Origin of the sequence: Streptomyces spinoverrucosus, from assembly GCF_015712165.1 — a bacterium.
Classification (GTDB): domain Bacteria; phylum Actinomycetota; class Actinomycetes; order Streptomycetales; family Streptomycetaceae; genus Streptomyces; species Streptomyces spinoverrucosus_A.
The window spans coordinates 4,765,968-4,993,695 of the sequence record NZ_JADPZX010000001.1 but is presented as its reverse complement, the minus strand read 5'-3'; the positions used below and the strand labels follow the sequence as shown (position 1 = coordinate 4,993,695).

Sequence of the window (227,728 nt, the reverse complement as noted above, 5' to 3'; positions counted from 1 at the left end):
CGGACACGGACCTGCGCGTCGGCGACCAGGTGATGGCGATCGTGCTCGCCGACGGTTCCCACGGCGCCTACGCCGAGCAGGTCGTGGTCCCGGCGGAGTCCGTGGTGCGCGCACCCGACGGCGCGAGCGACGTGCAGGCCGCGACTCTGCCGATGAACGGTCTGACCGCCCGCCTGGCGTTGGACACGCTCGGCCTGGCGGCCGGGCAGACCGTCGCCGTCACCGGTGCGGCGGGCGCGGTGGGCGGTTACGCGATCCAGCTGGCCAAGGCGGACGGGCTGCGGGTGGTGGCCGACGCGTCGGAGCAGGACGAGACCCTGGTCAAGGAACTCGGCGCCGACATCGTCCTCCGCCGCGGCGCCGAATACCCCGACCTAGTACGCACGGAGGTCCCGGAAGGCGTCGACGGACTCCTCGACGGAGCCTCGCTCGGCGCTCTCACCGCCCGGGCGGTGCGTGACGGCGGCCGAGTGGTCACGCTGCTGGGCTACGACGGTCCCGGTGAACGGGGCATCGTCTACCAGCCGATCGTCGTGTTCCGCTACGCCCGGGAGCGGGCCGAGCTCGACCGGCTGCGGCAGCAGGTGGAGGACGGCCGGATCACGCTCCGGGTCGCCAGGACGTTTCCGGCCGAACAGGCCGCCGAGGCACACCGGCTCCTCGCCGCGGGCGGTGTGCGTGGCCGCATGGTGCTGACCTTCTGATGCGGGGCACATGCGGGCGCTGAGGCGACCGCCCTCGACGCCACCGCGTGCGTGTGGCCGGACGACGTATGACGTCCGGCCACACACGTGTTACGCGGCGAACGCGTTCACACCCGTCAGTTCCGCCGACAGCTCCCACAGGCGTGCCGCCTGCTCCGGATCGGTCGCCCAGTCCTTGACACCGCGCATCTCGCCGTCGGCGGGAGCGGGCTCGGCTACGTCGCAGTCCTCGAGGTAGAGGCCGCCCAGGCCGGCGAGTTGGGGCGAGGTCGCCGCCCACACCTGCGTGGCCGCGCCCTGCTGCGGGTTCTTGAAGAAGTCCGGGTTGCGCAGGTTTCCGTCCTCGTCGAACCAGCCGAACTCCACCCTCTCCTCCTCCGGCACGTGCCGCAGGAGGGGCGTGATGATGACCCCGGGATGCACGGCGAAGGCCCGGACGCCGAACTCCTCGGCAAGCTTGTCCAGATGGACGGCGAACAGCGCGTTCGCGGTCTTGGCCTGCCCGTACGCCTGCCACTTGTCGTAGCCCCGCGTCCAGTGGATGTCGTCCCAGCGGATGCCGGACATGTGGTGGCCGCCGGAGGAGACGGAGACGACCCTCGCACGGCCCTGTTCGAGAGCCGGCCAGAGACGGTTGACGAGGGCGTAGTGGCCGAGGTGGTTGATCGCGAACTGGGCCTCCCAGCCGGGTCCGACCCGGGTCTCGGGGCAGGCCATGATTCCGGCGCTGTCGATGATGAGGTCGACGGGCCGGCCGGCGGCGAGGAACCGCTCCGCGAAGCCGCGTACGCTCTCCAGATCACCGAGGTCCAACTCGTCCACCTCGACGCCCGGTGTCCCGTTCAGTGCCTCTCGGGCGTCCGCCGGACGGCGCGCGGGGACGACGACGTGGGCACCGGCACGGGTGAGCGCGCGGGTGGTCTCCAGGCCGATGCCCGAGTAGCCGCCCGTGACGATCGCGAGCTTCCCGCTCAGGTCGATGCCTTTGAGGACGTCGGCGGCGGTGCTCGTGGCGTCGAAACCAGAGCCGATCCTGTGCTGTGCGGTATTCATGTGAAAGCGCTCCAAACGTGAACAGGAGAATGCGGGGCAGCGAGTTCGGGGTGGTGGGGGTGCTCAGCCGTTTCGCTGGTCGTGGAGCGGTCCGCGGCAGCCGAGCGCCCACATGAGGAGTGCGGCGCAACCGAGGACGGCGCCGGTCAGTGAGACCGCCGTCCAGCCGCCGGCGGACCACAGTGCGGAGGCGGCGGCCGAGCCGATCGCGCCGCCGACGAAGTTGCAGGTGACGAAGGCAGTGTTGAGGCGGCTGCGGGCCCCCGGTGCGATCGCGAACAACCGCGTCTGGTTGAGGATGTTCACGCCCTGCACGGCGATGTCGAGCAGCACTATGGCCACGATGATCAGCACGACGGAACGCTCACCGATGGCCGCGACGACGAAGGAGACCACGATCGCGGCCCAGCCCCATCCGGTCGCCGGAAGGGACCAGCCCCGGTCGTGGAGCCGGCCCGCGCGCTGGGCGGCCAGCGCCCCGACCAGGCCGATGAGGCCGAACAGGCCGATGACGGAGACCGAGTAGGAGAACGGCTCCGCGCTGAGCAGGAAGGTCAGGGCGGTCCAGAACATGGTGAAGACACCGAAGGCGGTGGCACCCAGCGCCAGGGTCCAGCGCACCGTACGCTCCTGCCGGATCACCTGCCAGACCGAGAGCAGCAGCCGCGGGTACGGCAGGTGCGCCTTCGGAGGGAGCTGGGGGATCGCACGGCGCAGCAGCAGCGCGAAGACGACCGCTGCCGCAGCGGCGACAACGTAGATGGCACGCCATCCGGCGGCGTCGGCGATGAGTCCGCTGATGGTGCGGGAGACGAGGATGCCGATGAGCAGCCCGGACACGACGGTCCCCACCACCTGCCCGCGATGGGTGTCGTCGGCGAGGTCACCGGCGAGCGGGGTCAGCAGCTGGCCGCTGACGGTGGTCAGGCCCAGGAGGGTGATCGCGACCAGGAACACGCCGATGGACGGAGCGAGCGCGCAGGCGATGAGGGCCACGGCCGCGCAGAGCATCAGCCCGGGAATGAACCGGCGCCGGTCGAGGACGTCGCCGAGTGGCACCAGCAACAGTGCCCCCGCCGCATAGCCGATCTGCGTGGCCGTCACCAGCCAGCCCGCGACGGCGTGGGAGGCGTGCAGGTCGTCGGCCATGAAGTCGAGCAACGGCTGAGCCCAGTAGAGGTTGGCTACCGCGGTGCCGCCGGCGATCGCGAACAGCAGGGCCAGGCCGCGGCTCATTCTGTTCGTACCCGCCACGGCTGGGGTGCTCGGCGTGGAGGTGTTGGAATTGTCCATGCAGGTGTCCAGGTAGGTGGTGCAGCTCGGCTGGGCTGATCGCTCGATGCAGGGCCCGGGGGGCGGACCGACTACCGGCCGAACAGGGGACCGCGTTCGTCTCCTCGCAGAAGCTCATGTCACTTCTGGGTGTCCGGCTCCGCCTTTCCGCGCCCGGCAATAGCCTCTCCCGCATGAGGAGAAGAAGGTAAGAGGAGGATTCCTTACCTGGGCGCGCCTTATCCAGGGGAGAGATTCTTCCCCCCTTTACGGCAATACGAATTCGATTCCGCGCAGCTACCGTCAGTGGACGACCTGCCCCGACGAGGAAGTCGGCAGCGGGCATTCCTGGAGATTGCCGACCGGCAGCGGAGGAAGCGTCGGTGGCGCAGGACGTGGACGAGCAGGGGCCGGACCTTCTCAGGCCGTGCAGGGGGTGTCACCCACGACGTCGGGTGTCCACATGCTGCCGATGGTGCTCGGGCTGCTGCTGACGCTCCACGGTGTCGGGCCCGATCGTCTCGCGCGTCGGGCGCTGGAAGGTCTTCCCGGTGCTCGGCACCGCCGATCACCGCCCTGGGACTGTTGCTGCTGCACCGGCTCGTGGACACCGCGCGCGACCCCCGCTCACGGGAGGCGAGGATGACCATCCGCGTTCTGCTGGCCGACGACCACGCCCTCGTCCGTAGCAGCTTCCGCATACTCATCGAGTCGGAACCGGACCTGGAGGTGGTCGGGGAGGCCGCCACGGGCCACGAGGCAGTCAGACTGGCCCGCAGCGCCCGTGCCGATGTCGTCCTGATGGACATCTGGATGCCCGGCATGGACGGCATCGCCGCAACCCGCGCCCTCACGGCGGACCAAGGCCTGACGGACGTACGAGTGCTGATGCTGACGACCTTCGAAGCCGACGAGTACGTCTTCCAGGCGCTGCGCGCGGGGGCCAGCGGGTTCCTCGGCAAGGGGGTCGGCCTGCCCGACCTCTTCCACGCCATCCGGCTGGTCGCCGACGGAGAGTGCCTGCTGTCACCCGGCGCGACCAAGGCGCTCATCAACCGCTACCTCGCCACGCCGGAGAGGCCGAGTACCGGAGCCGCGGAGCTGAGGAGCCTGACCACACGCGAGCGCCAAGTCCTCATGCTGGTGGCCGCGGGCCTCTCCAACGACGCCATAGCCGAGCAGCTCCGTATCTCGCCCTCGACCGCCAAGACCCACGCGAACCGCATCATGACCAAGCTCGGCGTCGGCAGTCGCGCCCAACTCGTCGTGATCGCCTACCAGACCGGCTACGTCCGTCCCGGCGCATGACCCGCCCCGCCCCCGCCCGTTCGGACAGTCTCGTCGGCCCGTCATGGCGTCGCGCCCTCGGCAGGGTCCTGCGGACCGGCGGACCAGGACGCGAGGAAGCGCAGTCCGTCGTCGGAGGGGCTCCCTGGCTCTGCGGTCCACATCACCAGGTGCTGGGACGGATCGCCCGCGCAGGTCAGGGTGGACCAGCCGAGCGTGAGGTCGCCTACGACCGGATGGCGCAGCCTCTTGGTGCCCATGCACAGGCCGGCCGCGTGGCGGCCCGCCCACCACTGCCGGAAGTCGGCGTCCGCCACCGACAGTTCGCCGACCAGTGCGGTCAGCCCGGGGTCGTCAGGGCTCTTGGCGGCCTCCAGTCGCAGCTGGGCGACACAACTGCGGGCGATCGTCGACCAGTCGGGGCAGGTCTCCCGGAGGCGGGGGTCGGTGAAGACCAGCCGGGCGTAGTTGCGCTTCTTCCGCGGGATTCGGCCGAAGTCGGTGAGAAGAGCGGCTGCCAGGGCGTTCCAGGCCAGGACGTCCATGCGTCGCCCCAGGACGAGCGCGGGGGTCGTGCTCAGCTCGTCCAGGAGACGTCTGAACCGTGGGTGGACTTTCTGCACCGGCCGACGGCGCGGAGCGCGCTCGTCCCGGGCGGCGAGCTCGAACAGACGGTCTCGCTCGTCGTCGTCGAGGTGCAGCACGCGCACGAGTGTGGCGAGCACCGATCCGGACACGGCGGCCCGCCCCTGTTCCAGCCGGGTGTAGCAACCGGTGCTGATCCCCGCGAGCCGAGCGACTTCCTCCCGTCGCAGACCGGCCACCCGCCGGGGTGACTTCGACTCAGGCAGACCGACGGTGCGCGGGCTGATACGTGCACGGCATTCCTTGAGGAAATCCCCCAGTTCCAAAGGTGCTCTGCTGTACATGGCATCCAGCGTCGCAGGAAGTGGCGGGAAAATGAGGGGGAGGAATCTCTCCCGGGTACGGAAACCCGGGTACGGAAAATCGATACCGCGGGGCCGCGTTCCCGCGTTCGCCGGATCAGGCCCGGATCGTGCCGGCACGCGAGGCGAGCCGACGCAATCCGTCGTAGGAAGAGGTGCCGGGTTCCGCGGTCCACACGACAAGCACCTGATCAGAGTTGATGCCGCAGGTCAACGCGTCCCCGTCGAGGACCAGCTCGCCTGCGACGGGATGCCGGAACCTCCTCGTGCCCAGGTTGCGCGGCGGCGCGTGATCGCCTGCCCACCACTGCCCGAAGTCCTTGTCCAGCACCGAGAGTTCGCCGACCAGAGCGGTCAGCCGCGCATCGTCCGGGTACCGGGCGGACAGAGTGCGCAGCTGTGACACCGCGTCGCGGGCGACCGTCCGCCAGTCCGCGTACAGCGACCGCATCCGCGGGTCGGTGAAGAGGACGCGCGCGTAGTTCCGCCTGCCCATGGGCAGCTGCGCGAAATCGGTGAGCAGGGCGGCGGCGGGCGGGTTCCAGGCCAGGACGTCCATACGGCGGCCGAGCACCACGCCAGGAGTCACGGTGAGGTCGTCCAGCAGTCGGCGCAACTGCGGTTGCACCTTCTGTGCGGCCCCACGGCGGGGGCGGCCCGTCTGCCGTCCGGTCAGTTCGAACAGGTGATCGCGCTGCTCGTCGTCCAGATGCAGGACCTGCGCGAGCGTTGTCAGGAGCGGCGCGGACGGCTGGATGCGGCCCTGTTCCAGCCGGGTGTAGTAATCGGTGCTGATGGCGGCGAGCAGGGCGACCTCCTCCCGCCGCAATCCGGCCACACGCCGTCGGCCCCCACTGTCGGGCAGGCCGACAGTGCGCGGACTCAATTTGGCCCGTTGCGCCTTGAGGAATTGTCCCAGCTCCTTCAGGTACGAGTCGCTGGCCATACCGACCAGTCTCACACTGCTCCGCCCTCGCGAGGGGGGTAAGGATTCTTCCCTGGTTAACTCTTTCCCAGCCTGGAATTCTCCCCTTTGCGGGCTCCCGCCAAGGCGGCAGGGTCAAGGACAAGGCCGTGGCAGGACCGGCCACCGACAGCACTCGCCGCAACCGAGGCGGCCGCCGCGTCCCGACTCGTGATCGTCCACCGAATGCACACGTGATGCGGCGTCCCGGGCGGCGGACCCGGGCGGCGGGCGACGACGGTCACGGGCCCTCATCACGCCGCCTGCCTTCGGTGAGCACGCCGAGCGGTCCCCGGCCGACAGCCGGGCGACCAGAACGAGTCGGACAAACGCTAGGAGCACCACCTGATGACGGAACGGAAGAAGTTCGCGCCGCCGGCGATCCAGGAGTTCGCCCCGAAGCTCGCCGAGGTCACCGACACGGTCCTGTTCGGTGACATCTGGGAGCGGCCGGGGCTGTCCCCGCGCGACCGCAGCCTGGTCACGGTCACCGCTCTCGCCGCCCTGTACCGCACCGACCAGCTCGGCTTCCACCTGGGCAAGGCGCTGGAGAACGGCGTCACCGAGGACGAGCTCGTCGAGGCCATCACCCATCTGGCCTTCTACGCCGGATGGCCCAACGCCATGTCGGCGATGACCCAGCTCAAGGAGATCGTGGACAAGGCCGGTCCGTCCGATTCCGGCTGAGGTCCTTCCCAGCCGTACCACCCTCGTCGGCTCGCCCCCACCCACAGCCCCCACCCAGCCGCCGCACGCCCGGCGGCAGCACCGCCCGGAGAGCAACAGACCATGGAACTGCCGCAGCGGCCCCCGACCACGAAGCTTCCCGCCGAGTGGTTCACCGGTGACGTCCATGCCGACGTGCTCCACCGCGGCGAGGAGCCCTCCCGGCTGAGAGCCAACATGGTCCGGTTCGCTCCCGGGGCCCGCACTCCCACGGCCTGGGCCAGACCCTCTACATCATCGAGGGCGTCGCGCTGGTGCAGTCCCGCGGCGGTCACACCATCGAGGCGCGCCCCGGCGACGTCATCCACACATCCCCGGGCGAGGAGCACTGGCACGGCGCCGCGCCCGACCGGTTCATGACCCATCTCGCCCTGTGGGAGACGGACGACACCACCTGGCCCGACCACGTCACGGACGCCGAGTACCACGGCCCGCGCGTCACAGGCCGCTCCCGCGCCTGATCCCACGACCGACCCAAGGAAGACCTGAGGCACCCTCATGCGAGCAACCATCATTCACGCGCCGGGCGACATCCGGGTGGAGAACGCCCCCGAGCCGAAGATCATGGCTCCGACGGACGCGGTCGTCCGCACCGTCGCCGCCTGCGTGTGCGGCTCCGATCTGTGGAGCTACCGGGGCGTCCTGCCGGTCGCCGGGCCGCAGCCGATCGGCCACGAGTACGTCGGTGTCGTCGAGGAGGTCGGCAGCGAGGTCTCGACCGTCAGGCCGGGGCAGTTCGTCATCGGTTCCTTCGTGGCCTCCGACAACACCTGCCCGATCTGCCAGGCCGGCTACCAGACCTCCTGCCAGCACGCGCAGTGGGTCAACGGCGCCCAGGCCGAGTACCTCCGCGTCCCCCTCGCCGACGGCACGCTGGTCGCCACCCCGCAGGAGCCGGACGAGGAGCTGATCCCGAGCCTGCTGACCCTGTCCGACGTCATGGGCACCGGCTGGTACGCCGCCAAGGCCGCCGAGGTGAATCCCGGTTCGACCGCCGTGGTCGTCGGCGACGGCGCGGTCGGCCTGTCCGGCGTCATCGCCGCGAAGGAGCTGGGTGCCGAGCGCATCATCGCCATGAGCCGGCACGAGTCCCGGCAGAAGCTGGCCCTGGAGTTCGGCGCCACCGACATCGTCACCGAACGCGGCGAGGAGGGCGTGGCCCGGATCAAGGAGCTGACCAACGGCGTCGGCGCCGACTCGGTCCTCGAATGCGTCGGCACGCAGGAGTCGATGCGCCAGGGCCTGCAGTCCGCGCGTCCGGGCGGCAACGTCGGCTTCGTCGGCTTCCCGCACGGTACGCAGATCGACGGCCAGGAGCTCTTCTTCTCCCACGTCGGCCTGCGCGGCGGCCCCGCTCCGGTGCGCGCCTACCTCCCCGACCTGATCGACCGCGTCTTCGACGGCCGTATCAACCCCGGCAAGGTCTTCGACCTCACCCTGCCCCTGGACCAGGCAGCCGAGGGCTACAAGGCCATGGACGAGCGCCGCGCCATCAAGACGCTGCTGCGTCCGTGACCGGAAGAAGAACTGACCCACAGCCTTGACTTCCTCCCCCGCCTAAAGGCGGGGGATTCCAGCGGTCACCCGCTGGGGTTCCTGCTTCACCGACGACCGCCCCGTCCGGGAGGACTCCCGTTGAGGTCTTACACCGTCTCCACAGGCTGCTGCCGCCAGCCCGGCGGCCAGGATGTTGCGTGCCGCGTTCACGTCGCGGTCATGCACCGTGCCGCAGTCGCACGTCCACTCGCGGACGTTCAGCGGCATCTTCGCGGCGATCGTGCCGCAGGCTCCGCACAGCTTCGAGCTGGGGAACCAGCGGTCGACCACCACGAGTTCGCGCCCGTACCAGGCGCACTTGTACTCCAACATGGAGCGGAGCTCCGTCCACGACGCATCCGAGATGGCGCGCGCCAGCTTGCCGTTCTTCAGCAGGTTGCGGACGGTGAGGTCCTCGATCACGACCACTTGGTTCTCGTGGACGATGCGCGAGGTCAGTTTGTGCAGGAAGTCGCGGCGCCGGTCGGCGATCCGCGCGTGGACCTTGGCGACGCGGCGCCGGGCCTTCTCCCGGTTCGCGGAGCCCTTCACCTTGCGGGCAAGCTGCCGTTGGGCCTTGGCGAGCCGGGCGCGGTCGCGGCGCTCGTGCTTCGGGTTGGCGACCTTCTCTCCGGTCGACAGGGTCACCAGCGATGTTGTGCCCGCGTCGATACCGATCGCGTCCGTCGTGGCGGGGACCGGGACGATCAGGTCGTCGCACAGCATGGAGACGAACCAGCGCCCGGCACTGTCGCGGGACACGGTCACCGTCGTCGGCACCGCACCCTGAGGGAGCGGACGCGACCAGCGGATGTCCAACGGCTCCGTCATCTTCGCGAGGGTGAGCTGTCCGTCCCGGAACTTGAAGCCGGAGCGGGTGTACTCGGCCGAAGCGCGGGACTTCTTCCGGCTCTTGTACCGGGGGTACTTGGCGCGCTTGGCGAAGAAGTTGCCGAACGCCGTCTGAAGATGGCGCAGGGCCTGCTGGAGCGGGACGGAGGACACCTCGGTCAGGAAGGCGAGTTCCTCGGTCTTCTTCCACTCCGTCAGCGCCGCCGAGGACTGCACGTAGGACACACGGCGCTGCTCGCCGTACCAAGCGCGGGTGCGTTCCTCCAGCGCCTTGTTGTAGACGAGGCGGACGCAGCCGAACGTGCGGGACAGCTCGGCTGCCTGCTCGTCCGTGGGGTAGAAGCGGTACTTGAAAGCCCGCTTGACCTGCCGCGTCATGCCTCACATTTTATCAGCTTCCGTGTGAGCGGCGGGTGTTGGCCGGTGGCCGCGAACGCCGGATCGCCCTGGCGGCGATCCGCCTTTCCTTGCCCCGCTACGCGGAAGCTTCGTTTCCTCCCCGGCCTGAAGGCCGGGGTATCCACGAAGGAGTGCCGCCGATGAGCGCAGCGCCCCGGGCGGAACCCGCCCGACCCGCCCCCCTGCCGCCACCCGGCTCTGCACAGGAGTAAGCCCCATGCCCGGTCTCGAACTCGTCGTCATCCTTGGCGTGACCGTGCTCGCGGGCAACGTCCTGGCGCGGCGGCTGGGCATCGCGCCGCCCGTCGTCCTGCTCGCCCTGGGTGTGCTCGCCGGTCTCGTCCCGGCCGTCAGCCAGACGCAACTGCCGCCGGAAGTGGTGCTGCTGATCTTCCTGCCCGTCCTGCTCTACTGGGAGAGCCTGACCACGTCGAGCCGGGAGATCCGCTCGAACCTGCGCGGCATCGTCCTGATGAGCACGCTCCTGGTCATCCTCACCGCGTGGGCCGTGGCGGCCGCGGGACACGCGCTCGGACTGCCCTGGGGTCCCGCTTGGGTGCTGGGCGCGGCGGTGGCTCCCACCGACGCCACGGCGGTCGGCGCCCTGGCCCGCGCGCTGCCGCGCCGCCAGGTCACGGTGCTGCGCGCGGAGAGCCTGATCAACGACGGTACCGCGCTGGTCATCTTCGGCCTGGCGGTCGGTCTGACCGTCGGTGAGGAGCACCTCACCGTCCCCCACGTCGGGGCGCTGTTCCTCCTCGCGTACGGCGGCGGGGCGGCGGTCGGCGTGGCGGTGGCGTGGGTCAACATGAACCTGCGGCGCCGTCTTCAGGACCCGCTGCTGGGCAACCTCGTGATGATCCTCGCGCCGTTCACGGCCTATCTGCTCGCCGAGATGATCCATGCCTCGGGCGTTCTCGCGGTCGTGGTGAGCGGGCTGATCATGGCCCAGGTGGCGCCCCGTCTCATCCGGGCCGAGCACCGCCGGCAGGCCCTGGCGTTCTGGCCGCTGGCCACGTTCATCATCAACGCCACGCTGTTCGTCCTGGTCGGAGTGGAACTCCAGTACGCCCTGCGGCACATGAGCCGACCGGACCTTGAGGACGCGCTGATCGCGATCGGTGTGGTCAGCGTGGTGCTGGTCGCCGTACGGTTCGCGTTCCTGTTCGGCTCCGCCTACCTGATCCGCGCGATCGACCGGCGACCGGAGCAGCGGCTTCGGCGTATGAGCCACCGGGCGCGCGTCGTCAGCGGGTTCGCGGGCTTCCGGGGCGCGGTGTCGCTGGCCGTGGCCCTGTCGGTGCCGGAGATCCTCGACTCCGGTGCGCCCTTCCCGGACCGCGACTTCATCGTCTTCGTCACCTCGGGCGTCATCGTGGTGACGCTCGTGGGGCAGGGACTGCTGCTGCCGGGCGTGGTGCGCTGGGCCCGGCTGCCGCGGGACACCTCCGTCGAGGAGGAGGAGATTCTGGCCGAGACCACGGCCACCGAGGAGGCTCTTGCGGCGCTGCCGCGACTCGCCGCCGACCTGGGCGCGTCCCCGCGGATCGCGGAATGGCTGCGCCAGGAGTACGAGGCCCAACTGGCCGTCGTACAGGCGCGGGGTGCGGGCGCCGACGGCGACCCCGCCCTGCTGCACAACCGCCACTACACCGAGCTGCGGCTCGCCCTCATCGCCCACAAGCGCGCGACCGTCGTCCGGCTGCGCGACGAGAAGCACATCGACGACACGGTGCTGCGCCGGCTTCAGACCGCCTTGGACTACGAAGAGGTGCGGCTGGCCGGGAACACGGAGGTGGAGTGAGCCGGCCAAGGGGAATGAGCTACCGGAATTCATTCGCAGTGCATCGGCCTTCAGGCCGGTGGTGAAGCGAATCTGATGGTGGCGACGCGGAGCGTCGCGGAATCAGGTCCGGCGGAGCGGGACACCGCAGTTCTTCGCCTGCGGTGCGGAGCATCACGAGGCGGCGTCCCGGCGGAGCCGGGCAGTGCTCATACCGGCCGGTTCTGCTGTTCGATGTACTGCTTGACCACGGTCAGCGGGGCGCCGCCGACGGTGCCGGCGAAGTAGGACCCGGACCAGAGTTTGTTGGCCCGCCAGTAGTGCCGTACCAGGTCGGGGAACTCCTGGCGCAGGCGGCGGGAGGAGACACCCTTGAGGGAGTTGACCAGCTTGGTCACGGCGACCTTGGGCGGGAAGTTCACCAGCAGATGGACGTGGTCGTTCTCGCCGTTGAACTCCACCAGCTCGCACTCGAAGTCCGTACACACCGACCGCATGATCTCCTCCATGCGCCTCAAGTGGGCATCGGTGAACACCTTGTGCCGGAACTTGGTCACGAAGACCAAGTGGACGTGCATCACGAAAACACAGTGCCTACCAGTTCTGATCTTCTGCATCTCGCCCATAATCCAAGTATGTATCGTGGCCGTCATGCAGCTCAGGTACGCCTTCAGGTTGTACCCGGACACCGGCCAGCAGAGGGCGTTGGCGAAGGCGTTCGGGTGCGCCCGCGTCGTCTTCAACGACGCGGTCCGCGCCCGTGAAGACGCCCGCAAGGCCCAGCAGCCGTTCCCGAAGATCGGCGAGCTGTCCACCCGCCTGATCACCCAGGCCAAGGGGACGGTGGAGCGCTCCTGGCTGGGCGAGGTCTCCGCGGTCGTCCTCCAGCAGTCTTTGCGCGACGCCGAGACTGCGTACCGCAACTTCTTCGCCTCCCTCAAGGGCACCCGCAAGGGCCCCAAGACCGGTCCGCCCCGTTTCAAGTCCCGCAAGGACGCGAGGCAGTCGATCCGGTTCACCGCCAACGCCCGCTGGAACATCACCGACAGCGGCCGTCTGAACCTGCCGAAGATCGGCGCGGTGAAGGTGAAGTGGTCCCGCACGCTGCCCTCCACCCCCACCTCCGTCACCGTCTTCAAGGATGCGGCCGGCAGGTTCTTCGCCTCCTTCGTCATCGACACCGACCCCGCCCCCGACGCGACACGGATGCCCGAAACCGACCGCACCATCGGCATCGATCTCGGCCTGACCCACTTCGCGGTCCTGTCCGACGGCACGAAAATCGACTCTCCGCGCTTCCTGCGCCGCGCGGAGAAGAAGCTGAAGAAGACCCAGCAGGAGCTGTCCCGCAAGCAGAAAGGAAGCAAGAACCGCGCCAAGGCCCGCCTGAAGGTCGCCCGCGCCCACACCAAGGTCGCCGACGCCCGCCGAGAGTTCCATCACCAGCTCTCCACGAAGCTGATCTCCGAGAACCAAGGGATCGCCGTGGAGGACCTGTCGGTAGCGGGACTGGCCCGCACGAAGCTGGCCAAGTCCGTGCATGACGCCGGATGGTCATCGTTCATCAGCATGCTGGAGTACAAGGCAGAACGGTACGGCCGCACCCTGGTCAAGATCGGCCGGTTCGAACCGACCTCCCAGACCTGCTCCACCTGCGGCGCCGTGGACGGACCCAAACCCCTGAACATCCGGGAATGGACCTGTACCGCCTGCGGCACCGTCCACCACCGGGACACCAACGCCGCGATCAACGTGAAGACGGCCGCCGGACTGGCGGTATCGGCCTGCGGAGCGCCGGTAAGACCGGGAGCAATCCCGGCACAGCGCGAAGAAACAGGAAGCCACGGATTCCCGACCGAACCCCGTGCCGCGGAGCGGCACAGCAACGATCGAGAAGGCCAGAATCCTCGGGCTTCAGCCCGAGGTGCAAGTGAAAACGAGCACCACATGTCGCTCGTAGACAAGTAGGGACCCTCACTCCCCGCCTACGGGCGCAGGAGCACCTTGCCGCGCGCATGGCCGGACTCGATCAGCTCGTGCGCCCTGGCGGCGTCAGCGAGCGGGAAGTTGCGGTCGACACGCACGCGCAACCGGCCGTCGGCGGCGCGGCCGGCGTACTCGGCGAGCTGCGGCCCGAACCGTCGGCCGCCGATGGAGAAGGTGATGCCCATCTCGAATGCCCGTGCGTCGTTGGTGGTGACGATGCGGTCCGTGGTGCCGCCGCGCAGTTCCACGGAGACGTCCAGCGCGTCGATGCCGGCGACGTCGTAGACGGCGTCGACGCCCTGTGGGGCGACCGCGCGGACCCGGTCGGCGAGGCCGTCACCGTACGCCACGGGGATCGCGCCGAGTGAGCGCAGGAAGTCGTGGTTGGCCTCGGACGCCGTACCGATCACGGTGACTCCGCGGGCCACGGCGATCTGGACGCCGACGGAGCCGACCACACCCGCGGCTCCATGGATCAGCAGGGTCTCCCCCGGGCCCACCGCGAGTTCGCCCAGCACACGGTCGGAGGTCTCGACGGCCACCGGCAGCGCGGCGGCCGTCTCCCAGTCCAGGCCGGCCGGCCTGGGCGCGAAGTCGGAGGCCAGGGCGTACTCGGCGTAGGAGCCGGTATCGGTCCAGACCATCACCTCGTCGCCGATCGACACACCGGTGACCCCTGCCCCCACCTCGTCGACGATGCCGGCACCCTCAAGGCCGGGGACGGCGGGGAGGGACTCGGGGCCCATCTGCGGGGCCCAGCCCCGGCGGATCTTGAAGTCGATGGGGTTGACGGCCGCGGCCACGATCTTCACGCGCACCTGCCCGGGTCCGGCGTGCGGCTCCGCCGCCTCCGTCAGCCGCAGAACCTCCGGACCGCCGTACTCCGCGTAGGAGATGGCCTTCATGCCTGTCACTTCCCGTCATACGAATGGCTCGAGCCGCCGTGGGAGCGGCCGGTCGTGAACTACGCCTCCAGCTTCCAGCGCGGCGACCCGGCCACTGCTGTCCTTTCGGGCAGTTCCCACTGACCGAAAGGACGATCCGGCGGAAGAGTCCCGCTGCCTACGCTGACGGACATGGACCAGATGTCGGCAGTCGAGCTGATCCAGGCACCGCTGTCCGAGTGCCTGGCACGTCTGTCCTCCGCCCTCGCGAAGACGATTCCGCACCGGGGGATCGCCCAGCTGGCCGGCAACTGCTCGTACACGCCGTTCAAGATCATCGGCGAGGTGGGCAGGGCGCGCTGCTGGTCCTCGTAGGCACCGACGACACCCCGTTATTGGACGAGCATGTGACGTCCGCCCAGGCGCTGTGGGACCTCGTGACCGCGTACCGGGAGGGTCCGCGCAGCGAGCCGCTGCCCGGTTCACTGGCCGCGTCGCGGGCGGCGGCGGCCGCCCGTGCCGTGGCCATCGCCGAACTCCGCGACGCACACGGGGTCGCGTTGACGACCCTGCTCGGCGTCCTGCGCGACCGCACCCTGGACGACGCGAACGCCCGTACACGCGCCGTCGACCTCACCGTCCCCGCCCTCACCGAACTGCGCTCCACCCGACGGCATATCGGTCAACCGCACTCAAGGAATCGGCACTGACCAGCTGCGACAGCGGGTTGGTCATGTCCCGCGGGGGACACCGTCGGCGAATTCGACGGTGTCCCCCGCGGGACGCGATCGGCGGGTTGCGACTGGAGTACCAGGACGAAGAGCGTCCACGGACACCCGGCAGACCCTCCCCCGACCGGGACAGACCTCGGTCATCCGCAGACACCGCAGCTGGGCGGCGAGGGCGGGAGCGTGACCCCGCCTGCGGAAGCCTGCGTCGATGACAGGAACATGGCCCCGAGTGCGGAACTCACCACCAGGGCTGTCACTCCGACCTTGCGGAGCCGCCTGAAGACGGTGCTCACATTTTCTCCTCAAGTGCTCGATGTTGGCTTTACGGACTGGACCGACGTCTTCGCCGTTGGTGTGGCCGCACGACCAAAGCCCGTTTCCAGTACCTCCAGCCTCGCCCGTGGAAGCTCGGCTTCCACTGTCCTTTCGGATGGTTCCAACTGACCGAAAGGACGATCCGGCGGGAAAGGCATCCTGCCTACGCTTACGGGCATGGACCTGATGTCAGCGGCAGAGCTGATCCAGGCGCCGATGTCCGAGCACCTGGCGCGTCTGTCTTCCATCCTGGCGGAGGTGATTCCGCACCGGGAGATCGCCCAGCTGGCCGGCAACTGCTCGTACACCCCCTTCAAGAGCATCGGCGCTACCCCCGGCCGGCCCGGTGATGTCATCACCGCCACCGAGGTGGCCGCCCTGCTGCCGCTGGTGCCGGCCAAGGGAGGCTGGCAGGGGCGGGCCCGGCTGGCCGGCGTCGACGTGCCCGTGCTGGCTCTGGCCAGCGACATCACGGGGCAGGGCGCGCTGCTGGTCCTCGTACGCACCGACGACACCCAGGTACCGGGCGAGCACGTGATGTCCGCCCAGGCGCTGTGGGACCTCGTGACCGCGTACCGGGAGGGTCTGCGCAGCGAGCCGCTGCCCGGTTCGCTGGCCGCGTCGCGGGCGGCGGCGGCCGCCCGTGCCGTGGCGATCGCCGAACTCCGCGACGCACACGGGGCCGCGTTGACGACGCTGCTCGGCGTCCTGCGCGACCGCACCCTGGACGACGCGAACGCCCGTACGCGCGCCGTCCACCTCGCCGTCTCCGCCCTCACCGAACTGCGTTCCCGGGTCGAACTCGACCGCGTACTGATGGAGGAGCGGGCCGGGGACGCCTTCGCGCGGCTGGCGGGGTCACTGCGCCGGATCCTGCGCGCCCGCGGCGTACGGCTGGAGCTGGGACCGCCCCACACGGAGGACGGCACCGACCGGCTGCTGCCCGCCGACGTCACCCACACGGCACTTGCCGTGGTCCGGGCCACCGTGCACGCGTTACTGGACGACCAGACACACGGTCCCGACGACGACCGAGAACACCGCGTCCACATCGGCTGGAAGACCGGTGCGGACGAACTGCGCGCCATCGTGCGGGACAACGGGCCCGGCACTCTCTCCCGCGGCGCTCTCGACGCCCGCCGCGTCACCGAGCGACTGGCACCGCTCGGAGGGCGCCTCGACGTGGACGCCGTGCCGGGGTGGGGCACGACGGTGACCCTCGACATCCCTCTCGCGTCGTCCAGCACGCCCCGTCAGGACCCTCTGACCGCGCTCGGCGTGCGGGAGTTGGAGGTGCTCGGGCATCTGGCCCGGGGCCGCCGCAACCGCGATATCGCCCAGGCCCTGCACATCAGCGAGTCGACGGTGAAGTTCCACGTCGCCAAGATCATCGGCAAGCTCGGCGTCAGCTCCCGCGGGGAGGCGTCCGCACTCGCCCATCAGTGGGGCGCCGCATAACCAAACGCACACGATGAAGACGTCACTGCGACCCCCTCACCGAACCGTCATTCATGTCCACGGCGGTTTCGCGTTTCCTCGATTCCACGCACCCACTTCCCCACCTCATGGAGGAATCATGCTCGACTTCGGCAGCCTCGACGAGTCCACCCAGTTCCTCGACCAGCAGGAGGAGAACACCGGCCCCGTCACCATCATCAACACGTTCGTCGCCCCGGAAGGCAAGGAGGACGAGGTGCTGGCCGCCTGGACGGACGACGCGGCGTACATGAAGAAGGCCGGGGGTCTTCTCTCGGCGCAGCTGTATCGCGGTATCGGCGGCAGCCGGCTCTTCACCAACGTCGCGGTCTGGCAGTCCACCGAGCACCTCCGTGCCGCGTTCCGCACGCCGGAGTTCGCCACGCACCTGGAGCACTACCCCGCCGGTACCGTCGCCTTCCCGCACCTGTACCAGAAGTTCGCGGTCGAGGGCGTCTGCGAAGGCGAACAGTGACCGCCCTCAGCAATCCACCCATCAACCTCCCACAACGTCACAAGGACTGAACAGGTGTCATCGATCAACCGCCGGCTCCGGTGAGCGACCCTGGCGCTCACCGCCGCACTGGTCGGCGTCGGCGTGGCCGGAGCCGCACCCGCCCTGGCGAGCACGGCCCCAGGGAGATCGTGCCGGTGGGAAACCGGACCGGAACGCTGTTCACCGACCTCGTGGCCGCACAGCGAACCCTGCGTCCGGGTGAGACCCTCACGGAGCGGTACCGGGTCACAGTGATCGCTCCGGGCGCCGCAGGGACGGTGCAACCGCGCGTAGCGCTGTACGGCTGACCTCGAACTCACGCTACAAACGCAGAAGGGGCGGACGTCCATCACCGGACGCCCGCCCCTTCTGCCGTGCGGCGATGGCCTACGGCGTGATCGGGGGCCATGGTTGCTGTGCCGTTCGAGGCGAACCCTCTCACCGGTGTTCACCGGGAATCTGCCGACCGAGTGATGGTCGCGGCGAAAGCAGGCGACAGCCGCTCCCCGATGGGGGATCGGTCAGTGCGAGTGCGTCTCTGAGCCGACGGTGGGTCAGGCAGTTCTGCAGGCACCCGGGTAGTTGTCGGTCCAGCCATCCACGGCGCAGACGTTCAGCTCGTGTTTCACGCCTTTGATCAGCACACCCGAGTACCTGCTCCTCGGGCCGGGCCCGTTGTAACTGATGCTTGAGAAGACGCCGGCCCCGACCTGGGACCCTGACAGGCCCGGTCTGTGTAGGAGCGGACGGTGAGGGTTGCGCCCTCCGCGACTTTCAAGCCCATGTCGAGGTTGGCAGTGCCGTTTACGGCCCTGCAGTTCGAACCGACCCCGTCCAGGGTGACTTTGACACTGTTGGTGCCGGAGGGCAGGCCGACGCCGCCCTGTACGAGGAGCGGGACGGGCTGCCCGTTGGGCTGCCAAAGAGCCGCATCTGCGGTGCCACCGGTGGCCGTGAACATGGCGAGGCCGACGCCGAAGGCGACGAGCACGCCAGGGGCCGTCGGAAAGTGCGCTCCCGGAGGAGCGTGTTGCTGACACAGAGGTTCTGAGTTTTTTCGACGCAGCGGCCCGACGGCTGGGGCGGCGGTGAAAGGTCCGCCCGCAACCGCACGGCAAGGATGATGACCACACCGACCCAAGGGGAACCGGGCTGCTCTCTCGGAGAGTTGTACCTAGTTGAGAGAGTAGGAGGTCAGGGTGACCGGAGACTGGGCACTGGTGCTCGCCACAGCCGCTGCCGACGAGGTACTGCCGAGCCTGTCGGTGGCGCTTCGCGACAAGATCCCCCACCGCTGGGCCGCCGCACTGGTCGCCGGACAGACCAGCGTGACATCCGACGACGACGACAGGCCGAGTGCCGCCGAACTGGCCGCGCTGGCCGACACGGCGGTCCCCGGCCGCCCCTGGCACCGGCCGGTCACTATCGGCGGCACCACCCGCCCGGCCTTGGTGGCCGCCACCGCGGGACCGTGGGCACCCGGCAGCCTCCTCGTCCTGGCCGACGCCACCGACCCCGTGGACACCGAGCACGCCTACCCGGCGGTGCAGTGCGGGTGGGAACTCGCGGCGGCCCTGCTGTCGCGTTCCAGCCCGTCACCGACCACGGCGGCGGAGCGCTTCTTCGCCGGGGAGCACGCCAAGCAGCTCCTCATCGCCCGCAACACCCACGCCGTCACGCTCCAGGCCCTCCTCGCCACCCTTCGCTCCCGGCGCCTGGACGACGCCCAGGCACGTCAGGCGGCCACGGACATCGCCTCCACCGCCCTGACCGCTCTGCGCACCGCCTCCGCCTCCCAGGAGTGCACCGCGGAACGCGCCTTCACGCTGCTCACCGAGCAACTGAGGCCGCTGGTGCTCCACACCGACGTGCACCTGGAGACAGTGCCCCCGGTGACCGCCGACCGGCTGCTTCCGGCTCCGGTGGGCGAGGCCGCGACCGCCGTGGCCCGCGGCTGCGTGCTGGCGATGCTGGAGCACACCCGCCCCCGCCGGATCCGCGTGGCCTGGCAGGTGACCGACGACCAGCTGGTGGTGGAGGTCCGTGACGACGGCGACTGTGCCTCGTTCCCGCGGCATCAGGGCGAATACCGGATGCGCGAGCGCCTGGCACCGCTCGGCGGCGACTTCACCCTGGAAACCGTGTCCGGCTGGGGCACCACGCTCACCGCTCGCCTTCCACTCGCTCTGCCGCCCAGCACCGACCTCGAGCCGCTGCGCGAACTCAGCCCACGGGAACGGGAGGTGATGGCGGAACTCGCCCGTGGCCGGACCAATCCGCAGATCGCCGAGCACCTGCATGTCACCGAACACACCGTCAAGTTCCACGTTCGCCAGATCCTGTCCAAGCTGGGCGTACGCACGCGGGGAGAAGCCGCGGCCCTGGGCCGCGCGGCCCGCTTCTGAGGGAGCGTCCGTGACATCGCCCCGACGCACAGATCCACGACGGCCATCCCTATGACCAACCCTCCCCTGCCGGAACGCGTCATCCGCAGGGACCGGTGCCGGGCGGCCCGCAGGCTCCAGGGCCGGGGAGCCCGAGGGCTGGGAGCGGGGGTGATCAGATCGCGCAGCAGCTTTCGCGGCGGATGATCCGGCCGACGTGTGCCAGTGCTCGCTGTCATCGGCCGTCCGCTGGGCGGTGAGCCGGTGAGGGCCGACCACGTCCTCCTGGCGGTGCACAACGCCGTCGCGCATCACCCAGGAGACGCGCGTCAGGTCGGTGAAGTCGTGGAAGGGGTTCCCGTCGATCACCGTGAGGTCGGCCAGCTTGCCGGGTTCCGCCGTACCCAGATCGTCGTCGACGCCGAACATCCGGGCGGGCACGGCGGTGGCGGTACGCAGGGCCTGGGCAGGGGAGAGACCGGCGTACTGGTGGAGGGCACGCAGGCCGAGGTGGACCTGGAGGCCGATGGGGGCGAGGGAGGGCGTCGGTCCCCATGGCGAGCGCGCCGCCGTCGGCGACGATCCGCCTGTAGGTAGCCATCTCCTGTTGCAGTTGACGCACTTGCTCCTGCCGCAGGACAGGACCCAGCCCTCGGCGTTCCTCGCGGTCAGGCCCAGCAGCCGTTGACCGTCGCGGCGAGGCCGTCCAGGGCGTCCTTGATGTCGTTCGGGTTGGCGCTGGAGCCGTTCTCGATGAAGGAGAAGACCTTCCAGTGTCCGTCCTGTGCCCGCGTGAGGCCGGAAAGAGCGATGGCGCCGGTGAGCGTGCCGGTCTTGGCCTTGACCTTTCCGACGGCGCAACGGGAGTCGGGGGTGTCGAACCGCCCCCACTCCGGCCCCAGGGTGGAACCCGCCTCGCCCGCGACGGGCAGGCCGTCCGCGATGTACTTCAGGGTCTGGCTGTAGCGGGGGTCGGTGGTCAGGTCGAGGATTTCCGCCAGTGTCCGGGCCGGGATCCTGGTGGAGCGGGACAGCCCGCTGCCGTCGTATGTCTGGAAGTTGTCCAGCGACAGGCCGTACGTGTGGCTGAGCACCGCCCGTACGACCGCCGTTCCGTCCTCGAACGTGGCCGGGCGTCCGGCGCCGAGCGCGGTCATCCGCAGCAGTGTCTCGGCGATGTTGTTGTCGCTCACCTTGAGCATGTGCTTCACGATCGTGGACAGCTTCCCGGACCGGTGCTCGGACACGGCGACGTCCCCGGCCCCTGCCACGCCGTGGGTGACGTCACCGGTGACGGTGACGCCCCTGTCCGCGAGGAGCTTGGCGAAGACCTGTCCAGCGTCCAGCGAGGTGTCCGTGACGGCGTGTCCGTCCACCACCAGGGGCCGCACCGGCGCGACCTCAGCCGGGTAGTAGCCGGTGTTCCAGCCGGGGGCGAGGGTGGGCTCGGGGAAGAGACTGTCGTCGACGCGGACCTTCACGGAGGTCAGACCGGCGTGCTTCAGGCCCGCGACGGCGGTCTTGGCCAGCTCGTCGAGATCGTCGGAGGTCAGCGTGCGGTCACCCTCGCCGACGAGGGTGAGCGTGCCGTCGCCGTAGACGACCTTGGTGGTGAACCTGTGATCGGGGCCGAGAACGGTCAACGCGGCGGTGGCGGTGGCGAGTTTGGTGTTGGACGCGGGCATCAGCGCGGTGGTGGCTTCGTGGCCCCAGATCGTCTTCTCCGACTTGGCATCCAGGACCACACCGCTGAGGTCACTGCCGAGGCGCGGGTCCTGGACCCGTGAGTTGAGGTTGTCTGCGATCTTCTGCTCGGCGGGGTCGAGTTGGCCGGCGGTGCCCTTCGAGACGGCCTTGTCTGCGGCGAAGGCAGACGGACCGGCAAGGATCGCCCCGGCAATGGGGGCAGTCGCCGCCAGCGCGAGCGCTCGGCGGGCCGGGGCACTCATGGCCTTGGGCTTGCGATGACGGCCGCCGACAGCGGCGGCACGGGAGGCATTGTGCATGTGGGGGGCCTTGGTCTGGTACACGCGAGAAGCGTGGGGTTGGGTATGTCGAGGGCGAAGGCAAAAGGAGTAGAGGAGTGACGAAGGTTGTGGCTGAGCACATGGGAAGGGAATGACCGCTCGGCCGACCGAACTCGGCCACCTGCCGGCCGGCGTCATTGAGGGGGCGGCGGCAACCGGGACGTGTGCCCTTTCCTCGAATGCCGCGGATCCGCGCCGAGTTCTCCGCCGGCAGGCCGCTGGACCAGAGGCTCAGCTTCTGCCGGCGCGGCGGCCGGCAGTCGGGAACAGGTCCCAGCCGCGATGGCCCAGTTGGTCCGCCTCACCTTCGAGCAGCACGCGGGAGTCTCGGAGCGCCCGGATATTGGCTGCCAACGTCTCGTCCGTGTTGCACGGCGCGCCGCTGTCGGAGCCGTAGACCACGTGGTCACGCGGGACCATGGCGAGAGCCGACGCGAGAGGGGCGTCGTCTCCCGCGTTGGCGGTGTCCAGGTACAGCCTGCCCAGATGCTCGCGGATCTCCTCCCGGGTGATGTTCTGCGCGTTGGGCACCCAAGGCTCCGCTCCCAACTGTCCGAGCCGTCCGGACAGTGCGGGTAGGGCTCCCCCCGCGTGGGCGAGGATCAACGTCAGGTCGGGGTAGCGGCGGAGCACCCCGGCGTAAAGCATGTCGACGACGCTCCGGGCGGTCTCGAACGCCACGTCCATCATGACGGCGGGAAGGCCGAGTTGGGGCGGCGCGATGGTGTTCGGGTGGGCGAAGACCACCGCACGGCGGCGGTTCAGCTCGGCCCACACCGGTTCCAGCCGCTCGTCGCCGAGGAACACCCCGTTGTACCGGGCGCTCACCGCGTATCCGTCGGCGTGCAGATCCGATCGGGCCCGTTCGATCTCGGTCAGTGCCGCCTCGGGGTCGTCGGTGGGGAGCGCCGCCAACAGCCCGAACCGGGTCGGATGGTCCGCGACGATCTTCGCTCCGTAGTCGTTGGAATCGCGCAACGCCTGCAGTGAGGGGACGTGGGTGTTGCTGAGCAGTTGCATGGCGGTACCGGTCCGGTCCATGTGGTCCAAGGCGGACTCCGGACTCCAGTCGTACGGCTGCTGCGCCAGAAACCGTTGCGCGCGCAGGCCTTCCCACTGCTTGAGCCGCTGCTCTTCGGTGACCGGCGGGGCGAAATGCGCGTGCACATCCACCCACCCCTTGACCAACGTCATGCCTTCATTCCTTTCGGCGAGCGCTGATGCGAGCGAATTTCCCCCGTTTCCCATGCCCCAGTCGTGGTTCGCTCTCCACGCGGCCAGGCGACGGCACGAGCACGAATTCCTCAGTCGTGCACGCACCTGGAAGGGTTCGCGTGATCGATGTGGAAAACAGAACTGCAGGAGATGGGCACGGTGCCGGCATGGGCCGACGTCTGCGAGAAGACGACGGCCGAGCCGCACAGCACTGCGACCATCACGGTGGTTGCGACACTGCGTAGAACTGAACTCACGACTGCTCCATCGAGCCGAGAATCGACGTCGTGCCTGTTTCGTTTCCCGTCAGACACACGTACGCCACCACCGAGAAGGCGGTACGGACAACGCCTTCATTCTTGGACGGGACGGCTCCACACCCGGCTGTCCTTTCTGGCGGTTCCGCCTGCCCGAAAGAGCAGTCTGACCGGCCGCATCACACGCGCCCCGGGCCGGGTCTGACGCATTGAACCGCGGACAGCGACGATCAGTGGCGGTGGCGGTGGCGGTGGCGGTGGCGGTGGCGGTGGCGGTGGCGGCACCATAGGTCACCGCGGCGATCCCGTGCACCGCGATCGCCACCGAACCCGGACCGGGCGGGATCCCGGCGACGGGAAGGTCGAGGGACCCACCGGAGCATCTGGCGAGGGCCGGGAAGCGATCCGTCTGAGGGCTCCGCCGCCCCCGCTGGCAGCAGCCCGCTTCAAGGCGCCTCGGGTACGACGGGATCCTCGGACACCGATCCGCAGCGACCTACGGCTCACACATCTGCCCCCCATCTCTCAGCAAGGGGCGGTGACCACTGGTGGCGGTCCCGTTGATGGTCCGCTAGGTCAGCATCGGTGCACTCCGCCGTGCCACCCGGCTGCCGCCGCTACCGACGAGCAGGAGACGGTCCGGCCACCCTCCAGGGAGTACGAGGCGACCTGTCATGTCGGCCGCCTGCCGGACATGGCCAAGTGGGTCTGCAGGCCGGCACAGGGAGCAGAACGGTCCAACCGCCCTCGCCCTCCGCCCCTCGGCTTCCACCCACCTTGCACCACGAGTCAGAGAAACAGCAGGTCAGGGGCGCTCCAACGCGCCGCCCCGATCTCCTGTCCCTATACGGAGGCCCCTCGCTGACGCACATCCGCTACGCTGTCCCTGGTCAGTCGTTGGTACGTCGCGTTGTCCGCTCAGGTAGCGCTGCGGCACCCTTCGAACCACGTCTGACCAGCGGGCTTGTACGCCTCGTCGAAGATCCACACCCTGGATTTTCAACAAGGTTTTCTACAAGCCCCCGCCTTCGTAGCTCAGGGGATAGAGCACCGCTCTCCTAAAGCGGGTGTCGCAGGTTCGAATCCTGCCGGGGGCACAACGCATTACCGCTCTGACCTGGGGTTTCTCCCCCAGGGAGGGCTTCTACTCGGCCTCGGGCTCCTCGTCCGAGGCCGTTTGCGTGAGCGGTGTGCGCCAGCAGTACGCCTCCGGGGCATCGGCGAGGTCAGCGGGCGATGAACGGCTCGGTCAGGTGTGGGGTCGCGAGGTAGAGGGTGCCGCCGGCCCGGCTGTGGAGCACCTGTTCCCTTGAGGCCCTTGCCTGCTCAGGGTCCATCTCGTGAGCGTAGGCGAGTTCGGGGTGGAGCAGCTGGATCGCGTGCACGAGCAGGTCACCGGTGACGGCAACCAGTTCGCGGCCGGACGCGACGAGCACGCTCTGGTGCCCGGGCGTGTGACCGGGCGTGGCGAGCACGCGCTCGCCGCTGCGCAGCGGGGTGTCGCCGTCGAGCAGCCGTAGCTGATCGGTCTTCCGGAGCGGGTCGACCACAGAGGAACGCAGCTGCGGGTTGACCTCCTCGATCGCGTCGAGTTCGGCCTGCTGCAACAGGTACTCGGCGTTCGGGAAGAACGGCCGCGTCTGCTCACCGCCGACGACGGCCCAGCCCACGTGGTCGGTGTGGAGGTGCGTGAGCACCACGGTGTCCACGTCGGATGGTTCGATACCCGCATCGACCAGCGAAGCCGGGAGCACCCCGGGCACGGGCGCCCACGAAGCCGCCGGGCTGTCGGCCGGGCCGATCCCCGCGTCGACCAGCGTCACACCCTCGTCGCTGCGGATCGCGAACGCGCGGAACTGGAGCCGCCAGCGCCCGTCGGCGTCAACCGCGCCGGGGTCGAGCTCGTCGGCCGCCGCCCACTGCTCGGTGGTGGCGCCGGGGAACGCCTCCGACCTGGGGGAGAAGAAGGGGCCGGCGCCGTCGGCGAGCGCGATGACGGTGTACGGGCCGACCTGGATGGAAGGGGGCATCCCACAGATGGTGCCACCGGTGGGCGGCCCATGAGCAGGTGGGTGCTCCGGAGTTCGCTCCAGGTCGTGTGCGCCTCGCAGAACTGGCATGCCTCGACCTCGTGCATGCTCGGGCGTCGGCCGCTTCCGTCTCAGCACGGTTCCGTTCAGTCGCGGACAGGGGCCGGCTTGCCCTCCCTTTGTCGCGATGGACCGTGCGGCTGTCCGGGTGCGGCCCGCAGCAGTTCAGCCTGCTGACCTTTGCGGCCTCGCTCCGTGGCCCGATCTCCGCTGAAGGATCCCGAGGACTTCCTCGTCGGCCGTTCCGTCGTCTTCTCCACCGAGGCCCTGCGCGGCCGGGGCGACAACCTGCACGGCCGTTTCAGTCCCGTGCCGCCCCGGCCCGGGACAGGTCCCAGTACGCGGCGTAGCGGCCGGCGCGTCGCAGCAACTCCTCGTGGCTGCCCTGTTCGACCACCCGCCCGGCGTCCAGGAACGCGACGCGGTCGGCCCGGCGCACGGTCCCCATGCGGTGCGCCACCATCACCACGGTCCGGCCCGCCATCAGCTCCTCGATGCCGGCGTGCACGGCCGCCTCGTTCACCGGGTCCAGGGCCGAAGTGACCTCGTCGAGCAGCACGATCGGCGCGTCCTTCAGCAGCGCGCGGGCGATGGAGACGCGCTGCCGCTCGCCGCCCGACAGCAGCGCCCCGCCCTCACCGACGTCCGCCGACCAGCCGCCGGGCAGCCGCTCGAGCACCTCGTCGAGACGGGCCGCGGCGGCCGCGGCCCGTACCTCGGCGTCGGTGGCGTCCGGGCGGCCGAGGCGCACGTTCTCCTCGATCGTGCCGTCGAACAGGTAGACGTCCTGGAAGACGATGGCGATCCGCGCCATCAGCGCCGCGCTGTCCATCTCCCGTACGTCCACGCCGCCGATCCGCACCGCGCCCGCGTCGACGTCGTAGAAGCGGGCCAGCAGGTGCAGCAAGGTCGTCTTGCCCGCGCCCGACGGCCCGACGACGGCCAGCCGCCGGCCCTCGGGTACGGACAGCGTCACACCGTCGGCGACCGTGCGGTCGCCGTGCCGGAAGGTGACCGCGTCGAACTCGATGTCGTGGCAGGACGGTTCCCGCGGCGCGCGCGGCTCCGGCAGCGGCTTGGTGGTGAGGACGTCGTCGAGGCGGGTGAGTTCGGCGCGGGCGGCGCGGATGCCACCGCTCATCTCGGCGAGGGACAGCAGCGGGTCGGCGCAGCGGGCGGCGAGCACCAGGACCGCGAGCACCTCGGCCGCGCCGATGTCCCCGCCGAGGGCGAGGTACGCACCGAGTGCGAGCAGCGCGGTGAACACCGCCTGCACGGTGACCGCAAGGCCCAGCACACCTGGCAGCGCCGAAAGGGTGGAGCGACGCGAGGCGCGGCTCAGTTCCTTCAGGGAGTCGTCCAGCAAACCGAAGCGCTCGCCGGTGCGGCCGCCGGCGCGCAGCACCGGCTGGGCCTGGAGGTACTCGATGACGCGGCCGGTGGCCTCGCGCTCGCGTTCCACGCGCTCCGTGTCGGTAGCCGTCGTCGCGCGGGCCGTGCGCTGCTGGACCGCGGCTACCAACGGCACAGCGGCCAGGCCGGCAAGTCCCAGCTGCCAGTTGAAGGCGAGCATCACGGCGACGATCGTCAGCGGCGTCACACAGGCGGAGATGAACGGCGCCAGCAGGTGCGCGATCACGCTCATCGCCTGCAACACGCCCTGGCCGGCGAGGACGGACACCTCGCCGGTGCGGCCGGGTTGATACCAGCCGATGGGCAACCGGGCGAGGTGTTCGCCGAGGCGCTCGTACATGCCGTGCAGCATCGTCGTGCCCACGCGGAAACCGGAGCGGTCGCTGACGTACCGCAGCACCGCATAGACCGCGACCGCCGCGCCGAAGGCGGCCAGCCAGGGCCGGGCGTCCTCAGGTGTACTGCCGAAGAGCGCGCGCAGCACGGGCACCAGCAGGGCGTACGACAGTCCCTCGGCGAGCGCGGCCGCCGTCATCAGGGCGACGGTGCGGCGCACCGGCCCGGCGTACTCGTGGCCGAGCACACGCAGCAGTGTGCTGATCATCGGGCCTCTTCCCCTTCCACGACACCGGCTTCCACGGCACCGGCTTCCACGGCACCGGCGTGGATCTTCCAGAATTCGGCGAATGCGCCGTTCCGCGCGAGGAGTTCCGCGGTCGTGCCCCGCTCCACGATCTCGCCGTCGCGCAGCATCACGACGGTGTCGGCGTCGGCGATCGTCTCCAGGCGGTGGGCGATGACCAGCGTCGTCCGCTTCTCCCGGGTCTGCGCCAGCGCCTCGCGCACCGCCCGCTCGGTCTGCGGGTCGGCGAAGGCGGTGGCCTCGTCGAGGACCAGGACGGGGGCGTCCGCGAGCAGGGCGCGGGCGATCGAGATGCGCTGCGCCTCGCCGCCCGAGAGGCGGGCGTCCTCGCCGATCACCGAGTCGTAGCCGCGGGGCAGTTCGAGAACGCGGTCGTGGATGCTCGCCCGGCGGGCGGCGCGGACAACGGCGTCGCGGTCGGCGTGCGGGACGGCGAGGGCGATGTTGTCCGCGACCGAGGCGCGCAGCAGCCGGACGTCCTGGAAGACGAAGGACACCCGCCGGTACAGCTCCTGGCTGCCCACCTCACGCAGGTCGACGCCGCCGAGGAGCACGGAGCCGTGCGTCGGGTCGTAGAACCGCGGCAGCAACTGCACCAGCGTGGACTTGCCGCTGCCGGACGGCCCGACCACGGCCGTGATCGTCCCCGGCTCCAGCACCAGGTCGACACCGCGCAGCACCTCGCGCCCGGCCGCGGCACCCTCGTACCCGAAGTATCCGAAGCGGACGTCCCGCAGCTCCACCCGGTGTCCCTCGGGCGCCACCGGCCGTACGGGCTCGGGCAGCGACGGCTCGGCGAGTACGTCCCGGATGCGGCCGACGGCGCGTCGCGCGGCCTGCAGGTCGTCGAAGCCGTGCCCGAGCGCGGCCACGGGCGCGGTCAGCCCGAGGCCGAGAAGCATGAAAGGCAGCAGGTCCGCCGGGGCGAGCCCGCCTCCGGTGATCCGGTACGCGCCGCCGACCAGCACCGCCAGCAGCACGAACGGCGGCGACAGCGCCACCTGCATCCCGGCGGCGACCCCGGAAAGACCGCGCACCATCCGGTAGAAGCTCCGGGTGAAGTCGCCCACCGCGGTACGGAACTTGCCGTGCGCCCGCTCCGACCCGCCGAACGCCTTCACCACCGCGATGCCCTGCACGAACTCGACCACCGACGCCGAGATCCGCCCCATCGCGGCGTCGAACTCCTTCTGCTCGCGCAGCCGCGCAGGGGTCATCATCAGCGGCACCAGCGCGACCGCCAGCAGCACGGGGATCAGCGTGATCAGCGTCAGCCGCCAGTCCACGGTGAGGAGGTACCCGAGCGAGACCAGCGGCACCACGAAGGCGGAGATCAGCTCGCCCGGCGTGTGCGCGATGAGCGGGTGCACGGCGCTGACGTCCTCACCCACCAGCTTCGCCAGCTCCCCGCCCCGCCGCCGCGCCAGCCGGCCGATCGGCACCCGCCCCAGCCGCGCGGCGAGTTGCCGGCGCAGCGACAGTTGCACCCGGGTGTCGAGGAGGTGTCCGACGCCGGACGAGGCGGCCGCGAACAGCAGCCGTACGAGCAGCCCTGCCGCGCCCGCGAGCACGACGCCTCGCACGTGCCCTTCGTCGGCCGGCCCCGGCGCCAGCAGCGTACGGCCGAGCTCGACGACCGCGAGGAGCGGCGCCAGGCCGGCGACAGCGCCGATGACCTGCAGGACGACGACGACGGCGAAGCCGCCCGCGTACGGGCGCAACAGACGGGCCACGCCCGGTGGTGGTGGCGCGGTGGTTCCGGTGGAAGTCATGCGCTCACCTTCGCCGCGTCTGCGGCCCGCTGGATTGGAGAAATGTTCCGTCCGGGCGGGCCCGTAGCATGGAGGCATGTCAACTGCCGTGCGCCAGCGTGTCGTTGCCCCCGTGTGGCAGGTCACGCGCCCGGCCCGGCCCGGGCGCGTACCCGGCGTCGTCCTGGCGGGGCTGCGCGACCGCGGCCCGGCTCCGGTCGACCACCGGCTCGACCCGCATCCCGTGCTGACGCTGGCGCTGGCCTGCGGCGAGGCGGCGCTCGGCATCGACGAGGCGACGGGGCGGCAGCACCGCGGCAGCATTGTCACCGGGCTCGGGTTCGGCGTCGGCGGTGCGGCGCGGGTGCGGGCCGCGAACGTCGAGTGGATGCAGGTGCGCCTGTCCCCCGCCATCGCGCGCGCCGTGCTGGGCGTGGGCCCCGCCGATCTGGAGAACTCCGTGGTGGCCCTGGACGACCTGTGGGGAGAGCGGCGGGCAACCCGGCTGCGCGAGCAGCTGGCCCAGGCCGCCTCGTGGGAGGAACGATTCGCACTCGTCGAAGCGTTCCTCGCCCGACTGACCGCCGCGGGGCCCGCCATCGAGCCGGAGCTGGCCTGGGCCTGGGACCGTATCGTCGCCGAGCACGGCCAGGTGCGGGTCGAGGAGCTGGCCGACGAGCTGGGCTGGAGCCGCAAGCGCCTGTGGTCCCGCTTCCACGCGCAGCTCGGCCTGCCGCCCAAGCGCGCCGTGAAGCTCGTCCGCTTCGACTGGGCCGCCACCCGCCTGGCCGGGGGCCAGGAGGCGGCCAGGGTCGCGGCCGACTGCGGCTACGCCGACCAGTCGCATCTGCACCGGGACGTCGTGGCGTTCACCGGTGTGACCCCCGCGACCGTGGCCGGGCAGTCGCTCATCACGACGGCCGACATGGCGTGGGTGGACCATGTGCCACGCCTCTCTGCACGATGGGGCAATGCGCCGGCCTCCCGTTTCGACGTGCCGCACCGGCCACCGCCGCCAACCGGCTGAGAAGCCCGAGGCGAACGAGTTCCCGGGCGGAGTGCGGATGTACGGTCCCGTCACCGGCGCCGGCAGCCCGCTCGCGCCGCCGATGCGGGCGACTCCGGCTGACGGCGGCTTCGTGGGACGGTGCGATCCGGGCATGACCATCTCACTCCGGATGCGCTACCACGGGCCGGTGCCCCTGGAGACCCCCTTGCGGGCGAGCGCTCGAGTCACGGGACCCCACACCTTTGATCATGAATTGCGTTCCACTCCTGAAGCGGGTGTCGCAGGTTCGAATCCTGCCGGGGGCACCACGCATTACCACTCGGGGGTAGCCGACGTGCTGCGCGGGTGCGGGCGGTCACGTCCGACTACCTTGTGACCACCGGCCGTCGCGCTCTTCGCCGGGGATGTGACCTTCATCGCGGTAGTGGAGTCTCAGCACGTTCACCGTTGCGCCATCCGCTGACGACGGTGGCAGCGGCATATCTCCCGTCGACGGACGTCATAGGGCTGTGGGCAGAAGTGCACGGCAGTAAACGCCGCACCTGTGGAGAGCAATATCTGTATCCGTGGCATGAGAAATAGGTGCGGGGCATGGCGAGTATTCCTCGACGGTCGGCCGGAGTGGAATTATCGACCGTGCAGGGCCGATCGCACCGTGCTACTGTCGATCTCAGTTGCAGGTGTGGTTGCCAGAAGGTTCATTTCCGACGGGGTAATCATCACGGCGACACGGAATTCGCACAGGGCGCATTCCTGACACCGTCTCCGAAGGAGAAATGACATGGCTACTGGCACCGTGAAGTGGTTCAACGCGGAAAAGGGCTTCGGCTTCATCGAGCAGGACGGTGGCGGCGCCGACGTCTTCGCCCACTACTCGAACATCGCCACCCAGGGCTTCCGCGAGCTGCTGGAAGGCCAGAAGGTGTCGTTCGACATCGCGCAGGGCCAGAAGGGCCCGACGGCCGAGAACATCGTTCCCGCCTGACACCGGCGCCGACGCATACTTCGCAGCTGGGGCCCGCACCTCTGGGGTGCGGGCCCCAGCTCGCTGCATTTCAGGGCACGAGACGGGAAGGCTCCACCGCATGACCGACCGGTGACACGTACCCCGTCGGTCCGACTCGCCCCGACATCGTTTTCGGCTCGTTTCGAGATTCTCTGCGCCGCTCATCTGCTGCGGGAATTCCTTGCTACGCGCCTCGTCAAGGAAGGTTCCGCATGAAGCGTGCCCACACATCCCGCGCATACGACCGCTTCGGAGGGGGCGCCGGCGCCAACCGCTCCGGTGGTACCCGCCGTTCCAAGGGCTACGGAAATCGACAGACCGGACGGGCCGTGCAGGGCGAGTTCGCGCCGCCGAAGACGATCACGCCCGCGCTGCCGGCCGTCGGGGCGTTCGCCGATCTCGCCATGCCCGCACGGCTGTTGGCCACGCTCGGCCGCGAAGGCGTGACCGTACCGTTCCCGATCCAGGCGGCGACCCTGCCGAACTCCCTGGCCGGTCGTGACGTACTCGGCCGTGGCCGCACCGGTTCGGGCAAGACCCTCGCCTTCGGCCTCGCCGTACTGGCCCGTACAGCGGAGCGGCGTGCCGAGCCACGGCAGCCGCTCGCCCTCGTCCTCGTCCCCACCCGCGAGCTCGCCCAGCAGGTCACCGACGCGCTCACCCCGTACGCCCGGTCCGTGAGCCTGCGGCTGGCCACCGTCGTCGGCGGGATGTCGATCGGCAGGCAGGCCGGTGCGCTACGCGCCGGGGCCGAGGTGGTCGTCGCGACGCCCGGGCGGCTCAAAGACCTCATCGACCGGGGCGCCTGCCGACTGGACGCCGTCGACATCACGGTCCTCGACGAGGCCGACCAAATGGCCGACATGGGCTTCATGCCCCAGGTCACCGCCTTGCTCGACCAGGTGCGTCCCGACGGGCAGCGGATGCTCTTCTCGGCCACCCTGGACCGCAACGTCGACCTGCTGGTCCGCCGCTACCTGACGGACCCGGTCGTCCACTCCGTCGACCCGTCGGCGGGCGCCGTCACCACGATGGAGCACCACGTCCTCCATGTGCACGACGCGGACAAGCATCGGACGACCACCGAGATCGCGGCGCGAGACGGTCGAGTGATCATGTTCCTCGACACCAAGCACGCGGTGGACCTGCTGACCAAGCACCTGCTGAGCAGCGGTGTCCGCGCCGCGGCCCTGCACGGTGGCAAGTCCCAGCCGCAGCGCACGCGGACCCTGGCCCAGTTCAAGAGCGGGCATGTGACGGTCCTGGTGGCGACGAACGTCGCGGCGCGCGGGATCCACGTCGACAACCTCGACCTGGTCGTCAACGTGGATCCGCCCAGTGACCACAAGGACTACCTCCACCGCGGCGGTCGCACGGCCCGCGCCGGCGAATCCGGCAGCGTCGTCACCCTGGTGACCCCTGATCAGCGTCGTGGTATGAGCCGGCTGATGGCCTCGGCGGGCATCACCCCCCGGATCGCCCAGGTACGTTCGGGCGAGGCGGAGCTGAGTCGCATCACAGGTGCCCGGGCCCCTTCCGGTGTCCCGGTCGTCATCACCGCACCGGCCGTGGAACGTCCCCGCCCCGCGTCTTCTTCGTCCCAGGGCCGTCGCGGTCGCCGGGGCCGCGCGGGCCAGGGCCGGCCCGTGGGAGAAGCGGCACGCCGCGGGGCGCAGCGGCGTACCGGCTTCGGCTCGGCCGCCTAGAGCCGCCGTGATCACCAGCCCATCCCTTTCCGGTAGGAGGCACCTATGACGCCGGCTCAGGCGCAGCACCAGGTAGCAGATCCCTCCCCCAGGGCGGTGGTCGACGACAGGGACGTGTCCGGACCTCGGGTCCGTGACGACATGACGGTCGAAGTCGCTCTGTCCCTCATGGCCGGTGCCCGTGTCGATCACCTCGTCCTCTGCGACGGGGACGACCAGAGCGTGGGCCTGATCACCCTGGCCCGGCTCGCCGTACTCCGCGACAGCCCCACCTACACGGACCGGGTCCGTCTGCGGGACGTGCTCGCCGGACCGTTTCACAGAGAAGGGCGTCACGGCCGAGCCAGTCGCGGGTGACTCCGTGACCATCGGCCGCCGCCGCTACCCGGTCAAGCAAGTAGGCCAGGTCATCACCGGACAGGACCGCCGCGACTTCACCAGCGGCGAAGTCGTCCGGGCCATGGCCCGCCTCGGCCTCACCTGCCACCTCAAGACCGCGCCGGTGGGTGTCCGCACTACGCTCCAGACCGCCTCGGCACTGCTCGGGGGCACCGCGTCCCCGGAGGTGTGAGGACAGGCGGAGAATCACCACCAGAGACCCGGTGAGGGCCCTGCCGACGCGCGTCGGCAGGGCCCTCACCGTCGTATCGCCGCCTCGCCGCCTCGCCGTCCGCGCGAAGGCTCCTGAACAAACGCGAAGGCTCCTGGGCCCGTATCGGCCACCGCGGGCAGGTTCTCGCCGCCCACGACGACTTGTTCCACCTGTTATCGCAGGCCACAGGATGCCTGCGACCCCTGCTCACCAAAATCTGCTCTTGTCGGAGTAGACATTGGTTCTCAACGCGGTTAATCTTTTTTCCGTTGACACAGTCAAGCGAGACCCGGCAGACACGAACTGGCGGGTAGCAGTACCTGAAGTTCGCAGGTCAGTGCGGCTCTGAAGCTCCGAAGCCAAGGTGTTCGCAGAACGGTGACGGAGCTGAGAGCCGCACTGGGCAGCCAGCAGATCGAGGGGCTGCCCACAGCATCACTGATGCAGTACCGCAGTACCCGTTCCACCAAGTGGTTGGTTCAGAGGAAGGGCGGAGGAGCAGACGCCGTCAGGATCGCCCGGCCCGGGAAGCTCTCGGTCCGGGTGCCCCAAGTCCCCGGAATGGATGGTGGTCCCCGGTCACGCAGCCACGATCCCCGTACCCCTGCCCTTGCCGGGCCGGGTAGCGGAAACAGAAGGTCGGCAGAGCATCAGGGCCGACAGATGGTGTTTCATTTCCTTCGGGGCCTTGGTGCCGTACGGCACCAGGGCCCCTCGACGCGTTGCACAACGAGGTGACATGGCAGCAGATATTCCACTCAGCGATCGTCTGGACGACGACGACTACCCCGCATACACCATGGGCCGGGCCGCCGAAATGCTCGGCACCACCCCGGCCTTCCTCCGAGCCATCGGTGAGGCTCGGCTGATCACTCCGCTGCGCTCGGAAGGCGGACATCGCCGGTACTCCCGCTACCAACTGCGGATCGCCGCTCGCGCCCGCGAGCTCGTCGACAGGGGAACCCCGATCGAGGCTGCCTGCCGCATCATCATCCTTGAGGACCAGCTTGAGGAAGCTCAGCGCATCAACGCCGAGTACCGCCGTGCCGCGGCCGAAGCGTCCCACAGCCCCGATCCCGGTTCGAGCTGATCACGTCGGCGCGGGCGCGTCGTCCGTCCCGACGGGGAGGGGAAAGGCACCGTTCTCCGCGGGCGTGGACATACATGTTTCTGCATCGCGCCTCTTGGCTACGTCAGCGACCTCGCCTACAGCCGTCGGCAGAATCCATCGACGTTGCAGTTCTGCTTGCATTCACGCCCGTCCGACACCGACCGCCGCCCGCCTGACAGCCCACTCCGGGCTTCGTGCGTGAGCCATGCTCTGTTCGGCCTCGGACTCCGCCTCCGGGGCGGCTTGCGTGAACGGCTTCATCAGGGCGTCCGACGCGGTTGGTGACGTGCAGCTCGGTCAGGATGCGCCTGACGTGGGCCTTGACGGTGCTTCCTGCCGAGCTGGAGTGACGAACTCCTGTGTGGCCGACGGCCGTCTACGATCGGCCGCCATGGACTGGCTGGAGCGGACCGCGAAGTTGAGGCAGTGGACCCGGAGCGGAACCCGCGCTCCGCACAAGCCACTGCTGTTCCTGTACGCCCTCGGCCGGTTCCAGGAGGATGAGGAGGGCGGCCTGCGCTACAGCGCGGTCGAGCTGGACCTGCAGCGGCTGCTGACCGAGTACGGCCCGCCGAACAAGACGACGCCCGCCTACCCCTTCCACCACCTGGTCAGCGACGGCGTATGGGAAGTGCGCACTGATCGTGGGCCCGGCAGCCCCGGAAGCGGGGTGCGGGATCTACGGGAGACGGGTGCCACCGGGCGGCTCGCGCCGGACTTGAGAGCAGCGCTGCGGCGCGAGCCGCAACTGCTCGGCAGGCTCACCCGGTTGCTGCTCGACCTGCACTTCCCGCCTTCGCTCCACGCCGAGTTGTGCGAAGCCGTCGGCCTGGATCTGGAGCCGGCGGAGAGCGAGCAGCTGTCGCCGGCGCGCAGGCAACGGGACCGGCGCATGCGGGAGCTGGTGCTGACCGCCTACGAGTACCGGTGCGGCCATGGTCAAAGGCAGGGGACGACGGTGGATTCAGGCCAGCATCCTCACCACGGTCGCTGCCGCCTACCGAAAACTGGCGGATCTCGATCGATCGCTCCTGGCCGGCCGGCAGGCACTCGTCCTGGCCCGCGAGGCGAGATTCGTCCGCACCGAGGCGGACAGCATCCTGGGGCTGTGCCTCACCTACCAGCAGCTGGGTCGGCACCACGAGGCCCGCAGCCATGCCGAGCAGGCACTGGGCATGGCACGCGATCACTCGTTCCGCGTGGTGGAGGGCCAGGCGCTGACAGCCATGTGTGAACTGGCGGGATCCGAAGCGGCGTACGACACAGCCGTCGCACTCGGCGAGGAAGCCCTGGCCGTCCACCGCCAGACCGGCCATCGCCTCGGTGAAGCCCACACCCTCATGACCCTCGGCCGCGCCCTGCACAAGACCAAGGACGCTGCCGCCGGACCCGCGAGGGACCAGGCGTTGGCCGTCTTCTCGGACGTCGGCGTGCCGGTGCGGGAGTACGGGGATCTCGACTGGTGACGCTTCCATGGCGTGACCGGAGACCTTCAAGAAGCGTCCCCGTCGGTCCTTCACCGCGACGGCCGGTACTCAGCCCACGTCTTGGGTGTCTCCGAGACCTTCACTGCGGTCAACTCGGGATAGCGATCGATCCAGCGGTCGAAGATCCATGCAGCCAAGTTCTCCGCTGACGGAGAGATACCCCCCCCCATCGCCTCATTCAAATGACGATGGTCGAGGGTCTCGTCCACCCACTTCTTGAAGGCGTCGAGCTCGCGGTAGTCACGAACGAACCCCACGTCGGTGAGGTCCTCACGCCGGGCGGACAGCTCCAGCACAACGACGTAGTTGTGGCCGTGCATGCGTGCACAGGGGTGCCAGCTCGGCAGCCGGTCGAGCACGTGGCTGGCTGAGAAGTGGAACTCCTTGGTGATCGTCAGCATGACGGCTCCAGTCTGCCAGCCGGTGTCAAGGCACCTCGCCGGCCGTCCGCCCTGGTCACTGGTCGACCCCTGCACCCTCACGGATGGCCTCGTTGAGGGGGACCCGCGTGAGGAAGCGGTCACGCAGCGAATCGTCGGTGACCAGGTCCGCCTTGCGGGCAACCTCGCGACGGGCCCGGTCAAGGAGCGCGTGCGCTTCCTCCCGTGCGCCCCCAGCTGCCAGCACCGCGGCGGAGTGGTACAGCACCTCCTCCGTACGCAGAGCGGGCATGTCCCCGACCTCCTCCAGGATGCGAACGGCCTGGCGGGCCTGCTCCTGGGCCGCGACTGCCTCGCCTTGTCGAAGCAGGATGCGGCTACGGAGGGAATGGGCGGCGATCTCGCTGCGGATCATGCCGCTGCGCCGGGTCTCGACGCAGGTGGCGACCGCCAGCCGGTCGGCCTGGTCGAGGAGTTCCCCGGGTCCGCCGGCGGCGATCAGCAGGATCTCGGCGTACAGGTTGCGGACGATGGGAACGAGGTTGGCCAGCCAGGTCCGCTCTGTCTCCGCCCATGCGTCGGCGATCAGTTCCAGGGCCTGGTCACGCCCTTCCGGCCGCTGGACGAGGAGGTGGGCGAGCAGCGCCTTGTTGTAGGCGTGCCAGCCGCTGTCACCTCCGCGGTCGGTCTCGAAGTCGAGTGCCTCCTGAAGGACCTCCTCGGCGTCCTCGTACCCGCCGAGGCCCGTGTGCACCTGTGCCAGGTAGTTGAGCGCGATCGGCAACTCGGCCTTGAGCGGTTCGTCGCGCAGCCGCTGGACGCAGCGGCTCAGCCTGGTCAGTGCCTCGCTGAGCTGCCCGCTGTCGTAGAGGGTGATGCCGAGCTGCATCTCGCCGAGGTTGCGCGCGTGCTGGAGCACCGGATCGCCGGTGGCACCGAGGCGTGGATCGGAGGCGTACAGACGCTCGGCATCCCGCAGCTGAGCCAGGCCGTCGGCCAACCGTCGCTTGGACACCTGCCGCCCGTATTCGACCCGGGCCACGAAGAGCGGGACAGGATCGCCGTGCTGCTCGGCCAGTTCCACAGCCGAGCGAAGCTTCGCCAGGGACGGCACCAGGCCCTGGGTCGCCAGCAGGGTCTTGCCGCGCAGGAGCGTCGTACGGATCGCCAGTTCCGGGGTGCCACAGCGTCTGGCCGCTTCTTCGGCCTCGGCGGCCAGAGCGTCGATGTCCGGGCCGCCGACCGGCCGGTGCTGGCCCCGCCAGCGCACCTCGGTCAGGGACAGCAGCAGTTCCACGGCTTGGATGAGCCACTGGTCGCGGCTCTCCTCATGCTCCGGCAGGTCGCGGACCGCCTTGATCACTTCTTCGCAGTGCCGCTCCGCCTCGGCGAAGGACAACCCCTCCATCGCGGCGTCTCGGGCCAGCCCGTAATGTGCCTCGGCCGATGCGAGGAGGCACTCGGATCCGCCGTTGCGGAGGTGGCGGGCGATCTCCAGTCGGCGTTCCAGCGGCATCCCGTCCAGCGGACCGGACGTGAGCGCCGCCGCGATACGGGCATGCCGGGACCGCATCTGCTGAGGGGTCTGCCGACCGTACGCCACACTCCACAGGGCACCGTGCTCGAACCGGTAGCAGTCGGACGCCTCTCCCCGAGCCCACCCGGCAAGCTGTGCCGGCAGGATCAGCCGGTGCCGATCGGCGATGAGCCGCAGCCGCTCCATCACGTCGTCGTGCGGCTCTCCCTTGACATCGGCGACCGTGCGGGACAGGAACGTCTCGCCCTGGGTCGCTCCGATCATGAGCAGTTCACGTTCCTGCTCGGTGAGCAGCCGCAGGCGGTCCTCCACCACCCGCTTCAGGCTGTCGGGCAGATCGACGCCGGGGCCCATGTCGGGACGCCAGTCCTCCAGGCAGAGAGTGACGAACACGGCATGGCCGGCGGTCAGCCGACTCAGCTGCTCCGACAGGGCGGAGGGAGCCTCAGGGTGCCGGGAGCGCACCAACTCGGCGACCGCATCCCGCGGCAGGCCGCCCAACGCCCGTCGACGCAGGAGATCCTCCTTCGCCCAGTCGTGCAGCAGCTCCTCGACCATGGCTCCCGGGCCGTCGGCGTACGCCCCGTCCGTCGTGTGGCTGAGCACCAGACCGAGCGGTTCGCCGGGCAACCGCCGCAGCAACCGGTCAAGGATCAGCAAGCTGCTCGGATCGCCGTACTGGATGTCGTCGATGAGCACGACCGCGGGCGGCCCCTGCCGAACGAGCTCCAGCAAGGCGTCCGCGATCTGCGCGGCAGCTCCCTGCTGGAAGGGCAGCAGACTGTCGAACGGCATCGATCCCGAGGCGAGCGAAGCCTCCGCGACCTCCTTGCCCAGGGTGAACAGCGCCCCCAGTCCCGGCACCATTGCGGACAGCACCTCCGGCGCGGAGCGAACAACGCCCTGCCGGGTGTAACCCAGGAATCTGCGGAAGACGCCAGGTTGCCTGGCCTCCTGCTCCTCGGCCAACCGCAGAAGCACATCGATGACGGCACCGTAGTGAAGCTGCGATCCGATCGAGGGACGGCACCGCACGGATACGACGCGACGGCTGCCCGTTGATCGAGAACTCGTTTGAGTAGCGGCGACCTCCGCCTCGAACGCCCGCAGCAGCGCCGACTTCCCCATGCCCGAGGGACCGTCGATCACAAGTGCCCGGCCGCCGCGCCCTTCGGTTACGTCCGCCATCAGCGAGCGCAGCTCGTCCATGTGCTCCACGCGGTCGACAAACTCGGTCCGCACCACAGCCCCCCGTCTCGGTCATCCGTCACAGAACTTCCGTACCCACAGCGCCACTTGCCGCCCACGGTAGATCATGTGACACGCGTACCCGTCCGTGTCTGGAACGAGGCTGGGGTTCGAACGAGTGAATCCAGCCGTTCGGCGCGGGCGGTCGGTGTGAGGGCGGGAAGGGCACTTACGCATATCGGACAAGCGCTGGCAGGGAGCACCCCGATGCCGAAGTTCCTCATCCAGGCCACCTACACGCCCGAGGGCACCAAGGGGCTGCTCAAGGAGGGCGCGAGTGGGCGTCGCGCCGCCGTCGACCAGGTCGTCACCGGTCTCGGTGGGACGGTCGAGGCCATGTACTTCGCCTTCGGCGAGGACGACCTCGTGCTCATCGTCGACTTCCCCGACCCGGTCTCGATGGCCGCCGTCAGCCTCACCGTCAAGGCCAGCGGCGCCCTCCACACCCGGGCCACCCCGCTCCTCACCCTCGACGAGATCGACGAGGCCACCCGCCGACAGGTCACCTTCCGCGCGCCCGGCGCGTGAACGACAGGGTGGGTGGCGGCGCTCAGCTACCCGAGCAGTTGCCCCAGGCCGCGACCAGGGCCTCGGGAATCTGGGGGATCTCGCCGCAGCCGAGGGGGCCGCGGGGGAAGCTGTCGCCGGCGAGGTAGGTCCAGCCGCCCCCGGAAGTGGTGCGGAAGTACTTGGTGACGCTGCCCTCGTCCTGCATGGCCACCAGTTCGTCGTGCGTGGCCCCCGGGGTGGGTTCGAAGCGGGTGGCGGCGTAGCGGACGCCGTCGCACTGGCCGTAGAAGAACTGTTGCGGGACCGGCCGGATGTGGGTGAAACGGGGGAAGCCGCGACGGTACGCCTCCGTCACGGCGGCCTTCACTTCGTTGCTGACGGTGAGGTTTTGGCAGCCGGGGGTGGGCGATGTGGTCCTGGGCGGGGTCGCGGAGGGGTGCGACGGAGGGGGTGTGGTGGGGGCCGATTTCGTGGGGGCGGCGGGGGCCGAGGTCGAGGGCGTGGTGGTGGCAGGGGTGTTCGAAGGGGTGTCTGCCAACGCGGAGGCGTGCGCGGAGGGGAGAGACGCGGACGGGGCGGCCGAGCCGGAGTGGGCTCCTGACGCGTCTTGGCACCCCGCCAACGCCAGCATCCCGCCCAACACCGCCGCCGGCACCGACGTACCTCTGAGACCGGGCATCGCGCATCCTCTCCCTCGACCGACAGGCCGCTGCCACGACCACAGCCACAACCACAGCCACAGCCGCCACCGACTCGTTCCTAGACACCCGGGACAGCTCTGTGGTTGCAGGGAGAGAGAGACCGGTATGGCGTGCGGACTAGTCGTCTCGCCTGGGACTGAACTTCAGGATGACCCTCTCGTCGTCCGGCCGGTCGAAGTCGACATGGATGTCGCCCGTCTCGACCGTTCCGGTGCCGCCCACCCAGCCCCTCAGCGGCGAGGGTTGGTCGTCGGTCGCCGAGAACTCGACTTTCTCGTCCGTGACGCGGTCCACCGTGAAGGTTTCGGAGATGAACTTGGGGGCGAACCGGATCACGTCCCCATCTCTCACCTCCACTTCACACGTGCGGTCCAGGCACGCCTCGAAGTTCCGCCCGTCCCGCGCCTCCTTGCGTGTCGGAGTCGGCGTGGGGGTCGGAGACGGTGTGGCGGGCGAGGACTGCGACGTCGAGGGCTTGGCCTTGCCCTTGTCCGTCGGCGGAGTCACGGCGCTCCCCGAGGCGTCGCTGTCACCGCCACCGCAGGCTGTGACCATGAGCGCGAGGACCGGTCCGAGCACCCACAGTGCCCGGGACCTCGCGAGAGCCGTCCGACCTCCAGCGGCCTGCGCTTCGTCCATGCGTGTCTTCCTTCTCGGTAGCGATTCAACCGATTCCGGCAGCGATCCGGCCGACGGTTCGCTGATGACGGCATCCTGGTGCAGGGCGCCCGGGACCGGTCCCGGTCAAACCGACGGGCGACGACGAGCGACGGGCCCAGAGCAGAGCGGAGGTGACACGCTGCCCCTCCCCCACGTCAAGCAGTCATACGCACTTCGACCGCACCCCGAGCTCTCCGCATCCCCCACCCCACCCACCCCGTCACCGCCACTGACGCCCCCGCCATCGCCGTCATCCCCACACCCGGCGACGTCACCTGAGCCAGCGCCCCCGCCACCGCCGCACTCACCCCCTGCATCGTGAGCATCCCCGCGGAGTGCAACCCCAGGGCGTGGCAGCTGAGTTCCTCCGGAACCAGGGCCATCAGGCGCTCCTGCTGGACCAGGCTCGCCCCGAAGCCGACGGAGGCCACGGCGACGAGGGCGGCGGCGAGCGGGACCGCCGGGTGGGCGAAGAACAGCAGGTACGGCGCGGCCAGCAGCAACAGCAGCGGTACGCCGAGGCGGGCGCGCACAGCGCGCGGCACCAGGCGGCCGACCAGCACATCCCCCACCAGCATCCCCAGCGCCGCACAGGCGAACAGCAGCCCCGCGGCCCCGGGGGCGTACGACACGAACAGCGACTCGCAGCCGACGACCAGGCCGTTCGGCACCCACAGGGCGAGGTAGAGGCGTCGGCGCGGGCCGGAGGACCACAGCAGCGCGTTGGTGCGCCAGGTCGCCGCCACGGACGGGCGGGTGGACGTACGCGGTGGGCGGGGCGTGAGGCCCAGGCGGGTCAGGGCGGCCGCCGACAGGAACAGCAGCGCCGACAGCAGCAACGTCACGCGCGCCGACCCGATCGCCACCAGCAGGGCGCCGCCCGCCGCGTATCCGGCGATCTGCATGACGCCGCTCATCATGTTGAACACCGAACGGCCCAGCAGATAGCCGTCCTTGGAGAGGATCTCCGTCAGCAGCCCCCAGCGCACACCCCCGCCCAGCGACGCGATCAGCCCCTGCGCCAGTACGACGACAAGGACGGACCAGATCGGCAGACCGGGCAGCGCCAGGAGTGCCGTACCGACCGCGAAGGCCAGCGAGACCGCGGCCAGCGCGCTCCTCGGCGGCAGGCCGTCCGTCCACGACAGGAACAGCGTCGCGCCCAGCACCTGCGCCAGCGACGGGCCGAACATGCTCACCGCCGACAGCAGCGGCGAGCGGGTCGCCTCGTACACCAGCGTGCCCAGGGCCAGACCGCCGATCGTCTGGCCCGCGATGTGGGCCGAGGAGGCGAGGAAGAGAGGGGTGAACTCCGGGGTTCGGAACAGGTGTCGGTAGCTTCGCATGCGCGAAAGTCTCCGGGCGCCCGATGCAGGCGGGTTAATGTTTCGCGCACACGCGAAAGGACCCGGAGGGCTGCGCACATGGGGTGGTGGCAGGTCAACGCCGACACCCTCGCCCGCAGCCGCTTCGTCCTCTCCCCCTACGCCGAGGCCTTCGCGAGCCTCAAACTCCTGCACGCCGGTGTCGGCGCGCATCCCGGCGAGCAGGACTGGCTGCGCGCCCATCTGCCGGCGTACCGGGCCCGGCTCGCGGCCGAGCCGGACACCGCGCTGCTCGTCCGTGCCGGGCTCGGGCGCGACTGGATCGCCGACTTCCTGACGCCGACCCCACGGGACGGGGAGAGCTTCGAGGACGCGGTCGCGCGCGTGCGCGCCACGCCCCCGGAGGCCGTCCGCGCGCATCTGCGGATGTCCCTCGGCGGCCCGCTGCCCGCCGCGCTGGACCGGGACGACCTCGCCGAGCGGGCCGCGCGGCTGGTCGAGTACGTCTGGCAGGAGGGCGTACGACCGTACTGGGGCCGTCGGCGGCGCGTGCTGGAGGCTGATGTGGTCGCCCGGACCGCGCAGGCCGGCCGGGGTGGGTGGGCGGCCGTACTGGACGCGTTGCGGCCGGGGCGGACGCGGTGGCTCGGGGAGAGCCGGTTGCAGGTCAATCTGCACGAGTACCCGCCGCGGGAGATCTCGGGCGCGGAGCTGCTCTTCGTGCCGGTCACCCCGCAGACCGGGTGGGTGTCGTGGGAGGAGCCGGGGCGGGAGCGGTACGCCGTCGTGTACCCGTGCGTGGGCGCGCTCGCCGACGAACACCGCAGGCCACCCGTGCCCGCCGCCCTCGGCGCGCTGCTCGGGCGGGCGCGGGCCGAGGTGCTGGTGCTGCTGGCGTCACCGATGAGCACGACCCAGGTCGTCGCCGTGACCGGGCAGGGGCTCGGGTCGGTCGGGCGGCATCTGCGCGTGCTGCTGGACGCGGGGCTGGTGGAGCGGCGGCGGGCCGGGCGCTCGGTGCTGTACTCACGGACGGCGGCGGGCGAGGTTCTCGTGAGGTCGGCTGAGCAGCCGGCCCCTCCTGAACGCGCTCCCGACACCCCCCGGCGTTAGCATCCGCCCCATGACGACCAACGACACGCACGCATCCGTCCTCGACGTCGACATCGACGCGCTCCAGGGTGGCTCCGCCGACCTCAAGCAGTACGCCGGGCAGGCCGTGCTCATTGTGAACGTGGCCTCCAAGTGCGGGCTGACCCCGCAGTACGCCGGACTGGAGCGGCTGCACGAGCGGTACGCGGACCGTGGGTTCACCGTGCTCGGCGTGCCCTGCAACCAGTTCCTCGGGCAGGAGCCCGGCAGCGCCGAGGAGATCGCCGAGTTCTGTTCGGCGACGTACGGCGTGACCTTCCCGATGACCGAGAAGGTGGAGGTGAACGGGGAGGTTCGGCATCCGCTGTACGAGCGGCTGGTCGGCTTCGCTGACGGTGAGGGGCACAGCGGGGACATCCGCTGGAACTTCGAGAAGTTCCTGATCGGGCGGGACGGCACCATCGTGGCCCGGTTCTCGCCGCAGACCGAGCCGGAGGCGGCGGAGGTCGTGGCGGCCGTCGAGGCGCAGCTGGCCGGTTGACCCTGCCCCTGGGGCAGACGTCAGCCTCCTGTCACCGGGCGACAGGCGCCCGGTGACGGAGGATGACGTGGTGGACATTCGGGACGACGAACTGCTCACCATCGGCGCGTTCGCCGCGCGGGCCCGGCTGTCGGCCAAGGCCCTGCGGCTGTACGGCCGGCTGGGGCTGCTGCCTCCGGCGCACGTCGACGAGGCCAGCGGCTACCGCTACTACCGAGCGGACCAGGTGGAACGGGCCCGGCTCGTGGCCCTGCTGCGGCAACTGGACATGCCGCTCGCGCGGATCGCCGAGGTGGTCGACGCGGACGGGGCCGAGGCCGCGGACCGGATCGACGCGTACTGGGCGGGCGTCGAGGCGCGGATGGCGGGGCAGCGGACGCTCGTCGAGTACCTCCGTGGACGGTTGTCGGGGAGGAGCTCCGAGATGTACGGAAAGTTCGTGGTGGAGACGGTGGAGGTGCCCGGGCGGGTGCTGATCACCGAGACGCGGCATGTGCTGGCGGGCGAGCTGCCGGCGTGGATCGGCGCATCGCTGGGCCGACTGGAGGAGGCGGCGCAGGAGTGCGGCGGCGTCACGGCGGCGCCGTTCGTCGTGTACCACGCCGAAGTGTCGATGGAGAGCGACGGACCGGCCGAGTCCTGCGTGCCGGTGGCGGACGAGGCGGCTGCCCGGGCGTGGGTCGAGAGGCACGGCCGTACGTGGGAGACGAAGGTCCGCGTGGAGCCTGCCCAGCGGCTCGCCTACACCCGGATCACCAAGGCGCAGGTGGCGCATCCGCAGATCCTGGCCGCCTTCGAGGCGGTGGAGGCGTGGATCCCGCAGCAGGGGCTGCGCCAGGCGGGCCCGGGCCGGGAGGTGTACTTCGCGGACTGGGATGCGGCCGGGGCCGAGGATCCGGTGTGCGATGTGGCCTTCCCGGTGACGTGAACCGCTGAGCGGGGCATGGCCGAGCCCTCTCGGCTAGGACGGCGAACTGGTCGAGAGGGCTCTTGGGGTGCTGCTGTGTAGTTGTGGTCGGCGTCAGGGAGGTCCTCTCCTTACGCCTTGACCGAGGCCACGAAGACGCTCCACGCGGTCGCGGGGAACGCGAGGACGGGGCCCTCGGTCACCTTGGAGTCCCGGACGGAGATTGCGGACAGGACAGGGGACTTGATCTCGACGCACGCGCCGTTGCCCTGGGAGTACGAGGACTTGACCCACGTGTCCGTCGCGCCCTGCTTGATTGCCATTTTCGCTCCGGTAAGCAGTTGCTGAGTTGCTGTGATTGCGCCAACGTTCTTGCTCGATGGCGTGATCGACGCTACTCGCCAACATCGCCGCACGGAGCGACTATTCACTCGACCGGCTGGCATATTCCAACAAGGGCTTCCGTACGGGCCGGGTGACGGTGTATCTTTCCGCGCCCCCCGCCCCGGAGGCCTCAGCGGGCGTAACTCTTCGCCACATCCGAGAGGTATACCCGGGTTTGGTCGACATTCAGCGCCTGTGCCCGCAAGTGCTCGTACATGACGCTGTACTTCTGGACGTCCTGCGGCTTCTCCAGGTACAGGTCGCTGGTGACGCCCTCGATGTAGACCACGCTGGAGTCGGCGGCGTCCGGGAACTCCAGGATCGCGTACTGGCCGCTCACGCCGGGGTGCGCGCCCATCTGGAAGGGGATCAACTGCACGGTGACGTGCGGCAGCTGGGACATCTCCAGCAGGTGCTCCAGCTGGTCGATCATCACCTGTTTGTTGCCGACCTCGCGGCGTACGGCCGCCTCGTCGAGCACCGCCCACAGCCGAAGTGGGTTCTCCTCGGCGGCAATACGTTCCTGCCGACGCAGGCGCACCTGTACGCGCTTGTCGATGTCGGTCGGCGTTGCCTCGGGCAACGCGCCCTGGATCAGCGCCTCGGCGTACTGGCGGGTCTGCAACAGGCCGGGGACGACCTGCGGGTCGTACACCCGAAGGCTGGCCGCGTCCGTCTCCAGGCCGATGTAGACGCTGTACGGGATGTCGCCGAAGGAGTGCCACCAGCCCTGCTGGCGCGAGTCCTTGGCCATTTGCATCAGCGAGTCGACGATCCGGTGGTCCTCCACCTCGTAGACACCGCACAGGTCACGGACGTCGCGCTGACTGATGCTGCGCCGGCCGTTCTCCAGACGGCTGATCTTCGACTGGGACACCAGCAGCCGCTCCGCCACCTCCTCGGCCGTCATGCCCTTGAGCTCGCGGAGCCTGCGCAGCTCCTGGCCCAGCCGGCGCCGCCTGACGGTGGGATTGACATTGGACGCCACGGGACGTGCACCTCCGGCTGCGTGCCTCGAAACTTGCAACTATGCGTATCTGCTGTTGAGCAGACTGCCACCAAGGGGCTACTTACCGCTGGGAAACAGCGGATATGCGGCGGGTACGCGTCAGGACGCAAGTTCGCACGAGGAGTCCGCACGAGGAGTCCGCACGAGGAGATCGCACGACGGATACGCGAACGGGCGCGGGCATGCGGCCGCGCGGGGCGGTGGGGCCGTGCGTCGTCCGAACGACGGCTCCCGCCACCCCGCGCGGACCGTTGCGGCTCCCGAACCGGGTCTTGGGGACTCAGGCGCGGCGTGTGGCGCTGACGGTGCGTGGTGCGGCCCTGCTGGTCGTGCCGGTGGTGCTGGGTGGTGCCGTTGTGGTGATGGTGCGCTGCCGTGGGACCGCGGCTCAGTGGGCCACGGCGCGCGCCATCGAGCCACGGTGCGGCTGCACCGGGACGGCCCTGGCCGGCTCCGCGGACCTGGCTCCGGCGGCGGCCTGGCGGCCGGCCGGGGCCGGGCTGCGGCGCGGCTGGGCCGCGACGCCGTTCTGGACGTCCATCACGGCGTGCGCCACGAGGCCGCCCATCGGGTCGTGCCGGATCAGGTCCCGCAGCCGGGAACGGGACGAGCGCCCTTCGTTGCCCGGATACAGGTGCTTGCCGAGGCCGACCGCGTGGGCCAGGGCGGCGAGCGCCGCGGTCCGCGGGTCCGGCGGGACGCCGGTGCGGATCGCGGAATCCAGCCGGGCCCTGATCTCCCGGCTGATGGCGTTGTCCGTCGCCTGGTAACGAGTCGTCGGCAACACCCCGCACATCTGGCCGGCCACGGCGTGCACCATGCCGCACCGCTCCAGATGCGAGAGGTAGGTCTGACGGAGCCCCAGTCGTGGCCCGCCGATCCAGTGGACCGCCCGTACCGGAGCGCCGCGCCTGCGCAGCAACTCCAACGCGCAATCCAATGTCGGATCTCCTGTCGGCCGTGGTACCACCACGGCGATACGATCCCCGTCTGGGGCTATCCGTCCGGCCAGTGCCAGCTCCACTAGCTGTGCTCCGGCCAGACCGAGGTCGAGCGACTGCGGCTGTGCAGTGGTACCCGTGGCCGGGTCCAGTGCCAGCAGCAGAAGCTCCTCCGGAAGTGTTCTGCGGCTCCTGCCCATCCATGCCTCCCCGCGTGGATGAATGACAGGGTGACCCCTCTCACATTGGTCTGTCGAGGGTGCGTGACCTGTTTGTAAGGGAACCAGTAGGTATGTCGTTCTCGTCTTCAGCGTGGGCCAGGTCCTCACACAGGACACTGGTACATGGTTCGGACAGCGCTTCGGGCAGTGCTGTGGGGGCGGTCGTCCGGGCATCGGTTCATGGTTCGGTACGCGCACGGAGGCGTGCGGCGCATGGAGGAGGCATCGGTGGCGGGCGAGTCCCCCGACAGTTCGAAGCAGCGCGAGTCGTCGGCAGAACCGACGTCGGGGAGCGCGGGTCCGGTTCCCGAAGCCCGGAACGGCGCAGCCACCGCCCGTGACCCACGGCTCGCCGTGGCGCGGGAGTCCGGGGACGGGCGCTCGGTGGACACGGCGACGCGGGTGTTCTCGGTGAAGGGGCCTTCCGAGGAGGAGCCGGAGGGGGCTGCTGGGGAGGCGGCTTCCGAGGCGCCTGCGGGCCGTGAGGAGCGCGACGGGGCCGAGGACGGCGCCGGGGCCGACGCGGCGGGCGACGAGCGGCTGCGGGCGGCTGTGGCGGCTTGGGTGACGTCCGCCGACGGGAAGGCCGGCGGGAAGGCCGACGAGGGCGCGGAGGGCTCCGCCGAGGAGGGCGCCGACGCGGCGGGCGTCGACGCGAAGGGCGCCACCGAAGAGGACGCCGACGAGGAGGGCGCCGACGCCGGCGAAACGCCCGTCGGCGAGGAGGACTCCGCCGACGTGGACACTCCCGCCCGGCAGGGCGAGTCCAACGAGGAGGGTCCCAACAGCGGGTCCACCGAGCACGAGAGCGAGTCCGCCGGGGAGCCGGACGCCCAGGGCAAGGGGGCCGGCGGCACCGACGCGCCCGGCGACAGGGCTGCGGCTGCCGCCGATGCGAAGTCCACCAGCGACGCCACCGAGGACAAGAACGCCCCCGCCGACCAGCCGGACGCCCAGGACGGTCCCGAAGCCGTCCAGGTGGGCCAGGACCGCAAGGACGGCCGCACCGGCGCGGAAGCCGAGGCCGACACCGCCGACGAATCCGACGCGGGCGGCGAGAACGACGCCGCAGCCGGGAAGGCCGACGGCAGCACCGACACCGCAGCCGACGACACCCAGGACGGCGAGGGCGGCACCGACGAGACTCCGAGCGACGCCAAGAACGACACCGAGCGCGACGCCCGAGTCGACGCCGAGGACGCCCCCAAGCGCGACGCCCAGGACGACACCGAGAACGACCCCAAGAGCGACGCCCGAGTCGGCGCCGAGCGCAACGCCCAGGACGACACCGAGCGCGACGCCCAAGTCCTCGCCCAGGACGACACCGAGCGCGACGCCCAAGTCCACGCCCAGGACGACACCGAGCGCGACGCCCAGGACGACGCCAAGAGCAACGCCCGAGTCCACGCCCAGGACGACACCGAGCGCGACGCCCAAGGCCACGCCCAGAGCGACGCCCGAGTCGGCGCCGAGCGCGACGCCCAGGACGACACCGAGCGCGACGCCCAGGACGACGCCCGAGTCGACGCCCAGGACGAGCCCAAGAACGACGCCAAGAGCGAGCCCCAGGACGCCCCCAAGAGCGACCCCGACGCGCAGTCCGGTGTCGGTGGTGACGCCCCCGAGGCCGACGCACCCCCCGTAGACCAGCCCACGGCCGTCTTCAGGGCCGTGAAGTCGGTGAAGCCGGCCGTCGATCAGCCGACCACCATGCTGAAGCTGGGGGACGCCAAGAAGCCCGCTCCGGCGCCGGAGTCGGACGCCGAGCGCACCAGCAAGTTCGTCGCGCTCAAGCCGCTGGACGACCCGTCGACGCGCAAGCCCCCACGGGCCGCCGAGGCGACGACCGCGCTGCCGAAGGTCCCGGCGGACAAGCCGAAGGCGCCGCCCGCCGATGCCACCACCGCGCTCCCGAAGGTCCCCGCCGACCAGACCGCCTCCGTGCCGCAGGTCGGCCCGGAGCGGACGACTCAGCAGCCCCTGCCGCCGAAGCCGCCGCTGGATCTGCTGGCCGAGCTGACCAACACCCCGCCGCCCCCGGAGACCCCGCTGCGGACCGCGGTGCGGCGGGTCAAGATCTGGACGCCGCTGGTCATCCTGCTGGCGATCGTGTTTGCGATCGTGCAGGCCGTACGCCCGCTGCCGACGCCCGCCCTGGAGCTCACCGCCGAGGAGTCGTACACCTTCGAGGGCGACAAGGCCTCCCTGCCGTGGCCGAGCGAGGGTCAGGGCGCCATGGACGTCACCGGCATCGGCACGATGGGGAGCTTCGGTGAGCAGAAGCCCGTCGCCATCGGCTCGGTCGCCAAGGCCATGACGGCGTACATCATCCTCAAGGAGCACCCGCTGAAGCCCGGCGAGGAGGGCCCGCAGATCGAGGTCGACGCGACCGCCGAGAAGGAGGGCGGCTACGACCAGCAGGGCAACGAGTCCACGCTGAACACCGTCAAGGCGGGCGACAAACTCACCGAGCGGCAGGCCATTTCGGCCATCATGATCCCGTCGGCCAACAACATCGCACGTCTTGTGGCGCGTTGGGACGCCGGTTCCGAGGAGGCGTTCGTCAAGAAGATGAACGACACCGCCAAGGAACTCGGCATGACCAACACCACGTACACCGACCCCTCCGGTCTGGAGGGGACCACGGTCTCCACCGCCGAGGACCAGGTGAAGCTCGGCAACGAGCTGGTGCGGATCCCGGCGCTGGTGGAGATCACCAAGCTGCCCAAATGGACGGACCCGTCCGGCCAGGAGTGGCGCAACTGGAACACCCTCGTGCCGTACAACGGCGCCATCGGCATCAAGACCGGCACCACCACCACGGCCGGCGGCAACCTGCTCTTCGCCGCCACCAAGGAGGTCGGCGGCGAGACGGTCACCGTGGTCGGCGCGATCCTCGGCCAGCACACGGCGCCGATCATCGACACGGTGAACGCCGTCAGCGAGACCGCGATGCTCGGCGCCCAGGAGGCCCTGACCTCGGCGAAGATCATGAAGAAGGGCGATGTCGTCGGGTACGTCGACGACCGGCTCGGCGGCCGGACGCCGGTCGTCGTCACGCAGGACGTCACCGCGGTCGGCTGGGCCGGCCACAAGGTGAAGCTGTCCTTCGCCTCCGACGCCGTACCGCACACCGCGAAGGCCGGCACCAAGGTCGGCACGCTCACCGTGGGCGACGGCAGCGGGGGCGCGGTCGAGGTGCCGGTGGCCCTGCAGTCGGACCTCGACGAACCCGGCTTCACGGACAAGCTGACCCGCGTCGGCTGACCCGGCGCACCGCACCACCCCAGCGCACCCCGTCGACGGAGCCCTCCCCGGGCGCCCGTCGGCGGGGTGCGTGCTAGCGTCACGAAACGGGACAGGACACCCGCGTACGGGACGGGCGCGGGAACGCCTCGCCACGTGGCCGAAAACAGCCGGGAAACGGGGTGTGCGGCCGAGAACAGCAGACGGGACACGGGGAGCGCCTACAGGTGGCCACTGCGGAGCCGACACGCACCGACGACACCGGTCCGGGCCCGGGGGCCGGCCCGCGAATACGCGTGCCCGCCGGGCCGCCCCACGGAACGCCCGGGGTGACGGTACGTGAGCGGCTGAAGCGGCTCGCCCGCCATCCCGTTTTCCTCACCACCGCCGTCGCCGGAGTCCTCCACCTCATCTGGTTCTTCACCTTCGCGAACAGTGGCGGGGACCTGGCGGCGCAGGACGCCTGGGCCGAGTTCGTCGGCCGGCACCCCGACTCGGCGTACAACCTCGCCTGGTACGGCGGCATGCACCCGGTGTCGTACAGCGTGGTGTCGCCGTATCTGATGTCGCTGCTCGGTGTGCGGACGACGATGATGATCGCGGGGACGCTCTCCGCGGGACTGCTGACGCTGATCCTGATGCGCAGCCGGGCGGTGCGGCAGCCGCTGTGGCCGGGGTTCGCCGGGGTGTTCGGGCTGCTGTGCAACGCGGCGTCGGGGCGGGTGACGTTCGGGCTCGGCACGCTGTTCGCGCTGGCCGCGGTCGCGGTGGTGTTCTGCTGGCCGTACCGCTGGCGTTACCGGCGCTGGGCGAAGGCCCTGTGTGCCGCTCCCCTCGCCGCGCTCGCCACCATGTCCTCCCCGGTCGCCGGGTTGTTCGTGGGTCTGGTGGCGGTCGCGCTGTTCCTGCAGAAGCGGCGGCCGGGCGCGTGGGCGCTGGGGCTCGCGCCCACCGCCGTGGTGGCGGTGTCGGCGTGGGCGTTCCCGTTCTCCGGCACCCAGCCGATGTCCTTCGGTTCGGCGGCCCTCCCCCTGGCCTACTCGGCCCTCGTCTTCCTCCTGGTCCCGCACGACTGGAAGACCGTGCGCATCACCTCCGCCGTGTACGGCCTGTCCGTGCTGCTGGTGTGGCTGATCAGCTCGCAGATCGGGTCGAACATCACGCGGCTGTCGATGCTGTTCGCGGGGGTGGCGCTGATGGCCGCGCTGCCGTTCGCGGCGCCGCGCTCGCTCAAGTGGTACGCGATCGTGGTGGCCTTCGTCGGGTTCGTCGCCTGGATCGGCTACAAGTCGGTCGACGACGTCGTCCATACGACGCCGAGGGCGTCCTGGGCGCGTGAGCTGGCCCCGCTGGTCAACGAACTGCAGGAGGTCGGCGCCGGGAAGGGCCGTGTCGAGGTGGTCCCGGCCCGCTCCCACCGCGAGGCCTCGGCGCTCGCCCCGTACGTGAACCTCGCCCGTGGCTGGAACCGCCAGGCCGACATGGAGCGCAACCCGCTCTTCTACGACGACACCCTCAACTCGGCCAACTACCACGAGTGGCTCAAGCGCTGGGCGGTGCACTACGTCGTGCTGCCCAAGGACGAGCCGGACGGGGACGGCGGCGAGCGGGAGCGGCAGCTGGTGCAGCGCGGGCTGCCGTATCTGACGCAGATCTGGGGGGACGCGAACTGGCAGCTGTTCCGGGTGACCGACCCGGCCCCGCTCGCCGATCCGCCGGCCGTCGTGGAGCGGGCGGAGCAGGGTGAGATGACCCTCCGGGTGAAGCAGCCGGGCCGGGTGCTGATCCGTGTGCCGTACTCGCCGTGGCTGAAACTGGTCGACGCCGAGGGCAAGGGCGTCGAGGCGCCGCAGGAGACGGAGGCCTCCAAGGACCGTCCCGAGGGCACGCCGAAGACGTACCACAACCTCAACGGCTGCCTGATGGAGACCGAGGAGGACGCGGAGGGCGACAAGTGGACGGTCCTGCTGGCGCCGCGCGCGGGAACGTACCGGCTGGCGTCGCCCTACGAGTGGCCTCGGGGGACGCCGTGCCCGGAGGAGCTCAAGTGATCAGCGGAGCCGGCGAAGTCGAACGGAATCGCCCTCCCCATCTGACGTGATGTCAGCTACACCGGACGCATGACAGACGACGCGGCACACACCGATGAAACCCGCAGCCACCTGTACGCCGAACTGGCCGCCGTCGGCCCCTACGGAGCCGACCTCGGGCACGCCCTGATCACCATGGTCGAGCCGCACCCCGGCCGGGAGCGCCAGTACAATCGCTGGTACGAAGACGACCACTACATCGCCGGCGCGATGGCCATGCCCTGGATGTACGCAGGACGCCGCTGGGTGGCCCCACGCGACCTGCAACTCCTGCGCTACCCGGAGAAGTCCACCGTCGCGCAGCCGGTCACGGCGGGATGCTACCTGTCCGTCTACTGGATCACCGCGGGCCGCTACGCCGACCACATGCGGTGGACCGTCGGCATCAACAAGCGCCTCAACCGCGACCACCGCGTCTTCCAGGACCGTACCCACATCTTCACCGCCTTCCAGGACCACACCGCGACCGTCTACCGCGACGGCGACCACGGCCCCCGTGACATCCACGCCCTCGATCACCCCTACGCCGGGCTCGTCGTCCAGGTGATCGACGCCGGCTCCCCCGGCCGGCGCGAGGAACTGCTCGCCTGGCTGCGCGACGACCACCTTCCGAAACGGCTGGCGGGCTCCCCCGCTGCCATCGTGACCGTCTTCGCGCCGACGCCCCTGCCCCTGGACCGGATGACCTACGTCAAGCAGGTCGAGGGGGTCGGGACCCGACTGACGCTGCTGTGGTTCCTCCAGCACGACCCCCGCGACGCCTGGCGGAACCACTTCACGGACCTGGACACGGCGGTCGCCGCCTCGGGACTCGGCGACGTCATATTCGTCGCACCCTTCATCCCCACCGTCCCCGGGACGGACCGCTACGTGGACGACCTGCGGTAAACCCTCGCTGTGGGTGTCCATGCCGTTCCCCTTTCCCCACCTCGCCCCTACCCTGACGATCCGTCAGAACCAGTCCGGAGGCGGGAGTCCGCGATGTCACTGCTGGAGGGGAAGACCGTCGTCGTGTCGGGGGTCGGGGCCGGGCTGGGGCACCAGGTCGCGGCGTCTGTCGTACGGGACGGCGGGAAGGCCGTACTGGGGGCGCGTACAGAGGAGCGGCTGGCGAAGAGCGCGGCCGCGGTCGATCCGGACGGGGCGCACACGGCGTACCGGGCGACGGACATCACCGACGAGGGGCAGTGCGCGGCGCTGGCCGGGCTGGCGCGGGAGCGGTTCGGCGGGATCGACGCGGTGGTCCACGTCGCCGCCTGGGACAGCTACTTCGGCGGGCTGGAGGACGCCGACTTCGACACCTGGCGGTCGGTGATCGACGTGAACCTGCTGGGGTCGCTGCGGATGACGCGGGCGTGTCTGCCGGGCTTGAAGGAGGGCGGCGGCGGGTCGGTGGTGTTCATCGGGACGCAGTCGGCGGTGGCGGCTCCGTCGCAGGTGCGGCAGGCGGCGTACGCGGCGTCGAAGGGGGCGCTGACCAGCGCGATGTACTCGCTGGCACGGGAGTTGGGGCCGTACCGGATCCGGGTGAACACCGTGCTGCCGGGGTGGATGTGGGGGCCGCCGGTGCAGGCGTACGTACGGTTCACCGCGCACACCGAGGGGGTGCCGGAGGAGGAGGTGCGGGGGCGGCTGACCGACCGGATGGCGTTGCCGGAGCTGGCCACGGACGGGGATGTGGCGGACGCGGTGGTGTTCCTGGCGTCGGACCGGGCGCGGGCCATCACGGGGCAGTCGCTGCTGGTCAATGCGGGGGAGTTGATGCGCTGAGCCCACCTGCCTACGTTCATGTAGATGAACGCAGGTCATCGTGCCGAACTTTTTTGCCTGCTCTTGACCTTCCTCTTGCTTGTCGTGCCCGCGTCGCCGCACTCACGATGAGCGGGCCGTTCACAAGGCGGACCCCGGAAGGTTGGCACATGAACAGTCTCGACTGGGCCGTGCTCATCGGCTACTTCGGCGTGATGGTCGCGATCGGCGTGTGGTCGCACAAGCGCGTCGACAACGTCAGCGACTTCTTCACCGCCGGCGGCAAGATGCCGTGGTGGCTGTCCGGCATCTCGCACCACATGTCGGGCTACAGCGCGGTGATGTTCACCGGGTACGCCGGGATCGCCTACACCTACGGGGTCACCTCCTTCGTCACCTGGTCCTTCCCCATCGCGCTGGGCATCGCCATCGGGTCGAAGCTGTTCGCGCCGCGGATCAACCGGCTGCGCTCCCGGCTCCATGTGGCCTCCCCGCTGGAGTACCTGAAGAACCGTTACGACCTGAAGACGCAGCAGGCGCTGGCCTGGTCCGGGATGCTGCTGAAGATCGTGGACGTGGGCGCCAAGTGGGCCGCCATCGCGACGCTGCTGTCGGTCTTCACGGGCGTCAGCCTGAACCAGGGCATCCTCATCACCGGCGTCGTCACCGGCATCTACTGCACGATCGGCGGTCTGTGGGCGGACGCGCTGACCGAACTCGGCCAGTTCATCATCCAGTTGCTCGCCGGGCTGGCGATGTTCTTCGCGGTGCTCGTCGAACTCGGCGACTACGGCGGCATCTTCGGCGTCTGGGACCGACCCGAGCTGGACGGCCACGAGAAGCCGCTGGTGGGGCCGTACGGCACGGTGTTCCTGCTGGCGTTCCTGTTCATCAAGCTGTTCGAGTACAACGGCGGCATGCTCAACCAGGCCCAGCGCTACATGGCGACCCCGAACGCCAAGGAGGCCGAGCGGTCGGCGCGGCTGTCGGCGATCCTGTGGCTGGTCTGGCCGCTGGTGCTGTTCTTCCCCATGTGGATGTCGCCGCTGCTGGTGGACTCACAGAAGCCGGACGGCTCCGACTCCTACGCCCTGATGACCGAACAGCTCCTGCCGCACGGCCTGCTGGGCCTGGTGATCGTCGGGTTCTTCTCGCACACCATGGCCATGTGCTCCTCGGACGCGAACGCGATCGCCGCCGTGTTCACCCGGGACGTGGCGCCGGTGCTGTCGGCGAAGGCGCGTTCCTGGTCGGAGCGGTCCGGGCTGATCTCCGCGCGGCTGACGACCGTCGTGTTCCTCGCGCTGTCCATGGCGGTGGCGACGCAGGTGAACTCGCCGACGTTCAAGGACATCATCACCGTGGTCATCAAGTGGGTGGCCGGGCTGATGGGACCGATCGCCATCCCGATGATGCTGGGCCTGCTGCGGCCGTTCCGCCGCTCGGGGCCGACGGCGGCGCTCACCAGCTGGGCGGCTGGACTGCTCGCCTTCTGGCTGGTCAACTACCCCATCAACTGGAGCGTCGAGGGCGGTGTGCCGCTCCAGTACCAGGTGTCGATCCCGCTGGCGGTGTCGCTGATCCTGTACGTCCTCATCGGCTATGTGAAGCCGGAGGACACGCCGGAGCGGCTGGCGATCATCGAGCGGCTCAACACCGACGGGGACGGGGCGGCGGCGGCCGTACCGGCTCCGGCGGACGGGGCGACGGACGGTGTCGTGGGGGCGGCGCCGAGCAAGGAATAGCCCCGGAACGGATGGGCGGCCGATCCCGTGTGGGGCGGCCGCCCTTCGGGCTGAACAGGTCCGTTCGGGCTGAACAGGTCCGTTCGGGCTGAACAGGTCCGTTCGGGCTGAACAGGTCCGTTCGGGCTGAGCGGGGCTCAGCCGGCGGGCTGCTGGCCGATCCGGTCGACGATGCCGATCTCCAGCAGGGCCGTCTCGTCCGTGCCGAGGTAGTCCAGGGTCGTCCTGTCGAAGACCCAGGTGTCACGGTCGTCGCTGTCCTGGAAGGTGAGTCCGATGCCGTGCCGCCCGGCGGCGTCGGTCGCCTCCGGGACCACCGAGACGCCGGGGATCTTCGCCGCCGCGCGGTAGAGGGCCGCGCTGACGTCGGGGATGAGGACGGCCCGGTCCAGCAGGGTGTCGATCGCCTCCATCGCCGCCTCCTCGTGGGTCGGGCCCTGCCCCTCGGTGTCGGCCCAGATCTTCTCGTACATCTTCTGCGGGTCCGTGGGCAGGGCTTCCAGCCTCCGGTAGTCGGAGGGCCCGGAGCCCGGGTACATCGTCATGTCCTGAGTGGACTTGCCGTCGCGGAACGGCCCGCCGCCGGCCGGCGGGTCGAGGACCACTGTTCTGGCCAGCCCAGTGCGCCCGCCCTTGATCGCCTGCCAGTCCGTGCGCTCGTACTCCCAATCCTTGCCGTCCTCCCACAAGTCGGTGCCCTGGACGCGGGTGTAGACGAACTGGTCGTCGCGGACGGGCACGGTCTCCTTGGCGCCGGCGGCCGTGGCGATGCGGTCGAGCAGGGCGACGGCCTCCTGGTCGGGCTCGGCGGGTGCGCCTGTCCCGGCGGTGCCGAGGGAGATGGCGACGACGACGGCCGCGGTGGCCAGGGGGACGGCGACCAGCGCCACGCGGCGCAGCGGGCGCGGGCGGGGCGGGGGGATGGGCCGCGGGTCGGCTTCCTTGGTGAACTCGCGCATCAGATGGTCCTTCAGCAGGGTCTGACGGTCGCTCGGCAGGACCGGTTCACCCGGGCTCGGCAGCAGCCGGGCCAGTTCTTCACGCTCTGCGGGGTTCATCGGCACTTCTCCTGGTTCGACCGGGCCGCTCGCTGCGGCCACCCGGTTCCTGTCCGGCGGCGGGAGTGCGTCCCGGGGTTGGTCCCGAGCGGTTCCTCAACTCCGCCTCGGCCAGCCGTCGCAGCCGCTGCCGGGCGCGGGCGAGGCGGGACCGTACGGTGCTGACGGGGACGCCGAGGGCGTCGGCGGCGGCCGCGTAGCTCAGCCCCGACCAGACGCACAGCGCGAACACCTCGCGCTCGGCGCGGCGCAGTTGGCCAAGCGCGGTGCGGGCGGCCGCCAGCCGTTCGGCGTCTTCCATACGGCCGACCAGCTCGTCGGCGAAGTCCGGCACCGTCTCGTGGTCCGCGCGGCGGCCCGGGAGCCGGGCGAGGGCGGCGCTGTGGCGGCGGGCGGCGCGGCGGGTGTTGCGCAGGACGTTGGTGACGATGCCGTACAGCCAGGGCCGCAGTCCGTCACCGTCCTCGGCGGGGTCCGGGGGCTCGGGTCTGAGCCGCTCCCGCAGCCGCCAGGCCTCCAGGAACGTCAGCGAGACGACGTCCTCCGCGACGCCACGGTCGCCGGTCAGCCGGGCGGCGTGACCGTAGAGGGCTTGCGCGTGCGCGGCGAACAGCTCGGCGAAGGCATCGGGGTCGCCGGCGCGGATCCGGGCGCGTAGGGAAAGGTCCACAGTCCGCTCTGTCCGTTCGACGGGCGGGGTCTCTGTGAAGTCGGTCACAGAGGATGGGGCAGGGGGCTCACACCCGGGGATACCGGGCCAGCCACGCCGAGGAGGCGGCGGCCGGGCTGTGCAGGGCCGGGCCCTGGGTCATCTCCATGGCGAAGTCGTCGGCCAGCTCGAGGATCGTGGGGCGGCCCTCCAGCTCGGCGAGCCAGGCCGGTGGCAGGGCGGTCTCACCGTGCAGGGCGCCGAGGAGGCCGCCGGTGAGGGCGGCGGTGGCGGCGGAGGGCCCGTCGTGGTTGACGGCGAGGCGCAGGCCGTGCCGTACGTCCTCGCCGACCAGGGCGCAGTAGACGGCGGCGGAGACGACGCGGTCGGCGGTGCCGTCGCCGGCCAGGTCGGCGACCCGGTCCGGCGTCGGGATGCCCTGCCGTACCGCGCCGAGGGCGTGCTGCAGGGCGTCGGACACCGGCTGGTGCCCGGGCCGCGGGGCGAGCAGCGCGAGGGCCCGCTGCACGGCCCCGTCGAGGCTCTCCCCGCGGGCCAGCGTGTGCACGATCACGGCGTACGCGCCCGCCGCGAGGTGGGCGGCGGGGTGGCCGTGGGTCTGGGCGGCGCACTCCACGGCGAGCTGGACGACCAGTTGCGGCTCCCAGCCGACGAGCAGCCCGAAGGGCGCGGAACGGGCGGCGGCCTCGGGGCCCGTCTCGCCCGGATTCTTCGGCGCCTCCAGGGTGCCCATGATCTCGTCGCCGAGCCCGGCCAGCAGGGCGCGGGCGGGATCCCGGCGGGCGTAGAGCCACTCCTCCCGGGCCAGCCACCCGTCGTCCTTGCGCCGCTCGTCGGGCCCCCAGTCGCGCTGGGTCGCGGCCCACCGCAGATACGCCCGGTGCAGATCGGTCGGCGGGTGCCAGGCGCCGGTGTCGCGGCGGACCTGGGCGCGGATCAGCCCGTCGACGGAGAAGAGGGTGAGCTGGGTGAGGTGGGTGACGGCACCGCGTCTGCCGTACGCCGGGGCGAGGTCGACGACGCCCTCCGGGCCGTGCGCCGCCCGGATGCCGTCCATGTCCAGCCCGTCGACGGGCGCGCCCAGCGCGTCCCCGACGGCGGCACCGAGCAACGTTCCGCGCACCCGGCTACGGAAGTCCTGCTGCTCGGCACGCCCCCAGACGGCGCCCACTGTCGCATCCACCAGACCTCCCCAGGGCACCGTCCGTACGTACGACAGCTCAGCACTGTATTCGACGGGGAACGGTCGATTGACTTCGGAATATATTCCGAAGTACCGTCGGTCCATGTCCACTCCGACGGTTGCCTTCTCCGAGCTCTCGAAGAATTCGAAGCGCGTCGCCGAAACGCTCGACCGGGCTCAGCGCGTGCACATCACGCGTCGGGACGGCGAGGATCTCTATCTCACGACGGCTCGCCATGACCAGCAGCGCGAGGAGACAGCGGATATCACGGCCCGCCTCCTCGCGGCCCTCGTCCGCAGTGATGCCGGCGAGCGGGCGATACTGCACGCCCTCCCCTCCGTCTTTCCGTGGGTCCGCCATCTGTCGGTGGAGGAGCTGAAGCAGTTCGTGGCCGAGCTCATCGACGCCACGCACGACGCGGCCCAGCTGGACGTCCACGCCAACCTGCACCGAGTTGTCGTCGAATGGCGCGCGACAGCCCGTGTCCTCGCCAACCCCCAGCTCACCGCACAGCTCACCCGTCGACTGCCGGACGAAGACCACGGCGAGGTGACCGCACCGTGAGCCCGAAACGCGGCGACGACGTCGCCCCACCGCCGGTAGGCGAGGAATGGCGCGTGCGATTCGCGACGAATGAGGCGGCGAAGGGATGGGGGGAGTTGGGCGCCGAGGCGCCCGGGAACACTCGACGCTGCTTCGAGGCACTGCGCAGCGCCCCCCTGTCCCGAGCAGATCCTGACCGTCAGCACCGACTGCGCGGTCGGTTGGCGATGGGAAGCCTCGGCGGTCAGGAGTACCCCCAGTGGGAGTACGAAGTGACGGCAGGCGGTCGCGTGCGTTACCTCGTCGACGAGGCGCGCCGCACGGTCCATCTCGTGTACGCGTCCACCCGCCACCCCAAGGACACCGAGTAGCTCTGTCGGCACGGTGGAAGATGACAGGCATGTCCACAACCACCTCAGGCACCACCAGACGCACCCTCCCCGTCGCCGCCACCGTCCTCACCGGAACCGTGGCCCTCTACATCGCCCTCGTCGCCTTCGGGAACATCACCGACTTCGGCACCAACCAGGACTTCGTCCGGCACGTCCTGGCGATGGACACCACGTTCAAGGACGACGACCTGATGTGGCGGGCCGTCACGGACACCGCGCTGCAGGACGCGGCGTATGTCGCGATCATCGTGTGGGAGACGGTCGCCGCGCTCGTCCTGATCGCCGGTACGTGGTTCTGGGCGCGCGGACCCTACGCGCTGGCGCGGCGGATATCGACGTACGGGCTGCTGATGGTGATGCTGCTGTTCGGCGCCGGGTTCATCGGGATCGGGGGTGAGTGGTTCGCGATGTGGCAGTCGGAGGACTGGAACGGGCTGGACGCGGCGACCCGGGTGTTCCTGGTCAGCGGCGTCGTGCTGCTGGTGAACCAGTTGCCCACCGGGCAGGCCGAGTCCACTACTTGACGACCGTCACCGTCGTCCCCGCCGTGCCGAACGCCCACAACGCGGACCCGTCGGCCGTCTTCATGCGGACACCGCCGGTCTGTGTACCGGACGCGGCCGGCGGGGGCGAGGAGCCGTCCACGGCGGCGGAGAAGGCGATGCTGACGCCGGACTTGGCGGCGAAGTAGACGACGTGCTCGATCTGCACGCCGTCGGAGCCGGTGGTGGACTCGGTGCGGGTGCCGACCGTGTACCTGCCGGGGTCGGGGTCGACCGTGCCGGGCCACACCGTGAACGTACGGCGGGGGCTGTCGCTCGCGTCGACCAGCCACACCCTCCGCTCGCCCAGCGAGTAGACGATCCGCCGCCCGGTCCCCGAGCCGTCGGGTACGACCGCCGGCGCCGGCGTGCTCGGCGTGGGCTTGGCGCTCGCGGACGCCGAGGGGCTGGGCCTGGTCGCCGTGGCCGTGGGGCGCGGCCCCTGCTCGGCCTGCACGGCCAGCACGGCGACCGCCGCGATCGCCCCCACGGTCAGGCCGGACACCCAGGCCCACGACGGAAGCAGTCGGGCAGGCACGGCACGCATCTCCTCAGTCTCCGACCCCCGACATCGAGGGTCGGATCATCGTACTGTGCGCGCCTGAACGCCCTTCCCTCAGTCCAGTACCGGCAGCAGCTCCGGCAGGTGCCCGTCCGACGCCGCTGCCGCCTTCTGCCGCTCCTGCGGGACCTCGCCGTAGAGCGTGGTGCGGGGGCGGGACGGGCGGCCCGCCGCCTCCGCCACCGCCACCAGGTCGCGGACCGACTTGTACGAGCCGTATGACGAGCCCGCCATGCGGGAGATCGTCTCCTCCATCAGCGTGCCGCCCAGGTCGTTCGCGCCGGAGCGGAGCATTTCCGCCGCGCCTTCCGCGCCCAACTTGACCCAGCTCGTCTGGATGTTGGGGATCCACGGGTGCAGCAGCAGGCGGGCCATGGCCGTCACCGCCCTGTTGTCCCTCGTGGAGGGGCCGGGGCGGGCGATGCCCGCCAGGTACACCGGGGCATTGGTGTGGATGAACGGGAGCGTCACGAACTCGGTGAAGCCGCCGGTCCGCTGCTGGATGCCGGCCAGCGTGCGCAGGTGACCGAGCCAGTGGCGGGGCTGGTCCACGTGGCCGTACATCATCGTGGACGAGGAGCGGATGCCCAACTCGTGGGCGGTCGTGACGACCTCGATCCAGGTGGCCGTGGGCAGTTTGCCCTTCGTCAGGATCCAGCGGACCTCGTCGTCAAGGATCTCCGCCGCCGTACCGGGGATGGAGTCCAGACCCGCCTCCTTCGCCGCCGTCAGCCACTCGCGGATCGACATGCCGGTGCGGGTCGCGCCGTTGACGACCTCCATCGGCGAGAAGGCGTGCACATGCATGCCGGGGACCCGGTCCTTCACCGCCTTCGCGATGTCGAAGTACGCCGTCCCGGGCAGGTCGGGGTGGATGCCGCCCTGCATGCAGACCTCCACCGCGCCCACGTCCCACGCCTGTTGGGCGCGGTCCGCCACCTGGTCCAGCGACAGCGTGTACGCGTCGGCGTCCGTGCGGCGCTGCGCGAAGGCGCAGAAGCGGCAGCCGGTGTAACAGACGTTGGTGAAGTTGATGTTGCGGGTGACGATGTACGTCACGTCGTCGCCGACCACCGACTTGCGGACGTCGTCGGCCACGGAACACAGCGCGTCCAGCGCCGGGCCGTCCGCGTGCAGCAGCGCCAGCGCCTCCTCGTCCGTCAGGCGCGTCGGGTCGTCGGCCGCCGTCGCCAACGCCGCGCGCACGTCCGTGTCGATGCGCTCCGGGGCCATGCCGGGGGCAGCGGCCTCGCGCAGGGCGCCCCAGTCGCCGTAGACCTCGTCGAAGTCGTCGCGGCGGTCCGACGTACGGCCCTCGGTGTCGATCGTGGCGTGCAGGTCCGTACGGCCGGACGACACGAACGCCTCGTCCGGTTCCTGCCAGGGCAGGCCCTGGGGCAGCGCCTCGGAACGCGCCAGGCCCGTCTCCGGGTCGGCGAGGGCCGCCACGTGCGGGCGCAGGCGCGGGTCCAGCCAGGGTTCGCCGCGGCGGACGAACTCCGGGTACACGCAGAGACGTTCCCGCAGTTCGAAACCGGCGGCCGCGGACTTCGCCGCCAGTTCCTCGATCTGCGGCCAGGGGCGTTCCGGGTTCACGTGGTCGATGGTCAGCGGGGAGACGCCGCCCCAGTCGTCGATGCCGGCGCCGATCAGCCGCTCGTACTCCGCGTCGACCAGGTTCGGCGGGGCCTGCAGACAGGCCGTCGGGCCCATGATGTGCCGGGCCACCGCCACCGTCGCGACCAACTCGTCCAGTTCGGCGTCCGGCATGCCGCGCATCGCCGTGTCCGGCTTGGCGCGGAAGTTCTGGATGATCAGTTCCTGGATGCCGTGGTACGCCCGGGAGACGCGGCGCAGCGCGAAGAGGGACTCGGCGCGCTCCTCGTAGGTCTCGCCGATGCCGATGAGGAGCCCGGAGGTGAAGGGGACCGAGGACCGGCCCGCGTCCTCCAGCACCCGCAGCCGTACGGCGGGTTCCTTGTCCGGGGAGCCGTAGTGCGGGCCGCCCGGCTCCGACCAGAGGCGCTCGGCCGTCGTCTCCAGCATCATGCCCATGCTCGGCGCGACGGGCTTCAGGCGCTGGAAGTCCGTCCACGTCATGACGCCGGGGTTGAGGTGGGGCAGCAGGCCCGTCTCCTCCAGGATGCGGATGGAGATGGCGCGGACGTAGGCGATGGTGTCGTCGTAGCCGTGCGCGTCGAGCCACTCGCGCGCCTCGGGCCAGCGGTCCTCGGGCTTGTCGCCGAGGGTGATGAGGGCTTCCTTGCAGCCGAGGGCCGCGCCCTTGCGGGCGATGTCGAGGACCTCGTCCGGGGACATGAACATGCCGTGCCCGGCGCGGCGCAGCTTGCCGGGGACGGTGACGAAGGTGCAGTAATGGCACTTGTCCCGGCACAGCCGGGTCAGGGGGATGAAGACGCTCTTCGAGTACGTGATGACGCCGGGGCGACCGGCCGCCTCCAGGCCCGCGTCCCGCACTCGGGCGGCGGACGCGGCGAGGTCGTCGAGGGCCTCGCCGCGGGCCTGGAGCAGTACGGCCGCCTCGGTGACGTCGAGGGCGACGCCGTCACGGGCGCGTTTGAGGGCGCGACGCAGGGAGTTCTCGGTGGGGCCGGTTCCGGAGGTCGCGGAAGTCGTCATCCTTCGAGGATACGGTTGGGCTTCGCGGGGTTCTGGGGGCCGGGGTTGGTCCTGGGGGCTACGGTGCATTGCCGAGTGCGGGCTCGATGTGGCTGGTCGCGCAGTTCCCCGCGCCCCTGGGTTGGCTGCCCGTCCGCTCGATTACAAGTACTCGGCATACCCGTCCAACACCCGCAGGACCTCTGCCTCCCCAGCCGGCGGCAGTTGCACGACAACCTCCTCGATGCCCAGCTCCGCGTAGTGCGCGAGCTTGCCCGGGGTGGGGTGGACGGCGTACGGGACGACCTGGAGTGCGGACGGGTCGCGGCCGGCGTCGGTCCAGGCGGCCCGCAGCACCGGGAGCGACTCGGACAGGCCCCGCCCGCCGATCGGCAGCCAGCCGTCGGCGTACTCGCTGATGTGCGAGAACAGCTTCGGGCCCGCCGCGCCGCCGATGAGCGTGCGGGGCCCCACGACCGGGCCGCGCGGCTTCTGCACGGGCTTGGGGTACGCGAAGCTCGCCCGCACGCTGCCGAACTCGCCCTCGTACCCGGTCGGTTCCTCCGACCACAACGCGCGCATCAACGCCATCCGGTCCCGGACCAGTTCCCGTCGCGTCCGCCACTGCACTGCGTGGTCGGCGGCCTCCTCCACGTTCCAGCCGAAGCCGAGGCCGAGGGTGAAGCGGCCGCCGGAGAGGTGGTCGAGGGTCGCGATCTGCTTGGCCAGGTCGATCGGGTCGTGCTGGGCGACCAGCGTGATGCCGGTGCCGAGCCCGAGGCGTTCGGTGACCGCGGCGGCCTGGCCGAGGGCGACGAAGGGGTCGAGGGTGCGGCCGTACTCGGGGGGCAGGTCGCCGCCCGCCGGGTACGGGGTGGTCCGCTCGGTGGGGATGTGGGTGTGCTCGGGCAGGTACAGCCCGGCGAAGCCCCGCTGCTCCAGCTCACGGGCGAGCCGGGTCGGGGTGATGGTCTCGTCCGTGAGGAAGATGGTGACGGCGATGCGCATGCCCCATCTCTACCGGGGGATCGCCCATCTGTCCATACCGACCGGTCGGGATAAGGCCCTGACCCAAGGTGCCCAAGGCGCCCAAGGTGTCTTCTCGAGGTGTTCCGGAGTTCACGCCGTGCGCCCATCCTGGTCGGCATGTGTGACGACGAGGCAGGGATCGGAAGACGCACGCTGTTCGTGACGGGTGCCGCCACCGCGCTTACGCTCACGGGTGTGAGCTTCGCGTCGGCCGCCGGCCAGCAGCAGACGAAGACCGTACGGGGCACACTCCCGCCCGGTTCACCCGACTTCGTGTACGTACCGGTGGACATCCCCTCCGGCGTACGGGAGCTCAAGGTCGCCTACACCTACGACCGCCCGTCCGTCCCCTCCGGCACCGCGGGCAACGCCCTCGACATCGGCATCTTCGACGAGCGCGGCACCGAGCTGGGCGGCCGGGGCTTCAGGGGCTGGTCGGGCGGGGCGCGCACGGAGTTCTTCGTCCGCGCCGACGAGGCGACCCCCGGCTACATCCCGGGTCCGGTGCGGCGGGGCACCTGGCACATCGCGCTGGGCCCGTACACGGTGGCGCCGCAGGGGCTGGCGTACGAGATCACGATCACGCTGACGTACGGCGAACCCGGTGCCGCCGCCCGGCCGGTGTACCCGCCGGACCGGGCGAAGGGCCGGGGCCGGGACTGGTACCGGGGCGACTGCCATCTGCACTCCTGGTACTCCGACGGCCGCCGCACTCCCGCCGAGATCGGGGCGCTGGCGCGGGCGGCAGGACTGGACTTCATCAACAGCTCGGAGCACAACACGCACTCCGCGCACGCCCACTGGGCGGACGTGGCGGGCGACGACCTGCTGGTGATGCTGGGCGAGGAGGTCACCACCCGCAACGGTCACGTGGTCGCGCTCGGCACCGACCCCGGCACCTTCGTCGACTGGCGCTACCGGGCCCGCGACAACCGCTACGGCCGGTTCGCCCGCCAGATCCGCGAGGCCGGCGGCCTGGTCGTGCCGGCCCACCCGCACGCCACCTGCATCGGCTGCAACTGGAAGTTCGGCTTCGACGAGGCGGACGCCATCGAGGTGTGGAACGGCCCCTGGACGCCCGACGACGAGATGGCGCTGGCCGACTGGGACAGCATGCTGGTCGCGTCCGTGCGCGAGGAGGGGCGGGGCTGGGTCCCGGCGATGGGCAGCAGCGACGCCCACCGGGACCCGGACGTCGTCGGCCGCCCGCAGACCGTCGTCCTCGCCGACGACCTGACCCGGGAGGCCGTCCAGGAGGGCATCCGCGCCGGGCGGTCGTACGTCGCCGAGTCTCAGAACGTGTCGCTGTCCTTCACGGCGTCCGGCGGCCGCGGTGAACACGCCGGTATCGGCGAGCGGTTGAGGGTCGACCGGGAGACGCCGGTGACCGTGCGGCTGGAGGTGAGCGGGGCCCCGCGCTGTGTCGTGCGGTTCGTCACCGACCAGGGTGTGCTGCATACGAGCGCGCCGTTGCCGGTGGCCGGTTCGGGGGTGGTGGAGTGGCGTACGACGCCGTCGTACGCGGCGTACGTACGGGCCGAGTTGCGGCACGAGGCGGCGCTGGGGCCGTTGCCGGGGGCGTTGGCCGCGTTCACGAACCCGATCTTCCTGGGGCGGGCGTGAGTCCGCTCAGCGCCGGGTCCGCTGCCGCAACTCCATGATCGACGCCACCGCGCGCAGCCAGCGGGCGGACGTGTCGTCGGTGTCCGGGCCCGGGGCCAGGGACGCGGCCGACTCCAGCCAGTCGCGGACGAGCGCCGCAGCCTCGGGGCGGGGCAGCGGCTCCGGGAGCTGCGCCGCCTGCCGCACGCCGCCCGCGCGGACCGTGTCCGCCAGGAACGCCACCGAGCGCGGCTCGGTGCCCAGCCGGTCGAGGAGGACCGCCGCGCCCACCGCGCCGTCGCCGAACAGGGACGTGCGCAGCGGGCCGGGGGCGGCGGTGAGGCCGTAGCGGAGGAGGGCGCCGATGTCGAGACCGGCCAGTTCGTCCTCGGTGTGGTGCATCGCGGGTCTCACTCCACCGTGACCCGGTACGTGACCCGCTCCGGCTCGGTCGGTGCGGCGCCGCCCGTCGGGGTCGGAGCGGGGGTGCCGTCGCCCTTGTCGCAGGTGCTGGTGAACGTGCAGTGCATCAGCACGATCTCGGTGCTGCCCTTGCCGGTCGCCTCGAAGGTGAAGGTCAGTTCGCTGTCGGCGCCGGGCATCTCCTCACCCCCGGACCCGGTCTCCCGGCCCTGCGCCCGCACGACCGCGCTGTCCGGCTTGGGATCCACGAGGTACCAGTGGGAGCGCGTCGAGGCGTTCTCGTTCACCGTGAGGGTGAAGCGTTCGCCGACCGCCGCCTCGATGGTGGTGTCCTGCGTGGGGTGGCTGGTGGGCTGTTCGTCGCCCGATCCGCACCCCGCCGTCAGTACCAGCAGCGCTGCGGCGCCGAACGCGGCGGCCACCCTACTGGGGGACGTAGACCTGGTACGCGTTGTTGAGTTCACTGTTTGAAGCCTTGCCCATGTTGCCGTTGATGAAGTCGTCCTCGCTGACCCATGTGGTCGTGCCCCAGGGGTTGTAGATCTGGAGCCGGTCGCCCTCCTGGCCGATGATCATCATCGCGTGGGCGCCCTCGTCGCCGGAGACGTCGACCGGGACCGGCTTGCCCTCGGCGACCGCCTTCTCGACATCGTCGAGGATCGCCCTGCGGTCGTTGGCGCTGTCGAGGTCGTGGCGCCGGTAGTCGTCGCCGGTGGCGCTGCCGAGGGTGGAGTCGGCGATGCGTTCCTGGCCCTCCTGGCCCATGCCGGTCCAGTTGTCGCCGCCTTCGCCCTCGGTGTGCAGCCGGTGCTGTTCGGCGACCAGGCGCTGCCGGAACGCCTCCGGGTCGTCCTCCTGACCGCTGGGGCCGCCGGTGAGGTCGAGGGCGTAGATCGGGTCCAGCATGGCGCGGGCGTTGACGGTGGAGGAGGCCACGCAGGTGCCCTCGGAGCCGTCGCCGCCCTGGACCCACAGCTGGTTGTGGAACAGGACGGAGTCCTTGTTGTTGTTCGAGCCGTCCTGGGCGAGGCCCTCGTCGTCCATGCTGTCCTCGGCCGTGACCACCGGCGTCAGGTGCCGGCGCAGCCACTCGGGGTCCTTGCCCGCGATCTTGCCCTGGAACTCCGCGATCTCCCCGACGCTGTGGCCCGCGGCCAGGGCCTTCATCAGGTAGGCCCGTTCCTGCGGGCTGCCCGACTGCGCCAGCATGCGTTCCATGGCCGCCTCGTCGGCGCGGTTCAGCCGGTCCATGCGCTGCCCGGCGCGGGCCAGGTCGTCGGCGGTGAGGATCTCGTTCAGCTCGGTGGGGGTGCCCGCGGCGCCGGTGTCGGCGAGCATCAGCTTGTCGACGGCGGTCAGTTCGCCGGTGTCCATCTTCCCGGCGCGGGCCTCGGCCGCCCACTTGTTCAGGTCGCGGACGGCGGCGCGGACGGCGTCCTCGGCGGCGACGGCGGCCTTGTGCATCAGGTCGACGCCGTCGGAGGCGTAGAAGCGCGCGGTGAGCCGGTCGAACTCCTCGTCGTCGTCCTCGTGCAGGTCGTCGAAGAAGCCGTCCCGGCCGCCGAGCGTGCTCTTGGCCTGCCGCATCTTCCCGCGGCCCTCGGTGTCCTGCCGCTGCGCGTCCGCGAGCGCGTCGGCGAGCCTGAGCAGCACCGTGGCGCCGCCGTGGAAGGCCTCGCCCATCTGGAGGACGGCACGGTTGGCCGCGGACACCACCTCGGAGGCCAGCACGCTGGTGTCGCCGACCCACACCTCGGGCAGTCCCTTGCGGGCCACCCGCTCCACGCGGTCGTGCACCGCGCCGACGTCGTCGACCCGGTCGCGGTAGCGCCTGCTCAGCGACTCCAGCGTCCCCGGGTCGCCCTGGGGCGGGTCCACGGAGAGCGCGCTGTCGATCAGGTCCAGCAGCTCGTTCTTGCTGTCGGCCTTGGGGATCGACTCGCACAGTCCGGCCAGCCAGGCGCGCCGGCCCGCCGGGGAGTCCGCGGGTCGCAGAAAACCCGTCATCGCCTTGTTCCGCCCGTCCTGTTGTCCTGCCCTGTCCTCGCCCGGTGCTCAGTAGCTCGACAGGACCGAGGGGCGCTCGGCGTACACCGGCATGGTGCTCACCCGGCTCTCGCTGACGGCGATGCCGTCCACTCCGGTCGCGACCAGTCCGTCACTGCCGGTGTAGGCGCCCTTGGCGAGGTGCACCTTGTCGGCGAGTTCGTGCAGCGCCGACTCCAGGGTGCGGGCCTCCGCGGCCCAGGCGGCGATGAACGCGTTGACGGCCGTCGCGGCGTCGGTGCCGCCCAGCACGTCCGAGACGTAGCACGTGGTGGGCGCGACGGCCACCCGGACCTTGCCCATGTCGTCGCCGGCGCCGTCGAGTTCCTTGGCCTGGCCGGACATGCCGGACTTCTTTATCTGGTAGCCGTCCGTAGAGGCCAACGACTCTTCCCCCGTCGATCTTGCGTCGATACCGACCGCGGGAGGCTAACACGCCGCCGACAGCCCTCCATTGGCGGACCACACACCTCGCACACTGCTCGCACACGCGCCTAAAGGGCCAGGTCGGCGACGACGGCCGCGTGGTCGGAGGGCCAGACGCCGTCCACCGGGCCGTCGCCCGCCCGCCGGACCGCCCGGACATGGCCGAGGCCGTCCGGGCCGGGCGGGCCGACATGGATGTAGTCGATGCGGGCCCCGGGCAGGCGGCCGGCGGCGACGTACGGGTTCGCCGGGTCCCAGGTGTGGGACGGGGCGCCCGGCTCGGCGTACTCCCAGGCGTCGAGAAGGACCTGGCGGGGGACCGCCGGGGCGGTGCGGTAGCCGCCGAAGAGGCGGATCTCGTCGGAGTCGGGCCAGGCGTTGAAGTCGCCCGTGACGATCGCCGGGAACGCCGTGCCGCCCCGGTGTTCGGCGACGAACTCGGCCAGCGCGGTGACCTGACGGCAGCGGGTGGCCGACGCGTGCAGCTGCGAGGTGAGGTGGGTGGTGAAGAAGGGCACCGTGTACGAAGGTGTTGCCAGGCGGGTGTAGAGGGCGAGGCGGCCGTCGTTGACGTCCGTGGGCGCCGGGAGCGGGAGGACGGCCTGTTCGGTGATGGGCCAACGACTGAGGACGGCGTTGCCGATGCCGACGGTGGGATCGCCTATGCGGTGCTGCCAGCGCTCGGGAACGTGCGAGGGGGCCCAGGTCCAGTGCAGGTCCAGTTCGCCGGCCAGCCACTCGGCGAGGTTCTCCCCGCCGGCGTCCCACACCTCCTGCAGACCCACCACATCGGGGCGCAACTCGCGCAGCGCGCCGAGGATCGCCTTCTGCCGCTCCGCCCAGGGCCCGAACCGCCACCACAGGTTCCAGGTCACGACCCGCATGCCCACCGTCCTCGTCACGCCGCGTCCGAGGGCATTGAATCAACAACCACCCCGTTACGACACAGGAGACGCCACGCCCATGAGCCGCGACAACGACCTCAGATTCCGCATCACCACGACCGTCCAGCGCCGCCTCCTCAACCCCGTCGTGCGCCGGATGCCCCTCCAGACCCTCCTGGAGACCACGGGCCGTGTCTCCGGCCTCCCCCGCCGCACCCCGGTCGGCGGCCGCCGCGTCGGCGACTCCTTCTGGCTGGTCTCGGAGTTCGGCGACCGCTCCCAGTACGTCCGCAACATCCACGCCGACCCGAAGGTGCGGGTACGGCTCGGAGGCCGCTGGTACGAGGGGACGGCTCACCTCCTGCCGGACGACGACCCGGTCGCCCGCCTGCGCAGCCTGCCCCGCATGAACAGCACGGCGGTGCGGGCGATCGGGATGAATCTGCTGACGGTGCGGGTGGATCTGGCGGACGGTGACGCCCGCGCCTGACGGCCGTTCGGGGGAAGCCGGTGCGTGGCACACCGGGCCCCGGTCAACGGGTTCGTACCTTCACGTCATATGAAGGATGTCTCCGGTGCCGGTGCGCCCACGCCCACCCGTCGCAGCACGCTCGCCGGGCTCGCCGGTGCCGCCGGTGCCGTACTGGCCGCCGGGTGCACCGCGACGGGCGCGAGCGCACCCGCGCCAAGCCCCGCGGGGACAGGCGCCACCCCGGCGGGCGACCCCACGCCCGGGGTGATGACGCTGTTCAAGAACCCGGACTTCAACTTCAGCGTGCTGTTGGCGCTCGGCAGTGCCGGCTCCGGCGCCGGTGAGGTGGGCGAGGTGCTCACCGCCGTCAACGCGATCAACAAGGCCGGCCTGTCCGCGCAGTCGTACGTGCAGACCTTCCGAAAGCTCGGCGACCGGCTGATGGCGGCGCCCGAGGGCAGCAGGCCCGACGACCAGACCACGCGGTGGCGTGCGCTGCGGGCCGCGCAGTACTACGGACAGGCCCTGTTCTTCGTCCTGGGCTCCGACGACCCGGGCAGCGAGGAGCAGCTGTACAAGGCCGGACGCGGCGCCTGGGACAAGTTCTGCGACCTGTGCGAACCGGCGCCGGTGAAGACCAACGTCCCGTACGGGAAGACGCCGCTGCCCGTGTGGTTCTTCCGGCCCGACGAGTCCGAGCGGCGCCGCCCCACCGTGATCCTCACCAACGGCAGCGACGGGCAGAACGTCGACATGTGGACCTACGGCGTCCCGGCCGCCCTGGACCGCGGCTGGAACGCCCTCGTGTACGACGGGCCGGGCCAGGGGCAGCTGCTCTTCGTCGACCAGGTGGTCTTCACACCGACCTGGGAGAAGGTCGTCGGCCCGCTCGTCGACTGGCTCGTCGCCCGGCCGGACGTGGACACCGACAGGATCGCCCTCACCGGGCTGAGCATGGCGGGCGATCTGGCGCCCCGGGCAGCGGCCTTCGAGGACCGGCTCGCCGCCGTGGTGGCGATGCCCGGCTGTCTGACGCCCTGGCTGGGCTTCCCTGCGGAGATCCGGGAGATCCTCACCCCGAACAAGGCGGAGACCAACAACATCTGGAACAAGGAGGTCGTTCCCGAGTTGTCCCCCGCCGACGCCGCGACGCTGAAGAAGCGCTTCGAGCCGTTCTCCGTGCCGGCGATGCTCGACGCGCGCAAGGGCAGGATGTTCACCGACTTCTACACGCCCGCCAGGCGCATCCAGGCGCTGGACATCACGAACGTCGTGCGCCGTATCAAGATGCCCGCGCTGGTCCTCGACTACGAGGACGAACAGTTCTACCCCGGTCAGGCACGCCAGATGTTCGACAGGCTGACCTCCCCCAAGGACTACGTGAAGCTCACCGCGGCCACCGGCGCGCAGCTGCACTGCTCCCCCATGGCCCCGCAACAGCACTGCGAGGTCGTCTTCGACTGGCTGGACGAGACACTGTCCGGTCGCTGACCCGACCGGCCACCGCCGCTGTGGCCGGACACCTCACCCCGGCCACACGATCGCCTGCACCTCGCTGTACGCGTGCAGGGCGTAGGAGCCGACGTCCCTGCCCACGCCGCTCTTCTTGAAGCCGCCGAACGGGGCCTCCATGTTGCGGCCGACGGTGTTGATGCCGACGCCGCCGGCCCGTAGGCGGCGGGCGACGCGGAAGGCGCGGGCCACGTCGGCGGACCAGACGTAGTCGATGAGGCCGTAGTCGCTGTCATTGGCCAGCGCCACTCCCTCGTCCTCCTCGTCGAAGGGGATGACGACGACCACCGGTCCGAAGATCTCCTCGCGGGCCACGCGCATGTCGTTCGTGCAGTCGGCGAGGAGGGTCGGCGCGACGTAGAAGCCGCGGTCCAGGGGCGGCCGTTCACCGCCAGTCACGACGACCGCGCCCTCCTTGCGGCCGAGTTCGACGTACGACTCCACACGGTCCCGGTGTTCCGCCGAGATCACCGGCCCGACGACGGTGTCCCGCTCCCGCGGATCACCGACCTTCAACCGGCTTGCATAAGCGGCGAGTTGCTCAACCAGCCGGTCGTACACGCCCCGCTGCGCCAGCACCCGGGTCGGTGCCGTGCAGATCTGGCCGCTGTAGAAGGAGAACGTCGTGCCGATGCCGGCGACCGCCGAGGTGAGGTCGGCGTCGTCGAAGACGAGGGCCGCGCCCTTGCCGCCCAGCTCCATCAGCCGGCGTTTCATGGCCCGCCCGCACACCTCGGCGATGCGCTGCCCGACGGCCGTGGAGCCGGTGAAGCTGACCATGTCGACGTCGTTCGACGCCACGGCCGCCTCGCCGACCTCCACCGCCCGGCCGGAGACGACGTTCACCACACCCCTCGGCGCACCGGCCTCCTCCAGCGCCTCCGCCATCCGGTACACCGACAGCGGGTCCTGCGGGGCCGGTTTCACCACCACCGTGTTGCCCATCGCCAGGGCCGGGGCGACCTTGCCGACGGTGTTCGCCCAGGGGTTGTTGTACGAGGTGACGCAGGTGACGACCCCGACCGGCTGCCGCACGGCCAGCGCGCCCATCACACCGGCCTTCCCCATCGGTCCGGCCTCGTTGATCTGCGGCGCGATCGGCCACTCGGCGGGCTCGACGCGCGCGTACCGGCGAAAGCGCGCGGCGGCCACCCCGACCTGCATGCGCCGCGCCGTGACCGTCGTCGCCCCGGTCTCGGCCCGGGCCAGCTCCGCGTACGGCTCCAGCCGGCCCGCGACGAGGTCCGCCGCGCGGGCGAGGACCGCCGCCCGTTCCTGAGGTGCCGTGCGCGACCACGCCCCGAAGGCCGCGCGCGCCGCCGCGCACGCCGCGTGCGTCTGATCCCGCGAGGCCTCCGGCGCCCAGCCGACGGTCTGCTCGGTCGCCGGGTCGGTCACCTCGTAGTGGCCGCCGTCCGGCTCGACCCATTCCCCGTCGATGAACAGCCGCCGGTTCACCGGGTGCTCACCGTCCGGGTGTCCCGGCCCGAGCGAAGCACCCGCCCCGGCACCGCCCCGCTCACCACGTCGTCCCGGATCGCCTCGACGCCGTTGACCCAGACCGCCCGTACGCCGATCGCCCTGGAGTCGAGCCGAGGGCTGTCTCCGGGCAGGTCGTGCACCAGGGTGGCCGTACCGGCGTCGATGCGTTCCGGGTCGAAGAGGACGAGGTCCGCATGGAAGCCCTCCTCGATCCTGCCCCGCTCCCGGAGCCCGAACAGCCGGGCCGGATCGTCGGTCAGCATCCTCACCGCCCGCTCCAGCCCCACCAGCTTGCGGCCACGCAGACAGTCCCCGAGGAAGCGGGTGGTGTACGGCGCCCCGCACATGCGGTCCAGATGCGCGCCCGCGTCCGAGCCGCCGAGCAGGACGTCCTCGTGCTGCCAGGTCTCGGCGCGCAGCGCCCAGGACGCGGGGTCGTTGTCGGTGGGCATGGGCCACAGGACCGTACGCAGATCGTCGGCCGCGCAGATGTCGACGAGGCAGGCGAACGGGTCCTGGCCGCGCTCCTCCGCGATCTCCCGTACGACCCTCCCGGCCAGCCCCGCGTTCTGCGGGCTGTAGGTGTCGCCGATGACGTACCGCCCGAAGTCCGTCAGCCGCCGGAACACGCCCGCTTCCTTGGACGCCGCGCGCCGGAGCATCCCGTCCCGTACGGCGGGATCCTTCAGCCTGCGGATCCGCTCGGGCACGGGCAGGGACAGGATCTCGCCCCAGCCCGGGATGAGGTTGAGCGCGCAGAAGGTGCCCAGGGACATGTTCATGGGCGTGAGGATCGGCATCGTCAGCGCCACGACCCGGCCGCCCGCCTTCCGGGCCCGCTCACTGGCCAGCAGCTGCCTCGGCACGCGCTGCGGGACCGCCGCGTCGATCGTCAGGACGTTCCAGTTCAGCGGGCGCCCGGCCGCCGCGCTCAGCTCCACGAACAGCTCGATCTCGGCGTCGCTGAACTGGTCCAGGCACCCGGCGACGATCGCCTCGATCTGCGTCCCCTCGTGCTCACCGACCGCCCGCGACAGCGCCAGCAGCTCGGCGGGCCCGGCGTGCCGCGAGGCGACGGGCTGTCCGTCGCCGTCGGAGTGGGTGGACGACTGGGTGGTGGACAGCCCCCAGGCACCGGCGTCCATGGCCTCGCGCAGCAGCCGCACCATGGCGTCGAGCTGCCCGGCCGACGGCTGCCCGCCCACCGCGTCCGCCCCCATCACATACCGCCGCAGCGCACAGTGCCCCACCATGAACCCGGCGTTGACGGCGATCCGCCCCTCCAACGCGTCCAGATACTCCCCGAAGCCGTGCCAGCTCCAGGGCGCCCCCTCCTCCAACGCGACCAGCGACATTCCCTCGACCCTGGACATCATCCGACGCGTGTAGTCGGCGTCCTCGGGCCGGTCGGGATGAAGCGGCGCGAGCGTGAACCCACAGTTCCCACCGACGACGGTCGTGACGCCGTGGTTGAGGGAGGGGGTCGCGTACGGATCCCAGAAGAGCTGGGCGTCGTAGTGGGTGTGGGGGTCGACGAATCCGGGGGCGAGGACGAGGCCGGAGGCGTCCTCGGTCGTGCGGGCCGCTTCGCTGATCTTCCCGACGGCAGCGACACGACCGCCCTGTATCCCGACGTCCGCGGTGAATGCGGGCGCTCCGGTCCCATCGACGACGGACGCGCCTTTGATGACGTGATCGAGCATGGGGTTCACCTCCTTGAGGTGCGGTGGACTTGCCTACCTGGGGGCGCGGGGAACTGCGCGAGCAACCACGACGAACCCGCACCCCGCAACGGCGATCACACGGCGGCCCGGAACCGGGACGTCCGATGCACAGGATCCGTATCGATCTTCGGGATCACGTGCTCCCCAATCAGCCGAATCGTGCGCAACGTCTCCTCCTTCGGCACCCCCACCGGCAACCCGAAGCTCAACTGATCGGCCCCCGCCTGCTCCCACCGCTTGCACTGCCGCAGCACCTCATCCGGATCCCCACAGATGAGCAGCTCCTCCTCGATGAGCACCTCGACGAACTCCGCCGTGTACTCCGGCAACGTCTCCGGCCACACCGGAAACCCCTCGGGCCGCGGAAACGTGTCGTGGTACCGGAACACCAGCGACGGCAGGTAGTGCAGCCCACCCTCGACAGCGACCCGTATCGCCTCCTCATGCGTCGGCGCGCAGATCGCGGTGGTCGTCACCATCACGTTGTCGTTGACGAAGTCCCCCACCGGCTCCGCGTCCACGATCGCCGTCTTGTACTGCTCCAGCACCCACTCCATGTCGGACACCTTCTGCACGCTGAAGCCCAGCACCCCGAGCCCCTTCTTCGCCGCCATGGCGTACGACGGCGGCGACCCGGCCGCGTACCACATCGCGGGGTGCGACGTCCCGTACGGCTTCGGCAGCACCTTCCTCGGCGGCAGCGACCAGTGCTTGCCCTGGAAGCCGGCGTACTCGTCCTGGAGCCACATCTTGGGGAACTCGGCGATGGTCTCCTCCCAGATCTCCTTGGTGTAGTTCATGTCTGTCACACCAGGGATGAACCCGAGGATCTCGTGCGACCCGGCCCCCCGCCCGCTGCCGAACTCGAAGCGCCCCTCGCTGAGGTGATCCAGCATGGCCACCTTCTCGGCGACCTTCACGGGGTGGTTGACCTGGGCGAGGGGATTGAAGATCCCCGAGCCCAGATGAATGCGCTCCGTCGCATGCGCGAGGTAGCCCAGGAACACGTCGTTGGCGGAGAGGTGCGAGTACTCCTCCAGGAAGTGGTGCTCGGACGCCCAGGCGTACTTGAAGCCGGACCGGTCCGCCTCGATGACGTACTCGGTCTCCTCCATCAGCGCCTTGTGCTCGGCGAGCGGGTCGGTCTCGGCGCGCTTGCCCACGTATCCCTGTACGAAGAGCCCGAATTCCATGGAGGTTCACCGTCCCCTGTTCCGTCTCTGACGATCCGTCAGATCGTGATGCGGCCGACTCTGACACCGCCCGCATGCACCGTCAATAGCTGACGCTCCATCAGACGATGCTGAGCCCCGCCAGCCAGCCACCGTCGATCACGAACGGCTGCCCGGTGATGTAGGAGGAGTCCTCGCAGCTGAGGAAGAGGGCGAGCCGGGCCACCTCCTCCGGCCGCCCCACCCGGCCCAACGGCACCAGCCGCCGGTACAGCGCGTCGAGGGCCTTGCTGGTCTCCTCGGGGTCCGCGTCCGGATCCAGGCGGGCCGGGTTGGACATCGCCGTGTCGACGGCGCCGGGGCAGACGGCGTTGACCCGGATCCCCCGGTGCGCCAGCTCCAGGGCGGCGACGCGGGTGAGGCCGAGGACGGCGTGCTTGGTCGCCGCGTACGTGCCGACGGCGGCCATTCCGGTCATCCCCGTGTACGAGGCGGTGTTCACGATCGTGCCGCCGTCCGTCATCTCCGGGGCGACGGCCCGGATGCCGAGGAAGCAGCCGACCTGGTTGACCCGCACGACCTGCATGAACTCGTCCAACGGAGTGTCCACCAGGGCGTTGAAGCGCAGGATGCCGGCGTTGTTGACGAGCCCGTCGATCCGGCCGTACGCCTCCTTGGTGGCGGCGACGGCGGCGGACCACTGGTCCTCGCGGCTCACGTCGAGATGGACGTACCGCCCGCCGAGTTCCTTGGCGAGGGCCTCGCCCTGGTCGTCGAGGACGTCGGTGACGACGACCTCGGCGCCCTCCGCGCGGAACAGCCGGGCCTCCTGCTCCCCCTGCCCGCGTGCCGCGCCGGTGACGATCACGACACGTCCGTCCAGTTTGCCCATCACTCATTCCTCCGTCAGCAGCGGGCCGATGTCGCTCCCGAACGCCTCGATCTGGTCGGTGAGTTCGGCGCGGTCCCGGCTGCGGAACCGCACCTGGATCTGGTGCACGCCCATCGCCCGGTACGCCCGCAGTGACTCGGCGAGGGCGTCGGGCGGGCCGGTGAGCGTGCGCCGCCCGACGTCCCAGGTGGGCGTGCCGACGTACAGCGGCTCGGCGATCGCGCCGACGGTGAGCGGCGCCTCACCGCGCCCCTGAGCGGCTCCGCCGCGGGCCGCCTCCGCGCGCAGCCGCCGCAGGGTGGCGATCTGCTGCGGCAGCCGGTCCCGTGGATCGCCCTGGGGCAGCCAGCCGTCCCCCTTCAGCGCGGCCCGACGTATGGCCGCCGGGGACGATCCGCCGACCCAGACGGGGATGGACGACTGGGCGGGGCGGGGCCGCTGGCCGAGCCCCTCGAAGTCGTACCGCTTCCCGTGGTGCACCGGAAACTCCTCGGGCCCGAGCGCGGCCCGCAGCGCGTCGATCGTCTCGTCCAGCACGGCCCCGCGCTGCCCGAACTCCACGCCGAGCGCCTCGAACTCCTCCCGCACGTGCCCGGCCCCCACGCCCAGGATCAGGCGCCCGCCGCTGAGGTGATCGAGGGTGGCGTACTGCTTGGCGGTGACGAGCGGGTGGCGCAGGCCGACGACGGCGACGTGCGAGAGCAGCCGGACGCGTTCGGTGACGGCCGCCAGGTGGGCGAGGGTGGCCACGGGGTCGTACCAGACCGTGCTCATCGCGGAGGCGAGTCGGCGCGGGACGGCGACGTGGTCGCAGCAGGCGATGTAGTCGAAGCCGGCCCGGTCGGCGGCGCGGGCGACCGCCACGAGGTCGCCCGGGCCGGCGGCGGCCTCCCAGGGCTCGGCGTAGATCGTGCTCTGGGACTGGACCGGGAGCTGGATGCCGTAGCGGAGTCGGCTCATGGTGCCCACAGGCCGTCCTCCGTCAGCCTCAGCAGCTCGATCGCGTTACCCCGTACGATCCGCTCGACGACCTGGGGGTCCAGATGCCCCATCTGGGCCTCGCCGACCTCGCGGGACTTCGGCCAGGTGGAGTCGGAGTGCGGGTAGTCGGTCTCGTACAGGACGTTGCCGACGCCGATCGCGTCCAGGTTCCTGAGCCCGAAGGCGTCGTCGAAGAAGCAGCCGTAGACGTGCTCGGCGAACAGCTCGGACGGCGGCCGGTGGACCTTGTCGGCGACTCCGCCCCAGCCACGGTTCTCCTCCCAGACGACGTCGGCGCGCTCCAGGATGTACGGGATCCACCCGATCTGGCCCTCCGCGTACATGACCCTGAGGTTCGGGAAGCGCTCGAACTTGCCGCTCATCAGCCAGTCGACCATCGAGAAGCAGCAGTTGGCGAAGGTGATGGTGGAGCCGACGGCGGGTGGGGCGTCGGCGGAGGTGGAGGGCATCCGGCTGCTGGAGCCGATGTGCATCGCGACGACCGTGCCGGTCTCGTCGCAGGCGGCGAGGAAGGGATCCCAGTCGTCGGTGTGGACGGAGGGGAGGCCGAGGTGCGGGGGTATCTCGGAGAAGGCGACGGCGCGGACACCGCGCGCGGCGTTGCGGCGGACCTCCGCGGCGGCCAGCTCGGCGTCCCACAGGGGGATGATGACGAGCGGGATCAGCCGGCCCTGGGCCTTGGGCCCGCACCACTCCTCCACCATCCAGTCGTTGTAGGCGCGGACGCAGAGCAGGCCGAGTTCGTGGTCCTCGGCCTCGGTGAAGGTCTGGCCGCAGAAGCGGGGGAAGGTGGGGAAGCAGAGGGCGGACTGGACGTGGTTGACGTCCATGTCGGCGAGGCGGGCGGGGACGTCGTAGGAGCCCTGGCGCATCTGCTCGTAGGTGATGACCTCCAGCTTGATCTCGTCCCTGCCGTATCCCACGGCGGTGTCGAGGCGGGTGAGGGGCCGGTGCAGGTCCTCGTAGATCCACCAGTCGCCGATCGGGCCGTCGTCGCCGGGCCGGCCCATGACGGGCTTGAAGCGGCCGCCGAGGAAGCTCATCTCCTTCAGCGGGGCGCGGACTATGCGGGGGCCGGTGTCGGCGTACTTCCTGGGGAGGCGGTCCTGCCAGACGTTCGGGGGTTCGACGGTGTGGTCGTCGACGGAGATGATCCGGGGGAATTCGTTGTCCATGGGGGCACGGTAGCGCTGATCTGACGGTCCGTCAGCTGTCTCGCTCCCGGCCGGGTGTATCTCGGACGCCCCTTCGTGCTCAGGTCAGTGCGGAAGTGTGCGAAGAGGGTGTGTGGGGGTTGTGGGATCCCGTACACCCCGCTGTGACTGCGGTCTCGGCGGCTGACGCATCTGCCATGAGCAAGGCAAACTGACAGGGTTGCTCAGGTTGTCTAGGGGGACGGCTATGGACGGGGTGCCGGCACAGAGGCGTCCGGGCGGTGCGCACGAGCCCGTCGCGCTGCGCTTCGGTGTGCTCGGACCGGTGCGTGCCTGGCGCGGTGACGAGCCGCTGGCCACGGGTTCCCCGCAGCAACGCGCCCTGCTGGCCGCGCTGCTGCTGCGCGAGGGCCGTACGGCGACCGCGGCGCAGCTGATCGACGCGCTGTGGGGCGAGGAGCCGCCGTCGCAGGCGCTCGCGGCGGTGCGGACGTATGCCTCGCGGCTGCGCAAGGCGCTGGACCCCGAGGTGCTGGTGAGTGAGTCGGGCGGCTACGCGATCCGGTCGGTCGGGGACGGCGCCCTGGACCTGGCGGTGGCGCAGGAGCTGGCGGCGGACGCCGAGAAGGCGCGGGCCGCCGGGGATCTCGGCCGGGCGCGGGAGCTGCTGGGGCGGGCGCTGGCCCTGTGGGACGGGGAGGCGCTGGCGGGGGTGCCGGGGCCGTACGCCGATACCCAGCGGGTACGGCTGGAGGAGTGGCGGCTGCAACTCCTGGAGTCTCGCCTGGACATGGACCTGGAGCAGGGCCGCCACGCGGAGGCGGTCTCCGAGCTGACCGCCCTGACGGCGGCGCACCCGCTCCGGGAGCGGCTGCGGGAGCTGCTGATGCTGGCGCTGTACCGGTCCGGCCGGCAGGCGGAGGCGCTGGCGGTGTACGCCGACACGCGGCGCCTGCTGGCGGACGAGCTGGGCGTGGACCCACGGCCGGGGCTGCGGGAGTTGCAGCAGCGGATCCTGACGGCGGACCCCGGGCTGGCGGAGCCGTCGGCGCCGGTCGCGGAACCGGCCGCGCCCCCGGTCCGCCCGGCACAACTCCCGGCGACCGTCCCCGACTTCACGGGCCGCGCGTCCTTCGTGGCCGAGCTGAGTGAGGTGCTGGCGTCGGCGGAGGGCCGGGTGATGGCCGTCTCGGCACTGGCCGGGATCGGCGGGGTCGGCAAGACGACGCTGGCGGTCCATGTCGCGCATCAGGCGCGGTCGGCGTTCCCGGACGGGCAGTTGTACGTCGATCTGCGGGGCGCCGGTCCGCGGGCGGCGGAGCCGGAGACGGTGCTGGGCTCGTTCCTGCGGGCCCTCGGCACGGCCGACTCGGCGATCCCGGACTCGCTTCAGGAGCGTGCGGCGCTGTACCGGTCGGTGCTGGACGGACGCCGGGTGCTGGTCCTGCTGGACAACGCCCGTGACGCCGCGCAGGTACGGCCGCTGCTGCCCGGGACGGAGGGGTGCGCGGCGCTCGTGACGTCCCGGGTGCGGATGGTGGACCTCGCCGGGGCGCACCTGGTCGACCTGGACGTGATGTCCCCGGACGAGGCACTGTCCCTGTTCACGAAGATCGTGGGCGAGGAGAGGGTGGCCGCCGAACGGGAGGCGGCGCTGGACGTGGTCGCGGCGTGCGGTTTCCTCCCGCTGGCGATCCGTATCGCCGCGTCCCGCCTGGCGGCCCGCCGCACCTGGACGGTCTCGGTGCTGGCGGCGAAGCTCGCGGACGAACGCCGCAGGCTGGACGAACTCCAGGCCGGCGACCTGGCGGTGAAGGCGACCTTCGAGCTCGGGTACGGCCAGCTGGAACCGGCCCAGGCCCGCGCGTTCCGCCTGCTGGGCCTTGCCGACGGGCCGGACATCTCGCTGGCGGGGGCGGCGGCGGTGCTGGACCTGGCCGTCGAGGACGCCGAGGACCTGCTGGAGTCGCTGGTCGACACCTCCCTGCTGGAATCGGCGGCGCCCGGCCGATACCGCTTCCATGATCTCGTCCGCCTCTACGCGCGCGCCTGCGCGGAACGCGACGAGCACCCGCCGAGCGAGCGGGACGCGGCGATGTCGCGGTTGCTGGACTTCTACCTGGCCACGGCGGCGGCCGTGTACGCGATCGAGCGGCCCGGGGACCGGCTGGTGGACCACCTCGCGGCCACGGACCGTCCCGGCCTCGCCTTCCCGGATCGCACCTTGGCCCGGGACTGGCTCTACACCGAGGCCAACTGCCTGCTGGCGTTCGCCCGGCAGTGCGCCGGCCTGCCGGGCAGCCTCCGCCGGGCCATCGACCTGCTGTGGGCCGCGCACGACCTGTCGGAGTCGGGCGCCAACTCCAGGGAGTACGAGGCCACCGCGAGGGCCCTGCTGGACGCCGCCCACGAGGTCGGCGTGGCGCGGGAGGAGGCGCGGGCCCTGATGACGCTGGCCCACGCGCACCTGGACGGCGGGCGGTTCGACATGGCCGACCGGGAGGCCGAGCAGGTCATTCGCCGGGCCCGCGAGGCGGCGGACCTGCTGCCGGTGTGCTGGGCCCACAACGCCCGCGGTGTCATCGCGCTGTACCAGAACCGCAACTCGGAGGGCGAGGAACACCTCTCCCGGGCCATCGAGCACTTCCGCACCCTCCGAGACCGGCCGGGCGAGGCCAGCGCACTGTGCAACCTCTCCCGGATCCACCTGGCGACCGGGCGTACGCAGAGCGCCGTCGCACTCGCCCAGGAGGGCATGGAGATCTACGACACCATGGGGAACTCCATGCGCGGCGCCAACGGCCGCTACGCCCTGGGAATGGCGCTCACGCAGAGCGGACAGCTCGACGCGGCGGCCGGCCGGCTCCTGGAGGCGCTGGAGGTCTTCCGCGACAGCCGTCAGCGACTGTGGGAGGGCATGACCCTCTTCCGCCTGGCCGAGGTCGACATCGCCGGGCGGCGCTTCCCGCAGGCCGCCGCGAACGCGGAGATGGCGCTGACCGTGCTGCGTGGCATCGGCGGGGACTGGCGCCGGGCCAACATCCTCACCGTCCTCGGCCATGCGCTGACCGGCATCGGCCACACGGGGCGCGCGCAGGTCTGCTGGCAGGAAGCCGTCCGCGTCTACGAGGAGTTGGACTCGCCGGAGGCCGCCGAGGTCCGCGCGCTGCTGACGCCCCTGCGAGCGGCCTGACCACGCGCCGCCGGGGTGTTCATCATTCGTTTATCGCCCCGCGCGATCCTTCTTCTGCGGCCGAACCGTCGCGTCGGGGGGCAGACGGGTCACCGCATCGGGTCGCCGGCCTACGAACTATGGTGAGCGGCTCGAACGCCCGTCTCGGTCACCCTCGGGGGAGTGACCGGGCGGGCCCTCAAGTCACGGCCCAACACTCCAAGTGGGGAGCGAACGATCATGAGCGACGAGACCGTCGTCAAGCCGCAGGACATCCACGCCACCTCCGAGCCCGCCGCGGCCGACGACGCGTCGGAGAACGAGGGCGGTGCGACGACCCAGGGGGACATCCACGCCACGGACGAGCCCCTGGAGACGAAGGACATCCACGCGACGTCGGAGCCCCTCAAGCCGGCGAAGTAGACCTCCTCGCACGGGGATCGGCCGCGGCGGCGCGGAGGGGGAGCCGCCGCGGCCGAGGTGTTTCCAAGGTGCCTGGCGCAAACCGCAGTTGACGCTTATTCACGTCCGCCCCGGAGGTTCACGTTCCGATCGCCGACCCGATCCGAGTGTTCAGGGATCATTAGGGCTCGCGCGGTGTGAAGGCGCTGCGACCGTCCCGATCATCTTGTCATGAACCTGTTGCCCGACTGGCGGGCAGCAGCCTCATGGAGGTGTGGGAATGCGCCGCAGACTCGCCACCGCTCTTGCCACCACGACCCTCTCCCTGGCCACCGTCGTCGCCACCGCCTCGGCCGCCGGCGCCGCTCCGGCCGACAAGCCCCAGGTCCTCGCGAGCTGGACCCAGACCAGCGCGTCCAGCTACAACGCCTGGGCGGCCGCCCGTGCCAACCAGGGCGCCTGGGCGGCGTACGGCTTCGACTGGTCGACCGACTACTGCTCCTCCTCGCCGGACAACCCCTTCGGCTTCCCCTTCGCCAGTTCCTGCGCCCGGCACGACTTCGGCTACCGCAACTACAAGGCCGCGGGCTCCTTCGACGCCAACAAGGCCCGACTCGACAGCGCCTTCTACGAGGACCTGAAGCGGGTCTGCAACAACTACAGCGGCTCGACCAAGACCGCCTGCAACAGCACCGCCTGGACCTACTACCAGGCCGTCCGCGCCTTCGGCTGACCCCGGCCACCCGCAGTGGGGCGCCGAACGGACTCCGGCGCCCCACCCGCGCACACCGCGGCCGGTATGAAAATCACCGTCCCTCCACCCGCAGACCCCCGTTCTCCCCCCGGTCACCCCGGCGTCGCACCGCACCGCCACGCTCAGGTGTCATGGCAACCGACCGGAGCACGCCGGCGGCTCCCGGACTGGCGTACGCGTTCTGGCAGATGGTCCCGCTCGCGGCGCTGTTCGTCGTGTTCCTGGACACGGCCACCGACTTCTTCCCCGACGACCCGCTCGTGGGCGTCGTCACCCCGACCCGGTTGGCGCTCCTGGCGGGGCTGCTCGCGATCGTCGTACCGGTGCGGGGACGGCACCGGACCCGGCTGAGGGACTTCCGCACCCGGCTCGACCTGCCGATCGCGCTGCTGCTCGGCGCCGTCGTGATGACGACGTTCCTCGGCGGGCATCCGACCGCGCCCCTGCGCGGCCTGCTCACCGTCATCGCCGGCTACTACCTCGTCGTCGGCCTGCGCCGCACCCAGCCCGAGTCCTGGCGCGCGGTCGGGCTGCTCGCCCTGGTCGGTATCGCCGCCGCCGGCACCTCCGCGTTCTCGCAGTTCACCAACGAGACCCCGACCGGCTTCTGCCGCACCGGCCTCCTCACCGACATCTCCTGCGACTCGGACAGTTCCGCCGTCCTGATCCGCGCGATCGGCACCTTCGCCAACCCCAACCTGCTCGCCGCGTTCCTCGTCCTGCTGCTGCCGTTCGTGCTGCTCGCCTCGGTCTCGGTGGACGAACGCACGGCCCGTACGGTGATCGTGCTGATCGGAGTCGTCGGGTACGGCGCCCTGCTCACCACCTTCTCCCGCGCCGGGTACGTCGCCGGAGCCGCCGGCCTCCTCGTCCTCGGCGGCGCCTACTGGCTCGCGCCCCGCCTCGCCGACCGTGCCCAGCGCCGGATCACCGCCACCCTCGGGTTCCTCGCGCTCGGCGGCGCGGCCGCCGCGATCTGGGCCGCGTCGCAGGCCGGGAACTCGCTCGGCGTGCGCGGGCAGGCCTGGAACGCGGCGCTCGACATCGCCGTCAACAACCCGCTCGGCGTCGGCCTCGGCCGCTCCGGCGCCGTCATATCCGCGACCGCGCCCGGCGAACGCGTCTTCGTGCACGCCCACAACATGTGGCTGAACTGGCTCGTCGAGACCGGCCCCCTCGGTCTCCTCGCCCTCCTCTCCATCACCCTGATCACCTGGTCCTCGGCCGCCCGCGCCGCCCGCGCCAAGTCGGCGATCGGCACGGTGGGGCTCGCCTCGCTGACCGGCTTCTTCATGATCGGGATGATGGACCACCCGGCCAACCTGGACCGGATCGACATGCTCTTCTGGCTGATCCTGGCGATGGTGATGGCGGAGGCCCCGGCCGGCTGGCGCAACAAGGGCGACTCCACCGCCGCACCCAAGCCCCAGCCGCGCCAGCCGAGGCACGGGGCGCAGCCGCACCGGACGACCATTCCGTCCCAGCCATCCCCTTCGGCTGCCGCCGTCCAGGAAGCCGCGGGTCGCGTCCGGTCGGCGTGAGGCGCCGGGAGCCTGGCTGCCATCGCGGTATCCGGCTCGCGGGGTTCAGCGCAAGGCAGGGTGCGCGTCCGGCCGGGGCCTCACATGGGACCGGCCCTGCCCCTACTCTGGCAGTGACGAAGCTGCTAGGAGGGGCAAGGCCGTTATGTCTCAAGCTGCTACTCCTGACCCGTACGCCGATCCGCTGAAGTTCGGCCAGCGTGTGCAGGTCCTCCGCGAGCGCCGGGGGATGACCCAGTCGCAGGTCGCCGATTTGCTCGGTATGTCACCGCACACGTTGCGCAAGATTGAGAATGGACAGCAAAAGGCACCCGGTCTTGAGACGGTGTTGCGCATCGCCGAGGTGCTCAGAGTTCGCAACCTTGCCGACTTGACGGGGCGGCCGGACACCCACGTTGACCTGTTCATCGGCCCCGGCCACCCGCGGCTCGCCGCTGTGAAGGCCGCCATCGACACCTTCCCCCTCGTCTCTGGAGTTGAGCCGCCGCCCGTGGCACACCTCGAAGCCCGGCTGCACGCCGCGTGGAAGGCGCGGCACGCCTCGAAGAACCATCGCGAGGCGATCGGCAAGCTTCTGCCCGACCTGATCCGGGACGCCCAAGCTCTCGTACGGCACGCCGACAGTGCCGTCGAGCGGCGCGAGGCGCAGTCCTTCCTGGCCCAGACCTACTCGCTGTCGCAGTTCTTCATCGCTTACCAGCCCGACAGCTCGTTGCTCTGGAGGGTCGCCGAACGCGGCATGATCGCCGCCCAGGAGAGCGAGGACCCCCACGCCATCGGCGTCGCGTCCTGGCTCCTGGCCCAAGCCCACCGCGACAGCGGGAGCCGGCACTACGACGCGGCCGACGCCGTCAACCTCGAAGCGGTCCGCTTGCTCGAACCCCTCCTTCCGGACGCCTCGGACGATGTCCTCGCCATCGCCGGCGCCCTGGAGTTCGAGCTCGGCTACACGGCTGCCCGTCGCCGGGAGACCGGTACGGCGTGGCGGCACTGGGACAAGGCGAACAATATGGCCGGAAGGCTTCCGGCCGACTACTACCACCCGGTCACCAGCTTCAGCCGGGCCGTGATGGGCGCTCACGCGCTGACCGTGGCCGTCGAACTGCACCAGGGCGGCGAGTCCGTGCGGCAAGCCGCCAAGGCAGACCGGAGCGTCATCAAGTCCCGCCCGCGGCGCGCCCGGCATCGCATCGAGGAAGCCAGGGGCTACCAACTCGACAACCAGCCGGACGTCGCCATCGCGTCACTGGAGAAGGCGTACGAGGCCGCGCCCGAGACGATCCGCTACAACGGCTACGCCCGAACGATCCTCTTGGAGGAGGTCGAGTCGACGCAGGCTCCCCGTCGTCACCGGGCCGCCGAATTGGCGGAGAAGGTCGGCCTCCTCGCTGCCTGAGGGTAGCGACCGGATTACGGTCGGCGGTTCCGCAGGGCCGCTCCTACGGTCGAAACGTCAGACCCCGGTGAGGTGGTGAGACCTCCCGGGGCGTGGCCAACGTTACGTAGGAGCGTCGACAGTGCCATCTGTACCACGGGCCCTCGAACGGCTGAGAAGTCGCGTGTTCGGGCGGCGTGCGCCTCGTAGGCGCACGCCCACCACCACGGTTCACACAGTCCCACCCCGTTGCCCGTCCCCGGAGATGTGGGGCGCCATCCTCGCGGGGGCGCGCCGACGCTCGCTGCCCCGGCCCGGGGAGGCACAGTGGCGATGAAGGCGTACATGCCAAAGCTGCACGAGACCGTCGAGGACACCGGCAATCGGCGGATCGGCAAGGTGATGGGCTTTCAGGGCCCGTACGTGCAGCTGCGGCCCGTCGGCGGCGGTCGGGAGTGGGACGCCAGCCCGGAGAACCTGAAGCCGGTCCCGGCCGGAGACGCGCTCAGCGAAGGTGTCGCGGCCGCCAACGCCCGGTCCAGAGGGGAGCTGCCGTGACAGTGACTACCGACCTTGCGACCATGCGCGCTGCGGTCCAACGGGTGCTCGCGCGGGGAGCCGCGCCGCTGTCCGACGAGGCACTGGAGGCGCTGCGGCTCCAGCTGCGCGGGCACATCCAGCTGCTCGGCCCCGAAGTCGAGCGGGCGGCCCGCCGCCTTCCCAGCGGAGACATCCGACGCGAGTGCGCTCTGACCGTGGCCGGGGAGGCGCGCATGCGGCTCCGACTGGGACCGGGGGACACCCTCTACGTCCGCTACGCGGTCGTACAAATGCTCGCCCGCTCGGTCAGTGCCCTGTGCGACCACCACGAGAAGCTACGAGACGGGACCGGATGATGACGACCACGCGCCCCCTCCCGGACACGGCGGCGTTGTCCGCCGAGTGCACCCTCGCGAAGCGGCCGGGCTACCAGGACCTGCACGGCGAGTGCCGCCAGACCCGCGACATCCCGCTGCCGCACGCCACAAGAGCCCTGCTCCAGCGCCGATGCGGCTGCGCCTGCCACGCCTGGACCGGTGGCGCCCCGTGACCGCCATCGTCGGCCTACTGCTGTCGGTGGGCGCCTGGTCCGTCACCCTGTAGCTCCCTCCCTGCGGCAAGGCGGCCTTCGCCCCAGGAGCCGCCACACGATCGGCCCCATTCGTCTGCTCCCCCGTGGCGGATGGGCGGGGCCCTCACCCGGCACGCCCACAGAATTCGGAGGGCGCCGACGCCGCTAACCCCCCACCCGCAACCTCCCCTTCACCACCTTCCCGCTCGCATTCCGCGGCAACTCCCCCACGAACTCCACCACCCGCGGCACCTTGTAGTTCGCCATCTCCCGTCGCGCCCACGCGATCAGATCGTCCCCCGTCAGCACGGCCCCGGCCCGCCGCACCACATACGCCTTCCCGACCTCCCCCAGCCGGGCGTCGGGGACGCCGATCACCGCCACGTCCGCCACATCCGGATGCAGGCCCAGCAACTGCTCGATCTCCGCCGGGTACGCGTTGAAGCCGCCGACGATGAACATGTCCTTGATGCGGTCCGTGATGCGGAGGTTGCCGGAGTCGTCCATGACTCCGACGTCCCCCGTGCGCAGCCAGCCGTCGGCCGTCATGACCTCCTCCGTGGCCGACTGGTCCTCGTAGTAGCCCCGCATGACGTTGAAGCCCCGGACCAGCACCTCGCCGGGGGTGCCGAGCGGTGCGTCGACGCGTACCTCCGTGCCGGGGATCGCGCGCCCGGACGTCGCGGAGATCACCGACGGGTCGTCGCCCCGGCGGCACATCGTCACGATGCCGCTCGCCTCCGACAGGCCGTACGCCGTCAGGACCGTCTCCACGCCCAGTTCCCCGCGCAGCCGTTCCACCAGCCGCAACGGCACGACCGCCGCGCCCGTCACCACCAGCCGCAGCGCGGAGAGGTCGTGCGCGTGACGGGAGGGGTGGTCGAGGAGGGACTGGAGGAGGGTCGGCGGGCCCGGGAGGACCGAGACGCGTTCCGCCGCGATGTTCGCCAGTGCCGTACCGACGTTGAAGACCGGCTGCGGGATCATCGTCGCGCCCCGCATCAGGCAGGCCAGGACGCCCGCCTTGTAGCCGAAGGTGTGGAAGAACGGGTTGACGATGAGATAGCGGTCGCCCTGGCGCAGGCCGGCCAGGTCGCCCCAGATGTCGTACGCCCGCAGCGACTGCGCGTGCGTGATCACCGCGCCCTTGGGACGGCCCGTCGTGCCGGAGGTGAAGATGATGTCCGAGGGGGAGGAACCGGGTGTCGCCGAGGCCCGGTTCCAGACCTCGGCCGCACCGATCCCCTCCCCCTCCGCCAGGAAGTCCTTCCAGGTGCGGAAGTCCGGCGGGGCGTCCTCCGCCAGGACGACCACCAGCTCGGGGAGTTCCCCCGGTTGCGCCGCCCGGCGCAGCGACGCCACGTACGACGTCCCCAGGAACGTTCCCGTCACGAACAGCAGCCGCACCCCGCTCCTGCGCAGCACGTCCAGCGCCTCCGCACCCTTGAAGCGGGTGTTCAGCGGCACCAGGACCCCGCCCGCCGACACCGCGCCCAGCGCGGAGACGATCCAGTCGAGGGAGTTGGGGGCCCAGACGGCCACCCGGTCGCCGGGGCGCAGGCCGTGGGCGAGGCAGGCGGCCGCCGCTCGTTCGACTCGGGCGCCCAGTTCGGCGTACGAGATCCGACTGCGGCCCTCCACCACCGCCTCGACGTCCGCGTACCGCTCGGCGGCCCATCGGACCAGGCCCGGAATGCTCCCCCACTCCCCGCCCCGCTCCACATCTGCGCGCACAACAGCCTCCCGACCGACGGCAGTTAGCTGACTGTCCGTCAGATTAGCTGTAGTCTGACGGGCTGTCAGCAATCCCGTGCAGCGCGTGGAGGTGCGCAGAGACATGGCAGGCCTCAAGGACGCCACCGCGATCGTCGGCATCGGCCGGACCGCCTTCGCCAAGCACCTCCCGGACGACGAACGGACCCTCGCCTGCCGAGCCGTCCTCGCCGCCCTGGACGACGCCGGGATCGCGCCCGGCGAGGTCGACGCGCTGGCCTCGTACACCATGGAGGAGACCGACGAGGTCGAGCTGTCGAAGGCCGTCGGGTTCGGTGACCTCACCTTCTTCAGCAAGGTCGGGTACGGGGGCGGGGGTTCGTGCGCGACCGTGGCGCATCTCGCCGCCGCGATAGCCGCCGGGCAGGCGAGCGTGGGCGTGGCCTGGCGGTCGCGGAAGCGGGGCAGCGGGCCCCGGCCGTGGACCAACACCGCCGTGCAGCTGCCCACGCCGGGCCAGTGGACGCGGCCCTTCGGGCTGCTGCGGCCGGCGGACGAGATCGCCATGCTCACGCGGCGCTACATGCACGAGTACGGGGCCACCCGGGACCATCTGTTCAACGTGGCCCTCGCCTGCCGCAACCGGGCCAACCAGAACCCCGCCGCGATCATGTACGACCGCCCCCTCACCCGCGAGATGTACATGACCTCGCGCTGGATCAGCGAACCCCTCTGCCTCTTCGACAACTGCCTGGAGTCGGACGGCGCGTTGGCCTGTGTCGTCGTCTCACGCGAGCGGGCCCGGGACTGCCGGCAGCGGCCGGTGTACGTGCACTCCGCCGCGCAGGGGCTGCCCGCCCAGCACCACGGCATGGTCAACTACTGGAACGACGACCCGCTCACCGGGCCCGCCTGGACCGCCGCCCGGCATCTGTGGAAGCACGCCGACTTCACTCCACAGGATGTGGACGTGGCGCAGATCTACGACGCGTTCACGCCGCTCATCCCGCTGTCCCTGGAGGGATACGGGTTCTGCGGGCGAGGGGAGGGTGGGGCGTTCACCGAGGGCGGCGCGCTGGAGATCGGCGGGCGGCTTCCGCTCAACACCGCCGGTGGCGGGCTGAGCGAGGCGTACGTCCACGGGTTCAACCTCATCACCGAGGGCGTGCGGCAACTGCGCGGGACCAGCACCGCCCAGGTGCCGGGCGCCGCGACCTGTCTGGTCACCGCCGGTGAAGGGGTCCCCACGTCCGCGCTGCTGCTGAGGAGTTGAGGAGCGACCATGCTGAGTCCCGTCGTCGATCCCGAGGGCGCCCCCTTCTGGCGGTACGCCGCCCAGGGCGAGCTGCGTGTCCAGGCGTGCGCCGACTGCGGCGAACCCCGCTTTCCGCCCCGCCCCTGCTGTCCGCACTGCCAGTCCTTCGCGACCGAGTGGCGCCGGATGTCCGGGCTCGGGCGCGTCTGGTCGTACGTCGTCCCCCATCCGCCCCTGCTGCCCGACTACGCCGAGCAGGCGCCGTACAACGTGATCGTCGTGGAGCTGGCGGAGGCGCCGAGGATACGGCTCGTCGGCAACCTCGTCGCCCGTCCCGGCGCGCGCCTCGACTCCCTGCCGCCGGACCGGGTCCGGATCGGCGCGAAGGTGCGCGTCGTCTTCACCGACGACGGGATGCCGCAGTGGGTGTACGCGTGAGCGGCCTCCGCGTCAGCGTCGACAAGGACACCGGCGTCGCCGTCGTCACCCTCGACCGGCCCGCGCGGCTCAACGCCGTCGACCTCGAACTGGCCGGCGAACTCGCCACCACCTGGCGGGAGTTCCGCTACGACGACTCCGTTCGGGCCGTCGTCCTCACCGGCGCCGGGGAGCGGGCCTTCTGCACCGGCATCGACCGGGACGTCTCCGTGCCCCAGCCGGGATCGCCGTACATGCAGGACGATCCGCTGCTCAAGGTCGGGCCGAAGGCGAACGACCTGTGGAAGCCGGTCGTCGCGGCCGTGGCCGGGATGGCCTGCGGCGGGGCCTTCTATCTGCTCGGGGAGGCGGAGTTCGTGGTGGCGGACGAGACGGCCACCTTCTTCGACCCGCACACCACGTACGGGATGGTCAGCGCGTACGAGTCGATGCTGATGGCGCAGCGGATGCCGTACGGGGAGGCCGCCCGGATCGCGCTGATGGGGACGGCGGAACGGATCTCGGCGCGGCGGGCGTACGAGGTGGGGCTGGTGTCCGAAGTCACCCCGGTCGGCGAGGCGTTGGCTTCGGCCAGCCGCTGCGCCACGGTGCTCGCCGGGTACCCTCCCGAGGCCGTGCAAGGGACCGTGCGGGCCCTGTGGGCGGGCCGGGAGGCGGCCCTGTCGGCGGCGTACGCGCAGGCACCCGCACTCATCGCGCTGGGGAATCTGCCGGCCGGGCGGCAGGCGGAGCTGTTCGCCGCCCGGCGAAACGGTGGGCACCGCGTCCGATGACGGGTCCCCCTCCGGGGGCGCGGTCGCGGCACTGGTCACCGCGTGGCGACCGGCGCGCACCCGCTGTAGCGTCATGGGTGAGCACGGTGAAGACCGGGCTCGCCCGAGCGACGGCCGCCGTCTGGAAACCCCTTCCGTGCGCCCGGTACGACGGCCGTCCCGTGGCGCGGGCGCTCAGGCGGTGCGGGCCGTGCCCGTGCCCTTCTCCGCGTCGAGGGCGTACACACAGCGGTCCTTGCTGCACGCGTACACGATCCCGTCCTTGACGACCGGGGAGCCGGTGATCTCGCCGCCGGTGGCGAGTTTCCAGCGCAGCCGGCCGTCGTCGGCCTTGAGCGTGTACAGCAGGTGGTCGGTGGCGCCGAAGTGGATACGGCCCTCGGCGACCGAGGGGGCGCCCACGACGTCGCCGCCCGCCTGGAAGCGCCACTTGGGCGTGCCGGTGACCGCGTCCAGCGTGTAGAGGCCGGTGCCGCTTCCGACGTGGACGTGACCGGCGGCGACCAGGACCGGATCCACGGACGTGCGGGCCTCGGTGGCGATGCGCCAGCGGTCGCGGCCGTCGGTGGCGTCCAGGGCGTACACCGTGCCGAGGTAGTCGGCGAGGTAGATGCCGCCACCGGTGACGGCGGGGCCGGGCGCGAAGGTGGGCGGGGAGAGGAAGACGGCCGGCGCCTCGAAGTGCCAGCGGACGTGGCCCGCTTGGATGTCGACGGCGAGGACGCGGGTGCCCGCGGTGATGTACACGTAGCCGTCGGGGGCGGGCGCGACGCGGACCGGGACGCCGCCGCAGGAGGCCGCGTCGCCGATCGGGTACGACCAGCGCTCGTCGCCGGTGCGGGCGTCCAGGGCGCGCAGGCGGGCGTCCTGCCAGACGTACACGGTGCCGTCGTGCAGGGCGGGGCCGGCCTCGGGGGACTCGAAGTCGCTCTGGCAGCCGGTGATCTCCCACAGCTTGCGGCCGCTGCCGGCCTCCCAGGCCTGGACGCCGCCGCCGCGGGTGCCGGTGACGACGGTGCCGCGCTCGGCCTTCAGGGAGTACACCCAGGCGTCCGTGGACAGCCGCCACAGGTCGCTGCCCTCGCGGGCGTCCAGGGCGAACAGGGTGGGGCCGTCGGAGGCGTGGATCCGCCCGTCCGCGACCGCCATCGACCAGGCCACGTCCCGGGTCTTGAAGCGGCGTCGGCCGGTGGCCACGTCGAGGGCGTGCACCTCGAAGGAGGTGACGTAGACGAGGTCGTCGGCGACGGCCGGCGTGCCCCAGACGTCGTTGGACATCCGGAACCGCCACGGCCGCCAGCCCGCCGGGCTCTCCGGGAGCGCCTGGGGCGGCGGCGTGGGTACGGCCGGCTCGGCGCCGTTGACGCCGGGGCGCGGCTTGGCCCAGGAGGCGACCAGGCCCGCCTCGGGCGGGGGCGCCTTGACGGCGGCGGCGCGGGCGTCGGCGACGCGCGGGCCGGGGCCGATGGGCACGGCGGCGCCGGCCAGCCGGACCGGGCCGCTGTCGGGGGCGCCGACCGGTGCGGGCACCGGCGGGGCGGAGACGGGCGGCGCCGGGACGGCGGGGTCGTGCGAGGGCGGTGGCGGCACGGCGGGCGGGCGGCCGGAGCCGCGGCTCGCGCCGGACGCGGGCTTGGCGGCGGGGCGGCCGCCGCGGCGGGCCTCGATGAGGGCGACCGCCTTCTCGGGCAGCCACGCCGACGCCGTACCGCTGTCGTCGGAGCCGGAGCCGAACAGGTGCGGGGCGAGCTGGGCCTGGAGGTCGGCGGGGTTGGGGCGGGCGGTCGGGTCCATCTGCATACAGGACTCGATGAGCGGGCGCAGCTCGTCCGGGAGCCCTTCGAGGTCCGGGCCTTCTCTGAGCAGCATGAAGACCGTCTCGACCGGGTTGGCGCCGTGGAAGGGCGGGTGGCCGGTGGCGGCGAACACCAGCATCGAGCCGAGCGAGAAGACATCGCTCGCGCCGGTCACGCTGCGCGAGTCCTTCGCCTGCTCGGGCGACATGTAGGCGGGGGTGCCGACGGCCACGTTCGTCATGGTCAGACGGGTGTTCGAGACGCCGGAGGCGATACCGAAGTCGATCACCCGGGGGCCGTCCTCGACGACGAGGACGTTGGAGGGCTTGAGGTCACGGTGGACCAGCCCGGCGCCGTGGATCGACTGGAGCGCCTCCGCGACGCCCGCGGCCAGCCAGCGCACCGCCTGGGCCGGGAGCGGCCCGCAGTCGTTCACTATCTCCTCGAGCGAGGGCGCGGGGACGTACGCGGTCGCCAGCCACGGCACGGCGGCGCGCGGGTCGGCGTCGACCACGGCCGCCGTGTAGAAGCCGGAGACCGCGCGGGCCGCCTCGACCTCGCGCGTGAAGCGGACGCGGAACAGCTGGTCCTCGGCGAGCTCCGTGCGCACGGTCTTGATCGCCACGCGCCGGCCGGACGCCGAGCGCGCGAGATAGACCAGCCCCATGCCGCCGGCACCCAGCCGTCCCAGCACCTCGAACGGCCCGATCCGCCGCGGATCGTGCTGCGTCAGCTGATCCACCACTTGCCTGCCACCTCCCCGTACGAGCCGCGTCACCCACATATGTACGCGACCCCGTGCAGCGTCTCACCACCGCACCGCCGTGGCGGCACGCACCCCGATTCTTCCTGTCCCGGCCACAGGTTGCGAACCCGGTGATATATCGGGTGTCTCACCCCATAACCGGACAAGTGCAGGCGCATCCCCGGACAAGTGGTGGCGCAAAGCCCGCCGAGTCACGCCGGATCGGCGGTGGGTCAGCGCTGGAGCACCGCGAACGACGCGCCCTGGTCGTCCGTGGCCACCCCCACCGTGCCGTACGAGGTGTCGAAAGGTCCCGCCTGGATCCGGCCGCCCAGCCGGATCACCTCGGTGAGCGCGGCCTCGCAGTCCGCCACCCCGAAGTGGACGACGAAGTGCGGCGGCATCTCGGCCGGGAAGACCTCGGTGAGCGGCGCGCGGCCGAAGTCGGGCTCGGCGTCCGGCCCGAACAGGGCGTCGTGGAAGAGATCGCCGTAGAAGGTGTTGGCGGCGTCGGTGTCGCGGGCGTACAGCTCCGCCCAGACGAAGGCGCCGGGCTCGTGCCGCACGCCGAAGCCGGTGTGCGTTCCCGGCTGCCACAGGCCGAACACCGCGCCCTCGGGGTCGGTGGCCAGCGCGGCGACGCCCAGCTCGCCGACCGGCATCGGCGCGGTGACCACCTGGCCGCCGGCCGCCCGGATCCGCCCGGTGAGCACCTCGGCGTCCGGCGTCGCGAAGTACACCGTCCAGACAGTGGGCAGCCGGCCGTCCGCCTTCTGCGCGAGCGCGGCGACGGGCTCGCCCTCGCGGTGGGCCCACACGGTTCCGCCGTACGACGGCTGGAAGGACCACCCGAAGAGCTCACCGTAGAACCGCTTGCCCGCCTCGACGTCGGCGAGCTGCGCGTCCACCCAGCACGGGACACCCTCGGGGTACGCCGCTTCGCGAGCAGATGTGCTGTTTTCGGCCATGCCGCCAAAGTAACGGCGCCGCCGACACCCCGCTCACCGGCCACACCGCGCTCCGTTCCCCCGTGCACCCCATTTGCAGTCGGCCGAATCGCGCTCCCATCACCCCTCGGTAAGCTGACGGCATGACAGGACAAGTGCGTACCGTCGACGGCCGCGTGGCCGGTCGGCGCGGGCAGGCGACGCGGCAGAAGCTGCTCGACTGCCTCAGCGAGATGCTCAGCTCCTCTCCCTACCGGGACGTCAAGGTCATCGATGTCGCCCGGAAGGCGGGCACTTCGCCGGCGACCTTCTACCAGTACTTCCCGGACGTCGAGGGCGCCGTCCTGGAGATCGCCGAGCAAATGGCCGCCGAGGGCGCCGGATTGACGGAACTGCTCGAAGGCCGCACCTGGACCGGCAAGGCCGGCTGGCAGACCGCCCAGGAACTCGTCGACGGCTTCCTGGAGTTCTGGCGCAAGAACGACGCGATTCTGCGCGTCGTCGATCTCGGCGCCGCCGAGGGGGACAAGCGGTTCTACAAGATCCGCATGAAGATCCTCAACTCCGTGAACAACTCCCTGGTGGACGCCGTCACCGAACTCCAGTCCAAAGGCCGCGTCGACAAGGACGTGAACCCGGCGGCGATCGCCGGTTCCCTGGTCGCGATGCTCGCGGCGGTGGCCTCGCACCAGAAGGGCTTCCAGAGCTGGGGCGTCAAGCAGGCCGAACTCAAGCCGAATCTCGCCTTGTTGGTGCACCTGGGCATCACCGGAAAGAAGCCGACCAAGTAACCGCGAGCACCCCTTTCCCCCTTTCCCCTTTTCTCCCATCCCCTTCCTTTCCCTTCCTTTCCCTCCAAGTCCTGTCAGGCAGGCGGCGGTCCACCGGAGCGGGCCACGCCTGTCACGCATCACGCCGGCAACGGCCGGTCCTTGACCACGTGCTTCATCACCAGCGTCGACGTCAGCCGCTGCACCCCCGGCAGCGTCGCCAGCCGCTCGTCGTACAGCCGCTGGAACGCGGCGAGGTCCGCGGTGGCCACCCGCAGCAGATAGTCCGGCTCCCCGAACAGCCGCTGCGCGTCCAGCACGTGCTCCACCTCGCTGACCGCCTTCTCGAACTCGGCGACCGTGTCCCGGTCCTCCTGCCGCATGGACACGAAGACCAGCGCCTCGAAGGTCAGCCCCACGGCCCCCGGATCGACCACGGCCCGGTACCCGCTGATCGCCCCCGACCGCTCCAGCTCCCGCAGCCGCCGATGGCACGGCGAGACACTCAGCCGCACCCGCGCGGCCAGCTCGGTCACGGTCAGCCGCCCGTCCTGCTGAAGCTCCGCAAGAATCTTCCGGTCCATGTCGTCCATGAGCAAGATTCTCCCCCATTTCGCGCCGATCAGGGGGAAACTTCGGGAACACTTTCGGGCGCTTCCCGCCTAATCTCCCCAGCATGGACTCCGCAACCCTGATCTCCTTCCTCGCCCTCGACCTGCTGCTGGTGTGCGTACCGGGCGCGGACTGGGCGTATGTGATCTCGGCCGGTCTGCGCGACCGCTCGCCGGTCACGGCGGTGGCGGGCCTGGTCAGCGGCTACGCGCTGCACACGCTGCTCGCGGCGGCGGGCCTGGCGGTCCTGGTGGCGGGGTCGCCGGTCCTGCTCACGGCACTGACGGTGGTCGGAGCGGCGTATCTGGCGTGGCTGGGGTGGGGCGTGCTGCGCCGCCCGGGCACGCCTGAGGCCGGGGACGCCCCGGTGGCCGGTGGCCGGGTGTTCCTGCGCGGCGCGATGATCAGCGGGCTCAACCCCAAGGGGCTGCTGCTCTACCTCTCGGTCCTCCCGCAGTTCCTCGCACTGGGCCCCGGGCACCTGCCGGTCCCGGCCCAGACCGCCGCCCTCGGGCTACTGCACATGGCGTGCTGTGCCGTGGTCTACCTCGGCGTCGGGCTCGCGGCACGCGCGGTGCTGGGGGCGCGCCCGGCGGCGGCGCGGGCGGTGGCCCGCACGTCCGGGGCGGCGATGCTGGGGATCGGGGCGTTTCTCCTCGTACAGCGGCTGGCGACGCTGTAGAGGTCAGCGCCGGACAAGTCTGAACAGCCGGATCTCCCGCTCCACCCGCCGCTGATACGTCGCGTACGGCGGCCAGAACGCCAGCACCGCCCGCCAGGCCCTCGCCCGTTCCACGTCCGTCAGAAGCGTGGCGGTGACCGGTATGTCCTGGCCCCGCCAGCTGATCTCGGCCTCCGGGTGGGCGAGCAGGTTGTGGGTCCAGGCGGGGTGATCCGTCCGGCCGAAGTTGGAACCGACCAGGATCCAGCTCCGCCCGCCCTCCTCCGGCATACAGGCCAGCGGCGTACGGCGCCGCCGCCCGCTCCGCGCGCCGGTGGCGGTCAGGATCACGCCCGGCAGCAGGACCGCGCTGAGCAGCACCTTTCCTCGGGTGAGGCGGTGGACGGCCCGGTCGAGGGCGGGCACGACGTACGGCGCCGCCTTCGCGAAGCCCCTGGTCGAGGAGACCTTCTGGACGATCCCGGCGACACCCATCAGACGGCCACCTCCACCCGCTCGAACAGCCGCGCCGCCTCGGCGGCATGCGCGCGCAGCCGGTGCACCGGCCCGAACAGCAGCTCGTCGCCGGCCGCGCGCTTGAAGTACAGGTGGGCGTCGTGCTCCCAGGTGAATCCGAGGCCGCCGTGCAGTTGAATCCCCTCGGCGGCGGCGGTCCGCAGCGCCTCCAGCGCCTGGGCGAGCGCGAGCCCGCCGACCTGTTCGCCGTGGACGGTCGCCCAGGCCGCGTAGTACGCCGCCGAGCGCGCCGCCTGCACCTGCACGTACACGTCGGCCAGCCGGTGCTTGACGGCCTGGAAGGAGCCGATGGGCCGCCCGAACTGCTCGCGCTGCCCGACGTGTTCGACGGTCCGCTCCAGGACACGGTCGGCGGCGCCGACGGCCTCGGCGGCAAGGACGGCCGCGGCGGTGTCGCCGAGGGCGGCGAGTGCGGCAAGGGCCGAAGACTGCTCGACGCCCAGCAACTCGGCTTCCGTATCTCGCAGTTGGATCCGCGCCCGTGGCCGGGTCGCGTCGAGGGCGGTCTGCCGTACGCGGGTCAGTCCGGCGGCATCCCCGGGTACGAGGAACAGCAGCGTCCGCGACCGGGCGAACCCCCCGGTGTGCGCGGCGACCACCAGCAGCCCGGCGCTGTGGCCGTCCAGCACCTGGTCGACCTCCCCGTACAGCCGCCAGCCACCGTCCGCCCGTCGCGCCTGCACGCCACCCGCCCGGCCGCCACCGGCCCAGTCGCCCGCGTTGTCGCCGGTCAGCGCGAGGGCGGTGGCGAGGCGGGGGCCGGGGACGGCGAGGGCGGCGGTGAGGTCGCCGGAGGTGATGCGCGGGAGCAGCTCGGCGCGCTGGGCGTCGGTGCCGAGCGCGTGGAGGAGGGGCGCGGCGAGGACGGCGGTGGCGGTCAAGGGCGACGGGGCCAGTGCGCGGCCCGTCTCCTCGGCGGCGAGGGCGAGTTCGGTCGCCGAGCAGCCGACACCGCCGTACGCCTCGGGGAGGGCGAGCCCGGGCAGGCCGAGCTGTTCGGCGAGGGCGGTCCAGAGGGCGGGGTCGTGTCCGGCCGGGGTGTCGAGGGCGGCGCGGAGCCGCTCGGGGGTGCAGCGGCGGCGGAGCAGTTCACGGAGGGTGCGGCGGATCTCGTCCTGCTCGGGGGTGAAGCCGGCGTCCATGAACGACCTCCTTGATCTGACGGCCTGTCATATTAGGCCGACGGCAGCCAACCGCCCAGACCTGTTTCTGATGTACCGTCAGAAACATGGCTGCTGCTACCCGGAAAGTCGCCGTGGTGGGCGTGTCCCTGTCCGACTGCGGCCGTGTCGACGAGGCAACCCCGTACACCCTGCACGCCCAGGCGGCCCGCCGGGCCCTCGCGGACGCCGGGCTGGACCGGACGGTCGTCGACGGCTTCGCCTCGGCCGGCACGGGTGTCCTGGCGCCGGTGGAGGTGGCCGAGTACCTGGGCCTGCGCCCCACCTGGGTCGACTCCACGTCGGTCGGCGGTTCGACGTGGGAGGTGATGGCGGCGCACGCGGCGGACGCGATCGCGGCCGGGCACGCGCGGGCGGTGCTGCTGGTGTACGGCTCGACGGCCCGCGCGGACGTGAAGGCCGGGCGGCGCACCGGAAACCTCTCCTTCGGCGCGCGCGGCCCGCTGCAGTTCGAGGTGCCGTACGGCCACACCCTGATCGCCAAGTACGCGATGGCGGCCCGCCGTCACATGATCGAGTACGGAACGACGATCGAGCAGCTGGCGGACGTGGCGGTGCAGGCGCGGGCGAACGCGGCGCTGAACCCGCGGGCCATGTTCCGCACGCCGATCACCGTCGACGACGTCCTGGCCGGCCCGATGATCGCGGACCCCTTCACCAAACTGCACTGCTGCATCCGCTCCGACGGCGGCGCGGCGGTCCTGCTGGCCGCGGAGGACGTCGCACGGGACTGCCGTACCGCTCCGGTGTGGATCCTCGGCACCGGCGAGCACGTCTCGCACTCCGCGATGTCCGAGTGGCCGGACTTCACCCGGTCCCCGGCGGCGGTGAGCGGGCGGCTGGCGTTCGAGCGGGCCGGGGTGCGGCCGGCGGAGATCGACTTCGCCGAGATCTACGACGCCTTCACGTACATGACGCTGGTGACGCTGGAGGACCTGGGCTTCTGCGGGAAGGGCGAGGGCGGCGCGTTCGTCGAGAAGGGGCGGCTCAGGGTCGAGGGCGGGGAGCTGCCGGTGAACACCGACGGGGGCGGTCTGTCGGCCCAGCATCCCGGGATGCGGGGACTGTTCCTGCTGGTGGAGGCGGTGCGGCAGGTGCGCGGGGAGGCGGGGGCGCGGCAGGTGCGCCGGGCAGACGGGGGGCTGCCGCGGCTGGGGGTGGCGTCGGGGACGGGGGGCTGGTTCTGCTCTTCGGGGACGGTGGTGCTGGGTCGCTGACGGAACATCGGCTTCTCCCGTGGTGTTCTGGTGGTCACAGGCTGTTCGACGACGACGCCGCTGGAGGCGATCCGTATGGCACTGACCCGCGAAGAGCGCGAGCAGTTCCTGGCCGAGCCGCACATCGCCGCCCTGGCGGTGGCCGCGGAGGAGGGCCGGGCACCGCTCAGCGTGCCGATCTGGTACCAGTACGAGCCCGGCGGCGACGCGTGGATCCTGACGGGCCAGGACTCCCGCAAGCACCAGCTGATCAGCGCGGCCGGACGCTTCACGCTGATGGTCGACCGGGTGGAGCCCACCGTCCGCTACGTGTCGGTCGAGGGGCCGGTCGTGGACACCGTCCCCGCCACCGAGGAGAAGCTGCGCGAGATCTCGACGCGTTATCTCCCGGCCGAGAAGGTCGACGAGTACGTCGACTTCTCACTGAAGAACCACGGCGAGATGGTCGTCATCCGGATGCGGCCGGAGCGGTGGGTGTCGTCGGACCTCGGGTCGGTGTAGCCCGCCGGGGCCGATACTCGAGGGCATGGAACCGGATCTTCACGAGCTGCTGAAGTCGCTGCGGGTGTGGGACCCGCAGGTCACCGACCTCCCCGCCTTCGACCCGGCCGCCGCGCCCGCGGCCCCGCTGCCGCTGTTCGCCACCTGGTTCGCGGAGGCGGTGGCGGCGGGGCAACCGGAGCCGCACACGATGTCCCTGGCCACGTCGGACGAGATGGGCCTGCCCGACGTACGGACGGTGATGCTGCACGGCGCGGAGGCGGACTGCTGGTCCTTCGCCACGCACGCGACCAGCCGCAAGGGCCGACAGCTCGCCACGCGGCCGTACGCCGCACTGGGCTTCTACTGGCACGTCCAGGGCCGCCAGATCCGCGTCCGCGGCCCGGTCACGACCGCCCCGCCCGCCGAGAGCCTGGCCGACCTGCACGCCCGCTCGACCGGCGCGCTGGCCGCCGCGCTGACCGGACGGCAGAGCGAGCCGCTGGACTCCCTGGAGGACCTCGCGCGGGCGTCGGAGGCGTCTTGGGCCCGCGCCCAGGAGGACCCTCAGGCCCCGTCCCCGACCTGGACGCTGTACCGGCTGCGCCCGGACGAGGTGGAGTTCTTCCAGGGTGACGAGCGGCGGCGGCATGTGCGGCTCCGCTACGTCAGCAGTGGTGAGGGGTGGGCCAGGCAGTTGCTCTGGCCCTGATCCCCCCGCCCTACCTGCCTTCGAAGGCGTACGCCGCGAACTCCGCCACCGGCTCGTACCCGATCCGCCGGTACAGCCCGTTGCTGGTGGGATTGCCCAGGTCGGTGAAGAGCAGTACCTCCTCGGCGCCCGCCGCCACCGCGGTGCGGCTCACCTCGGCCGTCACGGCACCGGCGTAGCCGCGTCGCCGGAAGGGAGCCGGGGTGTAGACGTGCGCCACCCGTACCTGACCGGCGATCTCGGGCGTCACGCAGGCCATGGCGACGGGGGTGCCGTCGGGCCTCTCCCAGAGGGTGACGCCGCCGTGGGCGACGCGGGCGTCGGCCCACGCGGCCGGGTCCCGGGCCGGGGTCCCGCCCACGTCCTCGGTGAACTCGACGTACCAGCGGGCGAGTTGTTCCCGGTCCCGCTCGTCTGCCACCCTCGCCCGGCCGGGCGGGGCGGGCTCCGGGACCGTCAGCGTGCCGAGCCGGTAGAGCAGCTGGCGTTGGAGGAGTGCCGAGGCGGCGCCCGTGTGCCGGCGCCAGGCCTCGGCGAAGGCGGCGGCGGTGTCGCGGTCACCGGCGACGCCGGGAAGCCGCTCCGACCGGGCCGTCAGGTGGGCGGCGAGGGCGTCGGCCTCGTCGGGGGCGAGGGCGGTGAGGTACAGGCCGTGCGGGGGCGTACGGAAGCAGACCGCTCGGACGGCTCCGGCACGCTCCAGGAAGCCGAACACCGGGGCCTTGTCCCCGTACATGTGGAGTCCACGCCTGCGCAGCTCGTCGGTCACGCTGAGGGGGACGGTGTGCCGGGCGGGGCGGGAGCGCAGGAAGGGGCCGGCGTGGGTGAGGAAGGCGTCGAGGTCCTCGGTGAGGATCCAGGTGGCGGCGCCGGGCGCGGCCCCGTCGTCGCCGGATGCGGGCCTCATGGCTCGACCACCACCGCACCGGCCTCCGGGTCGGTCGCCAGGCGGGCGTGCAGGTGGACGTCCCGGAAGGCGTCGCGGCGGTCCGCCTCCCACATCGCGCCGCGCAGGGTCCCCTCGTACGGGAAGCCGCAGCGGTCGGCTACGCGGCAGGAGGCGTCGTGGCCCACGGCGTGCCCGAGTTCCAGGCGGTGCAGGCCCAGGTCGGTGAGGGCCCAGCGGGCGGCGAGGGCCAGGGCGCGGGTGGCGGCGCGGTGGCCGCGGGCCTCGGGGAGGATCCAGTAGCCGACCCGGGCGATGCTCAAGACCTGGTCGATCTCGTTGATGCCGACGTGGCCGAGGGTCGTACCCGTCTCCGCGTCGGTTATCCGGAAGGACGCGCCCGTGCCGTCCACCGCCCTGTCGGCCTTGGCGCGCAGGGAGGCGCGGGCGGAGGCGAGGTCCGTGACCGGGGACAGGGGTGTGTTCCAGCGCCGGAACTCCGGGTCGGACAGGCCGCGCAGCCAGGTCGCGACGTCCGCGTCGGAGGCCGGATCCCAGGGGCGCAGGCGCAGCCCGTTGCCGTACAGCTCGGGATGGGGGTGGGCGAGGGACCGGGAGTTCATCAGGGCCATCACCCCATTCAAACCTGTCGGCCGCCGGGTTTCACCCCGAATTCGGCTCGACCCGGAACACCGGGACGCCCTCCCGGAAGTCGACCGCCAGTGGGGCCCCGGCCCGCAGCTCGCCCCCGCCCTCGCCCTCGCCCTCGTGTCCGATGATCTCCGTCATCATCCGCGGGCCCTCCGCGAGGTCGACGACCGCGGCGACGTACGGGGTGCGTTCGCCGAAGGGCGGGAGGTCGTTCCGGTGGACCACGGACCAGGTGTAGAGGGTGGCGCGGCCGCTCGCCTCCTCCCAGGTCACGTCCTCGCTCCAGCAGTGCGGGCAGAACTCGCGGGGGTAGTGATGCGCCCGGCCGCACGCCCCGCACCGCCGCACCAGCAGCCGACCGCGCGCGGCCGCGTCCCAGTACGTCCGCGTGAAGGCGTCCGTCTCCGGTACGTCGTACCGCGCACTCACAGGAACCACCCCAGTGCCCCGTCCAGTGACCACGCCTGCCAGGACATCCCGAAGAGCGCGACCGCGGAGATCAGCGCCATCATCAGGTTCTGCCCCTGCTCGGCCCAGTCGTGGATCATGAGGACGAAGTAGACGGCGTTCAGGAGCAGCCCGCCGACGAGGGCGATCGGGGTCAGGAAACCGGCGATCAGCCCCAGACCCAGGGCGAGTTCGGCGTACGCGACGACATACGCCATCACGCGCGGCCGGGGTGCGACCACCGCCCGGAAGCCGGAACGCACCGTGTTCCAGCGGTGTTTGGCGGCCACGTCGGCGGCCCAGGCGATGCCGGAGCCCTCGAACCACGTCTTCTTGTCCTTGTGCCGCCAGCTCTCCAACCACCACAGCCCGAGCCCGATCCGCAGCACGGCCAGCCATTCGGCACCGGTGAGCCAGATCGTGTCCATGAATCTGACGGTACGTCAGATTGGGCGGGCGAGGAATACCTGTGCGGGCGCGGGTGAAGCTGTGCCTCCGCCGTGAAGCTGTGCCCCCGCCGTGAAGCTGTGCATCCCCCATGAATGCGCCTGGATTGTTGGCAATTTTGTTCGCACCGGCGCTACGTTCACCGACGCAAGCCCACAATCCAAAGGAGTCGAACTGTGAAGCACCGGGCAGTCAAGCGCAGGAGCGTCGTCATGGGGATCGGAGCCACCGCGGGCGTCGCGGCGGTCGGGGGCATCGCCCTCAGCGCCCAGGCGTCGGACGACACCTCTACGGCATCCTCGTCGGCCTCGGGCTCCCTGGTCTTCGACCCCGACGGCTACAAGAAGCTGACGACCACCATCACCGACGCCGACGGCACCGACCACGAGGTGACGTACCACTTCTGGAAGGCGATCACGTACGTCGCCAAGCCGGTCGACGAGACCTATCAGTGCCTGAACGTCAGCGTCCCGGTCGAAATCGACGGTACGGCCGTGGACGCGTCGAACGCGCCCGTCCTCCTCGCCAACTCGGTCGGCGGCTACATGCCCTCGTCCGTGGCGGAGGCCACCGGTGTGGGCGGGGGCGGGACGACCGGGATGCCGGGCGGGGGCGCGAGCGCCTCTCCCAGTGCCTCGGCGTCCGCCGGCGGGGAGGTGCAGTCCGGCGGCAACGCGATGGTGAACGCCCGCGGCGAGATGGTCAGCCTGCCGAAGCTGGCGCTGGCCGCCGGGTACGTCGTCGTCGAGCCGGGTGCCCGCGGCCGTACGCTCAAGAACGCCGAGGGCGAGTACTACGGCACCGCGCCCGCGGCGATCGTCGACCTGAAGGCCGCCGTCCGTTACGTCCGCGCCAACAAGGGCCGCATCCCGGGCAACACCGACCGCATCGTCTCCTCCGGCACCAGCGCCGGCGGCGCCCTGTCGTCGCTGCTCGGCGCGTCCGGCGACAGCAGGCTGTACGACAAGTACCTCAAGGAACTCGGCGCGGCCGACGCCTCCGACGCCATCTTCGCCACCGGCGCCTGGTGCCCGATCACCGACCTGGAGCACGCCGACGGCGCCTACGAGTGGAACTGGGGCACCAACACCCTGGGCGGCGGAAGCCAGGTCGACCAGACGGTGTCGAAGGAACTCAAGGCGCAGTTCGCCGAGTACCAGGCCGCCCTGAAGCTGAGGGGCCTGAACGGCTTCGGCCTCCTCACCGCCCGCAACTACGACGAGTACCTCGTCAGGCAGTACATGCAGCCGTCGGCCACCACCTACCTCAAGGCCCTGTCGGACTCCGAGCGCGCGACCTACCTGGCCGCCAACACCTTCATCACCTGGGACGGCAAGAAGGCCATCTTCACCTGGGACGATTTCCTCACCCACGTGGGCGCCCGCAAGAAGGACGCGCCCTCCTTCGACGCCTTCGACCTGTCGACGGGCGAGAACAACCTGTTCGGCACCGGTACCACGCAGGCCAGGCACTTCACGGCGTACGGTCAGCGGAACGACACCACGGGACTGAGCGGCAAGCGGCTCGACAGCGACATCCCCGAGAAGCTGCGGCTGATGAACCCGATGTACTTCCTCGTCGAGAAGGCCAATCCCCAGCGCGCCAAGCACTGGTGGATCCGGCTCGGCACCAAGGACACCGACACCTCGCACACCGTCTCCGCCAACATCGCCGCCGCGGCGGCGGGCCTCGGCGACGAGGTGAACCACCTCTACTACTGGGACGAGGGCCACGGCGCGAACACCGATCCCGGCGACTTCATCACTTGGATCGCGAAGGTGACGGGCTACACGGGTTACACGGGTTACTAGGGGAGGTCCGCCAAGAAGTAGTCCTCACCTCCGCCGATCGCACACAACCGATCTCCCTACGCCACAAGCCCCACCCACTCCTCCCCCACCCGTGATCGATCCGCAACCAATTCCGGTCTTGACCGAGACCCATCAACCCGGCATGTGGTTACGCTCCGGACCATGCCCGACTCCACAGCGCCCACCAACGAAGAGGACCCGAAGGCCGCACGGCCTCAAGCCGTGCAGGTCCCGCGGCAGAAGGGCAGCCGCACCGCGCGGCAGGCGCCGCCCGCCGATCGGCCCGTCTACGTCATCGGCGCCGGGCCCGGTGGACTCGCCGCCGCCCATGCCCTGCGGGCCCGCGGCATTCGGGCCGTCGTGCTGGAGAAGTCCGACAGCGTAGGTGCCTCCTGGCGACGGCACTACGACCGGCTGCATCTGCACACCACCCGGCGCCTGTCCGCCCTGCCCGGACTGCCGATGCCGCGCCGGTTCGGGCGGTGGGTGTCCCGGGACGACGTCGTGCGGTATCTGGAGAAGTACGCCGAGCACCACGAGCTGGAGATCGTCACCGGCGTCGAGGTCTCCCGCGTCGAACGCGCACCCGACGGGACCGGCTGGCTGCTGCACGCCACCGGCGGCCGTCGGCTGACCGGCGGCGCGGTCGTCGTCGCCACCGGCTACAACCACACCCCGCGCATCCCGGACTGGCCCGGCCGCGACACCTACACCGGCGAGCTCCTGCACGCCTCCGCCTACCGCAACCCCGCCCCCTACGCCGGCCGGGACGTCCTGGTCGTCGGCGTCGGCAACACCGGCGCGGAGATCGCCGTCGACCTCGTCGAGGGCGGGGCGTCGCACGTACGGCTCTCGGTGCGCACCGCGCCGCACATCGTCCGCCGCTCCACCGCCGGCTGGGCCGCCCAGTACACCGGCGTCCTCGTCCGCCGTCTCCCGGTCGGCCTGGTCGACCGGCTCGCCCGGCCGATGGCCAAGGTCAGCGTGCCCGACCTCGCCGAGCACGGCCTGCCCCGCCCCGACACCGGCCTGTACAGCAGGGTCACCGAGGGCTCGATCCCGGTCCAGGACGTCGGCCTCATCGACGCGGTCCGCAAGGGCAAGGTGGAGATCGTGGCCGCGGTGGACGCCTTCGACGGCGACAAGGTCGTCCTGGCCGACGGCGACCGCATCGGCCCCGACGCGGTCATCGCGGCCACCGGCTATGTCCGCGCCCTCGATCCCCTCCTCGGCCACCTCGACGTCCTCGACAGCCGCGGCAAACCCGTCACGCACGGCGCCCGCACCCCGAAAAACGCCCCCGACCTGTACTTCACGGGCTTCACCAACCCCATCAGCGGCATGCTCCGCGAACTCGCCATCGACGCGGAGAAGATCGCCAGAGCCGTCGCCCGAAGAAGCGCCGACCGGGTGTCCCGCCTCCCAGGCTGACCAACAGCCCCGCGCCCGCACCAATTCCGCCCGCACGACCATTTCCTGACCCTGCGTCAGTTCAGTAATCTGACAGGGCGTCAGTTAATAACGCCGTCACACGGAAGCGGGCGGACCGATGCTTGGATCAACCCACGGCACCCTCACCACCGACGCCCGCCGGGCCCGGGTCATCGCCTGCGGCGACGGGCGGCCCGGCCCCGCCGTCCACGGCCGTGCGGCCGACGTGGACGACGTCGACGTCAGCGGCCGCCCGCTGTACGCCGACGTCCCCGACCTGGACCGCTTCTTCCGACCCGAGTCCGTCGCCGTGATCGGCGCCTCGGACGCCGAGGGACGCCCGAACACCGGCATCACGCGGCAGCTGATCACCTGGGCCGAGCGGGTCGGCGCGCGGCTGCACCCGGTGCACCCCACCCGTCGGTCCGTCTTCGGCCTACCCTGCGCCCCCTCCGTCGCCGATCTGCCCGAACAGGTCGATCTCGCCGTACTGCTGGTCGCCGACCCCCTCCCCGTCGTCGAGGAACTCGCCGAGGCCAAGGTCAGGTTCGCGGTGGCGTTCGCCTCCGGTTTCGCGGAGACCGGCGAGGAGGGCGCCGCCGCGCAGGCCCGACTCGCCGCCGCCGTCCGCCGCTCCGGCCTGCGCCTCCTGGGGCCGAACACCAACCTGAACGCCTTCGAGGGCTTCCGCGACGACCTGGACGGACCGGCGATCGCGCTCATCACCCAGTCCGGCCACCAGGGCCGCCCCGTCTTCGCCCTCCAGGAACTCGGCATCCGCCTCTCGCACTGGGCGCCCACCGGCAACGAGGCCGACCTGGAGAGCGCCGACTTCATCTCCTACTTCGCCGAACGCCCCGAGGTCGGCGCCATCGCCGCCTACGTCGAGGGCCTGAAGGACGGCCGCTCCTTCCTCCTCGCCGCCGACCGGGCCGCCCGGCGCAAGGTGCCGGTGGTCGCGGTCAAGGTGGGCCGCACGGAGACCGGCGCCCGTACGGCCGCCTCCCACACCGGCAAGCTGACCGGAGCGGACGCGGTGGTGGACGCGGCGATGCGGCAGTACGGCGTGATCCGGGTCGACGGGCTCGACGAACTCCAGGACACCGCCGCCCTGTTGGCCCGCGCCCGGCCGCCGCGCGCCGACGGTGTGGTCGTCTATTCGATCTCGGGCGGCACGGGCGCGCACGTCGCCGACCTGGCGACCGCGGCGGGACTGCGGCTGCCGGTGCTGTCCGAGGCCCGGCAGACCGAGCTGCACCAGTGGATCCCGCCGTATCTGAGCGTGGCCAACCCGGTCGACAACGGCGGTCACCCGGTGGGCGACTGGCGGGGCCGGAAGATCATCGACGCGATCCTCGCCGACCCGGAGGTCGGGGTGCTGATCTGCCCGATCACCGGTCCCTTCCCGCCGCTCAGCGACCGGCTCGTGCGGGACCTGGTGGACGCGGCGGAGCAGACGGACAAGCTGGTGTGCGTGGTGTGGGGCTCGCCGGTCGGCACCGAGCCGGCGTACCGGGAGGTGCTGCTCGGCTCCTCGCGCGTGGCGACCTTCCGCACGGTGGGCAACTGCCTCACCGCCGTCCGCGCCTACCTCTCCCACCACCGCTTCGTCAGCTCCTACCGCTCCCCCTTCGACGACGCCCCGCGCACGCCCTCGCCCTCCTTCCGCAAGGCGCGCGAGCTGATGCGCCCAGGACAGCAGCTGAGCGAGCACGCGGCCAAGCAGCTGCTGCGGGCGTACGGCATCCGGGTGCCGCGCGAACAGCTGGTGACCAGCGCGGCGGCGGCCGTGCGGGCGGCGGGGCTGGTCGGCTACCCGGTGGTGATGAAGGCGTCCGGCGCCCAGCTCGCCCACAAGACCGAACTGGGCCTGGTGAAGATCGGCCTGACCTCGGCCGCCCAGGTCCGCGACGCCTACCGCGAACTGACCGACATCGCCCGCTACGAGGGCGTCCCGCTGGACGGCGTCCTGGTCTGCCAGATGGTCGAGCAGGGCGTCGAGATGGTCGTCGGCATCACCCACGACGATCTCTTCGGCCCGACCGTGACGGTGGGGCTCGGCGGAGTGCTCGTCGAGGTGCTGCGGGACACCGCCGTCTGCGTGCCGCCGTTCGGCGAGGAGCAGGCCCGCGACGCGCTCGCCGCCCTGCGCGGACGCGCACTTCTCGACGGCGTCCGCGGCCGCCCCCCGTCCGACCTGGACGCCCTGGTCGAGGTCGTCCTCCGCGTCCAGCGCATGGCCCTGGAACTCGGCGACCAGCTCGCGGAACTGGACATCAACCCACTGATGATCCTGCCCCAGGGACAGGGGGCGGTGGCGCTGGACGCGTTGGCGGTGTGCAGCTGAGTCGAACATGCGCCATTCCCCCCGTACTTAGGCATACCAAGAAGAGCCGGAGAATTCCGTGGAGCCGGAAAAGTCCGCTGAGTCAGTGATACGGCACACCACTGACAATCACGTCTCACGCATCGCCCTCAACCGCCCCGAAGCCCTCAACGCCCTCACCCCCGACCTGCGCGACCAGCTGATCGCCCTGCTCGCCGATGCCTCCGCCGACCCGGACGTACGAGCCGTCGTCCTCACCGGTACCGGGCGCGGTTTCTGTGCGGGCGCCGACCTGCGGGGCGGGGCGGTGGGCGGGGAGCGGATCGCCGGTGACGTGGCGCGTACGCTCCGGATCGGCGCCCAGCGGCTGATCGCCGCCGTCCTCGACTGCGAGAAGCCCGTCATCGCCGCCGTGAACGGCACGGCGGCCGGCCTCGGCGCTCACCTCGCGTTCGCCTGCGACCTCGTACTCGCCGCGGAATCGGCCAAGTTCATCGAGGTGTTCGTACGCCGGGCCCTCGTGCCGGACGGCGGCGGCGCGTACCTTCTCCCGCGCCTGATCGGCCCGCAGCGCGCCAAGGAGCTGATGTTCTTCGGCGACGCCCTCTCCGCCGCCGACGCCGAACGCCTCGGCCTGGTCAACCGGGTCGTACCGGACGGTGAGTTGAACAAGACGGCCGCCGAGTGGGCCACACGCCTCGCCGCCGCTCCCACCCGCGCCCTCGCCCTCACCAAGCAGCTCGTCAACGCCTCCCTCGACACCGACCGCGCCGCCGCCTTCGCCGCCGAGGCCGCCGCCCAGGAGATCAACATGACGACGGAGGACGCCCGCGAGGGCCTGGCGAGTTTCGTGGAGCGCAGGAGTCCTGAGTACCGGGGGCGGTGAGGGCGGCCGTCAGTCCCGCGTCAGGATCCACACCTCGGGCGCGTCCAGGTCACCGAACGCCACGAACAGCTCCGGCTCCCGCTCCGTGCCGCTGATCGTCCAGTACGTCTGCTGCCCGCACCGCTCGCCGTCGAGTCGTACGACCACACCGTCCCGCTGCTCGGGGCCCTCCACGCTGTCGAAGTCGTGGCGGCCCTCCGTGTCGAGGAACCACGTGCCGGTGCCGTCGCAGATCACGAAATCCCGCTCGCCGCCGAAGACTTCGGGTTCGGCGGGCACGTTGACGAGCTCGGCCCGACCGCCCGCTTCCAGCCGCAGCACCGCCCCGTCCCAGCCCCGCCAGACCCCCGTCAGCTGCCCGGCGGACAGCTTCGGAGGCTCGTACTCCTCGACGAGTCCGACGGCCTTGACCAGGCCCGCGGCACCGGCGGCCAGCACGCACAGCCCGAAACAGCCGAGGCAGCCGCTCCCCCACAGGCCCAGCACCCCCCACTTCCGGCCGGTGACGCGGGCGCGGCGGCGGGCGTACGCGACGCCGAGCACGGGGAGCGCACCCAGCGCCGCGAACCACACGGCCGTCGCCGTGAACGACCAGCCCCACAGCACCGCGGGCAGCACCGCCCAACCGGCACCGAGCAGCGCGACGTACAGCAGGTGCCAGGCCCAGCCGGGCCCCCGGAACCGTTCGGCCGACGGATGCGCCGGCAGAGCCGCCGGGGCGATCTGCACGACCGTATGCACCAGGCCGAGGAGCGGCAGCACGAGCGGCGCGACGAGGAACATGCAGCCCAGGCCCAGGGGCGAGAAGCCGCCGCCGTACGAGTCCTGTCCGATGTCGGTGAGCCACCACAGCAGCCAGGCTCCCGGCAACTGCGCCGCACACACCGCCACGGCCACCGTCCGGTCCGCCTTCGTCCAGCTCAGCCAGGTACGGCGCAGCGCGCGGCCGATCGCTCCCCACCCCATGAGGCGGAGCGTACGCCGGGGTCTCGTGGGGTCTGCCACACCCCTTCCTATCTGACGATCCGTCAGTTTCAATGGGGGCGTGATGGGACAAGCAGGGACAGCCGAAGCCGCCGTCCGCTACCTCAGGGCGACCGGGAGCCACGGTCCGGTCGAGGCGCTGCCGCGCCCGGAGTTGCGGTGTGTCCGGGAGGACGAGCGGGCGCCGGTGGACCCGCAGGAGTTCCGCCGCGTCCTCGGGACCTTCGCCACCGGCGTCACGGTCATCACCGCCCCCGCCGCCGACGGCCCGGCCGGTTTCGCCTGCCAGTCCTTCTCCTCCCTCTCCCTCGACCCACCCCTCGTCGCCTTCATGGTCGGCCGTACGTCGACGACCTGGCCGCGCATCGCCCACGCCGGGGTGTTCTGCGTCAACGTCCTGAGCGCCGGGCAGGCCGGGCTGTGCCGGGGTTTCGCGGTGAGCGGCGGGGACAAGTTCGCGGGGGTCGCGTACGACACCGCGCCCGTCTCCGGCTCGCCCCGCCTCGCGGGCACGCTCGCCTGGATCGACTGCACGATCCACGCGGTGCACACGGGCGGGGATCACCTCATCGTGGTGGGGCGGGTGACGACGCTGGGCGTGGGCGACAGCGCGGACGGGGCCCCTCTGCTGTTCCACAAGGGGCGATTCCTCTGAGGCCCTCCGCGGCTAGGGCATGGCCAGCTCGGCCCAGATGGTCTTCCCGGACGAGGTGTACCGCGTGCCCCAGCGCTGGGACACCTGGGCGACCAGGAACAGGCCGCGGCCTCCCTCGTCGTCCCGACGCGCTCGCCGCAGGTGAGGTGCGGTGTGCACTTGGTCGGACACCTCGCACAGCAGGGAGCGGTCCCTGATCAGCCTCAGCATGACCGGCCCGGTGGCGTACCGGATGCTGTTGGTGACCAGCTCACTCACCACGAGTGCGGCGGTGGACGACAGTTCGGACAGGCCCCAGGTGTCCAGTTGGCGCTCGGTGACTTTGCGGGCGTGCGCCACCATGGCCGGGTCGGACGGCAGCTCCAGGTCCGCCACATGGTCGGCGTCGAGCCGCCGGGTGCGGACGAGGAGCAGCGTGGCGTCGTCCGCCTGTGGTCCGGGCGGCAGGGTCGACAGCGCCCGGTCACACAGTTCCTCCAGTGGGCACCGCTGCCAGGTGAGCACATGGGCGAGGCGGTCGATCCCGGTGTCGATGTCGGTACGCCGGTCCTCCACGACGCCGTCGGTGAAGAACGCCACGACGCTGCCGTTGGACAGGCTCAGCTCCACGTTCTCGTAGGGCAGGCTGCCCAGCCCCAGGGGCGGTCCCGGCGCCAGCGCGGACAGGGCCACCGAGCCGCTCGCATCGGCCACGATCGGCGGGGGATGGCCCGCACTCGCCCAGACGCAGCGGCCGCCGACAGGATCGTAGATCGCGTACAGGCAGGTCACCCCGAGCCCCTCGCGACCCATCCCGTCATCCGCGTGGGGTTCGGAGTCCTGCGCGACCAGGCCGTCCAGCCGGGTGAGCAGCTCGGCCGGGTCCAGATCCAGCAGGGCCAGGGTCCGTACGGTGGCGCGCAGTCGGCCCATGGTCGCGGCCGCGTGCACGCCGTGGCCCACCACGTCGCCGACCGTCAGGCCCACTCTGGCACCGGACAGCGGGATCAGGTCGAACCAGTCGCCGCCCACGCCCACCCGGCTGTCGGCGGGCAGGTAGCGGTACGCCACGTCGACCGCGTTCTGCTGGGGCAGGTGCTGGGGCAGCAGGCTTCGCTGCAGTACCAGGGCCGCCGCATGCTGGCTGGTGTAACGGCGGGCGTTGTCGATGCCTACGGCGGCCCGCTCGGCCAGTTCCACGGCGAGCGTCTGCTCCTCGGACCCGAAGGGGTCGGGGTTGCTGCTGCGCCGGAAGGTGGCGAGGCCCAGGACCGCGTCGCGGGTGAGCAGCGGGACGAAGAGGCAGGAGTGCGGGGCGGCCGATCCCGTCTCACCCGGCGCCTCGGGCGGGGAGGCGTCGACGACGGGACGGCTGGTGGCCAGACTCAGAGCCTGCGGTGACGAGGGTGGGTAGGAGACGGGACTGGTCCGGAAGTCCTCCGGGGTCCGGCCGTGCATCCGCAGCAGATTGTGCGCCGGCGCCGAGCCCGTCGGCGGCTGCCGACCCTCGATGACCGCCGGCGGCAGGTCCACCTGCACCTCGTCGGCCAGCTGCGGTACCGCCACGTCGGCGAGCTCCGCCGCTGTGCGACGCACGTCCAGCGAGGCGCCGATGCGCTTTCCCGCCCGCACCAGCAGCGACAGTCGTTCCTGGGCGCGGTAGCGGTCGGTGATGTCCTGGGACTCCTCGAACAGCCCCAGCGGTTCGCCCCGGGCGTCCACCAGCCGGTGGTACGAGCAGGACCAGACGTGCTCACGCACCGGGTCGGCGGGGGCGCGCCCGCGGTAGTGCATGCCCGTGATCGGTTCCCCCGTCGCCATCACGTGGTCCATCACCTGGTCCTCGTCCGGGGGGTGGTGGCGGGAGATGAACTCGCCCTCGGGGAAGAGGTCCGAGGCCGGTCGGCCGATGTACTGGGCGACCCCCGCGAGCTCCAGATCGGTGGAGACGTTCCCCCAGACGACGCGCTTGTCGGTGTCGAAGATCGTCAGGCCCACGGAGGACTCGGTCGCCAGTCCCTGCAGCATCGCCAGCTGCGCTTCCCAGCCGCGCAGCACCTCCAGGTCGGCCGCGACCACGACGGTCGCGGCGACGCCCTGGCTCACGAGCGGGCTGAAGGTCACGGCCGCGCGCAGTGCGCGTCCGTCCCGGCAGCACAGGTCCAGGACGGTGCTGCGGGGCTTGTGCGCCTTGCACAGGGCGGACAGCCGCTGCCCGGGGGTCGCCGCCAGCAGCCGGGCGGCCGACTTGCCGAGCACATCCTCGGGTGGGTGTCCGAGGAGTCGCTGGGCCGAGGGTCCCCACCCGGAAATACGGCCGTCGGCGTCCAGTACTGCGGCGGCGGCCTTGGAGAGGTCCAGAGGGCTGTGGAAATCGACGTTGGCAGCATTCGGAAAACGATCCATGACACCGCTTCCCTCCGTGCACCCTCAGCATCCCGTGCCGCACGACGGACGACAACCGGACTCAACCGCCCTGACCGCCTCAGGCGTGCACAGCCCCCGGAGTACCCGCCCCCCGCCGGATCACCAACGCCATCAGCGCCGCCGCCGCGCACAGTGCCCCGGAGGCGTACCAGACCACGTCGTACGAGCCGAAAGCATCGCGCGCGACCCCGCCCAGGAAGGCCACCGCCGCCGCCCCGACCTGGTGCGACGCCAGCACCCAGCCGAACACGATCGCGCTGTCCTGCCCGTACTGCTCCCGGCACAGCGCCATGGTGGGCGGCACGGTGGCGACCCAGTCGAGGCCGTAGAAGACGATGAAGAAGATCATCGGGGGGTGCACGCCGGGCGCGAGCAGCATCGGCAGGAACAGCAGTGAGATGCCCCGCAGCGCGTAGTACACCGCCAGCAGCCGCCGCGCGTCGTAACGGTCGGTGAACCAGCCGGAGGCCACCGTGCCGACGACGTCGAACACCCCGATGACCGCGAGCAGCGAGGCCGCCGCCGTGATCGGCATGCCGTGGTCGTGGGCGGCGGGCACGAAGTGGGTCTGGATCAGGCCGTTCGTGGAGGCGCCGCAGATCGCGAACGTCCCGGCCAGCAGCCAGAACGGCCCCGTCCGCACGGCCGACAGGAGCACGGTCACCGCCCGCCGCGCCGCGCCCGGCACGGGATCCGGCTTCGCAACGAACTCCTTCGCGCCGTACGGCTTCAGGCCCACGTCCGCCGGATGGTCCCGCAGCAGCAGCCACACGAACGGCACCACCGCGAAGGCCGCGAGGGCCACCGTGACGGCGGCCGGGCGCCAGCTGTGGTTCGCCACGATCCAGGACAGCACCGGCAGGAAGATCAGCTGCCCGGACGCCGAGGCGGCGGTGAGGATGCCGGTCACCAGGCCGCGCCGCTCGGTGAACCAGCGGTTGGTGACGGTCGCCGCGAAGGCCAGCGCCATCGAGCCGGTGCCCAGTCCGACCAGCAGGCCCCAGCACAGCAGCAGTTGCCAGGGCGAGGTCATCCACACCGTCACGCCCGAGCCGATCGCGATCACCGTCAGCGCGCCCGCGACCACCCGCCGGATGCCGAAGCGGTCCATCAGCGCGGCGGCGAAGGGCGCGGTCAGGCCGTACAGGGCGAGATTGATGGAGACCGCCGCGCCGATCGTGCCGCGCGACCAGCCGAACTCCTCGTTCAGCGGGTCGATCATCAGCCCCGGCAGGGAACGGAAGGCGGCCGCGCCGATGATCGTCACGAAGGTGACGGCGGCGACGAACCACGCACGGTGGATGCGCGGACGACGCGGCTCCGGCTCCTGGACGACTGCGGCGGCATCGCTTGTCTGGGTCACGTCATAGAGCCTGCTGTCCGGAAACGATCACATCCAGTGACCCGAGGGACAGCATTCGTTAGGATCGGGCCATGGATCGAGTCACGGATACGGCCACGCCGCCCTTCCGCCCCCACCGTGTCGTCGTCCTCGCGCTCGACGGCCTGCTCCCCTTCGAGCTGGGCATCCCGCACCGGATCTTCGGCCGCCCCAAGGACGCCCTGGGGCGGCACCTGTACGAGGTCGTCACCTGCTCGGTCCGGCCACCGGGCCCCGTCGAAACCGACGCCGACTTCTCCCTCCACGTCGAAAACGGCCCCGAAACCCTCGCCACCGCCGACACGGTGATCATCCCGGCGTCGTACGAACTCGGCCCCGTGCACGAGGAGGGCGTCCTGACCGACGAATTGGCCGCCGCGCTCGCCCACATCCGGCCGGGCACCCGCCTCGCCTCCATCTGCACCGGCGTGTACGTCCTCGCCGCCGCCGGCCACCTGGACGGCCGCCCGGCGACCACGCACTGGTCCGACGCCGACCGCCTCCAGCGGCTCTTCCCGCGCATCAAGGTCGACCCGGACGTGCTGTTCATCGACGACGGCGACATCCTGACCTCGGCGGGCGTCGCGGCCGGCATCGACCTGTGCCTGCACATCGTGCGCCGCGACCACGGCACGGCGGTCGCCAACGACGTGGCCCGGCGTACCGTCGTACCGCCCCATCGCGACGGCGGCCAGGCGCAGTACATCCAGCGGCCCGTGCCCGATCCGCAGCAGGCCTCCACGACCACCGCGCGCGCGTGGGCGCTCGGCCGGCTGCACGAGCCGATCCAGCTGCGGGACATGGCCGCGCAGGAGTCCATGTCGGTGCGCACGTTCACGCGCCGGTTCCGCGAGGAGGTCGGCGTCAGCCCCGGTCAGTGGCTCACCCAGCAGCGCGTCGAACGGGCCCGCCACCTGCTGGAGTCCACCGACCTGTCCGTCGACCAGGTGGCCCACGACGCCGGCTTCGGCACCGCCCAGTCGATGCGCCAGCACCTCCAGGCGGCGCTCGGGGTGACGCCGACGGCGTACCGGCGGACGTTCCGGGCCGGGGACACGGACGTGGTCCATCCCGTCAGAACGTGAGCACCGCCCGCGCCACCCGCCCCGCCTCCGCGTCCGCCCGCGCCTTGTCGAAGTCCTCGATCGGGTAGGTCGCGCTCACCAGTTCGTCGAGGAGGAGGCGGCCCTGCCGGTACAGCTCGGCGTACAGGGCGATGTCCCGCTGGGGGCGCGAGGAGCCGTAGCGGCAGCCGAGGACGGACTTGTCCAGGTACATCGACGACACCCGGAAGGACGCCTCGGCCGTGGCCGGCGGGACGCCGAGCAGGATCGCCTGGCCGTGCCGGTCCAGCGCGTCGATCGCCTGCCGGATCAGCTCCACCCGCCCGACGCACTCGAAGGCGTGGTCCACACCGGTCGGCAGCAGCTCCCGCACGCCGTCCGTCGACGTCAGGAAGTCGGTCGCCCCGAACTGCCGGGCCACCGCCTCCTTCGCCGGGTTGCTGTCCACCGCCACGATCCGCAGGGCGCCCGCGAGCCGCGCGCCCTGGAGGACGTTCAGCCCGATGCCGCCCGTGCCGATCACCAGGACGCTGTCACCCCGGTCCACCCGCGCCCGGTTCAGCACCGCGCCCACGCCGGTCAGCACCCCGCACCCGATGAGCGCGGCGGACGTCAGCGGGATGTCCGTGGGGATACGCACCGCCTGCACGGCCTTCACCACGGTCCGTTCCGCGAAGACCGACGTCGAGGCGAACTGGTGCACTGACAGGCCGTCCCGCGTGAAGGGCCGCCCCGGCCGCCCGATCGCCCGCCGGCACATCGTCGGCCGCCCCCGGTCGCACTCGGCGCAGGTGCCGCAGTTGGCGAGCGTGGACAGGGACACATGGTCGCCGGGCGCGACATGCGTGACGCCCTCCCCCACCGCCTCCACCACACCCGCGCCCTCATGTCCCAGCACCACAGGAACTGGGAAAGGTATGGTCCCGTCCACCACCGACAGATCGCTGTGGCACAGCCCCGCCGCCGCCAGCGCCACCCGCACCTCACCGGCCCCGGGATCCCGCACCTCCAGGTCGTCCACGACCTCGACCCGCTTCCCGTCGAAGACCACACCCCTCATCACGACGCTCCCTTGGGTTCCCTCGGCAGACCGAGCACGCGCTCGGCGATGATCGTGCGCTGGATCTGGTCCGAACCGCCGTAGATCGTGTCGGCCCGGCTGAAGAGGAACAGCCGCTGGAAGTCGTCCAGTTCGTACGGCGCCGACGCCGACCACCCCTGCGACCCGACCCCCGCCACCGCACCGCGCACCCGCATCGCCAGCTCCCCGAGCCGCTGATGCCAGCCACCCCACAGCAGCTTCGCCACACTCGACGCCCCCACCTCGGCCGCCGAACCGCCCAGCGTCCGCAGCGCGTTCCACCGCATCACCCGCAACTCGGCCCACTGCCGCACCAGCCGCTCCCGTACGACGGGATCGCCCACCGCCCCCGAGTCGACCGCGGCCCGCACCACCCGCCCCAACTCGGCGGCGAAACCCACCTGCTGGGCCAGCGTGGACACCCCCCGCTCGAACCCGAGCAGACTCATCGCGACCCGCCAGCCACCGCCCTCTTGCCCCACGACATGCTCCACGCGCGCGCGTGCGCCGTCGAAGAACACCTCGTTGAAGTCGCTGGTACCCGTCAGCTGCCGGATGGGCCGCACCTCGATGCGCCCCGGCTGGTCCATGGGCACGAGAAGGAACGTCAGCCCGTGCTGCCGAGTCGACCTGGAGTCCGTACGGGCAAGGACGAAACACCAGTCCGCCTCATGAGCGAGGGAGGTCCAGATCTTCTGCCCGGTGACCCGGTACGTTCCGTCCGAGCCGAGCTCGGCTCTCGTCCGCACCCCCGCGAGATCCGACCCCGCACCAGGTTCGCTGTACCCCTGACACCACAACTCGTCCCCGGCGGCGATGGGCGGCAGGAAACGGGCCTTCTGCTCCTCGGTGCCGTGCGCGATGAGGGTGGGCGCCAGCAGATTCTCCCCGATGTGCCCGGAGCGCGGCGGCGCGCCCGACCGCGCGTACTCCTCGGCCCAGACGACCTGTTGAGTGAGAGTGGCGGTTCGGTTCCCGTAACCGGACTCGGGCCAACCCAGCCCTATCCAGCCGGCTTTCCCCAGGGTGCGTTCCCATGACCGGCGATCCTGAGTGCCGTCAGCGTGCTCGCTGAGCCACGCCCGCGCTTCCGCACGAAACACCTCGTCCTCAGCGGTAAACCCGAACTCCACGGGGCCCTCCTCACAATCCCGGTCAAGCACAGTGCCCTAAGGGGCGCGGGGCTGTGCCGATATGCGGCTCCGCCGCGTGGGCGCGACCAGCCACAACGAAACCCGCACCCGCCAAACCAGCGAAACCCCCCACCCCCTCACGCGTCCGGCCGCTCCAACAACGGCATCGGATCCACCCCCACCGCCCCCGGCAAGATCTCCGCGATCCGCCCCGGCGTCCAAGCCCCCTCGGCATAAGCCGAGCGCAGCTCCCTCGGCTGTGCCCACACCGCGATCTTCGGCCCCGCGACGGTGTACACCTGCCCGGTGATCCCGGCCTCCCGCGCCCGCTCGGAGAGCAGATACACCACCAGCGCGGCCACATCCTCCGGCTCCCCGATCTCCGCCAGCTCCGTCGGCACCTTCGCCGACATCCGCGTACGAGCGACCGGCGCCACCGCGTTGGCGGTCACGCCGTACTTGTGCAGCCCCAGCGCGGCACTGCGAACCAACGAAATGACCCCACCCTTCGCCGCGCTGTAGTTGGCCTGCGACACGGACCCCTGATGGTTGCCGCTGGTGAACCCGATCAGCGTCCCGGCCCGCTGCTGACGCATCACCGCCGACGCCGCCCGGAACACCGTGAACGTGCCCTTGAGATGAGTGGCGACCACCGGGTCCCACTCCTCCTCGGTCATGTTGAACAGCATCCGCTCCCGCAGGATCCCGGCGACGCAGACCACCCCGTCGAGCCGCCCGAACGCCGACAGCGCCACGTCGACCACGCGCTGACCGCCCGCCATCGTGGAGATGTCGTCGGCCACCGCGACCGCCTCGCCGCCCGCCGCCTCGATCTCCTTGGCCACCGCCTCGGCGACCTCGCTGGTCGGTGAGGCGCCGTCGACGGCCACCCCGTAGTCGTTGACGACGACCCGCGCTCCCTCGGCGGCCGCCGCGAGCGCCACCGCCCGGCCGATGCCCCGTCCCGCCCCTGTCACGACGACGACCTTGCCGGTCAAGAAGTTCCCCACGCCCGGCCCCTTCCCGCGGTTTCTGACGGTCCGTTAGATTCTATGTCCCGTCGGATGCCCGGACACAAGCCCCGGGGAGGGCCCATGTCACTGCCGGCCGAGTTCCACGAGATCGCGGGGCGCGTGAACAACTGGGGTCGTTGGGGGGCCGACGACGAGATCGGGACGCTCAACCTGATCACCGACGAGGTGGTGCGCGAGGCCGCCGCCGAGGTCCGCACCGGACGACGCGTCCCGCTCGCCCTCCCCCTGCGGCAGGACGGCGTGCAGACCGGGATGATCCCCGGCCGGGTCAACCCCCTGCACGTCATGGTGCAGATCAACCAGGAGCTGTTCGGGCCGGGTACGGTCGCGTGCAGCGACGACGCGGTGACCATGGGGCTGCAGGCGGCCACGCACTGGGACGCGCTCACCCACGTCTCGCACTCGGGCCGGCTCTACAACGGCCGCCCGGCGGGCACCGTCACCGCGCACGGTGGCGCCGAGTTCAGCGGCATCGACAAGGCGCGGCACATCGTCTCGCGCGGGGTGCTGCTGGACGTCGCCCGCGCGCGGGGGACTGACCGGCTGGACGGCGACCACGCGGTCACGCCCGAGGATCTGGACGCGGCGGAGGAACTCGCGGGCACGCGCGTGCGTGCCGGTGACATCGTGCTCGTACGGACAGGGCAGGTCCAGGCGTATCTCGCCGGGGACAGGCACGGGTACGCGTTTCCCTCGCCGGGGCTGTCGATCCGTACGCCGGAATGGTTCCACGCGCGCGATGTCGCGGCCGTCGCGAACGACACCCTGACGTTTGAGATGTTTCCGCCGGAGAGAGAGGGTTTGTGGCTTCCCGTGCATGCGCTGCATCTGGTGGAGATGGGAATGCCGCAGGGTCAGAACTGGAATCTGGAAGAGTTGTCCACAGCCTGTGGAGAAACGGGCCGCTACGCGTTCCTGCTGTCGGCGACGCCCGAGCCGTTCGTCGGCGCGACGGGGTCACCGGTGGCGCCGGTAGCCGTGCTGTGAGAACCCCGCTTGAATCCGGATGGCGGCGCATACGCGCTCGCCCCGAGCACGGCGCGACACGCCGCCATCCGGCTCCGGCGTACCCGCCCCGGCTCCCCATGCCCCTGATGGCGGAACCAAACGCCGAATCGCGACCCGCACTCGACGAGGGCTCCCGTCACCGAAACCCTCGCCGTCCCCTCGCAACGAATCGCTCTCCCCAGCGTGATCAGCCGGACACGGCGCGTCAACAGCAGTACGGAAATTTGCCACTTACGTCCCGTTTGACGAAGGCGCGCACGGAAGCACACACGGGCGCACATCCCCACAACGGACCTGGTGAGCCCGGACCCTTGCCACCCGTGCCCCGGTCGCGACACCGGGCGCCTCACACGGCCTCGTACGCCAGCCCCTCGTAGCCCTCGTAACCTTCGTAGCCGTCGAGCCCTTCCAGGCCCTCGCAGGCGGCCACCGCGCCGCCGCCGCACGCCACCGCCGCGGCGCGCGGTTCGGCGCAGCGGTCGAGTTCGCACCAGATGTGCTTGCCGACGCCCTCGGGGCTCCAGCCCCAGCGGTCGGCGAGGCCGTCGACGAGCGCCAGGCCGCGGCCGCCGGTCTCCTCGCCGTCCACCCAGCGGGGCACCGGGGCGCGGGTGCTGCCGTCGGCCACCTCCAGGCGGACGGTGGCGGGGTCGGTCGCCGGCCGGGGCAGGGACAGTCGCAGCACGGCGGGACAGCCGGTGTGCACGACGGCGTTGGTGACCAGTTCTGAGACGAGCAGGATCAGGGTCTCGGCGAGCGGTTCGTCGGCCGCTATCCCGCACCCGGCGAGCCGCGATCGGGCCCACCGCCGGGCGCGCCCCACTTCCGCGGGGTCGGGCCGGATCTCCAGCTGCACTTGAAGCACCTGCACCGCTCACACCATCCGAACCGGTGGACACAGAGGCTCACGCCTCATGAGGGCCACGATCGTAGCCATTTTCTGCATGACCAGAACAACGGCCAGAGCAGGGATCACGGAACGTGAATCCCTTACGCAACAGCATGGTTGACGTACAGTCACCCCAACAAGCGCTTCGGGCATATTCCAGCGCGAAGGAGTACCCGTGCGGCATACTGTGCGACGCCCGTCGCGGGGAGTCGAACAGGCGGCGGAACAAGGCCCGTCACCGGCTCGCCTCGCGCTCGGAACCTCTCGCATCTCACACAAGGTACCGGAGTGGACCTTCGACTCCAGGACGTGACGAGTCACACCTAGGACACAAGCCGATATCAACGCTCCGTAATTCCGGTATGCCACATTCCGCGACATCCATTTCCCAGGGTTCGCCGATGCCGCAGGCTGGCGCCCCGTCAGGCCTCTCCGGCCACCAGGTCGCACGCGAGCATTTCCTCACTCTCCGTGTTCTCGCCCGCACGGTGGGTCCGCACCCAGGCCCGCTTCAGATGCAGATGCACCTCTGCCTCCCAGGTGAAGCCCATGCCACCGTGCACCTGGAGGCAGTCGCGGGCGCCGCGCACGGCCGCCTCGTCGGCGAGCAGCCGGGCCGCGGCGATGTCCACGGGGTCCGCCGTGACGGCCGCCGCGTACACGGCGGCGCGGGCCACCTCCACCCGCACGAGCGTGCGCGCGCAGAGCTGTTGTACGGCCTGGAAGGCGCCGATCGGCCGCCCGAACTGCTCACGGGTCCGGGCGTGTTGCGCCGCCAGCTCGCACACACGCACGGCCGTGCCGAGCTGCTCCGCCGCCGTGAGCAGCGCGGCCACCGGATCCGTCGCGCCCTGGGCCCCCGGCACCCGGTGCAGCGGCGTCAGCGGGTCCACCGACCGCAGCGGTACGGCGCCGGAGGCGTCCCCGCGCACGACGTCGGCCTGCGTCAGCCACTCCGCCGGCCCGCCTCCGTCGACGGCCGCCACGACGACCGACCCGTCGGCCGCGCCGGGCACCTCGCCCGCCGCGAGGTGCGTGGCCACCAGCGGGCCCGGCAGCAACGCCCGCCCGGCCTCCTCGAACGCCAACACGGCCTCCGGCAGCCCGAGTCCGACCCCGCCCTCGGCCTCCGGCAGCCGCAGCGCGAAGAACCCCGCCGCGCCCAGCTCCCGCCACAGCGCCCGGTCCAGCGTCGCGGGCGCCTCGACGGCGGCCCGGAGCGCCTCGCCGTTGAAGTGCCGGGCGAGCAGTTGCCGTGTCGCGGCCCTCAAGGCCCGCTGGTCCTCCGTGAGTTGGAAGCGCACGGCTACCGCCCCCTCGGGAGGCCGAGGATCCGTTCGGCCACGATGGAGTGCTGGATCTGCGAGGTACCGGCCGCGATGGTGTACGACAGCGAGGACAGCCGGTCGAGGACCCACGGCCGGTCCAGGTCCAGCGACTCGGCGCCCAGGACGTCGGCGGCGGTGTCGTAGAGGTCCTGACGCGCGTGCGAGTACCTCAGTTTGAAAACCGAACCGCCCACACCGGGGACCCCGCCCGAGGCCTCCGCCTCGCTGACGTTCCACTGGGTGAGCCGCCACAGCGCCCTGAACTCGGCGTTCAGCCGCCCCAGCCTCCGGCGCAGGACAGGGTCGTCCCAGCGGCCGTTCTCGCGTGCCTGACAGGCCAGTTCGACCAGCACCCGGCGGCAGGCCACCACCTCGCCCACGAACGCCGTGCCGCGCTCGAACGACAGCGTCACCATGGTGACCCGCCAGCCGTCGTTCTCGTCCCCGACCCGGTTGGCGACCGGCACCCGCACCTCGTCCAGGAACACCTCGGCGAACTCGGCCGACCCGGCCAGCGTGCGCAGCGGCCGTACGGTGATGCCCGGCGCGTCCATGGGCATGGCCAGCCAGCTGATCCCCCGGTGCTTGGGTGCCTCCGGGTCCGTGCGCACCAACAGCTCGCACCAGTCGGCGACTTCGGCATGGGAAGTCCAGATCTTGGACCCACTCACCACATAGTCGTCGCCGTCCCGCCACGCGCGCGTGCGCAGGGCCGCGAGGTCGGATCCGGCGTCCGGTTCGCTGAAGCCCTGGCACCAGACCTGCTCGCCGCGCAGGATGGGCGCCAGCCAGCGGACGCGCTGCGCTTGCGTTCCCTCGGCGGCGATCGTGGGCCCCGCGTGCAGCAGCCCGACGAAGTTGGCGCCCACATAGGGGGCGCCCGCCCGCTCGGTCTCCTCCAGGAAGATCAGCCGCACGGTCGGGGACGCGCCCCAGTGGACCTCCCCGTACCCGGCGTCGTACAGCATCCGCTGCCACCCGAGGTCGTACGCGCGCCGCCCGGGCCAGTCGTCCGGGGACGGCTTGGGCGGCAGGGACGGCAGCACGCCCCGCAGCCACTCCCGCAGCCGGGCCCGGAACTCCTCCTCCTCGGGCGTGTACGTCAGGTCCACTACCGGTCCAGGTCGAGGTCCAGCATGCGGATCGCGTTGCCCCGCATCAGCTTGTACACGGTCTCGCCGTCGAGGCCCTTGACGTGGTCGAGGGCGACCTCCTTGGTGTGCGGGAAGGTGGAGTCGACGTGCGGGTAGTCGGTCTCGAAGGTGGCGTTGTCGCGCCCGACGACGTCCAGGGACGCCACCCCGTGCTTGTCGCGGAAGAAGCAGCAGAAGACCTGCCGGTAGTAGTACGTGGACGGCGGCTCCGGGATCAGGTCCCGGACACCGCCCCACGCGCGGTGCTCCTCCCAGACGTCGTCGGCGCGCTCCAGGGCGTACGGGATCCAGCCCATCTGGCCCTCGGAGTAGGCGAGTTTGAGGCGCGGGAAGCGCACCAGGACCCCGCTGAAGAGGAAGTCCATCATCGAGGCCATCGCGTTGTTGAACGACAGCGAGGCCTGCACGGCGGGCGGTGCGTCCGGGGAGGCGGCCGGCATCTGGGACGACGACCCGATGTGCATGTTGATCACCGTCCCGGTCTCCTGGCAGACCGCGAAGAACGGGTCCCAGTACCCGGAGTGGATGGACGGCAGCCCCAGGTAGGTGGGGATCTCGGAGAAGGTCACGGCCTTCACGCCGCGTGCGGCGTTGCGCCGGATCTCCGCGACGGCGAGGTCGATGTCCCACAACGGGATCAGGCACAGCGGGATGAGCCGGCCGCCGCTGTCGCCGCACCACTCCTCGACCATCCAGTCGTTGTAGGCGCGCACACAGGCCAGGGCGACCTCCTTGTCGTGCGCCTCGGCGAAGGTCTGCCCGCAGAAGCGCGGGAAGGTCGGGAAGCAGAGGCTGCCCTCGACGTGGTTGAGGTCCATGTCCGCGAGCCGCGCCTTGGGGTCCCAGCAGCCTCGCCGCATCTCCTCGCGGGTGATGCCCTCCAGGGTCATCTCGTCGCGGTCGAAGCCGACGGCGGCGATGTTGCGCTTGTACGGGAACTTCAGGTCCTCGTAGATCCACCAGTCGGTGGGCTGGCCTTCCGGGTCCATCGTGATCTGGTACTTGCCGCCGACGTAGGCGAGTTCACCGATGCCCGCCGTGAGCGGCTGCGGACCTCGCTCCCGGTACTTGGCCGGCAGCCAGGTCTCGAAGAGGTGCGCGGGCTCGATCACATGGTCGTCGACGCTGATGATGCGGGGCAGTTCGGTCATGGTCCCCTCCGCCGGGCTGCGTCCAGGTGAGGCACAATCTGATGGCCTGTCAGATAGCATGTCATCTGACGAGTCGTCAGCCAAGCAGGGGGCACCCGTGAACGAGAGCCCGCACTCCCTGAGCTCCTCCCGCACGCTGTGGGAACTGCTCGACCACCGCGCCCGCCTCACCCCCGACCGCCCCGTCCTCCTCCAGGACGACCGCACCCTGACCTTCGGCACCCTGCGCGACCGCGCCGAACGGACCGCGGCCGGCCTGTACGGCATGGGCGTGCGCCCCGGCACGGTCGTCGCCTGGCAGCTGCCCACCCGGATCGAGACGGCGGTGCTGTCCTTCGCGCTGGCCCGCCTGGGCGCCATACAGACCCCGCTCATCCCGTTCCTGCGCGACCGCGAGGTCGGCTTCGCGCTGCGCGAGTCGGGCGCCGAGTACTTCGCCGTACCGGGCACCTGGCGGGGCTTCGACCACACCGGCATGGCCCGCCGACTCGGCGCGAAGGGTGTCTTCGAGGCGTACGACGACCTGCCCGACGGCGACCCCTCGGTGCTGCCCGCGCCACCCGACCGCGGTACGGATGTGCGCTGGATCTACTGGACGTCCGGCACGACCTCCGACCCCAAGGGCGTGCTGCACACGGACCGTTCCCTGATCGCGGGCGGCAGCTGCCTGGCCCACGCGCTGCGTCCCGCCGCCGACGACGTGGGGTCGATCGCCTTCCCGTACGCGCACATAGGCGGCCCCGACTACACGGTGATGCTGCTGGTGTACGGCTTCCCGGCGCTGCTGGTCGAGCAGTTCGCGCTGCCGGACGCGCTGGCCGCGTACCGCGCGCGCGGGGTGACGCTCGCCGGCGGTTCGACGGCGTTCTACTCGATGTTCCTCACCGAACAGCGCAAGCAGCCGGGGACGCCCGTGGTCCCTTCCCTGCGGCTGCTCGCGGGCGGCGGGGCGCCGAAGCCGCCGGAGGTCTACCACGCCGTCGTCCGCGAGATGGGCGTCCAGCTCACCCACGGATACGGCATGACCGAGGTACCGATGATCACCATGGGCGCGCCGGACGACACCCCGGAGAACCTGGCGACGACCGAGGGGCGGCCGCCCCAGGGCATGGAGATACGGATCGTCGAAGGCGAGGTGCGGCTGCGCGGGGAGGCCGTCTGCCGGGGCTATCTGGACCCGGCGCAGACGGCGGAGGCCTTCGACGAGAACGGCTTCCTGCGCACCGGCGACCTCGGGCATCTCACCGAAAGCGGACACCTGGTCCTCACCGGCCGCCTCAAGGACGTGATCATCCGCAAGGGGGAGAACATCTCCGCCAAGGAGATCGAGGACCTGCTGCACCGGCATCCGGCGGTGGCGGACGTGGCGGTGATCGGCCTGCCGGACGCCGACCGCGGGGAACGTGTCTGCGCGGTACTCGAACAGCCTTCTGCAACCACGCCCCTGACCCTGGAGGAGGTGACGGCGTACCTGCGCGCGGAAGGACTCTCGGTCCACAAGCTGCCGGAGCAACTGGAAGTGGTCGACGCCCTTCCGCGCAACGACACCCTGCGGAAGGTGCTCAAGTACAAGCTCAGGGAGCGTTTCTCGGCTACTCGGGAACGGTGAAGTAGCGGGCGAACGCGGGGATGATCTCCGCCTCGCTCACCTTGCCGTCGCCGTCGCCGTCGAGCGTGGTGGCAGCGGTCCGCGCGATGTCCGCGGGCACGCCCAGCACCTGCAGCACGCGCGCGAGGTCCTCGACCGTGGCAGCGCCGTCGCCGTCCGGGTCGGCGACGTCGAGGGCGGCGTGCAGGAAGGGGCGGGCGATCTCGGCGAACCGGTCGGGGTTGTCGCGCAGCCGCTTGACGGCGCCGTTGACGAACTCGTCCCGGGTGATGCGCTGGTCACCGTCTCGGTCCGCTATCCCGGCCATGCCCTGCCAGAAGGCCTCCGCGCCGCCGTACAGCGCCTGCCCCTTGTCGGAGCGGGACGCGGTGCCGAACTCCGCGAGCAGCGCCTTGGCCGCGCCGCTGAAGTCCTCGCGGTCGATGTAGCCGTTGCCGTCCTGGTCGAAGGTGGCGAACCGGGCCGCGATCCTGCGCTCGTACTCGCTGCTGACCATGTCTTTCAGGCCGCCTCACGTCATGTCGGGTGCGTCTCGCCAGGGAGCGTACGACGCCGCAGCCCGTTCAGGAGCGGGAAAACGACGGTTGTGCCAAGACCGGGGGAATTTTGGAACAACGGTGTGGCAGAGAGTTCACGCGGAGAGGGGACTGGCGTCGTCCGAGGTCGCGGACGGCAGATCGGGGTGCACGTCGAACAGCCGGCGTACGCCGAGCGCGCCGAGCACGCGGTTGACGTGCGAGCCGTCGGCCGCGCCCTGGGCCGGAAGTATCAGCCGCAGCCGCCCCTGACAGGAACGCAGCAGCCGCCGGGCCGCGATCAGCACACCCACGCCGCTGGAGTCGCAGAACCAGACCTCGGAGAGGTCGAGGACGAGACTGTGGCGGCCCTCGGCCACCGCGTCGTGCACCCGCTGACGCAGCACCGGCGACGTCACCAGGTCCAGCTCGCCCGACACCTGGAGCACGGCCCACTCGCCCTGCTCATCGCCGGTCACTTTGAACGCCACCACCATGCCCTTCGTCGCCGGAACGTGCGGAAACGGCCGGAACCACCCGGAAACGGAATCAGTCCCTACGCTTCCTTGCGGCGCGGCTGCCCACCGGCCGTGCCCTGAAACACCCTGCCGCAAACGAAAGCCGAACGAAAAAGGCTTGATTAAGTCGCATTCGATCCGATTCGATCAGGCCTGGTCCTCTGCACGCTGGGTAGGCGCGGCCCGAAAGCGCACTACCACCTGCGCTTCATCATGGGGCGCGCATTGCCACAAAGGGGCGTGCGTTGTCAGACGTGCCGACTACATTCGAGGTGGCGATGAACGCAGGCTGGACACAGAGCACGGCGAGGGGGCCACATGGCGAAGAAGGACGCACCGCCCCGCTGGGACCGCAAGATGCAGCAGCGACTCGCACGCGGTGAGGCGGCCGCCCTGGGCGAGCTCTACGACCGCTTCGCCTCCCTCGTCCACGGCCTGGCCCACCGCGTACTCGGCGACGAGCGGGCCGCCGACGGCATAACCCGCGACGTCTTCGCCCACCTCTGGGAGCACCCCGACGCCTACGACCCCAAACAGGGCCCCCTGCGCTCCTGGGTCGCCACCCTCACCCACCGCATGGCCGTGCAACGCCTGCGCGCCACCGAGACCGCCGCCCTCACCGAGACCGGCCACGGCTCCTCCGAGGAACTGGAACGCAAGGTCCGCCACGCCTCGGTGGCCGCCCGCGCCGACTACATCGTCCAGTCCATGCCGGCCCCGCTGCGCGCCGCCCTGGAGCGGGCCTACTTCCAGCGCCGCGACTACCGCCAGACCGCCACCGACCTCGGCATCACCGAGGACGAGGCACGCCGCCGTCTCCGCCTGGGCCTGCAACTCCTCTCCACGGCCCACGACGCCGGCACACCGCCCGGACACGGAGGTGCGGTGTGACAGAGGACCACCACGAGCACGAGCCGCACGACGAGGACAAGGACCCCTCACCCACCCAGCCCCGTATACCCATGCCGAGATCCTCGGTCGAGGACACGGGCCTCCCCCTGCCCACCCTCGACCCACCACCCCTCGAACACCACGTACTGAAGTCCCTCCTCGGCGCCTGGGCGCTGGCCGCCTGCTCGCCCGAGGAGACGACGGCGGTCGAGGACCACCTGGGCACGTGCGGCGGCTGCGCCGACGAGGCCCGCCGGCTCCGCGAGGCAGTCGGCCTGCTGCAACGCCCCGACAGCCTCGACCTCGACCCCGGCCTGCGCACCCGCGTCCTGGAGTCCTGCCTCGACCGACGCCCACCACGCATCCCGGTCCCCGAGTGGGCCATGGCCTACGACGCCGAGACCGCCCGTCTCGACGCCCTCCTCCAGGACTTCGGCGAGGCCGAGTGGCACGCGCCCGTACGCCTGCGCTGGTTCGACGGCACGAAGCCGACCAGCCGCCGCACGACCGTCGCCGGCGTCATCGCCCACCTCATGGCGGTGGACGGCCTGATCTCCACAGCCCTGGGTCTCGACGACCCCCTCGGCGACACCGCGACCGCGACCCACACCCCCACGGGCCGCACGGAGGCCTACTGGCAGGCCTCCCACTTCCCACCGACCCGCACCGTCCGGGCCCCCTGGCGCGAACAGAGCCACGGCATCGTGCGCACGGTGTCCTTCACCGGCGGCGGCGCGGGCAAGCTGGACGTACCGTACGGCGACTGCGAGCTGCCGCTGCACGACGCGATGATCGACCGGGCCTTCGAATGCTGGGTACACGCGGAGGACATCGCGGAAGCGGTCGACTACCCCTACGACCCCCCGTCGGCCCGCCACCTCAACCGCATGATCGACCTGGCGGCCCGTCTGCTCCCCACCACCCTCGCGGAACGCCGCCGCGCGGGCCTGGCGTCCCCCGCCCGAACGCCCCGCCACCTGGTCCCCGCCGGCAAGCCGGGCCGCACCCTCCGCCTGGAAATCGAGGGCTCGGGCGGCGGCGAGTGGCTGATCCCCCTGGACTCCCCCGCAGCGATCGGCTCCGCCGACCACGAGGTGGCCCACGTGGCCCTGGACGGCGCCGAATTCTGCCGCCTGGCCGCGGGCCACGTCTCCCCCGACGAAGCGGCAACAGGCCAACTGGGCGACCGCGAGGCCATCAAAGAGGTCCTCCTGGCAACAGCGTCCCTGAGCCGCATGTAGCCTCCCCGCCGCTACAGCTGCCGACGGACCATCGCGCAGCCCGGCACAACGGGGCGTACCGCCGCCCGCACCTAGGCCGGGACGTTGCGCACCCCGGCGCGGCGGGGTACCGCCCGCGCCCGCCCGTGCCGCCCCAGCGGCACGACTGCCCACGGCTGGACGGCCCAAGCGTCCACAGCTGAGCGACACCACATACCCGCGACTGGACGGCAGGCGCCCACGGCTGAGCGGCACCACATACCCCCCGCTGGGCCTGCGATAGCCGCACCCGCGTACGCACGGAAGGGGCCGTGTCGGGGGGTGTCCGCCCGCAGCGGTTGGCGCGTCAACCCGGGCGAGTTGGTAAGTGACCGATTCCGCGCCGTTCCGAGGACGGACACCCCCCGGCACGGCCCCGCACCACCCACCGAACCGCAGGCGCTACAGCAACCCCCACCGAAGAGCTACAGGCCGCCGCAGGCACCGCCTAAGCGAACACCACAGTCCGCCGCCCGTTCAGCAGAATCCGCCGCTCGGCGTGCCACTTCACGGCCCGAGCCAGCGCCTGGCACTCCACATCCCGCCCGATCCCGACCAGCTGATCCGGCGTGACACCGTGACTCACCCGCTCGACCTCCTGCTCGATGATCGGCCCCTCATCCAGATCCGCGGTCACGTAGTGCGCCGTCGCCCCGATCAGCTTCACACCCCGCGCATGCGCCTGGTGATAAGGCTTCGCACCCTTGAAGCTAGGCAGGAACGAGTGATGAATATTAATAATCCGCCCGCTCAGCTGCTTGCACAGATCGTCCGACAGCACCTGCATGTACCGAGCCAGCACCACCAACTCCACCCCCTCCTCCCGGACGATCTCCAGCAGCCGCGCCTCCGCCTCCGCCTTCGTCTCCTTCGTCACAGGAATGTGGTGGAACGGAATCCCGTAAGACCCCACCAGCTCAGCGAAATCCGTGTGGTTGGACACCACACCCGCGATCTCCACAGGCAGCGCCCCGATCCGCGCCCGGAACAGCAGATCATTCAGACAGTGCCCGAACTTGCTGACCATCAGCAGAATGCGCATCTTCTCGTCGGCCCGGTTGATCTGCCACTCCATCTGGAACGAGTCACCGATCGCCGCAAAGCTGGCCCGCAGCTTCTCCACCGTCACCGGCGCGTCCGCCGAGAAGTGGACCCGCATGAAGAACAGCCCCGTGTCATGGTCACCGAACTGCTGACTGTCCTCGATGTTGCACCCGGTCATGAACAGATAGCTCGACACGGCATGCACAATGCCCTTTTTGTCCGGGCACGACAGAGTGAGGACGTACTGATCGGCCGGCACGGCCTCGGCTCGGTTGGACTGCGCGTTCATGCACCACAGGGTCCCACACGGACCTGATCGCCCAAAAACCAAGCCGAAACCAAGCCGAAACTAAGCCGACCGCGTCAATATCCGCAGCACCTCAAGCGTCCGAGGCGCCCCCTCCGGATCCTCCCCGTCACTCACAGCCATCCGCACATGCGCGTCCCGAGCCGCCCGCACCGCCTCCGGCCACGCCTGATGCTCCAGGTACGAGGACACCGGCGCATCCGGCCCCACCTGATGCATGATCCGCAGCACCCGCAGCACCGCGGTATCGACCAGCGCCGCCTCCTGCGAGTCCCGGAATATCGTCCCGACGTACTTCTCGGCGGACCAGTGGTCCAGCCAGGTGTCCTCGACCAACCGGTACACGGCGTCGGTGACGTCCCCGTACCCGTCGACACCGGCCAGCCAGACGTCCCGCTGGAACGCCGGATCGGAGAGCATGTGCAGCGCGGAGCGCACATTGCTGCGCCAGCGCCACCACGGCATGTCGTTCAGTGGCATGCCACCCATCGTGGATGAGCGATGCCCGCGACGGGAAGAGTTCGCCGAACCTTGTACACCTTGCACACCTTGCACGGTCATCGATCGTACGTTCCTCGCCACGCCTCGTTCACCGGACCCCGCAATTCACCCGGACGTCACCTCCCGTTGACCGAGGGTCACTCACGGGTTAGCGATGTGGCGGAATCGTGCGGATGCATGACCGGCAGGCGACGCACCCGCAGCACATTCCTCCCGACCCTCACCAGGCCCGTCAGAGCTCTACCCAAAGCCCGCAAGGCACGCAAAACGCGTAAAGCGCGGACAGTCCGCACAGCGCGCACAGCGGGTGTCCTGGTGGCGTGCGCGTCGCTCGCCGCCGGATGCGGGGTCATCCCCGGCTTCACGGGGGGCGCCGGGGACGACCCGATCACCGTCATGACCTGGGCACCGCAGGACACCAACGCCACGAACAAGCCCGGCATGCCGGCCCTGGCCATGGCCTACGCCCGCCACGTCAACGCCGACGGCGGCATCAACGGCCGCAAGCTCAAGGTCATCAACTGCAACGACCGCAACGACAGCGTGAACGCCGCGAAGTGCGCCCGCCGCGCCGTCAAGGAGAAGGTCGTCGCGGTCGTCGGCTCCTACAGCCAGTTCGCCGACACGTTCTTCCCGATCCTGGAGGGAGCGGGCATACCGTACATAGGTGGCTACGGCATCACGAACGCCGAGTTCACCAGCCCGCTGTCCTACCCCGTCAACGGCGGCCAGCCCGCGCTGCTGGCCGGCCTCGGCAGGCAACTCGCGAGCAGCTGCGGCCCCGTCGCACTGGTCCGCCCGGACACCATCGCGGGCGACGAACTTCCCAACCTGCTCAATTCGGGCCTTGAGGCGGGCGGCCACCAGAACGTGACCGACGTGCGCGCGGCGGAGGACGCCACCGAGTACTCCTCGCAGTCCGAGCAGGCCCTGGACCGGGCCACCACGGACCCGACGGACCCGGGCTGCGTGGTGCCGGCGCTCGGCGACCGCACCAACACCTTCATGGACTCCTTCCGGCGTGCCCGCGAGGACTACCCCGACGTGCGCATGGGCACCGTGCTCGGCAGCGTCGACCAGACGGTCATCGACGCGACCGGCGGCGCGTCGAGCCCGTACGAGGGGGCGTACATCACCGGCTGGTACCCGGTGGAGGCCGACAAGCGCTGGGACGGGATGAAGAAGGTCATCCGCGAACAGGCCTTCACCGACACCCGTATCGACCCCGCGGACGCGGGCGTGCAGACCACCTGGATCGCCTACACCGTCCTGGAGGCCGCCCTGAAGGCGCTCGGCGACGGCGAGGTGTCGTCCGACACGGTACGGCGCACCCTGGACGACGGCTTCAAGGTCACCACGGGCGGACTCACCCCGACCCTGCGCTGGCAGTTCCAGGACGTGCTGGCCTCCGTCGGCTTCCCGCGCCTGGTCAACACCGACGTGACCCTCCAGCAGGTCAAGGACGGCCAGCTGGTGGCGGCACGCCAGGGCGCCATCGACGTGACGAAGACCCTGCAGGGGGCCGAGGAACAGGGCTGACCGGCCCCGCCTCACAGTTGGGTCGGCTGGCGCTCGGTCAGGCCGTACGTCCGGGCGATCGCGTTCCACAGCTTGGCGGCCTCGGCCTTCTGCGTGGTGGCGATGCCGCTCTCCCGGTTGCCGGCGGCGGTCTGGCCGGTGGCGCGGGCCTGCCCCTTCTTGCAGAGCTTGCCCTTCTGCCCGGCGACCTGGTCGGCCCAGGCGGCGTAGTGGTTGTCGGCGGAGGCGGAGGCCTTCCAGGCCTTGTTGAGCGCGGCGGTCAGCGCGGCGTGGTCGGGCAGCTTGTCGACGCTGAGCCCGGACAGCTGGGTGACCAGGTTGTTGCGCTGCTCGGCCGCGCCGCGCAGGTCCTTGGCGGCCTGGGCGAGGTTGCCGCAGGACTTCACCTCGTTGACGGCGTTGATCACCGTGGCCCGGCTGTCGCCGCTGTCGGCGAGCAGCTTGTCCAGAGCGACGGCCTGCTGCTCGGCCGGGTCGGCGGACGGTGCGGCGGAGGTCTCGGCGGTCGCGGGTGCCGTGGCGGACACGGGCTTGGGATCGTCGTTCTTCTCAGCGCCGCCACCGTCCGCGAGCAGCGCGCCGGCGCCTATCCCGACGACGGCGATAGCGACGCCGCAGGCCGCGATGAGCGGCACCTTCGAGCCCGTACGGCGCCCGCCGTCCCGGGAGGCGCGCCGCCCCCGGTCCGGGCCGGGGGCGGCGTACGACGGCTGCGTGGCGGCATGTCCGGCGCCCTGCGGCCCCTGGTAACGGGGCATGTGCTGGGTGGCCCCGGCCTGGCCGCTCCCGCCGCCGGGCCCGCCGCGGAAGAGGTTGTCGAACTCGGCGGGCGGCTGCCGGTCGCCGTACGCCCCCTGCCCGGACACGGGCGGGATGTACTGGGTGGCCTCGGCATCGGCCCCGGAGGCAGCGGGCAAGGGCCCGGCCCCCGCCGCGCCGCCCTCGCGGGCCCGCCTGAGATACGTCGTCGTCTCGGCGGGCCGGTCCGCGGGCCCACCGGACGGCATCTCCGGCGGCAGGGCGCCCGGCCCGACCGGCGGGATGTACTGCGTGGCCCCCTCATCGGCGGAGGCAGGTCCGGATGCGGGGACGGGGGGCAGGTACTGGGTGGCGCCTTCGTCAGCGGGCCCACTTGCGACGGGCGGGATGTACTGGGTCGCGCCGTCGGGCGCACCCGGGGCGTGGTACTGAGCGCCCCCGACCGGCGGAATGTACTGCGTGGCCCCCTCGTCGCCGGACGCGGCCGCGACCGGCGGAATGTACTGGGTCGCCCCGTCGTCGACCGCCGGCAGCGACGCACCCGGCGCCCCATGCCCCGCGGGCGGCAGCGGCGCCGAGGCCCCCGGCGCCGGCAGGGACGCCGCACCCTGGCCCGGCGTCCCGTACGCCCCGTACGACGCCTGTGCGCCACCGCCGTACGACGCCTCAGAGCCACCGCCGTACGACTGCTGTGCGCCACCGCCGTACGACTGCCCGTGCGCCCCCTCCTGGGGGAGCGGCCCCGGCTGGTCCTGCGCGCCCCAAGGAGCCGGCTGCTGCGGAGAGCTCCACGGCTCGGCGGGCGGCGTCTGCCAGTCCTGGCCCGGCGGCGGGGCCGGGGCCTGGTGCTGCTCGGGGCCCCACGGCTGGCCCCAGGCCTGGCCGCCGGGCGGTGCCGAGGCCGGGGTGGGGCCGCCGGGACGGGCACCGTGCTGCGGGCCTACGGGCCGGTCGGCGGGTCCACCCGTCATACCCGGCAGCAGCGGTTCGCCACCGTCGGAGGGCAGCACGATGCCTTCGCGCGCGGGCCGCGCCGAGGGCTCCTCGCCCTGTCCACTCTGCGTCACCGGGACTCCTACGAATGGGGGACCATCGGAATCGTCGGCTCACGCTACCGGGTCCCCCGAGCCGGTTGCCACGCAGCACAGGACCTGACCTCCTGCCCTGTGACCGCTGTAACAAAACCGGCCCGCGGCACGCTGTTTATGTCACCTCCTGCTCCCCCGGCCCTCGTTTCCCGCACGTTCACGCACGCGCGAGGCACTTTTCACGCGGCCGCCTGGAGGTCCAGCCGTGCCCCGAACTCCCTTACCACGGACTCCTCCTGGAACGGCTCCAGCCGCTGCTGGAAGTCGTCCAGATACTCGGCGCCCCGGTTGGAGCGGAGGGTCTCCAGGAGCTCCACCGCCTTCAGTCCCGTGTGACAGGCCTGTTCGATCTCGCGCTGCTGCACCTGCGCTGTGGCGAGCAGCACATAGCCGATCGCCCGCCTGCGCGCGCGGGACTCGGGGTGGCCGTCGAGGGACTCCTGCGCGCAGCGCGCCGCCGCCTCGGCCTGGCCGAGGTCGCGATGGCAGTGGGCCAGTTCGTCGGCGAGGTAGGCCTCGTCGAAGTGCGCGATCCACGCCGGGTCGTCGCCGGAGGCGTCGTCCGCGTGCTCCATGGCGGTCACGGCGCGCCCGGAGGCCGCCTGGGCGGCGCGCGCGTCGCCCATCAGGGCGTGCCCGCGTGCCTCGGCCGCGTGGAACATGGCCTCCGCGCGCGGGGTCACGCGCCCCCGCGCTCCCTCCTGCGCCGCCCGCGCCAACTGGGCGATCTCCCGGGGGTTTCCGAGCTGCGCGGCCAGGTGGCTCATGGACGCGGCGAGCACATAGCCGCCGTAGCCCCGGTCACCGGCGGCCTGTGCGAGCCGCAGCGCCTGGATGTAGTAGCGCTGGGCGAGGCCCGGCTGCCCGGTGTCGACCGCCATGTACCCGGCGAGTTCGGTCAACCGCGCCACGGACGCGAAGAGTTCCCGCCCGACGACCTCCCGGTACGACCCGGCCAGCAGCCCCGAGACGACGCTGTTGAGGTAGTGCACGACGACCGGGCGCACATGCCCGCTGCCGTACTGGTGGTCCAGGTCGACCAGCGCCTGTGTCATCGCCCGCACGGCCGCCACGTCCGACTGGCCCACCCGCGGGCCCGCCGAGCGCGCCACCTGCGCGTCGGGCGCGGAGATCAGCCAGTCGCGGCTCGGCTCGACCAGCGCGGAGGCCGCGACGGACGAACCGGACAGGAAGTCCCGGCGCCCCACGTCACTGCGCCACAGCTCACAGACCTGCTCGATGGCTCCCAGTACCGTCGGCGAGAACTGGAGGCCGACACCCGAGGCGAGGTTCTTGCCGTTGGCCATGCCGATCTCGTCGATCGTGACCGTACGGCCGAGTTTGCGGCCGAGCGCCTCGGCGATGATCGCCGGCGCGCGTCCGCGCGGCTGCTGTCCGCGCAGCCATCGGGCCACGGACGTCTTGTCGTAGCGCAGGTCGAGACCGTGCTCGGCGCCGCACATGTTGACCCGGCGGGCCAGCCCGGCGTTCGAGCAACCCGCTTCCTGGATGAGCGCCTGCAACCGTTCGTTCGGCTGCCGCGCGACGAGAGGCCTTGCTGCCATGGCGTACCCCCTGAATTCCGGCCGTGAAGATCAATGCCCCGCGAACATGCGCGAAATGCCAGTCATGCGAGGATTACTGAAGATTGCCGGGGTAAAGGCGGTTGCCGCCCCCACACCTGGCTACCCAGCTCCTGCCGCGGATCCTCCTGCGCGCCCCCAGACGTGCACCCATGCGCCCCGGATGCCGAATCGATGCTCCTCCCCCGCGCGCGGTCCGGCCGTAACCCCAGGTTGGGCTGGGAGTTGAGTTGAGCGTGGAAGAGACGATCCCGGCCACCGAAGCCGCACAGATTCCGAAGCAGCGCGGGGAATCGCTGCTGGACACCGCTGTTCGCTACGCCGAGGAGCGCCACTGGGACGTGTTCCCCGGCACCTGGCTGGAAGCCGCCGACGGGGTGCAGCGCTGCTCCTGCGGCGACGCCGCGTGCGGTGCGCCGGGGGCGCATCCGGCACGGCCGGACTGGGCGACGCAGGCGACCGGCAGTGCGACGGTCGCGCGGCGGATGTGGCAGAAGCAGCCGAACGCGTCGATCCTGCTGCCGACGGGGCGGACGTTCGACGCGATCTCCGTGCCGGAGACCGCCGGGTTTCTGGCGCTCGCCCGGATGGAGCGGATGGAGCTGACGCTGGGGCCGGTGACGTTGGCCCCGGACCGGCGGATGCAGTTCTTCGTGCTGCCGGGCGCGTCGGTGAAGGTCCCCGACCTGGTGCGCAAGCTGGGCTGGTCGCTCGGGTCGCTCGACCTGGTCGCCCTCGGCGAGGGCAGTTACGTCGCCGCGCCCCCCACCCGCTACGGCTCCCGCGGCGCCGTCCAGTGGGCCTGCCGCCCCACCCCCGCGAACCGCTGGCTTCCGGACGCCGAGGAGCTCATCTCCCCCCTCGCGTACGCCTGCGGACGGGATCGCTGACCAAGGCCCCGCCACAACAGCTCCCCTTAGGGTTCTCCCATGAACCAGGGAGCACGGGTGGACACCGCCGCGGTACGCATACAAGGGCTCTGGAAGCGGTTCGGGGAGCAGATCGCCGTCGCCGGGATCGATCTGGAACTGCCCGCCGGGCGGTTCGTCGGGCTGGTCGGGCCCAACGGGGCCGGGAAGACCACCACGCTGTCGATGGTGACCGGGCTGCTGCGGCCCGATCAGGGGACCGTAGAGATCGCCGGGCACGATGTGTGGCGCGATCCGGTGGAGGTCAAGGCCCGGATCGGGGTGCTGCCGGAAGGGCTCAGGCTGTTCGAGCGGCTGTCGGGGCGGGAGCTGCTGGCGTACACGGGCCGGCTGCGCGGCCTGCCCGGCGCCGAGGTCGACATGCGGGCCACCCAGCTGCTGGACGTCCTCGATCTGGCCGGTGCGCAGCACAAGCTGGTCGTCGACTACTCGACCGGCATGCGCAAGAAGATCGGGCTCGCCGCCGCGCTGCTGCACAACCCCGAGGTGCTGTTCCTCGACGAGCCGTTCGAGGGCGTCGACCCGGTGTCCGCGCAGACCATCCGCCGGGTGCTGGAGCGGTACACGGCGTCCGGCGCCACCGTCGTCTTCTCCTCCCATGTGATGGAACTGGTCGAGTCCCTGTGCGACTGGGTGGCTGTCATGGCCGCCGGCCGGATCCGCGCCCACGGCCCCCTCGCCGACGTCCGCGGCGACGCTGCCACGCTCCAGCAGGCCTTCCTCGAACTCGTCGGCGCGCACGACCGGGACACCGGCTCCGACCTGGACTGGCTCGGCGGCGGCGCCCGATGACGAGCACCACCACGACCCTCGTACAGCTGAAACTGTCGCTGCTGCGCAACGGTCTGCGGCAGTCCGCCGGGCGGCGCGCCGCCTACATCGCGTCCGCGGTCGTCACCCTGCTGTTCGCCGCGCTGCAACTGCTCGGCCTGATCCTGCTGCGCGGCAACGCGCACGCCGACGCCGTGATCGTGCTGCTGGTGGCCGTGCTGGCGCTGGGCTGGGCGGTGATGCCGCTGTTCTTCCCCGGCGGCGACGAGACGCTCGACCCGACCCGGCTGGTGATGCTGCCGCTGCGGCCCCGGCCGCTGGTGCGGGCGCTGCTCGCGGCCTCCCTGGTGGGTATCGGGCCGCTGTTCACGGTGTGCATGCTCGCCGGCTCGGTGATCGCGGTGGCGCACGGGGCGGCGGCGTACGTCGTCTCGGTCGTCGCCGTCGTCCTGGCGCTGCTGGTCTGCGTGGCCCTCGCGCGGGCCGTCGCCGCCGCCAACGTCCGGCTGCTGACCAGCCGCAAGGGACGCGATCTGGCGGTGCTCAGCGGGCTCGTCATCGCGGTCGGCGCGCAGGTGGTCAACTTCGGGGCGCAGCGGCTCGGTTCGGCCGGGCTGGGGCAGCTCGAACCGGCGGCCGACGTGCTGCGCTGGGTGCCGCCCGCGTCGGCGCTCGGGGCGGTGGACGCGGCGAGCCGGGGGTCGTACGGCATCGCGGTCGCCCAACTCGCGCTGACCGCCCTGGCGCTGGCGGCGCTGGTCGCGGTGTGGGCGCGGCATCTGAACCGGCTGATGACCTCGCCGGACGGTTCGACGGTCCAGGCGATGACCGACACGGCCGTACGCGACCGGTCGTCGACCGCGACGGCCCGGCTGCTGCCCGGCGGGCGGACCGGGACAGTGATGGAGCGCAGCCTGCGGTATGTGTGGCGCGACCCGAAGACCAAGGCGGCCTGGGTGACCTCGCTGGCCATCGGGCTGATCGTGCCGGTGTTCAACGCGCTGCAGGGCACCGGGTCGATCTACTTCGCGTGCTTCGCCGCGGGCATGCTCGGCATCCAGATGTACAACCAGTTCGGGCAGGACACGTCCGCGTTCTGGATGGTCGCCATGACCATCTCCTCCACCCGGGACGCGTACGTCGAACTCCGCGCGCGTGCGCTGGCCCTGCTGGTGATCACCCTGCCGTACGCCACGCTCGTCACCGTCCTGACCACGGCGATGCTCGGCGACTGGCCCAGGCTGCCCGAGGTGCTGGGGCTGTCGTTCGCGCTGCTCGGCGCGATGCTGGCCACCGGGGCCTGGACCTCGGCGCGCTTTCCGTACTCCATCCCGCAGGAGGGCTACAAGAACGTGGCGCCCGGCCAGGTCGGGCTCGCCTGGATCGCGATCTTCGGCGGGATGGTGGCCGCGGCCCTGCTGTGCACGCCGGTCATCGTCCTGACCATCCTCGTCCACACCAGCGCCGACGGGGACACGTGGAGCCGGCTGCTGCTGCCGGCGGGCACGGCGTACGGCGCCGCGCTCAGCTACCTGGGGCTGCGGCTGGCGGCGCCGCGCACGGCTCAGCGGCTGCCGGAGATCCTGACGGCGGTCAGCAAGGGGTGAGCAGTCAACTCCTGTTACTCACTTGCCGTTTGGGCTTACCATCCGGAGACGGCAGTCGGCGTTGGGGGCGCGAGTGGCCAGATGGTTCGGCAAGTCCAGGGGAACGCAGCCCGGCGACGACGATCCGCTGGGCACCGCCGACGAACTGCGGCTGACCTACGGGCGGACCGGCGACCCCGGCCTGCTCCGCCGGGCGATCCAGGCGGCGGAACAGGCCAAGGACCACTACCCGCCCGACGATCCGCACCACGCCTCCAGCCTGTCCGCGCTGTGCATGCTGTACCGGCTGCGCTGGGAGCGGGAGCGGGACGTACGGCTGCTGGACCGGTCGGTGGCGTACGGGCGTCAGGCCGTCGACGCCTCACCGCCCGGCGACCCCGAGCTGAGCCGGCACATGTCGTCGCTGGCCACCTCGCTCCAGGAGGCCTTCGACCGGGGCGGACGGCAACAGGACATCGACGAGGCCATCGCCCTCTACCGCGGCTGCCTCGACCTCCTGCCGCCCGACCACCCCGAACACCCCGGGCAGGAGTCCAACCTCGCCAACGCGCTGCTCCGCCGGGCGCAGAAGTTCCCCGACCCGGCCGCGCTGGAGGAGGCCGTACGCCATGCCCGCGCCGCCCTCGACCACACCCCGGACCACGATCCGATGCATGCGGTGCGGCTGGTCAACCTCGGCGGGGCACTGCTCGGCCTCGTGCAGAGCGGGCAGATCTCTCACGCCGCCGAGGCGCAGGCCCTGTACGAGCGGGCCCTGCGCGAGTTGCCCCGCACCCACCCCGCCTACGGCTCCGTCCAGGGGGCGGCCGAACGGATCCGCCACCTGCGCAGAACGCTCGGCATCTGAGCCGCGAGGGGCCACAGGTGGCGGAACTGCGCCTTGAGGTACACGACTTCGCGGGCCTGAACCGCTGGCGGTGGGAGCTGACCGAGCCGGACGGCGGCCGCGTACTGGCCCGGCACGAGGTGCGGCTCGACCCCGACTGCGCACCGTACGAGGCCTTCCTCGACATCCCGGACTACGTGCGGCGGCATGCCGCGCCCGATCAGCGGGTGGAGCGGGAGCGGGAGATCGTGCGGGAGGTGGGGGCGTGGATCGGCGCGGAGGTCCTCGGGCCCGTCGCCGATGTGCTGCGGTCGGCCGCCCCGGTGGTCGTACGGGTCGTGGTGCCGCCGCAGGTGCCCGGGGCGCGGCGGCTGCTGTACGTACCGCTGGAACTCGCCCACGTCGACGGGCGGCCCCTCGCTCAGCGGGGTGTGCACCTGGTGATGCAGGTCGGGGACTCGTACGAGCCACCCGAACCCGTGGGCGGGGAGCGGCCGGTGCGGGTGCTGGCGTTGTTCAGCCAGCCGGCGGGGAGCCGGGCGCTGAACCTGCGACGGGAGCGACTGGCGCTGACCCGGCTGTTCGCCGGTGCCGGGCGGGACGTCGAGGTGCGGACGCTGCAGTACGGGGTGACGCGGGAGCGGCTGCGGGAGGTGCTGGCCGAGGGGTGGGACGTCGTCCATGTGTCCGGGCACGGGGCGCCCGGTGAGCTGCTGCTGGAGACCGAGGCCGGTGGGACGGACCGGATCCCGGCCGAGGAGCTGGGGGCACTGCTGGGCGTGGCGCGCGGGGTGTCGCTGGTGACGGTGTCGGCGTGCTGGTCGGGGGCGTTGACCGTACGGGAGCAGCGGCGGGCGCTGGGGGTCCCGACGGCCGGGGTCCCGGTGGACGAGGGGGCTCGCTCGGACGTGGTGGGCGCGCTGGCCGGGGAACTGGTCGAGCGGCTCGGGTGTGCGGTGCTGGCGATGCGGTACCCCGTGGCGGACCGGTTCGCGATCGCGCTGGCCGAGGGGCTGTACCGGCGGCTGATCATCGAGGGCCTACCGCTGCCGCAGGCGCTCGGCGGGGTGCTCGCGGAGGGCGACTCGGCGCTGGAGGCGGGGACACCGGCGCTGTTCGGGGCACGGGCCGTCGGGCTGAGGATGGCGGCGCCGCCTCGGCGTACGCCCCGGATCGATCGACCCGAACTGCCGCCCCTCCCCGACCATTTCGTGGGCCGCGTCCCCCTCATGGCACGGACCGGCGCCGCCCTCGCCTCGCGCAGCGGCCTGTGTGGCGTACTGCTGCAAGGCATGCCCGGCGTGGGGAAGACGGCCTGTGCGCGGGAGCTGGTGGCCACGCATGCGCATGCCTTCGACGAGGTCCTCTGGTTCAAGGCGCCGGAGCGGGCGGAGACGGATGCGCGGGCGGTCCTCGCCGAGTTCGCGGTGGCGTTGGAGGCGGTGGTACCGGGGCTGCCGGCCCTGCTCGACGACCACGGACAGTTCACGGCCGCCGTCACCCGCTGCCTGGAGCGGCGGCGGATCCTCCTCGTCGTGGACCACCTCGACGGGCTCCTCACCCCGGACGGCACGTGGCGCGACGAGCGTTGGGGCGCCCTGCTCGCCGCCCTGTCGGCGCATGCCGGACCCGGACGGCTGATCCTCACCGGCCGGGTACGCCCGCCAGGGCCGGGCCCACGGATCCCGACGGAACCGGTCGACCTGCTGAACCCGGACGAGGCCCTGCTCCTCGTCCGGGAACTCCCCCACCTCGCCCGCCTGGCCGACGGCCGCGTGCCCGGCATGACGCCGGCCGCCGCCCGCCGCTGTCTCACCGGCCTGCTGGACGTCACCCGGGGCCACCCCAAGCTGCTCGAACTCGCCGACGGCCAGGCCGCCGACCCGGCGCGGCTCACCGCGCTGCTGGGATCCGCAGGGCAGGCCTGGGCGGAGGCCGGCGGGGCACCCGAGGGCTTCTTCACGGCCGACCGGGCGGCGGCGCGAGACGGTGACTACGCGCGCGTGCTGCGGGTCTGGGCGGACGGCATCGCCGACTCCCTGGGCCGCGCCCCGCGCGACCTGTTCCACGTCCTGTGCTGCCTGGAGGAGCCCGACCGCACCCGCCCGGCCCTCGACCACAACTGGCCCGAACTGCGCGCCGGCCTCGGCCACCCCGACCAGCCCCTCGACCCGCTCCTCGACACCCTCGTGACCTGCGGGCTGCTCACCCGGCGGCCCGCACCGTCGCCGCGCGGGCCGCGGGAGTCGTACGACATCCAGGCCGCCGTCGCCGCCGAGGGGCGGGCGCGGGCCGGGGAGACGTTCCGGCAGCTGGTGGACACGCGGATGTCCGGGTACTGGGTGCGGGTCTTCGAGATGGCGTGGGCCCGGGAGGGCACCGACGCGGAGGGCGCCCATCTCGCCGGGCCGGTCCTCGCGCGCGCGGGCCTGTCGGCGGCTCCCTATCTGATCCGGCTGCGGATGTGGCAGGGCGCCGAGGCGCTGTTGCAGGCCGTACTGCGCCGGGACGGCAGCCGCGCGACCAGGGCCCGGGTGCTGCCCGTGCTGCGGCAGCTCGCCGCCCTCGCCGCCTCCGGCACCGGCGTCCCGCCGCCGCGCGGCGCGCTGGCCGAGGTGCTGTGGGCGGCCGACCCGGCGGCGGCCGAACGGCAGGCCCGGACGGCGCTCGCGGAGGCGCTGGAGCGCGGCGACCACACGGCGGCCGCCGTGGCCGCCGGTTCGCTGGCGGGGCTGTGTCTGCGCACCGGGCGGCTGGACGAGGCACTCGCGTTCGCCGACGCGGAGATCGCGCACGCGCGCGAGTCCGACCTCGGTGTGTGGACGCGGCTGCTGGGCGAGGTGCACCGGCTGCACGTACTGGTCGAACGGGGCGAGTCCGGCCAGGTGGTGGCCGAGGCCGCAGTACTGCTGCGGCGGATGCGCGAGCTGCCCCGAGAGGGAGCCGGCACGGAGGGCGTGCTGTGGTGGGAGGTCCGGGAGGAGCTGTGCGACACCGCCCAGCGGGCCGCCGTGGACGCCGAGGAGTGGCGGCGGGCGCTGGAGCACAACGCCGAGCTGTGCGCGTCCATGGCGGGCCGTGGCGCGCCGCCCGCCGAACTCGCGCAGGCCCGCATGCCGGCGTACATGCCGCTGCTGCGGCTCGGCCGTACCGAGGAGGCGCTGGCGCTGCTGGAGGAGTGCCGGGAGGTCTTCGAGGCCGCCGCCGACGATCTGCACATGGGCGAGGTGTTCGGCGCGCTCGCCAACGTGGCGGACGCGCGCGGGCGCGGCGAGGTGGCGCTCGCCCGTGGGCGGGACTGCCTGCGGTACGCCTATCGCGCGGGCGTCCCCGCGACCATCGCCATCAGCCACGCCAACTTCGGCAGCTACCTGCACTCCCACGCGCGGGACGGCTCCGGCGCGGTCGCCCACCATCTCGCCGGGGCGCTGCTGGGCGTCCTCACCGGCGGCGGCCGCACCGCCCGCGCTCTGGACGCGGTCGCGGGCGATCTGCGGGAGTTCGGGGCGCGAGCGCAGCTGCCCGCCGATCCGGACGCGCTGTACGCGCGCGTGGCGCAGGTTCCCGGGGTGGACCTGGGGCGGCTGCTCGACCGGCTGGGGCCCGACGGCGGCCGGGTGCGGGAGGCGCTGGCGGAGCTGGTGCGCAAGGCGCGCGGGGAGGCCGGTGCGGCCGCGTCGGCGGCAGCGGTGTGGGGCATGGTGTGGGAGCCGGCGATCGCGGCCCTCGTCTCCGCCGAGCGCGGCAACACGGCGGCCAGGGTGAAACTGCGTCAGCACCTGGCGCGGTACGGGGCGATGGCACCGCAGTTCGCGGCCGTGACGGACGTCCTGCGCCGGATTCTCGACGGGGAGCGCGACCCGGGTGTGGCAGCGGCACTGGGGCCGCTGGACGCCGACGTGGCCCACCGGGCCCTCAGGGTGCTGCGGGGCGAGGAGGAGGTGGCCGCCGAGCTGTGGCCCGCGATGCATCTGGGCCTGGCCCTGGGCAACTTCGTCGCCACCGCCGCCGGTCACCAGGGAACCGCCGACGTCAACCGCGCGGGCCTCGACGGCTTCCACACCGACCCCGCCCTCCGGGCGCTGGCCCCGGTGCTGGAGGAGATCCTCGCCGGGAGCCGCGATCCGGGGCTCGCGGGACGGTTGCGGGAGCCGACGCAGCGGGCGGTGACGGGGGCGGTGCTGCGGTGCCTCGACCGGATTGAGGGAAGAGTCGGTTGAGAGGAGCGGTGGAGGGAGTGCCTGGAGTGGAGGAGCCACGACTCAACGACGTGCGGCTCGGGCCGGACGGCTCGTTGGAGTTCTTCGACGGGGTGCGGTGGGTGGCCTATCCGGACGTACCGGACGACGAGGTGGCACCGCCGAACGCGGTGAGCAGGGGGGACGCCCCGGGCCGAGACGACGGTACGCAGTGACCGTGCCGCCGCCTCCCGACGGCGGTACGGGCGTCCCGCCGGACCCGTTCGACGCGCTGCCCTCACCTCTCGACGCCGTGCCCGAGCTGCGGGCGGCGGCGCGCTGGATGATCGCCGCGTTCGGGGCGGTCGGGGCCGCGTTGATCGGGGTCGGTCCGCTGGTCGCCGTCGGCAAGGTGCACGGGCTCGGGGACGCGCTGGTCGCCGGTGCCGCCCTGCTGCTCGCGCTGGGCGGGGTCAGCCTCGCCATCTGGCAGGTGAGCCGAGTGCTGGAGCCGCCGGTGACCACGACGGCCACGCTCGCCGACCCGGCCGTACGCGACCTGCGCGAGCTGATCGACGCAGCTCCCGAAGACTTCTTCGGCTCCGCCGCGACCGGCGTCGACGATCTGCTGCGGCACCGCGCCGTCGCCGCGAACATCCAGCGCGCCATCGCCGCCGAACCCGACCCGCACCGACGCGAACTGCTCCGCCATCACCTCGACCGCGCCCGCGCCAACATCAGCCGCACCGACCCCTACGTGCGCTGGCTGCTCGCCATGACCCACGTCTGGCAGATCCGCGCCGCCCTGTACACCGCGCGGCGCTGGTGCCTGCTCGCGGTGCTGCTGGTCACGGCGGGGGCGGTGGGGTTCCTGACGGTCACGGGGAGGTGACCGTCAGGATCGGGGGACGTAAGGCGTCACTCGCCGAACGCCGCCTCCAGAAACGGCTCGATCGCCGCGCGCCACGCCTCCGGCTGGTCGTAGTGGACGAGATGGCCGGCGTCGGCGACCTCCGCGTACTCCCCGCGTGGCAGCACGCGGACCATCTCCTGGGCCTCGGCCCGGCCGAGTTCGCCGTCGAGGCCGCGCACGACCAGGGCGGGGCACCGGACCTGGGCCAGCTCGTCCCAGTGGGCGTCGTACACCCAGGTCTCGCGGGACTTCAGCATCTGCTCGACGTCGAAGACGGGCCGCCAGCCGTCGGGCGACTCGTGCATCACCTCGGCATAGAACGCGCCACGGGCCGGATTCGGCCGCTCCACCCAGGGGTCGTCCTCGCCGAACCACTTGCGTACGTCGGCCAGGGTGGCGAAGGGGACGGGCCAGGACGTGAACCAGCCCGCCCATTCCCGCTGCGAGGCGGCGCCGAGGGCGGAGGCCCGCATGTCGCAGATGACCAGGCCACGGACCAGGTCGGGGCGTTTGGCGGCGAGTTGCCAGGCGGTCAGCGCGCCCATGGCGTGGCCGATCAGCACGGCGGGGGCGAGGCCGAGCTGTTCGAGGGCGGACTCGGCGTCGTCGACGTAGGCCTCACGGGTGTACGCGGCCTGCGAGGGCTTCTCGCTCTGGCCGTGGCCGCGCTGGTCGAGCGCCACGGCGCGGTGGCGCTCGCAGAGCCAGCGGGCGGTGGAGGCCCAGTGGGAGGCGCGGCCCATCAGGCCGTGCAGTAACAGCACGCCGGGTGCGGGATCAGCGTCGGGGGTGGAGTGGGCCCTGGTCGGGTCGGGGTCGGGGTCGGATGTGGATGGGCCGGAGTCGGATTTCGGTGGGTCGGGGTCGGATTTGGGTGGGTCGCCGAACTCCCATGCCGCGAGTCGTACGCCGCCCGCCCCGGTCACGTCGATGCGTCGCGCCATTCGCGCCGGCACCCCCCAAGCTCCGCTCGGACCCGCTCGTACCTGTGCTAGCCGTGCTACTCGTCCTACGGTCCCACTCGCGCTACTTGTCTTGTCCGTCGTACCGCGCGTCCCTCGGGACCGGTTCAGCATCCGCAGACTATCGAATGGGTATTCGAGAATGGGCTTTCTGGCGGCAACAACCCTCGTTTGAGTGACGCCACTGAAGGAATGATCCCGGCACCCCAGGGGAGATCTTCAGCGGGAGGCGGACCGCTCGGGGAAAACGGTCCGAGGGGAATGACCCTGAGAGCTCGGGGCTCCGGGTCAGAACAGGGGAGGACAGGCCCCGGCGCCACGCGGCGCCGGGGCTCTCCACTCGGCCTCGGTACACCCCCACCCCGCCAGGAGCTCAGCGCTTGGCGACGAACACGTGGGAGGCGACGTCCGACTCCAGTTCGGCCGCCTCACCGCCGCTGCCCACCAGGACGCCGCCCGCCGACTCCGTCACACTCACCACCGAACCGGGCTGCACACCCGCCCGGCGCAGCGTGTACATCAGCTGCGCGTCCGTCTGGATCGGCTCGCCGATCCGGCGCACGACGACGGTCTTGCCCTCCAGGCCCGGGTCGAGGTCGGCCAGCGAGACCATGCCCTCGTCCAGGAACGGGTCGGCGCCGTCCTTCTCGCCCAGCTCCTCCAGGCCCGGGATCGGGTTGCCGTACGGCGACTCGGTGGGGTGGCGCAGCAGCTCCAGGACCCGGCGCTCCACGGCCTCGCTCATCACGTGCTCCCAGCGGCAGGCCTCGGCGTGCACCTGCTCCCACTCCAGGCCGATCACGTCGACGAGCAGACACTCGGCCAGACGGTGCTTGCGCATCACCCGGGTCGCCAGCCGACGGCCCTCGTCGGTGAGCTCCAGGTGCCGGTCGCTGGCCACGGACACCAGACCGTCGCGCTCCATCCGCGCCACCGTCTGGCTCACCGTCGGCCCGCTCTGGTCGAGCCGCTCGGCGATGCGGGCACGCATGGGGACCACACCTTCCTCTTCCAGTTCAAGGATGGTGCGGAGATACATCTCCGTGGTGTCGATCAGTCCGGACATACGTGCCCCTTGATTAGCTCTGCCGGAGGCTCGACCGCTCTCCGGCGCGTGCGCTGGCCCTGGCTTCAATTCTGCCGGATACCACCGACAACCGTGCCGCGCCGCCGAAACCAGGGGGTCCATGCTGATACGTGACTGCGCGGCGCACGGCACGAACGCAGCCCGTACGCCCGTATTGACATCCCAGTGGTCCAGACCGCACGGTGATCCGCGACACAGTGCGTCAAACGGAGCGAAGGAGCTCGGATGGGCGACAGCACGCCGGCCGACCAGTATCTCGATGCCGCGATCGGTCTGCTGCAGCGCGTCCGCGAGGAGGAGGCCGAGGCGATCGCGGCCGCCGGCGCACTGCTCGCCGACACCGTCGCCTCCGGAGGCCGGCTGTTCGCCTTCGGCGCCGGGCACTCCTCGCTCGCCGCGCAGGACGTCGTCTACCGCGCCGGCGGGCTCGCCCTGATGAACCTGCTCGCCGTGCCCGGCGTCGTCGGCGTCGACGTCATGCCCGCCACGCTCGGCTCCGCCCTGGAGCGGGTCGACGGCCTCGCCGCCGCCGTCCTGGACTGCTCACCACTGCGCGCCGGCGACACCCTGGTGATCATCTCCCTGTCCGGGCGCAACGCCCTCCCCGTGGAGATGGCGATCAACGCCCGCGCCCTCGGCGTGCGGGTCATCGGCGTCACCTCCGTGGCGTACGCCACCGAGACGACGTCACGGCACCACTCCGGGACGTACCTGAAGGACCACTGCGACATCGTCCTCGACTCGAAGATCGCGGTCGGCGACGCGGAACTCACCCACGACTCCGTCCCCGCCCCCTTCGCCCCCGCCTCCACGGTGGTGACCGCGGCCCTCCTCCAGGCGGTCATGGCCACAGCGGCCGTCACCCTGGCCAACCGCGGCATCGAACCCCCGCTCCTGCGCTCGGGCAACGTGGACGGCGGCCACGACTGGAACGGACGGGTGCTGGAGCAGTACGGGGACCGGATCTTCTACCGGCGCTGAGACCCGCCCTCCCGGCGGGGCGGGCCGGGGATCACTCCTCGCGCTCACCCAACAGCGCCGCCAGGTCCAGCTCCGCCGCGATCCGTACGGCCACGTCCTCGGCATACACCGTGTCCGACCGCTCGAACGCGCTCCGCCCGCTCCCCCGCAGAAACGTCACGACACCCAGCGTCCGCCCCCGGCTGCGCAGCACCGCGCACAACGCGTGGACCGCGTCCGACGGCCACTGCCGGGCCAGCGCCCACGCGCGCGCCTGCTCGGCCGACACACTGCCGACGCTCGCCCGCACCGTGCCGATCCGCTCCACGCACTGCAACGCCGGATGCCCCTCGCCGTACCGCGTCGGCAGTCCGGCCCGGCCCGCGAGCAGACTCGGCCCCGGCGCTCCCGAGGGCGTACCCGCCACTCGCACCAGCCGGACCGGCCCCACGGACTCGGCATCGGACAACGCGCCGCCCGCCACCCGGTCGATCAACGCGTGATCGGCGAAACCGGCCAGCGCGAAGTCCAGATGGACGGTCGCCGCCTCCGCCGGATCCTCGCACTCGGCGGCCGCGCGGGCGGCCCGGTGCAGCTGGTTGCCGCGGAACCGCAGCAGCGCCGCCTCCTGCTCACCCTGCTTGGCCTCGGTCACGTCCTGGAACATCCAGCCCACCCCGAGCGGAACCGGTTCCTCCGCCAACGGCGAGGCCAGCCGCAGGAAACCGCTCCGCCAGCAGCGCCGCTTCTCGCCCTCCGGCGTACGCACGCTCACCCAGATCTCGGCGGGCGCCGGCGGCGCACCCTCCGCCAGCACATGCGTGAGCGCGCTCTCCAACTCCTCCACACCCTGCGCGAGCAACTCCCCGAGCGGCCGCCCCAGCACCGACGTACGCCCGATCCCCAGCGCGCGGGCCGCGTGCGCGTTCACCACGGCGGGCCGCAGATCGGCGTCGACGAGGACGACTCCCCAGCTCGCGTCCTCGAACAGCGCCTCGCTCAGCGCGATGGACCGCTCCAGATCGATCTGCGCGTGCACCTCACTGAAGGCGCAGTACACCCCGGCAGGCTTGCCGTCCGGCCCCCGCACGGCCGCCGACTGGGTGCGCACGAGCACCCGCCCGCCGTCCTTCGTCAGCAGCGCGAACTCGTGCACCTGACGGCCCGGCGCGTGCATGGCGGACATCAGCCGCCCCTCGACCTCCTCGGCGTCGGCGCTGCGCACCGCCCACCCGGCGAAGCCGTGCCGCCCCACCGCCTCCTGGGCCGCCCAGCCGAGAATCCGCTCGGCCTCGCGGTTCCAGTGCGTCACCACCCCGTCGGCGTCGAAGGCGCACAACGCCGCGTCCATGCCGTCCAGCAGGGCGGCAAGCAGATCCGAACCACCCGAACCCTCGGGACCGTCCGAACCCTCCGGGCCGTCCGGCCCGGGCTCGTCCGGTCCGAGTTCGTCCGTGGTCCCACTACGCCGGGAAGCACTCACCTGGACCCCCTGCAGGCTGCGTCAGCACGAACGGCGCGTCGGTTCGCTCACTTGCAATCATTCAACTCGAACGTGACGCAGCCCACACATGGTTCCCGCAAGATTGCGGGAATCGTTGTACGCCGGAAACCGCACGACAACCGCCCACTCACTCTCGACGACCGAAAGCCGCAGGTCAACCCACTCGTGCCGCTCCCCAGGCATACATACCGGTCAACCTCGACGAACCCACGCGACTCGGTGGACCGCAGGCCGTCCCCATTGGCCGCCCGGCGCCACGAAAGCCGCAGTAGCAGCAAGGTCGGCCATGCGTTCGGTGAAGTCGAGGAATCCGCACGAAACAGGCGATTCCGTCCGCTTCCGGCCCCCTCGTTTGCGCTGGTCAATAGCCTGATCAGCATACGAGAAGGGAGGTCACTCGCTCTGTCACCGGGGACCTGGTGCGGTTCAACGTTTCCCACTGGAATCTACGGCTTCTGCAGCGCGGCGACGGCTACGCCTACAACGCGCGGCCCGGAACAGGCGCGTCAAGTTCCCGGAAAATCGGTTGATCGGTGACTGAGCAGTTCTTAGTGTTGCAGGCACTTCGGAGAGGAGGTGGTTCGGAAGATGTACACATACCGGACGGAAGAGGTGACTGCGGGCTAGCGGCCCGCCGTCGTACTCGGTTCGGCGCCGGACCAGCGTGAGTGACAAACACGCAGTCGGCCAATCCAACGCAGTCACCCGACCCGCGAGTCGCCGGTACGTCCGGCCGGCTCCTCCTTGGAGGAACCAGACTCGCGGGTCGTCTGCGTTCAGAGGGCGTGGATCAGCGGGCGATGGCCTCGTAGCCGTCGATGGAGCGGGGGTCGCGCGGGCCCGGGCCGATGTAGCGGGCCGAGGGGCGGACCAGGCGGCCCGTGCGCTTCTGTTCGAGGATGTGGGCGGACCAGCCGGCCGTGCGGGCGCAGGTGAACATCGACGTGAACATGTGGGCGGGGACTTCGGCGAAGTCCAGGACGATCGCCGCCCAGAACTCGACGTTGGTGGCGAGGACGCGGTCCGGGCGGCGGTTGTGCAGTTCCTCCAGGGCCGCCTTCTCCAGGGCCTCGGCGACCTCGAAGCGGGGGGCGCCCAGTTCGCGGGCCGTGCGGCGCAGGACGCGGGCTCGGGGGTCCTCGGCGCGGTAGACGCGGTGGCCGAAGCCCATGAGGCGTTCGCCCTTGTCGAGGGCCTGCTTGACGTAGGCCTCGGCGTCGCCGGTGCGTTCGATCTCCTCGATCATGCCGAGGACCCGGGAGGGGGCGCCGCCGTGCAGGGGGCCGCTCATGGCTCCTACGGCGCCGGAGAGCGCCGCGGCGACGTCGGCGCCGGTGGAGGCGATGACCCGGGCGGTGAAGGTGGAGGCGTTCATGCCGTGTTCGGCGGCGCTGGTCCAGTAGGCGTCGACGGCGGCCACGTGCTTCGGGTCGGGCTCGCCGCGCCAGCGGATCATGAAGCGTTCGACGACGGACTGGGCCTTGTCGATCTCGCGCTGCGGGACCATGGGGCGGCCCTGGCCGCGGGCGGACTGGGCGACGTAGGAGAGGGCCATGACGGCGGCGCGGGCGAGGTCCTCGCGGGCCTGCTCGGCGTCGATGTCGAGGAGGGGTTTCAGGCCCCACACCGGCGCGAGCATGGCGAGGGCCGACTGGACGTCCACCCGGATGTCGCCGGAGTGCACGGGGATGGGGAAGGGCTCGGCGGGCGGCAGGCCGGGGTTGAAGGCGCCGTCGACGAGCAGGCCCCAGACGTTGCCGAACGAGACGTGACCGACCAGGTCCTCGATGTCGACGCCCCGGTACCTGAGGGCGCCGCCCTCCTTGTCCGGTTCGGCGATCTCCGTCTCGAACGCGACGACTCCCTCGAGTCCGGGTACGAAGTCGGACATCAGGCGGCTCCTCGGATGTGTACGGATGTGTGCGGGTGTGTGCGGTTCTGTGGGGCGGGGCTGGTTGTGGCGACGGGGCTTGGGTGCGGCAACCCCGGGTGGAAGCGGGCGATCGCCCGGCGGATCCACGGTCGGTTGCGAGACTCGCGGTCCTGGGCGGTCACTGGGGTGATGCCCCGTGGGGCGCGCGGTCACCCAACTGGAACGGCATCTGCACGATATCCCCGAGTGCCACCCTTGGGGAGAGGCGACGGCACTCAGTGCCAGTCCGTGACGAACGCCACCTTTCCGAACGGCCGCCGTGTGTACGGCAAGATGACCGCGTGACCGACGAAGACGCCGTCCCCGCAGCGCCCGATCCCGCCGCGATGCGCAAGCACTACCGGGCGGAGGGACTCTCCGAGACCGAGCTGGCCGCGACCCCGGTCGAGCAGTTCGCACGCTGGTTCAAGCAGGCCGCGACGGAGGGCCGGCTGTTCGAGCCGAACGCCATGGTCGTCTCCACGGCCGACGCGGAGGGGCGGCCCAGCTCCCGTACGGTGCTGCTGAAGCACTTCGACGACACCGGCTTCGTCTTCTACACCAACTACGACTCCCGCAAGGCGCGCGATCTCGCGGAGAACCCGTACGTCTCGCTGCTGTTCCCCTGGTACACGATGGCCCGCCAGGTCATCGTCACGGGCGTGGCGCGGCGCACCGGCCGGGACGAGACCGCCGCGTACTTCCGCACCCGCCCGCACGGCTCCCAGCTCGGGGCCTGGGCGAGCGCACAGTCGTCGGTGATCGCCACGCGCGCCGACCTGGACGCCTCGTACGCCGAGCTGGCGGCCCGCTATCCGGAGGGCGAGCAGGTCCCGGTGCCGCCGAACTGGGGCGGTTTCCGGGTGGCGCCGCAGTCGGTGGAGTTCTGGCAGGGCCGGGAGAACCGCCTGCACGACCGTCTGCGGTACGTGGCGGAGCAGGACGGGGGCTGGCGGGTGGAGCGGCTGAGTCCGTGAGGAGACGCCAGTCGTCGGTGTACTGGCGCAACGCCCTCAGCCGAGCGCCTCGTCCAGCAACTCGGCCCACTGGGTCACGACCCGCTCGCGGCGCTGGCCGTCGTCGGTGAGGAGGTTGGCGAGGCCGAGGCCGCGGGCCATGTCCAGTAGGCCCTGGACCGTTTCGCGTACGCCTGGTCGGGACTCGTCCGCGTTGAGGAGGTCGACGGCTATGCGGTGGGTTTCGCGGCCGACGCGGGCCTCCAGTTCGGTGACGCGGGGGCGGAGCTGGTCCTCGTTGGAGGCGGCGACCCAGAGGTGGAGGGCGGCGCGGAACAGGGGGCCGGTGTAGAGGTCGACGAGGGCCGAGACGACGGCTCTGCGGTCGTCTGTCGCGCCCTGCGGGAACAGGGCCCGCAGGGCGGTGGAGCGTTCCTCGGCGACGTACTCCACGGCGGCCGTGAACAGGTCTTCGCGGGTCGGGAAGTGGTGCTGGGCGGCGCCGCGGGACACGCCGGCGCGTTCGGCGACGACGGTGACCGTGGAGCCCGCCCAGCCGTGTTCGGCGAGGCAGGCCACGGCGGCTTCGAGGAGCCGCTGCCGGGTGGCCCGGCTGCGGTCCTGTTTGGGCACGCGGTCGACACGGTCCACGGCGGTCACCGGCGTGACCGTGTCGACCGGGTTCACAGCACCCATGGCGGATCCCGTCGTTCGAGGAAGGCCGTCATGCCCTCGCGGGCGTCGGCGGAGGCGAACATCCGGGCCGAGAGGGCGGTCAGTTCCGCCGCGTCCCGGTCGAATGTCCGCAGCACTTTAGCCGTGAGCAGCCGTTTCGTCTCGGCCAGGGCCTGCGGGGCGGAGCGTCGCAGGCCGTCCAGGATCGGTTCGAGTACGTCGTCGGCGTCGTCGCCGGTCGCGGTGATCAGCCCGATCCGGGTCGCCTCGGCGGCGTCGAAGCGTTCGCCGGTGAGGTAGTGGCGGGCGAGGGCGCGCGGGTCGGTGCGCGGCAGCAGCGGCAGCGAGATGACGGCGGGGGCGGCGCCGATGCGGACCTCCGTGAACGCGAAGGTGGCCTCGCCGGACGCCACCGCTATGTCGCAGGCGCCCAGCAGGCCCAGGCCGCCCGCCCGTACGTGTCCGGTGACGCGGGCGACGACCGGCTTGGGCAGCTCGACGATCTGCCGGAGCAGGCCGACGAGGGCGTCCGGGTCGGGCGGGTCGCGCAGGTCGGCGCCGGCGCAGAAGGTGTTGCCGGTGTGGGTGAGGACGATCGCGCGTACGTCGCCGTCCTTGCCGCAGTCGGCGAGCGCGTCGGCGAGTTCGCCGACCAGCGCGGCCGACAGGGCGTTGCGGTTGGCCGGGGAGTCGAGGGTGAGCGTTTCGACTCCCCGCGCGCGTGTGCGGCCGATCAGGGTCACGCGCCCTCCCGGAGTTGGCGGCGCAGTATCTTCCCGGAGGCGGCGCGGGGCACACCGTCGATGAAGGTGACCTGGCGGACGCGTTTGTAGGGGGCGACGCGTTCGGCGACGTGCATCATGACCTCGTTCTCGGTGAGGTCGGGCGCGGTGCGCTGGCGGACGACGTACGCGCGCGGGACCTCGTTTCCGTCCTCGTTGTAGACGCCGATGACGGCGGCGTCGGCGATGCCCGGGTGGGTGAGGAGCAGGGCCTCCAGTTCGGCGGGGGCCACCTGGAAGCCCTTGTACTTGATCAGTTCCTTGACGCGGTCCACGACGAACAGCCAGCCGTCGGCGTCGACGTATCCGACGTCCCCGGTGTGCAGCCAGCCGTCGGCGTCGATCATGGCGGCGGTGTCGTCGGGGCGGCCCAGGTAGCCCTTCATGACCTGGGGGCCGCGGATGAGGATCTCGCCGGCCTCGCCGGCGTCGAGGTCCTTGCCGGGGTCGTCGAGGGAGACGATCCGCATCTCGGTGCCGGCGATGAGCCGGCCGACGGTGCCGGGCGGGGCGTCCGCCATGGCGTCCAGGGGCACGACGTGGGTGCCCGGGGACAGTTCCGTCATGCCGTACGCCTGGCCGACCGGCGGCAGGTTCAGGCGGCGGGAGCAGGCGGCGGCGAGGTTCGCGTCCAGGGGGGCGGCGGCGCTGATGACGTACTTCAGGGACGACAGGTCGTACTGGGCGACCGCCGGGTGTTTGGCGAGGGCGAGGACGATCGGCGGGGCGACGTACAGGCCGGTGATGCGGTGGTTCTGGATGGCGGCGAGGAACTGCTCCAGGTCGAAGCGGGGCAGTACGACGACCGTGGCGCCCACCCTCAGGGGCGCGTTCATCAGGGCGGTGAGGCCGTAGATGTGAAAAAAGGGCAAAACGGCCAGGATGCGGTCGCCGGGGCCCGCGGAGACCGCCGGTTCGAGCTGGGCGAGGTTGGTGGCGATCTGCCGGTGGGTGAGCATCACGCCCTTGGGGGTGCCGGTGGTGCCGGAGGAGTACGGCAGGGCCGCCACGTCCGCCACGGGGTCGATGGCGACCTGCGGTTCGGGGGCCGTGGAGGCCAGCATGTCGATCAGCGAGCGGTGGCCGGGGGCGCTGTCGCAGACGAAGATCTCCTTGACGCCGCCCGCGAGTTCGGCGGCCCTGCGGGCGGTGTCCAGCAGGGGTGAGACGGTGACGATCCAGCGGGCGGCCGAGTCGTGCAGCTGCTTGGCGAACTCCTCGGCCGTGGCGAGCGGGTGCACGGTGGTGACCGCGGCACCCGCGCGCGTGGCGGCGTAGAACGCCGTGGGGAAGGCGATCGTGTTCGGGCTGTGCAGGGCGAGGACGTCGCCCTTGCGGACGCCGGTCTCGGCCAGGGCGGCGGCGACGCGCCGGTGGAAGCGGTCGAGTTGCTCGTAGGTGAGGGTGGTGCCGTCCGTGCCGTCGATGAGCGCGGGTGCCTCACCGAACTCGGCGGCGCGGCCCAGTACGGCCTCGTGGATGGGGAGTTCTACGGCCGGGACGTCTGCGTACTCGCTGCGGAACACGGTTCCTCCTCGCGACACGGTGCCGGTCAGTACGACTTCGGCAGACCGAGGGTCTGGTGGGAGACGTAGTTGAGAATCATCTCCCTGCTCACCGGAGCAATACGAGACACGCGCGCGGCCGTTATCAACGAGGCGAGCCCGAATTCGCGGGTGAGGCCGTTGCCGCCGAGGGTGTGCACGGCCTGGTCGACGGCCTTCACACAGGCCTCCCCGGCCGCGTACTTGGCCATGTTGGCCGCCTCCCCCGCGCCGACGTCGTCCCCCGCGTCGTACAGGTGCGCCGCCTTCTGCATCATCAGGCGGGCGAGTTCGAGGTCGATGTGCGCCTGGGCGAGGGGGTGGGCGATGGCCTGGTGGGCGCCGATGGGGGTGTTCCAGACGGTGCGGTCGCGCGCGTACGCAATCGCTTGCGCGAGCGCGTACCGGCCCAGGCCGATCGCGAACGCGGCCGTCATGATGCGCTCGGGGTTGAGGCCGGCGAAGAGTTGCAGCAGGCCGGCGTCCTCGTCGCCGACGAGTGCGTCGGCGGGCAGCCGTACGTCGTCCAGGACCAGCTCGAACTGCTTCTCCGCCGCGTTCAGTTCCATGTCGATGGGGCGGCGGGTGAAGCCGTCGGCGTCGCGCGGGACGATGAACAGGCAGGGCTTGAGGCGGCCGGTGCGGGCGTCCTCGGTGCGGCCCACGATCAGGGTCGCGTCCGCGATGTCGACGCCGGAGATGAAGACCTTGCGGCCGGTGAGGAGCCAGTCGGGGCCGTCTTTTCGTGCCGTGGTGGTGATGCGGTGGCTGTTGGAGCCGGCGTCGGGTTCGGTGATGCCGAAGGCCATGGTGCGCGTGCCGTCGGCGATGCCGGGGAGCCAGTGTTGTTTCTGGGCCTGTGTGCCGAAGCGGGCGATCACTGTGCCGCAGATGGCCGGGGAGACGACCAGCATGAGGAGGGGGCAGCCGGCCGCGCCGAGTTCTTCGAGGACTATGGAGAGTTCTGTGATGCCGCCGCCTCCGCCTCCGTGTTCCTCGGGGAGGTTGACGCCGAGGTAGCCGAGTTTGCCTGCCTCGGACCAGAGGTCTTCGCGGTTGTAGGTGCGGCCGTGGCGTTTGCCGAGGGCGGCCACTGCGGACCGCAGGGCCTTGTGTTCTTCGGATTCGATCGTGGGGGTCATGCTTGTCCTCCGGGTGCGGGTTGTGTGTGGCTGGTGGCGCCCACGCGGCGGAGCCGCATATCGATACAGCCCCGCGCCCCTAGGTCTCTTGCACTACCGCCAGGAGCATGCCGACCGTGACCTGTTGGCCAGGTGTGGCGTGCAGGGCCGTGAGGGTGCCTGTGACGGGGGCGGAGATCTTGTGCTGCATCTTCATCGCCTCCAGCCATACGAGGGGCTCTCCGGCCCTCACAGGCGCTCCTGCGGCCAAGCCCTCCGCCACGCGGACCACCGTGCCCGGCATGGGGGCCAGCAGGGAGCCAGGGGCGTGCTGGGTGGTCGGGTCGGGGAAGCGGGGGAGGGTGGTGAGGCGGGTGGCGTTGACGTAGACGTCGTCGCCGTATCTCGCCACCGCGAACTTCCTTGTCACTCCGTCCACTTCGAGTACGACCAGACCGGCGTCGGCGTGTACGACGTGGACGCCCTCCGCCGTGAGGCCCTCGCGGGTGTGCCAGTAGTGGGCCTCGTGTTCCTCGCCCGCCATCGTGTAGCGCTTGGTCTGGGGCTGGGAGGGGACGTTGCGCCAGGCGCCGAAGCGGCTGCGGGTGTGGGCGTCGGAGAGGGCGGCGGCCAGGGGCGCGTGGGGGTCGGGGGTGGGTTCGGTGAGTTCGTGGAGGTGGCGGGAGTAGAAGCCCGTGTCCATGCGGGCCGTCGTGAACTCCTTGTGCCGCAGGGAGCGGATCAGCAGGTCGCGGTTGGTGGTGGGGCCGTGGAGCGTGGTGCGTTCCAGGGCTCCGGCCAGTTTGCGGATGGCCTCCGCGCGCGTGGGGGCGTGGGCGATGAGCTTGGCGAGCATGGGGTCGTAGTGGACGCCGATCTCGTCGCCGCCGGTGTAGCCCGTGTCCAGGCGGATGCCTTCGGGGGCGTCGAGGCGGTGCAGGGTGCCGGTCTGGGGCGCCCAGTCCTGGGCGGGGTCCTCGGCGTAGAGGCGGGCCTCTATGGCGTGACCCCGCGCGCGTGGGGGGTCGGGTTCCAGGGTGTGGCCCTCGGCGACGCGGAGTTGGAGGGCCACCAGGTCGATGTCGAAGACGGCTTCCGTGACGGGGTGTTCGACCTGGAGGCGGGTGTTCATCTCCAGGAAGTGGGCCTTGTCGTCGGCGACCAGGAACTCGACCGTGCCGGCGCCGACGTAGCCGACGGCGCGGGCGGCTCGTACCGCCATTTCGTGGAGGGACTCGGTGAGTTCGAGTTTCAAACCCGGTGCCGGGGCCTCCTCGACGACCTTCTGGTGGCGGCGCTGGAGGGAGCAGTCCCGGGTGCCGAGCGCCCACACCGTGCCGTGGGTGTCGGCGAGGATCTGCACCTCGACGTGTCTGCCGTCCTCGATGTACGGCTCGACGAACACCTCGTCGTCGCCGAAGGCACCGAGCGCCTCCGAGCGGGCGGCCGCGAGTTCGGCGTCCAGGTCTTCCAGGCGCCGTACGATCCGCATGCCGCGTCCGCCGCCGCCCGCTGCCGCCTTCACCAGCACCGGCAGGTCGGCCTCGGTGACGTCGTGGAGGGGCGCCAGGCCCAGCAGCTCCTTCGCGCGCGTCTTGGACGCCATCGCCTCGATGGCCTCCGGGGGCGGGCCGATCCAGAGCAGTCCCGCGTCGAGGACCGCGCGCGCGAAGTCGGCGTTCTCGGAGAGGAAGCCGTAGCCGGGGTGTACCGCGTCGGCGCCGGACGCGAGCGCGGCCCTGACGATCAGGTCGCCGCGCAGATACGTCTCGGCGGGCGCCGCTCCCGGCAGCCGTACCGCGGCGTCGGCCACGCGCGCGTGGAGGGCGTTCGCGTCGGCGTCCGAGTGCACGGCGACCGTTCGGATTCCCAACTCACGGCAGGTGCGGAAGATCCGGCAGGCGATCTCGCCCCGGTTGGCGACCAGCAGGCTCGAAATCAAGGGGCCCCTCACATCGGTCATGGCCGTCACATCCGGAAGACGCCGAAGCCACCGCGCACGCCCTCGTAGGGGGCGGTGTGGATGGCGGACAGGCACAGGCCGAGGACGGTCCGGGTGTCGCGCGGGTCGATGACGCCGTCGTCGTAGAGCCGCCCGGACAGGAACATCGGCAGCGACTCGGACTCGATCTGCTGCTCGACCATCGCGCGCAGGGCGGCGTCCGCCTCCTCGTCGTACGGCTGTCCCTTCGCGGCGGCGGACTGGCGGGCGACGATGGACAGCACGCCCGCGAGCTGCTGCGGGCCCATGACGGCGGACTTGGCGCTGGGCCAGGCGAAGAGGAAACGGGGGTCGTAGGCGCGGCCGCACATGCCGTAGTGCCCGGCTCCGTAGGAGGCGCCCATCAGCACGGACAGGTGGGGCACCTTCGAGTTGCTGACCGCGTTGATCATCATCGCGCCGTGTTTGATGATGCCGCCCTGCTCGTACTCCCGGCCCACCATGTAACCGGTGGTGTTGTGCAGGAACAGCAGCGGGATGTCGCGCTGGTTGGCGAGCTGGATGAACTGGGCCGCCTTCTGCGATTCCGCGCTGAACAGCACCCCTTGGGCATTGGCCAGGATGCCGACCGGGTAGCCGTGCAGGGTCGCCCAGCCGGTCGCCAGGCTGGTCCCGTACAGCGGTTTGAACTCGTCGAAGTCGGAGGCGTCGACGATCCGGGCGATGACCTCGCGCGGGTCGAAGGGCATTTTCAGGTCGCCAGGGACAATGCCCAGCAGGTCGTCCTGGTCGTACTTGGGGGGCTGGGCGGGGCCTGGATCCTCGTACGCCTTGCGGTGGTTGAGGCGGGCCACCACGCGCCGTGCCTGGCGGAGGGCGTCCCGCTCGTCGACGGCGAAGTAGTCGGCGAGGCCGGACACGCGCGCGTGCATGTCGGCGCCGCCCAGGGACTCGTCGTCGCTCTCCTCGCCGGTGGCCATCTTCACCAGGGGCGGGCCGCCGAGGAACACCTTCGCGCGTTCCTTGACCATGATCACGTGGTCGGACATGCCGGGGATGTACGCGCCACCGGCCGTGGAGTTCCCGAAGACGACGGCGACGGTCGGGATTCCGGCCGCCGACAACCGCGTGAGGTCCCGGAAGATGGCCCCGCCGGGGATGAAGATCTCCTTCTGGGAGGGCAGGTCGGCGCCGCCGGACTCGACCAGGCTGATGCAGGGCAGGCGGTTGGCGAGGGCGATGTCGTTGGCGCGCAGGGCCTTCTTCAGGCTCCACGGGTTGCTCGCGCCGCCCCGGACGGTGGGGTCGTTGGCGGTGATCAGGCACTCGACGCCCTCGACGACCCCGATGCCGGTGACGAGTGAGGCGCCGACGGTGTAGTCGCTGCCCCACGCGGCCAGCGGGGACAGCTCCAGGAAGGGCGTGTCGGGGTCGAGGAGCAGCTCGATGCGCTCGCGGGCGAGGAGCTTGCCGCGCGCCCGGTGCCGTTCGACGTACTTCGTGCCGCCGCCCGCGAGGGCCTTGGCGTGCTCGGCGTCCAGTTCGGCGAGCTTGGCGAGCATCTCGTCGCGGGCCGCCCGGTAGTCGGGGCTCGTGGTGTCCAGGGCGGACGTCAGGACGGTCACAGCAGGGCCTCCGGGATGTCCAGGTGGCGGGAGCGCAGCCATTCGCCGAGGGCCTTGGCCTGCGGGTCGAAGCGGGCCTGCGCGGCGACGCCCTCGCCGAGGATGCCCTCGACGACGAAGTTGAGGGCGCGGAGGTTGGGCAGGACGTGGCGGGTGACGGGCAGGTCGCGGGCCTCGGGGATCAACTGCCGGAAGCGGTCGGCGGTCAGCTCGTGGGCGAGCCAGCGCCAGGCGTCGTCGGTCCGCGCCCACACGCCGACGTTGGCGTCGCCGCCCTTGTCGCCGCTGCGGGCTCCGGCGACGAGGCCGAGGGGGGCGCGGCGGGTGGATCCGGGCGGGGGTGGCGCGGGCAGGGGCGGTTCGTCAACGGGTTCGAGTACGAGGGTGTCGTGGGGCGCGGGCACAGGGATACGGCGTCCGTCGTGGAGGACGGCCATATGTGGGACGTCGCCATGGGGGACGTACACATCCTCGAAGACCCCATACGGGGTGCCCTTTCCGGGTGGTGCGAGCACATGGAAGCCGGGGTAGCTGGCGAGCGCCAGTTCGACGGCGGCCGCGCTGAGAGTGCGGCCGACCTTCTCCTGGTCGGGGTCGCGTACGACGAGCCGGAGCAGGGCGCTGGCCGTCTCCTCGGTGTCGGCGTCGGGGCGGTCGGTGCGGACGAGGTCCCAACGGACGTCGACGGGCGGCGACTTGGCGAGGGCGTCCGCCATTTGGCGCCGTACGAGGGTGGCCTTGGCGTCGATGTCGAGGCCGGTGAGGACGAAGGTGACCTCGTTGCGGAAGCCGCCGAGGCGGTTGAGGCCGACCTTGAGGGTCGGGGGCGGGGCCTCGCCCCGGACGCCCTCGATGCGGACGCGGTCGGGGGCCTCCTGGGTGAGGCGGACGGTGTCGAGGCGGGCGGTGACGTCGGGGCCCAGGTAGCGGGCGCCGGCGGTCTCGTAGAGGAGCTGCGCGGTGACCGTGCCGACGTCGACGAAACCGCCGGTGCCGGGGTGTTTGGTGATGACGGAGGTGCCGTCGGGGTGGATCTCGGCGAGGGGGAAGCCGGGCCGGGTGGCGCCTCCTTCGCCGAAGAAGGCGTAGTTGCCGCCGGTCGCCTGCGCCCCGCACTCCAGCACATGACCGGCGACGACGGCGCCCGCGAGCCGGTCGTACTCCCCCGGCTGCCAGCCGAAGTGCGCGGCGGCGGGGCCGGTGACCAGGGCGGCGTCGGTGACCCGCCCGGTGACGACCACGTCGGCGCCCGCGCGCAGGCACTCGGCGATACCGAAGCCCCCGAGGTAGGCGTGGGCGGCGAGGCTGCCGGGGTGGTCGGCGGTGAGGTCGTCGCCCTCGACGTGCGCGACCCGTACGGGTATGCCGAGGCGGTCGGCCAACTTCCGTACGGCGTCGGCGAGTCCGGCCGGGTTGAGGCCGCCGGCGTTGGTGACGACGCGGACGCCCCGGTCGTGGGCGAGGCCGAGGCACTCCTCCAGCTGGCGCAGGAAGGTGCGGGCGTAACCGGCGGTGGGGTCCTTCAGGCGGTCGCGGGCCAGGATGAGCATGGTCAGCTCGGCGAGGTAGTCGCCGGTGAGGACGTCGAGCTCGCCGCCGGTGAGCATCTCGCGCATAGCGTCGAAGCGGTCGCCGTAGAAGCCGGAGGCGTTGCCGATGCGCAGCGTCACCGGGCGTCCTCCTTCGGCGGGCGGCCACTGCCGGGTGGGCCCGCGAAGGCCTGGGCGATGTCCAGCCAGCGGTCGGCGTCGGGGCCCTCGGCACGTACGGCGAGGTCGTCGCGGTGGGCGCGTTGGGTGACCAGGAGGGCGAAGTCGAGGGCGGGTCCGGTGACGCGCTGGGCGGCGGTGTCGGGGCCGTAGACCCACAACTCACCGGAGGGACTGACCAGTTCGACCCGAAACTCCTCCCCCGGCGCCGACAGACCGTGCACACCGAAGGCGAAGTCACGGGCGCGAACCCCGATGCGGACCACATGCTTCAGCCGGTCGGTGGGTGGGCGGACCACACCCAGGGCGTCGGCGACGTCCTGACCGTGGGCCCAGGTCTCCATGATCCGGCCGGTGGCCATGGATGCGGCGGACATGGGCGGGCCGTACCAGGGGAAACGCGCGCCGGGCGGGGCCGCGCGCAGCGCCGTGTCGAGGGCGGTACGTCCCTCCCGCCACGTCGCCAGCAGCTCACCGGGCGCGAGCCGGGCGCCCTCCTCGGCGCCCTCGTCGACGAAGGCGTCCGGCGCGGCGAGGGCCTTCTCGACCAGCGTCCGGAACGCGTCGGCGTCGGTGACGGCGAGGAGGGCGGAGCGGTCGGTCCAGGCGAGGTGGGCGATCTGGTGGGCGACGGTCCAGCGGGGCGCGGGGGTCGGCAGCGTCCAGCGCTCCGGTTCCAAGTCGGCGACGAGCCGGTCGAGTTCGTCGCTCTCCGCACGCAGGTCGTCGAAGACGGGCGTCGGGTCGGCCATGGGCAGGAGCGTGACAGCGACGCCGGAACAAATCAAGCACGCTTGCATGATTTTGTTTTTCCACAACGTCGGCATCTGTGCGCGTTCAGGCCGCTACTCTCGGTCACGGGCGGTGGTTGGCGTGCGAAGTCGTGAACTGGACCCCAGTGCATCGCCGTTGGACTACTACGGCTACGAGCTGCGGCGCTGCCGGGAGGCGGCGGGGCTGACGCTGGCGCAGCTGGGCTCGATCGTCTTCTGTACGGGGTCGCTGATCGGGCAGATCGAGACAGCGGCGAAGGTTCCCCAACGGGACTTTTCGGAACGGGTGGACGCTGCGCTGGGGACGGACGGATTGTTCTCCCGGCTGGTGGGGCTGGTGCTGCGGAGTCAGTTGCCGGGGTGGTTTCAGCCGTATGCGGAGCTTGAGGCGAAGGCAGCGTATATCTCGACGTACCAGTGCCAGTTGGTCTACGGGCTCTTGCAGACGGAGTCCTACGCACGAGCCGTGCTGGCTGTCGATCATGCGCGGCGGCTCGACGAGGTGGTGGCAGCACGGATGGACCGACAGCGCATGCTGGAACGCGAGCAGCCACCCGTGCTGTGGGTCGTGCTGGACGAGGCGGTACTGCATCGAGCGATCGGCCGCCGTCAGGTGATGCGAGAGCAACTCGCCCACCGGTTGGACCTCTTCGGCCAACCGTGGCTGGAGATCCAGGTGCTCCCCTTCTCGGCGGGTGAGCACACGGGCATGATGGGCTCGTTCAATCTCCTCCGGTTCGACAGCGATCCGGACCTGCACTACAACGAGAGCTACGACCAAGGGCACATGACCGCCAATCCGCAAGTGATCAGGGAGCGTTCCGTCGGTTACGCTCGTTTGCAGGCCGCAGCCCTCTCACCGAAAGACTCGGCCGCCTTGATCGCCCGCGTGATGGAGGAACGCTATGGGGAACAACCTGAACGGGACGCGAGCGCGGTGGCGTAAGTCGTCGTACAGCGGCGACACCGGCGGCCAGTGCATCGAATGTGCCCCCTTGGGCACCGCCACCTGGCGCAAGTCCTCCTACAGCGGTAGCAGCGGCGGTGATTGCGTCGAAGTCGCCGACCTCACCGCCCACATAGCCGTCCGCGACTCCAAGAACCCCGCCCACGGAACCCTCACCGTCACCGCGAAGGCCTTCACGGCCTTCGTGGCGGCGGCCTCGCGGGGAGCCTTCACAACGGGTCGGGCGTGACCATGTAGACGAAGCTCACTCCCCCGACACCGCCGCAGCCGCGTCACGGTAGATTTCGGCCGCCACGGCCAGGTGCTCCCGGGCCTCCTCAGCCGAGGCGGCGAGCTGCGCGAGGTACTCGGCCTGGTGATACTCCCTCGCCGTCCGCGAATGGCGTTCGATCTCGATCAGCGCCGACCAGTGCCGGAGGCAGGCGTGCACGGGGGCGAGGGAGCCGTGTTCCACCGCTTCTGCGAGGGCCTTGTCCTTGGCCTGGTCATACAGAGGCAGGAGCTGCGGGGCCACCACGGCGCACGCCGCGCGCAGGGCGTCCGGAGTCCGCTCCGGGCGGGGGATCAGCGGTCCGTCACCGGTCGTCTCGGGGTGCTGCACGCTCATGCTGCCGTTCCCTTCGTGTCCTCGGCGGTTCGCCGGTCACGGATCCGACCCTAGCCCCCGGCACCCCACGGCGCGGCGCCGATCGTCAGGAAGGCGTCGCCGTCACCGGCGCCTTCCGGCGCCCCACCTGCGTCCGTACCGCCCCCATGCTCGCCGCGATGACCAGGGCGATGGCCGCGGCCTCCGTGGCGGTGAGGGCCTGGTTGAGGATCAGGAAGCCCGCTGCGGCGGCGATGGCGGGTTCCAGGCTCATGAGGATCGCGAACGTGGGGGCGGGCAGGCGGCGCAGGGCGAGGAGTTCGAGGGTGTACGGCAGTACGGAGGACATCAGCGCCACGGCCGCGCCGAGGCCGACGGTCACCGGGTCGAGCAGCTTCGTACCGGACTCGGCGATGCCCAGCGGCAGGCACAGCACCGCCGCGACGGCCATCGCCAGGGCCAGCCCGTCGGCCTGCGGGAAGCGGCGGCCGGTCCGTGCGCTGAAGACGATGTAGGCCGCCCACATCGCGCCCGCGCCCACGGCGTAGGCGGCGCCGACCGGGTCGAGCGTGTCGAAGCCGCCGCCACTGAGGAGGAAGACCCCGCCGAGTGCGAGGCCCGCCCAGACGAGGTTGATCGCGCGGCGGGAGGCCAGCACGGACAGGGCGAGCGGGCCGAGGACTTCCAGGGTGACCGCGGGGCCGAGCGGGATGCGGTCCAGGGCCTGGTAGAAGAGCCCGTTCATGCCGCCCATGGTGATGCCGAAGACGACGACCGTGCCCCAGTCGGTGCGGGAGTGGCCGCGCAGCCGGGGCCGGCAGACCACCAGCAGCACCACCGCGGCCACCAGCAGACGCAGCGTGACGATGCCCAGGGCGCCGGCGCGCGGCATGAGCGTGACCGCCAGCGCGCCGCCGAACTGCACCGACAGCCCCGCGGCCAGCACCAGGCCGACCGGGCCCAGGGAACCGAACCGGCCGGGGCCCGAGCCGGGTGCGGCCGTCGCGGCGTCGGCGGTGGGACCGGCGGCGGGGCCGACCGCGGGCGCGGCGGCCGGGGTCGCGGGGCCGGAAGAGGCGCTGGGGGTGCTCACGGCGGCCTTTCGGACGGTTCGGGTTCCGTGCATCCGAGTGTACGGATGGGTCCACGATAATGGCCTACGACAGGTGTGTGGAAGGGTGACGCCGCTGACATCTCGTACGGTCAGCGGCGGCGGACGACCCTGACGGTGACCTCGGCGCCCGGAGCGGCCACGACCCACGCGCCGCCCGTCTCCCCGCGCAGCACCATCGCCCTGCCGTCGGCCATCAGCGCGCGACGCCACCATCAAGAGGGCGAGGTGTCCACACTCCTGTCTGTTTGATACGAGGGTCACGGGCCGAATTCTTCGTGTCATCTGCCAGTGCGGCCTCCAGGCACGGGCGCAGCAGACTCTCCGCGTACAGGACGAAGCGCAGAAGGGGGCAGCGCGTGAGCGTGCAGCAGTACGACGAGATCGGCGAGGCGTTCGAGGGGTTCAAGTCCCTGCCGATGATCCGTTACGGGGAGGTGCCGAGCTTCCTGGGCATGGTCGGGGACGTGAGCGGCAAGTCGGTTCTCGACCTGGCGTGCGGCACCGGTTTTTACAGCAGGGAGGTCAAGCGGCGCGGCGCCACGGATGTCCTCGGAGTCGACATCTCCGTCGAGATGATCGCCGCCGCGCGGGAGTTCGAGCGGCGTGAACCATTGGGCGTGCACTACGAGGTCGGGGACGTGGCCGAGCTGCGGCCTCTCGAACGGCGCTTCGACATCGCGCTGGCAGTGCAGTGCCTCAACTACGCCGAGGACATCGCGGCGATGGAGCGGATGTGCCGCAACATCCACCGGAGTCTGGTGCCGGGTGGGGAGTTCTTCGTACTCGCCCAGAAACCCGACTACCAGTTCGACTGTCCGTCCCTGGACACGTACGGGTTCCGCTGCGAGCCGACCGGCGAGGAGGCCGAGGCGGGTCCGCGGGTACGGGTCACGGCGCTCCTCGACCCGCAGCCGATCAGCATCCTCGGCACGGTCCCGCGCCGCGAGGTCTACGAGGGGTGTCTGCGGGCGGCCGGGTTCAGTGCGGTGGAGTGGGTTCCGCTGCGGGTGTCCGAAGCCGGCGTCCGTGAGTTCGGCGCGGACTTCTGGGCGGACCTCCTCGCGTACCCGCCCCTGGAGATGCTGCGCTGCCGCGCCTGACCGGCGGGTACCGGCTGTTCGCCGGTGGGCGGGCCCGTCCACCCGCCCCCGGGGTCGCCGACCCGGCGCGACGCGTCTCACGCGACGGACGATGTTTCGCCCAGCCAACCCCCACCGGCTAACCTCACCCCGTGGCTGAGATCCGGATTCCCTCTGACATCAAGCCCGCGGACGGACGTTTCGGCGCGGGTCCCTCCAAGGTGCGGACGGAGGCGCTGGACGCCCTCGCCGCGACCGGTGCGTCCCTCATGGGCACCTCCCACCGGCAGGCCCCGGTCAAGAACCTGGTCGGCAAAGTGCGCGAGGGCATCCGTGAGCTGTTCCAGCTCCCCGACGGCTACGAGGTGATCCTCGGCAACGGCGGCTCGACCGCGTTCTGGGACATCGCGACGCACGGCCTGATCGAGAACAAGTCGCAGCACCTCAGCTTCGGCGAGTTCAGCTCCAAGTTCGCCAAGGCCGCGAAGCTCGCCCCCTGGCTGGCCGAGCCCGACGTCATCTCCGCCGACCCCGGCACCCACCCCGAACCGGTCGCCGAGGCGGGCGTGGACGTCTACGCGTTCACCCACAACGAGACCTCCACCGGTGTCGCCATGCCCATCAAGCGGGTGGCCGGTGCCGACGAGGGCGCGCTGGTCCTCGTGGACGCGACGAGCGGCGCCGGCGGTCTGCCGGTCGACGTCGCCGAGACGGACGTCTACTACTTCGCCCCGCAGAAGTCCTTCGCCTCCGACGGTGGCCTGTGGATCGGCGTCTTCTCCCCCGCCGCGATCGAACGCGCCGAGCGCATCCACGCGAGTGGCCGCCACGTCCCGGAGTTCTTCTCCCTCCCCACGGCGATCGACAACTCCCGCAAGAACCAGACGTACAACACCCCGGCCCTCGCCACCCTCTTCCTGCTCAACCAGCAGCTGGAGTGGATCAACGGCCAGGGCGGTCTGGACTGGTCGGTGCGCCGTACGGCGACCTCCGCGCGCACGCTCTACGGCTGGGCCGAGGACATCAAGTACGCCAACCCGTTCGTCGCCGACCCGGCCAAGCGCTCGCAGGTCATCGGCACGATCGACTTCACCGACGAGGTCGACGCGGCCGCCGTCGCCAAGGTGCTGCGCGCCAACGGCATCGTGGACACCGAGCCGTACCGCAAGCTCGGCCGCAACCAGCTGCGCATCGCGATGTTCCCGGCGATCGACCCGGCGGACGTCGAGGCGCTGACGAAGTGCGTCGACTACGTGATCGAGAAGCTCTGACCCTTCTCGCGTACGTGACCGAGGGCGCCCTGCCTGTGCGGGGCGCCCTCGCTCGTACTCAGGCAGCAGCGCCCCTGCCGAATACCTCGAACAGCCGCGTCAGGCTGTCGTCTTCGTAGCCCTCCGCCGCTCCGCGTCGGAACGTTTCCAGCACCGCGGCCGGCAGTGCCGGATCCACGCCCGAGTCGCGCGTCGTGTGCACGACGTGCTCCAGGCTCGCCACCGCCATCGAGATCCGCTCGACGTCACCGGAGTGCTGCCCCGCCTCGATCCGTGGCGTGTAGAAGTCCAGGAACTGGCCCATCCCGCCCAGCGTTCCGGCCGCGTACGGCATGACCTCGGAGGGCTTGATGCCGTTGGCGTCCGCCAGCGCCAGCATGTGCAGCCAAGCGGTCAGGGTCGTCCAGAACAGGTCCATCTGGAGCTGGTAGTACAGGGCGGCCAGGCCCGGGTCCGCACCGCGGTAGTCGGTGCCCGTGAGGACCTCCAGGACGCCCTTGTACTGCTCGAAGAGATCCCGGGGGCCGCTGTAGAAGGTGTCGAACTCCGCCGAGCCGATGCCGGACGGCGGAGTCTGCACGCCCCCGGTGAGATGGCGCGCCCCGTGCTCGGCCGCCCAGGCGGCACCCTCACGGGCCCTCTCCGGGGTGTCCGAACTGAGGTTGACCAGGACACGGCCCCGCAGCGCCGGGGCGGCGGGCTCCAGGACCGTGTACATCGCGGCGTAGTCGGTGAGACTCAGTACGACCACCTCGGCTGCCGCCAGCGCCTCCTCGACGGTGGCGGCGCGCACCGCGCCCCTGGCCACCAGGTCGTCCGCGCGGCTCGCGGTGCGGTTCCAGACGGTGACCCGGTAGCCGGCGTCCAGGTAGGCGCCGGCCATCGCGCGACCCATGGGGCCGAGGCCGATGACGGTCACGGACGACGTGCTCACAGCGGACGGACTCACAGAATTCTCCCCGAGGATCACTGAACGAGAAACGACTAGAACGAACGCTCTATCCAGTGAGGACCGTAGCACGGCGACTAGAGCGATCGCTCTACCTCGGTAGAGTGGCGGCGTGAAGACCAAGGCCCCGCACGACCTCGACACCGCCGGCACCCGCGAACGGATCGTCCGCACGGCCTCCCGTCTGATGCAGCGCCAGGGCTACGAGGGCACCGGCATCAAGCAGATCTCCCGCGAGGCCGGGGCGACGCTCGGCTCGGTCTACCACTTCTTCCCCGGCGGCAAGCAGGAGCTCGGCATGGCCGCCGTACAGCTCGGTGACGAGGAGTTCACCGAGCTGCTGCGCGAGACGCTCGACGCGGAGCCGGAACCGGAGAAGGCCCTGCTCGCACTCACCGCCTCCCTCACCCAGGGGTTGCGCGACTCCGACTGGCTCGACGGCTGCCCGGTCACCTCCACCGTCGTAGGCACGGCGGCCAGCGCCCCCGGCATCCAGCAGGCGGCGGCTGAGGCGTTCGCCCGCTGGCGCACGGTCGTCGCCGAGAAGCTGGTCGCCGCCGGCTTCACCGCCTCGGACGCCGAGGATCTGTCCCACACGGTGATCGCCACGCTGGAGGGCGCCGAACTCGCCGCCCAAGTGGCCCGCGACGGGGCGCCGTTGGAGGCTGCGGGGCGGCATCTGGCGCGTCTGGTCGCCTCGTACCGCTGACTGTCGTCGGGTGAGGAAATCCGAAGTCAGTTCGCGGTGGAGGCGCGCGCGTGCGCCGGTCGGGGCTCCGGAGCCGTCAGGACGCCGCGGGCGGCGCCGAGCGCACGACCCGGAACCCCATGAGGTTACCGGCTGAGCCTCTGGAACCTCCGCACCGCCAACGGCAAGAAGATCACCGTCAACACCACCGGCCACACCCCCGCCATCAGCAGGGCGTGCTGCTCGATCCAGGCGTCGCCCCCGCCCACCGGCGTGCCGAACAGCTCACGCGTGGCCGCCGCCGTGGACGAGATGGGGTTCCACGCGGCCACCCAGCCCAGCCAGTCCGGCATCAGCTGCGGGGCGACGAAGATGCTGGAGATCATCGTCAGCGGGAAGGCCACCGCGAACAGCCCGCCCGCCGCCTCCGGGTTGGGCACGATCAGGCCGAGCCACACCCCGATCCAGATCAGCGCGAACCGCAGCCACAGCAGCAGCCCGAACGCGGCCAGGAACCCCCAGCCCCCGTCCGGCCGCCAGCCCATGGCCAGCGCGGTCAGCATCATGATCCCCAGCTCCGCGCAGGCGACGATCAGATCGGTCACCCCGCGCCCGGCGACCACGGCCGACGACGCCATCGGCATCGAACGGAACCGGTCGATGACGCCCTTCGTGGAGTCGTACACCACCACCGTGGCGGTGTTGATGAAGCCGAACGCCATCGTCATCACGAACATGCCCGGCATCAGGAAGTCCTTGTAGTCCCCGCCGCCGGGCACCTTCATGGCGCTGCCGAAGACATAGCCGTACAGCAGCACGGACAGGATCGGGAAGCCCAGCTGCCAGGCGATGTTGACGGGCTGGCGCTGGTAGTGGGTCAGGCCGCGGCGGACGATGTTCCAGCAGTCGGCGAGCAGCCAGTACGTACGCCCTCGGGTGGCCGGGCCGGCCAGGTCGACGGCGCTCATGCGGCGGCCTCCTTCTCGGTGCGGTGTCCGGTCAGGCGCAGGAACACGTCGTCGAGGCTGGGCCTGCGCAGTCCGATGTCCTCGACCCGGACGCCCTCGTCCTGGAGGGTGCGGGCGACGTCCGTCAGCGCGGTCACCCGGTCGGCCACCGCCGCGTGCACCCGCAACTCGCTCTCGTCGGTCTCCGGTTCGCCGTCGGAGACCCGGGCGACCACCTTCACCGCCCGCGCGATGTCCGCCCGTTCGGCGACCACGACCTCGATCCGGTCGCCGCCGACCCGGTTCTTCAGCCCGTCCGGGGTGTCGTCGGCGATGGCCCGGCCCTGGTCGATGACGGTGATGCGCGAGGCGAGCTTGTCGGCCTCCTCCAGATACTGCGTGGTCAGCAGCACGGTCGTACCGCCCGCGACCAACTCCCGCACGGACTCCCAGACTTCGCCGCGGCTACGCGGGTCCAGTCCCGTCGTCGGCTCGTCGAGGAAGAGGACGGCCGGGGCCAGGATCATCGACGCGGCGAGGTCGAGGCGGCGCCGCATGCCGCCGCTGTAGTCGCCGACGCCCTTGTCGGCGGCGTCGGTCAGGTCGAACTGCTCCAGCAGCCCGGCGGCGCGCAGCTTCGCCCGCTTCCCGCCCAGGTGGAACAACCGGCCGAACATCTCCAGGTTCTGCCGCCCGGTGAGCACCTCGTCCACCGCCGCGTACTGCCCGGTGAGGCCGATCCGGGCCCGCACCTCGCGCGGCTGCCGGGCCACGTCCAGTCCGGCCACCGTGGCCCGTCCGCCGTCCAGCCGCAGCAGCGTGGACAGGATGCGTACGGCGGTGGTCTTGCCTGCGCCGTTCGGGCCGAGCAGGCCGTGCACGGTGCCCTCGCGCACGATGAGGTCGAAGCCGTCGAGGGCGTGTTTCTCGCCGTAGCGCTTCTGCAGGCCCTCGGCCCGTACGGCGTATTCGTCGCTCATGGGTCCCCCCTTCTCTCTGAACCGAGTACACCGTACCCGATTGCGCGTACAACGTACCCAGTTTTTCCGTGAGCACCTAGACTGAGCCGCATGACGAGCGGCAAGGGCGGCACCGAGACCAGCGGCAGCGGCGACATCCAGCGGACCCTGGAACTGCTGTGGGACACCGGCCCACGGCCCAGTCGCGGCCCCAGGCCGACCCTGACACTCGACCGGATCGTGGAAGCCGCCGTCCGGATCGCGGACGCGGAGGGTCTGGAGGCGGTGTCGATGCGGCGCGTCGCCGCCGAGCTCGGCACCGGCGCGATGTCGCTGTACCGCTACGTCCCCGGCAAGGCCGAGCTGCTCGACCTGATGCTCGACCGCGTCCAGCGACCGTCCGCCGACCCGGCGGACTTCGGTGACGGCGGCTGGCGCGCCGCCCTGGAGGCGCTGGGCCGCGGCACCCTCGACCTCTACCGCCGCCACCCCTGGCTGCTCCAGGTCAACCAGTCCCGCCCGATCCTCGGCCCCGGCGCCATCGAGGGCATGGAGAAGGTCCTCTCCCGCATCCGCCCGATGGGCCTCGCCGACCGCGAACTGGTCTCGGCGATCATCCTGGTCGACTCGTACGTCGTCGGTGCCGCGCGTACGCAGGTGCACCAGGAGGAGGCGGAGCACAGGACCGGCCTCACGGACGCCGAGTTCTGGGAGGCGCAGGTCCCGGTCCTGGAAAAGGTGATGGCTTCCGGCCGCTACCCGATCATGGCGTCCCTGGACGAGAACACCTGGAACCCGGACTTCGACCACTTCGAGTTCGGGCTGCAACGCCTCCTGGACGGCCTGGAAGTCCTGGTGGCCCAGCGGCGGGAAGCGGCTGGCTAGGCGTCGCCCGGCAGGCGGGAATTGTCAGACAGGCCCTAACCCCGGCGCCGCAGCCGACGCAGGCCGAGGAGGAGGGCGCAGGCGACGACCGCGGCGATGGCGCCGGTACCGGCGGAGAAGCCGCCGCTCTTCTTCTCCTGCGACGTACTTCCCTCCGCGGACGGCGACTTGGAGGACCCACCGGACCCGCCGGACGCACCGGGAGCGTCCAGGGGCTCCACCGTGCTCTGGGCGCCCTCGTTGCCGAACATGACCTTCGTCCCGTCGGCGGTGTACGTCACCGACTCCCCCTGCCCCAGGGACGGCACGCCGAGCCGCCCGGTCCGCTTGATCCGGCCGCCGTTCCAGTCGTAGGCGAGGGAGCCGAAGTAGCTGCGGACGACGAGCCGTTCACCGTCCGGGGAGAGCGCGGCGTCGGTGGCCTCGAGGTCGGCGACGGGGGCGATGGACTTGAAGACGTTCGTGCCGGAGGCGGACAGCTCCGCCGGGCCCTCGTACAGGTGCCCGCCCGCCTCGTTCTTGTCGATGATGTAGACGCGCCCGGTCTTCGGATGCACGACGAGCGACTCCGCGTCCCGCGCTCCGTCGGAGTACCTGACGACGTACTGCGTGGCCCGCACGGTCCGGTCCTTCAGCTCCTCGGGCTCGGGGAGCTGGTAGATCCAGACGTGGTCCCAGGTGCCGCCGAGGTTGTCGCCGATGTCGCCGACGTAGATCTGGTTGCCGGGTCCGATGGAGATGGCCTCGACGTCGCGGGGGCGGCCGACGCCGGTGAGGGTGAGGGTGGCGACGGTCTCGCCGGTCGCGCTGTCCACGGCGTACAGGTAGGCCCCGTCGTCGCTGTCGTTGTGGGTCCAGTAGATCCCGGGGTGCCGGCGGGAGGCGGCGAGGCCGCTGGACTCGGTGATGCGCGGGTCCTTGATCGTGAACCCCTCGTCCCCGTCCGCGGCGGAGGCGGTCGGTACGGCGAGCGCGCCCGTGAGGAGGGCCGCGGCGAGGAGGGCGAGGGATCGGCGCATGCGTCAAGGTTGCCATCCCGCCCGGCGTTTGACGGGGGTGGTGGGCCTCACACCCCACCCTCCCCGCTGATCGTTCATCATGAGCGGATGCTCAGGTTCATGCCCGTAGGCGACTCCATGACCATCGGCAGCGCGGGCGAACACACATGGCGTTACCGGATGTGGCGGCACCTGCGCGACACGTACGGCGGCCCGTTCACGCTCGTCGGCCCGCGCGAGACGCTGTACGACAAGTCGGCCGAGGAGCCGGTGTCGTACGCCTACGCCGAACCGGACTTCCCGCGCGCCCACCTGGCCGGCTGGGGCGAGGGCTGGCTGCACATGGCTCCGCTGATCGGCGGGGCGGTGCGGGACTGCCGCGCGGACGTCCTGCTGGTCTCCCTCGGCCTGATCGACCTGGGCTTCTACACGAACGCCAAGCAGACGGCGGAGAACGTCCGCGCCTTCGTCGCGGGCGCGCGCGAGGCGAAGGCCCGCATCCGCATGGTCGTGCTCCCGGTGATCCCGAACGTGCGCTGCGCGTCGGACGCGCCCTTCGCCGAGCAGGTCGCCGCCTTCAACGAACTCCTCGCCAAGACGTTCGCCGACCTCGACGAACCGCGCTCACCGCTGCTGCTGGCGTCGCCGCCGGCGTCGTACGACATCCACAGGGACACCTACGACGGCACGCACCCGAACGCCAACGGCGAGCACAAGATCGCGGGGGCGTTCGCGGCGGCGCTGTACCAGGGGTGGGGGCTCGGCGGGGACTACGAGGGCTGACCGGCGGCGGCCCGCACGCGCCGCGCGAGGGCATCGGCGCACTGCCGCACCCCCTCGGGTGCCGCGCCCGCCTCCTCCCCCAGATACTCGGCCCGCGCCCAGGCCAGCGCCGGGCGGTGCTCGGCCGGCAGCCGTTCGAGGGCCCACTCGGCGGCGGCGTCCTTCGCGTGGACGGTGCCGGTGACGAGCGTGACCCAGATCCGGGCGAGGGTCAGCAGCACGTTACGGGTGTCCGAGCCGAGCTCGCCCATCAACTCCGGCACCCCCTCGACGATCGCCCGCCGCAGGTCGGCGTCCGGGACGGGCGCGAGGAGGGCGGCGGGCGGGGGCCGTAGAGGGGCGCGTCGCCCTGCAGAACCATGGTGAGCAGCGGCGCGAGGTCCGGCATCGGCGCGGTCGCGGGCACGAATCCGCGCTCGTACTCGTCCCGCAGCCATTCGCCGTACAGGAACTCGCAGTTCGGCGGGTATCGCCACGGGTCGACTTCGCCCTGGCGTACGACGATCAGCTCGACGGGGCGGCGATCCGGCCCACCGGAGACCTTGAGCAACTCCGCGACGAGGGACCGCCGTTCCGCCTCGGTCAGGGGGCGCTCCACGACCACCAGCAGATCGATGTCACTGCGCGGGCGGAGCCCGGCGAGGACGGCGGAGCCGTGGAGGTAGACGCCGAGGATGTTGTCGCCGAGGAGGCGGCGGAGGAGGCGTACGAGGGGGTCGGTAAGGGCAGCCGGCATGTTCGCTTCCTTCCGTGTCGGGTTTCCGTGCGCCTCGTTGTACTGACCGTCGTAGAGACCGACAGGATCTGAGCTGACCGAGGAGAACACCCAGCGCCTCGACAGGTGGTTCGAGTTGCTGGAGCGGATGGTCCCCGAAGGATTCAAGGCCGAGGTGGTCGACGGGGCCGTCCACATGGTGCCGCAGCGGGACACGCACTGGGAGATCACCCGCCGCATCATCCACGCCCTGGAGGACAAGTTCGGGATCGACGTCGATGTCAGGTCAGATGTGCGCATCGACCTCCCCGGCTTCGAGAACGGCTTCTGCCCCGACGTGATGAAGCTGCGCGACGACGCAAAATGGGACCCGAAACACGGCTGGCGCCACGAGGACGTCGAGTTCGTCGCCGAGGTCATCTCCCGCGGCACCGGGATGAACGACTACGGCCCGAAGAAGGCCGCGTACGCGGAGGCCGAGGTTCCCGTCTACCTCATCGCCGATCCCTACCAGGGCCGCTGCCACCTCTTCACCGACCCCAAGGACGGCGAGTACCGCACCGAGTCCAGGTTCGGCTTCGGCGAGCGGATCGACCTGACCCACACCCTCCTCGATCTCACCCTCGACACGGCCAAGTTCCCCCGCGACTGACCCGGCCGCCGCACCCGCTTGCCTTGAGTCCACTTCAAGCCGTTGGCTTGTGGACCATGAGGTACACGCAGCTCGGACGCACCGGACTCAAGGTCAGCCGTCTCGTCCTCGGCACGATGAACTTCGGCCCGCAGACCGAGGAGGCCGACAGTCACGCCATCATGGACGCGGCGCTGGACGCGGGCATCAACTTCTTCGACACCGCCAACGTGTACGGCTGGGGCGAGAACAAGGGCCGCACCGAACGCATCATCGGCAACTGGTTCGCCAAGGGCGGTGCCCGGCGGGACAAGGTCGTCCTCGCCACCAAGGTGTACGGAAACATGGGCACGGACGACAGCGACCCGTGGCCCAACCACAACAAGCTCTCCGCCCTCAACATCCGCCGCGCCGTCGACGCCAGCCTGAAGCGGCTGCAGACCGACTACATCGACGTCTACCAGTTCCACCACATCGACCGGGCCACCCCGTTCGAGGAGATCTGGCAGGCGATCGACGTGCTGGTGCGGCAGGGGAAGATCCTCTACGTCGGCTCCAGCAACTTCCCCGGCTACAAGATCGCCCAGGCCAACGAGATCGCCGCCCGCCGGGGCGGCACCATCGGCCTGGTCAGCGAGCAGTGCCTCTACAACCTCTTCGAGCGCCGCGCCGAGATGGAGGTCATCCCGGCCGCGCAGGACTACGGCCTCGGCGTCATCCCCTGGTCGCCGCTGCACGGCGGACTGCTCGGCGGGGTCCTGAAGAAGCAGGCCGAGGGCGGCCGCCGGGCCTCCGGCCGGGCCGCCGACACGCTCGCCGACCCGACCGCACGCGCGCAGATCCAGGCCTACGAGGACCTGCTCGACAAGCACGGGGTGGCACCCGGCGAGGCCGCCCTCGCCTGGCTGCTCACCCGGCCCGGCGTGACCGGCCCGATCGTCGGCCCGCGCACCACCGAGCAGCTGGGCTCCGCGCTGCGGGCCGTCGAGCTGGAGCTGTCGGAGGAGCTGCTGGCCGGGCTGGACGAGATCTTCCCGGGTCCGGGGCCGTCGCCGGAGGCCTTCGCCTGGTAGGCGGCAGGCGTGGCGGTGGCGACCGGCGTGTCCATTGGCCGACCCATCGGCCGATCCATTGGCCGACCCATCGGCCGATCTATTGTCCGAACGCCGCCGCCACAGCCACCACCACAAACATCAGTACGAGCGCACCGGCCATGATCCGGTTCCGGGTTTTCGGGTCCACGTATCGAGACTAACCGGCCCCGCCAAGCGGCCAGCGGGCGACCGCCTCGTAGCGGGGCTGCTCGCCCGGCACCCCGGACGTCGGCAGGTTGCTGCGCACCAGCGCCAGCTCGTCCACGGTCCACGTCCGGCTCGTGAACCCGGCCAGCGCGTCGAGATACGGCCGTACGTCTCTGGCGTCCCGGCTGCGGGCCAGCGTCAGGTGGGCCTTGTACCGCCGGTGCTCCCCCATCTCCACGCCCACCTTCCGGGCCGCCGCCTCCGCCCGCTCGGCCAGCAGCCGCAGCGTCGCGAGGTCCCCCTCAGCCCCGGCCCACAGCGCCCGCCCGTGCCCGAACTGCCCCCCGCCCCGCACGGCCAGCTCGAACGCCCGCGTCCGATGCGCGGCCCGCTCCAGCCTGACCGCCAGGTCCGGTACGACGTCGTCGTCCACCTCGCCGTAAAAGGCAAGCGTGAAGTGCCACCCGGGACGGCCGGTCCAGCGCAGCCCGTCGGCGCCGGGCAGCCCCTGCAAAACGGTCACTTCCGACGCCAGTTCGCGTGCGACGTCCTCGGGGGGCAGCACGGCGGCGAAAAGTCTCATGGGACCAGTCTGCCGCGCGCACCGGCGTGTCCCGATCACCGTGCGTATCGTTGTACCGCGCGGCTGCACTCGGGCGAGCGGCAGCCGGGGAGGAGCGCCACGATGACCGTCCTTGACGACAGGATCGAGATGGCCGAGGAATGCGGCGAGCTGACTCTGGACGTCCTGTTCGAGTGGCTCGAGAAGATGCCCATCCCCGAGGGAACGAAGGTAGAGATCGTCGGGGGGAACATCTTCATGTCACCGCAGCGGCAGAACCACTGGGAGATCATCTTCGGTATCGCGGAGCAGTTGCGCGCGAAGTACCCCCGCAAACGCTTGGCATCGGACGTGCGGATCGACTTCCCCGGGCATCTGAACGGCTTCGCCTGCGACCTGGCGGCCATGGCCGAACGGTCCGTGAAGGACGGCAACGGCCGCTGGCGCTACCAGGACGTCGAATTCGTCGCCGAGGTCATCTCCAAGGACACTGCGGCCAACGATTACGGCCCCAAGAAGGACGCCTACGCCGCCGCCGAGGTGCCGGTGTACCTGATCGTGGACCCGTGCACCGGCGAGTGGCATCTGCACAGCCTGCCGAAGGACGGCAAGTACCACAGTGACGTCAGCTTCCCCTTCGGCGAGGACATCGATCTGACCGGTACCCCGGTCGGCCTGGTACTCAAGACCGACGAGTTCCCCCGCGACTGACCGGCGGCCCGGCAGCGCCGGGTCATGCCGCCGTCGCCAGCTCCTCCCGCCGCTCGCGTGGTACGAAGCGCACCCTCGGATGGCCGTGGTGCCAGCCGACCGACAGGCGCAGGCCCCCGGCGCGGGCCACGATCAGGCCGATGGTGAGGGCGGCCAGGGCCGCCACCGCTCCGCCGGTCGCGAGGCCGACGCGGGCGCCGTAGGTGTCCGTGATCCAGCCGACGATCGGGGCGCCGACCGGGGAACCGCCCAGGAAGACCATCATGTACAGGGCCATGACACGGCCCCGCATCTCCGGGTCGGTGGCCATCTGGATGCCGGTGTTGGCGGTGACGTTGACCGTCATGCCGAAGATGCCGAGCGGGATCATCAGCAGGGCGAAGAGCCACAGCGACGGGGTCACCGCGGCCACGATCTCCACCGCGCCGAAGACCAGCGCCGCCGCGGCCAGCAGCCGCATCCGGGCCGTGCCGCGACGGGCGGCGAGCAGCGCGCCGGTCACCGAGCCGACCGCCATCAGCGTGTTGAACAGGCTGTACGTGCCCGCGCCGGCATGGAAGACGTCGTCCACGAAGGCCGAGAGATAGACCGGGAAGTTGAACGCGAACGTCCCTATGAAGCCGACCAGCACGATCGGCCAGATCAGCTCGGGGCGCCCGGCGACGTACGACAGGCCCTCGCGCAGCTGCCCCTTGCCGCGCGGGGCGCGCTGGACGGGGTGCAGTTCGCGCGGGCGCATCAGCAGCAGGCCGGCGAGCGGGGCGACGTAGGACAGGCCGTTGAAGAGGAACGCCCAGCCGGTGCCCACGCCGGTGATCAGTACGCCGGCGACGGCGGGGCCGATCATGCGGGCGGACTGGAAGTTCGCGGAGTTCAGGCTGACGGCGTTCTGCAACTGGTCGGGGCCGACCATCTCGCTGACGAAGGACTGCCGGGCGGGGTTGTCGACGACCGTGGCGAGGCCGACCGCGAAGGCGGCGACGTACACGTGCCAGACCTCGACGTGGCCGGTCAGGGTCAGGACGGCGAGGGCCAGGCCCGTGATCGCCATCGACGTCTGGGTGACCAGGAGCGTGGGGCGCTTGGGGAGGCGGTCGACCAGGACTCCGCCGTAGAGGCCGAAGAGCAGCATCGGCAGGAACTGCAGAGCGGTCGTGACGCCGACGGCCGTGGCGGAGCCGGTGAGGCTGAGGACCAGCCAGTCCTGTGCGATGCGCTGCATCCAGGTGCCGGTGTTGGAGACGACCTGGCCGATGAAGAACAGACGGTAGTTGCGGACCTTCAGCGAGCTGAACATCGATGACTTGCGCTCGACGGGGTCGGCGGGGGTGTCGGGGGTGGGCTGGGTGTCGTGGGCGGTCGGTGCGGGGGCGGAGTCTGCTCCGGATCCCGTACTCAAAGGGGTTCGCCTCCTTACGGCGGTGCGGTTACAGATGCGCGAGCTTCTCCAGCACGGGGGCGGCGGCGCGCAGTTTCGCCCACTCGTCCTCGTCGAGGTCCTCGACCAGCGAGGCCAGGAACGCGTTCCGCTTGCGACGGCTCTCCTCGAGCATCGCCTCGGCCCGCTCCGTCTGCGTGACGACCTTCTGGCGCCGGTCCTCGGGGTGCGGCTCCAGCCGAACCAGCCCCTTGGCCTCCAGCAGCGCGACGATGCGGGTCATCGACGGCGGCTGCACGTGTTCCTTGCGGGCGAGTTCGCCCGGGGTGGCGGTGCCACAGCGGGCCAGGGTGCCCAGGACCGACATCTCGGTCGGGCTCAGTGACTCGTCGACCCGCTGGTGCTTGAGCCGACGGGACAGCCGCATCACGGCCGATCGCAGGGAGTTCACGGCGGCAGCGTCGTCGCCATGGGTAAGGTCCGGCATGTTCTTTAGCTTAACTCATTACCCTCTCTAAGGAACACCCGCGACACGCCCGAATGCCGTGAGACGCGCCACGCAAGCCCACCTTCACCCATACGGGTGATCCGGCCGCGGAACGTGACCCGTCGTCCGGGAGCGCCCCCGACCCTCGTGTGCATGGGGACCAGTGTGCTCAGCCTGCGAATAGACGGTGACCTGCTCGAACGCCTGCGGCACCGGGCCGCGAAACGCGGAATGAGCGTCCAGGACTATGTCGTCCGGACGCTCATTCGCGATGACTTCGACGAGCGGTTCGAGGCCGCCGTGGAGGAGACGGAGCGGTTCTACGGGGTCACCTGACCGTTCCGGCCGGGCCCGGCGCGGCTCAGGTCAGACCCAGCGCCGGCATCAGGTAGTAGAAGGCGAACACCGCCGCCACGGCGTACATCGCCACCGGGACCTCCCGGCCCCGGCCCGCCGCCAGGCGCAGCACCACGAAGGTGATGAAGCCCATGCCGATGCCGTTGGTGATCGAGTAGGTGAACGGCATCATCAGCATCGTCACGAAGGCCGGCATGGCGATCGTGTAGTCCGCCCAGTCGATCTCCCGGATCGAACCGGCCAGGATCAGGAAGCCCACCGCCACCAGCGCGGGCGTGGCCGCCTGGGACGGGACCATGGTGGCCACCGGCGTCAGGAAGAGCGCCAGGGCGAACAGCGAGCCGGTGACGACGTTCGCGAAGCCGGTGCGGGCGCCCTCGCCGACGCCGGCCGTGGACTCCACGAAGCAGGTGGTGGCCGAGGAGGAGCTGGCGCCGCCCGCGGCGACCGCGATGCCGTCGACGAACAGGACCTTGTTGATGCCCGGCATCTGCCCCTCGGCGTCGGTCAGCTTGGCCTCGTCGCTGACGCCCATGATCGTGCCCATCGCGTCGAAGAAGCACGACAGCAGGACCGTGAAGACGAACAGGACGCCGGTCAGCACACCGACCTTGGCGAAACCGCCGAACAGGCTGACCTGGCCGATCAGCTCGAAGTCGGGGGTGGCGACGGGGTTGCCGGGCCACTTCGGGGTGGTCAGGCCCCAGGACGGGACGTCGGCGAGGGCCTCGATGACCACCGCGACCACCGTCATCGCCACGATGGAGATCAGGATCGCGCCGGACACCTTCCGCACGATCAGCGCCAGCGTGAGCAGCACGCCGAGGACGAAGATCAGCACCGGCCAGCCGTTGAGGTGACCGGTGGGGCCGAGCTGGAGCGGGACGGTGGTCTGGGCGGCGTCCGGGATGCGGGAGACGAAACCGGCGTCGACGAGTCCGATCAGCATGATGAACAGGCCGATACCGATGGCGATGGCCTTGCGCAGGCCGTACGGCACGGCGTTCATCACGCGCTCGCGCAGACCGGTGGCGACCAGCAGCATCACCACGAAACCGGCGAGCACCACCATGCCCATGGCGTCCGGCCAGGACATCCGCGGGGCGAGCTGGAGCGCGACGACCGAGTTCACCCCCAGACCGGCGGCCAGCGCGATCGGCACGTTGCCGATGACGCCCATGAGCAGGGTGGTGAACGCCGCGGTGAGCGCCGTCGCGGTGACCAGCTGCCCGTTGTCGAGCTGGTTGCCGTACATGTCCTTCGCGCTGCCGAGGATGATCGGGTTCAGCACGATGATGTAGGCCATCGCGAAGAAGGTGGCGAGACCGCCTCGGACCTCACGGGCGAGCGTGCTGCCGCGTTCCGAGATCTTGAAGTAGCGGTCGAGGGCGCCGTACGCGGGCGCGCCGCCCGGCTGCTCGGGCGCGGGAGCCTTGGGGGAGGCCGAGGTGGGCATTTGTTCTTTCCTACGAACAGAACCGGTCAAAGACAAACGGTTTCAGTATGAACATATGAGGGGCGAAGTGCTATCTCCGCGCGTAGACCCATTCGGCGTACGGGCCTCCGGACCCGCCTCGTAAGCTGTGCCCATGGCCGGTCTTTTTTCGGGATCCCCCAAGCACGAGGCGCCGGAGCCCCTGGAGGGCCCCGTGGTCGGCACCGTCACCGGCGGCACGATCGTCTGGTTCGTCCTCTTCCTGGCCCAGCTGCCCTTCTACGGCTGGTTCGACGAGCGCGGCCACACCTGGTGGCTGTGGACCTGTCTGGCCGGCGGCGGGCTCGGCCTGCTCGGCATCTGGTACGTCCGCAGGCGCGACGCCGCGATCAAGCGCGCGGCCGCGGCACGCGAGCAGACGAACCCGTAGGACCAACGGGAACTCCCCCGTACAACCGAGGAACTACGGACGTCCTCCCGTAGTCGGATCTTCACCCCACTCGGGGGGTGAAGGCCCAAATCCGCACGTACCGTCGAATGCATGACGCACATCGACGCGGGCGCCGATCTCGATCCCGCGCACCCCTTGCGCGCGACCTCCCCCACCACCGGACTCACCGCCGCCGAGGTCGCCGAACGGGTCGCGCGGGGCGAGGTCAACGACGTGCCGGTGCGCAGCAGCCGGTCGATGGTCGACATCATCCGCGCCAACGTCTTCACCCGGTTCAACGCGATCATCGGTGTGCTCTGGGCGATCATGCTGGTCGTCGCGCCGATCCAGGACAGCCTCTTCGGCTTCGTCATCCTCGCCAACACCGGCATCGGCATCCTCCAGGAGTGGCGGGCGAAGAAGACCCTGGACTCCCTGGCCCTGATCGGCGAGGTGCGCCCGACCGTACGGCGGGACGGGGTCGCCGCCGAGGTCGGTACGGCTCAGATCGTGCTGGACGACCTGATCGAGATCGGGCCGGGCGACAAGGTCGTCGTCGACGGGGTGTGCGTCGAGGCGGACGGGCTGGAGATCGACGAGTCGCTGCTGACCGGCGAGGCCGATCCGGTCGTCAAGCGGCCGGGGGACCAGGTCATGTCCGGCAGCTTCGTGGTCGCCGGGGGCGGGGCGTTCCAGGCCACCAAGGTGGGGCGCGAGGCGTACGCCGCACAGCTCGCCGAGGAGGCCTCCCGGTTCACGCTGGTCCACTCCGAGCTGCGCTCCGGCATCTCCACGATCCTCAAGTACGTGACGTGGATGATGGCCCCCACCGCCATCGGCCTGATCATCAGCCAGCTGGTGGTGAAGGAGACCGACTTCAAGGACTCCGTCGCCCGTACCGTCGGCGGAATCGTCCCCATGGTCCCCGAGGGCCTGGTGCTGCTCACCTCCGTCGCCTTCGCGATCGGCGTGATCCGGCTCGGCCGCAAGCAGTGCCTGGTGCAGGAGCTGCCCGCGATCGAGGGTCTCGCCCGCGTCGACACCGTCTGCCTCGACAAGACCGGCACCCTCACCGAGGGCGGCATGGACGTCACCGAGCTGCGCACGCTGGACGGCCACGACGAGACGTACGTACGGCAGGTGCTCGGCGCCCTCGGCGAGTCCGACCCGCGCCCGAACTCCTCCCTACAGGCGATCATCGACGCCTACCCCGACAACGACGACTGGCGCTGCGTCGAGGCGCTGCCCTTCTCCTCCGCCCGCAAGTACAGCGGCGCGTCCTTCAGCGAGGGCAACGGCGAGTCCAGTACGTGGCTCCTCGGCGCCCCCGACGTACTGCTCCGCGCGGACGACCCGAGCCTCGCCGAGACCGACCGGCTGAACGAGCAGGGCCTGCGGGTGCTGCTGCTGGCCCGCGCCGCCGGTGACCTGGACTCCCCCGAGATCACCCGGGACGCCAAGCCCGCCGCCCTCGTCGTACTCGAACAGCGGCTGCGCCCCGACGCCGCGGACACGCTGCGCTACTTCGCCGACCAGAACGTCGACGCCAAGGTCATCTCCGGCGACAACGCGGTGTCGGTCGGGGCGGTGGCGAGCAAGCTGGGGCTGGCCGGTACGACGGTGGACGCGCGCCGGCTGCCCGCCGACCGGGACGGGATGGCCGAGGCCCTCGACGAGGGCACGGTGTTCGGGCGGGTCACCCCGCAGCAGAAACGGGACATGGTCGGGGCGCTGCAGTCCCACGGGCACACGGTCGCGATGACCGGCGACGGCGTGAACGACGTGCTCGCGCTGAAGGACGCCGACATCGGGGTCGCGATGGGCTCGGGGTCGGAGGCCACGCGGGCGGTGGCCCAGATCGTGCTGCTGAACAACAGCTTCGCCACCCTGCCGTCGGTGGTGGCGGAGGGCCGCCGGGTCATCGGCAACATCACGCGCGTGGCGACCCTGTTCCTGGTCAAGACCGTGTACTCGGTGCTGCTGGCGGTCCTGGTGGTGTGCTCGCAGGTCGAGTATCCGTTCCTGCCCCGCCACCTGACGCTGCTCTCCACGCTGACGATCGGCGTCCCGGCCTTCTTCCTCGCCCTGGCGCCCAACAAGGAACGGGCCAAGCCCAACTTCGTGCGGCGGGTGATGCGGTACTCGATTCCGGGTGGGGTGCTGGCCGCGCTGGCGACCTTCGCGACGTATCTGATCGCCCGGCAGTACTACACGGGGCCCGGTGCGCTGGCCGCGGAGACGAGCGCCGCGACGCTGACGCTGTTCCTGATCGCGATGTGGGTGCTCGCGATCGTCGCCCGGCCCTACACGTGGTGGCGGGTGGCGTTGGTGGCGTCGATGGGGGCGCTGTTCGTGGTGGTGCTGGTGGTGCCCTGGTTGCAGGACTTCTTCGCGCTGAAGCTGGTGGGGATGACGGTGCCGTGGATCGCCGTGGGGATGGCGGTGGTGGCGGCGGTCGTCCTGGAGGTGCTGTGGAAGTGGGTCGACCGCCGCGTGCCCGCGTAGCGCCGGGGCGTTCTACTTGACGTCGACGAAGTCGCCCGCGGCGTTGACCGCCGTGGTCCTCGTCGTGCCCTTGAAGACGAAGCGGTAGTAGCCGTCCAGCGACGCCTTGACGGTCGTCTTCAGGTCGCCCTTGGTGTTGGTCTTGACGGTCTTGACCTTGGTGTACGTCGTGGCGCTCTTCTTGCGGAACTGCAGCTCCACCGGCTGGGTGGAGTAGCCGACGTACTTACCGGTCTCCCAGTTGGCGAGGGTGAGCCTGCCGGTGACGGTGAGGGTCTTGCCCTTCTGCACCGGCTCCGGCGAGGCGTTCACCGTCAGCTGCGAGGCACGCTGGACCAGGGTGGTGCCGAGGTCCTCCTTCTCCGCGTAACCGACCTTGGTGTTGTCGAACTCCTCGCCCGCCGGGTCCTGGCCGTTGAGCGCGGTGGCGGTGGCCGCGCCCTTCCAGGTGCCGGCGTTGGAGTTGAGCAGGTCTCCGCTGCCCGGGTAGATGTCGATCTTTCCGGTGCAGGTGGCGACGGTCGCGGAGTTGGCCGTGCAGGTGGCGGGCTTGACGCCGGTGAGGGGGACACTGCTCGGGGCGGCGAGCGAACCGCGGTAGAGGACGGGGTTGGTTATGAAGTCCTCTGCCTCGATGTCGACGTCCGCGCCGTGGGTCAGCCTGTAGGTGACCGTGGTGGAGTAGCGGCCGGTGGCGCCGACCTTGATCGCCTTGGTGACCCTGAAGTGGGAGAAGGTGACGTTCAGCGGGTACGGCCGGCCGGCGTCCGGAGCTCTGCCGCCGTCCCTGTGGGCGGCCTGGCTGATCTTCGCGAGCGCCTCGCGGTGGTCGAGGCCGTCGTCCCCGGCGGCGTGCACGGCCGGTACGGCGAGGGTGGAGAGGGCCAGGGCGCCGGTGACGGTGGCGACAGTGGCTCGTATGCGCATGCGTTCCCCAGATGATCGCGAGTGATCTCGAAGCCTGGTGGCTCACTTGATCAGATAGGCGAGTGAGGGGAACGGTTGCTCGGGCAGGTGAAGTTGGCGCACAGCGCGGGAGGGCCTAGACCTTCGGCCACATGCTCTTGCCGGCCGCCAGCGCGCCCTTGCCGTCACCCGCGTACAGGTGCAGGTCGCCGTTGTACGCCATGACCGCCAGGTCGGCCTTGCCGTCGCCGTCGAAGTCTCCGCCGACGACGGCACGGTCGAGAAGTACAACAAGCGCGGCAAGCACCCCGGGGAGTTCGACCCGGACACTGGTGCCCGGACCAAGCCCGCAGACCCGTCCCGGAAGGTAACACCGTGATCTTCCTTGTCACCCGCTACGCGAAGGACGAGGACTTCCCCGACTCGTCCACCGACGTCACCGCCGTCGGCGCCGAAGCCTTCGGCGAACTCCTGGGGATGCCGGCGGACCAGCTGGCCGACGTGTACCCGCTGAAGCAGGAGCACGCCGAGCGCTTCCAGCAGCTGACCCGTATCGCTCTCGACCTGGAGAAGTACGACTACTTCCTGGAACCCGAGGCGGACTGACGAAACGCGCAGGGGCCGTCCGAAGGGACGGCCCCTGTGGCGCGCTCGAACGGCTCAGTCGAACCAGCGATCCCGAGCCAGCTCCTCCGTCCGCGACGGATCCTCCAGCAGCGCCGCCACCTCGAACCGCCGCGGCCACTGCCCCGCCGCCCAGGCCAGCCCGGCCGCGACGCCCTCCAGGGTCGCCGCGTGCAGCACGCCGTCGTCGGTCAGCCGCCAGTCGATCTCCACACCGTCCACGACGAGCTCCTCGTGCTCGACGTACGACTGCGGGGTCCGCGCGCCCAGCAGCACCCGTACCGGCTCCGGTACGTCGTGCTCGGTGCCCTCGGAGTCCACCGAACCCGTCACGGACTCGCTCAGCCGCCGCACCTGGAACAGCTCCGCCAGCTCGACCGCCCGGGACGGCGGCACCGGCAGCAGGGGCACGCCCTCGGTGAAGGGCAGCAGGTCGGGCGAGTCGACGACCACCGCGTCGGCCGCGTCCACGACCTCGACCCGGCCGTCGACGACCGCGCGCACCTCGTCCGGGAGCGTCACCTGCTCGGGGTCCAGCTCGGCCAACGCGCCGTAGAGGGCGTGCAGTTGGGCGCCGGTGAGGGACCGCTCGGGGTCGGCGAGCCGGTCCAGCAGCTCGGCCGCGCCGCCCGGCTCGTCGAGGAGGGCCGCCACCGAGGTGCGTACGCCGAGCGCCCGGAGCACCTGCTCGTCGTGGAAACCCGTCGCGTCGGCCTCGTCGTACAGGCCGCGCAGGAGCGGGTCGCCGCCGGAGGCGAGGAGACCGGCCGGGCGGCGGCCGTCCAGCACCGGGTGACCCCGCAGCCACCACGCGGTGTACGGCCGTACGACCTCATGTGTGCCGTCGGGCAGCAGGATCCGTACCGGCTGCGTGAGCGCGTCCCGCAGCGGCGGCTGGGCGAGCAGGGCGAGGGCCTGCGGCCACTTGTCGTCGTCCACCAGGTCCAGGTCCCGTACGGCGACCAGCTCGGTGGCGACCGGCGGCACCGGCGAGTCGGGGAAGCGGTCGAGGATGTCCTCGCACCACACGTCCACCGCGTCCAGCAGACCGGGGTCGTCCGGCTCGGCGTAGTCCCCTTCGCGGGGCTCCAGTTCGTCGGGGTCGAGGACGACGTCGGTGGCGCGTACGAGGGCGAAGTTGACCAGCACACCGCACGCGGCGAGCGGCTCCTCGCCGAAGCGTTCGGCCAACTCGGCGTCGACTGCGGCAAGTTCGCCCTCGCGCATGACCCGCGCGAAGGGGCTGCCGGAAAAGACCAGTTCGCCTGCGGGGGCCGGCTCCCCCTCCTCGTCGGGGAGCGCGAGGGCGCCCAGCCAGGGTTCGTCACCGGGTTCGAGACCGGCGTCGCGGACGAGAGAGAGGACGGTGTCCGCCAGCTCCTCGGCGTCCAGCGCGTCCTCCTCCCAGGACGGGCCGCCCTCGTCGTCGAGGGAGCCCGCGACCGCGGCCCGCACCTGCGGGGTGGTCAGGACCGCGCGGGGTGTCGCGGGCAGCGCGCCCAGCTTCTCCAGCAGCGGGTGCGCGGCGTCCGGGTGGGCGACCTTCAGGCCGAGCCGGGCGAGGATCTCGGGGTCGATACGGACGGCGTCGGGGGTGGGGAGGAGGACCTGGCGGGGGCCGATGGTCGTACGGCCGTCCGCCAGCGGTACGGGCAGGCCGGAGAGCCGGTCGGGGTCGACGCCCGCGAGGCTGTCGTACAGCCGCCGCCACCAGCCGGGCTCCTTCTCCAGCCCGGCCAGCCGGTCGACGGCGTCGGTCAGCCGGACCCGGGCGACGCCCAGCGTGCGCAGCTCCACCCGGCGCTCCAGCCCGGCGGGCAGCAGGGTGGGCAGCACCTCGGCGAGCACGCGCACGGTCTCCGCCCCGGCGCCCTCGACGACCTCGGCGTCACGCGGCCGCAGCGACTCGGGCAGGTCCTCGTCGGGCCCGGTACCGGCCGGAGGCAGGAAGGACGTGCGCGGCAGCCGCTGAAGGATCGCCTGCCGCAGCGCCCCGTCCAGTTCGCCCTTGCCCAGCGGGCCGGGCACCAGGTCGATGATCCCCTCGGTCACCGGCCGCCACTCGGCGAGCAGTTCGGCGTACGCGTCGGCGGCCTTGCCGACCAGGAAGTCGGTCAGCGGGCCGGGGGCGGCGTGCCGCCGGGTGGTGTCCAGCGGGAAGGACGCGATGAGCAGGGCGGGCACGCCGAGGGGCTCGTCGCTGGGGGTGGGGGCGTGGACGACGGGGCTGGTGCGCGGGCGTGCGGGGGTGTCGTCGCCGTCCACGGGCACCGCCCAGGTGAGCGACCAGTACGGGCGCAGCCGCTCCTCGACCGGCCGGTCGGCGAGCAGTTCGGGCGTGAGCGGCCCGTGCGCGGCGGCGGTACGCCACCGAGTGGTGCCGTCCCGCGAGTCCTCCACGACGGTCAGGGCACCCTCGGCCCGCCGACACAGCGTGCGGGGAGCGTCGGCGCCGATCTCGACGACGACCTCCTCCAGTCCCGACAGGGTGAGCAGCAGGCTGTCGTCGACGGCGTGCAGGAGCCGTTCGGCCAGGTCGGCGGCGGCCGCGTCGCGCAGGGGCAGGATGACGACGGTGTCGTACGGGTCGGGAGCGGTTCCTTCGGCGGCGAACGGCAACCGCAGCAGGGGTACGTGACCGTCCCGGCGCCGGATCTCGTCGCCCAGCCCGGGGCTGTGCCGGGCGGTGTCGGCGGCGAGGTCACGGGCCTCGGCGAGGGACCAGCGGACACCGCCGTGCCGGCCGACGACGGCGGGCTCGTCGGTGACAGCGAGGACGGCCGCGAAGCCGACGCCGAACCGGCCGACCGTCGGCGTGTCCCGCTTGGCGGAGGCCCGCAGCGTGGCCAGCGACTCGACGCCGGCCGCGTCCAGCGGGGCGCCGGTGTTGGCGGCGACGAGGACACCGTCACGGAGGGTGAGACGCAGCCGGCCGGGCACGCCGGCGCGGGCGGCCGCGTCGGCGGCGTTCTGGGCCAGCTCGACGACGAGCCGGTCCCGGTAGCCACCGAGGACGAGGTCCTCCTCGGCGTTGGCGTCCTCCCGGAACCGCGCCGGACTGGTGGCCCACGCGTCCAGCACTCCGCGCCGCAGCCGGGCGGTGCCGAACGGATCGGCCCCCTCGGCCGCCGGCCGCACGAACTTGCTCACGTTCACTCTCCTCATCGCCGTGAGGAGAAGGTATCGCGAGCACGGGACGACGGTGACTTCACCATGTCAGCGGCGCCGGCCGTCTCGGCCGTCCGGCGTTCGAGGAAGAGGCCGCAAGGCCGAGGGGTCTGGGGGCGCGGCCCCCAGGGACCGCGACCACCCTCACACCCGCACGCCTACGAATGCCCCAACTCCGCCGCCGACTCGTCGGAGACCTCCGGCACGGAGCCCGAATCACGCGCCGGTCGCAGTGGAAACGGATCCACCCGCGTCTCGTCGATCACCGGCGGAGCCGGCTGCGGCGGCTTCGGCATGACCGCCGCCTCGGAGTGCCCCCCGCACCCGTACGAAAGCGACACCATCCGGCCGTCGGCCGGTGAGAACTCGTTCGCGCAGACCCCGAAGGCCTGCCCCAGCGACCCGCCGATCGGCACCAGGAAGCCACAGGAGACGCACGCCGCCGGAGCCGCCTGCGCCATCTGCGTCTTCGGGCCGAACGCCTCCTCCCAGCGATCGGCGGCCACATGCAGCCCGTACCGGGACAGCACCCGGGCCCGCCGCATGCCCAGTTCCTCCGCGACCGCCGCGATGGAGCCGCGCGTGGGCGCGGTCGGCAGCGTCGCCGGCGGTCCGGCGGTGACCTCGGCGTCCTCGGCCTCGACCAGCTCCGCCATGTCCTCGGAGACCGCGGCGTTCGGCAGCGGCGCCTCCTCGCCGGACCAGCCCGGCTCCAGCCGCAGATCCTCGGCGTCCGTGGGCAGCAGATCCCCCGGCCCCATGTCGCCGGGGCGCAGGCGCTCGCTCCACGGCACCCACTCCGGCGCCAGCAGCGCGTCCGGGCCAGGCAGCAGGACGACCTCGTCCAGCGTCACGACCTTCGCGCGCGACGCCCGCGCCACGGTCACGGCCCAGCGCCAGCCGCGGTACCCGAGCTCCCTGCACTCGAAGAAGTGCGTGACAACGCGGTCCCCCTCGGAGGCCAGACCCACGTGCTCCCCGACTACGCCGGGCGCGGCGGCCTCCTCGGCCGCGGCGCGGGCTAGATCGACGGCCTCGGCGCACAGGCGGTCGGGGGTGCGGCTTCGCGTTGTCGCTGCGCTCACAGGTATCGCTTCTCTCCTACGCCGTCTCTCAGTGCGCCTGCCGGAAGGCGACGGGGCGGACGGAGCGGACCTGGGGACCGCGTCGACGTCCGCGCCCTGTCGCGCTCGGGCGCACCTGTGTCATCCATTCTGCGGGATGGCCGAGAGGCGCGCGGCCGAGAACGTTCGCCACGGCGCGCTACGCACGCTACCCCTTCACCGCCGCTGGGCCTACACCGGCGGGACATGATCACCACGAAGTGCGCGTCCATACGCGCCGGAAGCACACTACCGACGCCCATCTCAGGGCACTATGAACGTCGTGGCAACCGCAAGGTCGCCCCAGGGCACCTCCGGGACGGGTGGGGTCAAGGGGAACAACCAACGCGGCGGAGCAGGCCGGACGGGCGGCCGGCTCCGCTCGGTCGGCCGTGCCCTGCACTTCCCGGTGACCGGCCCCGCCCGCGGCATCCGCAAGGCCACGCACGCGCACGGCGCCGGCGAGTCCGGCCTCGGCAAACTGATCGAACTGCACGGCGTGAACGGCGCCGGCGACGTCATGATCACCGTCGCCCTCGCCACCACCGTCTTCTTCGCCGTGCCCACCGACGAGGCCCGCGGCCGCGTCGCCCTCTACCTCGCGATCACGATGGCGCCGTTCACGCTCCTCGCGCCGGTGATCGGCCCCCTCCTCGACCGCCTGCCGCACGGCCGCCGCGCGGCGATGGCGGGCGCGATGCTGGCCCGGGCGCTGCTCGCGCTGGTGCTGTCCGGCGCGGTGATCACCGGCAGCATCGAGATGTACCCGGCGGCGCTCGGCGTTCTCGTGGCGTCCAAGGCCTACGGGGTCGTACGCAGTGCCGTCGTGCCCCGGCTGCTGCCGCCCCGCTTCTCCCTGGTGAAGGCCAATTCCCGGGTCACCCTCGGCGGCCTGCTCGCCACGGGGGTGGCCGCGCCGATCGCAGCGGGACTCCAGGCGCTCGGCCCGCGCTGGCCGCTGTACGGCGCCTTCGTGATCTTCGTCGCCGGTACGGTCCTCTCCTTCTCCCTGCCGCACAAGGTCGACTCGGCCAAGGGCGAGGACACGGCGCTGCTCGCCGCGGACGAGGCGCATCTGCACGGGCCGCACCGCAAGCCCGTCAAACGCCCCGGCCTGCGCACGGTCGGCATCGCGGTCACGCACGCCCTGGCCGTGAACGCGGCGATCCGCTGCCTGGCCGGGTTCCTGATCTTCTTCCTGGCGTTCCTGCTGCGTCAGCATCCGCTGGCCGGGCAGAGCGCGGCGGTGTCGCTGGGCATGGTGGCGGTCGCGGCCGGGGTGGGCAACGCGCTCGGCACGGCGGTCGGGGCGTGGCTGAAGGCGCGGGCGCCGGAGGTGATCATCGTGACGGTCGTCGCGATCGAGCTGGCGGTGGCGGTCACGGCGGCGCTGTTCTTCAGCGCGTTCCTGGTGGCGTGCCTGGCGGCGGTGGCCGGGTTCTCGCAGGCGCTGGCCAAGCTGTCGCTGGACGCGCTGATCCAGCGGGACGTACCGGAACTGGTGCGCACCTCGGCGTTCGCGCGCTCGGAGACGCTGCTGCAGATGTCCTGGGTGCTCGGGGGCGCGATCGGCATCGCCCTGCCGCTGAACGGCACCCTGGGCATGACGGTCGGCGCCGTCGTCCTGGCCACCGGCTGGCTCACCACGGTCCGCGGCCTGCTCACCTCCGCCCGACACGGCGGCCGCACACGCCCACGAGTCGCCTGACCCCGCCCCCGGCACAACGGCGTCCAGACCCGCGAGTGACCAGCCCCCGCCCGGGCACAGCAACGCCCGCCCCGCGAGTCGCCAGCCCCGCCCCGGCACAGCAACACCCACACCCCCGAAGCGCATGCCCCCGGCACAGCACAGCAACACCCACCACCGCGAGTCGCCAGCCCCCGGCCCGACACAGCAACGCCCACACCCGCGAGTCACCAGCCCCCGGCCCGACACAACAACACCCACACCCCCAAAGCGCCTGACCCCCGCCCCGGCACAACGGCGTCCAGACCCGCGAGTGGCCTAACCGACGGCACGCCCCTTACCCCCGCATGGGGAGGGGACTGGACGCGCCCGATAGCCTTCGACCATGACCATGCAATCCGCTGTGCGACGCCGCCGCGCCGTCGCCGCCGCCGGCGCCGTTTCCGCCGGACTGCTTGTCCTGTCGGCCTGCGACAAGCCGTCGCCCGTGTCGACGATCACCGTCGGTTCCAGCTCGGTCAACGCCGAGGCGACCTGCTACAACGACGGCGCCGCCGTGAAGACCAGCGAGCTGGCCGAGTGTCTGAAGGACACCGACATCAAGGCCATCTCGGTCGACCCCGACGAAACCGTCCGCTTCGGTGTGGACCCGGAGATCGCGGACAAGGGCTGGACGATCCTGATGAACGGCCAGCCGCTCACCGACGCCAGCACCAAGACCTACCGCACCATCCCGGGCAGCGTGTTCTTCAACGCCCAGTACGGTGCCCAGGGCAACTCCACGCTGGTCTCCATCAAGGAGGGCGAGCAGGAGGTCACCGGCGTGTGGTCCTTCAAGCTGAAGAAGGACGCCTGATCACGTCCGCCGCCGCACGCATCCTCGTGGCCACCGCGGTCCCCGCCGAACGGGACGCGGTGGCACGGGCCTTCCCGGGCCACGCCACCGAGGTCCCGCTGCCCGGCGCCGCGGTCACCCCGGTCACCCCGGTCACCCTGCACCGCCTCCCCGCCGGCCCCGACCTGCTCGCCGCCGGTGTCGGCCCCGCCCTGGCCGCCGCCCGCACCGCGACCGCCCTCACGGCCGCCGCCCTGCACGGCAGGCCCTACGCCCTGGTCGTCTCCACCGGCATCGCCGGCGGCTTCGTACCCGAGGCGCCCGTCGGCTCCCTGGTCGTCGCCGACGAGATCACCGCCGCCGACCTCGGCGCCGAGACCGCCGAGGGCTTCCTGCCGGTCACCGACCTGGGCTTCGGCACCGTCACCCACCGTCCGCCGGAAGCACTCGTACGGGACGCCGCGACCGCCACCGGAGCCCGCCCCGGCACGGTCCTCACCGTCTCCACGGTGACCGGCACCGCCGCCCGCGCCATCGCCCTGCGCGCCCACCACCCCCGTGCCCTCGCCGAGGCCATGGAGGGCTTCGGCGTCGCCGAGGCCGCCGCCGCGCACGGCACGCCCGTGCTGGAGCTGCGCGCGATCTCCAACCCGGTCGGCCCGCGCGACCGCGCCGGCTGGCGGATCGGCGAGGCCCTTCAGGCCCTCACGGACGGCTTCGGGAAGCTGGCACCCGTACTGGAGAGTTGGAAACCGGCATGAGCCGACTGCACATCGCGTACTCCCCCTGCCCCAACGACACCTTCGTCTTCGACGCCCTCGCCCACGGCCGCGTCCCCGGCGCCCCCGGCCTCGACGTGACCTTCGCGGACATCGACATCACCAACGCCATGGCCGAGCGCGGCGAGCTGGACGTACTGAAGGTGTCGTACGCCGTGCTGCCGTACGTCCTCGGCACCTACACCCTGCTGCCGTGCGGCGGCGCGCTGGGCCGGGGCTGCGGCCCGCTGGTGCTGACCCGGGAGCCGGGCGTCGACCTGACCGGACGCACGGTCGCGGTGCCGAGCGAGAAGTCGACGGCGTATCTGCTGTTCCGTCTGTGGGCCGCCGACACGCTGCCCGGCGGGGTCGGCGAGATCGTGGTCATGCCGTTCCACGAGATCATGCCCGCCGTACGGGACGGGAAGGTCGACGCGGGCCTCGTCATCCACGAGGCGCGCTTCACCTACCAGAACTACGGCCTGCACAAGCTCGCCGACATGGGCGAACACTGGGAGCACACCACCGGGCTGCCGATCCCCCTGGGCGCGATCATCGCCAAGCGGTCGCTGGGGGCTGAGACGCTGACGCGGCTCGCGGACACCATCCGCACCTCCGTGCAGATGGCCTGGGACGACCCCGAGGCGTCCCGGCCGTACGTCATGGCACACGCCCAGGAGATGGACCCGGCCGTCGCCGACCAGCACATCGGGCTGTACGTCAACGAATTCACCGCCGGCCTCGGCGAGGACGGCTATGCGGCCGTACGCGGGCTGCTCACCCGTGCGGCGGCCGAGGGGCTGGTACCGCCCCTCGGCCCGGATGCGCTGGATTTCCCGTAAAACCGGGCTCAAACGGGTTTAACCGGGGCCAATCGGGCTTGGACCGCCGGGTTCAAACGGCTTTTATACGTCGAGCTGGTCGGCGACCGCGCGGAGCAGGCCGGCGATCTTCTTGCCGGAGGCCTTGTCGGGGTAACGGCCCTTTTCGAGCATCGGAGTGATGTTCTCCAGGAGCGTGGTCAGGTCCTGGACGATGGAGGCCAGCTCGTCCGGCTTCTTGCGCTGCGCCGCCGCGACCGACGGGGTCGGGTCGAGGATGGTGACCGAGAGGGCCTGGTCGCCGCGCTGCCCGGCGACGACTCCGAACTCCACGCGCTGTCCCGGCTTGAGCGTCTCGACTCCGGCGGGGAGAACCGAGGAATGGACGAAGACGTCACCGCCGTCGTCACGGGAGAGAAAGCCGAAGCCCTTCTCGCTGTTGAACCACTTGACCTTGCCGGTAGGCACGTCTGTCCTCGTCCTCGTACTCGTCGGAAAACTGCTTCTGAAACGGCTCTTGATAGCACTTGGGCGGGTCGTCCGTGACCCGCCGGTACCAAGGCTAATGGTCTTCAGGCCGGTGACAAGACGTCGCCCGGTTGTTCCTTCGCGCTGGGAACTACCCTGGTCCGGTGCGTGACAAAACCCAACCGAATTCCGCCGCGCCCGGTGACCGACTGATCCGTGCCGGTGCCGTCGTCTTCATCGTCGGAGCCGTGGCCACTCTGGTCACGGTGGCTCCGCTGTTCCTCGGTACGACGCCTTTTCCGACGTACATGTTCGGATTGAGCATGCTCATGGGGGCCGGCTTCCTGATCGCCGGAGCGGGGCTGCTCCGGTCGATCGCGGCGGGGCGGCGTCAGGCGCGCGGCGCGTCGAGATAGGCCGAAAGCCATGCCGGGAACTCACCCAGGCCGGTGAGCACGACGTCCGCGCCCGCCGCCGTCAGCTCCTCGGCGTCGCACGGGCCGGTCGCCACCGTCACCGACAGCGCCTCGGCGGCGCGGGCGCCGCGGATGTCGCCGGTGTGGTCGCCGACGTAGACGCCCGCGCCGTGCTCGCGCAGGGCCGCCGCCTTCGCCTCCGCCCACAGGTTGCCGACCACCGCGTCGGGCTCGATGCCGAGGTGGGCGAGGTGCAGCTTGGCGTTGGGCTCGTACTTGGCGGTGACCACGACGGTCCGTCCACCGGCCGCGCGCACGGCCTCCATCGCCTCGTGCGCACCGGCCATGGCGGGGGTCGCGGCTATGGCGATCGTCGGGTACATCGCCCGGTAGACATCGGCCACCGCGGGGACCTCGTCCGCCGGGAACCAGTGCCGCAGCTCCTCCTCCAGCGGCGGCCCCAGCCGGGTGATGGCGAGATCGGCGTCGATGTACGCCCCCGTCCGCTCGGCCAGCGCCAGGTAGCAGGCGTGGATGCCGGGGCGGGAGTCGATGAGCGTCATGTCGAGATCGAACCCGACGGTGAGGGGGCGCGAGGTCATGCGGGCCATTGTGCCGAGTGAACGCGGGGGCGAGGTGAACGGGGTCCGGGGCGGGGCTCAGCTCTTCCTCTGGGACCGCCACACCAGGAACAGCGCCGACGCCACCGCCGCGCCCCGCAGCACCCAGGGCCAGGTCTCGGCGAGGGCGTCGTTCATCCCGCCGTCGGCGATGGGGGTGCCCCAGCGGCCGTCGAGCCTGCCCCACAGCCAGCCGAAACCGGCGGCGAGCGCGGCGCCGGGCAGGATCATCACCGCCCACTTCATCTCCCACCTGGTCAGGCGGCGGGAGGCGTACGCGATGAGCCAGCCGACGGCCAGCGGGAGCAGATTGCCGAGCACGGCACCGGCGACGAGGAGGGCGGCGGCGAGCAGCAGGAGGGGGTTGTTCCAGTCGCCGGGGGACGGGAGGAGCCGGCGACGCGGGGCGGGCTCGCCGGCGTCGGTCTCGGCCTCCGTTTCGGCCTCCGGGGCCGCCGGCCGGGGCTCGGCGTCCTTCTTCTCCTCCGGCGGCCTGAGCAGCTCCGGGATCTCCACGCCGCCGACGAACCCGGGCACGCTGTCGCCGACACCGAAGGGGCTGCTGTCCACCCGCCACCAGTCGGGCTGGGTGGCACTGTCCCCGAGCTCGTGCTCGCCGGCGCGGTGCGGCGGGGCCGGGGCGTCGGCGGGCGGGGGTGGACTCTCGGGCTCGGCGTGCCGGGGCCCCGGCACGATCCGGCGCAGCCCCCTGCCCTTCGACTGCGCCGCCTTCTCCCGCTCGTCCTGCGTGTCCTGCTTGTCCCGCTGTACGGGGACGGCGGCGGCCGGCGCCTCCACGGCACCGCCACCGTCCCCCGCAGCGGTGACCACCTCGTCCGGGCTGCCGATGCGGGCGAGGATGCGGCGGACGGCGGCGGGACTGTCGACGACGGCCTTGGCGCGGCGCCGGTCGATCTCGTCGCGCAGCTGGGAGACCAGGCGCATGCGGGTGGCGGAGGGCAGCTGCCGCTGCTGAGCCACGTCACCGACGCGGCTCAGGTACTCGTAGACGACCTTGTCGCTCTCGATCCCCACGCTGTCCCCTCCGGGGCGGGTGTGCCGGATTGCCCGTATCGCACGACGTTAGCGCAGGCTGGGGGGACCGACGCCACGTCAGGTGGGCTCGCAAATGAGCGGGTTCTCCGTCTGGGCACAGCTCGAACTGCCGTTCGTGCGGAGGATGTCCTGGCCGATCTGACTGTTGAGGAAGCGCAGGAAGGATGCGGCGATGGGCGTGGCCCGCGGGTCTCCGTAGGTGTAGGCGTACTCGGTCTGCCAGTACGGGTAGGCGCCTTCCCGGACGGCGGCGACCGAGGCCGCCTGGCTGTCGATCCGCACCTGGATGAGATCGATCCCGTTGTCCCGGGCGGACCGGAACCAGAGGAACGCGGTGAGGGCGATCGCCACGCTGCCGATCGCGACCAGTTTGTCGAAGTCCAACCACACCGCCGGATCCCCCAATCCTCGTACTGCGTCGCGCAGTTGACAGAATGCCCAGAGTGACCAGCGTGATCCGGGTGCGGTCGGCGTCGGAGTAATCCTCCGGAGGAAATTCACCCGGACGTCATCTGGGAAACGTCTCGTTCGCCTCGGCGCCCGGTGACCACACACGTCCCGGCACCCCGACCCGCTACCGTTGGCCGGATGAGCACCGAGGAGAAGCCGGCGGCCCCGCGGTCCCTCGCGGAGGCGCTTCGCGGGCGGGACGACGCCTCGCTGGCCGCGCTCCTGCGCAGCCGGCCCGATCTCATCACGCCCGTCCCCACCGACCTCACCCAGCTCGCCACCCGCGCCGGCACCCGTGCCTCGGTGGTCCGCGCCCTGGAGCGGCTGGACCGCTTCGCGCTGCAGACGGCCGAGGCGCTGGCCGTGGCGGCCGATCCGGCGACGTACGAGGAACTGCTCGGGCTCATGGCCGGTGACGACGGCGACCCCGTCGTCGCCGCCGCCCTGCCCCGCGGCCTCGGCACCCTGCGCGAGCAGGCCCTCGTCTGGGGCGCCGACGAGCGGCTGCGCCTGGTGCGCACCGCCCGTGAGCTCCTCGCCCCGACCCCGCAGCATCCGTCCCCGACCGGCCTGGGACCGAGCGTCCAGGAGGCGACGGCGGGCATGTCGCCGGGCCGGATCCAGGAGCTCGTCACGGCCGTCGGGCTGCCCTCCACGCACGACTCCGTCTCCGCGACGGCCGCGCTCACCGCCCTGTTCACCGACCGCAAGCGGATGTCCGCGCTGCTCGACGAGGCCCCGGCCGAGTCGGTGGAGGTGCTGGAGCGGCTGGTATGGGGGCCGCCGTACGGGCAGGTCACCGCCGATCCGGCGCCGAGGCTGCGCTGGCTGCTGGACCGCGGCCTGCTGTTGCCGACGGCGCCCGGCACGGTCGTACTCCCCCGCGAGGTGGCCCTCCACCTGCGCGGCGGCCGCGCGCACCGCACGACCGAACCGGCGCCGCCGCCCGTGGAGGCGGCGGCCACGCACCGTCCACAGGTTGTGGACGCCACTGCGGCCGGGCAGGCGTACACCGCGCTGGCGACCGTCGAGGAGTTGCTGAAGGACTGGGACGAGGGCGGTCCGGCGGTGCTGCGGGCGGGTGGGCTGAGCGTCCGCGACCTGAAGCGGACCGCCGTGGCGCTCGACGTGTCCGAGCCGGTCGCCGCCTTCTGGGTGGAGCTGGCCTACGCGGCGGGCCTGGTCGCCTCCGACGGGGAGGCCGACGAGCGGTACGCGGCGACCCCGGCCTACGACGAGTGGCTGGAGCAGCCCGCCGCCCAGCGCTGGACCCTGCTGGCTCAGGCATGGCTGGCGGCGACCCGAACGGCGGGGCTGGTGGGCGGCCGGGACGCGAAGGACCGCGCGCTGGCCGCGCTGGGTCCGGGGCTCGACCGGTCGGCCGCTCCGGAGGTACGGCACCGGGTGCTGAGCCTGCTGGCGCAGTTGCCGGAGGGGGCGGCTCCCGCGGGTGAGTCGGTGCTGGCGCGGCTGCGGTGGGAGCGGCCGCTGCGGCGCGACCCACAGCGGGACGCCCCCCAACGGGACCCGGAACGGGACACCGCCCCTGACGCCGATCTGCGGGTCCGGCTCGCCCAGTGGGCGCTCTCCGAGGCCGAGTTGCTCGGGGTGACGGGACGCGGGGCGCTCTCGGCGCACGGGCGGGCGCTACTGGGCGCGCACGCTCCGGCGCACGCGCCCGCCGACGAGCCCGAGGGCCCCGGCGACAAGCTCCCCGTGCACCACCGCCCCACCCCGCCCCTGGAGCCCCTCACCCCCGCCGAGCAGTCCGTCGCCTCCGCCACGGCCGCCCGGCTGCTCGCCCCGCTGCTGCCCGAGCCGCTGGACCACGTCCTGCTCCAGGCCGATCTGACGGCGGTGGCGCCGGGCCCGTTGCAGCGGCACCTCGCGGACATGCTGGACGTGCTCGCCGACGTGGAGTCCAAGGGCGGCGCGACCGTCTACCGCTTCACGCCGGCCTCCGTACGCCGCGCCCTGGACGCCGGCCGCACCGCCTCCGACCTGCACGCCTTCCTCACCGAGCACTCCCGTACGCCGGTTCCGCAGCCGCTGGCGTACCTGATCGACGACGTGGCCCGCCGGCACGGGCACCTCCGCGTGGGCGTGGCCTCGGCGTATGTGCGCTGCGACGACGACGCGCTGCTGAACGAGATCCTCGCCGACAAGCGGTCCGCCGGACTGCGGCTGCGTCGCCTCGCGCCGACCGTGCTGGCCGCGCAGGCCGACCCGGCGACCCTGCTGGAGGGGCTGCGCGGGCTGGGCTTCGCGCCCGCCGCCGAGTCCCCCGAGGGCGACGTGCTGATCACGCGGGCGCTCGCCCACCGCACGCCGCCGCGCACCCCTCCCGAGCCGGTGCCGGAGGGCCCGCCCGCGCCCGACACCACGCTGCTCGCGGCCGCGATCCGCGCGATCCGGGCGGGCGACCTGGCCTCGACGGCGCCCCGGAAGTCCCCCACGCCGACCGCCACCGGCGGCGGCCTGCCGCGCACCAGCTCCGCCGAGACCCTCGCCACCATGCAGGCCGCCGTCCTGACCGGCCAGTCCCTGTGGATCGGGTACGTCAACGCCGAGGGCGCCGCCAGTCAGCGGGTGATCGCGCCGGTGCGGGTGGAGGGCGGCTTCGTGACGGCGTACGACCACACCGCGGACGAGGTCCGCACGTATCCGCTGCACCGGATCACAGGGGTGGCGGAGCTGGCGGAGGACTAGGGCCCTGTCCTGGCGTCACCCGTTCGGGCGTACGCCGGGATTCATGCGCGCCACGCCGGACACTTCCCACCCATGAGGGAGCTTGTGGCATATCCCGCATCGCCGCGCGGAGGGCCGGGCAGCCACCGGATGTCCTGATCAAGCCCGAGCAGCCCCCAGGGGACTCGGGCGAGCACATCCGAAAGGAAATCCCCCATGCGAGCTGCCCGTCGTGTCGCCGCCGTGCTGACCGCCACCGCCGTGATGCTCGGCGCCCTCACCACCCAGGCCGCCGCCATCGCCATCGACGTCGCCGGCCTGGTCCTGGAGACGCCGGCGATCTGACCCGCCCCGCGTTCCCATCGGGCCGGTCCCAGCGTCCCGGGTCCGGCCCGCCCCGACGAAACCCCCGAAAGGCCCTTACGTCCCCATGCGCTCCAAGCTCCCCCTGCGCGTCCACTCCGCCGTCGCCGTCTCCGCCGCGGCGGTGGTGACCGCCGCCGCCCTCGTCGCCGCGCTCGCGCCCGAGGCCTCGGCGGCACCGGCCGCGCCGCTGCCGCTCCCGATCGCGGGGGCCGCAGGCGAGCCCCTCGTCAACGTCGACGGCCACATCTTCGCCCAGCCGCTGGTCAACAACCTCACCCTGCCCAATCTGAAGTAGGGCGGCGCATCCGGTAGCTGTCCCCTTCCAGGCGGACGATCTCGGCGTGGTGGGCCAGCCGGTCCACCATCGCCGGGGCGGCGGGGCCGCCGAACACCTCGTCCCACCGCTCCAGTGGGCGGTCCCCGGTCACGATCAGCGAGCCGCGCTCGTAGCGGTGCGCGACCAGCCGGAAGAAGAGCTGCGAGGTGTCGGCGTCGAAGGGCAGGTAGCCGACCTCGTCGACGATCAGCAGCGGGTAGGTGTCGAGGCGGCGCAGCTCCTCGCCGAGCCGGCCGTCGGCCTGCGCCTTCGCCAGCCGCGCCGCCCAGTCGCCCGCGGTCGCGAACAGCACCCGGTGACCGGCCTGGCAGGCGCGCACCCCGAGCCCGATGGCGAGGTGCGTCTTGCCGGTGCCGGGCGGCCCCACGAACACGACGTTGCGGCGGGCGACGACGAAGTCCAGCTTGCCGAGCCGTGCCACGGCCTCCCGGTCGAAGGACCGCAGGTGCTCGGCGTCGAAGTCCTCCATCAGCTTGCGGTCGGGGAACCCGGCGGCCCGCAGCCGCGCCTCGGCGCTCGGCGCCTCCTCCCGCTGGGCGGGGATCACGGCCTTCTCGGGCGGACCGTCCTCGGCGGCGTGCTGCGGGGACTGGTGGGACTCGTGGGACTGGTGGGACGACTGATGAGCCCGCTCGGCCTGTGCCGCCATCGGCCCCGACATGTACGCCAGGATCGCCGCCGACAGGATGAACGCCATGTGGATCACCGTGCCCCACAGCAGGGAGTGCCGGGGCGTGTGGTGCACATCCACGAACATCTGCAGCAGATGGACGGACGAGATGCCGACGATGGCGGTGGCCAGCTTCACCTTCAGCACGTTGGAGTTCACGTGCGAGAGCCATTCCGGCTGGTCACGGTGGCCCTGGAGGCCGATGCGGGAGACGAAGGTCTCGTAGCCGCCGACGATCACCATGATCAGCAGATTGGCGATCATGACGACGTCGACGAGTTTGAGCACGGCGAGCATGACGTAGGTCTCTGTCGCCTGCCCGGTGACACACCTGAGGATTAACGCCCACAGCTCGTTGAAGAACTTGTAGACGTACACCCCCTGGGCTGCCACGAGGCCGAAGTACAGCGGCGCCTGCAGCCAGCGCGTGGCGAACAGCGCGTATCCGAGGGTGGTGGTCGGCGGGGACGGGGCACGAGTGATGGCCTGCACGCTCTGCATTGTTCGCACCCGCCGCCGTCCAGGTGAAACCACACCACCCGGGCGGATGAATACACATCCTGTACGACGGGACGGATATCGCCTTCCGCCCGGGCCCTCGTCGAGAAACGATCAGGCACACTGGACGTTTGGCCCGCGCGGAAGGAATGTACGTACGTGAACGGTCCACTCATCGTCCAGTCCGACAAGACCCTGCTCCTGGAAGTCGACCACGAGCGTGCCGACGACTGCCGTCGGGCGATCGCGCCGTTCGCGGAGCTGGAGCGGGCGCCGGAGCACATTCACACCTACCGGGTGACGCCGCTCGGGCTGTGGAACGCGCGCGCCGCGGGGCATGACGCGGAGCAGGTGGTGGACGCGCTGGTGCAGTACAGCCGCTACCCCGTGCCGCACGCGCTGCTCGTGGACATCGCCGACACGATGGACCGGTACGGGCGGCTGACGCTGAGCAAGCATCCCGCGCACGGGCTGGTGCTGACGACCACCGACCGTCCGGTGCTGGAGGAGGTGCTGCGGTCGAAGCGGATCGCGCCGCTCGTCGGCGCCCGGATCGACCCGGACACCGTCGCGGTGCATCCGTCCGAGCGCGGGCAGATCAAGCAGGTGCTGCTGAAGCTGGGCTGGCCGGCCGAGGACCTCGCCGGGTACGTCGACGGCGAGGCGCACCCGATCGAGCTGAACGAGGACGGCTGGGCGCTCAGGCCGTACCAGAAGCAGGCCGTGGAGAACTTCTGGCACGGCGGGAGCGGCGTCGTGGTCCTGCCCTGTGGTGCCGGTAAGACGCTGGTCGGTGCCGGGTCCATGGCGCAGGCGAAGTCCACGACGCTGATCCTCGTCACCAACACCGTCTCCGCCCGGCAGTGGAAGCACGAGCTGGTGAAGCGGACCTCGCTGACCGAGGACGAGATCGGTGAGTACAGCGGGACGAGGAAGGAGATCCGTCCGGTCACCATCGCGACCTACCAGGTGCTGACGACGAAGCGGAAGGGTGTCTATCCGCATCTGGAGCTGTTCGACTCCCGGGACTGGGGGCTCATCGTCTACGACGAGGTTCATCTGCTGCCCGCGCCGGTCTTCAAGTTCACGGCGGATCTCCAGGCGCGGCGGCGGCTGGGTCTGACGGCGACACTGGTGCGGGAGGACGGGCGTGAGTCGGACGTCTTCTCGCTCATCGGACCCAAGCGGTTCGACGCGCCGTGGAAGGAGATCGAGGCACAGGGGTACATCGCGCCCGCCGACTGTGTGGAGGTCCGGGTCAATCTGACGGACGCGGAGCGGCTGGCGTACGCGACGGCCGAGCAGGAGGAGAAGTACCGCTTCTGCTCCACGACCGACACCAAGCGGAAGGTGACGGAGGCGATCGTCCGGCGGTTCGCCGGGCAGCAGATCCTCGTCATCGGGCAGTACATCGACCAGCTCGACGAGCTGGGGGAGCATCTCGACGCGCCGGTGATCAAGGGCGAGACGTCCAACGCCCAGCGCGAGAAGCTCTTCGACGCCTTCCGGGAGGGCCAGATCAGCGTCCTCGTGGTCTCCAAGGTCGCCAACTTCTCCATCGACCTGCCGGAGGCGACCGTCGCCATCCAGGTGTCCGGGACCTTCGGGTCGCGGCAGGAGGAGGCCCAGCGCCTCGGACGGGTGCTGCGGCCGAAGGCCGACGGCCACCAGGCCCACTTCTACTCGGTCGTCGCCCGCGACACGATCGACCAGGACTTCGCGGCCCACCGCCAGCGGTTCCTGGCCGAGCAGGGGTACGCGTACCGGATCGTGGACGCGGACGAGCTGCTGGCCGGGAGCTGACGTCTCAGCGCCGCCGAGGTGAACGCCGCCAGGCCCAGCAGGGGGTAGGGCGAGGCCAGCGGCTGCTGCCACCAGGGGAGTTGGAGGTCGAGGTCGCCCTGGTGGGGGACGAGCCACATGGTGCGGGCCGTGAAGAGGAACGTCACGGCGAGCGCCAGGTGGGTACGGCCGTCCTCCAGGAGTACCGCGATGAGGGGGACGCACCAGATCCAGTGGTGGGACCAGCTGATCGGCGAGATCAGCAGCGCGGTGACGGCCGTCAGCAGCAGGGCGTGGCGGTCGTCCGGCGTGCGGTGGATCAGCCACAGGGCGGTGGCCGCGATCAGGGCGGCGGGCACCACCCAGGCGAGGCCCGGCGCCTGGTCGCCCAGGGTGCGGGCGACCAGCCCCTGGAGCGACTGGTTGTCGACGATCCAGGGCTTGCCCACCCGGTCGGTCTCGTACAGGCGGCGCAGCCAGAAGTCCGCGCTGGCGGCGGGGAGGGCCAGCGCGCCGAGGGCGACGGTCACCGCGAAGGCGGTCGTCGCGGTGGCGGCCTGCCGGTAGCGGCCGCGCAGGAGCAGATACGCGATGAAGACGGCCGGCGTGAGCTTGATGCCGGCCGCGATGCCGATGGCCACGCCCTTGCCCGGGGCGCCGGGCGGGCGGGTGAGGTCCCACAGGACCAGGCAGGCGAGGGCGAGGTTGATCTGGCCGTAGAGGAGCGTCTGGAAGACCGGCTCCAGCCACAGGGCGAGGGCGGTGGCGGCGCAGAGGGCGGGGAGGCTCAGGGGGCGGCCGGCGAGTCGGGCGGAGAGGTGGACCAGGCAGGCGGTGAGCAGGGTGTTGGCCGCGAGGAAACCGGCCTTCAGGGCCGCTACGGGGATCCAGGCGGCGGGGGTGAAGAGGAGCGCGGCGAAGGGAGGATAGGTGGCGGGGAGCCGCCATCTGGTGACGGTGAAGCCGTAGAGGTCATGGCCGTGCAGGACGGCCGCGCCCTCGGCCCGGTACACCAGGGCGTCGGCCATGGGTGGGCGTTGTACGACGCACAGGGCGGCGAAGGCCGCGACGGAGACGGCGAGGAGTGTGGCGGAAGCTGCCGAGCGTTGTCGTCTCGTCACGCCGTGACACTAGACGCTCACTTGCGGCGGACGCCCGCCTCCTCGCCGTACTCGCCGAGGACGATCACATCGAACGCGGCGCCCGCGAACACCCTCACGGCACGCAGGGCTTCGCCGAGGCGGTGACGGTGGCTGCCGGTGAGGGATGTGGCGCCGGGGTGGGCCGGGGCGGGGGCCGGGTGGAAGGTCGCTGCACTCATGTGTCCATGGTGGGTTTCGCACCGTGAAGGGGCATCGGTCTCGGGGCCGAACCTGCGTAGCCCTTGGGTAGCCCTGAAGAGGGAGCCGTGGCCCTGAGGGAGGAGGGCTCGTCCCCTAGGGGCCGTACGGGGAGAAAAACTCGTTGGTCCGTCCTCTGCCGCTCACCTAGAATCTCCGCTCTTGCCCGCCTCCCTCGGGGAGTGCCGCCGCCCGGACGGAAACCGGGGGCATCCCTCACCGCACCCGTAGCTCTCCGGAGGCACCGCCTTGGCCACGCCCGCCGACGATCCGCTCGCCCATGAGCGTTCCCACCTCGCCGCGTCCCGTTCCGCGCTGCGGGCGATGCGGGAGGACGTCGAGTCGCTCGACATCAGCGACGTCACCGCGAACTGGGTCAACGCCCAGATCCTGGAACGCCAGATCGACGAGCGCATCAAGGCCCTCGCCGACCTCAGCGACACCCCGCTGTTCTTCGGCCGCCTCGACTATCTGCGCGCGCCCGGCGTCGAGCAGGCCGAGGGCGCACACGGTGAACGCTTCTACATCGGGCGCCGGCATGTGCACGACGCGGACGGCGACCCGATGGTCATCGACTGGCGTGCGCCGGTCTCGCAGCCTTTCTACCGGGCGTCCAAGAAGGACCCGATGGACATCGCGCTGCGCCGCCGTTTCGGTTACCTCGGCGGGGAGTTGACAGCGTACGAGGACGAGCACCTCTCCGACCCGGCCGAGGCGGCGCGGACCAGCAAGCTGCTCCAGCAGGAGATCGAGCGCCCGCGTGTGGGCCCGATGCGGGACATCGTCGCCACGATCCAGCCGGAGCAGGACGAGATCGTGCGCAGCGGGCTGGGCGGCACGGTGTGCGTGCAGGGCGGTCCCGGCACCGGGAAGACCGCGGTCGGCCTGCACCGCGTGGCGTACCTCCTCTACGCCCACCGCGAGCGGCTGGCCCGCACCGGCACCCTCGTGATCGGCCCGAACCGCTCCTTCCTGCACTACATCGAGCAAGTGCTCCCGGCGCTGGGCGAGTTGACGGTACGACAGGCGACGGTCGACGACCTGGTGGCGCATGTGGAGGTGCGGGGCACGGACGACGCGGCGGCCGCCCTCGTCAAGGGGGACGCGAGGATGGCGGAGGTCGTCCGCCGGGCGCTGTACGCGCACGTGACCATGCCCACGGAGCCGGTGGTCGTGGTGCGGGGGTCGCGTCGGTGGCGGGTGCCGGCGTACGAAGTCGAGGAGATCGTGCGGGAGTTGCTGGACCGGGGCATCCGGTACGGCGCCGCCCGCGAGGCCCTGCCGCAGCGGATCGCGCATGCCGTGCTGGTGCAGATGGAACGGTCGGGTGAGGCGCCGGACGACCGGGTGCAGGACGCGGTGGCCCGCAATAGTGCCGTGAAGGCGGCGGTCAAGGCGATCTGGCCGGCCGTCGATCCGGCGAAGCTGGTGCTGCGGCTGCTGACCGACGCGGACTTTCTCGCCGTACACGCGGAGGGCGTACTGGGCGAGGACGAGCAGAAGACGGTCCTGTGGGCGAGACCGGCGCGGTCGGTGAAGTCGGCGAAGTGGTCGGCGGCGGACGCGGTGCTGATCGACGAGGCGAGGGACCTGATCGACCGCACGCCGTCGCTCGGCCATGTCGTCCTCGACGAGGCGCAGGACCTGTCGCCCATGCAGTACCGAGCGGTCGGCCGCCGCTGCACGACCGGCTCCGCGACGGTCCTCGGCGACCTGGCGCAGGGCACCACGCCCTGGGCGACGGGCAGTTGGCAGGAGGCCCTGGCCCACCTGGGCAAGGGCGACGCGCTGATCGAGGAGCTGACGGCGGGTTTCCGCGTCCCGACGGACGTCATCACGTACGCCTCCCGGCTGCTGCCGCACATCGCGCCGGGCCTGACGCCGGTGGCGTCGGTGCGTGAGAATCCCGGTGCGTTCGAGGTCCGGCAGGTGGCGGGCGACGCGGACGTGGTGGCCGCCTGCGCCGAATCGCTCGCGAACGAGGGCTCGGTGGGCCTGATCGCGGCGGACGCCCGCGTCCCGGCGCTCGCGGAGGCGCTCACGGCAGCCGGGATCGGCTACTTGGCCCCCGGCGAGGAGACGTCGTACGAAACCCGTCTGACCCTGGTCCCGGCCTCACTGGCCAAGGGTCTGGAGTACGACTACGTGGTCCTGGACGAACCCCGGGCCGTGGTCGACGGCGAGCCGGACGAAGGGACCGGCCTGCGGCGTCTGTACGTGGTGCTGACCCGAGCCGTGTCCGGGCTGATCGTCACCCACATGGCGCCGCTGCCGCAGCAACTCACCTGAGGGCGCTTCCTTCAGGATTCAACGAATTGCGACAGACTACCCCAAAAGCCACCCACTGAGTACGTTGGTTACAGGGCACGACCAGCGAGGTTGAGGACGATGGACGAACTCGCGTCGTCGGCAGCCACGGCCTTGGTGGGGGCCATGACCACCGACGCATGGCAACAGGTACGGGCGGTCCTCGTCGGCTGGTGGCGGCACGTACGTCCCCGCCAGGCGAACCGGGTGGAAGCGGCCCTGGCCGAGTCCCGGGAACGCGCGCTGACCGCCCGTCTGACGAACGACGAGACCGAGGAATCCCGGCTGGTGGCGGCCTGGGGGTCCCGGCTGACCGCACTGCTGCGGGACGACCCCGCGCTGAGCGGCGAGCTGCGGCGGCTGGTCGACGAGGAGATCGCCCCGCTGCTGCGCCGCGAGGCCGGCCCCCGCACCGGATCGCACGAGTTCCGGGCCGAGGCGTCCGGACACGGCCGGGTCTACCAGGCCGGGCGTGACCAGATCATCCACGAGTCATGAGCCCCGCCGGCGGACCGGACTCGCGCGGCGAGACCGTCCGGTGGCAGGCGCACGCCTCGGACCGGGCCAGGATCTACCAGGCGCACCGGGATCTGTACGTCTCGGAGCGTGACCTGCACCTGCACTACGAGGACGGCGTGCGCACGGCCCGTCGCGTGCTCACCTCGGCCCGGTCCCAGGAGTGCCCGTATCCCGGGCTGGCCGCCTTCAGCGCGGAACAGGCGCAGTGGTTCTTCGGCAGGGACGCGCTGGTGGCCAAGCTGCTGGTCCGGCTGGACGCCTGCCTCGCGATGGGCGGGGCGCTGGTCGTCGTCGCACCCTCCGGGGCCGGGAAGTCCTCGCTGCTCAGAGCGGGGCTCGTGCCGGAGATCGCCCGAGGCGCCCTGCCGGGCTCGGCGTCCTGGCCCCGGCTGTGGCTGACCCCGACCGCCCGCCCGATGGCGGCCCTCGGCTCCTGCCTGTCGGAGGTGGTGCGCGCGGGGCCGGGAGCGTCGGGTGATGGGGCGGACGGGCCTGATGGGCCGGATGGGCCGGTGTGGGCGCCAGCCGTCCTGCGGCGCGCGCTCGCCGCGGGCGGCAGGGGACGTCGTCTGGTGCTGGTCGTGGACCAGTTGGAGGAGCTGTTCACGCTCTGCGCGGACGAGCGGGCCCGACGGGACTTCCTCGACGCGGTGCTGCGCCTGGCGGAGCCGGGCCCCGGCGGCGAACCGAGCGTCGGCCTGGTCGTCCTCGGTCTGCGCTCGGACTTCTACACGCACTGCGCGGCCCACCCGGGGCTTCTCGAAGCGGTGGAGCGCAACCAGGTGATCGTGGGCCCGCTGTCCCGGTCCGGGGTGCGGGAGGCGATCCTCCACCCGGCCCGCGCGGTCGGGCTGGACGTGGAACCGGGCCTCGTGCAGGTCCTGTTGCGCGACCTCGGCGCACGGGAACCGGACGTGGCACACCCCGGCAGGGACGAAACCGACGCCTACGAGATCGGCCGGCTGCCGCTGCTCGCCCACGCGCTGCGCGCCACCTGGCTGTGCCGGTCGGGCCACGTCCTCACCGTGGACGGCTACGAGTCCACCGGCGGCATCGCGCACAGCGTGACGGCAGAGGCGGACCGCTGCTTCGAGCGGCTGGATGCACGGGCGCGGCGGACGGCGCAGTCCGTGTTCCTGCGCCTGGTGAAGTTCGGCGACGGCACCCAGGACACGCGACGCCCGGTGCGGTACGCCGAACTGCTGGACCACTGCGGGCGCTCCCGTGAAACGGCCGAGGTGGTGGAGACGTTCACCCGGGGACGGCTGCTGACCCGAGAGCGGGACACGGTCACCATCACCCACGAGGTGCTGCTGCGCGCCTGGCCGCGCCTGCGCGAGTGGATCGAGGCGCACCGCGTCCAGTACATGGCCCGCCAGCGGCTGGAGGACGCGGCCACCGCGTGGCAGGAGGCCGGTCGCGACCCGGGGCTGCTGTACCGGGGCCAGCGGCTGGAAGAGGTCTGCGGCACGGCCGGCGACGGCGGGGCGGGGGAGCCGGATCCGGTCGTGGCCGCGTTCGTGGCCGCCTCGCTCCGGCAGCGGCGCCGCGCGCGCCGGATCCGTCAGGGCGTCATCGCGGGACTGACGGCGCTGGCCGTCCTCGCCGCGGTCTCCGCCGCGCTCGCCTTCCACCAGCGCGACACCGCCCAGCAGGAACGGAACGCGGCGATCCTCGGCGAGATCAGGGCGCAGGCCGACCTGGTGCGGGCGAGCGACACGTCGTTGGCCGCCCAGCTGGATCTGGTCGCGCACCGGATGTCCCCGGCCGCGTCGACGCAGACCCGGCTGCTCAGTGCCCAGAACGTGCCGCTGGCCTCCGTGCTGACCGGTCATACGGGCCGGGTGAACGCCGTGGACTTCAGCCCGGACGGACGCCTGCTGGCCAGCACGGGCGACGACGGCACGATCCGGTTGTGGCAGACCGGGCGTGCGGGTGGCCCCGTACCGCTGGGTGATCCGCTGCGCGGCCCCCGGGGCCCGATACGGGCGCTCGCCTTCAGCCCTCGGGGACAGGTGCTGGCCGTCGCCGGCGACGACGGCACGGTACGCCTGTGGGACGTCCGCGACCCGCGTCGCCCGAAGGGCCTGGGCTCCGCCGGCGGTGCGGGCAGCGGGGCGCTGAAGACGCTCGCCTTCAGCCCGGACGGGCGGGCCCTCGCAGTGGCGGGCGGCGACGGCCACGTCCACCTGTGGGAGGTCACCGACCCCGCGCGCCCGCGCGCCCTCTCCAAGCCGCTGCCCGCCTCCACGGACGAGGTGAACGGCGTGGCCTTCAGTCCGGACGGCAAGCTGCTGGCGAGCGGCGGCAGCGATGCGTCGGTGCGGTTGTGGGAGGTGACGGACCGACGGAAGCCGACGCCGGTCGGGCGGACGCCCGACATCGCGTTCCGGGCCGGTCTCCCGGGCTACGCGCAGGCCGTCGCGTTCAGCCCGGACAGCCGCACGCTGGCCGCGGCGGGCAGCGACCAGACCGCCCACCTGTGGGACGTGAAGAACCCCGCCAAGCCGGTCCCGCGCGCCGCCCGGGAGAGCAACAACGTCGTCAACACCGTCGCCTTCTCCCGTACCGGCCCCCTCATGGCCTACGGCGGGGACGACCACACGATCCGGCTCGAGAACGTGACCGATCCGGGCAACGTCCAGACCTTCACCCAGCCCCTGAACGGCCACTCCGGCCCTGTGCGGGCACTGGCCTTCGACCCGAAGGGCACCATGCTGGCCAGTGCCGGCGCCGACCACACCGTGCGGCTGTGGACGATCCCGCGCACGATCCTGAGCGGACACACCAGTTACGTCGACACCGTCGACGTCAGCCCCGACGGCCGGTTGCTCGCCTCGGGCTCCGAGGACAACACCGTCCGGCTCTGGGACGTCCGCGACCCGGCCGCCGCGCGCCCGGTCAGCTCGTCGATCCGGGGCGCCACACCGTACGTCAACGCCGTCGCCTTCAGCCCTGATCGCAGGAGTCTGGCCGTCGCGGCCGGCACGGACGTCCGGCTGTGGGACGTCACCGAACCGGCCACGCCCCGACCGCTCGGCAAGCCGCTGCGCAACTCGCGGGGGAACTTCACGGACGTCCGGTTCACCCCGGACGGGCGCACCCTGGCAGGGAGCAACGGGGACGGCACCATCGCCCTGTGGAACGTGTCCGATCCGTCCCGGCCCGCGCCCCTGGGACGACCGTTGAAGGCCGCCGCGGGCGAGGTGTGGCGTGTGGCCGTCAGCCCGGACGGCCACACGCTCGCCGCCGTGGCCCAGGACGGCGCCGTCCGCCTGTGGGACATCGCCCGGCCCGAGCGCCCGGCTCCGCTGGGCGAACCCCTGCAGGCCAGTGGCGGCCGAGCCATCGGGGTCGTCTTCAGCCCGGACGGCCGGACCCTCGCCACCTCCGGCAACGACGCCGCGATCCGCTTGTGGAACCTCGCCGACCGCACCCGCCCCACGCCTGCGGGCCGCCCGCTGACCGGCCACAAGGACACCGTCTACACCCTGGCCTTCAGCCCGGACGGGCGCACGCTGGTCAGCGGCAGCTTCGACACGACGGTGCGGCTGTGGGACGTCGACGAGCGGGGCCGCGCACGGGCGCACGGTCTGCCGCTGACCGGCGTCACCAATTACGTCAACGACGCCACGTTCTCCCCTGACGGCCGCTTCCTCTTCATCGGCACCGGCGAGGCCACCGTGCACATCCTGCCGCTGTCCGTCCGCACCGCCGTCGACCACGTGTGCCGGGCGACCGGGAACCTTCTGACCCCCGAGCTCTGGGACACGTACATCCCGCAACTGGACTACGACCCGCCGTGCGACCGGCGTTGACAGGCACCGCCTGCTCAGGGGCCGTCGAGTGCGCGGCGCCACTCCCCGACGGCCGCCGCCGACACCGGGCCCGCCCAGCCCCCGGGACGGGCCGCGCCGCCGATGTGGAAGCCGTCGATTCCGGCGGCCCGCAGCACCGGCACGTGGTCGAGTCGCAGCCCTCCGCCCACGAGAACCCGCTGCTCGTACCCCGGCTCCGCGCCCCGCGCCGCCTCCGCGAGCAGCGTGGGAAGCCCGTCGTCGACGCCGGTCGCGGAACCGGCCGTCAAATACGTGTCCAACCCCGGCATCCCGTCGAGCTGCTTCCGCAAGGCGTCCCGGTCCGCCGCCCGGTCGATCGCCCGGTGGAACGTCCACCGGCACCCGTCCAGCACGCCGACCACCCGCTCCACGGCGTCCAGGTCCACCCCGCCGTCGGCATCGAGGAACCCGAGCACGAACTCCTCGGCCCCGGCCTCCCGCATCCGCCCCGCCACCTCGACGAGCCGCCTGACGTCCCCCGCCGCGAACCCGTCCGCCAGCCGCAGCATCACGCGCAGCGGAATGTCGACGGCGGCCCGGATCGCGGCGACGGTCTCGGCGGACGGCGTCAGCCCGTCCGCCGCCATGTCGGTGACCAGTTCGAGGCGATCCGCGCCTCCGGCCTGGGCGGCGACCGCGTCCTCGGCGTCGAGGGCGATCACCTCCAGGACTGCACGCGTGCTCATGGCACCCCTTTCCTTGGGCACTCCCCGAATGGGCATTCCCCGAAGCGGCTACAGGTCTAGTCCAATATCAGGGTACGCCCGCGGGAATCGAGCCCGCGAGACGGCGTCCACCGGCAGGGACGCCGACACCGGCACGGACGCACAGCACCGGCACGGACGCCAGCACCGGCACAGGCACTCGCACAGGCACAGGCACTCGCACCGGCACCGGCACAGGCACTCGCACAGGCACAGGCACTCGCACCGGCACCGCTCAGCCGAAGATGTTCAGCTCCCCCACCCCCGCCCCCGCCAGCTCGAACGCCGCCGCGTCCACCGACCGCCCCGCGTACAGCCGTACGAGCGTCGGGGCGTCCCCGATGTACCGCCCCGGCGTCCGTTCCCCGTTCGTGTCCCCGAACCTCAGCGGCTCGTCGGCGTCGTCGAGGTCGGCGTGCAGCGGCACATGCCCCCGCTCGCGCGTGATCCGGACCAGCAGATCGAGCGCGTACGGCAGCCCCTTCCCCGCGTACGCCCCGGGCGCCCCCAGCGCCTCACGCACATCCCCCGCATGCACCCACTCCCCGAGCGCCAGCCCGTCCAGCGCGCCGCCCGCCTCGGCGATCACCGGGCCCGCCTCGGTCATGCCGCGCTCCAGCTCGTCGACGACCCGCGCGTTCGTCCAGTCGGCGCGCTCGGCGATGTCCCGCTCGTTCGACTCGGGCGAGAACACGCCCTCCTCGAAACGCCCCTCGACCGCCCGCACGAGCGCGGACGAACAGTGCGCCAGCACATCCCGCACCGTCCACCCCGGACACGCGTCCGTCGGCGTCGCGAAGTCCCCGTCGGTCCGCCCTCGCAACCAGGGGATCAGCTGATCCCGCTCCACCACCAGCAACCGCCCCGGCAGCTCCGGGTCCCGTACCTCGCCGTGCACGTCAGCAGAAGTCATGCGTCCAAGCTAGGGCCAGAATTGGGGACATGCCCGACCCCAACACCCTCCGCGCCCGCTTCGTGCGCACGCTGGAAGCCGCCCGTGCTCCCGAGGGCGGCCCCGATCCGGCGCCGTACGCCGACAACCTGCTCGCCCGCTGGCAGGAGCCGCAGCGCCACTACCACACGGCGACCCACCTGACCGCGGTCCTCGACCACATCGACGTGCTGGAGAAGTACGCCGACGACGCCGATCTCGTCCGCCTCGCCGCCTGGTTCCACGACGCGGTCTACCTCCCCGACCGCTCCGAGAACGAGGAACGCTCGGCCCGGCTCGCCGAACGCGCGCTCCCCGAGGCCGGTGTGTCCGCCGCGAAGACCGCCGAGGTCGCCCGACTGGTCCGGCTCACCGCCGGCCACGCCCCGGCCGACGACGACCGCAACGGCCAGGTCCTGTGCGACGCCGACCTCGCGATCCTCGCCTCGCCGCCGTCGGCGTACGCCGCCTACACGGCCGCCGTCCGCGAGGAGTACGGCTTCGTCCCGTCCGACGCCTTCCGCGCGGGCCGTTCCGCCGTCCTGCGCGACCTGCTCGCCCTGCCCCACCTGTTCCGCACCCCGTACGGCGCCGAGCACTGGGAGGCGACGGCCCGCTACAACATCACCTCGGAGCTGGATCTGCTGTCCTGACCGCTCGCCGCAGGCGCGGGGACCTACCGCCCCTTCGGCCTGCGCAACCCCGCCTCCTGCAACAGCCGCACCACTTCCCGGCTGCTGACCTCCACCGCGCCGGCGGCGACCGCGTCGGCGTAACGATGGGACGGGATGTCGTAGTGGTCGCGCTCGAAGGCGCGCCGGGGGACGCCCAACTCCTCGGCGAACTTGTGGAGTTCGTCGTACGAGACATCGCTGACGAGGTGCGACCACATACGTCCGTGGCCGGGCCAGGTCGGCGGGTCGATGTAGACGGTCACGACGGCGGCGGCCCGCCCGAACACGACCCCAGGGAGCCGACCGCCGCGACCTTCACGCCGGCCTTGGCGCACACCCAGTGCGGGTCGGGTCCGAGTTCCGGTTCGACGTCCAGGGCGTGCGGGTCGCCGGAGCCGCAGACGGGGCACAGGGGCCAGCGGCCGTAGCGCTCCAGCAGGGCGTCCTGTACGTCCTGGGCGACCAGCCCGGCGACGTACTCCACGCCGTCCGGCCACTGTTCCACCCACCAGCGCCGCTGAACGACGGACTCCTCGACCAGCGAGACGACGTCCGCCTCGGCGACCTGGCCCGCGACGAGGTCGGCGAGCACCAGGGCGCGGGCAGCGTGCAACGCCTGCTCCAGGGGGCTGATGGGGTCCATGACCCTATTGTGCGCACTCTTGACCACAACGCCGAGCCGAAAATATCTTTCAACGGTGACCCGTGACGTGAAGGAAACTTTCGGCAGCGGCGGGGGATCCCGCTCGACTCCCCCCGCGCCCGCCGCCCTCGCCGCCAAGGTGCGCACGCTCGCCCCGTCCATGACCCGCTCCATGCAGCGCGTCGCCGAGGCGGTGGCGAGTGACCCGGCCAGCTGCGCGGCCCTCACGGTCACCGGCCTCGCCGAGCTCACCGGCACCAGCGAGGCGACCGTCGTGCGCACCGCCCGCCTGCTGGGCTACCCCGGCTACCGCGACCTGCGTCTCGCCCTCGCCGGCCTGGCCGCCCAGCAGCAGTCCGGGCGCGCCCCCGCCATAACGACCGACATCGCGGTCGACGACCCGATCGCCGACGTCGTCGCCAAACTCGCCTACGACGAACAGCAGACCCTCGCCGACACGGCGGCCGGACTGGACACCGCGCAACTCGGCGCGGCGGTCACCGCGCTCGCCGCCGCCCGCCGCACCGACGTGTACGGCATCGGCGCGTCCGGACTGGTCGCGCAGGACCTGACGCAGAAGCTGCTGCGCATAGGCCTCATAGCCCACGCGCACAGCGATCCCCACCTGGCCGTCACCAATGCCGTGCAACTGCGGGCGGGGGATGTCGCCATCGCGATCACGCACTCCGGGTCGACGGTGGACGTCATCGAACCGCTGCGGGTCGCCTTCGAACACGGGGCCACGACGGTGGCGATCACCGGCCGTCCGGACGGACCCGTCGCGCAGTACGCCGACCACGTACTGACGACGTCCACGGCACGGGAGAGTGAGCTGCGGCCCGCGGCGATGTCGTCCCGGACCAGTCAGTTGCTGGTGGTGGACTGCCTGTTCGTAGGGGTGGCGCAGCGGACGTACGAGACGGCGGCGCCGGCGCTGTCCGCGTCGTACGAGGCGTTGGCTCATCGGCATCGGGGTGGGCCCCGGTAGGCCGTTGGGCTTGATGCCGTGGTTTGTCTGCATGCCGTCTGTGGCTGGTCGCGCCCACGCGGCGAAGCCGCACATTGACACAGCCCCGCGCCTCTGTTCGGCGTGACCTGAACCCGTACTGAAGAGAGCCACTTCTCATGACCTCCATGTCAGACCCCCGTGCAGTGCAAGCCCAGCTGGAGTCTCTGACCACCGAGGCGTTCCGCCCGGAGCTGTCGGAGATCGACCGGCTGCCCACCCTGGAGATCGCGCGGCTGATGAACGGCGAGGACGCCCTCGTGCCCGCCGCCGTGGCCGAGCGGCTGCCGCAGATCGCCGCGGCGATCGACGACATCGCCGCCCGTATGGCCCACGGCGGCCGCCTCGTCTACGCCGGTGCCGGTACCGCGGGCCGCCTCGGTGTGCTGGACGCCTCCGAGTGCCCGCCCACCTTCAACACCGACCCGACCCGCGTCGTCGGCCTGATCGCCGGCGGCCCCGAGGCCATGGTCACCTCGGTCGAGGGCGCCGAGGACTCCGGTGACCTGGCCCGGCGGGACCTGGACGCGCTGAAGCTGACCCCCGACGACACGGTGGTCGGCGTCTCCGCCTCCGGCCGCACCCCGTACGCCGTCGCCGCCGTCGAGCACGCCCGCGCGCGCGGCGCCCTGACCGTCGGCCTGGCCTGCAACGCGCACAGCGCCCTCGCGGCCGCCGCCGACCACGGCATCGAGATCGTCGTCGGCCCCGAACTGCTCACCGGCTCCACCCGCCTGAAGGCCGGCACGGCCCAGAAGCTGGTCCTCAACATGCTCTCGACGATCACGATGATCCGGCTGGGCAAGACGTACGGCAACCTCATGGTCGACGTACGCGCCTCGAACGAGAAGCTGCGCGCCCGGTCCCGCCGTATCGTCGCCCTGGCCACGGGCGCGTCGGACGAGGAGATCGAGCGGGCCCTCGTCGCCACCGACGGCGAGGTCAAGGCGGCCATCCTGACGATCGTCGGCGGGGTGGACGGCGGGACGGCCGCCCGCCTTCTGGAGGAGTCCGGCGGCCATCTGCGCGCGGCGCTCGGGGCGGCGGCCCGCTGACCCGCACCCTCGGGTCATGCGCACTGACCCTGCCGAAGTCGCCGCCGCGATCCTGTCGAGTGTCGGCGGCCCCGCGAACGTCACCTCCGTCGCCCACTGCATGACCCGCCTCCGCCTGGCCCTGGCCGACCCGGCCCGGGTGGCGGAGGAGGCGCTGCGGAGGGTGCCGGGCGTGCTGGGGGTGGTCGTGGACGGCGACTCGTACCAGATCGTGCTCGGGCCGGGGGCGGTGGCGCGGGTGACGGCGGAGTTCGAGACGCTGCGGGAGCGGTGGACGGAGGCGCAACGAGCCGCGCCCGGCGAAACACTGCCGGGCCGGTCGACGGCCAAGCAACAGGCGGACCCCGGCAAGGCGCTGCGGGATCGATCGACGGCAGAACAACAGCAGGACCCCGCCGAGACACCGCTGGGCCGATCGACGGCGGAACAACAGCCGGAGCCGGGCAGGGCGCTGCTGGGCCGGTCGGCGGCAGAACAACAGCCGGACCCCGCCGAGACACCGCTGGGCCGGTCGGCGGCGGAACAACAGCCGGAGCCGGGCAGGGCGCTGCTGGGCCGGTCGGCGGCGGAACAACAGGCGGAGCCCGCCGAGACACCGCTGGGCCGGTCGGCGGCGGAACAACAGGCGGAGCCGGGCAGGGCGCTGCGGGATCGATCGACGGCGGAACAACAGCCGAACCCCGCCGAGACACCGCTGGGCCGGTCGGCGGCGGAACAACTTGCCCGCCGAGGGGAGGCGTTGCGGGAGGACCGGCGGCGGCGCAACGCGACCCCGGTGAAGCTGGCGCTGCGGCGCGTGGCGAACATCTTCGTTCCGCTCATCCCCGCCCTGATCGGCTGCGGGGCCCTCGCGGGCGTCAACGGCCTGCTGGTCAACGCCCGTTGGCTACCCGGCGTGACGCCCGCCCTCAGCGCCATCGCCTCCGCCTTCATGGCCCTGATCGCGGTGTTCGTCGGGCACAACACGGCGAAGGAGTTCGGCGGCACACCGATCCTCGGCGGCGCGGTCGCGGCGATCGTCGTCTACCCGGGGGTGGCGAAGGTGACGGCGTTCGGTGTGGCCCTGTCCCCCGGCCAGGGCGGGGTGCTGGGCGCGCTGGCGGCGGCCCTGCTGGGGACGTACATCGAGAAGTGGTGCCGCGGCCGGATCCCGCAGACCCTGGACGTCCTCCTCACCCCGACCCTGACGGTCCTGCTGGCCGGCCTGGCGACCCTGTACGGCCTCATGTACGCGGCCGGGGCTCTCTCGACGGCGATCGGCACCGCCGCGAACTGGCTCCTCACCACGACCGGAGCCCTCGCCGGCCTGATCCTGGGCGGCCTGTTCCTCCCCCTCGTCATGCTCGGCCTGCACCAGGCCCTGATCCCCATCCACGCCACCCTCATCGAACAACAGGGCCACACCGTCCTGCTGCCCATCCTCGCCATGGCGGGCGCGGGCCAGGTGGGCGCGGCGGTCGCGGTGTACGTCCGGCTGCGCCACGACACCTCCATCCGTACGACCATCAGGTCCGCGCTCCCCGCCGGGCTGCTGGGGGTGGGAGAGCCGTTGATCTACGGCGTCTCCCTCCCCCTCGGCCGCCCGTTCCTCACCGCCTGCGTGGGCGGCGCGGCGGGCGGCGCCTTCGTCGGCGTGTTCGCGATGCTCGGCGACACGGTGGGCGCGACGGCGATCGGCCCGTCGGGGTGGGCACTGTTTCCGCTGCTGGCGGGGAGCGGGGGGATGGGGATGGCGCTGGCGGTCTATGCGGGTGGGTTGGTCACGGGGTATGTGGTCGGGTTCCTGACGACGTATGTGGTGGGGCTGCGGGCCGACACCCGCCCTCGCGAGGGGGTCGACGCCGCGCTCCGCGCCTGAGGGCGGGCGGCCCTCGTTGGTCCGCGCGATGGGCTGTTACCGTGGAAACGTGAGACACGGCGTTTACTGCATCTTCCTGTTCGTCTGACGGGCCCCACCGGCCCCGCTCCTCCCCTCGTGGTCGAGGCAGCGGGAGCCGTGGCGTTGTCCGAGGCCGCCCCGTGAGCCGGGTGGCTGTTCGTCAGACCGAAGGCCGCTCTCCCCTTCCCCCTTCCGGAATGTCCCTTTCTGGGCCTCTTCCGGCTTTCTTCGGGTTTCTTCCGGACTGGGGTGAAGTGTGCCTTCTTCATGGAGGAAGAAAGCATGACCGCCACCACTCTGCCTGCCCGCGAACGGGCCCAGCTGACCTGCGCCGGTATCCGCGTCGACCGCGGTGGCCGCACCGTCCTGTCCGGCGTCGAGATGAACGTCTCGCCGCGCTCCCGCTGGGGCATCGTCGGCGAGAACGGCCGCGGCAAGTCGACCCTGCTGCACGTCCTGGCCGGCACCCTGGCCCCGGACGAGGGCACAGTGCACCGCGTCGGAACGCTCGCCCTGGCCGAGCAGGAGATGCCGACGGCGGACCGGCGCACCGTCGGCGACGTCATCGACGAGCACCTCGGGGACGCCCGCGCGGCGCTGAAGCGCCTGGACGCCGCCGCGGCGGCCCTCGCCGAGGAGCGGCCCGGCGCCGAGCAGGAGTACGCCGACGCCCTCGAAACGGCGCAGGCGCTGGAGGCCTGGGACGCCGATCGCCGGGTCGACGTCGCCCTGGAAGGGCTCGGCGCGGTCAGTGACCGCACCCGCCCGCTCGCCACGTTGTCGGTGGGCCAGCGATACCGGGTGCGCCTCGCCTGCCTGTTGGGGGCCGAGTACGACTTCCTGCTCCTCGACGAGCCGACCAACCACCTCGACCTCGCGGGCCTCGAATACCTCACCGCCAGGCTGCGGGCCCACGCGGGCGGCGTCGTCGTGGTCAGCCACGACCGGGCACTGCTGTCGGACGTGGCCACGACCCTGCTCGACCTCGATCCCACCCACGACGGCACCCCGCGCGTCTACGGCGGCGGCTACGCCGGCTACCGGGAGGGACGCGAGGCCGAGCGGAGCCAATGGGAGGCCCAGTACGAGCAGCAGCAGGCCGAACACGTCCGCCTCCAACAGGCACTGTCCGAGGCACAGAACCGCCTGATCACCGGCTGGCGCCCGGACAAGGGCACCGGCAAGCACCAGCGCGCCACCCGTGCCGGCGCCCTGGCCCGCTCCGTCCACCGCCGTCAGGAAGACCTGGAACGGCACAAAGTCACCGCGCCCGTACCTCCGATGCGCTTCTCCATGCCGGAGCTGCCCGCCCGGCCCGGCGCCGTGCTGCTGCACGCCGAGGAGGTGACCGTCGCGGCGCGGCTGCGCCGGCCGACCACCCTGTCCCTGAAGTCCGGGGACAAACTGACGGTCACCGGACCGAACGGCGCGGGCAAGTCCACGCTGCTGGCCGTGCTGGCCGGGCGGCTCGACCCGGCCACGGGCGAGGTCCGCCGGGCACGCAAGGCGCGGGTACGCCTGCTGGGGCAGGAGTCGCCCGAGGGCACGAACCGGCGGGCGCGAGACGTCTACAACACGCACATCGCGAGCCTGGTCACCGCCGGGGTCCTGAAGGAGAGCGAGACCGTGGGGCTGACGGCGCTGGGCCTGCTCACCTGGCGTGACGCCAACAAGGCCGTGGCCGAGCTGTCCATGGGCCAGCAACGCCGCCTCGACCTGGCCTGCGCCCTCGCCGCCCGCCCACACGTCCTGCTGCTGGACGAGCCCACCAACCACCTGTCCATCGCGCTGGTCGACGAACTCACCGACGCGCTCCGGGCGACCGGTGCCGCCGTCGTCGTAGCCACGCACGACCGCCAGATGCAACGCGACCTCCGCCACTGGCCCCAGGTCGCGCTGTCCCCGGCCGAACTGACGCGGATCGCACGGTGAACCCGAACCCGACCCACAGCTTCCCGACCGGAAAGGCCGACGTCCCATGCCCGACGACGACTACCGCGCCGTGGCGCTGCCCGCCTGGCGACGTCGGCCGGGTCCAGCGCGTACTCCGGGACGTTCGTCGTCGCCGTCGCCTCACCGCGGACACCGGCCGGGGTCTGGCTGACATTCTCATGCCACGGATACGTCACTGGCATGGCGTCGTAACTCCCCTGTCGGAGGCTCCTGCAGCACCTCCGGTCTCAGCAGCAACTCACCCCCCACGTGACCGGGTTGATCGGACATCGCGTCCAGGCCGTCCCGTCGGACCGCGGGCGCGGGTGAGGAGGAGTGGATGGCTGCGGAGAGATCCACGGCATCACGGCGTGACTTCCTGCGCAACGTCGGCGTCGCGGGCGGCGCGGGAGTGCTCTACTCGGCGATGGGCGCGCTGGGGCTCGCGCCGGTGCCGGACGTACGGGCCTCGGAGTACCGGGCACCGCGCGAGAGCGACTTCGCGCTCAGCGGGCGCAGTGCCAAGAAGGTCCTGGTGCTCGGTGGCGGCATAGCCGGCCTGGCCACCGCCTACGAACTCGGCAAGGCAGGCTACGACTGCCGGATACTGGAAGCGAAGGACCGCCCAGGGGGCCGTAACTGGACGGTCCGCGGCGGCACTTCGCTGACCGACCTGGACGGCCGCGAACAGACCGCGTCCTTTTCCAAGGGCCAGTACATGAACGCCGGGCCCGCCCGGCTGCCCCAGTCGCACGTCACGCTCGAGTACTGCCGAGAACTCGGCGTCCCCCTCGAGGTGTTCACCAACCAGAACGCCAACGCGTACATCTACCACGAGAACAGCGCCGCCCTCGCCGGGCAGCCGATCCGCTGGCGCACCGCGAAGGCCGACGTCTACGGATACGTCTCCGAACTCCTCGCCAAGGCCACCGACCAGGGCGCCCTGGACGCGGAGCTCACCGCCGCCGACAAGGAACGGCTGATCGCCTTCCTGCAGAACTTCGGCGCCATCAAGGGCAAGGCGGACGGCTACGCCTACACCGGCACCGACCGGCGCGGCTACTCCGTCGAGCCGGGCGCCGCCTTCGAGGAGGGCACGGTGCTGGGGCCGGTGCCCTCGCTGTCCGACGTCATCGCGAGCGGCGTCGGACAGCGCTTCTCCTTCGAACTCGGCTACGACCAGGCCATGCTCATGTTCCAGCCGGTGGGCGGCATGGACGCCATCCCGTACGCCCTGGCCGAGGCGATCGGCCGGGACCGGATCACGTACGGCGCGGAGGTGCTGGAGGTCAGGAACCTGCCGGACGGCGCCGAGGTCACCTACAAGGACACCCGGGGCCGTACCCGCACCCGGCACGCCGACTTCGTCGTCGCCGCCCTGCCGCCCATGGTCATGGCCCGCATCAAGCACAACCTCGGCGCCGACATCACCGCCGCGCTCAAGTACCCGGTCGCCACACCCGTCGGCAAGATCGGCCTGGAGTACCGCAGCCGCTGGTGGGAGACCGACGAGCACATCTACGGCGGGATCACGCCCACCGACACGGACCTGGCCACCATCTGGTACCCGTCGTACGGCTACCACGGCCGCCGCGGCACCCTCATCGGCTACTACAACTTCGGCGCGAACGCCCTCGCCTACAGCGCACTTCCGCACAAGGAGCGCCTCGCACGGGCGGTGAGCCGCGGTGTGAAGATCCACGGCGAGAAGTACCGCACGGAACTCGCCCACTCCTTCAGCGTGGCCTGGCACCGCACCCCGTACATCGAGGGCGGCTGGGTGGGCTGGACCTCGCAGAACGGCCCTGAGTACAAGCTCCTCAACCAGCCGGCCGGACACGTGTACTTCGCCGGGGACTGGCTCAGCCACGTCATCGCCTGGCAGCACGGCGCGTTCACCTCGGCCCGCAAGGTCGTGACCGACATCCACGAGAGGGTGATGTCCGTATGAACCGGCGTACGAAGACTGTCATCGGTACGGCCCTGACCGCCGCGCTCCTCACGGGCGGCACCGCACTCGCCGACGCCCGCGGGTGGTGGCAGCCCGGCCCGAGGGACGTACGCGTCATGCTGCCCGAAGGCCAGTCCAACCCGGCCATCGCGAACGGCGTGGCGACGGGCGGGGAGGTGGCCGTCTACCAGGCCAGCGGTCTCGGACCCTCCGCGCTCAACCCCTCGGCGCCGGACGGAACCCCGGAGCGCTACACCGACCCGTCCCTCACCGAGGGCGCCACCGGCGTCACGATCACCGAGGCGCAGGCCCTCGTCGTACTGCGCAACATCAGGACCAACCTGGAGGCCGCGGGGCTCACCCCCGCCGACGTCATCACCATGAAGGCGTATCTGGCCAACCCGCCGGGCGCGGAGACCGCCGACTACGCGGGCTGGAACCGCGCGTACCGGCAGTACTTCGCCAACATCGATCTGAAGACGCGCGAGGTCGTGCCGGTACCCATGGGTACCTCACCCGCCAAGGCTCCGCTGCTCGCCAACAAGGCCCGCCCGGCCCGTGTGTCGGTGGAGGTCGCCTCGCTGCCCGTCGCGGGCTGGCTGGTCGAGGTCGAGGTCACCGCGGCGTACAAGAAACGCTGACCGGTGACGCCCGGCTGAGAAACGTACGGGGCGGGGTCCGGCGCTCCGCCCCGTGCACAGCCCCGTCGGCCCGCTCAACGGGCCCGCCCGCCGCCATTACGAACGGCCCGCCGTCGCCGAGCCTGGTGGGCAATTGCTGGACCGCCGCAACCGGTGCCGCCGACACCGTGCCGACGCTGCCACCGCGAGGAGGTGGCGTTCGTGGCGCATACGGCCGCGTGAGTCGCCGTGGGGCTCCTGATCGCGTTCGTCCACCATTGCTCCGTACCATCGCAAGGCCCCTCGGCACTCAGGAAGGACCGGCGACCGATCATGAACCACGCCCAGCTCACCGCCCTGGGACGCGCCCTTCGGCTGCTCGGCGAGCATGGTGAGGCCCTCACCGCCGACACCCCGGACGCCCGGCTGCACGAGGTCAAGGCCGATCTGCGGCGTGCGCTCGATCTGCTGGAGGAGAGCGTGACCAGCGCCGCGCCCAGCACCCGCTGCGCGGAGCATCCGACAGGTCCCGTCGACGAGAGCGCGCCCGACCTGTGTCTGCTGTGCGAGACCCGGCGCCGCGCCGCCCGGCGTGCCGAGTACAACGGGCCGGCCGCGCCCGCCCAGCCCACCGAGTCCGCGCCCTCCCGGTACGGCGTGCGCGGTGACCGGCCACAGCCCCAGCAGCGGTGGCTGCCGGAGCTGTGGAACGGGCAGGACTGGCAGTTGTGCGGCACCCCGCGCCGGGACCGACGGGAGGCCGAGCTGTATCTGGCGGCCCAGCGACGCGGTTCGCGGCCCGCGATGGCGTATCGGCTCGTGCACGAGTTCACCGACTACGAGGTGCTTCGAGTGTGGGGTACGCCGGTGCGGGTCGACATCGAGCCGATGGGGAATCTGTGAGCGGCTGCCGCTACGCCTTCGCGGATGCCGGGATCGGCTCGGGCTCCGCCGGGAGTGCCGACCCGGGCGCCTGACCGGCGGCGTTCTGGCGCGGCAGGAACGACGCCACCACGAAGGCGAGCAGCGCGGCGCCCGCGCCCACCGCCAGGACCGTACGGAAGCCGTCCTGCGAGGGCAGCGAGAAAGCGCCGAACCGCGTCGTCAGCTGGGCCAGGATCACGCCCGCCACCGCGCTCGCCACCGACGTACCGATGGAACGCATCAGCGTGTTGAGGCTGTTCGCCGCGGCCGTCTCCGACGCGGGTACGGCGCTCATGATGAGCGCGGGCATCGAGCCGTACGTGAAGCCGACGCCGGCGCCGATGACGCAGGAGACCAGGACGAAGTGCCAGACCTGGTCCATCAGCATGATGTTCAGCGCGTAGCCCGCCGCGACGATCAGGGCGCCGATCATCAGGGTGACCTTGGGACCCTTCGCCTTGGAGACCGCCGCGGACACCGGTGCCGTGGCCATCATGACCAGGCCGGACGGGGCCATGACCAGGCCCGCCGCGAGCATCGACTGGCCGAGGCCGTAGCCCGTCTCCGACGGCAGTTGCAGCATCTGCGGGATCACCAGGGACATCGCGAACATCGCGAAGCCGACGGCCACCGAGGCGAGGTTGGTGACCAGGACCTGGCGGCGGGCCGTGGCGCGCAGGTCCACCAGCGGCTGCCCGACGCGCAGTTCCCACCAGCCCCAGACGAGCAGGACCACGACGGCCACGCCGAACAGGCCGAGCGTGGTGCCGCTGGTCCAGCCCCAGTCGGCGCCCTTGGAGATGCCGAGCAGCAGGCAGACCAGGCCGGCCGCCATGCCGACGCCGCCGACCAGGTCGAAGCGGCCGCCGGTGCGCACCTGCGACTCGGGCACCAGGGTGAGGACCAGAACACCGGCTACGACGCCCAGAGCGGCCGAGGTCCAGAACAGGACGTGCCAGTCGAAGTTGTCGGCGATCAGCGCGGCGGCGGGCAGGCCGAGGGCGCCGCCGACGCCGAGGGACGCGCTCATCAGGGCGGTGGCGGAGCCGAGGCGCTCGGCGGGGAGTTCGTCGCGCATGATGCTGATGCCGAGCGGGATCACGCCCGCCGCCAGGCCCTGGAGTACCCGGCCGACGATCATCGGGGTGAGCGAGTCGCTGAGGGCGGCCGTGACCGAGCCCGCCACCAGCATCACCACGCTGACCAGCAGCATCCGGCGCTTGCCGTACATGTCGCCGAGCCGGCCCATGACGGGCGTGGCGACGGCGGCGGCGAGCAGCGTGGCCGTGACGGCCCAGGCGGTGTTGGACGAGGAGGCGTTCAGCAGCCGGGGCAGCTCCGGGACGATCGGGATGACCAGGGTCTGCATCAGGGATACGACGATCCCCGCGAAGGCCAGCACCGCCACCACGGCGTTCGACCTCGGCGGGGCTGATCCTGCCGAGGCGGGTCGGGCAGGGGTGTCGGACATGGGTGGCCTCCGTCGCATGAGCAAGTGCTTGACTCAGGCAACCTTAAGCCAGTTGATTGACTTACTCAAGAAAGCCGGGTCGAGCGGCATGCGAAGAGGCGGTGCCCGGATCCGGACACCGCCTCTTCACTCGCGCGCGCCGGGACTCAGCTCAGCGACCTCAGCGACGCCACGTCGTACGGCGCCAGCTCCTCGAACCGGCCCGCCAGCACCTTCGCCGCCCACTGCGGGTCCTGCAGCAGCGCCCGCCCCACGGCCACCAGGTCGAACTCGTCGCGCTCCAGCCGGTCCAGCAGGTTGTCGATGCTGCCCACACCGGCACCCTCGCCCTGGAACGCCTTGAGGAACTCCCCGTCCAGACCCACGGACCCGACCGTGATGGCGGCCTTGCCGGTGAGCTTCTTGGTCCAGCCCGCGAGGTTGAGGTCCGAGCCCTCGAACTCCGGCAGCCAGTAGCGACGCGTCGAGGCGTGGAAGGCGTCGACACCGG

205 protein-coding genes, 1 tRNA gene and 8 pseudogenes (2 of these 214 only partly in view) are annotated in these 227,728 nt (G+C 71.5%); 110 read left to right on the top strand and 104 right to left on the bottom strand.

From position 1 onward, the window contains the following. On the top strand, window positions 1-704 hold the 3' portion of the coding sequence (locus I2W78_RS22705) for an NADP-dependent oxidoreductase (RefSeq protein ID WP_196462110.1). 229 nt of this gene lie to the left of the window's left edge; only the last 704 of its 933 coding nucleotides appear in the window; the start codon falls outside the window, past its left edge; the stop codon is at window positions 702-704. A gap of 90 nt (window positions 705-794) precedes the next feature. Here I2W78_RS22705 and I2W78_RS22700 read toward each other — a convergent pair whose 3' ends face one another. Together I2W78_RS22700 and I2W78_RS22695 are read right to left on the bottom strand one after the other, a co-directional pair. Then, the gene (locus I2W78_RS22700; protein ID WP_196462109.1) at window positions 795-1,757 is read right to left on the bottom strand and encodes an SDR family NAD(P)-dependent oxidoreductase; all 963 of its coding nucleotides are present in this window, start codon (window positions 1,755-1,757) and stop codon (window positions 795-797) included. Window positions 1,758-1,820: 63 nt separating this feature from the next. Then, entirely contained in the window at window positions 1,821-3,050 is a 1,230-nt protein-coding gene (locus tag I2W78_RS22695) for an MFS transporter (RefSeq protein WP_196462108.1), read from the bottom strand. A 400-nt stretch (window positions 3,051-3,450) separates the two neighbouring features. Here I2W78_RS22695 and I2W78_RS40675 point away from each other — a divergent pair. Next, a pseudogene (locus I2W78_RS40675) lies at window positions 3,451-3,632 on the top strand (hypothetical protein); the annotation flags it as partial. Window positions 3,633-3,671: 39 nt separating this feature from the next. Then, window positions 3,672-4,337: a response regulator gene (locus I2W78_RS22690; protein ID WP_196462107.1), complete on the top strand. Its 666-nt coding sequence runs from the start codon at window positions 3,672-3,674 to the stop codon at window positions 4,335-4,337. A gap of 41 nt (window positions 4,338-4,378) precedes the next feature. Here I2W78_RS22690 and I2W78_RS22685 read toward each other — a convergent pair whose 3' ends face one another. Further along, window positions 4,379-5,245, bottom strand: coding sequence for a helix-turn-helix domain-containing protein (locus tag I2W78_RS22685; protein WP_196462106.1), 867 nt, complete (start codon window positions 5,243-5,245; stop codon window positions 4,379-4,381). Between the two features lie 115 nt (window positions 5,246-5,360). Continuing rightward, window positions 5,361-6,209: a helix-turn-helix domain-containing protein gene (locus tag I2W78_RS22680; RefSeq protein WP_196462105.1), complete on the bottom strand. Its 849-nt coding sequence runs from the start codon at window positions 6,207-6,209 to the stop codon at window positions 5,361-5,363. Between the two features lie 366 nt (window positions 6,210-6,575). On the opposite strand from I2W78_RS22680, the gene I2W78_RS22675 reads away from it, so the two are divergent. The 3 genes from I2W78_RS22675 to I2W78_RS22665 all read left to right on the top strand — a co-directional run bounded on the left by I2W78_RS22675 (window position 6,576) and on the right by I2W78_RS22665 (window position 8,468). Beyond that, entirely contained in the window at window positions 6,576-6,914 is a 339-nt protein-coding gene (locus I2W78_RS22675) for a carboxymuconolactone decarboxylase family protein (protein WP_196462104.1), read from the top strand. Between the two features lie 254 nt (window positions 6,915-7,168). Continuing rightward, the gene (locus I2W78_RS41470; RefSeq protein ID WP_307783982.1) at window positions 7,169-7,414 is read left to right on the top strand and encodes a cupin domain-containing protein; all 246 of its coding nucleotides are present in this window, start codon (window positions 7,169-7,171) and stop codon (window positions 7,412-7,414) included. A 37-nt stretch (window positions 7,415-7,451) separates the two neighbouring features. Next, a complete protein-coding gene (locus tag I2W78_RS22665) occupies window positions 7,452-8,468 on the top strand; it encodes a zinc-dependent alcohol dehydrogenase family protein (protein WP_196462103.1) in 1,017 nt (338 codons plus the stop codon). A gap of 42 nt (window positions 8,469-8,510) precedes the next feature. On the opposite strand, the gene I2W78_RS22660 is transcribed toward I2W78_RS22665, so the two are convergent. Further along, window positions 8,511-9,719 carry an RNA-guided endonuclease InsQ/TnpB family protein gene (locus tag I2W78_RS22660; RefSeq protein WP_196462102.1) on the bottom strand — a complete coding sequence of 403 codons (1,209 nt, stop codon included), beginning with the start codon at window positions 9,717-9,719 and terminating at the stop codon, window positions 8,511-8,513. 238 nt (window positions 9,720-9,957) lie between these two features. On the opposite strand from I2W78_RS22660, the gene I2W78_RS22655 reads away from it, so the two are divergent. Then, entirely contained in the window at window positions 9,958-11,544 is a 1,587-nt protein-coding gene (locus I2W78_RS22655; RefSeq protein ID WP_196462101.1) for a Na+/H+ antiporter, read from the top strand. Between the two features lie 188 nt (window positions 11,545-11,732). Here I2W78_RS22655 and tnpA read toward each other — a convergent pair whose 3' ends face one another. Then, entirely contained in the window at window positions 11,733-12,149 is a 417-nt protein-coding gene (tnpA, locus tag I2W78_RS22650) for an IS200/IS605 family transposase (RefSeq protein WP_196462100.1), read from the bottom strand. A gap of 25 nt (window positions 12,150-12,174) precedes the next feature. Between tnpA and I2W78_RS22645 the strand changes: the two genes are divergently transcribed. After that, window positions 12,175-13,491: an RNA-guided endonuclease InsQ/TnpB family protein gene (locus I2W78_RS22645; RefSeq protein WP_230885553.1), complete on the top strand. Its 1,317-nt coding sequence runs from the start codon at window positions 12,175-12,177 to the stop codon at window positions 13,489-13,491. 17 nt (window positions 13,492-13,508) lie between these two features. Here the strand turns inward: I2W78_RS22645 and I2W78_RS22640 are convergent, their stop codons facing one another. Further along, window positions 13,509-14,414 (bottom strand): NADP-dependent oxidoreductase, encoded by a 906-nt coding sequence (locus I2W78_RS22640; RefSeq protein WP_196462099.1) that lies wholly within the window; start codon window positions 14,412-14,414, stop codon window positions 13,509-13,511. Window positions 14,415-14,585: 171 nt separating this feature from the next. On the opposite strand from I2W78_RS22640, the gene I2W78_RS22635 reads away from it, so the two are divergent. From I2W78_RS22635 to I2W78_RS41460, 5 genes are all read left to right on the top strand, one after another. Continuing rightward, window positions 14,586-14,768 carry a hypothetical protein gene (locus I2W78_RS22635; RefSeq protein ID WP_196462098.1) on the top strand — a complete coding sequence of 61 codons (183 nt, stop codon included), beginning with the start codon at window positions 14,586-14,588 and terminating at the stop codon, window positions 14,766-14,768. Window positions 14,769-14,788: 20 nt separating this feature from the next. After that, entirely contained in the window at window positions 14,789-15,103 is a 315-nt protein-coding gene (locus I2W78_RS22630) for a hypothetical protein (RefSeq protein WP_196462097.1), read from the top strand. Window positions 15,104-15,616: 513 nt separating this feature from the next. Continuing rightward, window positions 15,617-16,897, top strand: a complete 1,281-nt coding sequence (locus I2W78_RS41465; protein ID WP_196462096.1) for a LuxR C-terminal-related transcriptional regulator — start codon at window positions 15,617-15,619, stop codon at window positions 16,895-16,897. A gap of 118 nt (window positions 16,898-17,015) precedes the next feature. Beyond that, window positions 17,016-17,390, top strand: coding sequence for an antibiotic biosynthesis monooxygenase family protein (locus I2W78_RS22620; protein WP_196462095.1), 375 nt, complete (start codon window positions 17,016-17,018; stop codon window positions 17,388-17,390). A gap of 1,220 nt (window positions 17,391-18,610) precedes the next feature. Next, complete coding sequence (locus I2W78_RS41460) at window positions 18,611-19,816, top strand: helix-turn-helix transcriptional regulator (protein WP_196462094.1); 1,206 nt, start codon at window positions 18,611-18,613, stop codon at window positions 19,814-19,816. Between the two features lie 336 nt (window positions 19,817-20,152). Here I2W78_RS41460 and I2W78_RS40655 read toward each other — a convergent pair. From I2W78_RS40655 to I2W78_RS22600, 3 genes and pseudogenes are all read right to left on the bottom strand, one after another. Next, window positions 20,153-20,236: pseudogene (locus tag I2W78_RS40655) on the bottom strand (amidohydrolase family protein); the annotation flags it as partial. A gap of 227 nt (window positions 20,237-20,463) precedes the next feature. Beyond that, complete coding sequence (dacB, locus tag I2W78_RS22605; RefSeq protein WP_196464676.1) at window positions 20,464-21,744, bottom strand: D-alanyl-D-alanine carboxypeptidase/D-alanyl-D-alanine endopeptidase; 1,281 nt, start codon at window positions 21,742-21,744, stop codon at window positions 20,464-20,466. 309 nt (window positions 21,745-22,053) lie between these two features. Further along, window positions 22,054-23,016, bottom strand: coding sequence for an amidohydrolase family protein (locus tag I2W78_RS22600; protein ID WP_196462093.1), 963 nt, complete (start codon window positions 23,014-23,016; stop codon window positions 22,054-22,056). Window positions 23,017-24,318: 1,302 nt separating this feature from the next. Between I2W78_RS22600 and I2W78_RS22595 the strand changes: the two genes are divergently transcribed. Beyond that, a tRNA-Arg gene (locus I2W78_RS22595) sits at window positions 24,319-24,391 on the top strand. A 129-nt stretch (window positions 24,392-24,520) separates the two neighbouring features. On the opposite strand, the gene I2W78_RS22590 is transcribed toward I2W78_RS22595, so the two are convergent. Continuing rightward, window positions 24,521-25,324 (bottom strand): MBL fold metallo-hydrolase, encoded by an 804-nt coding sequence (locus tag I2W78_RS22590; RefSeq protein WP_196462092.1) that lies wholly within the window; start codon window positions 25,322-25,324, stop codon window positions 24,521-24,523. Between the two features lie 252 nt (window positions 25,325-25,576). On the opposite strand from I2W78_RS22590, the pseudogene I2W78_RS40650 reads away from it, so the two are divergent. After that, window positions 25,577-25,684: pseudogene (locus I2W78_RS40650) on the top strand (adenosylhomocysteinase); the annotation flags it as partial. Window position 25,685: 1 nt separating this feature from the next. Here the strand turns inward: I2W78_RS40650 and I2W78_RS22585 are convergent. Continuing rightward, a complete protein-coding gene (locus I2W78_RS22585) occupies window positions 25,686-27,401 on the bottom strand; it encodes an ABC transporter ATP-binding protein (protein ID WP_196462091.1) in 1,716 nt (571 codons plus the stop codon). Next, a complete protein-coding gene (locus tag I2W78_RS22580) occupies window positions 27,398-29,212 on the bottom strand; it encodes an ABC transporter ATP-binding protein (protein ID WP_196462090.1) in 1,815 nt (604 codons plus the stop codon). Before I2W78_RS22580 ends, I2W78_RS22585 begins: the two co-directional genes overlap by 4 nt. 76 nt (window positions 29,213-29,288) lie before the next feature. On the opposite strand from I2W78_RS22580, the gene I2W78_RS22575 reads away from it, so the two are divergent. The 8 genes and pseudogenes from I2W78_RS22575 (at window position 29,289) to I2W78_RS41725 (ending at window position 36,081) form a co-directional block, all read left to right on the top strand. Continuing rightward, window positions 29,289-30,218 carry a helix-turn-helix domain-containing protein gene (locus I2W78_RS22575; protein ID WP_196462089.1) on the top strand — a complete coding sequence of 310 codons (930 nt, stop codon included), beginning with the start codon at window positions 29,289-29,291 and terminating at the stop codon, window positions 30,216-30,218. A 763-nt stretch (window positions 30,219-30,981) separates the two neighbouring features. Beyond that, window positions 30,982-31,185, top strand: a complete 204-nt coding sequence (locus tag I2W78_RS22570) for a cold-shock protein (RefSeq protein ID WP_028799214.1) — start codon at window positions 30,982-30,984, stop codon at window positions 31,183-31,185. Between the two features lie 233 nt (window positions 31,186-31,418). After that, a complete protein-coding gene (locus tag I2W78_RS22565; protein ID WP_196462088.1) occupies window positions 31,419-32,912 on the top strand; it encodes a DEAD/DEAH box helicase in 1,494 nt (497 codons plus the stop codon). Window positions 32,913-32,957: 45 nt separating this feature from the next. Next, window positions 32,958-33,269 carry a CBS domain-containing protein gene (locus I2W78_RS22560; protein WP_196462087.1) on the top strand — a complete coding sequence of 104 codons (312 nt, stop codon included), beginning with the start codon at window positions 32,958-32,960 and terminating at the stop codon, window positions 33,267-33,269. Further along, window positions 33,238-33,483, top strand: a pseudogene (locus tag I2W78_RS22555) (SCO5918 family protein); the annotation flags it as partial. The gene I2W78_RS22560 and the pseudogene I2W78_RS22555, both read left to right, overlap by 32 nt. A gap of 760 nt (window positions 33,484-34,243) precedes the next feature. Beyond that, window positions 34,244-34,594 (top strand): helix-turn-helix domain-containing protein, encoded by a 351-nt coding sequence (locus tag I2W78_RS22550; RefSeq protein ID WP_196462086.1) that lies wholly within the window; start codon window positions 34,244-34,246, stop codon window positions 34,592-34,594. A 412-nt stretch (window positions 34,595-35,006) separates the two neighbouring features. Beyond that, window positions 35,007-35,849 (top strand): restriction endonuclease, encoded by an 843-nt coding sequence (locus I2W78_RS41730; protein ID WP_374222693.1) that lies wholly within the window; start codon window positions 35,007-35,009, stop codon window positions 35,847-35,849. Continuing rightward, entirely contained in the window at window positions 35,842-36,081 is a 240-nt protein-coding gene (locus I2W78_RS41725) for a hypothetical protein (RefSeq protein ID WP_374222692.1), read from the top strand. The genes I2W78_RS41730 and I2W78_RS41725 overlap by 8 nt, the downstream gene beginning before the upstream one ends. Window positions 36,082-36,131: 50 nt before the next feature. On the opposite strand, the gene I2W78_RS22540 is transcribed toward I2W78_RS41725, so the two are convergent. Beyond that, on the bottom strand, window positions 36,132-36,503 hold the full coding sequence (locus I2W78_RS22540; RefSeq protein ID WP_196462084.1) for a 6-pyruvoyl trahydropterin synthase family protein: 372 nt from the start codon (window positions 36,501-36,503) through the stop codon (window positions 36,132-36,134). A gap of 55 nt (window positions 36,504-36,558) precedes the next feature. Continuing rightward, window positions 36,559-39,261, bottom strand: a complete 2,703-nt coding sequence (locus I2W78_RS22535) for an AAA family ATPase (protein ID WP_307783740.1) — start codon at window positions 39,259-39,261, stop codon at window positions 36,559-36,561. Between the two features lie 213 nt (window positions 39,262-39,474). On the opposite strand from I2W78_RS22535, the gene I2W78_RS22530 reads away from it, so the two are divergent. Continuing rightward, a complete protein-coding gene (locus I2W78_RS22530; RefSeq protein WP_196462083.1) occupies window positions 39,475-39,795 on the top strand; it encodes a GYD domain-containing protein in 321 nt (106 codons plus the stop codon). Between the two features lie 22 nt (window positions 39,796-39,817). Here I2W78_RS22530 and I2W78_RS22525 read toward each other — a convergent pair whose 3' ends face one another. The 3 genes from I2W78_RS22525 to I2W78_RS22515 all read right to left on the bottom strand — a co-directional run bounded on the left by I2W78_RS22525 (window position 39,818) and on the right by I2W78_RS22515 (window position 42,484). Continuing rightward, entirely contained in the window at window positions 39,818-40,132 is a 315-nt protein-coding gene (locus I2W78_RS22525; RefSeq protein ID WP_196462082.1) for a hypothetical protein, read from the bottom strand. A gap of 463 nt (window positions 40,133-40,595) precedes the next feature. Beyond that, window positions 40,596-41,117, bottom strand: a complete 522-nt coding sequence (locus I2W78_RS22520) for a hypothetical protein (protein ID WP_196462081.1) — start codon at window positions 41,115-41,117, stop codon at window positions 40,596-40,598. Window positions 41,118-41,293: 176 nt separating this feature from the next. Continuing rightward, on the bottom strand, window positions 41,294-42,484 hold the full coding sequence (locus tag I2W78_RS22515; RefSeq protein WP_196462080.1) for an MFS transporter: 1,191 nt from the start codon (window positions 42,482-42,484) through the stop codon (window positions 41,294-41,296). 78 nt (window positions 42,485-42,562) lie between these two features. On the opposite strand from I2W78_RS22515, the gene I2W78_RS22510 reads away from it, so the two are divergent. The 3 genes from I2W78_RS22510 to I2W78_RS22500 are packed head-to-tail and all read left to right on the top strand — an operon-like array spanning window position 42,563 to window position 45,024. Then, window positions 42,563-43,576: an ArsR/SmtB family transcription factor gene (locus I2W78_RS22510; RefSeq protein WP_196462079.1), complete on the top strand. Its 1,014-nt coding sequence runs from the start codon at window positions 42,563-42,565 to the stop codon at window positions 43,574-43,576. Between the two features lie 10 nt (window positions 43,577-43,586). Beyond that, window positions 43,587-44,096, top strand: coding sequence for a glutathione peroxidase (locus I2W78_RS22505; protein ID WP_196462078.1), 510 nt, complete (start codon window positions 43,587-43,589; stop codon window positions 44,094-44,096). 52 nt (window positions 44,097-44,148) lie between these two features. Continuing rightward, on the top strand, window positions 44,149-45,024 hold the full coding sequence (locus tag I2W78_RS22500; protein ID WP_196462077.1) for a MerR family transcriptional regulator: 876 nt from the start codon (window positions 44,149-44,151) through the stop codon (window positions 45,022-45,024). A gap of 110 nt (window positions 45,025-45,134) precedes the next feature. On the opposite strand, the gene I2W78_RS22495 is transcribed toward I2W78_RS22500, so the two are convergent. The 3 genes from I2W78_RS22495 to I2W78_RS22485 all read right to left on the bottom strand — a co-directional run bounded on the left by I2W78_RS22495 (window position 45,135) and on the right by I2W78_RS22485 (window position 47,537). Beyond that, entirely contained in the window at window positions 45,135-45,326 is a 192-nt protein-coding gene (locus I2W78_RS22495) for a DUF397 domain-containing protein (RefSeq protein WP_141311170.1), read from the bottom strand. Between the two features lie 191 nt (window positions 45,327-45,517). Beyond that, window positions 45,518-46,375 (bottom strand): helix-turn-helix domain-containing protein, encoded by an 858-nt coding sequence (locus I2W78_RS22490; RefSeq protein WP_196462076.1) that lies wholly within the window; start codon window positions 46,373-46,375, stop codon window positions 45,518-45,520. Window positions 46,376-46,784: 409 nt separating this feature from the next. Continuing rightward, window positions 46,785-47,537, bottom strand: a complete 753-nt coding sequence (locus I2W78_RS22485; RefSeq protein WP_196462075.1) for a GOLPH3/VPS74 family protein — start codon at window positions 47,535-47,537, stop codon at window positions 46,785-46,787. A 234-nt stretch (window positions 47,538-47,771) separates the two neighbouring features. Here I2W78_RS22485 and I2W78_RS22480 point away from each other — a divergent pair, with 234 nt between their 5' ends. The 5 genes from I2W78_RS22480 to I2W78_RS22460 all read left to right on the top strand — a co-directional run bounded on the left by I2W78_RS22480 (window position 47,772) and on the right by I2W78_RS22460 (window position 56,388). Beyond that, complete coding sequence (locus I2W78_RS22480; RefSeq protein WP_196462074.1) at window positions 47,772-50,825, top strand: D-alanyl-D-alanine carboxypeptidase; 3,054 nt, start codon at window positions 47,772-47,774, stop codon at window positions 50,823-50,825. Between the two features lie 206 nt (window positions 50,826-51,031). Next, entirely contained in the window at window positions 51,032-52,855 is a 1,824-nt protein-coding gene (locus I2W78_RS22475) for an MFS transporter (RefSeq protein ID WP_196462073.1), read from the top strand. A gap of 69 nt (window positions 52,856-52,924) precedes the next feature. Beyond that, window positions 52,925-53,782 (top strand): hypothetical protein, encoded by an 858-nt coding sequence (locus I2W78_RS22470; protein ID WP_196462072.1) that lies wholly within the window; start codon window positions 52,925-52,927, stop codon window positions 53,780-53,782. A 93-nt stretch (window positions 53,783-53,875) separates the two neighbouring features. Further along, the gene (locus I2W78_RS22465) at window positions 53,876-54,664 is read left to right on the top strand and encodes an SDR family oxidoreductase (RefSeq protein WP_196462071.1); all 789 of its coding nucleotides are present in this window, start codon (window positions 53,876-53,878) and stop codon (window positions 54,662-54,664) included. Between the two features lie 149 nt (window positions 54,665-54,813). Beyond that, window positions 54,814-56,388: a sodium:solute symporter family protein gene (locus tag I2W78_RS22460; protein ID WP_196462070.1), complete on the top strand. Its 1,575-nt coding sequence runs from the start codon at window positions 54,814-54,816 to the stop codon at window positions 56,386-56,388. A 137-nt stretch (window positions 56,389-56,525) separates the two neighbouring features. Here the strand turns inward: I2W78_RS22460 and I2W78_RS22455 are convergent, their stop codons facing one another. The 3 genes from I2W78_RS22455 to I2W78_RS22445 all read right to left on the bottom strand — a co-directional run bounded on the left by I2W78_RS22455 (window position 56,526) and on the right by I2W78_RS22445 (window position 59,299). After that, window positions 56,526-57,446 carry a CU044_5270 family protein gene (locus tag I2W78_RS22455; protein WP_196462069.1) on the bottom strand — a complete coding sequence of 307 codons (921 nt, stop codon included), beginning with the start codon at window positions 57,444-57,446 and terminating at the stop codon, window positions 56,526-56,528. Next, on the bottom strand, window positions 57,427-58,116 hold the full coding sequence (locus I2W78_RS22450; protein WP_196462068.1) for an RNA polymerase sigma factor: 690 nt from the start codon (window positions 58,114-58,116) through the stop codon (window positions 57,427-57,429). Before I2W78_RS22450 ends, I2W78_RS22455 begins: the two co-directional genes overlap by 20 nt. A gap of 67 nt (window positions 58,117-58,183) precedes the next feature. Continuing rightward, window positions 58,184-59,299, bottom strand: a complete 1,116-nt coding sequence (locus I2W78_RS22445) for an ADP-ribosylglycohydrolase family protein (protein ID WP_196462067.1) — start codon at window positions 59,297-59,299, stop codon at window positions 58,184-58,186. Window positions 59,300-59,402: 103 nt separating this feature from the next. Here I2W78_RS22445 and I2W78_RS22440 point away from each other — a divergent pair, with 103 nt between their 5' ends. Genes I2W78_RS22440 through I2W78_RS22430 form a run of 3 tightly spaced genes read left to right on the top strand, consistent with a single transcriptional unit; the run spans window position 59,403 to window position 60,759 of the window. Further along, complete coding sequence (locus I2W78_RS22440) at window positions 59,403-59,864, top strand: prevent-host-death family protein (RefSeq protein WP_196462066.1); 462 nt, start codon at window positions 59,403-59,405, stop codon at window positions 59,862-59,864. Between the two features lie 53 nt (window positions 59,865-59,917). Beyond that, complete coding sequence (locus I2W78_RS22435) at window positions 59,918-60,214, top strand: hypothetical protein (protein WP_307783739.1); 297 nt, start codon at window positions 59,918-59,920, stop codon at window positions 60,212-60,214. A 20-nt stretch (window positions 60,215-60,234) separates the two neighbouring features. Continuing rightward, window positions 60,235-60,759, top strand: coding sequence for a DUF2165 domain-containing protein (locus I2W78_RS22430; RefSeq protein ID WP_196462064.1), 525 nt, complete (start codon window positions 60,235-60,237; stop codon window positions 60,757-60,759). Here I2W78_RS22430 and I2W78_RS22425 read toward each other — a convergent pair. The 3 genes from I2W78_RS22425 to I2W78_RS22415 form a co-directional block, all read right to left on the bottom strand. Continuing rightward, window positions 60,752-61,324, bottom strand: a complete 573-nt coding sequence (locus tag I2W78_RS22425) for a hypothetical protein (protein ID WP_196462063.1) — start codon at window positions 61,322-61,324, stop codon at window positions 60,752-60,754. The genes I2W78_RS22430 and I2W78_RS22425 overlap by 8 nt on opposite strands. Before the next feature lie 69 nt (window positions 61,325-61,393). Continuing rightward, window positions 61,394-63,979, bottom strand: coding sequence for a bifunctional FO biosynthesis protein CofGH (locus I2W78_RS22420; protein WP_196462062.1), 2,586 nt, complete (start codon window positions 63,977-63,979; stop codon window positions 61,394-61,396). 141 nt (window positions 63,980-64,120) lie between these two features. Further along, window positions 64,121-64,966, bottom strand: coding sequence for an LLM class F420-dependent oxidoreductase (locus I2W78_RS22415; protein ID WP_196462061.1), 846 nt, complete (start codon window positions 64,964-64,966; stop codon window positions 64,121-64,123). A 138-nt stretch (window positions 64,967-65,104) separates the two neighbouring features. Here I2W78_RS22415 and I2W78_RS22410 point away from each other — a divergent pair, with 138 nt between their 5' ends. Next, window positions 65,105-66,610 (top strand): CehA/McbA family metallohydrolase, encoded by a 1,506-nt coding sequence (locus tag I2W78_RS22410; RefSeq protein ID WP_196462060.1) that lies wholly within the window; start codon window positions 65,105-65,107, stop codon window positions 66,608-66,610. Window positions 66,611-66,616: 6 nt separating this feature from the next. Here the strand turns inward: I2W78_RS22410 and I2W78_RS22405 are convergent, their stop codons facing one another. The 5 genes from I2W78_RS22405 to I2W78_RS22385 form a co-directional block, all read right to left on the bottom strand. Continuing rightward, the gene (locus I2W78_RS22405; RefSeq protein ID WP_196462059.1) at window positions 66,617-66,991 is read right to left on the bottom strand and encodes a hypothetical protein; all 375 of its coding nucleotides are present in this window, start codon (window positions 66,989-66,991) and stop codon (window positions 66,617-66,619) included. An 8-nt stretch (window positions 66,992-66,999) separates the two neighbouring features. Further along, on the bottom strand, window positions 67,000-67,434 hold the full coding sequence (locus tag I2W78_RS22400; RefSeq protein ID WP_196462058.1) for a protease inhibitor I42 family protein: 435 nt from the start codon (window positions 67,432-67,434) through the stop codon (window positions 67,000-67,002). Window position 67,435: 1 nt separating this feature from the next. Continuing rightward, window positions 67,436-69,019: a peptidoglycan-binding protein gene (locus I2W78_RS22395; RefSeq protein ID WP_196462057.1), complete on the bottom strand. Its 1,584-nt coding sequence runs from the start codon at window positions 69,017-69,019 to the stop codon at window positions 67,436-67,438. A gap of 48 nt (window positions 69,020-69,067) precedes the next feature. Continuing rightward, the gene (locus I2W78_RS22390; RefSeq protein WP_196462056.1) at window positions 69,068-69,442 is read right to left on the bottom strand and encodes a hypothetical protein; all 375 of its coding nucleotides are present in this window, start codon (window positions 69,440-69,442) and stop codon (window positions 69,068-69,070) included. A gap of 110 nt (window positions 69,443-69,552) precedes the next feature. Beyond that, entirely contained in the window at window positions 69,553-70,368 is an 816-nt protein-coding gene (locus I2W78_RS22385; RefSeq protein ID WP_196462055.1) for an endonuclease/exonuclease/phosphatase family protein, read from the bottom strand. Between the two features lie 79 nt (window positions 70,369-70,447). Here I2W78_RS22385 and I2W78_RS22380 point away from each other — a divergent pair, with 79 nt between their 5' ends. Then, window positions 70,448-70,858, top strand: a complete 411-nt coding sequence (locus I2W78_RS22380) for a nitroreductase/quinone reductase family protein (protein WP_196462054.1) — start codon at window positions 70,448-70,450, stop codon at window positions 70,856-70,858. A gap of 69 nt (window positions 70,859-70,927) precedes the next feature. Further along, window positions 70,928-72,331 (top strand): alpha/beta hydrolase family protein, encoded by a 1,404-nt coding sequence (locus I2W78_RS22375; RefSeq protein ID WP_196462053.1) that lies wholly within the window; start codon window positions 70,928-70,930, stop codon window positions 72,329-72,331. Between the two features lie 33 nt (window positions 72,332-72,364). Here the strand turns inward: I2W78_RS22375 and I2W78_RS22370 are convergent, their stop codons facing one another. From I2W78_RS22370 to I2W78_RS22345, 6 genes are all read right to left on the bottom strand, one after another. After that, complete coding sequence (locus tag I2W78_RS22370; RefSeq protein ID WP_196462052.1) at window positions 72,365-73,810, bottom strand: aldehyde dehydrogenase family protein; 1,446 nt, start codon at window positions 73,808-73,810, stop codon at window positions 72,365-72,367. Continuing rightward, window positions 73,807-75,537, bottom strand: a complete 1,731-nt coding sequence (locus I2W78_RS22365; RefSeq protein ID WP_196462051.1) for an N-acyl-D-amino-acid deacylase family protein — start codon at window positions 75,535-75,537, stop codon at window positions 73,807-73,809. The genes I2W78_RS22370 and I2W78_RS22365 overlap by 4 nt, the downstream gene beginning before the upstream one ends. 95 nt (window positions 75,538-75,632) lie before the next feature. Then, window positions 75,633-76,751 (bottom strand): LLM class flavin-dependent oxidoreductase, encoded by a 1,119-nt coding sequence (locus tag I2W78_RS22360; RefSeq protein ID WP_196462050.1) that lies wholly within the window; start codon window positions 76,749-76,751, stop codon window positions 75,633-75,635. Between the two features lie 100 nt (window positions 76,752-76,851). Beyond that, on the bottom strand, window positions 76,852-77,622 hold the full coding sequence (locus I2W78_RS22355; protein WP_196462049.1) for an SDR family NAD(P)-dependent oxidoreductase: 771 nt from the start codon (window positions 77,620-77,622) through the stop codon (window positions 76,852-76,854). Window positions 77,623-77,625: 3 nt separating this feature from the next. Then, window positions 77,626-78,582, bottom strand: a complete 957-nt coding sequence (locus I2W78_RS22350) for an LLM class F420-dependent oxidoreductase (RefSeq protein ID WP_196462048.1) — start codon at window positions 78,580-78,582, stop codon at window positions 77,626-77,628. Further along, on the bottom strand, window positions 78,579-79,799 hold the full coding sequence (locus tag I2W78_RS22345; RefSeq protein ID WP_196462047.1) for an amidohydrolase family protein: 1,221 nt from the start codon (window positions 79,797-79,799) through the stop codon (window positions 78,579-78,581). The genes I2W78_RS22350 and I2W78_RS22345 overlap by 4 nt, the downstream gene beginning before the upstream one ends. A gap of 226 nt (window positions 79,800-80,025) precedes the next feature. Here I2W78_RS22345 and I2W78_RS22340 point away from each other — a divergent pair, with 226 nt between their 5' ends. The 8 genes from I2W78_RS22340 to I2W78_RS22305 all read left to right on the top strand — a co-directional run bounded on the left by I2W78_RS22340 (window position 80,026) and on the right by I2W78_RS22305 (window position 88,112). Continuing rightward, window positions 80,026-82,971: an AfsR/SARP family transcriptional regulator gene (locus I2W78_RS22340; protein ID WP_196462046.1), complete on the top strand. Its 2,946-nt coding sequence runs from the start codon at window positions 80,026-80,028 to the stop codon at window positions 82,969-82,971. A gap of 219 nt (window positions 82,972-83,190) precedes the next feature. Then, window positions 83,191-83,373 (top strand): hypothetical protein, encoded by a 183-nt coding sequence (locus tag I2W78_RS22335; RefSeq protein ID WP_196462045.1) that lies wholly within the window; start codon window positions 83,191-83,193, stop codon window positions 83,371-83,373. Window positions 83,374-83,632: 259 nt separating this feature from the next. Next, a complete protein-coding gene (locus I2W78_RS22330) occupies window positions 83,633-84,085 on the top strand; it encodes a phospholipase (RefSeq protein ID WP_196462044.1) in 453 nt (150 codons plus the stop codon). A gap of 152 nt (window positions 84,086-84,237) precedes the next feature. Beyond that, the gene (locus tag I2W78_RS22325; RefSeq protein WP_196462043.1) at window positions 84,238-85,647 is read left to right on the top strand and encodes an O-antigen ligase family protein; all 1,410 of its coding nucleotides are present in this window, start codon (window positions 84,238-84,240) and stop codon (window positions 85,645-85,647) included. A gap of 145 nt (window positions 85,648-85,792) precedes the next feature. After that, window positions 85,793-87,043 (top strand): helix-turn-helix domain-containing protein, encoded by a 1,251-nt coding sequence (locus I2W78_RS22320; protein ID WP_196462042.1) that lies wholly within the window; start codon window positions 85,793-85,795, stop codon window positions 87,041-87,043. A 324-nt stretch (window positions 87,044-87,367) separates the two neighbouring features. Next, the gene (locus tag I2W78_RS22315; RefSeq protein WP_230885551.1) at window positions 87,368-87,580 is read left to right on the top strand and encodes a hypothetical protein; all 213 of its coding nucleotides are present in this window, start codon (window positions 87,368-87,370) and stop codon (window positions 87,578-87,580) included. A 23-nt stretch (window positions 87,581-87,603) separates the two neighbouring features. Beyond that, window positions 87,604-87,918 (top strand): DUF6415 family natural product biosynthesis protein, encoded by a 315-nt coding sequence (locus I2W78_RS22310; protein WP_230885550.1) that lies wholly within the window; start codon window positions 87,604-87,606, stop codon window positions 87,916-87,918. Next, window positions 87,915-88,112, top strand: coding sequence for a hypothetical protein (locus tag I2W78_RS22305; RefSeq protein ID WP_230885549.1), 198 nt, complete (start codon window positions 87,915-87,917; stop codon window positions 88,110-88,112). Before I2W78_RS22310 ends, I2W78_RS22305 begins: the two co-directional genes overlap by 4 nt. Before the next feature lie 186 nt (window positions 88,113-88,298). Here the strand turns inward: I2W78_RS22305 and I2W78_RS22300 are convergent, their stop codons facing one another. After that, on the bottom strand, window positions 88,299-89,867 hold the full coding sequence (locus tag I2W78_RS22300) for a FadD3 family acyl-CoA ligase (RefSeq protein ID WP_307783736.1): 1,569 nt from the start codon (window positions 89,865-89,867) through the stop codon (window positions 88,299-88,301). A 103-nt stretch (window positions 89,868-89,970) separates the two neighbouring features. On the opposite strand from I2W78_RS22300, the gene I2W78_RS22295 reads away from it, so the two are divergent. The 3 genes from I2W78_RS22295 to I2W78_RS22285 are packed head-to-tail and all read left to right on the top strand — an operon-like array spanning window position 89,971 to window position 92,312. Beyond that, a complete protein-coding gene (locus tag I2W78_RS22295; RefSeq protein WP_196462038.1) occupies window positions 89,971-91,119 on the top strand; it encodes a lipid-transfer protein in 1,149 nt (382 codons plus the stop codon). Window positions 91,120-91,128: 9 nt separating this feature from the next. Continuing rightward, window positions 91,129-91,539 carry a Zn-ribbon domain-containing OB-fold protein gene (locus I2W78_RS22290; protein WP_196462037.1) on the top strand — a complete coding sequence of 137 codons (411 nt, stop codon included), beginning with the start codon at window positions 91,129-91,131 and terminating at the stop codon, window positions 91,537-91,539. Further along, window positions 91,536-92,312 carry an enoyl-CoA hydratase/isomerase family protein gene (locus I2W78_RS22285; RefSeq protein ID WP_307783735.1) on the top strand — a complete coding sequence of 259 codons (777 nt, stop codon included), beginning with the start codon at window positions 91,536-91,538 and terminating at the stop codon, window positions 92,310-92,312. The genes I2W78_RS22290 and I2W78_RS22285 overlap by 4 nt, the downstream gene beginning before the upstream one ends. Before the next feature lie 174 nt (window positions 92,313-92,486). On the opposite strand, the gene I2W78_RS22280 is transcribed toward I2W78_RS22285, so the two are convergent. Then, on the bottom strand, window positions 92,487-94,853 hold the full coding sequence (locus I2W78_RS22280; protein ID WP_196462035.1) for an outer membrane protein assembly factor BamB family protein: 2,367 nt from the start codon (window positions 94,851-94,853) through the stop codon (window positions 92,487-92,489). Between the two features lie 233 nt (window positions 94,854-95,086). After that, a complete protein-coding gene (locus I2W78_RS22275) occupies window positions 95,087-95,821 on the bottom strand; it encodes a VOC family protein (RefSeq protein ID WP_196462034.1) in 735 nt (244 codons plus the stop codon). 134 nt (window positions 95,822-95,955) lie between these two features. Between I2W78_RS22275 and I2W78_RS22270 the strand changes: the two genes are divergently transcribed. Further along, window positions 95,956-96,591, top strand: a complete 636-nt coding sequence (locus I2W78_RS22270) for a TetR family transcriptional regulator (protein ID WP_196464673.1) — start codon at window positions 95,956-95,958, stop codon at window positions 96,589-96,591. Window positions 96,592-96,710: 119 nt separating this feature from the next. Here the strand turns inward: I2W78_RS22270 and I2W78_RS22265 are convergent, their stop codons facing one another. Continuing rightward, window positions 96,711-97,163, bottom strand: a complete 453-nt coding sequence (locus tag I2W78_RS22265; protein WP_196462033.1) for an Lrp/AsnC family transcriptional regulator — start codon at window positions 97,161-97,163, stop codon at window positions 96,711-96,713. A gap of 83 nt (window positions 97,164-97,246) precedes the next feature. Here I2W78_RS22265 and I2W78_RS22260 point away from each other — a divergent pair, with 83 nt between their 5' ends. Beyond that, window positions 97,247-97,864 carry a LysE family translocator gene (locus tag I2W78_RS22260; RefSeq protein WP_196462032.1) on the top strand — a complete coding sequence of 206 codons (618 nt, stop codon included), beginning with the start codon at window positions 97,247-97,249 and terminating at the stop codon, window positions 97,862-97,864. A 3-nt stretch (window positions 97,865-97,867) separates the two neighbouring features. On the opposite strand, the gene I2W78_RS22255 is transcribed toward I2W78_RS22260, so the two are convergent. Next, window positions 97,868-98,338 (bottom strand): nitroreductase/quinone reductase family protein, encoded by a 471-nt coding sequence (locus tag I2W78_RS22255; RefSeq protein WP_196462031.1) that lies wholly within the window; start codon window positions 98,336-98,338, stop codon window positions 97,868-97,870. Then, window positions 98,338-99,522: an acyl-CoA dehydrogenase family protein gene (locus I2W78_RS22250; RefSeq protein ID WP_196462030.1), complete on the bottom strand. Its 1,185-nt coding sequence runs from the start codon at window positions 99,520-99,522 to the stop codon at window positions 98,338-98,340. Before I2W78_RS22250 ends, I2W78_RS22255 begins: the two co-directional genes overlap by 1 nt. A gap of 86 nt (window positions 99,523-99,608) precedes the next feature. On the opposite strand from I2W78_RS22250, the gene I2W78_RS22245 reads away from it, so the two are divergent. The 3 genes from I2W78_RS22245 to I2W78_RS22235 all read left to right on the top strand — a co-directional run bounded on the left by I2W78_RS22245 (window position 99,609) and on the right by I2W78_RS22235 (window position 101,970). Continuing rightward, window positions 99,609-100,778, top strand: coding sequence for a thiolase C-terminal domain-containing protein (locus tag I2W78_RS22245; RefSeq protein WP_196462029.1), 1,170 nt, complete (start codon window positions 99,609-99,611; stop codon window positions 100,776-100,778). A gap of 75 nt (window positions 100,779-100,853) precedes the next feature. Beyond that, entirely contained in the window at window positions 100,854-101,279 is a 426-nt protein-coding gene (locus I2W78_RS22240; RefSeq protein WP_196462028.1) for a pyridoxamine 5'-phosphate oxidase family protein, read from the top strand. A gap of 25 nt (window positions 101,280-101,304) precedes the next feature. Then, window positions 101,305-101,970, top strand: a complete 666-nt coding sequence (locus tag I2W78_RS22235) for a pyridoxine/pyridoxamine 5'-phosphate oxidase (RefSeq protein WP_196462027.1) — start codon at window positions 101,305-101,307, stop codon at window positions 101,968-101,970. A 10-nt stretch (window positions 101,971-101,980) separates the two neighbouring features. Here I2W78_RS22235 and I2W78_RS22230 read toward each other — a convergent pair whose 3' ends face one another. Genes I2W78_RS22230 through I2W78_RS22215 form a run of 4 tightly spaced genes read right to left on the bottom strand, consistent with a single transcriptional unit; the run spans window position 101,981 to window position 104,382 of the window. Continuing rightward, on the bottom strand, window positions 101,981-102,877 hold the full coding sequence (locus I2W78_RS22230) for a GNAT family N-acetyltransferase (RefSeq protein WP_196462026.1): 897 nt from the start codon (window positions 102,875-102,877) through the stop codon (window positions 101,981-101,983). Beyond that, on the bottom strand, window positions 102,874-103,488 hold the full coding sequence (locus tag I2W78_RS22225) for a GNAT family N-acetyltransferase (protein ID WP_196462025.1): 615 nt from the start codon (window positions 103,486-103,488) through the stop codon (window positions 102,874-102,876). Before I2W78_RS22225 ends, I2W78_RS22230 begins: the two co-directional genes overlap by 4 nt. Window positions 103,489-103,519: 31 nt before the next feature. Beyond that, window positions 103,520-103,936 carry a Zn-ribbon domain-containing OB-fold protein gene (locus tag I2W78_RS22220; protein WP_196462024.1) on the bottom strand — a complete coding sequence of 139 codons (417 nt, stop codon included), beginning with the start codon at window positions 103,934-103,936 and terminating at the stop codon, window positions 103,520-103,522. Then, entirely contained in the window at window positions 103,933-104,382 is a 450-nt protein-coding gene (locus I2W78_RS22215; RefSeq protein ID WP_196462023.1) for a DoxX family membrane protein, read from the bottom strand. The genes I2W78_RS22220 and I2W78_RS22215 overlap by 4 nt, the downstream gene beginning before the upstream one ends. A 231-nt stretch (window positions 104,383-104,613) precedes the next feature. Between I2W78_RS22215 and I2W78_RS22210 the strand changes: the two genes are divergently transcribed. From I2W78_RS22210 to I2W78_RS22195, 4 genes are all read left to right on the top strand, one after another. After that, a complete protein-coding gene (locus I2W78_RS22210) occupies window positions 104,614-106,212 on the top strand; it encodes a subtype B tannase (protein ID WP_196462022.1) in 1,599 nt (532 codons plus the stop codon). Between the two features lie 162 nt (window positions 106,213-106,374). Further along, complete coding sequence (locus I2W78_RS22205; RefSeq protein WP_196462021.1) at window positions 106,375-107,643, top strand: flavin-containing monooxygenase; 1,269 nt, start codon at window positions 106,375-106,377, stop codon at window positions 107,641-107,643. Between the two features lie 118 nt (window positions 107,644-107,761). Further along, window positions 107,762-109,990: an acetate--CoA ligase family protein gene (locus tag I2W78_RS22200; RefSeq protein WP_196462020.1), complete on the top strand. Its 2,229-nt coding sequence runs from the start codon at window positions 107,762-107,764 to the stop codon at window positions 109,988-109,990. Window positions 109,991-110,075: 85 nt separating this feature from the next. Next, window positions 110,076-110,855 (top strand): enoyl-CoA hydratase/isomerase family protein, encoded by a 780-nt coding sequence (locus tag I2W78_RS22195; RefSeq protein WP_307783733.1) that lies wholly within the window; start codon window positions 110,076-110,078, stop codon window positions 110,853-110,855. A gap of 9 nt (window positions 110,856-110,864) precedes the next feature. On the opposite strand, the gene I2W78_RS22190 is transcribed toward I2W78_RS22195, so the two are convergent. Then, window positions 110,865-111,821, bottom strand: a complete 957-nt coding sequence (locus tag I2W78_RS22190) for a hypothetical protein (protein ID WP_230885546.1) — start codon at window positions 111,819-111,821, stop codon at window positions 110,865-110,867. An 82-nt stretch (window positions 111,822-111,903) separates the two neighbouring features. On the opposite strand from I2W78_RS22190, the gene I2W78_RS22185 reads away from it, so the two are divergent. Next, window positions 111,904-112,494 carry a flavin reductase family protein gene (locus tag I2W78_RS22185; RefSeq protein ID WP_196462018.1) on the top strand — a complete coding sequence of 197 codons (591 nt, stop codon included), beginning with the start codon at window positions 111,904-111,906 and terminating at the stop codon, window positions 112,492-112,494. Window positions 112,495-112,506: 12 nt separating this feature from the next. Here I2W78_RS22185 and I2W78_RS22180 read toward each other — a convergent pair whose 3' ends face one another. Both I2W78_RS22180 and I2W78_RS22175 read right to left on the bottom strand, forming a co-directional pair. After that, on the bottom strand, window positions 112,507-114,879 hold the full coding sequence (locus tag I2W78_RS22180) for a SpoIIE family protein phosphatase (RefSeq protein ID WP_196462017.1): 2,373 nt from the start codon (window positions 114,877-114,879) through the stop codon (window positions 112,507-112,509). 79 nt (window positions 114,880-114,958) lie between these two features. Beyond that, window positions 114,959-116,263, bottom strand: a complete 1,305-nt coding sequence (locus I2W78_RS22175; RefSeq protein WP_196462016.1) for an MFS transporter — start codon at window positions 116,261-116,263, stop codon at window positions 114,959-114,961. A gap of 71 nt (window positions 116,264-116,334) precedes the next feature. Between I2W78_RS22175 and I2W78_RS22170 the strand changes: the two genes are divergently transcribed. Next, a complete protein-coding gene (locus I2W78_RS22170) occupies window positions 116,335-117,366 on the top strand; it encodes a GlxA family transcriptional regulator (protein WP_196462015.1) in 1,032 nt (343 codons plus the stop codon). On the opposite strand, the gene I2W78_RS22165 is transcribed toward I2W78_RS22170, so the two are convergent. The 3 genes from I2W78_RS22165 to I2W78_RS22155 form a co-directional block, all read right to left on the bottom strand. Further along, window positions 117,356-118,405 (bottom strand): Zn-dependent alcohol dehydrogenase, encoded by a 1,050-nt coding sequence (locus tag I2W78_RS22165; RefSeq protein ID WP_196462014.1) that lies wholly within the window; start codon window positions 118,403-118,405, stop codon window positions 117,356-117,358. The two genes, I2W78_RS22170 and I2W78_RS22165, sit on opposite strands and share 11 nt — an antisense overlap. Further along, the gene (locus I2W78_RS22160) at window positions 118,405-119,559 is read right to left on the bottom strand and encodes an acyl-CoA dehydrogenase family protein (protein WP_196462013.1); all 1,155 of its coding nucleotides are present in this window, start codon (window positions 119,557-119,559) and stop codon (window positions 118,405-118,407) included. The genes I2W78_RS22165 and I2W78_RS22160 overlap by 1 nt, the downstream gene beginning before the upstream one ends. Window positions 119,560-119,696: 137 nt before the next feature. After that, the gene (locus I2W78_RS22155) at window positions 119,697-120,569 is read right to left on the bottom strand and encodes an SDR family NAD(P)-dependent oxidoreductase (RefSeq protein WP_196462012.1); all 873 of its coding nucleotides are present in this window, start codon (window positions 120,567-120,569) and stop codon (window positions 119,697-119,699) included. An 84-nt stretch (window positions 120,570-120,653) separates the two neighbouring features. Between I2W78_RS22155 and I2W78_RS22150 the strand changes: the two genes are divergently transcribed. Beyond that, window positions 120,654-121,580 (top strand): cyclase family protein, encoded by a 927-nt coding sequence (locus I2W78_RS22150; protein WP_196462011.1) that lies wholly within the window; start codon window positions 120,654-120,656, stop codon window positions 121,578-121,580. Window positions 121,581-121,947: 367 nt separating this feature from the next. On the opposite strand, the gene I2W78_RS22145 is transcribed toward I2W78_RS22150, so the two are convergent. From I2W78_RS22145 to I2W78_RS22130, 4 genes are all read right to left on the bottom strand, one after another. Then, a complete protein-coding gene (locus I2W78_RS22145; RefSeq protein ID WP_196464671.1) occupies window positions 121,948-122,457 on the bottom strand; it encodes an ATP-binding protein in 510 nt (169 codons plus the stop codon). Window positions 122,458-122,912: 455 nt separating this feature from the next. Then, window positions 122,913-123,794 (bottom strand): acyl-CoA dehydrogenase family protein, encoded by an 882-nt coding sequence (locus tag I2W78_RS22140; protein ID WP_196462010.1) that lies wholly within the window; start codon window positions 123,792-123,794, stop codon window positions 122,913-122,915. Between the two features lie 2 nt (window positions 123,795-123,796). Then, window positions 123,797-124,930 (bottom strand): acyl-CoA dehydrogenase family protein, encoded by a 1,134-nt coding sequence (locus tag I2W78_RS22135; RefSeq protein WP_196462009.1) that lies wholly within the window; start codon window positions 124,928-124,930, stop codon window positions 123,797-123,799. Beyond that, on the bottom strand, window positions 124,930-126,123 hold the full coding sequence (locus I2W78_RS22130; RefSeq protein ID WP_196462008.1) for an amidohydrolase family protein: 1,194 nt from the start codon (window positions 126,121-126,123) through the stop codon (window positions 124,930-124,932). Before I2W78_RS22130 ends, I2W78_RS22135 begins: the two co-directional genes overlap by 1 nt. Before the next feature lie 97 nt (window positions 126,124-126,220). Between I2W78_RS22130 and I2W78_RS22125 the strand changes: the two genes are divergently transcribed. Continuing rightward, window positions 126,221-127,732 carry a class I adenylate-forming enzyme family protein gene (locus I2W78_RS22125; RefSeq protein ID WP_196462007.1) on the top strand — a complete coding sequence of 504 codons (1,512 nt, stop codon included), beginning with the start codon at window positions 126,221-126,223 and terminating at the stop codon, window positions 127,730-127,732. Here the strand turns inward: I2W78_RS22125 and I2W78_RS22120 are convergent. Beyond that, window positions 127,716-128,228 (bottom strand): EF-hand domain-containing protein, encoded by a 513-nt coding sequence (locus I2W78_RS22120; RefSeq protein ID WP_196462006.1) that lies wholly within the window; start codon window positions 128,226-128,228, stop codon window positions 127,716-127,718. The two genes, I2W78_RS22125 and I2W78_RS22120, sit on opposite strands and share 17 nt — an antisense overlap. Window positions 128,229-128,363: 135 nt before the next feature. Next, a complete protein-coding gene (locus I2W78_RS22115; protein WP_196462005.1) occupies window positions 128,364-128,744 on the bottom strand; it encodes an STAS domain-containing protein in 381 nt (126 codons plus the stop codon). Between the two features lie 339 nt (window positions 128,745-129,083). Here I2W78_RS22115 and I2W78_RS22110 point away from each other — a divergent pair, with 339 nt between their 5' ends. Further along, a complete protein-coding gene (locus tag I2W78_RS22110; protein WP_196462004.1) occupies window positions 129,084-129,656 on the top strand; it encodes a sigma-70 family RNA polymerase sigma factor in 573 nt (190 codons plus the stop codon). After that, window positions 129,653-130,897: a zf-HC2 domain-containing protein gene (locus I2W78_RS22105; protein WP_307783731.1), complete on the top strand. Its 1,245-nt coding sequence runs from the start codon at window positions 129,653-129,655 to the stop codon at window positions 130,895-130,897. The genes I2W78_RS22110 and I2W78_RS22105 overlap by 4 nt, the downstream gene beginning before the upstream one ends. 466 nt (window positions 130,898-131,363) lie before the next feature. On the opposite strand, the gene purU is transcribed toward I2W78_RS22105, so the two are convergent. Together purU and I2W78_RS22095 are read right to left on the bottom strand one after the other, a co-directional pair. Further along, a complete protein-coding gene (gene purU / locus I2W78_RS22100; protein WP_196462003.1) occupies window positions 131,364-132,248 on the bottom strand; it encodes a formyltetrahydrofolate deformylase in 885 nt (294 codons plus the stop codon). 60 nt (window positions 132,249-132,308) lie between these two features. Continuing rightward, window positions 132,309-132,755 (bottom strand): SCO4402 family protein, encoded by a 447-nt coding sequence (locus I2W78_RS22095; protein ID WP_196462002.1) that lies wholly within the window; start codon window positions 132,753-132,755, stop codon window positions 132,309-132,311. Between the two features lie 189 nt (window positions 132,756-132,944). Between I2W78_RS22095 and I2W78_RS22090 the strand changes: the two genes are divergently transcribed. Next, complete coding sequence (locus I2W78_RS22090) at window positions 132,945-134,306, top strand: ABC transporter substrate-binding protein (protein ID WP_196462001.1); 1,362 nt, start codon at window positions 132,945-132,947, stop codon at window positions 134,304-134,306. Window positions 134,307-134,317: 11 nt separating this feature from the next. Here the strand turns inward: I2W78_RS22090 and I2W78_RS22085 are convergent, their stop codons facing one another. Together I2W78_RS22085 and I2W78_RS22080 are read right to left on the bottom strand one after the other, a co-directional pair. Beyond that, the gene (locus tag I2W78_RS22085) at window positions 134,318-136,132 is read right to left on the bottom strand and encodes a hypothetical protein (protein ID WP_196462000.1); all 1,815 of its coding nucleotides are present in this window, start codon (window positions 136,130-136,132) and stop codon (window positions 134,318-134,320) included. 200 nt (window positions 136,133-136,332) lie between these two features. Further along, window positions 136,333-137,718 carry a transcriptional regulator gene (locus tag I2W78_RS22080; protein ID WP_196461999.1) on the bottom strand — a complete coding sequence of 462 codons (1,386 nt, stop codon included), beginning with the start codon at window positions 137,716-137,718 and terminating at the stop codon, window positions 136,333-136,335. Window positions 137,719-137,972: 254 nt separating this feature from the next. On the opposite strand from I2W78_RS22080, the gene I2W78_RS22075 reads away from it, so the two are divergent. The 7 genes from I2W78_RS22075 to I2W78_RS22045 all read left to right on the top strand — a co-directional run bounded on the left by I2W78_RS22075 (window position 137,973) and on the right by I2W78_RS22045 (window position 146,939). Beyond that, entirely contained in the window at window positions 137,973-138,626 is a 654-nt protein-coding gene (locus I2W78_RS22075; protein ID WP_196461998.1) for a bifunctional DNA primase/polymerase, read from the top strand. Between the two features lie 39 nt (window positions 138,627-138,665). Then, window positions 138,666-139,457, top strand: a complete 792-nt coding sequence (locus tag I2W78_RS22070; RefSeq protein WP_196461997.1) for an ABC transporter ATP-binding protein — start codon at window positions 138,666-138,668, stop codon at window positions 139,455-139,457. Beyond that, window positions 139,454-141,043: a transporter gene (locus I2W78_RS22065; RefSeq protein WP_196461996.1), complete on the top strand. Its 1,590-nt coding sequence runs from the start codon at window positions 139,454-139,456 to the stop codon at window positions 141,041-141,043. Before I2W78_RS22070 ends, I2W78_RS22065 begins: the two co-directional genes overlap by 4 nt. 73 nt (window positions 141,044-141,116) lie before the next feature. Continuing rightward, window positions 141,117-141,890, top strand: a complete 774-nt coding sequence (locus I2W78_RS22060; protein WP_196461995.1) for a hypothetical protein — start codon at window positions 141,117-141,119, stop codon at window positions 141,888-141,890. Window positions 141,891-141,907: 17 nt separating this feature from the next. Further along, window positions 141,908-146,089, top strand: coding sequence for a CHAT domain-containing protein (locus I2W78_RS22055; protein ID WP_196461994.1), 4,182 nt, complete (start codon window positions 141,908-141,910; stop codon window positions 146,087-146,089). Window positions 146,090-146,115: 26 nt separating this feature from the next. Further along, on the top strand, window positions 146,116-146,283 hold the full coding sequence (locus I2W78_RS22050; protein WP_196461993.1) for a hypothetical protein: 168 nt from the start codon (window positions 146,116-146,118) through the stop codon (window positions 146,281-146,283). Between the two features lie 2 nt (window positions 146,284-146,285). Continuing rightward, window positions 146,286-146,939, top strand: a complete 654-nt coding sequence (locus tag I2W78_RS22045) for a hypothetical protein (RefSeq protein WP_307783730.1) — start codon at window positions 146,286-146,288, stop codon at window positions 146,937-146,939. A gap of 26 nt (window positions 146,940-146,965) precedes the next feature. On the opposite strand, the gene I2W78_RS22040 is transcribed toward I2W78_RS22045, so the two are convergent. Both I2W78_RS22040 and I2W78_RS22035 read right to left on the bottom strand, forming a co-directional pair. Beyond that, complete coding sequence (locus I2W78_RS22040; protein WP_196461992.1) at window positions 146,966-147,904, bottom strand: alpha/beta fold hydrolase; 939 nt, start codon at window positions 147,902-147,904, stop codon at window positions 146,966-146,968. Between the two features lie 391 nt (window positions 147,905-148,295). After that, complete coding sequence (locus I2W78_RS22035; RefSeq protein WP_020130217.1) at window positions 148,296-148,988, bottom strand: metal-dependent transcriptional regulator; 693 nt, start codon at window positions 148,986-148,988, stop codon at window positions 148,296-148,298. Window positions 148,989-149,234: 246 nt separating this feature from the next. Here I2W78_RS22035 and I2W78_RS22030 point away from each other — a divergent pair, with 246 nt between their 5' ends. Then, window positions 149,235-149,990 (top strand): SIS domain-containing protein, encoded by a 756-nt coding sequence (locus I2W78_RS22030; RefSeq protein ID WP_196461991.1) that lies wholly within the window; start codon window positions 149,235-149,237, stop codon window positions 149,988-149,990. A 31-nt stretch (window positions 149,991-150,021) separates the two neighbouring features. Here I2W78_RS22030 and I2W78_RS22025 read toward each other — a convergent pair whose 3' ends face one another. After that, entirely contained in the window at window positions 150,022-151,452 is a 1,431-nt protein-coding gene (locus I2W78_RS22025) for a PAS domain-containing protein (protein ID WP_196461990.1), read from the bottom strand. An 811-nt stretch (window positions 151,453-152,263) separates the two neighbouring features. Further along, window positions 152,264-153,364, bottom strand: a complete 1,101-nt coding sequence (locus I2W78_RS22020; RefSeq protein ID WP_196461989.1) for a citrate synthase 2 — start codon at window positions 153,362-153,364, stop codon at window positions 152,264-152,266. A 323-nt stretch (window positions 153,365-153,687) separates the two neighbouring features. Between I2W78_RS22020 and pdxH the strand changes: the two genes are divergently transcribed. Then, window positions 153,688-154,362 (top strand): pyridoxamine 5'-phosphate oxidase, encoded by a 675-nt coding sequence (gene pdxH, locus I2W78_RS22015; RefSeq protein ID WP_196461988.1) that lies wholly within the window; start codon window positions 153,688-153,690, stop codon window positions 154,360-154,362. A 36-nt stretch (window positions 154,363-154,398) separates the two neighbouring features. Here pdxH and I2W78_RS22010 read toward each other — a convergent pair whose 3' ends face one another. From I2W78_RS22010 to I2W78_RS21975, 8 genes are all read right to left on the bottom strand, one after another. Then, on the bottom strand, window positions 154,399-155,037 hold the full coding sequence (locus I2W78_RS22010) for a TetR/AcrR family transcriptional regulator (RefSeq protein ID WP_196461987.1): 639 nt from the start codon (window positions 155,035-155,037) through the stop codon (window positions 154,399-154,401). Next, window positions 155,025-155,759 (bottom strand): enoyl-CoA hydratase family protein, encoded by a 735-nt coding sequence (locus tag I2W78_RS22005; RefSeq protein ID WP_196461986.1) that lies wholly within the window; start codon window positions 155,757-155,759, stop codon window positions 155,025-155,027. Before I2W78_RS22005 ends, I2W78_RS22010 begins: the two co-directional genes overlap by 13 nt. Continuing rightward, window positions 155,756-157,324 carry a 4-coumarate--CoA ligase family protein gene (locus I2W78_RS22000; protein WP_196461985.1) on the bottom strand — a complete coding sequence of 523 codons (1,569 nt, stop codon included), beginning with the start codon at window positions 157,322-157,324 and terminating at the stop codon, window positions 155,756-155,758. Before I2W78_RS22000 ends, I2W78_RS22005 begins: the two co-directional genes overlap by 4 nt. 26 nt (window positions 157,325-157,350) lie before the next feature. Next, the gene (locus I2W78_RS21995) at window positions 157,351-158,484 is read right to left on the bottom strand and encodes an acyl-CoA dehydrogenase family protein (RefSeq protein ID WP_196461984.1); all 1,134 of its coding nucleotides are present in this window, start codon (window positions 158,482-158,484) and stop codon (window positions 157,351-157,353) included. A gap of 79 nt (window positions 158,485-158,563) precedes the next feature. Then, window positions 158,564-160,405 (bottom strand): acetyl/propionyl/methylcrotonyl-CoA carboxylase subunit alpha, encoded by a 1,842-nt coding sequence (locus tag I2W78_RS21990; RefSeq protein ID WP_307783981.1) that lies wholly within the window; start codon window positions 160,403-160,405, stop codon window positions 158,564-158,566. 26 nt (window positions 160,406-160,431) lie between these two features. Continuing rightward, the gene (locus I2W78_RS21985) at window positions 160,432-162,030 is read right to left on the bottom strand and encodes an acyl-CoA carboxylase subunit beta (RefSeq protein ID WP_196461982.1); all 1,599 of its coding nucleotides are present in this window, start codon (window positions 162,028-162,030) and stop codon (window positions 160,432-160,434) included. Further along, window positions 162,027-163,700 (bottom strand): acyclic terpene utilization AtuA family protein, encoded by a 1,674-nt coding sequence (locus I2W78_RS21980; protein WP_196461981.1) that lies wholly within the window; start codon window positions 163,698-163,700, stop codon window positions 162,027-162,029. The genes I2W78_RS21985 and I2W78_RS21980 overlap by 4 nt, the downstream gene beginning before the upstream one ends. After that, the gene (locus I2W78_RS21975; protein WP_196461980.1) at window positions 163,697-164,491 is read right to left on the bottom strand and encodes a TIGR03084 family metal-binding protein; all 795 of its coding nucleotides are present in this window, start codon (window positions 164,489-164,491) and stop codon (window positions 163,697-163,699) included. Before I2W78_RS21975 ends, I2W78_RS21980 begins: the two co-directional genes overlap by 4 nt. Before the next feature lie 10 nt (window positions 164,492-164,501). On the opposite strand from I2W78_RS21975, the gene I2W78_RS21970 reads away from it, so the two are divergent. Then, on the top strand, window positions 164,502-165,458 hold the full coding sequence (locus I2W78_RS21970) for a helix-turn-helix domain-containing protein (protein WP_374222691.1): 957 nt from the start codon (window positions 164,502-164,504) through the stop codon (window positions 165,456-165,458). After that, window positions 165,418-165,708 carry a DUF397 domain-containing protein gene (locus tag I2W78_RS21965; protein ID WP_196461979.1) on the top strand — a complete coding sequence of 97 codons (291 nt, stop codon included), beginning with the start codon at window positions 165,418-165,420 and terminating at the stop codon, window positions 165,706-165,708. The genes I2W78_RS21970 and I2W78_RS21965 overlap by 41 nt, the downstream gene beginning before the upstream one ends. 15 nt (window positions 165,709-165,723) lie before the next feature. On the opposite strand, the gene I2W78_RS21960 is transcribed toward I2W78_RS21965, so the two are convergent. Continuing rightward, window positions 165,724-166,086 (bottom strand): DUF6247 family protein, encoded by a 363-nt coding sequence (locus I2W78_RS21960; protein WP_196461978.1) that lies wholly within the window; start codon window positions 166,084-166,086, stop codon window positions 165,724-165,726. Window positions 166,087-166,171: 85 nt separating this feature from the next. Further along, entirely contained in the window at window positions 166,172-167,158 is a 987-nt protein-coding gene (locus I2W78_RS21955) for an EamA family transporter (protein ID WP_196461977.1), read from the bottom strand. A gap of 377 nt (window positions 167,159-167,535) precedes the next feature. Between I2W78_RS21955 and I2W78_RS21950 the strand changes: the two genes are divergently transcribed. Together I2W78_RS21950 and serC are read left to right on the top strand one after the other, a co-directional pair. Next, window positions 167,536-168,279, top strand: a complete 744-nt coding sequence (locus tag I2W78_RS21950; protein WP_196461976.1) for a class I SAM-dependent methyltransferase — start codon at window positions 167,536-167,538, stop codon at window positions 168,277-168,279. Between the two features lie 131 nt (window positions 168,280-168,410). Beyond that, entirely contained in the window at window positions 168,411-169,529 is a 1,119-nt protein-coding gene (serC, locus tag I2W78_RS21945) for a phosphoserine transaminase (RefSeq protein ID WP_196461975.1), read from the top strand. A 58-nt stretch (window positions 169,530-169,587) separates the two neighbouring features. Here the strand turns inward: serC and I2W78_RS21940 are convergent, their stop codons facing one another. Next, on the bottom strand, window positions 169,588-170,478 hold the full coding sequence (locus I2W78_RS21940) for an NAD(P)-dependent oxidoreductase (protein ID WP_196461974.1): 891 nt from the start codon (window positions 170,476-170,478) through the stop codon (window positions 169,588-169,590). 112 nt (window positions 170,479-170,590) lie between these two features. Between I2W78_RS21940 and I2W78_RS21935 the strand changes: the two genes are divergently transcribed. Next, the gene (locus I2W78_RS21935; protein ID WP_196461973.1) at window positions 170,591-171,187 is read left to right on the top strand and encodes a TetR/AcrR family transcriptional regulator; all 597 of its coding nucleotides are present in this window, start codon (window positions 170,591-170,593) and stop codon (window positions 171,185-171,187) included. A gap of 125 nt (window positions 171,188-171,312) precedes the next feature. On the opposite strand, the gene I2W78_RS21930 is transcribed toward I2W78_RS21935, so the two are convergent. Further along, a complete protein-coding gene (locus I2W78_RS21930; RefSeq protein ID WP_196461972.1) occupies window positions 171,313-172,134 on the bottom strand; it encodes an ABC transporter permease in 822 nt (273 codons plus the stop codon). After that, the gene (locus I2W78_RS21925) at window positions 172,131-173,093 is read right to left on the bottom strand and encodes an ATP-binding cassette domain-containing protein (RefSeq protein ID WP_196461971.1); all 963 of its coding nucleotides are present in this window, start codon (window positions 173,091-173,093) and stop codon (window positions 172,131-172,133) included. The genes I2W78_RS21930 and I2W78_RS21925 overlap by 4 nt, the downstream gene beginning before the upstream one ends. Before the next feature lie 90 nt (window positions 173,094-173,183). On the opposite strand from I2W78_RS21925, the gene I2W78_RS21920 reads away from it, so the two are divergent. Then, window positions 173,184-173,957 carry a TetR/AcrR family transcriptional regulator gene (locus tag I2W78_RS21920; protein WP_196461970.1) on the top strand — a complete coding sequence of 258 codons (774 nt, stop codon included), beginning with the start codon at window positions 173,184-173,186 and terminating at the stop codon, window positions 173,955-173,957. Window positions 173,958-173,992: 35 nt separating this feature from the next. On the opposite strand, the gene I2W78_RS21915 is transcribed toward I2W78_RS21920, so the two are convergent. Continuing rightward, window positions 173,993-174,976, bottom strand: coding sequence for a WD40 repeat domain-containing protein (locus tag I2W78_RS21915; protein ID WP_196461969.1), 984 nt, complete (start codon window positions 174,974-174,976; stop codon window positions 173,993-173,995). An 87-nt stretch (window positions 174,977-175,063) separates the two neighbouring features. On the opposite strand from I2W78_RS21915, the gene I2W78_RS21910 reads away from it, so the two are divergent. Continuing rightward, window positions 175,064-175,738: a GDSL-type esterase/lipase family protein gene (locus tag I2W78_RS21910; protein WP_196461968.1), complete on the top strand. Its 675-nt coding sequence runs from the start codon at window positions 175,064-175,066 to the stop codon at window positions 175,736-175,738. On the opposite strand, the pseudogene I2W78_RS21905 reads toward I2W78_RS21910, so the two are convergent. Then, window positions 175,726-176,474 (bottom strand): annotated as a pseudogene (locus tag I2W78_RS21905) (aminoglycoside adenylyltransferase family protein). The gene I2W78_RS21910 and the pseudogene I2W78_RS21905 sit on opposite strands and share 13 nt — an antisense overlap. A gap of 127 nt (window positions 176,475-176,601) precedes the next feature. Between I2W78_RS21905 and I2W78_RS21900 the strand changes: the two are divergent. Both I2W78_RS21900 and I2W78_RS21895 read left to right on the top strand, forming a co-directional pair. Continuing rightward, the gene (locus I2W78_RS21900; RefSeq protein ID WP_196461967.1) at window positions 176,602-177,105 is read left to right on the top strand and encodes a Uma2 family endonuclease; all 504 of its coding nucleotides are present in this window, start codon (window positions 176,602-176,604) and stop codon (window positions 177,103-177,105) included. Window positions 177,106-177,161: 56 nt separating this feature from the next. Beyond that, complete coding sequence (locus I2W78_RS21895) at window positions 177,162-178,157, top strand: aldo/keto reductase (RefSeq protein ID WP_196461966.1); 996 nt, start codon at window positions 177,162-177,164, stop codon at window positions 178,155-178,157. Between the two features lie 178 nt (window positions 178,158-178,335). On the opposite strand, the gene thpR is transcribed toward I2W78_RS21895, so the two are convergent. Then, entirely contained in the window at window positions 178,336-178,908 is a 573-nt protein-coding gene (thpR, locus tag I2W78_RS21890; RefSeq protein WP_196461965.1) for an RNA 2',3'-cyclic phosphodiesterase, read from the bottom strand. A 102-nt stretch (window positions 178,909-179,010) separates the two neighbouring features. Here thpR and I2W78_RS21885 point away from each other — a divergent pair, with 102 nt between their 5' ends. Further along, complete coding sequence (locus tag I2W78_RS21885; protein ID WP_196461964.1) at window positions 179,011-179,598, top strand: Uma2 family endonuclease; 588 nt, start codon at window positions 179,011-179,013, stop codon at window positions 179,596-179,598. Between the two features lie 22 nt (window positions 179,599-179,620). On the opposite strand, the gene I2W78_RS21880 is transcribed toward I2W78_RS21885, so the two are convergent. Together I2W78_RS21880 and I2W78_RS21875 are read right to left on the bottom strand one after the other, a co-directional pair. Further along, complete coding sequence (locus tag I2W78_RS21880; protein ID WP_196461963.1) at window positions 179,621-180,997, bottom strand: MFS transporter; 1,377 nt, start codon at window positions 180,995-180,997, stop codon at window positions 179,621-179,623. 28 nt (window positions 180,998-181,025) lie between these two features. Beyond that, window positions 181,026-181,463: a MarR family winged helix-turn-helix transcriptional regulator gene (locus tag I2W78_RS21875; protein ID WP_129803609.1), complete on the bottom strand. Its 438-nt coding sequence runs from the start codon at window positions 181,461-181,463 to the stop codon at window positions 181,026-181,028. 153 nt (window positions 181,464-181,616) lie between these two features. Between I2W78_RS21875 and I2W78_RS21870 the strand changes: the two genes are divergently transcribed. Further along, window positions 181,617-181,799 (top strand): ribbon-helix-helix protein, CopG family, encoded by a 183-nt coding sequence (locus I2W78_RS21870; RefSeq protein ID WP_196461962.1) that lies wholly within the window; start codon window positions 181,617-181,619, stop codon window positions 181,797-181,799. 25 nt (window positions 181,800-181,824) lie between these two features. Here I2W78_RS21870 and I2W78_RS21865 read toward each other — a convergent pair whose 3' ends face one another. Continuing rightward, window positions 181,825-183,276 carry an NCS2 family permease gene (locus tag I2W78_RS21865; RefSeq protein ID WP_196461961.1) on the bottom strand — a complete coding sequence of 484 codons (1,452 nt, stop codon included), beginning with the start codon at window positions 183,274-183,276 and terminating at the stop codon, window positions 181,825-181,827. Between the two features lie 133 nt (window positions 183,277-183,409). Here I2W78_RS21865 and I2W78_RS21860 point away from each other — a divergent pair, with 133 nt between their 5' ends. Both I2W78_RS21860 and I2W78_RS21855 read left to right on the top strand, forming a co-directional pair. After that, complete coding sequence (locus I2W78_RS21860) at window positions 183,410-183,685, top strand: DUF2530 domain-containing protein (protein ID WP_196461960.1); 276 nt, start codon at window positions 183,410-183,412, stop codon at window positions 183,683-183,685. A gap of 111 nt (window positions 183,686-183,796) precedes the next feature. Further along, the gene (locus tag I2W78_RS21855) at window positions 183,797-186,190 is read left to right on the top strand and encodes an HAD-IC family P-type ATPase (RefSeq protein WP_196461959.1); all 2,394 of its coding nucleotides are present in this window, start codon (window positions 183,797-183,799) and stop codon (window positions 186,188-186,190) included. Between the two features lie 12 nt (window positions 186,191-186,202). Here I2W78_RS21855 and I2W78_RS21850 read toward each other — a convergent pair whose 3' ends face one another. Continuing rightward, a complete protein-coding gene (locus I2W78_RS21850; protein WP_196461958.1) occupies window positions 186,203-187,117 on the bottom strand; it encodes a hypothetical protein in 915 nt (304 codons plus the stop codon). Between the two features lie 115 nt (window positions 187,118-187,232). After that, window positions 187,233-187,403: an FG-GAP-like repeat-containing protein gene (locus tag I2W78_RS40640; RefSeq protein ID WP_307783728.1), complete on the bottom strand. Its 171-nt coding sequence runs from the start codon at window positions 187,401-187,403 to the stop codon at window positions 187,233-187,235. A 3-nt stretch (window positions 187,404-187,406) separates the two neighbouring features. On the opposite strand from I2W78_RS40640, the pseudogene I2W78_RS41720 reads away from it, so the two are divergent. Together I2W78_RS41720 and I2W78_RS21840 are read left to right on the top strand one after the other, a co-directional pair. Further along, window positions 187,407-187,475: pseudogene (locus I2W78_RS41720) on the top strand (hypothetical protein); the annotation flags it as partial. Beyond that, complete coding sequence (locus I2W78_RS21840) at window positions 187,472-187,702, top strand: DUF7683 domain-containing protein (protein ID WP_196461956.1); 231 nt, start codon at window positions 187,472-187,474, stop codon at window positions 187,700-187,702. The pseudogene I2W78_RS41720 and the gene I2W78_RS21840, both read left to right, overlap by 4 nt. A 54-nt stretch (window positions 187,703-187,756) precedes the next feature. Here I2W78_RS21840 and I2W78_RS21835 read toward each other — a convergent pair whose 3' ends face one another. Beyond that, window positions 187,757-190,870 (bottom strand): sacsin N-terminal ATP-binding-like domain-containing protein, encoded by a 3,114-nt coding sequence (locus tag I2W78_RS21835; protein ID WP_196461955.1) that lies wholly within the window; start codon window positions 190,868-190,870, stop codon window positions 187,757-187,759. A 176-nt stretch (window positions 190,871-191,046) separates the two neighbouring features. After that, on the bottom strand, window positions 191,047-191,973 hold the full coding sequence (locus tag I2W78_RS21830) for a DUF3027 domain-containing protein (RefSeq protein WP_196461954.1): 927 nt from the start codon (window positions 191,971-191,973) through the stop codon (window positions 191,047-191,049). 301 nt (window positions 191,974-192,274) lie between these two features. Here I2W78_RS21830 and I2W78_RS21825 point away from each other — a divergent pair, with 301 nt between their 5' ends. The 4 genes from I2W78_RS21825 to I2W78_RS21810 all read left to right on the top strand — a co-directional run bounded on the left by I2W78_RS21825 (window position 192,275) and on the right by I2W78_RS21810 (window position 196,113). Further along, entirely contained in the window at window positions 192,275-193,699 is a 1,425-nt protein-coding gene (locus tag I2W78_RS21825; protein ID WP_196461953.1) for an MFS transporter, read from the top strand. Window positions 193,700-194,063: 364 nt separating this feature from the next. Further along, window positions 194,064-194,534, top strand: coding sequence for a DUF2771 domain-containing protein (locus I2W78_RS21820; protein WP_196461952.1), 471 nt, complete (start codon window positions 194,064-194,066; stop codon window positions 194,532-194,534). Further along, window positions 194,504-195,274: a futalosine hydrolase gene (locus I2W78_RS21815; protein ID WP_307783726.1), complete on the top strand. Its 771-nt coding sequence runs from the start codon at window positions 194,504-194,506 to the stop codon at window positions 195,272-195,274. Before I2W78_RS21820 ends, I2W78_RS21815 begins: the two co-directional genes overlap by 31 nt. After that, the gene (locus I2W78_RS21810) at window positions 195,271-196,113 is read left to right on the top strand and encodes a 1,4-dihydroxy-6-naphthoate synthase (RefSeq protein ID WP_196461951.1); all 843 of its coding nucleotides are present in this window, start codon (window positions 195,271-195,273) and stop codon (window positions 196,111-196,113) included. Before I2W78_RS21815 ends, I2W78_RS21810 begins: the two co-directional genes overlap by 4 nt. Window positions 196,114-196,176: 63 nt before the next feature. Here the strand turns inward: I2W78_RS21810 and I2W78_RS41455 are convergent, their stop codons facing one another. Then, a complete protein-coding gene (locus I2W78_RS41455; protein ID WP_186284442.1) occupies window positions 196,177-196,560 on the bottom strand; it encodes a cold-shock protein in 384 nt (127 codons plus the stop codon). A gap of 164 nt (window positions 196,561-196,724) precedes the next feature. Between I2W78_RS41455 and I2W78_RS21800 the strand changes: the two genes are divergently transcribed. Next, window positions 196,725-196,976 carry a hypothetical protein gene (locus I2W78_RS21800; protein ID WP_196461950.1) on the top strand — a complete coding sequence of 84 codons (252 nt, stop codon included), beginning with the start codon at window positions 196,725-196,727 and terminating at the stop codon, window positions 196,974-196,976. Here I2W78_RS21800 and I2W78_RS21795 read toward each other — a convergent pair. The 3 genes from I2W78_RS21795 to I2W78_RS21785 form a co-directional block, all read right to left on the bottom strand. Continuing rightward, window positions 196,952-197,587, bottom strand: a complete 636-nt coding sequence (locus I2W78_RS21795; protein WP_196461949.1) for an HAD family hydrolase — start codon at window positions 197,585-197,587, stop codon at window positions 196,952-196,954. The two genes, I2W78_RS21800 and I2W78_RS21795, sit on opposite strands and share 25 nt — an antisense overlap. Before the next feature lie 48 nt (window positions 197,588-197,635). Then, complete coding sequence (locus tag I2W78_RS21790) at window positions 197,636-198,631, bottom strand: hypothetical protein (protein ID WP_196461948.1); 996 nt, start codon at window positions 198,629-198,631, stop codon at window positions 197,636-197,638. Between the two features lie 78 nt (window positions 198,632-198,709). Continuing rightward, window positions 198,710-199,042, bottom strand: coding sequence for a hypothetical protein (locus tag I2W78_RS21785; protein ID WP_196461947.1), 333 nt, complete (start codon window positions 199,040-199,042; stop codon window positions 198,710-198,712). A gap of 198 nt (window positions 199,043-199,240) precedes the next feature. Here I2W78_RS21785 and I2W78_RS21780 point away from each other — a divergent pair, with 198 nt between their 5' ends. The 3 genes from I2W78_RS21780 (at window position 199,241) to I2W78_RS21775 (ending at window position 202,451) form a co-directional block, all read left to right on the top strand. After that, the gene (locus tag I2W78_RS21780) at window positions 199,241-201,811 is read left to right on the top strand and encodes a helicase C-terminal domain-containing protein (protein WP_196461946.1); all 2,571 of its coding nucleotides are present in this window, start codon (window positions 199,241-199,243) and stop codon (window positions 201,809-201,811) included. 195 nt (window positions 201,812-202,006) lie between these two features. After that, window positions 202,007-202,135 carry a hypothetical protein gene (locus I2W78_RS41185; RefSeq protein WP_269066572.1) on the top strand — a complete coding sequence of 43 codons (129 nt, stop codon included), beginning with the start codon at window positions 202,007-202,009 and terminating at the stop codon, window positions 202,133-202,135. An 85-nt stretch (window positions 202,136-202,220) separates the two neighbouring features. Beyond that, window positions 202,221-202,451 (top strand): hypothetical protein, encoded by a 231-nt coding sequence (locus tag I2W78_RS21775; protein WP_196461945.1) that lies wholly within the window; start codon window positions 202,221-202,223, stop codon window positions 202,449-202,451. Here the strand turns inward: I2W78_RS21775 and istB are convergent. Further along, window positions 202,429-203,664 carry an IS21-like element helper ATPase IstB gene (gene istB, locus I2W78_RS21770; RefSeq protein ID WP_196461944.1) on the bottom strand — a complete coding sequence of 412 codons (1,236 nt, stop codon included), beginning with the start codon at window positions 203,662-203,664 and terminating at the stop codon, window positions 202,429-202,431. The two genes, I2W78_RS21775 and istB, sit on opposite strands and share 23 nt — an antisense overlap. Window positions 203,665-203,820: 156 nt before the next feature. Between istB and I2W78_RS21765 the strand changes: the two genes are divergently transcribed. Continuing rightward, window positions 203,821-205,464, top strand: coding sequence for a DNA repair helicase XPB (locus I2W78_RS21765; RefSeq protein WP_196461943.1), 1,644 nt, complete (start codon window positions 203,821-203,823; stop codon window positions 205,462-205,464). 290 nt (window positions 205,465-205,754) lie between these two features. Here I2W78_RS21765 and I2W78_RS21760 read toward each other — a convergent pair. Both I2W78_RS21760 and I2W78_RS21755 read right to left on the bottom strand, forming a co-directional pair. After that, window positions 205,755-206,471: pseudogene (locus tag I2W78_RS21760) on the bottom strand (glycosyltransferase 87 family protein); the annotation flags it as partial. A 110-nt stretch (window positions 206,472-206,581) separates the two neighbouring features. Further along, on the bottom strand, window positions 206,582-206,764 hold the full coding sequence (locus I2W78_RS21755) for a hypothetical protein (protein ID WP_196461942.1): 183 nt from the start codon (window positions 206,762-206,764) through the stop codon (window positions 206,582-206,584). Window positions 206,765-207,032: 268 nt separating this feature from the next. Between I2W78_RS21755 and I2W78_RS21750 the strand changes: the two genes are divergently transcribed. From I2W78_RS21750 to I2W78_RS21740, 3 genes are all read left to right on the top strand, one after another. Further along, window positions 207,033-209,072, top strand: a complete 2,040-nt coding sequence (locus tag I2W78_RS21750; RefSeq protein ID WP_196461941.1) for a HelD family protein — start codon at window positions 207,033-207,035, stop codon at window positions 209,070-209,072. Window positions 209,073-209,216: 144 nt separating this feature from the next. Beyond that, window positions 209,217-209,588 (top strand): hypothetical protein, encoded by a 372-nt coding sequence (locus tag I2W78_RS21745; RefSeq protein WP_230885541.1) that lies wholly within the window; start codon window positions 209,217-209,219, stop codon window positions 209,586-209,588. Continuing rightward, the gene (locus I2W78_RS21740; protein ID WP_196461939.1) at window positions 209,585-213,427 is read left to right on the top strand and encodes a WD40 repeat domain-containing protein; all 3,843 of its coding nucleotides are present in this window, start codon (window positions 209,585-209,587) and stop codon (window positions 213,425-213,427) included. The genes I2W78_RS21745 and I2W78_RS21740 overlap by 4 nt, the downstream gene beginning before the upstream one ends. Before the next feature lie 14 nt (window positions 213,428-213,441). Here the strand turns inward: I2W78_RS21740 and I2W78_RS21735 are convergent, their stop codons facing one another. Both I2W78_RS21735 and I2W78_RS21730 read right to left on the bottom strand, forming a co-directional pair. Then, entirely contained in the window at window positions 213,442-214,134 is a 693-nt protein-coding gene (locus I2W78_RS21735; protein WP_196461938.1) for a copper homeostasis protein CutC, read from the bottom strand. A 253-nt stretch (window positions 214,135-214,387) separates the two neighbouring features. Continuing rightward, window positions 214,388-215,065, bottom strand: coding sequence for a maleylpyruvate isomerase family mycothiol-dependent enzyme (locus I2W78_RS21730; protein ID WP_196461937.1), 678 nt, complete (start codon window positions 215,063-215,065; stop codon window positions 214,388-214,390). A 29-nt stretch (window positions 215,066-215,094) separates the two neighbouring features. Here I2W78_RS21730 and I2W78_RS21725 point away from each other — a divergent pair, with 29 nt between their 5' ends. After that, window positions 215,095-215,736, top strand: a complete 642-nt coding sequence (locus tag I2W78_RS21725; protein WP_196461936.1) for an HD domain-containing protein — start codon at window positions 215,095-215,097, stop codon at window positions 215,734-215,736. Window positions 215,737-215,759: 23 nt separating this feature from the next. On the opposite strand, the gene I2W78_RS21720 is transcribed toward I2W78_RS21725, so the two are convergent. Both I2W78_RS21720 and I2W78_RS21715 read right to left on the bottom strand, forming a co-directional pair. Continuing rightward, complete coding sequence (locus tag I2W78_RS21720) at window positions 215,760-216,020, bottom strand: DUF4031 domain-containing protein (RefSeq protein ID WP_196464666.1); 261 nt, start codon at window positions 216,018-216,020, stop codon at window positions 215,760-215,762. Beyond that, on the bottom strand, window positions 216,017-216,400 hold the full coding sequence (locus I2W78_RS21715) for a hypothetical protein (protein WP_196461935.1): 384 nt from the start codon (window positions 216,398-216,400) through the stop codon (window positions 216,017-216,019). Before I2W78_RS21715 ends, I2W78_RS21720 begins: the two co-directional genes overlap by 4 nt. Before the next feature lie 55 nt (window positions 216,401-216,455). On the opposite strand from I2W78_RS21715, the gene I2W78_RS21710 reads away from it, so the two are divergent. From I2W78_RS21710 to I2W78_RS21675, 8 genes and pseudogenes are all read left to right on the top strand, one after another. Beyond that, window positions 216,456-217,388, top strand: coding sequence for a MurR/RpiR family transcriptional regulator (locus I2W78_RS21710; protein WP_196461934.1), 933 nt, complete (start codon window positions 216,456-216,458; stop codon window positions 217,386-217,388). Window positions 217,389-217,525: 137 nt separating this feature from the next. Further along, window positions 217,526-218,461 carry an N-acetylmuramic acid 6-phosphate etherase gene (gene murQ / locus I2W78_RS21705; protein ID WP_196461933.1) on the top strand — a complete coding sequence of 312 codons (936 nt, stop codon included), beginning with the start codon at window positions 217,526-217,528 and terminating at the stop codon, window positions 218,459-218,461. Between the two features lie 16 nt (window positions 218,462-218,477). After that, a pseudogene (locus I2W78_RS41860) lies at window positions 218,478-218,558 on the top strand (hypothetical protein); the annotation flags it as partial. A gap of 258 nt (window positions 218,559-218,816) precedes the next feature. Further along, a complete protein-coding gene (locus I2W78_RS40630; protein ID WP_445330156.1) occupies window positions 218,817-220,319 on the top strand; it encodes a PTS transporter subunit EIIC in 1,503 nt (500 codons plus the stop codon). 303 nt (window positions 220,320-220,622) lie between these two features. Beyond that, window positions 220,623-222,272 carry an ABC-F family ATP-binding cassette domain-containing protein gene (locus tag I2W78_RS21690; protein WP_196461932.1) on the top strand — a complete coding sequence of 550 codons (1,650 nt, stop codon included), beginning with the start codon at window positions 220,623-220,625 and terminating at the stop codon, window positions 222,270-222,272. Window positions 222,273-222,612: 340 nt separating this feature from the next. Next, window positions 222,613-224,223, top strand: coding sequence for a flavin monoamine oxidase family protein (locus I2W78_RS21685; RefSeq protein WP_196461931.1), 1,611 nt, complete (start codon window positions 222,613-222,615; stop codon window positions 224,221-224,223). After that, complete coding sequence (locus I2W78_RS21680) at window positions 224,220-224,864, top strand: Rid family hydrolase (protein ID WP_196461930.1); 645 nt, start codon at window positions 224,220-224,222, stop codon at window positions 224,862-224,864. Before I2W78_RS21685 ends, I2W78_RS21680 begins: the two co-directional genes overlap by 4 nt. 312 nt (window positions 224,865-225,176) lie before the next feature. After that, window positions 225,177-225,746, top strand: a complete 570-nt coding sequence (locus I2W78_RS21675; RefSeq protein WP_196461929.1) for a hypothetical protein — start codon at window positions 225,177-225,179, stop codon at window positions 225,744-225,746. Window positions 225,747-225,756: 10 nt separating this feature from the next. Here the strand turns inward: I2W78_RS21675 and I2W78_RS21670 are convergent, their stop codons facing one another. Then, window positions 225,757-227,238: an MFS transporter gene (locus tag I2W78_RS21670; protein ID WP_196461928.1), complete on the bottom strand. Its 1,482-nt coding sequence runs from the start codon at window positions 227,236-227,238 to the stop codon at window positions 225,757-225,759. Between the two features lie 146 nt (window positions 227,239-227,384). Next, window positions 227,385-227,728, bottom strand: the 3' end of a protein-coding gene (locus I2W78_RS21665) for an NADH:flavin oxidoreductase (protein WP_196461927.1). Its footprint extends 787 nt past the window's final position; 344 of the gene's 1,131 nt are visible here — the last part of the coding sequence; its start codon lies off the right edge, out of view — the gene reads right to left on this strand; the stop codon is at window positions 227,385-227,387.

Bases quoted from the DNA above. Each gene is read 5' to 3' on its own strand.
- I2W78_RS22700 (WP_196462109.1), bottom strand. From the start codon at position 1,757: ATGAATACCGCACAGCACAGGATCGGCTCTGGTTTCGACGCCACGAGC.
- I2W78_RS22695 (WP_196462108.1), bottom strand. From the start codon at position 3,050: ATGGACAATTCCAACACCTCCACGCCGAGCACCCCAGCCGTGGCGGGT.
- I2W78_RS22690 (WP_196462107.1), top strand. From the start codon at position 3,672: ATGACCATCCGCGTTCTGCTGGCCGACGACCACGCCCTCGTCCGTAGC.
- I2W78_RS22685 (WP_196462106.1), bottom strand. From the start codon at position 5,245: ATGTACAGCAGAGCACCTTTGGAACTGGGGGATTTCCTCAAGGAATGC.
- I2W78_RS22680 (WP_196462105.1), bottom strand. From the start codon at position 6,209: ATGGCCAGCGACTCGTACCTGAAGGAGCTGGGACAATTCCTCAAGGCG.
- I2W78_RS22675 (WP_196462104.1), top strand. From the start codon at position 6,576: ATGACGGAACGGAAGAAGTTCGCGCCGCCGGCGATCCAGGAGTTCGCC.
- I2W78_RS22665 (WP_196462103.1), top strand. From the start codon at position 7,452: ATGCGAGCAACCATCATTCACGCGCCGGGCGACATCCGGGTGGAGAAC.
- I2W78_RS22660 (WP_196462102.1), bottom strand. From the start codon at position 9,719: ATGACGCGGCAGGTCAAGCGGGCTTTCAAGTACCGCTTCTACCCCACG.
- I2W78_RS22655 (WP_196462101.1), top strand. From the start codon at position 9,958: ATGCCCGGTCTCGAACTCGTCGTCATCCTTGGCGTGACCGTGCTCGCG.
- tnpA (WP_196462100.1), bottom strand. From the start codon at position 12,149: ATGGGCGAGATGCAGAAGATCAGAACTGGTAGGCACTGTGTTTTCGTG.
- I2W78_RS22645 (WP_230885553.1), top strand. From the start codon at position 12,175: ATGCAGCTCAGGTACGCCTTCAGGTTGTACCCGGACACCGGCCAGCAG.
- I2W78_RS22640 (WP_196462099.1), bottom strand. From the start codon at position 14,414: ATGAAGGCCATCTCCTACGCGGAGTACGGCGGTCCGGAGGTTCTGCGG.
- I2W78_RS22635 (WP_196462098.1), top strand. From the start codon at position 14,586: ATGGACCAGATGTCGGCAGTCGAGCTGATCCAGGCACCGCTGTCCGAG.
- I2W78_RS41465 (WP_196462096.1), top strand. From the start codon at position 15,617: ATGGACCTGATGTCAGCGGCAGAGCTGATCCAGGCGCCGATGTCCGAG.
- I2W78_RS22620 (WP_196462095.1), top strand. From the start codon at position 17,016: ATGCTCGACTTCGGCAGCCTCGACGAGTCCACCCAGTTCCTCGACCAG.
- dacB (WP_196464676.1), bottom strand. From the start codon at position 21,744: ATGAGTGCCCCGGCCCGCCGAGCGCTCGCGCTGGCGGCGACTGCCCCC.
- I2W78_RS22600 (WP_196462093.1), bottom strand. From the start codon at position 23,016: ATGACGTTGGTCAAGGGGTGGGTGGATGTGCACGCGCATTTCGCCCCG.
- I2W78_RS22590 (WP_196462092.1), bottom strand. From the start codon at position 25,324: ATGCCCCCTTCCATCCAGGTCGGCCCGTACACCGTCATCGCGCTCGCC.
- I2W78_RS22585 (WP_196462091.1), bottom strand. From the start codon at position 27,401: ATGATCAGCACACTGCTGCGTGTGCTCGGCCACGAGTACGCCGGGCCG.
- I2W78_RS22580 (WP_196462090.1), bottom strand. From the start codon at position 29,212: ATGACTTCCACCGGAACCACCGCGCCACCACCACCGGGCGTGGCCCGT.
- I2W78_RS22575 (WP_196462089.1), top strand. From the start codon at position 29,289: ATGTCAACTGCCGTGCGCCAGCGTGTCGTTGCCCCCGTGTGGCAGGTC.
- I2W78_RS22570 (WP_028799214.1), top strand. From the start codon at position 30,982: ATGGCTACTGGCACCGTGAAGTGGTTCAACGCGGAAAAGGGCTTCGGC.
- I2W78_RS22565 (WP_196462088.1), top strand. From the start codon at position 31,419: ATGAAGCGTGCCCACACATCCCGCGCATACGACCGCTTCGGAGGGGGC.
- I2W78_RS22560 (WP_196462087.1), top strand. From the start codon at position 32,958: ATGACGCCGGCTCAGGCGCAGCACCAGGTAGCAGATCCCTCCCCCAGG.
- I2W78_RS22550 (WP_196462086.1), top strand. From the start codon at position 34,244: ATGGCAGCAGATATTCCACTCAGCGATCGTCTGGACGACGACGACTAC.
- I2W78_RS41730 (WP_374222693.1), top strand. From the start codon at position 35,007: ATGGACTGGCTGGAGCGGACCGCGAAGTTGAGGCAGTGGACCCGGAGC.
- I2W78_RS41725 (WP_374222692.1), top strand. From the start codon at position 35,842: ATGTGTGAACTGGCGGGATCCGAAGCGGCGTACGACACAGCCGTCGCA.
- I2W78_RS22540 (WP_196462084.1), bottom strand. From the start codon at position 36,503: ATGCTGACGATCACCAAGGAGTTCCACTTCTCAGCCAGCCACGTGCTC.
- I2W78_RS22530 (WP_196462083.1), top strand. From the start codon at position 39,475: ATGCCGAAGTTCCTCATCCAGGCCACCTACACGCCCGAGGGCACCAAG.
- I2W78_RS22520 (WP_196462081.1), bottom strand. From the start codon at position 41,117: ATGGACGAAGCGCAGGCCGCTGGAGGTCGGACGGCTCTCGCGAGGTCC.
- I2W78_RS22515 (WP_196462080.1), bottom strand. From the start codon at position 42,484: ATGCGAAGCTACCGACACCTGTTCCGAACCCCGGAGTTCACCCCTCTC.
- I2W78_RS22510 (WP_196462079.1), top strand. From the start codon at position 42,563: ATGGGGTGGTGGCAGGTCAACGCCGACACCCTCGCCCGCAGCCGCTTC.
- I2W78_RS22505 (WP_196462078.1), top strand. From the start codon at position 43,587: ATGACGACCAACGACACGCACGCATCCGTCCTCGACGTCGACATCGAC.
- I2W78_RS22495 (WP_141311170.1), bottom strand. From the start codon at position 45,326: ATGGCAATCAAGCAGGGCGCGACGGACACGTGGGTCAAGTCCTCGTAC.
- I2W78_RS22485 (WP_196462075.1), bottom strand. From the start codon at position 47,537: ATGGGCAGGAGCCGCAGAACACTTCCGGAGGAGCTTCTGCTGCTGGCA.
- I2W78_RS22480 (WP_196462074.1), top strand. From the start codon at position 47,772: ATGGAGGAGGCATCGGTGGCGGGCGAGTCCCCCGACAGTTCGAAGCAG.
- I2W78_RS22470 (WP_196462072.1), top strand. From the start codon at position 52,925: ATGACAGACGACGCGGCACACACCGATGAAACCCGCAGCCACCTGTAC.
- I2W78_RS22465 (WP_196462071.1), top strand. From the start codon at position 53,876: ATGTCACTGCTGGAGGGGAAGACCGTCGTCGTGTCGGGGGTCGGGGCC.
- I2W78_RS22460 (WP_196462070.1), top strand. From the start codon at position 54,814: ATGAACAGTCTCGACTGGGCCGTGCTCATCGGCTACTTCGGCGTGATG.
- I2W78_RS22455 (WP_196462069.1), bottom strand. From the start codon at position 57,446: ATGAACCCCGCAGAGCGTGAAGAACTGGCCCGGCTGCTGCCGAGCCCG.
- I2W78_RS22440 (WP_196462066.1), top strand. From the start codon at position 59,403: ATGTCCACTCCGACGGTTGCCTTCTCCGAGCTCTCGAAGAATTCGAAG.
- I2W78_RS22430 (WP_196462064.1), top strand. From the start codon at position 60,235: ATGACAGGCATGTCCACAACCACCTCAGGCACCACCAGACGCACCCTC.
- I2W78_RS22425 (WP_196462063.1), bottom strand. From the start codon at position 61,324: ATGCGTGCCGTGCCTGCCCGACTGCTTCCGTCGTGGGCCTGGGTGTCC.
- I2W78_RS22420 (WP_196462062.1), bottom strand. From the start codon at position 63,979: ATGACGACTTCCGCGACCTCCGGAACCGGCCCCACCGAGAACTCCCTG.
- I2W78_RS22415 (WP_196462061.1), bottom strand. From the start codon at position 64,966: ATGCGCATCGCCGTCACCATCTTCCTCACGGACGAGACCATCACCCCG.
- I2W78_RS22410 (WP_196462060.1), top strand. From the start codon at position 65,105: ATGTGTGACGACGAGGCAGGGATCGGAAGACGCACGCTGTTCGTGACG.
- I2W78_RS22405 (WP_196462059.1), bottom strand. From the start codon at position 66,991: ATGCACCACACCGAGGACGAACTGGCCGGTCTCGACATCGGCGCCCTC.
- I2W78_RS22395 (WP_196462057.1), bottom strand. From the start codon at position 69,019: ATGACGGGTTTTCTGCGACCCGCGGACTCCCCGGCGGGCCGGCGCGCC.
- I2W78_RS22385 (WP_196462055.1), bottom strand. From the start codon at position 70,368: ATGCGGGTCGTGACCTGGAACCTGTGGTGGCGGTTCGGGCCCTGGGCG.
- I2W78_RS22380 (WP_196462054.1), top strand. From the start codon at position 70,448: ATGAGCCGCGACAACGACCTCAGATTCCGCATCACCACGACCGTCCAG.
- I2W78_RS22375 (WP_196462053.1), top strand. From the start codon at position 70,928: ATGAAGGATGTCTCCGGTGCCGGTGCGCCCACGCCCACCCGTCGCAGC.
- I2W78_RS22365 (WP_196462051.1), bottom strand. From the start codon at position 75,537: ATGCTCGATCACGTCATCAAAGGCGCGTCCGTCGTCGATGGGACCGGA.
- I2W78_RS22360 (WP_196462050.1), bottom strand. From the start codon at position 76,751: ATGGAATTCGGGCTCTTCGTACAGGGATACGTGGGCAAGCGCGCCGAG.
- I2W78_RS22355 (WP_196462049.1), bottom strand. From the start codon at position 77,622: ATGGGCAAACTGGACGGACGTGTCGTGATCGTCACCGGCGCGGCACGC.
- I2W78_RS22350 (WP_196462048.1), bottom strand. From the start codon at position 78,582: ATGAGCCGACTCCGCTACGGCATCCAGCTCCCGGTCCAGTCCCAGAGC.
- I2W78_RS22345 (WP_196462047.1), bottom strand. From the start codon at position 79,799: ATGGACAACGAATTCCCCCGGATCATCTCCGTCGACGACCACACCGTC.
- I2W78_RS22340 (WP_196462046.1), top strand. From the start codon at position 80,026: ATGGACGGGGTGCCGGCACAGAGGCGTCCGGGCGGTGCGCACGAGCCC.
- I2W78_RS22335 (WP_196462045.1), top strand. From the start codon at position 83,191: ATGAGCGACGAGACCGTCGTCAAGCCGCAGGACATCCACGCCACCTCC.
- I2W78_RS22330 (WP_196462044.1), top strand. From the start codon at position 83,633: ATGCGCCGCAGACTCGCCACCGCTCTTGCCACCACGACCCTCTCCCTG.
- I2W78_RS22325 (WP_196462043.1), top strand. From the start codon at position 84,238: ATGGCAACCGACCGGAGCACGCCGGCGGCTCCCGGACTGGCGTACGCG.
- I2W78_RS22320 (WP_196462042.1), top strand. From the start codon at position 85,793: ATGTCTCAAGCTGCTACTCCTGACCCGTACGCCGATCCGCTGAAGTTC.
- I2W78_RS22315 (WP_230885551.1), top strand. From the start codon at position 87,368: ATGCCAAAGCTGCACGAGACCGTCGAGGACACCGGCAATCGGCGGATC.
- I2W78_RS22310 (WP_230885550.1), top strand. From the start codon at position 87,604: ATGCGCGCTGCGGTCCAACGGGTGCTCGCGCGGGGAGCCGCGCCGCTG.
- I2W78_RS22305 (WP_230885549.1), top strand. From the start codon at position 87,915: ATGATGACGACCACGCGCCCCCTCCCGGACACGGCGGCGTTGTCCGCC.
- I2W78_RS22295 (WP_196462038.1), top strand. From the start codon at position 89,971: ATGGCAGGCCTCAAGGACGCCACCGCGATCGTCGGCATCGGCCGGACC.
- I2W78_RS22290 (WP_196462037.1), top strand. From the start codon at position 91,129: ATGCTGAGTCCCGTCGTCGATCCCGAGGGCGCCCCCTTCTGGCGGTAC.
- I2W78_RS22275 (WP_196462034.1), bottom strand. From the start codon at position 95,821: ATGGCCGAAAACAGCACATCTGCTCGCGAAGCGGCGTACCCCGAGGGT.
- I2W78_RS22265 (WP_196462033.1), bottom strand. From the start codon at position 97,163: ATGGACGACATGGACCGGAAGATTCTTGCGGAGCTTCAGCAGGACGGG.
- I2W78_RS22260 (WP_196462032.1), top strand. From the start codon at position 97,247: ATGGACTCCGCAACCCTGATCTCCTTCCTCGCCCTCGACCTGCTGCTG.
- I2W78_RS22255 (WP_196462031.1), bottom strand. From the start codon at position 98,338: ATGGGTGTCGCCGGGATCGTCCAGAAGGTCTCCTCGACCAGGGGCTTC.
- I2W78_RS22250 (WP_196462030.1), bottom strand. From the start codon at position 99,522: ATGGACGCCGGCTTCACCCCCGAGCAGGACGAGATCCGCCGCACCCTC.
- I2W78_RS22245 (WP_196462029.1), top strand. From the start codon at position 99,609: ATGGCTGCTGCTACCCGGAAAGTCGCCGTGGTGGGCGTGTCCCTGTCC.
- I2W78_RS22240 (WP_196462028.1), top strand. From the start codon at position 100,854: ATGGCACTGACCCGCGAAGAGCGCGAGCAGTTCCTGGCCGAGCCGCAC.
- I2W78_RS22235 (WP_196462027.1), top strand. From the start codon at position 101,305: ATGGAACCGGATCTTCACGAGCTGCTGAAGTCGCTGCGGGTGTGGGAC.
- I2W78_RS22230 (WP_196462026.1), bottom strand. From the start codon at position 102,877: ATGAGGCCCGCATCCGGCGACGACGGGGCCGCGCCCGGCGCCGCCACC.
- I2W78_RS22225 (WP_196462025.1), bottom strand. From the start codon at position 103,488: ATGGCCCTGATGAACTCCCGGTCCCTCGCCCACCCCCATCCCGAGCTG.
- I2W78_RS22215 (WP_196462023.1), bottom strand. From the start codon at position 104,382: ATGGACACGATCTGGCTCACCGGTGCCGAATGGCTGGCCGTGCTGCGG.
- I2W78_RS22210 (WP_196462022.1), top strand. From the start codon at position 104,614: ATGGGGATCGGAGCCACCGCGGGCGTCGCGGCGGTCGGGGGCATCGCC.
- I2W78_RS22205 (WP_196462021.1), top strand. From the start codon at position 106,375: ATGCCCGACTCCACAGCGCCCACCAACGAAGAGGACCCGAAGGCCGCA.
- I2W78_RS22200 (WP_196462020.1), top strand. From the start codon at position 107,762: ATGCTTGGATCAACCCACGGCACCCTCACCACCGACGCCCGCCGGGCC.
- I2W78_RS22190 (WP_230885546.1), bottom strand. From the start codon at position 111,821: ATGGGGTGGGGAGCGATCGGCCGCGCGCTGCGCCGTACCTGGCTGAGC.
- I2W78_RS22185 (WP_196462018.1), top strand. From the start codon at position 111,904: ATGGGACAAGCAGGGACAGCCGAAGCCGCCGTCCGCTACCTCAGGGCG.
- I2W78_RS22180 (WP_196462017.1), bottom strand. From the start codon at position 114,879: ATGGATCGTTTTCCGAATGCTGCCAACGTCGATTTCCACAGCCCTCTG.
- I2W78_RS22170 (WP_196462015.1), top strand. From the start codon at position 116,335: ATGGATCGAGTCACGGATACGGCCACGCCGCCCTTCCGCCCCCACCGT.
- I2W78_RS22165 (WP_196462014.1), bottom strand. From the start codon at position 118,405: ATGAGGGGTGTGGTCTTCGACGGGAAGCGGGTCGAGGTCGTGGACGAC.
- I2W78_RS22150 (WP_196462011.1), top strand. From the start codon at position 120,654: ATGTCACTGCCGGCCGAGTTCCACGAGATCGCGGGGCGCGTGAACAAC.
- I2W78_RS22130 (WP_196462008.1), bottom strand. From the start codon at position 126,123: ATGACCGAACTGCCCCGCATCATCAGCGTCGACGACCATGTGATCGAG.
- I2W78_RS22120 (WP_196462006.1), bottom strand. From the start codon at position 128,228: ATGGTCAGCAGCGAGTACGAGCGCAGGATCGCGGCCCGGTTCGCCACC.
- I2W78_RS22115 (WP_196462005.1), bottom strand. From the start codon at position 128,744: ATGGTGGTGGCGTTCAAAGTGACCGGCGATGAGCAGGGCGAGTGGGCC.
- I2W78_RS22110 (WP_196462004.1), top strand. From the start codon at position 129,084: ATGGCGAAGAAGGACGCACCGCCCCGCTGGGACCGCAAGATGCAGCAG.
- purU (WP_196462003.1), bottom strand. From the start codon at position 132,248: ATGAACGCGCAGTCCAACCGAGCCGAGGCCGTGCCGGCCGATCAGTAC.
- I2W78_RS22095 (WP_196462002.1), bottom strand. From the start codon at position 132,755: ATGGGTGGCATGCCACTGAACGACATGCCGTGGTGGCGCTGGCGCAGC.
- I2W78_RS22090 (WP_196462001.1), top strand. From the start codon at position 132,945: ATGACCGGCAGGCGACGCACCCGCAGCACATTCCTCCCGACCCTCACC.
- I2W78_RS22080 (WP_196461999.1), bottom strand. From the start codon at position 137,718: ATGGCAGCAAGGCCTCTCGTCGCGCGGCAGCCGAACGAACGGTTGCAG.
- I2W78_RS22070 (WP_196461997.1), top strand. From the start codon at position 138,666: ATGAACCAGGGAGCACGGGTGGACACCGCCGCGGTACGCATACAAGGG.
- I2W78_RS22065 (WP_196461996.1), top strand. From the start codon at position 139,454: ATGACGAGCACCACCACGACCCTCGTACAGCTGAAACTGTCGCTGCTG.
- I2W78_RS22040 (WP_196461992.1), bottom strand. From the start codon at position 147,904: ATGGCGCGACGCATCGACGTGACCGGGGCGGGCGGCGTACGACTCGCG.
- I2W78_RS22035 (WP_020130217.1), bottom strand. From the start codon at position 148,988: ATGTCCGGACTGATCGACACCACGGAGATGTATCTCCGCACCATCCTT.
- I2W78_RS22030 (WP_196461991.1), top strand. From the start codon at position 149,235: ATGGGCGACAGCACGCCGGCCGACCAGTATCTCGATGCCGCGATCGGT.
- I2W78_RS22020 (WP_196461989.1), bottom strand. From the start codon at position 153,364: ATGTCCGACTTCGTACCCGGACTCGAGGGAGTCGTCGCGTTCGAGACG.
- I2W78_RS22010 (WP_196461987.1), bottom strand. From the start codon at position 155,037: ATGGGTGCTGTGAACCCGGTCGACACGGTCACGCCGGTGACCGCCGTG.
- I2W78_RS21995 (WP_196461984.1), bottom strand. From the start codon at position 158,484: ATGACCCCCACGATCGAATCCGAAGAACACAAGGCCCTGCGGTCCGCA.
- I2W78_RS21975 (WP_196461980.1), bottom strand. From the start codon at position 164,491: ATGGCCGACCCGACGCCCGTCTTCGACGACCTGCGTGCGGAGAGCGAC.
- I2W78_RS21965 (WP_196461979.1), top strand. From the start codon at position 165,418: ATGGGGAACAACCTGAACGGGACGCGAGCGCGGTGGCGTAAGTCGTCG.
- I2W78_RS21960 (WP_196461978.1), bottom strand. From the start codon at position 166,086: ATGAGCGTGCAGCACCCCGAGACGACCGGTGACGGACCGCTGATCCCC.
- I2W78_RS21930 (WP_196461972.1), bottom strand. From the start codon at position 172,134: ATGAGCGCCGTCGACCTGGCCGGCCCGGCCACCCGAGGGCGTACGTAC.
- I2W78_RS21925 (WP_196461971.1), bottom strand. From the start codon at position 173,093: ATGAGCGACGAATACGCCGTACGGGCCGAGGGCCTGCAGAAGCGCTAC.
- I2W78_RS21920 (WP_196461970.1), top strand. From the start codon at position 173,184: ATGACGAGCGGCAAGGGCGGCACCGAGACCAGCGGCAGCGGCGACATC.
- I2W78_RS21915 (WP_196461969.1), bottom strand. From the start codon at position 174,976: ATGCGCCGATCCCTCGCCCTCCTCGCCGCGGCCCTCCTCACGGGCGCG.
- I2W78_RS21910 (WP_196461968.1), top strand. From the start codon at position 175,064: ATGCTCAGGTTCATGCCCGTAGGCGACTCCATGACCATCGGCAGCGCG.
- I2W78_RS21900 (WP_196461967.1), top strand. From the start codon at position 176,602: ATGGTCCCCGAAGGATTCAAGGCCGAGGTGGTCGACGGGGCCGTCCAC.
- I2W78_RS21895 (WP_196461966.1), top strand. From the start codon at position 177,162: ATGAGGTACACGCAGCTCGGACGCACCGGACTCAAGGTCAGCCGTCTC.
- thpR (WP_196461965.1), bottom strand. From the start codon at position 178,908: ATGAGACTTTTCGCCGCCGTGCTGCCCCCCGAGGACGTCGCACGCGAA.
- I2W78_RS21885 (WP_196461964.1), top strand. From the start codon at position 179,011: ATGACCGTCCTTGACGACAGGATCGAGATGGCCGAGGAATGCGGCGAG.
- I2W78_RS21875 (WP_129803609.1), bottom strand. From the start codon at position 181,463: ATGCCGGACCTTACCCATGGCGACGACGCTGCCGCCGTGAACTCCCTG.
- I2W78_RS21870 (WP_196461962.1), top strand. From the start codon at position 181,617: ATGGGGACCAGTGTGCTCAGCCTGCGAATAGACGGTGACCTGCTCGAA.
- I2W78_RS21865 (WP_196461961.1), bottom strand. From the start codon at position 183,276: ATGCCCACCTCGGCCTCCCCCAAGGCTCCCGCGCCCGAGCAGCCGGGC.
- I2W78_RS21860 (WP_196461960.1), top strand. From the start codon at position 183,410: ATGGCCGGTCTTTTTTCGGGATCCCCCAAGCACGAGGCGCCGGAGCCC.
- I2W78_RS21855 (WP_196461959.1), top strand. From the start codon at position 183,797: ATGACGCACATCGACGCGGGCGCCGATCTCGATCCCGCGCACCCCTTG.
- I2W78_RS21850 (WP_196461958.1), bottom strand. From the start codon at position 187,117: ATGCGCATACGAGCCACTGTCGCCACCGTCACCGGCGCCCTGGCCCTC.
- I2W78_RS21820 (WP_196461952.1), top strand. From the start codon at position 194,064: ATGACCATGCAATCCGCTGTGCGACGCCGCCGCGCCGTCGCCGCCGCC.
- I2W78_RS21810 (WP_196461951.1), top strand. From the start codon at position 195,271: ATGAGCCGACTGCACATCGCGTACTCCCCCTGCCCCAACGACACCTTC.
- I2W78_RS21795 (WP_196461949.1), bottom strand. From the start codon at position 197,587: ATGGCCCGCATGACCTCGCGCCCCCTCACCGTCGGGTTCGATCTCGAC.
- I2W78_RS21780 (WP_196461946.1), top strand. From the start codon at position 199,241: ATGAGCACCGAGGAGAAGCCGGCGGCCCCGCGGTCCCTCGCGGAGGCG.
- I2W78_RS41185 (WP_269066572.1), top strand. From the start codon at position 202,007: ATGCGAGCTGCCCGTCGTGTCGCCGCCGTGCTGACCGCCACCGCCGTG.
- I2W78_RS21775 (WP_196461945.1), top strand. From the start codon at position 202,221: ATGCGCTCCAAGCTCCCCCTGCGCGTCCACTCCGCCGTCGCCGTCTCC.
- istB (WP_196461944.1), bottom strand. From the start codon at position 203,664: ATGCAGAGCGTGCAGGCCATCACTCGTGCCCCGTCCCCGCCGACCACC.
- I2W78_RS21755 (WP_196461942.1), bottom strand. From the start codon at position 206,764: ATGAGTGCAGCGACCTTCCACCCGGCCCCCGCCCCGGCCCACCCCGGC.
- I2W78_RS21745 (WP_230885541.1), top strand. From the start codon at position 209,217: ATGACCACCGACGCATGGCAACAGGTACGGGCGGTCCTCGTCGGCTGG.
- I2W78_RS21740 (WP_196461939.1), top strand. From the start codon at position 209,585: ATGAGCCCCGCCGGCGGACCGGACTCGCGCGGCGAGACCGTCCGGTGG.
- I2W78_RS21735 (WP_196461938.1), bottom strand. From the start codon at position 214,134: ATGAGCACGCGTGCAGTCCTGGAGGTGATCGCCCTCGACGCCGAGGAC.
- I2W78_RS21730 (WP_196461937.1), bottom strand. From the start codon at position 215,065: ATGACTTCTGCTGACGTGCACGGCGAGGTACGGGACCCGGAGCTGCCG.
- I2W78_RS21725 (WP_196461936.1), top strand. From the start codon at position 215,095: ATGCCCGACCCCAACACCCTCCGCGCCCGCTTCGTGCGCACGCTGGAA.
- I2W78_RS21715 (WP_196461935.1), bottom strand. From the start codon at position 216,400: ATGGACCCCATCAGCCCCCTGGAGCAGGCGTTGCACGCTGCCCGCGCC.
- murQ (WP_196461933.1), top strand. From the start codon at position 217,526: ATGACCTCCATGTCAGACCCCCGTGCAGTGCAAGCCCAGCTGGAGTCT.
- I2W78_RS21690 (WP_196461932.1), top strand. From the start codon at position 220,623: ATGACCGCCACCACTCTGCCTGCCCGCGAACGGGCCCAGCTGACCTGC.
- I2W78_RS21685 (WP_196461931.1), top strand. From the start codon at position 222,613: ATGGCTGCGGAGAGATCCACGGCATCACGGCGTGACTTCCTGCGCAAC.
- I2W78_RS21680 (WP_196461930.1), top strand. From the start codon at position 224,220: ATGAACCGGCGTACGAAGACTGTCATCGGTACGGCCCTGACCGCCGCG.
- I2W78_RS21675 (WP_196461929.1), top strand. From the start codon at position 225,177: ATGAACCACGCCCAGCTCACCGCCCTGGGACGCGCCCTTCGGCTGCTC.
- I2W78_RS21670 (WP_196461928.1), bottom strand. From the start codon at position 227,238: ATGTCCGACACCCCTGCCCGACCCGCCTCGGCAGGATCAGCCCCGCCG.